The sequence below is a fragment of the Bradyrhizobium centrosematis genome (assembly GCF_045571495.1).
Classification (GTDB): Bacteria; Pseudomonadota; Alphaproteobacteria; order Rhizobiales; family Xanthobacteraceae; genus Bradyrhizobium; species Bradyrhizobium centrosematis.
Genome location: NZ_CP120703.1, coordinates 7,386,732 through 7,598,687, shown reverse-complemented (window position 1 = coordinate 7,598,687; position 211,956 = coordinate 7,386,732). Strand labels below are relative to the sequence as shown.

General features: G+C 64.8%; 180 protein-coding genes and 1 tRNA gene (1 of these 181 cut by a window edge). 85 read left to right on the top strand and 96 right to left on the bottom strand.

Annotated features, from left to right (window positions below):
* Positions 1 to 1,296: 1,296 nt before the first annotated feature.
* Positions 1,297 to 1,563 (bottom strand): 30S ribosomal protein S20, encoded by a 267-nt coding sequence (rpsT, locus tag P6U31_RS35765; RefSeq protein ID WP_035704405.1) that lies wholly within the window; start codon positions 1,561 to 1,563, stop codon positions 1,297 to 1,299.
* Between the two features lie 380 nt (positions 1,564 to 1,943).
* Here rpsT and P6U31_RS35760 point away from each other — a divergent pair, with 380 nt between their 5' ends.
* From P6U31_RS35760 to P6U31_RS35750, 3 genes are all read left to right on the top strand, one after another.
* Positions 1,944 to 2,261, top strand: coding sequence for a hypothetical protein (locus P6U31_RS35760; protein WP_407186282.1), 318 nt, complete (start codon positions 1,944 to 1,946; stop codon positions 2,259 to 2,261).
* Between the two features lie 176 nt (positions 2,262 to 2,437).
* Positions 2,438 to 3,094 (top strand): peptide-methionine (S)-S-oxide reductase MsrA, encoded by a 657-nt coding sequence (gene msrA, locus P6U31_RS35755; RefSeq protein WP_407186281.1) that lies wholly within the window; start codon positions 2,438 to 2,440, stop codon positions 3,092 to 3,094.
* A 420-nt stretch (positions 3,095 to 3,514) separates the two neighbouring features.
* Positions 3,515 to 4,261: a polysaccharide biosynthesis/export family protein gene (locus tag P6U31_RS35750; RefSeq protein WP_407186280.1), complete on the top strand. Its 747-nt coding sequence runs from the start codon at positions 3,515 to 3,517 to the stop codon at positions 4,259 to 4,261.
* A 112-nt stretch (positions 4,262 to 4,373) separates the two neighbouring features.
* On the opposite strand, the gene P6U31_RS35745 is transcribed toward P6U31_RS35750, so the two are convergent.
* The 3 genes from P6U31_RS35745 to P6U31_RS35735 all read right to left on the bottom strand — a co-directional run bounded on the left by P6U31_RS35745 (position 4,374) and on the right by P6U31_RS35735 (position 6,328).
* Positions 4,374 to 5,045, bottom strand: a complete 672-nt coding sequence (locus P6U31_RS35745; RefSeq protein WP_407186279.1) for a dienelactone hydrolase family protein — start codon at positions 5,043 to 5,045, stop codon at positions 4,374 to 4,376.
* 164 nt (positions 5,046 to 5,209) lie between these two features.
* Positions 5,210 to 5,545 carry a hypothetical protein gene (locus tag P6U31_RS35740; RefSeq protein ID WP_407186278.1) on the bottom strand — a complete coding sequence of 112 codons (336 nt, stop codon included), beginning with the start codon at positions 5,543 to 5,545 and terminating at the stop codon, positions 5,210 to 5,212.
* An 18-nt stretch (positions 5,546 to 5,563) separates the two neighbouring features.
* Positions 5,564 to 6,328 carry an alpha/beta fold hydrolase gene (locus P6U31_RS35735; protein ID WP_407186277.1) on the bottom strand — a complete coding sequence of 255 codons (765 nt, stop codon included), beginning with the start codon at positions 6,326 to 6,328 and terminating at the stop codon, positions 5,564 to 5,566.
* 583 nt (positions 6,329 to 6,911) lie between these two features.
* On the opposite strand from P6U31_RS35735, the gene P6U31_RS35730 reads away from it, so the two are divergent.
* From P6U31_RS35730 to P6U31_RS35720, 3 genes are all read left to right on the top strand, one after another.
* A complete protein-coding gene (locus P6U31_RS35730) occupies positions 6,912 to 7,403 on the top strand; it encodes a (2Fe-2S)-binding protein (protein ID WP_128928576.1) in 492 nt (163 codons plus the stop codon).
* The gene (locus P6U31_RS35725) at positions 7,400 to 9,694 is read left to right on the top strand and encodes a molybdopterin cofactor-binding domain-containing protein (RefSeq protein ID WP_407186276.1); all 2,295 of its coding nucleotides are present in this window, start codon (positions 7,400 to 7,402) and stop codon (positions 9,692 to 9,694) included. The genes P6U31_RS35730 and P6U31_RS35725 overlap by 4 nt, the downstream gene beginning before the upstream one ends.
* Before the next feature lie 412 nt (positions 9,695 to 10,106).
* Entirely contained in the window at positions 10,107 to 11,201 is a 1,095-nt protein-coding gene (locus P6U31_RS35720) for an HD-GYP domain-containing protein (RefSeq protein ID WP_407186275.1), read from the top strand.
* A 285-nt stretch (positions 11,202 to 11,486) separates the two neighbouring features.
* Here P6U31_RS35720 and P6U31_RS35715 read toward each other — a convergent pair whose 3' ends face one another.
* Complete coding sequence (locus P6U31_RS35715) at positions 11,487 to 12,995, bottom strand: AMP-binding protein (RefSeq protein ID WP_407190050.1); 1,509 nt, start codon at positions 12,993 to 12,995, stop codon at positions 11,487 to 11,489.
* A 280-nt stretch (positions 12,996 to 13,275) separates the two neighbouring features.
* Positions 13,276 to 13,686: a VOC family protein gene (locus P6U31_RS35710; protein WP_407186274.1), complete on the bottom strand. Its 411-nt coding sequence runs from the start codon at positions 13,684 to 13,686 to the stop codon at positions 13,276 to 13,278.
* Between the two features lie 124 nt (positions 13,687 to 13,810).
* On the opposite strand from P6U31_RS35710, the gene P6U31_RS35705 reads away from it, so the two are divergent.
* From P6U31_RS35705 to P6U31_RS35685, 5 genes are all read left to right on the top strand, one after another.
* Complete coding sequence (locus P6U31_RS35705) at positions 13,811 to 14,785, top strand: Bug family tripartite tricarboxylate transporter substrate binding protein (RefSeq protein ID WP_407186273.1); 975 nt, start codon at positions 13,811 to 13,813, stop codon at positions 14,783 to 14,785.
* Between the two features lie 150 nt (positions 14,786 to 14,935).
* Positions 14,936 to 15,214 (top strand): DUF3551 domain-containing protein, encoded by a 279-nt coding sequence (locus tag P6U31_RS35700; protein ID WP_407186272.1) that lies wholly within the window; start codon positions 14,936 to 14,938, stop codon positions 15,212 to 15,214.
* Between the two features lie 100 nt (positions 15,215 to 15,314).
* Positions 15,315 to 15,767: an ArsR/SmtB family transcription factor gene (locus tag P6U31_RS35695; protein ID WP_407186271.1), complete on the top strand. Its 453-nt coding sequence runs from the start codon at positions 15,315 to 15,317 to the stop codon at positions 15,765 to 15,767.
* Entirely contained in the window at positions 15,767 to 16,111 is a 345-nt protein-coding gene (locus P6U31_RS35690) for an SRPBCC domain-containing protein (RefSeq protein ID WP_407186270.1), read from the top strand. The genes P6U31_RS35695 and P6U31_RS35690 overlap by 1 nt, the downstream gene beginning before the upstream one ends.
* Before the next feature lie 19 nt (positions 16,112 to 16,130).
* Positions 16,131 to 16,868 carry a DUF899 domain-containing protein gene (locus tag P6U31_RS35685; protein ID WP_407186269.1) on the top strand — a complete coding sequence of 246 codons (738 nt, stop codon included), beginning with the start codon at positions 16,131 to 16,133 and terminating at the stop codon, positions 16,866 to 16,868.
* A 78-nt stretch (positions 16,869 to 16,946) separates the two neighbouring features.
* On the opposite strand, the gene P6U31_RS35680 is transcribed toward P6U31_RS35685, so the two are convergent.
* Entirely contained in the window at positions 16,947 to 18,188 is a 1,242-nt protein-coding gene (locus P6U31_RS35680; RefSeq protein ID WP_407190049.1) for a S1C family serine protease, read from the bottom strand.
* Positions 18,189 to 18,385: 197 nt separating this feature from the next.
* On the opposite strand from P6U31_RS35680, the gene P6U31_RS35675 reads away from it, so the two are divergent.
* The 5 genes from P6U31_RS35675 (at position 18,386) to P6U31_RS35655 (ending at position 21,354) form a co-directional block, all read left to right on the top strand.
* Positions 18,386 to 19,003 (top strand): hypothetical protein, encoded by a 618-nt coding sequence (locus P6U31_RS35675; protein ID WP_407186268.1) that lies wholly within the window; start codon positions 18,386 to 18,388, stop codon positions 19,001 to 19,003.
* Entirely contained in the window at positions 18,990 to 19,364 is a 375-nt protein-coding gene (locus P6U31_RS35670; RefSeq protein WP_164938039.1) for a transcriptional regulator, read from the top strand. Before P6U31_RS35675 ends, P6U31_RS35670 begins: the two co-directional genes overlap by 14 nt.
* 29 nt (positions 19,365 to 19,393) lie before the next feature.
* Positions 19,394 to 20,131, top strand: a complete 738-nt coding sequence (locus P6U31_RS35665; protein ID WP_407186267.1) for a di-trans,poly-cis-decaprenylcistransferase — start codon at positions 19,394 to 19,396, stop codon at positions 20,129 to 20,131.
* Positions 20,132 to 20,253: 122 nt separating this feature from the next.
* Positions 20,254 to 20,790, top strand: a complete 537-nt coding sequence (locus P6U31_RS35660) for a GNAT family N-acetyltransferase (RefSeq protein WP_407186266.1) — start codon at positions 20,254 to 20,256, stop codon at positions 20,788 to 20,790.
* A gap of 78 nt (positions 20,791 to 20,868) precedes the next feature.
* Positions 20,869 to 21,354, top strand: coding sequence for a Crp/Fnr family transcriptional regulator (locus tag P6U31_RS35655; protein WP_407186265.1), 486 nt, complete (start codon positions 20,869 to 20,871; stop codon positions 21,352 to 21,354).
* On the opposite strand, the gene P6U31_RS35650 is transcribed toward P6U31_RS35655, so the two are convergent.
* A complete protein-coding gene (locus P6U31_RS35650) occupies positions 21,293 to 22,120 on the bottom strand; it encodes a metallophosphoesterase (protein WP_407186264.1) in 828 nt (275 codons plus the stop codon). The genes P6U31_RS35655 and P6U31_RS35650 overlap by 62 nt on opposite strands.
* Before the next feature lie 201 nt (positions 22,121 to 22,321).
* Between P6U31_RS35650 and P6U31_RS35645 the strand changes: the two genes are divergently transcribed.
* Positions 22,322 to 23,008, top strand: coding sequence for a DNA-3-methyladenine glycosylase I (locus P6U31_RS35645; RefSeq protein ID WP_407186263.1), 687 nt, complete (start codon positions 22,322 to 22,324; stop codon positions 23,006 to 23,008).
* A 310-nt stretch (positions 23,009 to 23,318) separates the two neighbouring features.
* On the top strand, positions 23,319 to 23,612 hold the full coding sequence (locus P6U31_RS35640; protein WP_407186262.1) for a hypothetical protein: 294 nt from the start codon (positions 23,319 to 23,321) through the stop codon (positions 23,610 to 23,612).
* 102 nt (positions 23,613 to 23,714) lie between these two features.
* On the opposite strand, the gene dinB is transcribed toward P6U31_RS35640, so the two are convergent.
* Complete coding sequence (dinB, locus tag P6U31_RS35635) at positions 23,715 to 24,815, bottom strand: DNA polymerase IV (protein WP_407186261.1); 1,101 nt, start codon at positions 24,813 to 24,815, stop codon at positions 23,715 to 23,717.
* 42 nt (positions 24,816 to 24,857) lie between these two features.
* On the opposite strand from dinB, the gene P6U31_RS35630 reads away from it, so the two are divergent.
* Positions 24,858 to 25,301: a TspO/MBR family protein gene (locus P6U31_RS35630; RefSeq protein WP_407186260.1), complete on the top strand. Its 444-nt coding sequence runs from the start codon at positions 24,858 to 24,860 to the stop codon at positions 25,299 to 25,301.
* A 134-nt stretch (positions 25,302 to 25,435) separates the two neighbouring features.
* On the opposite strand, the gene P6U31_RS35625 is transcribed toward P6U31_RS35630, so the two are convergent.
* The 13 genes from P6U31_RS35625 to P6U31_RS35565 all read right to left on the bottom strand — a co-directional run bounded on the left by P6U31_RS35625 (position 25,436) and on the right by P6U31_RS35565 (position 43,338).
* Positions 25,436 to 25,512 (bottom strand) — tRNA-Arg (locus tag P6U31_RS35625).
* A gap of 62 nt (positions 25,513 to 25,574) precedes the next feature.
* Positions 25,575 to 26,666, bottom strand: coding sequence for a diguanylate cyclase (locus P6U31_RS35620; protein ID WP_407186259.1), 1,092 nt, complete (start codon positions 26,664 to 26,666; stop codon positions 25,575 to 25,577).
* Entirely contained in the window at positions 26,666 to 29,788 is a 3,123-nt protein-coding gene (locus tag P6U31_RS35615; protein WP_407186258.1) for an EAL domain-containing protein, read from the bottom strand. Before P6U31_RS35615 ends, P6U31_RS35620 begins: the two co-directional genes overlap by 1 nt.
* Positions 29,789 to 29,962: 174 nt before the next feature.
* A complete protein-coding gene (locus tag P6U31_RS35610; protein WP_407186257.1) occupies positions 29,963 to 31,048 on the bottom strand; it encodes a branched-chain amino acid ABC transporter permease in 1,086 nt (361 codons plus the stop codon).
* Positions 31,045 to 32,055 carry a branched-chain amino acid ABC transporter permease gene (locus P6U31_RS35605; protein ID WP_407186256.1) on the bottom strand — a complete coding sequence of 337 codons (1,011 nt, stop codon included), beginning with the start codon at positions 32,053 to 32,055 and terminating at the stop codon, positions 31,045 to 31,047. Before P6U31_RS35605 ends, P6U31_RS35610 begins: the two co-directional genes overlap by 4 nt.
* The gene (locus tag P6U31_RS35600; protein ID WP_407186255.1) at positions 32,052 to 32,774 is read right to left on the bottom strand and encodes an ABC transporter ATP-binding protein; all 723 of its coding nucleotides are present in this window, start codon (positions 32,772 to 32,774) and stop codon (positions 32,052 to 32,054) included. Before P6U31_RS35600 ends, P6U31_RS35605 begins: the two co-directional genes overlap by 4 nt.
* Positions 32,771 to 33,559: an ABC transporter ATP-binding protein gene (locus P6U31_RS35595; protein WP_407186254.1), complete on the bottom strand. Its 789-nt coding sequence runs from the start codon at positions 33,557 to 33,559 to the stop codon at positions 32,771 to 32,773. The genes P6U31_RS35600 and P6U31_RS35595 overlap by 4 nt, the downstream gene beginning before the upstream one ends.
* A 181-nt stretch (positions 33,560 to 33,740) precedes the next feature.
* On the bottom strand, positions 33,741 to 34,925 hold the full coding sequence (locus P6U31_RS35590; RefSeq protein WP_407186253.1) for a substrate-binding domain-containing protein: 1,185 nt from the start codon (positions 34,923 to 34,925) through the stop codon (positions 33,741 to 33,743).
* 106 nt (positions 34,926 to 35,031) lie between these two features.
* Positions 35,032 to 37,059: an acyl CoA:acetate/3-ketoacid CoA transferase gene (locus P6U31_RS35585; protein ID WP_407186252.1), complete on the bottom strand. Its 2,028-nt coding sequence runs from the start codon at positions 37,057 to 37,059 to the stop codon at positions 35,032 to 35,034.
* A 97-nt stretch (positions 37,060 to 37,156) separates the two neighbouring features.
* Positions 37,157 to 38,467, bottom strand: coding sequence for an MFS transporter (locus tag P6U31_RS35580; protein WP_407186251.1), 1,311 nt, complete (start codon positions 38,465 to 38,467; stop codon positions 37,157 to 37,159).
* A 196-nt stretch (positions 38,468 to 38,663) separates the two neighbouring features.
* Positions 38,664 to 40,106, bottom strand: a complete 1,443-nt coding sequence (locus tag P6U31_RS35575) for a sigma-54 interaction domain-containing protein (protein ID WP_407186250.1) — start codon at positions 40,104 to 40,106, stop codon at positions 38,664 to 38,666.
* A 98-nt stretch (positions 40,107 to 40,204) separates the two neighbouring features.
* Complete coding sequence (locus P6U31_RS35570; RefSeq protein WP_407190048.1) at positions 40,205 to 41,941, bottom strand: putative bifunctional diguanylate cyclase/phosphodiesterase; 1,737 nt, start codon at positions 41,939 to 41,941, stop codon at positions 40,205 to 40,207.
* Positions 41,942 to 42,372: 431 nt separating this feature from the next.
* Complete coding sequence (locus tag P6U31_RS35565) at positions 42,373 to 43,338, bottom strand: sensor histidine kinase (RefSeq protein ID WP_407186249.1); 966 nt, start codon at positions 43,336 to 43,338, stop codon at positions 42,373 to 42,375.
* Positions 43,339 to 43,517: 179 nt separating this feature from the next.
* Here P6U31_RS35565 and P6U31_RS35560 point away from each other — a divergent pair, with 179 nt between their 5' ends.
* Entirely contained in the window at positions 43,518 to 44,357 is an 840-nt protein-coding gene (locus tag P6U31_RS35560) for an SDR family NAD(P)-dependent oxidoreductase (protein ID WP_407186248.1), read from the top strand.
* 127 nt (positions 44,358 to 44,484) lie between these two features.
* Here P6U31_RS35560 and P6U31_RS35555 read toward each other — a convergent pair whose 3' ends face one another.
* Both P6U31_RS35555 and P6U31_RS35550 read right to left on the bottom strand, forming a co-directional pair.
* Positions 44,485 to 45,861 carry a cytochrome P450 gene (locus P6U31_RS35555; RefSeq protein ID WP_407186247.1) on the bottom strand — a complete coding sequence of 459 codons (1,377 nt, stop codon included), beginning with the start codon at positions 45,859 to 45,861 and terminating at the stop codon, positions 44,485 to 44,487.
* A 143-nt stretch (positions 45,862 to 46,004) separates the two neighbouring features.
* Positions 46,005 to 47,240, bottom strand: a complete 1,236-nt coding sequence (locus tag P6U31_RS35550) for an LLM class flavin-dependent oxidoreductase (RefSeq protein WP_407186246.1) — start codon at positions 47,238 to 47,240, stop codon at positions 46,005 to 46,007.
* A 406-nt stretch (positions 47,241 to 47,646) separates the two neighbouring features.
* Between P6U31_RS35550 and P6U31_RS35545 the strand changes: the two genes are divergently transcribed.
* Positions 47,647 to 49,053: an MFS transporter gene (locus P6U31_RS35545; RefSeq protein ID WP_407186245.1), complete on the top strand. Its 1,407-nt coding sequence runs from the start codon at positions 47,647 to 47,649 to the stop codon at positions 49,051 to 49,053.
* Positions 49,054 to 49,200: 147 nt separating this feature from the next.
* On the top strand, positions 49,201 to 50,364 hold the full coding sequence (locus tag P6U31_RS35540; RefSeq protein WP_407186244.1) for a PHB depolymerase family esterase: 1,164 nt from the start codon (positions 49,201 to 49,203) through the stop codon (positions 50,362 to 50,364).
* Positions 50,365 to 50,574: 210 nt separating this feature from the next.
* On the opposite strand, the gene P6U31_RS35535 is transcribed toward P6U31_RS35540, so the two are convergent.
* A complete protein-coding gene (locus P6U31_RS35535; RefSeq protein ID WP_407186243.1) occupies positions 50,575 to 50,880 on the bottom strand; it encodes a hypothetical protein in 306 nt (101 codons plus the stop codon).
* Positions 50,881 to 51,020: 140 nt separating this feature from the next.
* Here P6U31_RS35535 and P6U31_RS35530 point away from each other — a divergent pair, with 140 nt between their 5' ends.
* Positions 51,021 to 51,389 carry a winged helix-turn-helix transcriptional regulator gene (locus tag P6U31_RS35530; protein WP_407186242.1) on the top strand — a complete coding sequence of 123 codons (369 nt, stop codon included), beginning with the start codon at positions 51,021 to 51,023 and terminating at the stop codon, positions 51,387 to 51,389.
* A 3-nt stretch (positions 51,390 to 51,392) separates the two neighbouring features.
* Here the strand turns inward: P6U31_RS35530 and P6U31_RS35525 are convergent, their stop codons facing one another.
* Complete coding sequence (locus P6U31_RS35525; protein ID WP_407186241.1) at positions 51,393 to 52,061, bottom strand: MBL fold metallo-hydrolase; 669 nt, start codon at positions 52,059 to 52,061, stop codon at positions 51,393 to 51,395.
* A 162-nt stretch (positions 52,062 to 52,223) separates the two neighbouring features.
* Between P6U31_RS35525 and P6U31_RS35520 the strand changes: the two genes are divergently transcribed.
* The gene (locus P6U31_RS35520; protein WP_407186240.1) at positions 52,224 to 53,822 is read left to right on the top strand and encodes an alpha-amylase family glycosyl hydrolase; all 1,599 of its coding nucleotides are present in this window, start codon (positions 52,224 to 52,226) and stop codon (positions 53,820 to 53,822) included.
* Between the two features lie 170 nt (positions 53,823 to 53,992).
* On the opposite strand, the gene P6U31_RS35515 is transcribed toward P6U31_RS35520, so the two are convergent.
* Entirely contained in the window at positions 53,993 to 55,693 is a 1,701-nt protein-coding gene (locus tag P6U31_RS35515; protein ID WP_407186239.1) for an alpha-amylase family protein, read from the bottom strand.
* Between the two features lie 124 nt (positions 55,694 to 55,817).
* Between P6U31_RS35515 and P6U31_RS35510 the strand changes: the two genes are divergently transcribed.
* Positions 55,818 to 56,309 (top strand): MmcB family DNA repair protein, encoded by a 492-nt coding sequence (locus tag P6U31_RS35510; protein WP_407186238.1) that lies wholly within the window; start codon positions 55,818 to 55,820, stop codon positions 56,307 to 56,309.
* Positions 56,310 to 56,401: 92 nt separating this feature from the next.
* Here the strand turns inward: P6U31_RS35510 and P6U31_RS35505 are convergent, their stop codons facing one another.
* Both P6U31_RS35505 and P6U31_RS35500 read right to left on the bottom strand, forming a co-directional pair.
* On the bottom strand, positions 56,402 to 56,956 hold the full coding sequence (locus P6U31_RS35505; RefSeq protein WP_407186237.1) for an ActR/PrrA/RegA family redox response regulator transcription factor: 555 nt from the start codon (positions 56,954 to 56,956) through the stop codon (positions 56,402 to 56,404).
* A 194-nt stretch (positions 56,957 to 57,150) separates the two neighbouring features.
* Entirely contained in the window at positions 57,151 to 58,473 is a 1,323-nt protein-coding gene (locus P6U31_RS35500; protein ID WP_407190047.1) for an ActS/PrrB/RegB family redox-sensitive histidine kinase, read from the bottom strand.
* A 106-nt stretch (positions 58,474 to 58,579) separates the two neighbouring features.
* Here P6U31_RS35500 and P6U31_RS35495 point away from each other — a divergent pair, with 106 nt between their 5' ends.
* The 4 genes from P6U31_RS35495 to P6U31_RS35480 all read left to right on the top strand — a co-directional run bounded on the left by P6U31_RS35495 (position 58,580) and on the right by P6U31_RS35480 (position 63,019).
* Positions 58,580 to 59,383: an ABC transporter ATP-binding protein gene (locus tag P6U31_RS35495; protein WP_407186236.1), complete on the top strand. Its 804-nt coding sequence runs from the start codon at positions 58,580 to 58,582 to the stop codon at positions 59,381 to 59,383.
* Between the two features lie 310 nt (positions 59,384 to 59,693).
* The gene (locus P6U31_RS35490) at positions 59,694 to 60,512 is read left to right on the top strand and encodes an ABC transporter permease (RefSeq protein WP_407186235.1); all 819 of its coding nucleotides are present in this window, start codon (positions 59,694 to 59,696) and stop codon (positions 60,510 to 60,512) included.
* 121 nt (positions 60,513 to 60,633) lie between these two features.
* Positions 60,634 to 61,962 (top strand): polyhydroxyalkanoate depolymerase, encoded by a 1,329-nt coding sequence (locus tag P6U31_RS35485; protein ID WP_407186234.1) that lies wholly within the window; start codon positions 60,634 to 60,636, stop codon positions 61,960 to 61,962.
* Between the two features lie 217 nt (positions 61,963 to 62,179).
* Positions 62,180 to 63,019, top strand: a complete 840-nt coding sequence (locus P6U31_RS35480; RefSeq protein ID WP_407186233.1) for a M48 family metallopeptidase — start codon at positions 62,180 to 62,182, stop codon at positions 63,017 to 63,019.
* A gap of 360 nt (positions 63,020 to 63,379) precedes the next feature.
* On the opposite strand, the gene P6U31_RS35475 is transcribed toward P6U31_RS35480, so the two are convergent.
* On the bottom strand, positions 63,380 to 65,593 hold the full coding sequence (locus P6U31_RS35475; protein WP_407186232.1) for a transglycosylase domain-containing protein: 2,214 nt from the start codon (positions 65,591 to 65,593) through the stop codon (positions 63,380 to 63,382).
* A 178-nt stretch (positions 65,594 to 65,771) separates the two neighbouring features.
* On the opposite strand from P6U31_RS35475, the gene P6U31_RS35470 reads away from it, so the two are divergent.
* Positions 65,772 to 66,197 carry a DUF1330 domain-containing protein gene (locus P6U31_RS35470; RefSeq protein WP_407186231.1) on the top strand — a complete coding sequence of 142 codons (426 nt, stop codon included), beginning with the start codon at positions 65,772 to 65,774 and terminating at the stop codon, positions 66,195 to 66,197.
* 182 nt (positions 66,198 to 66,379) lie between these two features.
* Here P6U31_RS35470 and P6U31_RS35465 read toward each other — a convergent pair whose 3' ends face one another.
* The 3 genes from P6U31_RS35465 to P6U31_RS35455 all read right to left on the bottom strand — a co-directional run bounded on the left by P6U31_RS35465 (position 66,380) and on the right by P6U31_RS35455 (position 69,601).
* On the bottom strand, positions 66,380 to 67,606 hold the full coding sequence (locus P6U31_RS35465; RefSeq protein ID WP_407186230.1) for an ABC transporter substrate-binding protein: 1,227 nt from the start codon (positions 67,604 to 67,606) through the stop codon (positions 66,380 to 66,382).
* 249 nt (positions 67,607 to 67,855) lie between these two features.
* On the bottom strand, positions 67,856 to 69,082 hold the full coding sequence (locus P6U31_RS35460; protein WP_407186229.1) for an ABC transporter substrate-binding protein: 1,227 nt from the start codon (positions 69,080 to 69,082) through the stop codon (positions 67,856 to 67,858).
* 162 nt (positions 69,083 to 69,244) lie between these two features.
* The gene (locus P6U31_RS35455; protein ID WP_407190046.1) at positions 69,245 to 69,601 is read right to left on the bottom strand and encodes a DUF1304 domain-containing protein; all 357 of its coding nucleotides are present in this window, start codon (positions 69,599 to 69,601) and stop codon (positions 69,245 to 69,247) included.
* A 98-nt stretch (positions 69,602 to 69,699) separates the two neighbouring features.
* Between P6U31_RS35455 and P6U31_RS35450 the strand changes: the two genes are divergently transcribed.
* A complete protein-coding gene (locus P6U31_RS35450; RefSeq protein WP_407186228.1) occupies positions 69,700 to 70,230 on the top strand; it encodes a methylated-DNA--[protein]-cysteine S-methyltransferase in 531 nt (176 codons plus the stop codon).
* 4 nt (positions 70,231 to 70,234) lie between these two features.
* On the opposite strand, the gene P6U31_RS35445 is transcribed toward P6U31_RS35450, so the two are convergent.
* A complete protein-coding gene (locus P6U31_RS35445; RefSeq protein WP_407186227.1) occupies positions 70,235 to 73,024 on the bottom strand; it encodes a [protein-PII] uridylyltransferase in 2,790 nt (929 codons plus the stop codon).
* Positions 73,025 to 73,212: 188 nt separating this feature from the next.
* On the opposite strand from P6U31_RS35445, the gene P6U31_RS35440 reads away from it, so the two are divergent.
* The 6 genes from P6U31_RS35440 (at position 73,213) to P6U31_RS35415 (ending at position 79,761) form a co-directional block, all read left to right on the top strand.
* Positions 73,213 to 74,184 (top strand): aliphatic sulfonate ABC transporter substrate-binding protein, encoded by a 972-nt coding sequence (locus P6U31_RS35440; protein ID WP_407186226.1) that lies wholly within the window; start codon positions 73,213 to 73,215, stop codon positions 74,182 to 74,184.
* A 234-nt stretch (positions 74,185 to 74,418) separates the two neighbouring features.
* Positions 74,419 to 75,264 (top strand): ABC transporter permease, encoded by an 846-nt coding sequence (locus P6U31_RS35435; RefSeq protein WP_407190045.1) that lies wholly within the window; start codon positions 74,419 to 74,421, stop codon positions 75,262 to 75,264.
* 4 nt (positions 75,265 to 75,268) lie between these two features.
* Positions 75,269 to 76,054: an ABC transporter ATP-binding protein gene (locus P6U31_RS35430; protein WP_407186225.1), complete on the top strand. Its 786-nt coding sequence runs from the start codon at positions 75,269 to 75,271 to the stop codon at positions 76,052 to 76,054.
* A gap of 55 nt (positions 76,055 to 76,109) precedes the next feature.
* Positions 76,110 to 76,619 (top strand): OsmC family protein, encoded by a 510-nt coding sequence (locus tag P6U31_RS35425; RefSeq protein WP_407186224.1) that lies wholly within the window; start codon positions 76,110 to 76,112, stop codon positions 76,617 to 76,619.
* A 258-nt stretch (positions 76,620 to 76,877) separates the two neighbouring features.
* Positions 76,878 to 77,687 (top strand): hypothetical protein, encoded by an 810-nt coding sequence (locus P6U31_RS35420; RefSeq protein ID WP_407186223.1) that lies wholly within the window; start codon positions 76,878 to 76,880, stop codon positions 77,685 to 77,687.
* A 397-nt stretch (positions 77,688 to 78,084) separates the two neighbouring features.
* Positions 78,085 to 79,761: a PAS domain-containing protein gene (locus P6U31_RS35415; protein WP_407186222.1), complete on the top strand. Its 1,677-nt coding sequence runs from the start codon at positions 78,085 to 78,087 to the stop codon at positions 79,759 to 79,761.
* A gap of 143 nt (positions 79,762 to 79,904) precedes the next feature.
* On the opposite strand, the gene mutS is transcribed toward P6U31_RS35415, so the two are convergent.
* On the bottom strand, positions 79,905 to 82,643 hold the full coding sequence (gene mutS / locus P6U31_RS35410; protein WP_407186221.1) for a DNA mismatch repair protein MutS: 2,739 nt from the start codon (positions 82,641 to 82,643) through the stop codon (positions 79,905 to 79,907).
* Positions 82,644 to 82,979: 336 nt separating this feature from the next.
* Here mutS and pcaF point away from each other — a divergent pair, with 336 nt between their 5' ends.
* From pcaF to P6U31_RS35385, 5 genes are all read left to right on the top strand, one after another.
* Complete coding sequence (gene pcaF / locus P6U31_RS35405) at positions 82,980 to 84,188, top strand: 3-oxoadipyl-CoA thiolase (protein ID WP_407186220.1); 1,209 nt, start codon at positions 82,980 to 82,982, stop codon at positions 84,186 to 84,188.
* 121 nt (positions 84,189 to 84,309) lie between these two features.
* Positions 84,310 to 85,203, top strand: coding sequence for a dioxygenase (locus P6U31_RS35400; RefSeq protein WP_407186219.1), 894 nt, complete (start codon positions 84,310 to 84,312; stop codon positions 85,201 to 85,203).
* 119 nt (positions 85,204 to 85,322) lie between these two features.
* Complete coding sequence (pcaH, locus tag P6U31_RS35395) at positions 85,323 to 86,024, top strand: protocatechuate 3,4-dioxygenase subunit beta (RefSeq protein WP_407186218.1); 702 nt, start codon at positions 85,323 to 85,325, stop codon at positions 86,022 to 86,024.
* A gap of 1 nt (position 86,025) precedes the next feature.
* Positions 86,026 to 86,628 (top strand): protocatechuate 3,4-dioxygenase subunit alpha, encoded by a 603-nt coding sequence (gene pcaG / locus P6U31_RS35390; protein WP_407186217.1) that lies wholly within the window; start codon positions 86,026 to 86,028, stop codon positions 86,626 to 86,628.
* A 262-nt stretch (positions 86,629 to 86,890) separates the two neighbouring features.
* Positions 86,891 to 87,952, top strand: coding sequence for a phosphotransferase (locus tag P6U31_RS35385; RefSeq protein ID WP_407186216.1), 1,062 nt, complete (start codon positions 86,891 to 86,893; stop codon positions 87,950 to 87,952).
* Between the two features lie 31 nt (positions 87,953 to 87,983).
* Here the strand turns inward: P6U31_RS35385 and P6U31_RS35380 are convergent, their stop codons facing one another.
* The 3 genes from P6U31_RS35380 to P6U31_RS35370 are packed head-to-tail and all read right to left on the bottom strand — an operon-like array spanning position 87,984 to position 91,195.
* Positions 87,984 to 89,540, bottom strand: a complete 1,557-nt coding sequence (locus P6U31_RS35380) for an MDR family MFS transporter (RefSeq protein ID WP_407186215.1) — start codon at positions 89,538 to 89,540, stop codon at positions 87,984 to 87,986.
* A gap of 4 nt (positions 89,541 to 89,544) precedes the next feature.
* Positions 89,545 to 90,720 carry an HlyD family secretion protein gene (locus tag P6U31_RS35375; RefSeq protein ID WP_407186214.1) on the bottom strand — a complete coding sequence of 392 codons (1,176 nt, stop codon included), beginning with the start codon at positions 90,718 to 90,720 and terminating at the stop codon, positions 89,545 to 89,547.
* Positions 90,713 to 91,195, bottom strand: a complete 483-nt coding sequence (locus P6U31_RS35370; RefSeq protein ID WP_407186213.1) for a MarR family winged helix-turn-helix transcriptional regulator — start codon at positions 91,193 to 91,195, stop codon at positions 90,713 to 90,715. The genes P6U31_RS35375 and P6U31_RS35370 overlap by 8 nt, the downstream gene beginning before the upstream one ends.
* A 157-nt stretch (positions 91,196 to 91,352) precedes the next feature.
* On the opposite strand from P6U31_RS35370, the gene P6U31_RS35365 reads away from it, so the two are divergent.
* The 4 genes from P6U31_RS35365 (at position 91,353) to P6U31_RS35350 (ending at position 95,407) form a co-directional block, all read left to right on the top strand.
* Positions 91,353 to 91,847, top strand: coding sequence for a Fur family transcriptional regulator (locus tag P6U31_RS35365; protein WP_407186212.1), 495 nt, complete (start codon positions 91,353 to 91,355; stop codon positions 91,845 to 91,847).
* Between the two features lie 217 nt (positions 91,848 to 92,064).
* The gene (locus P6U31_RS35360; RefSeq protein WP_407186211.1) at positions 92,065 to 93,018 is read left to right on the top strand and encodes a DMT family transporter; all 954 of its coding nucleotides are present in this window, start codon (positions 92,065 to 92,067) and stop codon (positions 93,016 to 93,018) included.
* A 12-nt stretch (positions 93,019 to 93,030) separates the two neighbouring features.
* Complete coding sequence (gene ispG / locus P6U31_RS35355; protein WP_407186210.1) at positions 93,031 to 94,314, top strand: flavodoxin-dependent (E)-4-hydroxy-3-methylbut-2-enyl-diphosphate synthase; 1,284 nt, start codon at positions 93,031 to 93,033, stop codon at positions 94,312 to 94,314.
* A 196-nt stretch (positions 94,315 to 94,510) separates the two neighbouring features.
* Positions 94,511 to 95,407: a TauD/TfdA dioxygenase family protein gene (locus tag P6U31_RS35350; protein WP_407186209.1), complete on the top strand. Its 897-nt coding sequence runs from the start codon at positions 94,511 to 94,513 to the stop codon at positions 95,405 to 95,407.
* A 198-nt stretch (positions 95,408 to 95,605) separates the two neighbouring features.
* On the opposite strand, the gene P6U31_RS35345 is transcribed toward P6U31_RS35350, so the two are convergent.
* Positions 95,606 to 96,376: an outer membrane protein gene (locus P6U31_RS35345; RefSeq protein ID WP_407186208.1), complete on the bottom strand. Its 771-nt coding sequence runs from the start codon at positions 96,374 to 96,376 to the stop codon at positions 95,606 to 95,608.
* A gap of 307 nt (positions 96,377 to 96,683) precedes the next feature.
* Here P6U31_RS35345 and P6U31_RS35340 point away from each other — a divergent pair, with 307 nt between their 5' ends.
* Positions 96,684 to 97,529: an N-acetylmuramoyl-L-alanine amidase gene (locus P6U31_RS35340; protein WP_407186207.1), complete on the top strand. Its 846-nt coding sequence runs from the start codon at positions 96,684 to 96,686 to the stop codon at positions 97,527 to 97,529.
* Here the strand turns inward: P6U31_RS35340 and P6U31_RS35335 are convergent.
* The 3 genes from P6U31_RS35335 to P6U31_RS35325 all read right to left on the bottom strand — a co-directional run bounded on the left by P6U31_RS35335 (position 97,524) and on the right by P6U31_RS35325 (position 100,574).
* Positions 97,524 to 99,131, bottom strand: coding sequence for a Na+/H+ antiporter (locus tag P6U31_RS35335; RefSeq protein WP_407186206.1), 1,608 nt, complete (start codon positions 99,129 to 99,131; stop codon positions 97,524 to 97,526). The two genes, P6U31_RS35340 and P6U31_RS35335, sit on opposite strands and share 6 nt — an antisense overlap.
* 46 nt (positions 99,132 to 99,177) lie before the next feature.
* Positions 99,178 to 100,035 (bottom strand): class A beta-lactamase, encoded by an 858-nt coding sequence (gene bla, locus P6U31_RS35330; RefSeq protein ID WP_407186205.1) that lies wholly within the window; start codon positions 100,033 to 100,035, stop codon positions 99,178 to 99,180.
* A gap of 164 nt (positions 100,036 to 100,199) precedes the next feature.
* Positions 100,200 to 100,574 carry a nuclear transport factor 2 family protein gene (locus P6U31_RS35325; RefSeq protein WP_008540543.1) on the bottom strand — a complete coding sequence of 125 codons (375 nt, stop codon included), beginning with the start codon at positions 100,572 to 100,574 and terminating at the stop codon, positions 100,200 to 100,202.
* Positions 100,575 to 100,668: 94 nt separating this feature from the next.
* On the opposite strand from P6U31_RS35325, the gene P6U31_RS35320 reads away from it, so the two are divergent.
* Positions 100,669 to 101,097, top strand: a complete 429-nt coding sequence (locus tag P6U31_RS35320; protein WP_407186204.1) for a GFA family protein — start codon at positions 100,669 to 100,671, stop codon at positions 101,095 to 101,097.
* A gap of 153 nt (positions 101,098 to 101,250) precedes the next feature.
* On the opposite strand, the gene P6U31_RS35315 is transcribed toward P6U31_RS35320, so the two are convergent.
* Together P6U31_RS35315 and P6U31_RS35310 are read right to left on the bottom strand one after the other, a co-directional pair.
* Positions 101,251 to 101,943 carry a DUF1345 domain-containing protein gene (locus tag P6U31_RS35315; RefSeq protein ID WP_407186203.1) on the bottom strand — a complete coding sequence of 231 codons (693 nt, stop codon included), beginning with the start codon at positions 101,941 to 101,943 and terminating at the stop codon, positions 101,251 to 101,253.
* Positions 101,944 to 101,952: 9 nt separating this feature from the next.
* Complete coding sequence (locus tag P6U31_RS35310) at positions 101,953 to 102,876, bottom strand: polyprenyl synthetase family protein (RefSeq protein WP_212280062.1); 924 nt, start codon at positions 102,874 to 102,876, stop codon at positions 101,953 to 101,955.
* A gap of 161 nt (positions 102,877 to 103,037) precedes the next feature.
* Between P6U31_RS35310 and mtgA the strand changes: the two genes are divergently transcribed.
* The 3 genes from mtgA to P6U31_RS35295 all read left to right on the top strand — a co-directional run bounded on the left by mtgA (position 103,038) and on the right by P6U31_RS35295 (position 104,861).
* Entirely contained in the window at positions 103,038 to 103,712 is a 675-nt protein-coding gene (gene mtgA, locus P6U31_RS35305; protein ID WP_407186202.1) for a monofunctional biosynthetic peptidoglycan transglycosylase, read from the top strand.
* Positions 103,713 to 103,881: 169 nt separating this feature from the next.
* Positions 103,882 to 104,064: a 50S ribosomal protein L32 gene (gene rpmF / locus P6U31_RS35300; RefSeq protein WP_007598106.1), complete on the top strand. Its 183-nt coding sequence runs from the start codon at positions 103,882 to 103,884 to the stop codon at positions 104,062 to 104,064.
* A 143-nt stretch (positions 104,065 to 104,207) separates the two neighbouring features.
* On the top strand, positions 104,208 to 104,861 hold the full coding sequence (locus P6U31_RS35295) for a hypothetical protein (protein WP_407186201.1): 654 nt from the start codon (positions 104,208 to 104,210) through the stop codon (positions 104,859 to 104,861).
* A 6-nt stretch (positions 104,862 to 104,867) separates the two neighbouring features.
* On the opposite strand, the gene P6U31_RS35290 is transcribed toward P6U31_RS35295, so the two are convergent.
* Positions 104,868 to 105,128 (bottom strand): hypothetical protein, encoded by a 261-nt coding sequence (locus tag P6U31_RS35290; RefSeq protein WP_407186200.1) that lies wholly within the window; start codon positions 105,126 to 105,128, stop codon positions 104,868 to 104,870.
* A gap of 221 nt (positions 105,129 to 105,349) precedes the next feature.
* Between P6U31_RS35290 and P6U31_RS35285 the strand changes: the two genes are divergently transcribed.
* A complete protein-coding gene (locus P6U31_RS35285; protein WP_407186199.1) occupies positions 105,350 to 107,044 on the top strand; it encodes an EAL domain-containing protein in 1,695 nt (564 codons plus the stop codon).
* Between the two features lie 40 nt (positions 107,045 to 107,084).
* Here P6U31_RS35285 and P6U31_RS35280 read toward each other — a convergent pair whose 3' ends face one another.
* The 7 genes from P6U31_RS35280 to P6U31_RS35250 all read right to left on the bottom strand — a co-directional run bounded on the left by P6U31_RS35280 (position 107,085) and on the right by P6U31_RS35250 (position 116,690).
* Positions 107,085 to 108,593 carry a tripartite tricarboxylate transporter permease gene (locus P6U31_RS35280; protein WP_407186198.1) on the bottom strand — a complete coding sequence of 503 codons (1,509 nt, stop codon included), beginning with the start codon at positions 108,591 to 108,593 and terminating at the stop codon, positions 107,085 to 107,087.
* 5 nt (positions 108,594 to 108,598) lie between these two features.
* Positions 108,599 to 109,084 carry a tripartite tricarboxylate transporter TctB family protein gene (locus P6U31_RS35275; protein WP_407186197.1) on the bottom strand — a complete coding sequence of 162 codons (486 nt, stop codon included), beginning with the start codon at positions 109,082 to 109,084 and terminating at the stop codon, positions 108,599 to 108,601.
* Positions 109,085 to 109,221: 137 nt separating this feature from the next.
* Positions 109,222 to 110,199, bottom strand: a complete 978-nt coding sequence (locus P6U31_RS35270; RefSeq protein ID WP_407186196.1) for a Bug family tripartite tricarboxylate transporter substrate binding protein — start codon at positions 110,197 to 110,199, stop codon at positions 109,222 to 109,224.
* A gap of 206 nt (positions 110,200 to 110,405) precedes the next feature.
* On the bottom strand, positions 110,406 to 113,273 hold the full coding sequence (locus tag P6U31_RS35265) for a PAS-domain containing protein (protein WP_407186195.1): 2,868 nt from the start codon (positions 113,271 to 113,273) through the stop codon (positions 110,406 to 110,408).
* Positions 113,274 to 113,520: 247 nt separating this feature from the next.
* Positions 113,521 to 114,396, bottom strand: a complete 876-nt coding sequence (locus P6U31_RS35260) for an acyl-CoA acyltransferase (RefSeq protein ID WP_407186194.1) — start codon at positions 114,394 to 114,396, stop codon at positions 113,521 to 113,523.
* 37 nt (positions 114,397 to 114,433) lie between these two features.
* On the bottom strand, positions 114,434 to 115,414 hold the full coding sequence (locus P6U31_RS35255; RefSeq protein ID WP_407186193.1) for an amino acid--[acyl-carrier-protein] ligase: 981 nt from the start codon (positions 115,412 to 115,414) through the stop codon (positions 114,434 to 114,436).
* Positions 115,415 to 115,472: 58 nt separating this feature from the next.
* A complete protein-coding gene (locus P6U31_RS35250) occupies positions 115,473 to 116,690 on the bottom strand; it encodes an acyl-CoA dehydrogenase family protein (RefSeq protein ID WP_407186192.1) in 1,218 nt (405 codons plus the stop codon).
* Between the two features lie 359 nt (positions 116,691 to 117,049).
* Between P6U31_RS35250 and P6U31_RS35245 the strand changes: the two genes are divergently transcribed.
* From P6U31_RS35245 to mtnA, 3 genes are all read left to right on the top strand, one after another.
* Positions 117,050 to 117,322, top strand: a complete 273-nt coding sequence (locus P6U31_RS35245; protein WP_407186191.1) for a phosphopantetheine-binding protein — start codon at positions 117,050 to 117,052, stop codon at positions 117,320 to 117,322.
* A 261-nt stretch (positions 117,323 to 117,583) separates the two neighbouring features.
* On the top strand, positions 117,584 to 118,459 hold the full coding sequence (locus tag P6U31_RS35240) for an S-methyl-5'-thioadenosine phosphorylase (RefSeq protein ID WP_407186190.1): 876 nt from the start codon (positions 117,584 to 117,586) through the stop codon (positions 118,457 to 118,459).
* A gap of 33 nt (positions 118,460 to 118,492) precedes the next feature.
* Positions 118,493 to 119,599 carry an S-methyl-5-thioribose-1-phosphate isomerase gene (gene mtnA, locus P6U31_RS35235; RefSeq protein WP_407186189.1) on the top strand — a complete coding sequence of 369 codons (1,107 nt, stop codon included), beginning with the start codon at positions 118,493 to 118,495 and terminating at the stop codon, positions 119,597 to 119,599.
* A gap of 125 nt (positions 119,600 to 119,724) precedes the next feature.
* On the opposite strand, the gene P6U31_RS35230 is transcribed toward mtnA, so the two are convergent.
* Complete coding sequence (locus tag P6U31_RS35230) at positions 119,725 to 120,360, bottom strand: HAD-IA family hydrolase (protein ID WP_407186188.1); 636 nt, start codon at positions 120,358 to 120,360, stop codon at positions 119,725 to 119,727.
* A 102-nt stretch (positions 120,361 to 120,462) separates the two neighbouring features.
* Between P6U31_RS35230 and P6U31_RS35225 the strand changes: the two genes are divergently transcribed.
* Positions 120,463 to 121,221, top strand: a complete 759-nt coding sequence (locus tag P6U31_RS35225; protein ID WP_407186187.1) for a S1 family peptidase — start codon at positions 120,463 to 120,465, stop codon at positions 121,219 to 121,221.
* A gap of 125 nt (positions 121,222 to 121,346) precedes the next feature.
* Positions 121,347 to 122,849 (top strand): flavin-containing monooxygenase, encoded by a 1,503-nt coding sequence (locus P6U31_RS35220; RefSeq protein ID WP_407186186.1) that lies wholly within the window; start codon positions 121,347 to 121,349, stop codon positions 122,847 to 122,849.
* 137 nt (positions 122,850 to 122,986) lie between these two features.
* Here P6U31_RS35220 and P6U31_RS35215 read toward each other — a convergent pair whose 3' ends face one another.
* Positions 122,987 to 123,913 (bottom strand): response regulator, encoded by a 927-nt coding sequence (locus P6U31_RS35215; protein WP_407186185.1) that lies wholly within the window; start codon positions 123,911 to 123,913, stop codon positions 122,987 to 122,989.
* Complete coding sequence (locus P6U31_RS35210) at positions 123,897 to 127,268, bottom strand: ATP-binding protein (protein WP_407186184.1); 3,372 nt, start codon at positions 127,266 to 127,268, stop codon at positions 123,897 to 123,899. Before P6U31_RS35210 ends, P6U31_RS35215 begins: the two co-directional genes overlap by 17 nt.
* A 167-nt stretch (positions 127,269 to 127,435) precedes the next feature.
* Between P6U31_RS35210 and urtA the strand changes: the two genes are divergently transcribed.
* From urtA to P6U31_RS35170, 8 genes are all read left to right on the top strand, one after another.
* Positions 127,436 to 128,695, top strand: coding sequence for an urea ABC transporter substrate-binding protein (gene urtA, locus P6U31_RS35205; RefSeq protein WP_407186183.1), 1,260 nt, complete (start codon positions 127,436 to 127,438; stop codon positions 128,693 to 128,695).
* A 138-nt stretch (positions 128,696 to 128,833) separates the two neighbouring features.
* Complete coding sequence (urtB, locus tag P6U31_RS35200; RefSeq protein WP_407186182.1) at positions 128,834 to 129,760, top strand: urea ABC transporter permease subunit UrtB; 927 nt, start codon at positions 128,834 to 128,836, stop codon at positions 129,758 to 129,760.
* Positions 129,761 to 129,777: 17 nt separating this feature from the next.
* Complete coding sequence (gene urtC, locus P6U31_RS35195) at positions 129,778 to 130,920, top strand: urea ABC transporter permease subunit UrtC (RefSeq protein ID WP_407186181.1); 1,143 nt, start codon at positions 129,778 to 129,780, stop codon at positions 130,918 to 130,920.
* Positions 130,921 to 130,929: 9 nt separating this feature from the next.
* Positions 130,930 to 131,685: an urea ABC transporter ATP-binding protein UrtD gene (urtD, locus tag P6U31_RS35190; RefSeq protein ID WP_407186180.1), complete on the top strand. Its 756-nt coding sequence runs from the start codon at positions 130,930 to 130,932 to the stop codon at positions 131,683 to 131,685.
* Positions 131,686 to 131,875: 190 nt separating this feature from the next.
* Positions 131,876 to 132,565, top strand: a complete 690-nt coding sequence (urtE, locus tag P6U31_RS35185; RefSeq protein ID WP_407186179.1) for an urea ABC transporter ATP-binding subunit UrtE — start codon at positions 131,876 to 131,878, stop codon at positions 132,563 to 132,565.
* Between the two features lie 27 nt (positions 132,566 to 132,592).
* Positions 132,593 to 133,822 carry a formamidase gene (gene fmdA, locus P6U31_RS35180; RefSeq protein WP_024336981.1) on the top strand — a complete coding sequence of 410 codons (1,230 nt, stop codon included), beginning with the start codon at positions 132,593 to 132,595 and terminating at the stop codon, positions 133,820 to 133,822.
* A 97-nt stretch (positions 133,823 to 133,919) separates the two neighbouring features.
* The gene (locus tag P6U31_RS35175) at positions 133,920 to 134,297 is read left to right on the top strand and encodes an FmdB family zinc ribbon protein (protein ID WP_407186178.1); all 378 of its coding nucleotides are present in this window, start codon (positions 133,920 to 133,922) and stop codon (positions 134,295 to 134,297) included.
* A 45-nt stretch (positions 134,298 to 134,342) separates the two neighbouring features.
* Positions 134,343 to 135,383: an aliphatic amidase gene (locus P6U31_RS35170; protein WP_407186177.1), complete on the top strand. Its 1,041-nt coding sequence runs from the start codon at positions 134,343 to 134,345 to the stop codon at positions 135,381 to 135,383.
* A gap of 304 nt (positions 135,384 to 135,687) precedes the next feature.
* Here P6U31_RS35170 and P6U31_RS35165 read toward each other — a convergent pair whose 3' ends face one another.
* The 4 genes from P6U31_RS35165 to P6U31_RS35150 form a co-directional block, all read right to left on the bottom strand.
* Positions 135,688 to 136,515 carry an MlaD family protein gene (locus tag P6U31_RS35165; protein ID WP_407186176.1) on the bottom strand — a complete coding sequence of 276 codons (828 nt, stop codon included), beginning with the start codon at positions 136,513 to 136,515 and terminating at the stop codon, positions 135,688 to 135,690.
* A 178-nt stretch (positions 136,516 to 136,693) separates the two neighbouring features.
* On the bottom strand, positions 136,694 to 138,910 hold the full coding sequence (locus tag P6U31_RS35160) for an acetate--CoA ligase family protein (protein ID WP_407186175.1): 2,217 nt from the start codon (positions 138,908 to 138,910) through the stop codon (positions 136,694 to 136,696).
* 138 nt (positions 138,911 to 139,048) lie between these two features.
* A complete protein-coding gene (locus P6U31_RS35155) occupies positions 139,049 to 139,618 on the bottom strand; it encodes a class GN sortase (protein WP_407186174.1) in 570 nt (189 codons plus the stop codon).
* A gap of 90 nt (positions 139,619 to 139,708) precedes the next feature.
* On the bottom strand, positions 139,709 to 141,973 hold the full coding sequence (locus P6U31_RS35150) for a marine proteobacterial sortase target protein (protein WP_407186173.1): 2,265 nt from the start codon (positions 141,971 to 141,973) through the stop codon (positions 139,709 to 139,711).
* A gap of 188 nt (positions 141,974 to 142,161) precedes the next feature.
* Between P6U31_RS35150 and P6U31_RS35145 the strand changes: the two genes are divergently transcribed.
* The gene (locus P6U31_RS35145) at positions 142,162 to 142,932 is read left to right on the top strand and encodes a transcriptional regulator (protein WP_407186172.1); all 771 of its coding nucleotides are present in this window, start codon (positions 142,162 to 142,164) and stop codon (positions 142,930 to 142,932) included.
* A 313-nt stretch (positions 142,933 to 143,245) separates the two neighbouring features.
* Here the strand turns inward: P6U31_RS35145 and P6U31_RS35140 are convergent, their stop codons facing one another.
* Positions 143,246 to 144,469 carry an ABC transporter substrate-binding protein gene (locus P6U31_RS35140; RefSeq protein WP_407186171.1) on the bottom strand — a complete coding sequence of 408 codons (1,224 nt, stop codon included), beginning with the start codon at positions 144,467 to 144,469 and terminating at the stop codon, positions 143,246 to 143,248.
* A 73-nt stretch (positions 144,470 to 144,542) separates the two neighbouring features.
* Positions 144,543 to 146,093, bottom strand: coding sequence for an acyl-CoA synthetase (locus P6U31_RS35135; RefSeq protein ID WP_407186170.1), 1,551 nt, complete (start codon positions 146,091 to 146,093; stop codon positions 144,543 to 144,545).
* A gap of 266 nt (positions 146,094 to 146,359) precedes the next feature.
* Between P6U31_RS35135 and P6U31_RS35130 the strand changes: the two genes are divergently transcribed.
* From P6U31_RS35130 to P6U31_RS35100, 7 genes are all read left to right on the top strand, one after another.
* Positions 146,360 to 147,496 carry an acyl-CoA dehydrogenase family protein gene (locus P6U31_RS35130; RefSeq protein ID WP_407186169.1) on the top strand — a complete coding sequence of 379 codons (1,137 nt, stop codon included), beginning with the start codon at positions 146,360 to 146,362 and terminating at the stop codon, positions 147,494 to 147,496.
* A gap of 118 nt (positions 147,497 to 147,614) precedes the next feature.
* Complete coding sequence (locus P6U31_RS35125) at positions 147,615 to 148,778, top strand: acyl-CoA dehydrogenase family protein (protein ID WP_407186168.1); 1,164 nt, start codon at positions 147,615 to 147,617, stop codon at positions 148,776 to 148,778.
* Entirely contained in the window at positions 148,778 to 149,434 is a 657-nt protein-coding gene (locus P6U31_RS35120) for a glutathione S-transferase family protein (RefSeq protein WP_407186167.1), read from the top strand. The genes P6U31_RS35125 and P6U31_RS35120 overlap by 1 nt, the downstream gene beginning before the upstream one ends.
* A gap of 213 nt (positions 149,435 to 149,647) precedes the next feature.
* Positions 149,648 to 150,448: a helix-turn-helix domain-containing protein gene (locus P6U31_RS35115; RefSeq protein WP_407186166.1), complete on the top strand. Its 801-nt coding sequence runs from the start codon at positions 149,648 to 149,650 to the stop codon at positions 150,446 to 150,448.
* A 183-nt stretch (positions 150,449 to 150,631) separates the two neighbouring features.
* On the top strand, positions 150,632 to 151,498 hold the full coding sequence (locus P6U31_RS35110; RefSeq protein WP_407186165.1) for a 3-keto-5-aminohexanoate cleavage protein: 867 nt from the start codon (positions 150,632 to 150,634) through the stop codon (positions 151,496 to 151,498).
* 98 nt (positions 151,499 to 151,596) lie between these two features.
* Positions 151,597 to 153,213, top strand: a complete 1,617-nt coding sequence (locus P6U31_RS35105) for an acyl-CoA carboxylase subunit beta (RefSeq protein WP_407186164.1) — start codon at positions 151,597 to 151,599, stop codon at positions 153,211 to 153,213.
* Entirely contained in the window at positions 153,210 to 155,186 is a 1,977-nt protein-coding gene (locus P6U31_RS35100) for an acetyl/propionyl/methylcrotonyl-CoA carboxylase subunit alpha (protein ID WP_407186163.1), read from the top strand. Before P6U31_RS35105 ends, P6U31_RS35100 begins: the two co-directional genes overlap by 4 nt.
* A gap of 65 nt (positions 155,187 to 155,251) precedes the next feature.
* On the opposite strand, the gene P6U31_RS35095 is transcribed toward P6U31_RS35100, so the two are convergent.
* The 7 genes from P6U31_RS35095 to P6U31_RS35065 form a co-directional block, all read right to left on the bottom strand.
* Positions 155,252 to 156,238, bottom strand: coding sequence for an ABC transporter ATP-binding protein (locus P6U31_RS35095; RefSeq protein ID WP_407186162.1), 987 nt, complete (start codon positions 156,236 to 156,238; stop codon positions 155,252 to 155,254).
* Positions 156,235 to 157,242, bottom strand: coding sequence for an ABC transporter ATP-binding protein (locus tag P6U31_RS35090; protein WP_407186161.1), 1,008 nt, complete (start codon positions 157,240 to 157,242; stop codon positions 156,235 to 156,237). Before P6U31_RS35090 ends, P6U31_RS35095 begins: the two co-directional genes overlap by 4 nt.
* Complete coding sequence (locus P6U31_RS35085; protein ID WP_407186160.1) at positions 157,242 to 158,135, bottom strand: ABC transporter permease; 894 nt, start codon at positions 158,133 to 158,135, stop codon at positions 157,242 to 157,244. Before P6U31_RS35085 ends, P6U31_RS35090 begins: the two co-directional genes overlap by 1 nt.
* 191 nt (positions 158,136 to 158,326) lie before the next feature.
* Positions 158,327 to 159,274 carry an ABC transporter permease gene (locus P6U31_RS35080; RefSeq protein WP_407186159.1) on the bottom strand — a complete coding sequence of 316 codons (948 nt, stop codon included), beginning with the start codon at positions 159,272 to 159,274 and terminating at the stop codon, positions 158,327 to 158,329.
* Positions 159,275 to 159,314: 40 nt separating this feature from the next.
* Positions 159,315 to 160,913, bottom strand: a complete 1,599-nt coding sequence (locus P6U31_RS35075) for an ABC transporter substrate-binding protein (protein ID WP_407186158.1) — start codon at positions 160,911 to 160,913, stop codon at positions 159,315 to 159,317.
* 232 nt (positions 160,914 to 161,145) lie between these two features.
* Positions 161,146 to 162,696 carry an AMP-binding protein gene (locus P6U31_RS35070; RefSeq protein WP_407186157.1) on the bottom strand — a complete coding sequence of 517 codons (1,551 nt, stop codon included), beginning with the start codon at positions 162,694 to 162,696 and terminating at the stop codon, positions 161,146 to 161,148.
* Between the two features lie 17 nt (positions 162,697 to 162,713).
* Complete coding sequence (locus P6U31_RS35065) at positions 162,714 to 163,868, bottom strand: iron-containing alcohol dehydrogenase (RefSeq protein WP_407186156.1); 1,155 nt, start codon at positions 163,866 to 163,868, stop codon at positions 162,714 to 162,716.
* Between the two features lie 637 nt (positions 163,869 to 164,505).
* Here P6U31_RS35065 and P6U31_RS35060 point away from each other — a divergent pair.
* The 3 genes from P6U31_RS35060 (at position 164,506) to P6U31_RS35050 (ending at position 170,270) form a co-directional block, all read left to right on the top strand.
* Positions 164,506 to 165,711 (top strand): efflux RND transporter periplasmic adaptor subunit, encoded by a 1,206-nt coding sequence (locus tag P6U31_RS35060; RefSeq protein WP_407186155.1) that lies wholly within the window; start codon positions 164,506 to 164,508, stop codon positions 165,709 to 165,711.
* A complete protein-coding gene (locus P6U31_RS35055; protein ID WP_407186154.1) occupies positions 165,708 to 168,872 on the top strand; it encodes an efflux RND transporter permease subunit in 3,165 nt (1,054 codons plus the stop codon). Before P6U31_RS35060 ends, P6U31_RS35055 begins: the two co-directional genes overlap by 4 nt.
* A 204-nt stretch (positions 168,873 to 169,076) precedes the next feature.
* On the top strand, positions 169,077 to 170,270 hold the full coding sequence (locus P6U31_RS35050) for an ABC transporter substrate-binding protein (RefSeq protein ID WP_407186153.1): 1,194 nt from the start codon (positions 169,077 to 169,079) through the stop codon (positions 170,268 to 170,270).
* 186 nt (positions 170,271 to 170,456) lie between these two features.
* Here P6U31_RS35050 and P6U31_RS35045 read toward each other — a convergent pair whose 3' ends face one another.
* The 4 genes from P6U31_RS35045 to P6U31_RS35030 are packed head-to-tail and all read right to left on the bottom strand — an operon-like array spanning position 170,457 to position 175,055.
* Positions 170,457 to 170,843, bottom strand: coding sequence for an MAPEG family protein (locus P6U31_RS35045; protein ID WP_407186152.1), 387 nt, complete (start codon positions 170,841 to 170,843; stop codon positions 170,457 to 170,459).
* A 27-nt stretch (positions 170,844 to 170,870) separates the two neighbouring features.
* Positions 170,871 to 171,953: a lipocalin-like domain-containing protein gene (locus tag P6U31_RS35040; RefSeq protein WP_407186151.1), complete on the bottom strand. Its 1,083-nt coding sequence runs from the start codon at positions 171,951 to 171,953 to the stop codon at positions 170,871 to 170,873.
* On the bottom strand, positions 171,943 to 174,405 hold the full coding sequence (locus P6U31_RS35035; RefSeq protein WP_407186150.1) for an FtsX-like permease family protein: 2,463 nt from the start codon (positions 174,403 to 174,405) through the stop codon (positions 171,943 to 171,945). Before P6U31_RS35035 ends, P6U31_RS35040 begins: the two co-directional genes overlap by 11 nt.
* Entirely contained in the window at positions 174,402 to 175,055 is a 654-nt protein-coding gene (locus tag P6U31_RS35030) for an ABC transporter ATP-binding protein (RefSeq protein WP_407186149.1), read from the bottom strand. The genes P6U31_RS35035 and P6U31_RS35030 overlap by 4 nt, the downstream gene beginning before the upstream one ends.
* A 143-nt stretch (positions 175,056 to 175,198) precedes the next feature.
* On the opposite strand from P6U31_RS35030, the gene P6U31_RS35025 reads away from it, so the two are divergent.
* Positions 175,199 to 176,548 (top strand): MFS transporter, encoded by a 1,350-nt coding sequence (locus P6U31_RS35025; protein ID WP_407186148.1) that lies wholly within the window; start codon positions 175,199 to 175,201, stop codon positions 176,546 to 176,548.
* A 280-nt stretch (positions 176,549 to 176,828) separates the two neighbouring features.
* On the opposite strand, the gene P6U31_RS35020 is transcribed toward P6U31_RS35025, so the two are convergent.
* The 11 genes from P6U31_RS35020 to soxX form a co-directional block, all read right to left on the bottom strand.
* Positions 176,829 to 178,547: an amidohydrolase family protein gene (locus P6U31_RS35020; RefSeq protein ID WP_407186147.1), complete on the bottom strand. Its 1,719-nt coding sequence runs from the start codon at positions 178,545 to 178,547 to the stop codon at positions 176,829 to 176,831.
* Between the two features lie 210 nt (positions 178,548 to 178,757).
* Positions 178,758 to 179,966, bottom strand: coding sequence for an MFS transporter (locus tag P6U31_RS35015; protein ID WP_407186146.1), 1,209 nt, complete (start codon positions 179,964 to 179,966; stop codon positions 178,758 to 178,760).
* Positions 179,967 to 180,120: 154 nt separating this feature from the next.
* Positions 180,121 to 180,279 carry a hypothetical protein gene (locus P6U31_RS35010; protein WP_407186145.1) on the bottom strand — a complete coding sequence of 53 codons (159 nt, stop codon included), beginning with the start codon at positions 180,277 to 180,279 and terminating at the stop codon, positions 180,121 to 180,123.
* A gap of 101 nt (positions 180,280 to 180,380) precedes the next feature.
* Entirely contained in the window at positions 180,381 to 181,418 is a 1,038-nt protein-coding gene (locus tag P6U31_RS35005) for an MBL fold metallo-hydrolase (protein ID WP_407186144.1), read from the bottom strand.
* Between the two features lie 310 nt (positions 181,419 to 181,728).
* Positions 181,729 to 182,139: a hypothetical protein gene (locus tag P6U31_RS35000; RefSeq protein WP_407186143.1), complete on the bottom strand. Its 411-nt coding sequence runs from the start codon at positions 182,137 to 182,139 to the stop codon at positions 181,729 to 181,731.
* Positions 182,136 to 183,887 carry a thiosulfohydrolase SoxB gene (gene soxB / locus P6U31_RS34995; protein ID WP_407186142.1) on the bottom strand — a complete coding sequence of 584 codons (1,752 nt, stop codon included), beginning with the start codon at positions 183,885 to 183,887 and terminating at the stop codon, positions 182,136 to 182,138. Before soxB ends, P6U31_RS35000 begins: the two co-directional genes overlap by 4 nt.
* Before the next feature lie 54 nt (positions 183,888 to 183,941).
* Positions 183,942 to 184,247, bottom strand: coding sequence for a hypothetical protein (locus P6U31_RS34990; RefSeq protein ID WP_407186141.1), 306 nt, complete (start codon positions 184,245 to 184,247; stop codon positions 183,942 to 183,944).
* A complete protein-coding gene (gene soxA, locus P6U31_RS34985; protein WP_407186140.1) occupies positions 184,244 to 185,107 on the bottom strand; it encodes a sulfur oxidation c-type cytochrome SoxA in 864 nt (287 codons plus the stop codon). The genes P6U31_RS34990 and soxA overlap by 4 nt, the downstream gene beginning before the upstream one ends.
* On the bottom strand, positions 185,107 to 185,418 hold the full coding sequence (gene soxZ, locus P6U31_RS34980; protein ID WP_317241519.1) for a thiosulfate oxidation carrier complex protein SoxZ: 312 nt from the start codon (positions 185,416 to 185,418) through the stop codon (positions 185,107 to 185,109). The genes soxA and soxZ overlap by 1 nt, the downstream gene beginning before the upstream one ends.
* A 13-nt stretch (positions 185,419 to 185,431) precedes the next feature.
* Positions 185,432 to 185,923 (bottom strand): thiosulfate oxidation carrier protein SoxY, encoded by a 492-nt coding sequence (gene soxY / locus P6U31_RS34975; RefSeq protein ID WP_407186139.1) that lies wholly within the window; start codon positions 185,921 to 185,923, stop codon positions 185,432 to 185,434.
* A gap of 24 nt (positions 185,924 to 185,947) precedes the next feature.
* Positions 185,948 to 186,298, bottom strand: coding sequence for a sulfur oxidation c-type cytochrome SoxX (gene soxX, locus P6U31_RS34970; protein ID WP_407186138.1), 351 nt, complete (start codon positions 186,296 to 186,298; stop codon positions 185,948 to 185,950).
* Between the two features lie 237 nt (positions 186,299 to 186,535).
* Here soxX and P6U31_RS34965 point away from each other — a divergent pair, with 237 nt between their 5' ends.
* On the top strand, positions 186,536 to 187,207 hold the full coding sequence (locus tag P6U31_RS34965; protein WP_407186137.1) for a DUF938 domain-containing protein: 672 nt from the start codon (positions 186,536 to 186,538) through the stop codon (positions 187,205 to 187,207).
* A gap of 78 nt (positions 187,208 to 187,285) precedes the next feature.
* On the opposite strand, the gene P6U31_RS34960 is transcribed toward P6U31_RS34965, so the two are convergent.
* Entirely contained in the window at positions 187,286 to 189,355 is a 2,070-nt protein-coding gene (locus P6U31_RS34960; RefSeq protein ID WP_407186136.1) for a prolyl oligopeptidase family serine peptidase, read from the bottom strand.
* A gap of 212 nt (positions 189,356 to 189,567) precedes the next feature.
* Here P6U31_RS34960 and P6U31_RS34955 point away from each other — a divergent pair, with 212 nt between their 5' ends.
* Entirely contained in the window at positions 189,568 to 190,815 is a 1,248-nt protein-coding gene (locus P6U31_RS34955; protein WP_407186135.1) for an MFS transporter, read from the top strand.
* A gap of 141 nt (positions 190,816 to 190,956) precedes the next feature.
* Positions 190,957 to 192,195, top strand: a complete 1,239-nt coding sequence (locus tag P6U31_RS34950) for an MFS transporter (RefSeq protein WP_407186134.1) — start codon at positions 190,957 to 190,959, stop codon at positions 192,193 to 192,195.
* 79 nt (positions 192,196 to 192,274) lie between these two features.
* Here the strand turns inward: P6U31_RS34950 and P6U31_RS34945 are convergent, their stop codons facing one another.
* Complete coding sequence (locus tag P6U31_RS34945) at positions 192,275 to 192,766, bottom strand: VOC family protein (RefSeq protein WP_407186133.1); 492 nt, start codon at positions 192,764 to 192,766, stop codon at positions 192,275 to 192,277.
* A gap of 293 nt (positions 192,767 to 193,059) precedes the next feature.
* On the bottom strand, positions 193,060 to 193,605 hold the full coding sequence (locus P6U31_RS34940) for a carboxymuconolactone decarboxylase family protein (protein WP_407186132.1): 546 nt from the start codon (positions 193,603 to 193,605) through the stop codon (positions 193,060 to 193,062).
* A gap of 138 nt (positions 193,606 to 193,743) precedes the next feature.
* Between P6U31_RS34940 and P6U31_RS34935 the strand changes: the two genes are divergently transcribed.
* Positions 193,744 to 194,943, top strand: coding sequence for an acyl-CoA dehydrogenase family protein (locus P6U31_RS34935; protein WP_407186131.1), 1,200 nt, complete (start codon positions 193,744 to 193,746; stop codon positions 194,941 to 194,943).
* Between the two features lie 121 nt (positions 194,944 to 195,064).
* Positions 195,065 to 196,204, top strand: coding sequence for an acyl-CoA dehydrogenase family protein (locus tag P6U31_RS34930; RefSeq protein ID WP_407186130.1), 1,140 nt, complete (start codon positions 195,065 to 195,067; stop codon positions 196,202 to 196,204).
* A gap of 277 nt (positions 196,205 to 196,481) precedes the next feature.
* Here the strand turns inward: P6U31_RS34930 and P6U31_RS34925 are convergent, their stop codons facing one another.
* The 10 genes from P6U31_RS34925 to P6U31_RS34880 all read right to left on the bottom strand — a co-directional run bounded on the left by P6U31_RS34925 (position 196,482) and on the right by P6U31_RS34880 (position 207,848).
* Positions 196,482 to 197,519, bottom strand: a complete 1,038-nt coding sequence (locus tag P6U31_RS34925; protein WP_407190044.1) for an amino acid ABC transporter substrate-binding protein — start codon at positions 197,517 to 197,519, stop codon at positions 196,482 to 196,484.
* Positions 197,520 to 197,604: 85 nt separating this feature from the next.
* Positions 197,605 to 198,198: a L,D-transpeptidase gene (locus P6U31_RS34920; RefSeq protein WP_407186129.1), complete on the bottom strand. Its 594-nt coding sequence runs from the start codon at positions 198,196 to 198,198 to the stop codon at positions 197,605 to 197,607.
* A 471-nt stretch (positions 198,199 to 198,669) separates the two neighbouring features.
* Positions 198,670 to 199,641: a hypothetical protein gene (locus P6U31_RS34915; RefSeq protein WP_407190043.1), complete on the bottom strand. Its 972-nt coding sequence runs from the start codon at positions 199,639 to 199,641 to the stop codon at positions 198,670 to 198,672.
* An 89-nt stretch (positions 199,642 to 199,730) separates the two neighbouring features.
* Entirely contained in the window at positions 199,731 to 200,294 is a 564-nt protein-coding gene (locus P6U31_RS34910) for a redoxin domain-containing protein (protein WP_407186128.1), read from the bottom strand.
* Positions 200,295 to 200,325: 31 nt separating this feature from the next.
* On the bottom strand, positions 200,326 to 201,024 hold the full coding sequence (locus P6U31_RS34905; protein WP_407186127.1) for a cytochrome c biogenesis CcdA family protein: 699 nt from the start codon (positions 201,022 to 201,024) through the stop codon (positions 200,326 to 200,328).
* A gap of 372 nt (positions 201,025 to 201,396) precedes the next feature.
* Positions 201,397 to 202,008, bottom strand: a complete 612-nt coding sequence (locus tag P6U31_RS34900; RefSeq protein ID WP_407186126.1) for a sigma-70 family RNA polymerase sigma factor — start codon at positions 202,006 to 202,008, stop codon at positions 201,397 to 201,399.
* Between the two features lie 281 nt (positions 202,009 to 202,289).
* Positions 202,290 to 203,027: a response regulator gene (locus tag P6U31_RS34895; protein ID WP_407186125.1), complete on the bottom strand. Its 738-nt coding sequence runs from the start codon at positions 203,025 to 203,027 to the stop codon at positions 202,290 to 202,292.
* 10 nt (positions 203,028 to 203,037) lie between these two features.
* Complete coding sequence (locus tag P6U31_RS34890; protein ID WP_407186124.1) at positions 203,038 to 204,783, bottom strand: DUF3369 domain-containing protein; 1,746 nt, start codon at positions 204,781 to 204,783, stop codon at positions 203,038 to 203,040.
* Positions 204,753 to 206,831, bottom strand: coding sequence for a sensor histidine kinase (locus P6U31_RS34885; RefSeq protein ID WP_407186123.1), 2,079 nt, complete (start codon positions 206,829 to 206,831; stop codon positions 204,753 to 204,755). The genes P6U31_RS34890 and P6U31_RS34885 overlap by 31 nt, the downstream gene beginning before the upstream one ends.
* A 6-nt stretch (positions 206,832 to 206,837) precedes the next feature.
* Positions 206,838 to 207,848, bottom strand: a complete 1,011-nt coding sequence (locus tag P6U31_RS34880; protein WP_407186122.1) for a TRAP transporter substrate-binding protein — start codon at positions 207,846 to 207,848, stop codon at positions 206,838 to 206,840.
* Between the two features lie 284 nt (positions 207,849 to 208,132).
* On the opposite strand from P6U31_RS34880, the gene ugpB reads away from it, so the two are divergent.
* The 3 genes from ugpB to P6U31_RS34865 all read left to right on the top strand — a co-directional run.
* Positions 208,133 to 209,458 carry a sn-glycerol-3-phosphate ABC transporter substrate-binding protein UgpB gene (gene ugpB / locus P6U31_RS34875; RefSeq protein ID WP_407186121.1) on the top strand — a complete coding sequence of 442 codons (1,326 nt, stop codon included), beginning with the start codon at positions 208,133 to 208,135 and terminating at the stop codon, positions 209,456 to 209,458.
* A 226-nt stretch (positions 209,459 to 209,684) separates the two neighbouring features.
* A complete protein-coding gene (locus P6U31_RS34870; RefSeq protein ID WP_407186120.1) occupies positions 209,685 to 210,644 on the top strand; it encodes an aminoglycoside phosphotransferase family protein in 960 nt (319 codons plus the stop codon).
* A 361-nt stretch (positions 210,645 to 211,005) separates the two neighbouring features.
* On the top strand, positions 211,006 to 211,956 hold the 5' portion of the coding sequence (locus P6U31_RS34865) for an ABC transporter substrate-binding protein (RefSeq protein ID WP_407186119.1). Its footprint extends 672 nt past the window's final position; the window shows 951 of its 1,623 coding nt (coding positions 1-951); its start codon is at positions 211,006 to 211,008; the stop codon falls past the right edge of the window.

Below are 211,956 nucleotides of genomic sequence, written 5' to 3'. Positions count from 1 at the left end.
CGTCAGAAAACTTCTCTTGAGAGATTTAGTTGCGTGGTGAGCACCATGCAGAGTTCCTGCCGCCAGGGTTTCTGTCATGGGGCGACCTCAGAGCGAGTCCATCGTCAGACATGGCTCCGCCGCTCGGCGAGAACGCCGCGTCCGGTCAGCGATGTCGGAGATGGAGGGTTCGCGAGGTCAGCGCGTACTTGGCGCTCGGTCACACGCGGGAGGCTGGAGGTCGGACTGATCTAAACCGGCATCGTTCGAATAGAGGGCGAGCTTCAATACCGCGTTGAGTCCGTAAGACATGATACCTCCCCGTCCTGCCGTGATTGCGCACGACAAGGTCCTGCGTGTCCAAAAGACAGCCGCGCATGGATGTCGCGGATGCCTGCCCGTATACTAGTCGTCCGCTCGACTTCGCCCCCATGCGGGTCGGGGTAGCTTCGCGACATCTCTCTTGTGCGCCTTGGCGCGCAGGATCACTCAAATCCCGCTTGGAGACATTCAGACAAAGAGCTACCATTCCCACATTGCTGTGGGTTTTGAACCGACATCACTTTTTGAAGCGTCGCCTACGTGCCCATCGCCGCCGATTTGCACGCTCGCCCCGTTTCCTAAACCGCGCTGGTCTGAAGATCGTGGGCGCCGCTGACGACTTAAGGAATACACTAAGCGGAAAGACTCGCAACGAAATTGATTCACACTTGAGGCGTCAAAAAACTTGACCTCGGTTAACGCCGCGCGCGGGTTGTTCACAGGCTCCGAAGCAAGTTTTTGGATTCGTGCACAGAATCGAGAAGGCCGGGCATCATGTGACAATTCTCAGTCACTGCTAAAAAAAATTTTACAAATTCTTCATGCGCCGGATGTGTCGGCGAATTTTCCAAATGCTTGCGCTCGCTATGTCGATAAGTGATTAGCGAGACATCGTTTTTTGAGTCTCGTTTCACAGGGTAACTCCACTGCGGCACACGTTCCGGTGAATCTACGGTGTGTAGAACTCTTGCGCGCACGAATTCATCTTAGCCCCGCGGCACAGGGGTTTTTGCAACGCAGTGAAGTTTCCGCTGTTGCAAGACATCGGCAGGTAGAACTACGGACGAACGATAGCGCAGGCGGTGCAAGTCTTCTGATGTCACGTCTTCCAGGCTCGCGTCTTCGAAGTGCGCGTCTTCCAACCGAAGATCGATCGCGGTGTGACGGCTTGCGCGAATATGACAGGCAACAAAAAAGCCCGGCGCGATGCCGGGCTGTTTGACGCATGCGATGTTCGATCGATCGGTCGACCGATGCTCCGCCGTTGCTGGCGCGTTACTTGGCGAGCTTGGCGATCTGCGCGGTGAGCCGCGAGACTTTGCGGCTGGCGTTGTTCTTGTGAATGATGTTGCGCTGGGCGGCGCGCATCAGGGCGGGCTCGGCGGTCGCGAGCGCCTTCACGGCGGCGGCGCGGTCGCCGGTCTTGATGGCTTCCTCGACGGTCCGCACGGCACCGCGCATCTGGGTGCGGCGCGACTTGTTGACGGCGGTGCGGCGGGCGATCTTGCGCGTCGCTTTCTTGGCGGAAGTGGTATTGGCCATGGTCTCAATATCCTTTGCGGGTACCGGTCGCGTCTTGGTCGGGTAGCGCCGGCTTGCTTGACCGCGTAATCGACGCTCGGATTTAGGGTGTTCGGTTGCTGGGCTGTCCCGGGAACACGAGGCCGCCAAGAGCCTCTAAGCTCGAAGGGCCTGCGACTGCTCAAAGAACAGCGGCGGCAGGATTGCGCCCACCGCCAGTTGGCGCCCTTATAGAGAGGGTCTTCGGCACCGTCAACGCTTTCCAGCCTGGAAAAGCGGGGCCAAGACGCCTTCTGGAGCGCCGTAACGCCCTGAACAGGTTGAATTTCTGCCGTCGCCCGGCTATTGGCTGGCGGCGTTCTGTTTGGGTCCTCCGATCGGACGACCATATAAGGTGAGGCATGATCCGCGGGTTTTTCCGACTGATTGGGCTGTTGCTGCTCGCCGGCGGGTTCATCTTCATGGTCTATGACGGCGCCCGCTGGGTGGCTGACCAGACCCTCAAGTTCACCCGGTTCGGCCAGTTCTGGAACGACATCAATCAGGCCAGCCAGGCGGCCTTCCGCACCTGGGTCGAGGCCAAGGCGCCCTGGCTCTGGACCTCGGTGATCCGCCTGCTGCTGGATCAGCCGGTCTTCGCCGTCCTCGGCATTCTCGGCATCCTCCTGATGATCCTGTTCCGGCCGCGGAAACCGCTGATCGGCTATTCCCGGGATTGAGCTTTCAATTCCCGCCGGGATTGAGCTTTCAATTCCCGCCGGAATCGCGCTGCGCGGCGCGCGGCGTAACAAGGCTGCCCCCGCCAGCGTAGAGCCCTATATTCCCACCTGATTGCGAGCACGCCGCGTGAGCATCTGGCTTAGGCGACGGACGGCTCGCCCCCGGAGATCCCATTATGCTGTTCATGCGCAAGACCACCGCGTTGCCGAGCGCAGCTGAGGCGCTGCCCGGCCGTGCGCAGGCCATTCCGACCGCGACCACCCATTTCGTCAACGGCCGCAAGCTCAAGCCGCCTTATCCCGCCGGCTTTGAGCAGGCGGTGTTCGGGCTCGGCTGCTTCTGGGGCGCCGAGCGCAAATTCTGGCAGCTCGGCGACGGCATCTACATCACCGCCGTCGGCTATGCCGGCGGCCACACGCCGAACCCGACCTATGAAGAGACCTGTTCGGGCCGCACCGGCCACACCGAAGTGGTGCTGGTCGTGTTCGATCCGGGCAAGATCTCCTACGAGCAGCTGTTGAAGACGTTCTGGGAGAGCCACAACCCGACGCAGGGCATGCGTCAGGGCAACGATGTCGGCACGCAGTACCGAAGCGCGATCTACACCTATTCCGATGCGCAGAAGAAAGCGGCCGACGAATCGAAGGCGCTCTATCAGAAGGCGCTCGCAGCCAAAGGTCTCGGCACCATCACCACAGAGATCGCGCCGGCGGGAGAATTCTATTTCGCCGAGGACTACCATCAGCAATATCTGGCGAAGAACCCCGCCGGCTATTGCGGCTTGGGCGGCACCGGCGTGTCCTGCCCGATCGGAGTTGGCGTGAGCGCGTAAGCGAAATCTTCGCCGCGACGATGTGGTCGCGGCGTGTGCATTCTTACCCTCCCCCTCCAGGCAGGGGAATCGCATGTGGCTCTTTGCACGAGCTGAGCGCGCGCCTCGTCCTTCGAGACGACCGCTTTCAGCGGTCTCCTCAGGATGAGGCTAAGCGGCATCGGAGCCCGTCGAAACCAGCGAAACGCACTCCGTCCTCATCCTGAGGATGAGGCTGAACTGTATCGGTGTCCTTCGAAAGCGCTGCCGTGCACTCGGTCCTCATCCTGAGGGCCCGCCAACGGCGGGCGTCTCCGAAGGATGGCTGCACGCGACATCACTCTCATATGCGGTAGCCCTCCAGGGGAGGGTGCCGCTCAACCCTTTATTAACCATAACCGGTGCATCACTGGAGCCGTCTCGTTTCGAGGGATGGGTCTGGTGCCAGTTGCACGCGCGTTTCGATCGACGATCTCGGCAGTGGCCCTGGCAGCGTCCGCCGCGCTGACCCTTGGCGGCTGCATGCAGACGGCCGGTCCCGTCGCAGTGATGCAGCCCCGTCCCGATCTCGACTCCATGGCCTATGGCCAGCCCTACAGCGCGCCGCAGCCGGTCGCCGTTGCCGACGGTGGCGGCGCCATCGGCGCGCTGCGCAATTCCTTTGCCGCCTCGCCCGCACCCATGCCGGTCGGCTACGCCGCGCCGATGCCGGCGCCGGTGCGCTATGACGCCTCCTACCATCTCGATGCCGGTGACAAGCTGCGCGTCGTGGTCTACGGCCAGGAAGGCCTCACCAACAGCTATGCCATCGACGCCGGCGGCTCCATCACCATGCCGCTGATCGGCGCGGTGCCGGCGCGCGGCCGCACCACCGCAGGCCTTGCCGGCGAGATCGCCGCGCGGCTGCGCAACGGCTACATCCGCGAGCCCTCGGTCGCGGTGGAGATCGAGGCCTATCGCCCGTTCTTCATTCTCGGCGAAGTCACCGCGCCCGGCCAATATCCTTACGTGCCGAACATGACGGTCGAGAGCGCGGTCGCAATCGCCGGCGGCTTCTCGCCGCGCGCCAAGCGCGACGTGGTCACCGTCACGCACACCGAGAATGGCGGCTCCATGCGTGCCGTCGTGCCGCTCGGCACCCCCCTCAATCCCGGCGACACCGTGTTCGTCGGCGAGCGCTGGTTTTAGATTTCAGCCCGTCTCTCTCCGTTCGTCATTCCGGGGCGCGACGAAGTCGCGAACCCGGAATCTCGAGATTCCGGGCTCGCGCTACGCGCGCCCCGGAATGACGCTCAAGGCGTCACTTCAAATACTTCGCGAAGAATGCCATGCTGCGCGGCCAGGCGATGTCGGCGCTGGCCTTGTCGTAGCTCGCGCGCTCGTCGCAATGGAAACCGTGCTGGGCGCCGGGATAGACGAACACCTCCACGTCCGGCCGCTTCGACTTGATGGTCTCGACGTCGGTCAGGGGAATGCCGGCATCCTTCTCGCCGAAATGCAGCTGCGTCGGCACCTTCGGCGTCTCATCCGCAAAGCGCACGACGGCGCCGCCGTAATAGCCGATCGCGGCCTTCAGGCCGCTGAGCCGCGTCGCCGCGACGAAGGCGATGCTGCCGCCTAAGCAGAAGCCGATGATGCCGACCGGGCCGATGCTCTTCACCGCATCGATCGCGGCCTGGGTGTCGCGCAGCATCGCCGCCCAGTCGGGATTGGCGACGAACTTGCGCGCCTCGGCGATCTCATCGGGCGTATAGCCCGACTGGAAGTTCGGCGCGGTCCGGTCGAAGATCGACGGCGCGATCGCGACATAGCCTTCGCCGGCGAGACGGTCGCAGACCGAGCGGATGTGGTGATTGACGCCAAAGATCTCCTGGATCACCACCACCGCGCCCTTCGGCGTGCCTGCGGGATCGGCGCGATAGGCGCCGAGCTGGAAATTGTCGGACGCCGTCAGTTTGATGTCTTGTCCCACGCGGGTTGTCCTTCTTGGTTGTCGATCCGAAATTCAGCTCTCTCCCCTCATCCTGAGGAGCGCGCCCCTTCGCGCGCGTCTCGTAGGATGAAAGGCCGAGACGTAGCAGCCGGGCTTTCATGGTTCGAGACGCGCCTGGGGCGCTCCTCACCATGAGATACTCCTCACTCCCACATCCAGTTCTCGCCGTAATCCTCCTTCCACCCTGCCAGCCGGCCGTGGCGGAATTGCAGGAACAGGCGATGGCGGTAGGGGATCAAGCCGCTGCCGCCGATGTCGCGAAGCGCGAGATAGATCTCGTTGCCGGGACGTCCGCGCACATATTGCAGCGGCTGCCCGAGGGCCCGCGCGGCCTGCTCGCCGTCCATGCCGAAGACGAGCGGAATGTTGTTCGACAAGGTGGTGACGAAAGGTCGGCGCGGCGGCACGGTGCCGAACGGCTCGGCCTGCGCAGACATCGACAGCAACACCGCGCCCGCAGCCAACATTGCTCGCTTCATTGCTATGTCCCTGTTCGCCTATCCCGGCAAGTTCTTCAGGAAAGGCGCGACCGCGTCAACAAAAGCCTGGGGCTGGTCGATGTTGACGGCGTGTCCGGCGGCGGGGATCACGACCTTTTGTGCGCCGGGGATTTTTGCGGCCATGTAGTCGGACGCGGCGAGGAACGGGGTGTCGTCGGCGCCGACCACGATCAGCGAGGGCACTTTGATCTCGGGCAGCAGCTCGATCACGCGGGCGTCGCGCTGGGTCAGCATGCCGCGTGCGGCGAGCGCCAGCCCGCTGGCGTCGCGATGGCTGGCGGTGGCGCGCTCGCGCGTTGCGGATTTCAGCACGTCGAGGCCTTCGCGGTCGAGCCTGTCGGCGGTGGCGAGCGCACGCGCATTCCAGGCCTCGCGCGCGTCGTCCTTCTTGAAGCCCGGGCCGGTGTCGATGATCAGCAGCGCGCGCGCCCGCTCCGGATGGGCCCGATAGAACGCGAGCGACATGTAGCCGCCGAGCGACAGTCCGCCGATGACGGCGCGCCTCGCGCCGACCGCATCGAGGATCGCCGCCATATCGCCGACCGTGAGCGCTTCGCTGTAAGCCTTGGGATCGTCGGGATAGTCGGACTGGCCGTGACCGCGCATGTCCCACAGGATCAGCATGTGATCCTGCGAAAGCGCATCGACCTGCCCATGCCACATTGCCGACGTCGAGGAATAACCGTGCGTGAGCAGCAATGGCGGCCCGTTGCCATGAACCTCGTAGTAAATCCCGACGCCGTCCCGATCGATCCTTGGCATTGTTTCCGACCCTCTCCTTACCATTCCGGTCACGATCTTAGCTTCACCCTCCCCTCCAGGGGAGGGCTATCGCGTATGGCTTTGTGGCGGGGCCCGAGCAAGCGCCTCTCCTTCGAGACGCCCGCTTCGCGGTCTCCTCAGGATGAGGCTGAACTGTATCGGGGTTCGTTGAAAGTGCTGCCGCGCACTCCGTCCTCATCCTGAGGGCCCGCCAAAGGCGGGCGTCTCGAAGGATGCGCCACAGGCAACCGCACGCATATGCGTTAGCCCTGCCCTCCAGGGGAGGGTGAGGTGCGTCGCCCCTCAGTCTAGCTTGCCAAGTTACCTCGAAGAAACTGCCTGAATGCGATGGCATGCATGCCTGGCGCAGGCGGCTGTTGTGTCCAGTCGCTGCGTCGGCGTCATTAGCGCGGCGCACAACGAGCGGATGCGAAGACGGTTTTTTCTATTCGTTCCAAATTGCATTTGCCTCCGCGGCTGAACCCGATCATGCTCGCGGCCAAGGCTGGCGCCAGCCCGGTGGGCGTCCGCCATTCAAGTTGCCGCCGTAAGCGGCTTCATGCACCGGCAGGGGAAGACGCCTATGCCAACTCTCACCATCAACGGGCGGAGTCTGTCCGTGGATGCGGCGAACGACACGCCGCTCCTCTGGGCGATCCGCGAGCAATTGCAGATGACCGGCACCAAGTTCGGTTGCGGTGCCGGGTTGTGCGGCGCCTGCACCGTGCACGTCAACGGCGAAGCGGTGCGCTCGTGCCAGACCATGGTCGGCGACGTCGCCGGCAAGAAGATCACCACCATCGAAGGCCTCTCTGCCAAGGGCGATCATCCCTTGCAGAAGGCATGGATCGCCGAGCAGGTGCCGCAATGCGGCTACTGCCAGTCCGGGCAGATCATGCAGGCGGCGTCGCTGCTCGCGAAGAATCCCAATCCGACCAGGGAAGAGGTCGTGGCGCATATGGACGGCAATCTCTGCCGTTGCATGACCTATTCGCGGATCCAGAAGGCGATCATGCGCGCCGCATCGGAGATGCGCACCGCGTCGGCCGCCTCCAGCGAGCGGAGGCCCACATGAACGAGCACGTCAAGAACCTCGCCCCCGCGACGACCGATCTCAGCCGCCGCTCCTTCCTGGTCGGCACCGCCGCGACCGGCCTCGTGCTCGGCTACGCCGGCGTGCCCGGCATCGACGCTGCGTCGGCCGCGGCGCCCGCCAATTTCGAGCCGAGCGTCTGGTACGCAATCTCGCCGGATGGCCTCGTCACCGTGACCTGCGGCAAGGCGGACATGGGCCAGCATATCGCCTCCACGATGGCGCAGATCGTCTGCGAGGAGCTCGGCGCGAAATGGAGCGACATGCGCGTGCAGCTCGCCTCCAACGATCCCAAGTTCAACGATCCGGTCTTGGGCGCGCAGATCACCGGCGGCAGCTGGTCGACCATGATGAATTTCGAGGCGATGAGCCGGGCCGGTGCTGCCGGCCGCATCGCCTTGACGGAGGCCGCCGCCGCGGCCATGGGCCTGCCGCCTTATTTCAAGGATCAGCTCGTGGTCCGCGACTCCGTGATCTCGCATCCGAAGTCGAAGAAGCAGATGACCTTTGCCGAGATCGTCAAGAGCGGCAAGGCGACGAAGACCTTCACGCCGGACGAATTGAAGGCGATCAAGCTGAAGACGCCGGATCAATACACCATGATCGGCGTCTCGGTGCCGCAACTCGACATCCCCTCCAAGACCAACGGCACGGCCAAATACGGCATCGACGTGATGCTGCCGGGCATGGTCTACGGCAAGGTCGTGACCCCGCCGGTGCGCTTCGGCGCCACGGTGAAATCGGTCGACGATGGCGAGGCCAAGAAGGTGCCCGGCTTCATCAAGGCGGTGATCCTCGACGACAAGACCGGCACCACGTCCGGCTGGGTCGTCGCGGTCGCCAACACCTATGCGAACGCGCGCAAGGCGGCGGATGCGCTGAAGATCACCTATGACGGCGGTCCGAACGCCAAGCTGTCGAGCCAGTCGCTGGTGGATGAGGCCAAGCGCCTTCAGGGCTTGGAAGATTCCGGTCAGTTCTTCGTCAAGGACGGCGATCCCGCTGCTGCCTTCGGCACGGCGGCCAAGGTCGTCGAAGCCGAATACACCACCAGCATCAACATCCATGCGCCGCTGGAGCCCATGAACGCCACCGCGGAGTTCAAGGGCGATATCCTGCACATCTATTCCGGCAACCAGTTCGCGACGCGCTCCGGCGCGATCGCCGCGGGCGCGGCCGGGATCGATCCGAAATTCGTCGTGATGCATCAGCATTGGCTCGGCGGCGGTTTCGGCCGCAGGCTCGACGCCGACATGATGGTTCCGGCCGTGCAGGCGGCGAAGGCGGTCGGCAAGCCGGTCAAGGTGATCTATTCGCGCGAGAACGACATGACGATGGATTTCTCGCGACCGCTCACCTACCAGAAAGTGAAGGCCGGCGTGGACGGCGACGGCAAGCTCATCGCGCTCAGCCACGACGTGGTCTCGGCCTGGCCGACCGCGCGCTGGGGAATTCCTGATTTCCTGACGCCCTCGGTCGACAAGAAGGGGCCGCTCGACAGCTTCACGGTCAACGGCGCGGACTTCTTCTACACCGTGCCGAACCACTATGTACGCGCGATCAAGAACGAGCTCGCGCACAATGCGACGCCCTCCGGCCAGCTCCGCTCGGTGGCGCCGGGCTGGACCTTCTGGGCGGTCGAAAGCATGATCGACGAGATCGCGGCGGCGACGGGCAAGGATCCGGCCCAGCTCCGCATCTCGCTGCTCGACGGTGCCGGCAAGAACGACGGCGGCGCGCAGCGCTTGCGCAACACGCTGCTCGCCGCGATGGGGCTGTCCGGCTACGGCACCCGGCAATTGCCGAAAGGTGAGGGCATGGGCGTCGCCTGCGTCTCGTCGCAGGAACGCGCAACCGCGAGCTGGACGGCCTGCGTCGCCCATGTCGCGGTCGCCCCGTCCGGCGAGGTCACCGTGAAGAAGCTCACGGTCGCGACCGATGTCGGCACGCAGGTGCATCCCGACAACATTCGTGCCCAGGTCGAGGGCGCAGCGCTGTGGGGCCTGTCGCTGGCAATGTACGAGAAGGCGACGTTGAAGGACGGTGGCATCGAGCAGACCAATTTCGACAGCTACCGGCCTTTGCGCATGAGCCAGGTGCCCGAGGTCGCGGTTGCCGTGATCGCCAATGGCGAGAAGGCCACCGGCGTCGGCGAGCCCGCAGTGACGGTGGTCGCGCCCGCCATCGGCAACGCCATCTTCAACGCCTCGGGCGCCCGCGTCCGTGCGCTGCCGATCACGGCGGAGGCGGTGAAGGCCAGCATGAAGGCGTAAGCGAGCCGCGATTGCTGAACGAGTTGATCCGCCGGAGGGCCAACCTCCGGCGGATTTGTTTCGAGACCGTTTCCCCACACTCGCTGTCATTCCCCGCGAAAGCGGGGAATCCAGTACACCGCGGCTTTTCGGCTCCAGCTGCGCCGCCTCGGCGTACTGGGTCGCCCGGTCGAGCCGGGCGACGACAGTGGAAGATGGGCCGAAAGCGTTCGAAATTCCTCTTATCCATCAAGGCCCGTTCTACTGTGCATGGGGTTGTTTTCACGGTTTTGAGGCGCGGCCTCGGGACCCCGAAAAATCTGTAAAATTGCTTGCAATTCCCCAAGGTTCCATTGAGCACGCCTCTTAAGGGCCGGAGAACCTGATCCGGCTTAGGCTGTCACCAAATCCTGTCCCATGCTTTGGGGAAGCCATGAACGCGCCAGCCAAAACCGCCGCCAAACGCCGGCTTCTGCTCGCCTCCGACCGGAGCGACGAGAGCTCCGAGCTCGCCAGCATCCTGAAGGCGGTCGGCGACGTCTCGACGGTGACGACGCAGGATATTCCCGAGCAGCCCTCGCGTGATCTCTCCGGACTCGTGGTCGACATCAACCTGCGGTCGCCCGAGAGCGTGCAGCGGGTGCGCAACAAGCTGCGCGGCGATGCCTATCGTTCGATGCCGCGGTTGTTCGTGCTCGCCGACGCGCTGCATCACGGCACCATGCAGGCGTGGGCGCTTGGCGCGACCGACACCATTTCGCGGCCGCTCCAACCCGAGGCCATCCTTCAGCGCATCCGCGCCGCTTTCCCGGATACCGCCGTCTATGACGCGACCGATCGCGGCAAGACGCTCAACCGCGGCGTCGAAGCAGCGCATGCGGTGCTGGCCAAGATGTTCGAGAAGCTGCCGCTCGGCGTGCCCCTGACCTTCGACGATGTCATCGCCGCGGAAAGCAAGATCCTGAAGGCGATCAAGCATTCCTCGCTGCGCGAATGGCTCACCACGGTGGGCTGCCACCATGTCGGCAGCTATCGTCACTGCCTGTTCGTCACCGGCTTTGCGGTCGCCTTCGCCCAGCATCTCGGCATGCGCGAGGACGATCAGCGCCGCCTGACCCGCGCCGCGCTGCTGCACGATGTCGGCAAGGCCTTCGTCCCCACCGCGCTGCTCGACAAGCCCGGCAAGCTCACCGACGAGGAGATGGCCGAGGTCCGCCAGCATCCGCGCCGCGGCTATGACGCGCTGGCCGCGCAAGGCGGCTTTCCGCCGGAGATGCTCGACGTGGTGCTGCATCACCACGAATTCCTCGACGGCACCGGTTATCCGAACGGCCTGTCGTCGAACCAGATCAGCGACATCGTGCGGCTGACGACGATCGTCGACATCTACGCCGCGCTCGTCGAGAAGCGCGCCTATCGCATGCCCTTCACGCATTCGCGTGCGTTCACGATGATGGAAGGCATGGGCGGCAAGCTCGACCAGCAGCTGCTGCAGGCGTTCCGCCCGGTGGCGTTGGGGTCGTTCTAGGCCAGACGCTGCAATTGCAGCGGCCCGGCCCGCTCACCCTCCGCTGAAGGGGGAGGGCTATCGCATATGAGAGTGATGTCGCGTGCGGCCATCCTTCGAGACGCCCGCCGTTGGCGGGCCCTCAGGATGAGGACCGACTGCGTTTCGCTGGTTTCGACGGGCTCCGATGCTGCTTAGCCTCATCCCGAGGAGACCGCTGAAAGCGGTCGTCTCGAAGGACGAGGCGCGCGCGCAACTCGTGCAAAGAGCCACATGCGATTCCCCTGCCCTGAAGGGGGAGGGGAGTCAGCCCACCATCTTCCGCAGTTCCGCCTTCGCCACCTTCTCCAGCGTCGAGCGCGGCATGTCGTCGACCAGGCGGATCTCGCGCGGCACCTTGAAGTCGGCAAGGCCGGTGCGGCAGGCCGCCATCACGCGCTCCTGCAGATCGGGCGCCGCGCCGGCCACGCCGCCCTGCGGAATGATGAAGACAACGGGCACCTCGTCCAGCATCGGATGGGATTTCGCCACCACGGCGGCCTCGCGCACGCCCGGCACCAGCGCGATCACCTGCTCGATCTCGGAGGCCGCGACGTTCTCGCCGCCGACCTTCAGCATGTCCTTGGCGCGGTCGCCGAACTTGATGTAGCCGTTTGGAAGCCGCTCGACGCGATCACCGGTGAGGAAGAAGCCGTGCGCGTCAAAGCTTTCGCGCGTCGCCGTCTCGTTGTGCAGATACTCGGCGAACAGCGACAGGCCCGGAATGCCCTTGATCGCGAGATCGCCGGTGCCGCCGACCTCGGTCGGCCGGCCGTCATCGTCGGTGATGCGGATCTGGTATTCGGGAGCAGCGCGGCCGATCGACATCGGGATATTGGGCTGGTCGACCTCGCCGACGATGCCGTGGGTGATGGTCTCGGTCATGCCCCACCAGCCGATGACCTTGACGCCGAAGCCGGCAAAGGCCGGCGGCTCGTTGATGGCGGTGCCCCAGAGGCGGAACTTGTGATCCCTTGGGATCTCCTGCTCGAGCAGCGCCTTCATGCAGAACGGAATCGTCGAGGTCCAGGTCGCGCCGTGCTCGCGCGCGACGGCCCAGAACCGGCTGGCGGAGAAGCGCGGCTGGATCACGCAGGTCGCCCCGACCCACAGCGTCGCCAGCATGGAGTAGGCCAGCGCATTGGTGTGAAACAGCGGCAGATAGGCCTGGTGCACGTCACTCGCATGCAAATCCTCATGCGCGGCGTTGATCTTGGCGCCCCACAGTGCATTGGCGTGGGTCCACAGCACCGCCTTCGGCCGCGACGTCGTGCCAGAGGTGTATTGCACGCTGCACGGCGCGAGCGGATCGGGCGCGCGGGTCGGACGGTCGGCGCTGTCGGCGAACAGGGATTCGAAGCTGTCGCCGCGGGAGACCGGCTGGGCCGGCGCAGCGCCGGCATCATGCGAGGTCACCGCCAGCCAGCGAATGTTGCGGCAGTTCTGCGCGACGACTTCCGCATAGGCCGGCTGCGTGATCGCGGCGACCGCGCCGCAATGATCGGCGAAATATGCGATCTCCGCCGGCGCCGAGCGCGTGTTGGTGGTGACCGCGATGGCGCCGAGCTCGACACAGGCAAACCAGGCCAGCAGCGCCTCGATGCAATTGTCGAGATGAATGAGCACATACTCGCCGGGCCTCACGCCGCGCTTGGCGAGCCCCGCGGCGAGCGCCCCGACCCGCTCGTGAAACTCGCCGTAGCTCCAGCGCCGTGCCGGCGCGTCGAACGGCGCCCAGATCAGGAACGGATGATCGCGCCGGACCCCGGCGCGCATCTCGAGCAGCCAGGGCACGTCGAGCCCGTCGAATGGGCCGACAATTCCGGCTGTGGTTTGTTGAACTGACAATGGCTCCTCCCTGTGCAGCCCGCATCTTGCTGGCGGCTGGCTTTTGATGATTGCGTCTTCCTGCCATCGGACGAGGAAGCGAGCAAATCGGGGGTGCGCAAGTGTCACACTCGCTCTCTCCGCCGTCATTCCGGGATGGTCCGAAGGACCAGACCCGGAATCTCGAGATTCCGGGTTCGGTGCTTCGCACCGCCCCGGAATGACGAACCTAGTTTTCATACGACGAGATCTCGATCAGACTGCCATCGGGATCCCGGCAATAGACCGAGCGGAGCGTGCCGCGCGCGCCTTGCCGCGGGCCCGGGCCTTCCTCGATCGCGACGCCATGTGCCTGCAAATGCGCCACCACCTCGTCCGGCGTGGCCGAGGTGAGAAAGCAGAGATCTTCGCTGCCCGCCGTCGGATGGTTCGCGGTGAACCACTCCACCTTGTCGGCATCGCGCTGTCGGACGTTGATCCTCTGGTTACCGAATTCAAGGAAAGTCCGCGGCGCTTTGCCGCCGCCGGGGTCGAACACCTTGACTTCCATGCTGAGAATCCTGCGGTACCAGTCCGCGGTGGTCGCGACATCGGCGACGTTGATCACGAGATGATCGAGAGCTTCGATTTTGATCGGCATGTCTTATCCTTTCGTCGCGATGCGTCCCGTGCACTTTCCGCGCTCTGCAAGCTTTGTTACAACCCCGCCGACGCGGCCTTCAAGCCATCCGACTTTCAAGAACAACACTGGGAGAACCCTTGAGATGATCACTCGCCGTACCGCGCTGGGCCTGCTCGCCGCCAGTCCGCTTGCAGCCACCCCGCTGTCGAAGGCCCTTGCCGCCGATTATCCGGCCCGGCCCGTGAAATGGGTGGTCGGCTATCCCCCGGGCGGCGCCACCGACATCCTGGCGCGACTGATCGGCCAGCGGCTCTCGGAGAAGTTCGGCCAACAATTCGTGATCGAGAACAAGCCGGGCGCCGGCAACAACATCGGCACCGAAGCGGTCGTCAACGCCGAGCCCGACGGCTACACGCTGCAGCTGGTCAATCCGGCCAACTACATCAACGCCTCGCTCTACAAGAATCTCAAGTTCAACTTTGTGAACGATATCGCGCCGGTCGCCTCGTTCCAGCGCGTACCTAACGTGATGACCGTCAACAAGGACGTGCCGGCGAAGAACGTCGCCGAGTTCATCGAATACGTGAAGGCCAATCCCGGCAAGGTCAACATGGCCTCGTCCGGCAACGGCACCTCTGTGCATCTGTCCGGCGAGATGTTCATGGCCATGACCGGCTGCAAGATGCAGCACGTGCCCTATCGCGGCGCGGCGCCTGCGATCACCGACATGCTCGGCGGCCAGGTACAGGTGATCTTCGACAACATGCCCTCGATCATCCAGCACATCCGCTCCGGCTCGCTGCGCGCGATCGGCGTCACCACCGCGCAGCGCTCGCCGCAGCTGCCCGACGTGCAGGCGATCTCCGAGACCGTGAAGGATTACGAGGCCAGCGCGCTGTTCGGCATGGGCGCGCCGAAGAACACGCCGAAGGAGATCATCGCCAAGCTCAACAGCGAGATCAACACGCTGATGAAGGAGCCCGACATGACCAAGCGCCTGGTCGAGCTCGGCGGCGAGCCACGGGCGCAGACCCCGGAAGCGTTCGGCGAGGAGATCAAGGCCGAGACCGAGAAGTGGAAGAAGGTCGTCGAGTTCGCCGGCTTGAAGGTCGAGTAGCGAGCTTGTGATAGCCGGGAATGGGAGCCCTGCCGCCCGGCAGGGCTTTTTTCTTGCGGGCTTCGTTTCATTGACCTGGAATAAAGCAGCGCCGCGAAACCTGATGATAGATGGCAACGTAGCTCGTGCCTGCTGGAGAGGAGTTGGATCATGCGCAAGACGCAATTGGTGCTGTTGATGTTCAGTGCGGCGGTCCTGGCCGGCTTCGCCACCATCACGCCGGCGGCGGCACGCGATTATCCCTGGTGCGCCCAGGGCGGCGAGTATGATTATCCCGGCGAATGCGCCTACAGCACCTACGAGCAGTGTCAGGCCAGCGTCTCCGGCCGGCTGCTGTATTGCGATCGCAACCCGCGCTTCGCTTATGGCCAGGGCCAGCCGCAGCAACCACGGCCGCCGCGCCGCGCGCGGCCTGTCACGCCCTATTAGTCGCGCCTCACGAACCTCTCTGCCTGATCACGTAGTCGTGCAGGCTCGCGCTCGCGGGTCCCTGCTTGACGTCTGGTTGTTTGCGCCTATACTAAACCACATGGTTAAGTATCAAGACGCGACGCTGGACCGGATCTTTGCGGCGCTCTCCGACCCGACGCGGCGTGCATTGCTCGCGCGCCTCGGCGAGGCGGACAGCCTGTCGGTGAGCGAGCTGGCCGCGCCGTTTCCGGTCTCGCTGCCGGCGATCATGAAGCACCTCGACGTGCTCACGGATGCGGGCCTGATCGTGCGCGAGAAGACCGGACGCACGGTCTCCTGCCGGCTCACCGCGCAGCCGATGGAGCAGGCGATGAACTGGCTCAATCGCTATGCTCAATTCTGGTCCGACAAATTCGATCGTCTTGCCGCCTTCGTGGAGGAAGAGACATGGCCAACTCAGCCGTCAATACCGCCGAACGATCAGCGGAGCGTCCAAGCCTCACGCTTACGCGCCGGCTCCGCGCGCGGCCGGAAAAAGTCTACGCCGCCTGGACGCAAGCCGAGCAGCTGATGCAGTGGTTCGGGCCGCCGAACCTGAAGCCGGCGACGCTGCAAGCCGAGCTCGACGTCCGCACCGGCGGCAGCTTTCGCATCAGCTTCGTCCGCGACGACGGCGAATATTTCGAAGCCGGCGGCACGTATCGCGAGGTGGTGGCGAACGAGCGCCTGGTTTTCACCTGGGCGTGGCACTCGACGCCGGAGCGCGAATCGCTGGTCACGATCTCGTTCAAGCCGGATAGTGCAGGCACCCTGATGGTTTTCCATCACGCTCAGTTCGCCGACGAGACCGCACGCGACAATCACCTGCGCGGCTGGAGCTCGTTCCTCGACAAGCTGGATGCCTTCGTCGCCTGACTTCCAAAAGGAGGATGCCATGCAGCAACATCAGATCGTTTCGCGTGAACAGTGGATTGCAGCGCGCAAGGCTCTTCTCGCCCATGAGAAGGAGCTGACGCAGGCCCGCGAACGGGTTGCCGACGAGCGCCGCCAGCTTCCCTGGGTGAAGGTTGACAAGACCTACGTCTTCACCGGGCCGGACGGCAAGGTCACGCTCTCCGATCTGTTCAAGAGACGTCCGCAGCTCGTGGTCCAGCACATGATGTTCGCGCCCGACTGGGACGCGGCCTGCAAGAGCTGTTCGTTCTGGGCCGACGGCTACGAGCGCATGGTGCCGCATCTGGCTGCGCGCGACACCTCCATGGTCGCGGTCTCGCTGGCGCCGAGCGCGAAGCTCGAGGCCTTCAAGAAGCGGATGGGCTGGACCTTCGACTGGGTCTCCTCAGGCGACAACGACTTCAACCGCGATTACGGGGTGACGTTCTCGCCGGACGAGATCGCGGCCGGCGAGCCGATGTACAATTTCGGGACCACCCCGATCTACGGGCCTGAGCTGCCCGGCATCAGCGTGTTCTATCGCAACGAGGCCGGGGAGATCTTCCACACCTATTCCTGCTTCGCCCGCGGTCTCGACATGATGAACGCCGCCTATCAGTATCTCGATCTCACCCCGCTCGGCCGTCACGAGGAGGGCCTGCCCTATCCGATGGACTGGGTCCGCCTGCGCGACGAGTACGAGCCCCGGGCGACGAAGGCGGCGTGCTGTCACGGGTGAAGGGGGCGGTTGGCTCCGCGATGTCGTCCTGGCCAAAGCCAGACGACATCGGAAGACAAGGTGCGGTCCTTGTCCGCCTTACCGTTTCGCGTCGGCCTGTTCCGTGCCGGTACACGAGATCAGCATCGTGTAGGCGCGGGCGTTGGCGGCGATGTCGGTGGTCTTCAGCTCGCCCTTGGGCTCGGCGGTCTGGTAAGGCACCACGGAATTGTCGAGGAAGTCGCGCAGCGCGCCGGTCTTGATGGCGAAGTTGATGTTCTCCGGAATATTGCCGGTTGCGACCGCGATCCGCAGATTGTCGAGCTTTCCCGTGACCACGCCGACGATCTGTCCGGTGGTGTCGAAAAGCGGGCCTCCGCTGTTGCCGGGCTGCACGGGCGCACTGATCTGCAGGAAACGCGAATCGTTGCGCATGCCACTGAGTGAGCTCACGATACCGGTGGTCACGGTGAAGTCGGAGCTCAGCAGCCCGCGGTAGGGAAAACCGATCGCGACGACGGAATCGCCCGAGCGGATCGAGCGGTAGCGGATCCGGGCAAACTCCTTGAACGTCGCCGTCGACGGCGCCTGCAAGAGGGCGAGATCGTTGGTTGCATCGCTCGATACGACGCGCAACGCCATTGCGGCCTCTCCCGTGAGATTGCCCTTGAGGTCACTGCAACCGTCGATCACATGGTGGTTCGTGACCACGTGCCCATTGGCGCTGACCACGAAGCCGGTGCCACTCTTGGACTTGGCGGACTTGCTGGCCGGCGGAGCGGCCTGCTTCTCCGCCGTGGCTGCCGGCTTGGCCACACCCTTGGTGAAATCGCCCGCCTTGTCGAGCCCGTCGGCTTTCACCTTGCTCACGCAATTGGCCAGGGCCGCGATGACCGGCCCGGTCGATGTCAGATCGAAGTTCAAAACGGCGCGGCCGGCTGTTGCCACCATAAGGCTCGCCTTCTGAAACGTCCGCACCACATTGAGCGGCATGATGGCCGTGAGCATGTTGGACTGGTACGCCGTTGCGTACAGCCTGGCTCGCTCCTGCCCGTCAAAGGTGATGTCGATCGCAGCGTTCTCGCCCTTGTTGAAGCGGTAGCCAGGACTCGCGAAAGCGAGCGACCAGGTGCCGGCGGCATTCTGGCTCACGACGAGGATGACGCCGTTCGCATAGGGAGTCGTCGCCGCACAATGGGAGAAGGCGCCGGTCTGGTCATTGCTGAAGGCGCCGCCGATCCAGTTGCCGACATTGACGCTGCCAAACGGTCCCGCCGCATTCGCAGCTCCCGAGATAACTATCTGCAACAAGGACGCGACGATGAATGATCTAAACCACATACCAGCCCCCGGACACTTTCGAGCGCATCTTATCTGCGCAGGCACGGTTTGTGCAACCGGCAGTTGTCCGTCGCGGCGCAAATCCTCTCCCGGCAATTTCGGGCTTGCGTCTACTTTGCGGCGTTATATACTTTGCAATACAAAGTAAGGGCAATGATCCCGGCGAGCATGCGCGGAGCGAGGTTTTGGCGTTGCCAATGCGTGATCTCGACAAGGCACTGGCCGACATCGTGGCGATCCGCAGCCAGATCGCGGCCGGCACCGCGTTCCGTGGTTATGGCACGGCGACGATGGCCGCGACCGCTGTGGTCGCACTGCTCACTGCAGTGCTGCAATTCTGGCTGCTCGGCGATCCCGCCGCCGAGCCGCTCGGCTTCTTCGTCGGCTGGTTCGTCGCTGCCGCGCTCTCGGTCCTGATGATCGGGATCGAGATGCGCGCGCGATCGCGCCGTCATCATTCGGGTCTGGCCGATGCCATGATCCACCAGGCGGTCGAGCAGTTCCTGCCCGCGGGTGTTGCCGGGGTGCTGCTCGCGGTGGTGATGTGGAAGTTCGCGGGCGAGGCGCTGTGGCTGCTCCCGGGCCTGTGGCAGATCCTGATGTCGCTCGGCATCTTCGCCTCAGTCCGCTCGCTGCCGCGCACCGTCGCGCTCGCCGGCGCCTGGTATTTCGTGTCCGGCTTTGCAGTGGTGGTACTGGCGAGCCAGACCCACACGCTTTCGCCATGGACCATGGGCCTGCCCTTCGTGATCGGGCAGGCGGTGATGGCGGGTATTCTGCATTTCGCATCCGGAGACCATGATGTCGAAGACTGACAGCGCGCCCTTCTCCTACGAAGGGCTCGACCGCGTGATCCACGAGAAGGCGAGGCTCGGGCTACTGACCTCGCTGATGGCGCATCCCAAAGGGCTGGCATTCGCCGACCTCAAGCAACTGTGCGGCCTCACCGACGGCAATCTCAGCCGGCACCTTGCCGTGCTCCAGGAGGCCGGCCTCGTCGACGTGATCAAGGGCTATGAGGGCAACCGCCCGCACACCACCTGCCGCCTGACCAAGACCGGGCGCCGCCGTTTCCTCGATTATCTCGCTGTGCTCGAGCGCCTGGTGCGCGACGCCGCCAAGGCCGCCGGGCGCGAGGCGCCGCCGCTCGGCCGCCTCGGCATCGTCTCGACCTGATCCTCCCTTTTTTGACCGGAGACTTTGCAATGCAAAGTGACATGTCCCGCAGCGAGAAGCTTCATGTCGGCATCATCATGGACGGTAACGGACGATGGGCGACGCGCAGAGGCCTGTCGCGCGTGCGCGGCCACGAGGCCGGTGTCGAGACGATCCGCCGCGTCGTCGAGGCCGCGCCGAAGCAGGGCATCGGCACATTGACGCTCTACGCCTTCTCCACCGACAATTGGCGCAGGCCGAAGGCGGAGGTCGCCGCGTTGATGACCTTGCTGCGCTTCTATCTCGCGAGCGAGGTGCAGAGCCTGGTCAAGAACGGCGTACGCCTCACCGTGATCGGCCGGCGCGACCGCCTGCCTGAGGGCATTGCAGGCGCGATCACACGCGCCGAGGAGGCGACCGCCCACGGCGGCACGCTGCACCTGCGCATTGCCGTCGACTATTCCGCGCGCGATGCCATCCTCAATGCCGCGGCGAAGGCGGCGGCGCTGACCAGCATCACCCGCGAGGCCTTCTCGCAGCTCGTGACCGGCGAAGCCGGTCTGCGCGACGTCGATCTCATCATCCGCACCTCGGGCGAGAAGCGGCTGTCGGACTTCCTGCTCTGGGAAGGCGCCTATGCCGAGCTGCACTTCACCGAGCGGATGTGGCCCGAGTTCGACGCGGGCGATCTCGCCGCCGCCCTGGCCTCCTTCCACGGCCGCGAGCGCCGTTTCGGCGGCCTTCAGGCGATCTTGCCCGAGGAGGTGCCGTCACTGTCACGTGTGTGACGCGCGGCACATGACAATCCGCGGTTCGTTTTCAGCCGCATGATTGGCAGCAACGTCCAAGCGGACGGTGCGCGGCCTCGGCTAGGTGTGCAGCTTCCAGCAACCTGCCGAAAGCGTCGCGCATGTCACAGCCGTTTCCGCGAACCTTCCTCGAGCCAGCCGAACTGACCGAAGCGAAGGACTTCGTCCGCATCAGGACCGCCTGCGCGTCCGACGTGGAGAACCTGTCGGTCTATTTCACCGGCCTGTCCCCGACATCCCGCAACAAGCGGTTCAGTGGTGCGCGCGCGGACTCCGGCGCGGTCGCGGCGGAGTGCATTGCCAGGAGCGGCGGTCTCGACAATTTCACCTTGCTCGCCGAGCTCAGGGAGGAGGGGCGGGGCAGGATCATCGGCGAAGCGCGATACGCCTACGATGCCGCCGCACGCCATGGCGAGTTTGCCATCTCGGTCGCCGATGCCTTCCAGCGCCGGGGTCTCGGCCTTCAGATGATGACGGCGATGGAAACGCGTGCGATCGATCTCGGCCACGAGATGATCGCCGCCGAGACGGCGCGCACGAACGCCGAGATGCGTGGCCTCGCCAAGAAGGCAGGCTTCGACGACACCGGGCTCGGAGACTGGCAGTCGGTCCGCCTCGCCAAGCGCCTGTCGCGCTAGCGCGGTCTTGCCGCAAATTTGAGCAGGCAGGCGATGCCGATCGTGCTCTACTGTCTCCCGTGATGGGAGTCCTGAGCAATGCGCGCAGTCCTGGATTATTGCCGCGGCGGAACGGAACGGCAGGTTGCGGCCGGCACGTTGATCGTCACGGAGGGCGGCACCAGCGGCCATCTCTACGTGCTGATGGAAGGCAAGCTCGAGGTGCTCAAGGGCGAGATGGTGGTCGCCACCGTCACCGAGCCGGGCGCGGTGCTGGGTGAGATGTCGGTGCTGCTGGAGCAGCCGCATACCGCGACGGTGCGGGCCTGCACCGACGCGGTCATCTACGAATTCGAGGATGCCGCCTCGGTCCTCAAGCAGGAGCCGGGCGTCGCGCTGCTGATCGCGCGGATACTGGCGCAGCGGCTCAACGTCGCCAACACCTATCTGGCTGATCTCAAGCGGCAATATGCCGGCCACGGCACGCACCTGGCGATGGTCGGCGATGTGCTGCAGAGCATGATCAACCTGCCGCCGCTTGAGGTCTCGCCAGGCTCGGATCGACAATCTGATCCAAGAATGTGAGCCAGTCGGGCGGCGTCTCGATAGGGGCAGCGGGCCGCTTCAGCGGCGCGCCGAGATCGATCCATTGGGCTTCACCGGCCGCCAGCCAGAACGCCTTGTCCGCATCGAGGTCCAGCACGATGCAGGTCGGCGGCCGGCCTGGCTGCAATCCGGTATTGAACACCCAGGTTTCGCCCAGCCGGTCGAACCACGAGCCGTCCTTGATGAAGGGCGACTGATGCACATGGCCCGAGATCACGATCGACGGCTGGTACTGCGTGATCCATTGCACCAACTCGACATCGCCGAAGAACCGCTTGCCGCCCCAGCTGGTCGGTGAATCCGCCGGCGGCGCGTGATGGGCCCAGATCCAGCGTCGCGGCCGGCCGATCGCAGCGTCGCCGAGCTGCGCAATGATGCGCTGCTTGACCTGCGGTCCGTCCCACCACGGGCAAACCGTCAACAGCGTGTCGCCGATGGTGAAGCTGTCGCCGTCGCAGGCAATGCCCAGCTCCCGCACCTCCGAGATCCAGCGCGAGATCTTCTCGCCCTCTGCATTGCGCTCGTCGAGGTCGTGATTGCCTGAGCAGAGGATCACGCGGGTCTTCGCGGCAAGCAGCGCCAGGTACTTCTTCACCACCACGATCTGCGCGCGAAAATCCACCATCGAGCCGATGTCGAGCGCATCGCCGGCGAAGATCACGAGGTCGAATTGCGGCGCCGCGCTGACCAGCCAGTCGAACTGGGGCAGCGAATAGTGCAGGTCGGCGACGACCAGGCAGCGCATCGAAATCCGTCCGAAGCAGGTTGAAATGTCTGGGAATTCCAGAAATCACGAAGCAAGAAGCAGACCAGTCCGGCCGCTTCTTGCGGTCGGGCAAGGCTAGGGCCTGCGGCTGCCGCTGCGGCGTCTGCGACCCGGCGCCGCAGGGCTGGACCGGATCATCGAATTCTGGTGTCGTGGCGAATCCCAACCGCCCGTGTCCGCATGTCCCCCTTCAAGACCATCCGTGCCCGCGCCGAGAAGCGCAAGGGCGGGCCCAAGGCCCTGGAAAAGCTGATGCCGGCAAAGCCCGACCTGAAGCGTCTGGCGAAGCTCGGCGACGATCGCATCCTTGCCGAGATGACGAAGCGTGTGTTTTGCGCCGGCTTTGCCTGGAGCGTGATCGATTCGAAATGGGATGGCTTCGAAGCGGCCTTTCTGCATTTCCAGCCGGCCAAGCTCAGCTTCCAGCCGGAAGATTATTGGGAAGGCCTGCTGCGCGACGCGCGCATCGTGCGCAACGGTGCCAAGATCATGTCGGTGCGCGACAACGCCGCCTTCGTGCAGGAGATCGCGAAGGAGCACGGCAGCTACGGCAAGTTTCTTGCGAAATGGCCCTCATCCGACGAGATCGGCCTGCTCGATCTCCTCAACAAGCGCGGCAGCCGGCTTGGCGGCAACACCGGGCAGATGCTGCTGCGTTTCGTCGGCTGGGACGGCTTTGTGACCTCCAAGGACGTGGTGGCTTGCCTGCGCGATGCTGGTCTGGACATTGCCGAAGAGGTGAAGTCGAAGGGCGATCTCGCCAAGGTACAGGCGCAGTTCAACGCCTGGGCCGAGGAGACCGGCCTGCCCTACACCTATCTGTCACGAATCTGCGCGCTGTCGGTGGGCGAGAATCGCAGCGACTAGCACTCACGAAGACCTGGAGATCGCGATCAAGCGTGATCGCGCCTTAGATTATCGTCGCGCATGACCATTCCGGAAAGCCGCTTCGCGCTTTTCCGGATCATGTTTTAACGCGCGGAACAGCTGGATCGTGTGCATCCTGTGGCGATCTCGCGCCGCGAGCGCGGCAGACGGAACGCGCGATCACGAAATACATTTCATCAGGAACATTTGCCCGCAGCACCTGTTCGGACTGGATCCAGGCGGACAGGGGTGCAGGGAACGCGCGCTCCCGCCCGGGTCAATGAAACCGGACACAGAAACGGAGCAGCTCATGAAGCTCACATCCGAACAGGTGAAGCAGACCGTCAACCAACTCGGCGCTCAGGTGCTGCCCGACGAACATCCGGCCATGCCGCAGCTCAACAGCATGTTCGGCGAGCACACGTTCTTCGTCGACGAGATGGGCCTCAAGGTGCTCGAGCCGACGGCGTCGCTCGGGGCCGATCGCCAGAGCGGCGAAGTCGTCAGCCTCGCCGATTGGGGCGATTCCGACCTGACCCGCCTGATGGCGCACGAGCCCGAGCCGACCGGCGTGATCGTGGTGTTCGAGCACATGAAACATTGAGCGGCCCGGGCGCGATCGATCTGCAGCGGTGGCGGGCCCGAGAATCCGCCGCCGTTGGTCGCGCGTGGTGCGCTTTATCGTCGACGATAGCCGAAGCCGCTTTCAGATGCCCAGCGTCAGCTGCGGCTCCGCCTCGACCCCGACCTGCAGCGCGGACAGCGACACACCCAGTAGCCTGACGCGTTTGGGCAATGGCATCTCGACCTCGAGCAGCTCGCAGGCCACCCGCTCCAGATCGTCCCGCCTTGCAACCGGCGCGGCGACGGACCTGCTGCGCGTGATGATCTCGAAGTCGGCGAACTTGATCTTCAGGGTGACGGTGCGGCCGCGATTGCCGGTGCTCTCGCAATGGCGCCAGACCTTGTCGACGAGGGGTCTGAGCTCTGCGGCCAACGCGCCATATTCGTTGAGGTCGGACTGGAACGTGGTCTCCGCGCCGATCGACTTGCGGATCCGGTTGGCCCGCACCGGCCGTTCGTCGACGGCGCGCGAGATCCAGTAATAATACGCGCCCGACTTGCCGAAATGCGCGTTCATGAACTCCAGTGTCTGATTGCGGATGTCGAGGCCGGTGAACAGGCCGAGCGCGTTCATCTTCGCAGCCGTCGCAGGCCCGATGCCGTGGAACTTGGCGACCGGCAGCGTCTCGACGAAGGCCGGTCCCATCTCCGGTGCGATCACGAACTGACCGTTGGGCTTGCGATGATCGGAAGCGAGCTTGGCCAGAAACTTGTTGTAGGAGATGCCTGCCGATGCGTTGAGGCCGGTCTCGGCCTTGATCTTCTGGCGAATGCGCAGGGCGATGTCCCGCGCCAGCGGGATGCCCTGCAGGTTTTCCGTCACGTCGAGATAGGCCTCATCGAGCGACAACGGTTCGATGACCGGCGTGTGCTCGGCAAAGATGTCGCGGATCTGCCTGGAGATCGCCTTGTAGACCTCGAAGCGCGGCTTGACGAAAATCAGCTCTGGGCATTGCCGCTTCGCCGTGACGGATGGCATGGCGGAGCGAACGCCGAACTTGCGGGCCTCGTAGCTGGCGGCCGCGACCACGCCGCGCTCCGCCGAGCCTCCGACCGCGACCGGCTTTCCGCGCAGCTCCGGGTTGTCGCGCTGCTCGACCGACGCATAGAAGGCATCCATGTCGATATGGATGATCTTGCGGACAGGCGAGGGCTCGCCGGTCGTCGTGTCGGATTCGCTCATGGAAGGATGATACAGTTGCGGGGTGAGATGCGCGAGGTAGGGATGCTTCAGTTGCTGGTCTTCGTGGTGGGCGTGGTCGGCATCGGCTGGCTGATCGGCGCGACCAATCTCCCGGGAGAATGGTATGCGAGCCTGGCCAAGCCGGCTTTCGTGCCGCCGAACTGGGCGTTCCCGGTGGCCTGGACCATCCTCTACGTCATGATGGCCATTGCGGGCTGGCGGACCTATCGGCGTGGACCTCGAAGCAGCGCCATGCTGGCCTGGGCTGTGCAGCTGGCCCTGAACTTCGCCTGGTCGCCCGTCATGTTCACGCTGCACCAGATCGGCGTCGCGCTCGTCATCCTCATCGGCCTGTTCGCTGCGATCGTGACCTACATCAGCCTCGAGATGTCACGCGACAGACCGGCCGCCGTCTTGTTCGTGCCCTACGCAGCCTGGGTCGCGTTTGCCGGCGTGCTCAATGCGTCGATCTGGCGTTTGAATTGAGGCCTTCGGTCTCGGTGGACCCTGCCGCAAACGGCCAAGCATCGCAGGGCGGCCCGGGCGTGTGCGCCCTGACCAGGTTCAGGCGATCATCCAGATGCTGACTTCGCGAGCCGGCCCGAAGCCGACGGCAGGACTGGCGCACCCGACACGATTCGAACGTGTGACCTTTGCCTTCGGAGGGCAACGCTCTATCCAGCTGAGCTACGGGTGCAGTTGCATGTTCATTTAGCCGATTGGCGAGAGGTGGGCAACCGCTTCTCGCCGGAGCGGCTCTTAAGCCGATTTGCGCCGGACAGGGGCCGGAACCGCTGCGACCTGCTGGCCAAGGCTGGCAAACTCGGCCAGCACCTGTTCGGCGCAAATGACGCGGTTGCGGCCGAGCCGTTTGGCGACATAGAGCGCCTCGTCGGCCGCGCCCAGCAGGCGGTCGGGACCGCCGTCGACCGCGCCCGGAATGTGACTGGCGACGCCGACGCTGAGGGTGACGTGGTCGCCGGCGCCCGCGGCGCCGTGGGCGATCGCTAAGGCCATCACGGCACCGCGGATGTCCTCGGCGATGACGCAGGCTCTGTCGCAATCCATGTCCGGCAGGATCAGCGCGAACTCTTCGCCGCCGTAGCGGCTGGCGAGATCGAGCGGGCGCACGGCGTGTCGGCTGACGACGGCAGCAACGGCGCGCAGGCATTCGTCGCCGGTCTGGTGGCCATGGTGGTCGTTGAACAGCTTGAAATGGTCGACGTCGGCGAACAGCAGCGCCAGCGGCTTCTGCGTGCGCTGGGCCCGGGCCCATTCGCTCATCAGCATCTGGTCGAACGAGCGGCGGTTCGACAGGCCAGTCAGCCCGTCCTTGGTGGCGAGCTCCTTCAGCGCCATCTCGGCGCGCTTCTGGTCGGTGAGGTCGCGCAGCGTCTCCACCACGGCGATCAGCTGGCCGGCCTCGTCGTGGATCGGGCCGGCATCGATGGCGAGATAAAGCTGGCTGCCGAGCTTCGGCATCGTGCACCAGTTCTCTGCGGAAAAGCCGAGCCCGTTATGGCCGCGCGCGGCATATTCCGAATAGAACTCCGGAAGCCGTTCGGGCTGGTCGAGCGCGACGAGGTCGGCAAGGCAGGGGCGCCTGGTCTCGTAGAACGCCTGCCAGTGCTTCGAGGTGCCGATCACTTCCGAGGCGGCGAGGCCGGTCAACCGCTCGCAAGCCCTGTTCCAGATCACGACGCGGCGCTTCGGATCGATCACGAAGGTCGGCACCACCAGGTGCTGCATCAGCCGCACGGCGTAGGAATCCGCGATGTCGACGGTCTTCGCCGCCGCCTTGCCTGAATCGTCGGCTGAGGCTTTTCCAGACGGCTTCACTGGCTTTGTCATCAGGCCACCGCCGCCACCGGCAAGGCCCCGGGCATGCCATCGCCCGGACCGAACAGCTTCCGCACCTCGCTGGCCGGCTTCGGTGGGCTGAACAGATAGCCCTGCATCTGCGTGCAGCCCAGCGCGCGCAGCATCTCGCGCTGCGCCTCGGTCTCGACACCTTCGGCGACCGTGGTCATGTTGCTGGCGGCCGCGATGTTCACCACCGCCTGCACGATCACGGGTGCGCCGCCGGTCTCCGCGATGTCGGCGACGAAGCAGCGGTCGATCTTGATCTTGTCGAACGGGAAGCGCTTGAGATAGCTGAGCGAGGAATAGCCGGTGCCGAAATCGTCGAGCGCGATGCGCACGCCGATCGAACGGAGCTGGTGCAGGATCGAGAGCGCGGCCTCGTCGTCGCGGATCAGCACGGCCTCGGTGATCTCGATCTCGAGCCGGCGCGGGTCGAGCCCGGAGGCGGCGAGCGCGCCCGCGATCCGCAGCGCCAGCGTGTCGCATTTGAGCTGCACCGGCGACACGTTGACCGCGACGCGGACATGCGTCGGCCAGGTCGCGGCCTCGTTGCAGGCCATGCGCAGCACCCAGTCGCCAAGCTCGGTGATCAGGCCGGTGTCCTCGGCGACGGGAATGAACTCCGCCGGCGACACCATGCCGCGCTCGGGATGGCGCCAGCGCAGCAGCGCCTCGCAGCCCGAGACTTCGCCCGAACGCAGATCGACCAGCGGCTGATAGTGGATCTCGAAGCCGCCGTTCACCAGCGCCTGCCGCAAATCCTGCTCCATGCTCAGCCGCGCTCTGGCGCTCGCGTCCATCGCCGGCTCGAAGAAGCGATGGGTGCGGCGGCCTTCGGCCTTGGCGCCGTACATCGCGAGATCGGCGTTCTTGACGAGCTGGTCGAGATCGGTGCCGTCCTGCGGCGCCAGCGCGATTCCGATGCTCGCGTCGGTGGAGAGCTGATGGCCGAGACAATGATAAGGCTGCCGGATCACCTGGTAGATCCGGGTCACGAAGGAGAGCACCTCGGCAGGGGATTGGATTCCGGTCTGGATCACCGCGAACTCGTCGCCGCCCAGCCGCGCGATCAGATCGCCCTCCTTGAGGCAGCCGCGGAGACGGCTCGCGATCGCCTTCAACAGCTCGTCGCCGACGTGGTGGCCGAGCGAATCGTTGATCCCCTTGAACTCGTCGACGTCGATATAGAGCAGTGCGAACTGATCCCCGGCGGCGACCTTCGTCAGCTCGCGTTCGATCTGCTCGCGGAACAGCGTGCGGTTTGGCAGGTCGGTCAGCGCATCGTAATGCGCCATGTGCGCGATCTTCTCGTCGGCCCGGCGCCGCTCGGTGACATCGTCGATGACGTGGATGAGATAGCGCGGCTCGCCGGCATCGTCGCGAATGCCGATCCGGGTCGAGGTAATGTAGCGCAGCCCTGTGCCGGGCATCTGCCAGGCGTGTTCGTCCTTGAACAATCCCTTGGTCGATTTCAGCGCGTTGCTGTCGTCTTCGGTGATGCGCCCGGCCGGCCCCTTCGGGAAGATGTCGAAAGCGGTCTTGCCCACGACGTCCTGACGAGACTGGCCGAACAGCTGCTCGGCCACGCCGTTCAGCAGCAGGTATTGCCGCGTGCGGGCGTCCTTCACCGTGATCTGCGACGGGATGTGGTCGATGATCTCGCGCAGGAACGTGTAATTGCGATCGCGCTCCTGCTCCAGGTTGCGGCGCTCGGTGACGTCTTCGATCGTGGCGACCCAGCCGCCCTGTGGCAGGGGGGTGTTGATGACCTGGAAGGCGCGGCCGTTGGCCAGCTGATGCATCCGCGTGGAGACCGTGCCTTCGGCAACCACCCTCATGACATCGGCGCAAAACGCCTCGACGTCGCCGTCGAATGCGCCTCGCTCCTTGCGATGATGCATCGCCTCGCGGATGTGGCAGCCGGGCTTGATGACCTCGTGAGAGAGGCCGAACATCTCGGCGTAGCGGCGGTTACAGGTGACGATGTATCCCGCGGCGTCATACAGGATCAGACCCTGGGTCATGTTGTTCAAGGCGGTGTCGAGCCGCAGCCGCTCCGCTTCCAGCCGCTCTTGCGCCTCGCGATTCTGCCGGTTGATCAGGCGAATGATCAGATAGAGCATCAGCGCGATGACCGTTGCCGAAACCGCGGCGGCCGTGACCATGAAGCCGGTCTGCTGCCGCCAGTCCGCCAGGGCCGCGGCTGTCGTGTTGGTGGCGACGATAACGAGCGGGAAATGCATCAGCGACGCCGCCGAGCCGAGCCGTTCCTCGCCGTCGACGGGACTCTTGCCGCGGAGCGACAGCTGGCCGCCCTGGGCCAGCACCTTCTGCATCAGCGGCGCATCCTTGAAGTTCCGTCCGATCAGCTCCTCGCGATGCGGATAGCGCGCCAGCATCTTGCCTTCGCGATCGAACAGCGAGATGGCCGTGCCCTCGGCCAGCGCGACCGATGCGAAATAATGCTGGTAGCTGTCCGGATCGATCCGGCGGACCATCGCGCCGAGGAAGGTGCCGTCCGCGCCGTTCAAGCGGCGTGCGACGATTGTGGTCCATTTGTTGAGGATGAAGCTGCGGACGGATTCCAGCAGCACCGGCTCGGACTGCGGATTGGTCTTGAATGTCTGGAAATAGGCCCGCGACGAAACGTTGATCTTGGGCAGCGGCTGGGCCCGCGACCAGTTGATCAGCTCGCCGTCGGCATCGTAGATCGCGATATCGCCGAGATAGGACACGGAGCTGATCTTGCCGCGCAGCATCTGGTGCGCCGCAGGTCCGGATATGCGTTCGCGGAACATCGCCGGCGAGGTGATCTCCATCAGGTTCATCTGCCCGATCAGATCGGCGGCGACGGCGTCGGAATCCTCGAACTGCTGATCGAAGTGCCGTGCGATCAGCTGCACCGTGTTTTCCAGCTCGCGTTCGCGATTGGCCAGCGTGCGCTCGCGAAACTCGCCGACGGCCATGGCGGTCACGGCGAAGATGCCGGCGACCAGCAACACGCCGCACAGCGTCAGCCACAGGACAGGACCACGCCGCGCCAAGCTCTCCCAGCCGCTCCTCGCGACTAGAGACATTCCGGCCGCCACCGTGGAAAAGACCTGGCGCATTCCCCCTCCCTGGAGGAACACGAATACACCGCACAAATGGCCTAAACCTTAGGAAAGCCAGTTACCCAAGGCTTAATCCAGTTGCGCGACGGCGCCCGCATGCAGCGGAGCGGGTATCGCGCCGCGGTTGTGCGGCGCGAGCGGCAATCGCTGCGCTGCATCGTTAACCCGGGCTTAATGCGAGCTGCCGGCGCTCTTGTTGCCGGCGGGATTGCGCAGCCGTCCGACCACGCCGGTCGGGAAGAAGTAGACGCTGGCGATGAACAAAAGCCCAAGCCACAGCAGCCAGCGGTCGGGATGCAGCAGCCCCGGCAGCAGCGGCAGGCCAGCTTCCGATGCGGCCTTGGAGGCGACGCCCATCAGCGACTGCAGATAGTTCTGCGCGAGGATGAAAATGGTAGCGCCGATGATCGCGCCGTAGATCGTGCCCATGCCGCCGATCACGACCATCAGCAGGATGTCGAGCATGATCGAGAAGCTGAGCGAGGTGTCGGGACCGGCATAGCGCAGCCACAGCGCGTTCAGGATGCCGGCGCTGGCGGCGACGAGGGCGGCGAGGCAGTTGGCATAGGTCAGGTGGAACACGGTGCGGAAGCCGAGCGCCTCGGCGCGAAAGCGGTTCTCGCGGATCGCCTGCAGCACGCGGCCGAACGGCGAGTTCACAACCCGCAGCAGAGCGAGGATCATCAGGGCGGAGATGGAGAACACCAGGTAGAAGGTCAGGATGCGGCCGTTGATCTCGAAGCCGAACAGGCTCTTGGAGACCAGCACCGTGCCGGGCCGCAGCAGCTCGGGCAGTTGGAAGCTGCGCCCGTCTTCACCGCCGGTCAGCCAGGAGAGCTGCGAGGCCAGCACCTGGAAGGCGGAGGCGACCGCGAGCGTAATCATGGCAAAGAAGATCGCGGCGACGCGCAGCGAGAACAGGCCGATCGCAAGCGCGAGCAGGGCTGCCAGCGGCAGGCCGACGACGATGCCGGTCGCGACCGCGGCCCAATTCGGGCCCATGCCGTACAGCGCGATGGCGATGGCGTAGCTGCCGATGCCGTAGAACATGGTGTGGGCGAACGACACCGAGCCGGTATAGCCGAGCAGGAGGTCGTAGGAGGCGACCAGCGCGGCAAAGACGCAGATCTTGGCCGCGACGTTCAGCGCCTTGGCGCCCGGAAACAGGAACGGCGTCGCCGCCAGCGCCAGGATGATGACGACGAGAACGAGCGTGAGGATGCGACTGCGTGGCGGATCGCCTGAGAGGATCATCATCGGCTGGTCACCGCATAGAGGCCGCGCGGCCGCCACATCAGAATGGCGACCATCAATAGGATGTTGGAGACGAGGGCGAGTTTCGGCACCAGGAAGCCGCCGTAATTGGCAACCATGGCGACGAGGATCGCGCCGATGAAGCAGCCGCCGATCGACCCCAGGCCGCCGATGATGACGACGATGAAGATCAGCACGGTGAGGTCGTCGCTCATGGAAGCGTGGACCTGCTCGCGATAGAGCGCCCACATCACGCCGCCGAGGCCGGCCAGCGCCGATCCTGTCATGAACACACCGAGGAACAGGCGGCGGATGCGATAGCCGAGCGCCTCGACCATCTCGCGGTTCTCGACGCCGGCGCGGATCAAGAGGCCCAGCTTGGTGCGGTTGAGCACGAGCTGGATCGCGATGAAGACGGCAAGCCCGATCAGCATCGCCAGCACGCGGTATTTGGCGATCGCGACGTCCCCGAGGATGAAGGAGCCGCGCAGCGAGGCCGGCAGCGGCATCGGGATGATCTGCGGCCCCCACAGCGCATAGAGCGTCTGCTCGGCGACGATCAGGCCGCCGGTCGTCATCAGGATCTGCTTCAGATGCTGGCCGTAGACGGGGAGGATCAGCACCCGCTCGACGACGAGGCCGAGCGCGCCCGACACCGCCATCGAGAGCAGCGCGGCCGGCGCCAGCACCGCGAGGTTCATCCAGAGCGAATCGGCCTGAACGGAGGCCGCAAACGGCGCCAGCACCAGCATCGCGACATAGGCGCCGACCGCGATGAAGGCGCCATGGCCGAAATTGAGCACGTCCATCAGGCCGAACACCAGCGTAAGGCCCGAGGCCATGATGAAGATCATCATGCCCATGGCAAGACTGGCGGCGGTCAAGGTCAGCCAGGAGGAGGTCGAGCCGATCAGCGGGATCATGACAAGCGCGAGCGCGACCGGCAGCAGGATCGGCGCGAGGTCGCGCTTCGGCTTCGGCAGGGGATCGGTTGCGGCAAGCTCAGTCACTGATGCGCCTCCAGGCTCAGGCCAAGCAGCCGCTCCTGCAGCGGCACGTCGGCGGCGAGCGCTGCCATCTCGCCGCGATGGACAATAGTGCCGTTGTCCATCACCAGCACGTTGTCGCCGAGCTCGCGGGCGGCGAAGAAATTCTGCTCGACCAGAAGAATGGTCGCGCCCCTGCGCTTGATCTCCTTCAGGCACTCGATCAGCGCCATGACGATGGCCGGCGCCAGACCCTTGGTCGGCTCGTCGATCAGGAGCAGCTTGCGCGGCTCGATGATGGCGCGCGCAATCGACAGCATCTGTTTTTGCCCGCCGGAGAGGCTTCCCGCGTGCGACAGCCAGAACCGGCGCAGCGCGGGGAAGAAGCCGAAGATCCATTCCAGCTGCTTGTCGTCCATCGCAGCGTTCCGCGCCGCCAGCACGAGGTTCTCCTTCACGGTAAGATCGGAGAACACGGCCATGCTCTCCGGTACATAGCCGACGCCGAGCCGTGCGATGTCGGGCGTGGCGCGGCTCTCGATGCGCGTCCCGTCAAGGCTGATCTCACCGCTCGAAGCCTGCCACAGGCCCATGATGGTGCGCAGCGTCGTGGTCTTGCCGGCGCCGTTGCGGCCGAGCAGCATCGTGGTCTGTCCTTGCGGGACCGCGAGGTCGATGCCCTGCAGGATGTGGTAGCGCCCGATATGGGTGTGCACGCCGGAGAGCTTGAGCAGGTCGGTCATGCGGCACTCCCTGCAGCGTTCCCTGCAGTGTTCTTGGGCGCGACGCCGAGATAAGCCTCCTGCACGATCGGCGAGGCGATCACCTCGGCAGGAGCGCCGTCGGCGACGAGCTGGCCGTTATGCAGGACGATGATGCGGTCGGCGAGCGAGCGCACCACGTCCATCTTGTGCTCGACCAGAAGGATGATCTTGCTCTTGTCCTGCTTGAGCTGGGCGATCAGGTTCAGCACGACCGGCACCTCGTCGATGCTCATGCCTGCGGTCGGCTCGTCGAACATGAAGACCTTGGGTTCGAGCGCGATCATCAGGGCGACCTCGAGCTTGCGCTGGTCGCCATGCGACAGCACGGTCGCGGCGACGCCGCGGCGGCTGCCAAGCGCGACCTGGTCGAGGATGGCGTCGGCGCGCGCGATCAGGTCGCGGCGCACCATCCAGGGCCGCAGCATGTCGTAATGCGTGCCGTTCGCCGCCTGCACCGCGAGGCGGACGTTCTCTTCCACGGTGAGGTTCGGAAACAGGTTCGTCAGCTGGAACGCGCGCCCGAGGCCCGCACGCGTCCGCATCGGCGCGGAATGCTGGGTGATGTCGGTGCCGTCGAACAGGATGCTGCCGCTGGAGGCGCGCAACTGGCCCGAGATCAGGTTGAAATAAGTGGTCTTGCCGGCGCCATTCGGTCCGACGATCGCGGTGAGCTCGCCCGGACGGAACGTGCAGGAGACGTTGTTGACCGCGACATGACCGCCGAAGCGGATGGTGAGGTCGCGGGTTTCGAGGGTGAGAGTCATTGAACGTCTGGCAAATGATGAAACGAGAGAGATCCGCAGGTCACCCTGCGCTCCCTCCCCCGCTTGCGGGGGAGGGTCGGGGAGAGGGTTGCCTCCGCAGGCGAGAGCCTACAAGAGGAGAAAGCCCTCACCCGGCGCTTCGCGCCGACCTCTCCCGCAAGCGGGAGAGGTGAAGAGGCATCTACCGCTTGTTCTTGACCGGAACGTCCATGTCCTCGATCTTCAGCTCGCGCACCGGCTCGAGCACGGCCCAGGCGACGTTCGGATCGACCTTGACCTTGAAGTGATACATGCTCTGCAGCGCCTGATGGTCTTCTTTCCGGAACACCATCTTGCCCTTGGGCGTGTCGAACTCCATGCCCTCCATCGCCGTGATCAGCTTCTCGGTGTCGGTCGACTTCGCCTTGGTGACGGCGGCGACGACGGATATCGCAGCAGCAAAGCCGCCCGCGGTGAAGAAGTCCGGCGGCGCGTTGAAGCGCTTCTGGTGCTCGGCGACCAGCCAGTCGTTCACCGGGTTCTTCGGGATCTCGTAGAAATAATAGGTCGCGCCTTCCATGCCGGGCAGGCCCTTATAGGCGGCGAGCGCGGGCAAAATGTTGCCGCCGGTGGAGAGCTCGATGCCGTAGCGCTTCGGGTCCATGTCCTGGAGCTTGGCCAGTGGATTGCCGGCGCCGGCCCAGATCACCCAGATCACCTTGCGGCCCGGCTTGTCCTTCAGCGCGTCGAACAGGCGCTGACCGACCGCGGTGAAGTCGGTGGTCGAGGTCGGAGCATATTCTTCCGCGGCGAGCGTCGCGCCGGTCTTGGCGAGCGCCTCCTTGAAGGCGGCGACGCCATCGCGGCCGAACGCATAGTCCTGCGCCAGGGTTGCGACGGTGACGCCCTGCTTGCCGATCGCGACCGCATTCGAGATCGCGTCCTGCGACGAGTTGCGCGCGGTGCGGAAGATATAGCGATTCCATTTCTCGCCGGTAATCTGGTCCGCGACGGCGGGCTCGACGATCAGGATCTTCTTGTTCTCCTCGGCGACGGGGAGAATTGCGAGCGCCGCCGCCGACGAGGTCGTGCCGATGGCGATGTCGGCCTTGTCGTCCTGGTAGGCTTCGGCGAGCGCGGCTTTCGCAAGGTCCGGCTTGCCCTGGTCGTCCTTGGTGATGATGACGATCTTGCGTCCGTCGAGGGCCATCGTGCCCTTGGTGGCGTATTCAAAGCCCATTTTCAGACCGGTCTCGGTCTGCTTGGCGTAGGCCTCGAGCGGGCCGGTCTTGCCGTAGATCAGCGCGACCTTGAGATCGTCGGCTCGTGCGGAGGCGCCCGCGGCGAGCGCGAGAAGGGTTGTTGTTATGATGAGTGATCGACGCACGATGGTCCCTCCTGATTGAATGCCTTTCGGCAACAGCGATTTGCACAACACTACAAATATTGCAATTGAACCTTACGGCCGAGCGTGCCGGACTTTCGAACATGCATCATTTCCGGGCGAGCCGCGCATTGCCGCCGCCTTCGGCCCGGCGCCGATCGGACTGCGCCTCCTCGGCGCTCTCGAAAATATGCGGCGCGACGCCGCGTCGCTCCAGGGCTTCGCCGAGCTTGATGCGCAGGAAGCCCGACGTGGTGTAGCGCGACACGCCGGAATAGAAGCGGTCGACCAGGCTGCGCACCATGGCCGAATAATCGTCCATCAGCTCCGGCAGGATGGAAAAATTGTCATAGTTGACGATGGCATAGACCCGGCGGCCGAGCGGCGCGAGCCTGGCCTCGACGATCGCAGCGATGGTGTCGATCTCGGCCTTGCTGCGCAGCGGGTAGCGTTCGAGGTTGACGAAGAACAGGTTCTGCTGCTCGTCCAGCGTGAAGCGCTGGTCGAGCGGGATCGTGAGCAGGCGCTCGCGCAGGTCCATCAGACCCTCGCGGAAGATGCGATCGTCCATCAACGCCGGGTCGCGCGGGATCAGAGGCTTGAAATCCATCAGGCGCAGGATGTCGCGCTCGACGTCGATACCGGGCGCGACCTCGGTGAGCTCGAGCCCGCCCGCCCTGAGCTCGAACACGCAGCGCTCGGTGACGTATAGCGTGCGCTGCTTGCGCGCGGCGGCAAACGGGCCGCTGAAGGTGACGTGCTCGACGCTGTCGACGAATTTGCGCGACTTGGCCTCGTCGAGAATGACGAGCTTGCCATCCTTCACTGCGATCCGCTGCTTGCCGGCGCCGAACGTGCCGACGAAGACGACTTCCTTGGCGTTCTGGCTGATATTGATGAAGCCGCCCGCGCCTGCGAGCTTCGGCCCGAACTTGCTGACATTGAGGTTGCCGGCGCGATCGACCTGGGCGAGGCCGAGGAAGGCGGCGTCCAGACCGCCGCCGTCGTAGAAGTCGAATTGGTAGGGCTGGTCGATCACCGCCTGCGTGTTGATCGCCGCGCCGAAATCGATGCCGCTCGCGGGGATGCCGCCGATCACGCCGGGCTCCGCGGTCAGCGTGATGAGGTCGATGATCCGCTCTTCGTTCGCGACCGAGGCGATGCCCTCGGGCATGCCGATGCCGAGATTGACGACGCTGTTGGCCTTCAATTCGAGCGCGGCGCGCCGCGCGATGATCTTGCGCTCGCTGACCGGCATCACCGGCAGCGAGGCGGCACGGACGCGGATCTCGCTCGAGAAGGCCGGATTGTAGGGCGTGCCGAAAGTCTGCCAGTGATTTTCCGGCTTTGCCACAACCACGCAGTCGACGAGAATGCCGGGGATCTTGACCTGGCGCGGATTGAGGCTGCCGGCCTCGGCGACACGCTCGACCTGGGCGATGACGATGCCGCCGGAATTATGCGCGGCCATGGCGATGGCCAGCGCTTCCAGCGTCAGCGCCTCCTTCTCCATGGTGAGATTGCCGTCGGGATCGCCGGTGGTGGCGCGGATGATCCCGACATCGATTGGAAACGTCTTGTAGAGCAGGCACTCTTCGCCGCGAATCGTGATCAGCTCCACCAGATCTTCGGTGGTGCGCGCGTTCAGCTTGCCGCCGCCTTGCCGGGGATCGACGAAGGTGCCCATGCCGACGCGCGTGACATGGCCGGGCCGGTGCGCCGCGATGTCACGGAACAGGTGCGTGATGACGCCCTGCGGCAGGTTGTAGGCTTCGATCTGATTCGCGATCGCGAGCTGCTGCAATTTCGGCGCAAGGCCCCAATGGCCGCCGATCACGCGCCGGACCAGCCCCTCATGCGCGAAATGGTTGAGGCCGCGCTGCTTGCCGTCGCCCTGGCCCGCGGCATAGACCAGCGTCAGGTTGCGCGGCTTGCCCTGCGTGTAGGGCGCATCGCCCTCGTTGGAGAGATAGAGCTCCTCCAGCGCAATCGCGATCTCCTCGGCAAAGCCGATGCCGACGAAGCCGCCGGTCGCCACCGTGTCGCCGTCGCGGATCAGCATGACGGCTTCATTCGCCGAGACGACCTTGCCCTTCTCGGAATTGCGCAGGTAAGGCAGAGCTGGATGCTGGCTCACGGCGTTCCTCCCGTTCCCTCGACCGCATGCCGTCGTTGTCGTTGATCTTATCGCGGGGAGCAGGCCTGGAATAGGTCGCTCCCCGCGACAAGGAGCATCAGGACTGCACTATCTTGCGTGTCTCGGTGGCGAAATAGACCGACACGACGGTGATCAGCGCCAGCGCGATCATGTAGAGCGAGATCGGCCAGGTTGCCGGCGCATAGGCCGTCATCAATCCCGTCGCTATCAGCGGCGACAGCGCGCCGGCGAAGATCGAGGCGAGATTGTAGCCGAGCGAGACGCCGCTATAGCGCACCTTGGTGCCGAACAGCTCCGACAGGAAGCTCGCCTGCGGCCCGTACATCGCGGCGTGGCCGACGGCGAGACCCAGCACGATCGCGATCCAGGCATATTGCGGGTTCTTGGTCGCCAGCAGCATGAACAACGGGAACGACATCAGCGCCGAGAACACCGCGCCGAAGATGTAGATCGGCCGCCGCCCGAGGCGGTCGGAGAGCGCGCCGAAGGCGGGAATGGTGAAGGTCTCGATCGCCGCGCCGATCAGGACGCCATTGAGCATGTCCTGCTTGTTCATGCCGAGCGACTGCGTCGCATAGGCGAGCACGAAGGTGGCGTAGATGTAGAAGAAGCCGTTCTCGGCGAAGCGCGCGCCCATCGCCAGCAGGATGTTCTTCGGGTACATCCTGATCGCCTCGAGGATCGGCATCTTCACGTCCTGCTTGGTGTCCTTGACCCTCTTGAACTCCGGCGATTCCGCGATGGTGAAGCGGATCCACAGGCCGACCAGCACCAGCGCGATCGAGAACAGGAACGGGATGCGCCAGCCCCAGGCATAGAGCTGCGCGTCGGTCAGCATCGCCGAGACCACCGAGAACACCAGCGTGCCGAGCACGAGGCCAAGCGGTGCCCCGAGCTGCGGCCAGCTGCCGTAAAAACCCTTCTTGTCCGCGGGCGCATGTTCGACCGCCATCAGCACGGCGCCGCCCCATTCGCCTCCCAGGCCAAAGCCCTGGATCAGCCGGCAGGCCACGAGCAGGATCGCGGCCCAGATGCCGGCGGTCTCGTAGGTCGGCAGGAAGCCGATCGCCGCGGTCGCCGCACCCATGATCAGCAGCGTCAGATAGAGCATGGTCTTGCGGCCGATCTTGTCGCCGTAGTGACCGAACACGACGCCGCCGAGCGGGCGCGCGATGAAGCCGAGCGCATAGGTCGCGAATGCCAGCAGCGTTCCCATCATGGGATCGAAGGTCGGAAAGAACAGCTTGTTGAAGATCAGCGCCGCAGCGGTGCCGTAGAGGAAGAAGTCGTACCACTCGATCGCCGTGCCGATCAGGCTCGCGGTGGCGACCGTGACGTGCGAGGGCTGTCTCGCCTGAAGCTGATGGACCGAGATCGCTTCACTCATTGCGTCCTCCCTGGTTTTGAGAATGCGCATGTGCAGCATGCGTCATTGTGCAAAGCGAAGAGCAAGGTCCGCGCCAGATGCGGGCTGTTTGCGCAAATTGGCTGAAAGCACGGCAATTTCCGCCGTTGTGGGCGGAGCGAGCCGCACGACACCGTGTCCGGAATCCGAGACTCCAGACAGGCGCGTGTCTCGAAACTCAGACGGAGGCCGGCCCCGAAGCGAGGCCGAACTTGGCGAGCTTCTTGTAGAAGGTCGCGCGCGAGATCCGCAGCATCCTGGCGGCTTCGGTGATCTGTCCGTTGCTGGCGGCGAGCGCCTGTTCGAGCGTGTGCTTCTCGAATTCGGCCTCGGCTTCAGCGTAGGGAACGACGGCGCCGGCCGGCCGCTCGGATGCTGCGGGCCTGACCTCGTTGCCGACGGGGAGAATGCGCGCGAAATCCTCGCCGGTCAGCCGGCCGGAATCGCTGAGGATCAGCGCCCGCTCCAGGATGTTGCGGAGCTCGCGGACGTTGCCGGGCCAGTCGTAACGCGCGAGCGCGGCGAGCGCGCTCGGCGTGATCTTCGCCTTGGCGTAGTCGCCGGAGGCGCTGATGTCCTCGAGCAGCCGGGCGCTGATCTCGGGAAGATCCTCCAGGCAATGGCGCAGCGGCGGCAGGTCGATCGAGAGCACGTTCAGCCGATAATAGAGGTCGGGCCGAAATGCGCCGTCGCTGACGCGCTTGCGCAAATCCACATTGGTTGCCGCGACCACGCGCACGTCGACCTTGGAGATCTTGTCCGAGCCGAGCGGCTCGATCTCGCGCTCCTGCAGCACGCGCAGCAGCTTGGCCTGCAATTGCAGCGGCATCTCGCCGATCTCGTCCAGGAACAGCGTGCCGCCGTCGGCGAGGCGGAATTTGCCCTCGCGGCCCCTGCGGTCGGCGCCCGTATAGGCGCCGGGCGCGGTGCCGAAGAACTCCGACTCGATCAGCGTGTCGGGAATGGCGGCCACGTTGACGCTGACGAACGGCTTCTCCGCGCGCGACGACGCGTTGTGGATCGCCTGCGCCAGCATCTCCTTGCCGGTTCCGGTCTCGCCGGTGAGCAGCACGGTGACGTTCTGCCGCGCGGCGCGGCTTGCCAGCGCCTTGGCCTGCGCGATGCCGGGCGTGGTGCCGACGAAGTCGGCGAAGGTGAAGCGCGCCGCGCGCGCGTTCGACAATTGCCGCCGCGCCAACCGCAGATCGCTCTCGAGCTGGGCGACGCGGGCGAGCAGCGGCTTCAGGCTTTCGAGGTGATCGTAGAGCACGAAGCCGATCGCGCCGATCACCACCCCGTTCTCGTCCTCGATCGGCATGCGCGTGACGACGAGCTGTTCGCCGCCGAGCTCCATGATATCGAGCAGGATCGGCTCGCCGGTCTCGGCCACCTTCCGCATCAGGCTGTTGGGGATGACCTCCTCGATCGGCCGCCCGATCGCCTCATCGGTGCGCTTGAGGCCAAGGGACGCAAGGTATTTTTCGTTGACGTAGACGACGCGCCCGCGGCGGTCGATCGCGATCGCGCCCTCGCAGAGCTTTTCCAGCCGTTCGAACAGCGTCTCCATCGCGCGCGCACGAAGGTAAGCGGGGTCGCTGATCGAGGCGGAAGAGGTGGACATGACATACCTCGTGGGAGGTCCGCCCGTGTATTAGCAAAAGGCCAGCAATTTCAAAGGGGGAAATGGGGCTGAAGCCAGCTCGGCAATCGCTGCCGTTCCTACCGCCGGTACCCGCTCGCGCGCGAATAGCCTTGGCGGTTCTGCTGGTGCGGGCGGCTTGCGACGCTTGCCCGCGATTCGCTGGACAGCGGGGTTGCGAGCTTCAGCTCCTCCAGGAAGATCGGAGGGGAGAAGTAATAGCCCTGGGCGTAGCGGATCTTGGTCGCCGCCTGGAGATAGGCGAGCTCCTCGTAGGATTCGAGGCCTTCGGCGATCACGGTCATGCCGAGCGCTTCGCTCAAGGATTCGATCGCGCGCAGGATGCCCTGGCTGCGCGGGCGCTTATGAATGTCGGTGATGAAGGAGCGGTCGATCTTGATCTCGTCCGCGGTGATGTCGGCCAGCGCCGAGAGCGAGGAGTAGCCGGTACCGAAATCGTCGATCGAGATGCCGACGCCGACCTTGCGGAACATCGGCAGGATCTCGGTCTGGAATTGATTCTTGGCGACGAAGGCGTCTTCCGTCACCTCGATCATGAAGCGCTGCGGAAAGCCGGTGTCATCCAGCGCCCGCGCGAAGCTGCGCATGAATTCGGGATTGCCGGCCTGCTTGGCGGCGACGTTGATGCTGATGGTGGCTTCCGCTCCGAACATCTCGTTGATCGGGTCGATCGACTTGACGATCTCGGCCAGCACGAGGTGAGTCAGCTCGTCGATCAGGCCGAGCTCGCCGGCGAGATTGATGAACGAGCCGGGCGCCTGGATCATGCCTTCGTCGTCGCGCAGGCGCACCAATGCCTCGATGCCCTTCACCGCCTGGGTGCGGATGTCGACCTTGGACTGAAAGGCGCAGCAGAAGCGCTTCTCCAGCAGCGCGAGCCGCAGCGACTGCTCGATCTTCATGCGGGCGAGCGCCTCGCGCTCCATGCTGGCGTCGAAGAAGGCCGCCGATCCCTTACCGTCGTTCTTGACGCGGTACATCGCGATGTCGGCATTCTGACGCAGCGTCTCGAAGCTGCTTCCGTGATCGGGATAGAGGCTGACGCCGACGGAGGTGGAGGCGAAGACTTCCGAATTGTCGATGAAGAACGGCGCCGTCAGCCGCTCCAGCGTCGACTGCATGAATTCGGCGACCTCCTCCTGGCTCTGGACCGGCGACAGCAGCAGCAGGAATTCGTCGCCGGAGATGCGCGACAGCATGTCGGAATCGCGCAAGTCGCGTCCGAGCCGCTTCGACAGCTCGACAAGCAGCGCATCGCCGACGGCGTGGCCGTAATAGTCGTTGATGTGCTTGAAATTGTCGACGTCAAGGAAGGCCAGTGCGAAGCGCGCACCGCCGCGATTGTCCGCAAGCAGGCTGTTGACGCGATGTTCGATCATGCGCCGCGAGGGCAATCCGGTCAGCTCGTCGAAATAGGCCGAGCGGAACAGCTGGTCCTCGAAATTCTTCTGCTCGGTGATGTCGGAGGACGCCGAGATCAGCAGGTCGCGCCCGGCGAGGCGAACGGGACGATGGGTCGTGAGCAGCACCTGGCGTGCGGCGCCGCCGTGAAGTGCCTCCTCGGTGACGACGGCCTGGCCGGCGCTCAGGGCCCGGCGACAAGCTTCGCGGCGCGGTGCCAGATCGGGTGACGGGCGGCTGCCGTCCATGCCGAGCTGCGCGGCCGCGGCATCGTTGACCAGCAGCAGCTCGCCGTGCGCATCCTGCACGGTCAGGCCGGTCGGCAGCATTCTAACGATTTCCTTGAGAAAACCGAGCTCGGCTTCGTTCGCGCCGGAATATTCGTTGTCGTTCATAGAAGTCATGAATCTTCTTGTTTCAGCGCGCTTTTGCAATGCACGCGATCTTGCGCGGTTCCCTCTTAAGTCTGGTTAAGGGGTCAGGAGAAATACGGGGGTGTTTTGGAGGAAAATTGCGACGTTGCGACGCGTGCCGACGATCGTCATTAACAGAGGGTCAACGGCGCTCGAGAAACCGCGGACGAAAAAGTGCGGGTGTGCGCGATTTTCGCCTGTGACCATCCTTCGAGACGCCCGCCTTTGGCGGGCCCTCAGGATGAGGACCGAGTGCTTGCGCTACTTCCTTGCGCTAGTTCAACGCGTACTGATGCCGCTTAGCCTCATCCTGAGGAGACCGCGCGGCGGTCGTCTCGAAGGACGAGGCGTGCGGTCAGATCACGCAAAAGGCCATATGCGATTGCCCGACCCGCAAGTGGAGCTGCAACGCCCTATTCGCTGCGTGGGATGCGGCACTGCATGATGCAATGCAGCCCGGTCTTCAAATACGTGATCTCGGTTCTGCCGTCGAAGGCGGACAGTGCCGATTTCAGCAGCTTGGTGCCGAAGCCGGGCTCGGACACCTCGTCCACGCTCGGCCCCTCGGTCTCGTCCCAGGTTATGGTGAGGCGATCGTCGCTGACGGTCCATGAGACCTGCAACAGGCCACGCGGCGCGGAGAATGCGCCGTACTTGCCCGCATTGGTGGCGAGCTCGTGAAACATCAGCGATAGCGTGACCGCGAGCTTCGGCGGCAGGAACAGTCGCTCGCCATTGAGGGTGAAGCGGACATGGCCGTAAGGCCCGAGCTCCGAGATCAGGAGATCGCGGATGTCGCAGCCGGCCTTGTCGATCCGCGAGATCAGATCGTCGGTTGCGGCCAGCGAGCGCAGCCGCGGATCGACCCGGGCCCAGACCGCCGGCTGGTCGTGCAGCACCTGGTGCAGCACGGCATGCACCGTCGACAGCTTGTTCTTCAGCCGGTGCTGCAGCTCGTCGACCAGCAGCTTGCGATACTCTTCCTCCTCGGTCAGGCGCTTGGCGATCCGACGCTGTTCCGCCAGCAGGGTGCGATAGTGCTCGACACCCCAAATGGTGAGCGCGCAGACCGCCCAATAGAGCGCGAGCAGGGCAAACCGGGCGCGATCGGCAAAGGCATCGCCGAAATTCACGACGACGCCGAGCACGCCGCCGACCAGCGCGGTCACGATCCCGATCCGGAAGCCACCGAACGCGGCGGCAAAGAACACGGCTGGAAAATAGGGCGTGAAGTAGACGTCGGGCCGCACATGCGCGAGCGCCCAGCGCGCCAGGGTCGAAACCAGCAGGCAAGCCACCGCAAAGGCGATGCTCAAGCCGAGCGATGGCGGCGCCGTGCCCTGCCAACCCCTGCGGAATTCGTCGATCAGCTTCCCCATGCGCAGCCCAGTTGCGATATGCGTTCGTAGATCGAGCGGCCCATCAGGATGTTACGCATCCCGTCCGCGCAAGCATAGCTTGCCTTGGCGGAGACAGGCAGGAATAGTAGTCGCCGCCGCGATGGCAGCGGCCGATATTCGCCATTTGGCATCAAATCGTTCGAAAACAGGAACATTCCATGGGTAGGCTGGACGGCAAGGTTGCAGTGATCACGGGAGCGACGAGCGGGATCGGATTGCGCACTGCGGAAGTCTTCGTTGCCGAAGGTGCCAAAATTGTGATCGCGGGCCGGCGTGTACCGGAAGGCGAGGCGCTGGCGAAGCAGCTCGGCGCCAATTGTATCTTCCGCCAGACCGATGTGACGGTCGAAGCGCAGATGCAGGCCCTGATCGCGCTCGCGGTCGACAAGTTCGGCCGGATCGACTGCCTGTTCAACAACGCCGGCGGCCCGGCGCAGACCGGCGGCATCGAGGGCCTCGAGGTCGAGCGGTTCGATGCGGCGATGGCAACGCTGGTGCGCAGCGTCATGCTCGGCATGAAGCATGCCGCGCCCCACATGAAGAAGCAGGGCAGCGGCAGCATCATCAACAATGGCAGCATCGCCGGGCGTCTCGCCGGGTTCTCGTCCTCAATGGTGTACAGCGCGGCCAAGGCAGCGGTGATCCACCTCACCAAATGCGTGGCGATGGAGCTCGGCGAGTCCAATGTGCGCGTCAACGCGATCTCGCCCGGTGCGATCGCGACCGGCATTTTCGGCAAGGCGCTCGGGCTCTCGACCGATGCCGCGGAGAAGACGCCGGCGGTGATGCGCGAGGTCTACAAGACCGCGCAGCCGATCCCGCGTGCCGGACTGCCCGACGACATCGCCCAGGCCGCAGTGTTCCTCGCGAGCGACGAATCCAGCTTCATCAACGGCCACGATCTCGTCGTCGACGGCGCCATGACCGGCGGCCGCAATTGGAGCCAGCAGCAGCAGGGTTATGTCGCCTTGCGCAAGGCCTTCGATCAAGGAGCGTAGCGGACAGCTATTTGCTGTCATTCCGGGGCGCACGACGTGCGAACCCGGAATCTCGAGATTCTCAGGTGAGCAATTGCGCACCATGGTTCGATGCTTTGCATCGCCTGGGAACGACGGTGTGCGGCGCCTAAATGGCCTTCACCCTCACCCGCAACCCGTCCCGCGGCTTTGGGATCGGCCACATCTGCCAGTCCGGCTTGTAGCCCGGCTCCAGCGACACTTCGAGGTTCTGCAGGAAGTGCCGAGCGAAGCATTTCGCTTGCATGTAGGCGAAGTGCAGGCCGAGACACATATGGGCGCCGCCGCCGAACGGAACGAAGGCGAAGCGGTGACGGTTCCGTTGCGCCTCCTCGGTGAAGCGCAAAGGATCGAAGCGATCCGGCTCCGGCCAGATGTCCTTCATGTGATGGGTGTAGAGCGGATTGACGCCGACCGCGGTGCCGGCCGGAATCGTAAAGCCCTTGAAGGTGAAATCGCGCATCGCGCGGCGCGGCATCGAGGGCACCGGCGGCTTGATCCGCAACGCTTCCTTGAACGCCATCTCCGACAGCGGCATCTTCTCGAGATCGTCGAAACTGCTCGGCGCGTCCGCCGCAAGCCCGAGCGCGAGAACTTCCGCGCGCAGCCTGTCCTGCCAGTCCGGATTGGCGGCGAGCTCGCCGATGAAGGAGGTCAGCGACGAGGTCAGCGTGTCGTGCGCCGCCATCATCAAGAAGCTCATGTGGTCGATGATGTCCTGCTCGGACAGCAGCGCGCCATCCTCATGAGTGGCGCGGCAGAGCTGCGAGAACAGATCGTCGCCGCCGTGATTGCCGCGCCGCAGCGGGATCTGCTCGCGGAAATAGGCGACGATGCGCCTGCGCCCTCTGACGCCGGCCGCCATCTGGGTGCCGGGCAGGGGGCGGCGGATCGGAGCCACGGCGGCCGCGACCATGTCGACGAAGGCGCGGTTGATCTCGTCGACCTCCGGCCCGATATCGGCGCCGAGGAACGAGGCCGCGGCGAGATCAAGCGTAAGCTGCTTCATCGCCGGGTAGAGCTGCATCTCGCCCTGCCGGGCCTTCCATTGCGCGACGCGCGCGGCGATGCCGCGGTCGAGATCGGCCAGATAGGATTTCATCGGCCCGGACTTGAATGCGACCGACAGCGTCTTGCGGTGCAGCCGGTGCTCGTCGAAATCGAGCAGCATCAATCCGCGCGGAAACAACAGGCCGAGCACCTTGTTCCAGCCGTGGGTCGAGGAGAACAGCTTTTGCTGGTCGAACATCACAAGCTCGTTGGCCTCGGGCCCGAGCAGCACGACGTTGGTCTCGCCGAACACATGGGTGCGGTAGACCGGACCATATTTGGCGCCGTTCGCCTCGATATGGCCCTTGGGGTCGGCCAGCACCTGCAGGGTCTTGCCGATGATCGGCCAGCCTTCGTCGCCGGGAATGTGCGTCAGGGCGTTGCGTTTGGGCGCGGTGAAGCCGGGCGCCGTTGCGGCCACATTCTGCATCGACATGACGATTGCTCCGGTTGAGCAAGGCTGATCCGATCAGCTTAGCACAGCCGCGCGCGATGTGCCGTTCCTGCGTGCGAAAATGCCGCGGCCTGGTGCACCTCTCCCCGCCGGGGAGAGGTGCACCCAAGTGGCGCCGATCGCACCTACCGCTTCGCCGCTTCCTTCTGCAGATCCGGGGCGTTGACGGCGGGGATGGCGACGCGGCCGGGGCCCGTCACCTTCAGCGCCTCGGCGGCCTTCTCGTTCTCCATGATCTTGGCCATCACCGCCTGGCCCGCGCGCTCGAAGATCGCGCGGTTTTCGATCACGAATTTTTGCGACCGCCGCAGGCCGTCGATATAGCCGTTGATCTCCGGCACGACGTAGCGCGCCACCATGTCCCAGCTTCGGCGCGTCGCTTCCGGATTGGCCCAGTCATGCACGAAGCCGATGATCGCGCCGACGCCGCCGGAGACCTGCATCACGTTCTTGATGGTTCTGACGAGATCGTCGGGCGTGCCGATGGTGGAGGCCGCGCCTTCGACGAAGGCGGTCTTGTCCACGGCTTCATCCGGCGAGGAGAATGCAGTGAGGCCCGGCCGCTGCAGCGTGCCGACACTATATTCGTTGTGCCAGCGCATCAGCCCGGCGCCGGCCTCCTTGCGCGCCTGCTCGCGGGTCTCGGCGATGTGGAAGGTCAAGAGCACGCGCCAGTCGGCGCGGTCGACCTTCGTGCCGTGCTTCTTCGCTGCATCCTCGGCGAACTGCCATTGCTGCTGCAGCGACATCAGGCCCTGCGTCGTCATCGAGCCCAGCGAGATGATGCCGATGCCGTACTTGCCGGCGAGCGTCATGCCCGACGGCGAGATCTGCGAGGCCACCACGAACGGCATCTCCTCCTGCAGGGGCAGGATCTGCAGCGCGGCGTCGTTCATGGTGAACCAGTCGCTCTTGGCGGTAACGCGCTCGCCGTTGAAGAGCCGGCGGATGATACCGATCGCCTCGTCCTGGCGGTCGCGCTGCGTCATCGGGTCGATGCCGAGCGTATGCGCGTCGGAGGCGAGCGCGCCGGGGCCGGAGCCGAAGATGGCGCGGCCGCCGGTCATGTGGTCGAGCTGCACCATGCGCTGGGCGACGTTGAAGGGATGGTGATAGGGCAGCGACACCACGCCGGTGCCGAGCTTGATCCGCTTGGTGCGCTCGCCGGCGGCGGCCAGGAACATCTCGGGCGAGGCGATCATCTCCCAGCCTGACGAATGGTGCTCGCCGCACCAGAACTCGTCATAGCCGAGCGCATCGAGCTGCTCGACGAGATCCAGGTCGCGCCGGAACTGGAGCATCGGATGCTCCCCGATCGGGTGATGCGGGGCAAGGAAGGCTCCGAACTTCAGGCGCGCCATGGTGTTTCTCCGGCTTCGATTTTCTGCTTGTTGAAGCAATGAGGCTACGTGTCCGAGCGCGCGAGCGCAATCGCGCGATGTCCCGCGTTACGGAATGCCGGCATGCGTGGAGGCTGGATGCTCCTTCGCCTTGTCCGGCTTTCGGAAGGCTCAATTGCACTTGAGCGGCTTTCTTCACGGCCATGCTTCGAGACGCCCGCCTGTGACGGGCTCCTCCGGATGAGGTCGGAGTGCCCGGGATCAGCTTCAACAGGCGCCGATGCTGCTTAGCCTCATCCTGAGGAGACCGCTGAAAGCGGTCGTCTCGAAGGACGAGGCGCGCGCTCCGAACCTTACCTGCGAGGTAATCGCGTGTCTGCATGCGGTCTGCAATCATAGGACAACGACAGTCCAAAGCCCCACACCGATGCACCAAATCGTCACAAAGCCAATCGATTCGACCCGCCGCTGGTGGGTGCTGGCCATCGTGGTGGCCGCGCAGTTCATGTTCGGCGTCGATGCCTTTATCGTGAACGTCGCCATCCCCACCATCGCAGTCGAACTGAAGGCGACGCCGGCGGAGATCGAATCCGTGATCGCGATCTATCTGATCGCCTATGCCACGCTGGTCGTGACCGGCGGCCGACTCGGCGACATCCACGGCACCAGGAACGTCTTCCTCGCCGGCGTGCTCGGTTTCACCCTGACGTCGCTGTGGTGCGGCCTCGCCCAATCGGGCGCGGAGCTGATCATCGCGCGGTTGGCGCAGGGTGCGACCGCGGCGCTGATGGTGCCGCAGGTGCTGGCGACGCTGCATCTGCTCTTCACCGATGAATCGCGCAGCCGCGCCTTCGCCGTCTACGGCATCGTGCTCGGCCTGGCCGGCGCCGCGGGCTTCCTGCTCGGCGGTCTCTTGATCGCAATTGACTTTGCCGGCACCGGCTGGCGGTCGGTGTTCTTCGTCAACGTCCCCTGCGGCCTCGTCATTGCGGCGGCTGCCTGGCGCATCATGCCGTCGGTGCCGCGGCGACCAGGCACCCGGCTCGACATCAAGGGCAGCATGGTTCTGTTCGCGGGGCTGCTGTGCCTCATCGGCCCGTTGCTGTTCGGTCACGATCTCGGCTGGGCCCCCTGGGTGTGGGCCGTGATGGCGGTCGGTGGCGTCATCCTGGCTGCGTTCCTGAAGCTGGAACATGCGGTCGCGCGCGCTGGCGGCATGCCGCTGATCGACCTGACGCTGCTGGCGGACGTCGCTTTCCTGCGCGGGCTCGGCGCCGCCTTCTTTTTCTTCTTCGCCAATCTTTCGTTCTACCTCGTCATGACACTGTTCATGCAGCGAGGCCTCAATATCCCGCCGCTCGCGGCCGGCTTGGCTTTCATCCCGCTCGCGCTGGCCTTCGTCGTGGCGTCGCGCCACAGCGGTGCGCGGGCGCGACATCGCGGCACCAAGGTGCTGATCGAAGGCTGCGCAATTCAGATCGCGGGCCTCGCCGCGCTCGCGCTTGTTGCGGGCTGCGTCGATGCGCCGTCGCCGCTCCTCATCGCGCTCACCATGATCATCTTCGGCTACGGTCAGGGACTGGTGATGGCGCCGCTCTCCGGCGCGGTGCTCTCGACCGTGAAGCCCGCCGCCGCAGGCTCAGCCTCCGGCATCTACGGCACCATTGCACAGATCGGAAATGCGGCCGGAGTGGCCGCAATCGGCGCGGTATTTTTCGCGGTCGACGCGTTGCAATCAGCGCGCGCAGGATTTCTGGTCTCGCTTGTGCTGTTTGTGACACTCATCATGATCTGCGTCGCATTTCTGTCGTGGCTGCGCCGCGCATCTGCATGAAGTTGAGGCATTGCGGTTAATACGTGCGGATTCCACCTGAATTTGCCGTGATTTTCGCTGGATTGACAGCGCACGGACTTTTTATTTTGCGGCGCAGCAACTATCTGGTTTGGCTGGACGTTGAACGTCGCCCACCAGGAATTTGCCGTGTCGTTAGCCAGAAATGTCGATCTGTTGAGACGTCTGCCCAGGCTGGACGGTCTGCGCTTCGCCGAGCCCGGCCGTAGCGCCGATGCCTCCAGCCCGTTGCAGGAAGTCACCGGCTTCGGCAGCAATCCCGGCGCCTTGCGGATGTTCGCGTTCGTGCCGCCGCAGTGGCAGAAGCCGCGCGCGCTCGTCGTCGTGCTGCATGGCTGCGGCCAGACCGCGGCTGCTTACGACCTCGGCGCCGGCTGGTCGACATTGGCGCGGCACTACGGCTTCGCGCTGTTGATGCCCGAGCAGCAGCGCGTCAACAACGGAAATACCTGCTTCAACTGGTTCAATCCGGAAGACATCACGCGCGGCAGCGGCGAGGCGCATTCGATCCGCGAGATGATCGCGCATATGGTGAAGGCACATCGCGTCGATTCCAGGCGCGTCTTCATCACCGGCCTGTCCGCCGGCGGCGGCATGACGTCGGTGATGCTCGCGACCTATCCGGAGGTCTTCGCGGCGGGCGCGGTGATTGCGGGGCTGCCTTATGGCATCGCCTCGAACCTGCGCGAGGCACTCGACGGCATGTTTCATTCGCCGGCGCGCCCGGCGCGCGAGCTCGGCGATCTCGTGCGTAACGCCTCGGATCATCGCGGTCCCTGGCCGAAGATCTCGGTGTGGCACGGCAGCGCCGACCGCACCGTCAATCCCGGCAATGCCAACGAGATCGTCAAGCAATGGCTCGATCTGCACGATCTGCCGGAGGCGCCGATGGCGGAAACCATCGTCGACGGCTATCCGCGCCAGGCCTGGTGGGGCAAGGACGGCGAGACGCTGGTCGAGTCCTACGCCATCACCGACATGGCCCACGGCACGCCGCTGGGGCTCGCCGACAACGATCAGCGCTATGGCGTCGAAGGCGCGTTCCTGATCGAGGCAGGCATTTCCTCGTCCTATCACATCGCAAAGTTCTTCGGCCTCACCGACTGGATCGCGGAGGCGGCAAGGGCGGAAGCCAGGCCGGCCGCCAAGCCGGTGCTCTCGCCCGCGCCACATCTCGCCCGCTCGATCCGCGCCGCCGAACAGCCGGCGGAGCCGAAGCGTGAGCAGGGCCGCAGCTTCGACCTCGGCCAGATCATCACCCGCGCGCTGACCGCGGCGGGATTGATGAAGTAAGCCTCGATCCCCGCTGTCGTCCCGGACAAGCGCACCCCAAGCGCGCCCCAAGCGCGCGCCGATCCGGGACCCATACTCCCAGAACTAAGTGAGACGCGAAGGCATAATTCCGAGTCCCCCTAACCACCTCTCCCTGTGGTGATGGGTCCCGGATCTGCGCTGGCGCTTGTCCGGGACGACAGTTGAGTCTGTGGCGACGCCGTCGCTTCATCACGACTTCGTCTGGTCGATCCACTCGATCGGCGTCACCGTCACCTCGCCGCCGGCGATCCTGCGCGTCATCTCCTGATATGCCTTGAAGAAGTCGCGCGATTGCAGCGCTTTCTGCGCGGCGTCATCGGCGACGCTGGCGAGGTGGAAATAGCTGTTGCCGTCGCGGGCTTTCAGCACGCGATAGCCGATCCGCCCCTTGAGCTCCGGATCGCCGTCGATCGCCTTGACGAAGCGGCCGATCTCCCTGTGCCATTCTTCCGTCGTGCCGCTCTTGAAGTCGTATCGGATCATGAAGTGCTTCATGTGACGCTCCCTGTTGGTCATGTGCGTCATCATCTGCGGCTTGGAAGCGATCCTGCAAGTATGGACAAAATTGATAGTATGGACTTTTTCGCCGTCGCTCCTATCCTTTCGGCGGGCTGGCTGCGCATGGAGGAGACGACATGGCCAAGGCGAATCTTGCGCGCAGCTGTCCGGTCGCGGCCTTTCAGAAGATGATCAGCGGTAAATACAAGCTGCGCATCGTCTGGGACCTCAAGGACGGCCCGCGCCGTTATGGCGAGATCCGAAGCGGCCTGCTGCGCGGGGCCAGCGGCAGCGCGGAGATCACTCCGCGCGTGCTCAGCCGCGAACTGAAGGCGCTCACCGCGAGCGGCCTGATCGACCGCAAGGACTTTGGCGAGGTGCCGCCGAAGGTCGAGTATCGCCTCACCCGCAAGGGCAGGAGCTTCGTGCCCGTCGTCGCGGCGATCCGCGAGTGGGGTGAACGTCACCTTGGTGAGACCGCCGCGCTCGTGGACGCGGCGGAGTAAGCCTCACATCTCGCCGGTGATGAACGGATTAGTCATCCGCTCCTGGCCGATGCTCGAGCCGGCGCCGTGGCCGCAGATGAAGCCGACGTCGTCGCCGAGCGGCAGCAGCTTGGTCAGAATCGAGTTGATCAGCGTGGCGTGACTGCCGCCGGGCAAATCGGTGCGTCCGACCGAGCCTGCGAACAGGACGTCGCCGACATGGGCGAAGCGCAGCTCCTTGTTGAAGAACACCACGCTGCCGGGGGAGTGACCGGGACAGTGGAAGATGTCGAACGACAGATCGCCGATCGACACGCTGTCGCCCTCGGCGAGCCAGCGGTCCGGCGCAAAGTTGCGCACGCCGGTCATGCCGAACCGGGCACCGCTCTCGACCACGTTGTCGAGCAGGAACTTGTCGGCTTCATGCGGGCCTTCGATCGGCACTTTCAGGGCATCGCGCAAATCGGCCGCGCCGCCGACATGGTCGATATGGCCGTGGGTCAGCCAGATCTTCTCCACGGTGACGCCGGTCTGCTTGATCGCGTCCAGGATCTTCGGCACGTCGCCGCCGGGATCGATCACCACGGCCTTCTTGCTGGGCTCGTCCCAGATGATGGTGCAGTTCTGCTCGAACAGCGTCACGGGAACGATGATCGCGCCCGCCTTGGCTTTGGTGTCATTTTGCTCGGTCATGGCGCCACAATGCCGATTTTTGCCAGGCCGCCAAGCAAAAGATTCGGGCCGCCTGCGGGGAACAACGGTCACACGGCCGTCCCAATTGGCCTGCCAATTTGAACCGGGGCGGCGTTGTCGCGTTCTCCCGCGCAAGACGCAGATTCTGGATGGTCTTCCGGCATGGCTCAAAGCAACGAAAACTGGTGGCGTGAGGGCATCTTCTATCAGGTCTACCCGCGCTCGTTTCAGGATTCCGACGGTGACGGCGTCGGCGATCTCGCCGGCATTTTGCGGCGGCTGCCTTACGTCAAATCGCTCGGCGTCGACGCGATCTGGCTGTCGCCGATCTTCCCGTCACCGATGGCCGATTTCGGCTACGACATCTCCGATTATACCGGCATCGAGCCGCTGTTCGGCACCATGGAAGATTTCGATGCGCTGATCGCGGCGGCTCACGACAACGGCCTGAAGCTGATCCTCGATCTCGTGCCCAACCACACCTCCGACCAGCATCCCTGGTTCGTCGAGAGCCGCGCCTCGCGCGACAATCCCAAGCGCGACTGGTACATCTGGCGCGATCCCGCGCATGACGGCGGCGTGCCGAACAACTGGCTGTCCGAATTCGGCGGCAGTGCGTGGCAGTTCGACGAGACCACCGGCCAGTATTATTACCACGCCTTCCTTGCCCAGCAGCCGGACCTGAACTGGCGCAACCCGGACGTTCGCGCCGCGATCTACGATGTGATGCGGTTCTGGCTGGAGAAGGGCGTCGACGGCTTTCGCGTCGACGTGATCTGGCACCTCGTCAAGGACGCCGAATTCCGCGACAACCCGCCCAACCCGCATTACGTCGAGGGGCGGCCGCCGAACGAAAAGATCCTGACGCAATATTCCACTGACCAGCCGGAGGTGCACGAGGTCATCGCCGAGATGCGGCGCGTCACCGACAGTTTTGGCGCCCGCGTCCTGATCGGCGAGATCTATCTGCCGCTGCATCGTCTCATGGCCTATTACGGCAACGACCTCACCGGCGCGCAGATGCCGTTCAATTTCGCGCTGCTCTCGACCTTCTGGAGCGCGCGTTCGATCGAGAAGATCATCGAGGATTACGAGAAGGCGCTGCCGCGCGGCGCCTGGCCGAACTGGGTGCTCGGCAACCACGATCGCCCGCGCGTGGCGAGCCGCGTCGGCACGGAGCAGGCGCGCGTCGCCGCCATGCTGCTGCTGACGCTGCGCGGCACGCCGACGCTCTATTACGGCGACGAGATCGGCATGCACCAGGTGAGGATCGCGCCGGAGGATGTGCGCGATCCCTTCGAGAAGAACGTGCCCGGCATCGGCGTCGGCCGCGACGGCTGCCGCACGCCGATGCAGTGGGATGCGACCGAATTCGCCGGCTTCTCCACGACGCGGCCGTGGCTGCCGCTGCCGGAGCACTATGTGCGTGACAATGTCGTCAATCTCGAAGCCGACGCACGTTCGATCCTGAGCCTCTACAAGCGCCTGATCCGCTTGCGTAAGAGCTGCCCGCCGCTGATCGCAGGCGATTATCATCCGGTCGCCGCGCAAGGCGATCTCCTGATCTATCGCCGCGAGGCCGAGGGCAAGGCGGTGATCGTGGCCCTCAATCTCGGTTCCGACCCGATCGCGGTGACGACGAGCGCGATCAAATTCGGCAGCAGCATAATGCTGTCGACCTTCCTGGATCGCGAGGGCGAGCGGATCGAGGGCGTGATCGATCTGCGCGGCAATGAGGGCGTCATCGTCGCTCCATCCTAGCTGTCGTCCCGGACAAGCGCGCCGCGACGACGGAAAATCATGGGCACCGCTGTCCCCCGTCATTGCGAGCGCAGCGAAGCAATCCAGGATCTTTCCGCGGCGACAGTCTGGATTGCTTCGCTGCGCTCGCAATGACCATTGTTGAAGCAGCGGAGCAAACGGCGCCCACATCACCCCGGATGCTTCTTACCCCGCACCGCATTGCGGTCGATATCGCTCCGCTTCAACAGATAATCCAGCCCGCCGACGCGATACCAGCGATAGCCGTAGGGCTCCAGCACGACGCGGTGCTGGCCACGCTTGTCGGCGTGGCTATGGTCCTCCGCGAGCAGGTTGATCAGGTGCGCGCCGGTATCGCCTGGCAGCCCCGCCGAGAACGCGATCTCGCGCGGCTTCTCGTCGAGATTGTGCACGAACAGCACCGAATTGTTGCGCCAGTCGTAGCGCATGATGAAGACGGCAGGGTCGCGCGTCGCAATGACGGTGAAATCGCCCCAGCCGACCTCCGGCACCTCTTTCCGCATGCGAACGATGCGCTCGGTCCAGTTCAGCATCGAGTTCGGATCGCGCCGCTGCTTGGCGACGTTGACGTGCGGATAGCCATACGGCCCCTTGTCGATCACCGGACAGGCCGGCTTGTCGCTCTTGGTGAAGCCGCCATGCGGCTCGGTCGACCATTGCATCGGCGTGCGCGCGCAATTGCGTTCGGGCAACGAGAGGTCGTCGCCCATCGCGATCTCGTCGCCGTAGCGGATCACCGGCGTTCCCGGCAGCGTGCACATCAGGCTGTAGGCGAGCTCGAGCCGCCTGCGGTCGCCGCCCAGCATCGGCGCGAGACGCCGGCGGATGCCGCGGTCGTAGAGCTGCATGTCCTTGTCGGGACCGAATGCCTTGAACACGGCATCGCGCTGCGCCTCGGTCAGGCGGCCGAGATCGAGCTCGTCGTGATTGCGCAGGAACAGACCCCATTGCGCCGTGGCGGGCCGCGGCTTGGTCGCCTTCAGCGCCTTCGCCAGCGGACGGCAGTCGGCGGAGGCCAGCGCATAGAACAGATGCTGGTTGACGTGGAAGTTGAACATCATGTGCATGCGGTCGGCGTCGCGGCCGAAATACTCCATGTCGGTCTTCGGCAGCACGTTCGCCTCGGCGAGGATGATGGCATCGCCTTGTCGCCATTGCAGGAACTCGCGGAATGCGCGCAGCATATCGTATTGCTCGACCGGCTTCTTCACCTTCGCGCCCTTGGTCGCGATCACGAAGGGCACGGCGTCCATGCGGAAGCCGGAGACGCCGAGCTGGATCCAGAAGCCCATGATCTTGAGAATTTCCGCCTGCACATGCGGGTTCGACGTGTTGAGATCGGGCTGGAAGTCGTAGAAGCGGTGGAAGTAATACGCGCCCGATTCCTTGTCGCGCGTCCAGGTCGATTTCTGCACGCCTGGAAACACCATGCCCTTGTTGGCGCCGGCCGGCTTTGTGTCGGACCAGACATACCAGTCGCGATAGGGCGAGTTCTTGTCGCGCCGCGCTTCCTTGAACCAGGGGTGCTGGTCCGAGGTGTGGTTGACGACGAGGTCGATGATGACGCGGATGCCGCGCTGCTTGCAGCCATGGGCGAACTCGACGAAATCGCCCAGCGTGCCGTAGCGGGGATCGACGCTGTAATAATCGGCGATGTCGTAGCCGTCGTCGCGGCCGGGCGAGGTCTGGAACGGCATCAGCCAGATCGTGGTGATGCCGAGGCCGTGAAGGTAATCGAGCCGGCGCAACAGGCCCTTGAAATCGCCGACCCCGTCGCCGTTGGCGTCCATATAGGAGCCGACGGACAGGCAGTAGATCACGCCGTTCTTGTACCAGAGATCGTCGATCATGCGCGAGCGGCCTCGATCCTCCGCCAGGGTGCGGCGGCTGCGTGATAAGCGCGTGGGGGAGATGAGGTTCCGCGGCTCCATCGGGCAGTGTCCGCCCGTCACGGAATCGGCTACTCTCCCCGCCATGGACAACACCGCCCGCAACATCGCCCTTGTGCCACCGCCCGATCGCCGCCAGTCCGAGACGGCGCTCGCGATTGCGCGCGGCACCTCCCGGCTGCTCCGCTCGCTCGGCTTCTCCTGCATCAGCGAATTGCCGCTGCCATCGGGCCGGCGCGCCGATCTGGTGGCGCTGAACGAGCGCGGTGAGATCTGGATCGTCGAGATCAAATCGTCGGTGGAGGATCTGCGTGCCGACCAGAAATGGCACGAATACCGTGCCCATTGCGACCGGCTGTTCTTTGCCTTCACGCAGGATCTGCCGTGCGAGATCTTTCCGGAAGGCACCGGCCTGATCGTCGCCGATGCCTACGGCGCGCATCTGCATTGCGAGGCGCCCGAGCACAAGCTCGCCGCCGCCACGAGGAAGCAGATGACGGTGCGGTTTGGAATGGCCGCGGCCTTGCGGATCAACCGCCTGGTCGATCCGCAGGGCCACGCGGATTTCTGGGAGTAGGGTGGTCTCTTGTGCCGGACGCTATCGGCCCCGGCTCAGCGGCGCATCGCCGAAGAAGCGCTGCGCGTCCGGGGCACGAGTGCGGCGGAAGCTTACCTCGGCGCGCGCTTGGCCAGGATTCGCTGCAGGGTGCGGCGGTGCATATTGAGCCGGCGTGCCGTCTCCGAGACGTTGCGGTTGCACATCTCGTAGATGCGCTGGATGTGCTCCCAACGCACGCGATCGGCGGACATCGGGTTGGTCGGCAGCTCGGATTTCTCCGCGTTGGTCGACAACAGCGCCGCGACGACGTCGTCGGCATCGGCGGGCTTGGAGAGATAATCGATCGCGCCCATCTTCACGGCGGTCACGGCGGTGGCGATGTTGCCGTAACCAGTCAGTACGATCGCGCGCGCATCCGGGCGCTTCTTCTTCAGCGCCGAGACCACGTCGAGGCCGTTGCCGTCGCCGAGCCGCAGGTCGACCACGGCGAATGCCGGTGCCGCCTTGCCGATCTGCGCGAGGCCGTCCGAGACGGTATCGCATGACGTCACCGCAAAGCCGCGCGTCTCCATGGCGCGCGACAACCGCTCCAGGAACGGCTTGTCGTCTTCGACGATGAGCAGCGAGCGATCGGTCTGTTCATTCAGTTCGGCGATGGCGTTCAAGGTTTTGTCCTCTCTCCAACGCGTCTACATATGGCCTCGCAATCGGGCGGTGCCAAGGCCGCCGATAGTCGATCGGCCCCGTTGTGCGACGCAAGGTCGCGGCCCCGAGCGCAATGAATTGTCATCGCGCTCGCGATTGTTGTTTTCAGCGTGATCCTTTCGGAAAACCGCTGAACACTTTCCCGGGATCATGCCTATCCCATTGTTTCTTCGAGGGTCTCGATAGCCTCAAAGCGATGTCGCGGCCACGTGATCTGGACCACGGCACCGTGTTCCGGAAACGTCCGGTTGGTAAACGAGACCTTGGCGCCGGTGCGTTCGAGCAATGTGCGCGCGATGAACACGCCGAGCCCGAGGCCGCGCCGTTCACCGCTGCCATCATCCTGGCTGCGCCGCCGCGACAGATAGGGCTCGCCGATGCGGTTCAGGATATCTGGTGGAATGCCGGGCCCGTCGTCGGAGACGACGAGCTCGATCGTGTCCCTGTTCCACCACGCGTTCACCTCGACCGTGCTGCGGGCGAAATCGACTGCGTTCTCGACGATGTTGCCGAAGCCGTAGAGGATCGCCGGATTGCGCGAGCCGACCGGCTCGGCCACGGCGGCAACCGCGATCCGCACCTTGATCTCGACGCCGAAATCGCGGTGCGGGGCCACCACCTCCTCGATCAGCTCCGAGAGCTTCATGCGGTCGAACGGCGCGCCGGTGGAGGACAGCTGGGTGATCTTGCTGAGGATATCGCGGCAGCGCTGGGTCTGTTCGCGCAGCGTCTTCAAGTCGGCGGCAAAGCTGGGATCCTTCACGGTCTTTTCCAGCTCGCGCGAGATCAGGAAGATCGTGGCGAGCGGCGTGCCGAGCTCGTGCGCGGCCGCGGCTGCAAGCCCGTCGAGCTGGGTCAGATGTTGTTCGCGCGTCAGCACCAGCTCGGTTGCGGCCAGCGCGTCGGCGAGCTTGCGCGCCTCTTCCGTCACCTGGAACGAGTAGAGGCTGGTGACGCCGATCGCGAGCGCGATCGAGAGCCAGACGCCGACGAGATAAATCGGCGGCAGCACCAGCGGATCGTCCGAATCCCAGGGCAGCGGCAGGTGGAAGAAGAACAGCACGGAGGCGCAGGCGACCGCGAGCAGGCCGAGACCGAACGTGAAGCGCGCCGGCAGCGCCGTGGCCGAGATCAGCACCGGCGCGAGAAACAGGAACGAGAACGGGTTCTGCAAGCCGCCGGTGAAGAACAACAGGCCGGCCAGCTCCACGATGTTCAGCGCAAGCAGGCCGGCCGCCTGCATCGGCTCCAGCCGCTGCATCGGATTGACCGCGGTCTGGAGCGCCAGATTCAGCGATGCCGACAGGGCGATGATGCTGACGCAGGGAACGATCTCGACATTGAACTCCAGCCCCTGCGCCACGATGAAGATCGCGGCGAGCTGGCCCAGCACTGCGAGCCAGCGCAGCCGGAGGATCGTGTCCAGGCGGATATGCCGCTGCGCGTGGCGGAAGTTGGAGGCGGCAATTTCGGTCATATCGGCCAATGTGGCGGCGCCTTCTGAGGTCACATACGCTGGGCTCGCGGAACCACCGGATTACAAGCCTTGCGCTCCCTGCCGCAATAGCAGAAGAACGATCAGCATGACCGAGAATGACAAGGCTTCAAGCCGGCCGACTGTCGCGGAGCCCCGCCCGTCCGCGGCGATCGCGGTCGATCACCTCGTCAAGGTCTACAAGCAGACCCGCGCCGTCGACGATATCTCCTTTGCGCTGCCGCGCGGCAGCATCACCGGGCTTCTGGGCGGCAACGGCGCCGGCAAGACCACGACCATCGCGATGATCATGGGCCTGGTGCTGCCGACCTCCGGCCGAGTCCAGGTGCTCGGTCACGAGATGCCCGAGGAGAGCGCGGCCGTGCTGGGGCGGATGAATTTCGAGAGCCCCTATGTCGACATGCCGATGCGGCTCACGGTGCGGCAGAACCTCACCGTTTTAGGCAAGCTCTATGCCGTGAAGAACCTCGCCGGCCGCATCAAGGAGCTCGCCGAGGATCTCGACCTCACCGACTTCATCGACCGTGCCAACGGCAAGCTGTCCGCCGGGCAGAAGACGCGCGTCGCGCTGGCCAAGGCGTTGATCAACCAGCCCGAGCTGCTGCTCCTGGACGAGCCGACCGCCTCGCTCGATCCCGATACCGCCGACTGGGTGCGGGCGCATCTGGAGCGCTATCGCAAGCAGAACAATGCCACCATCCTTTTGGCTTCGCACAACATGCTCGAGGTCGAGCGGCTCTGCGACCGCGTCATCATCATGAAGCGCGGCCGCATCGAGGACGACGACACCCCGCAGGCGATCATGGCGCGCTACAACCGCACCACGCTGGAGGAGGTGTTCCTGGACGTCGCGCGCGGCCGGGCGAATGGCGCGAAGGAGGCGGCGAGGTGAGGGGGAGCAGGAATCGTTGCCCGGATGGAGCGCAACGTAATCCGGGATATGCGCGGAGCGAACGCCTATGGAACGCACTAGGCGGCGGCATCGGCGCTGGGCTCCCTCTCCCGCTTGCGGGGGAGGGCTGGGGTGGGGGTGCCTCCACGTCGGGATTGTCACGGATTGCGGAGGATGTCCCTGAGTGGCGAGAGCCCTCACCCGCCGCGCTCTACGAGCACGTCGGCCTCTCCCGCAAGCGGGAGAGGCGGAGCAAGCCCACGGACAGTGAAATCCATGTGCGATTGCTCTGGTCGTACGAGAAAGCGCCATGACCGATATCTCCCATCACACCGGCATTTCCGCTCATCGCATCGGCGCAATGATCCTGCGCTATTGGTATCTCTTGCTGTCGTCCTGGCCGCGGCTGCTCGAGCTCTTGTACTGGCCGGCGCTGCAGGTCATCACCTGGGGCTTCATCCAGTACTACATCGCGCAGAACGCCAGCTTCTTCGCCCGCGCCGGCGGCACGCTGATCGGCGCCGTCATCCTCTGGGACATCCTGTTCCGCGGCCAGCTCGGCTTCTCCATCTCGTTCCTGGAGGAGATGTGGGCGCGCAATCTCGGCAACCTCATGATGAGCCCCCTGAGGCCGATCGAGTTCTTGCTCTCGCTGACGGTCATGAGCCTGATCCGGCTCGCGATCGGGATCATCCCGATGACCCTGCTGGCGCTGGTCCTGTTTCACTTCAACGTCTATGCGCTCGGCCTGCCGCTGATCGCCTTCTTCTGCAACCTGATCTTCACCAGCTGGTCGGTCGGCATCTTCGTCTCGGGCCTCGTGCTGCGAAACGGCCTTGGCGCCGAGAGCATCGTCTGGACGATGATGTTCGCGATCATGCCGCTCGCCTGCATCTATTATCCCGTCAGCGTGCTGCCGGTCTGGCTGCAATACGTCGCCTGGACGCTGCCGCCGACCTATGTGTTCGAGGGCATGCGCGCGCTCCTGATCGAGAACACCTTCCGCGCCGACCTGATGCTGGATGCACTGGCCATCAATGTCGTGCTTCTGGTTGCATCTTTTGGGGCATTCCTTGCCCTTTTGCGCAGCGCCAAGCGAAACGGCTCGCTGCTGTCTGGCGGCGAATAGTGTCACTTTCTCGTGGATTCAGGCTGTTTTGGCGGATTCGGCTACGTAGATGTACGGAACCATGCATTGACGCAATATTACGCATTCGGCAGTATGCTGCGATGCGAAGAGGAATATAGCGATGCCCATTGGTGAGTTCGGCGGCGCGCCGCCCCTGGCGGCTGAAGGCAGTCCGGTCCTGACGACGCCGATGTACTGGATGTACGAGATGGCGCACGCCTCTCTCAATCCGGCACGTGCGGTCACCGACGCCACCAAGCTGCTGTTTCAGAATCCCCTCAATCCCTGGGCGCGCACCGAGGTCGGCAAGTCGGTCGCCGCGGCCTGCGAATTGTTCGAGCGCACCACGCGCCGTTACGGCAAGCCGGAATGGGGTCTCAACGACACCGAGGTCAACGGCATCCGCGTTCCGATCGAGATCCGCTCGGTCTGGGAAAAGCCGTTCTGCCGGCTGCTCTATTTCGATCGCAAATTCACCCGTCCGCTGCGCAGCCCGCAGCCCCGCGTGCTGATCGTCGCGCCGATGTCCGGCCATTATGCCACGCTGCTTCGCGGCACGGTCGAAGCCTTCCTGCCCGCGCATGAGGTCTACATCACCGATTGGGCCGACGCCCGCATGGTGCCGCTCAGCGAGGGCCGCTTCGATCTCGACGATTACATCGACTACGTCATCGAGATGCTGCACGTTCTCGGCGGCAATACCCACGTCATGGCCGTCTGCCAGCCCTCCGTGCCGGTCGTCGCCGCGGTCTCGATCATGGAAGCGCGGCGCGATCCCTTCGTGCCGACTTCGATGACGCTGATGGGCGGGCCGATCGACACTCGTCGCAATCCGACCGCTGTGAACAACCTCGCCCAGGAGCGCGGCATCGACTGGTTCCGCAACCACGTCATCACCAAGGTGCCGTTCCCGCATCCGGGCATGATGCGCGACGTCTATCCGGGATTCCTGCAGCTCAACGGCTTCATCAGCATGAATCTCGACCGGCACATGGACGCCCACAAGCAGCTCTTCGCTAACCTGGTGAAGGGCGACGGCGACCTCGTCGACAAGCATCGCGAATTCTATGACGAATATCTCGCGGTGATGGACCTCTCCGCCGAATATTACCTGCAGACGGTCGACACCGTGTTCGTGAAGCACTCGCTGCCGAAGGGCGAGATGACCCATCGCGGAACACGCGTCGATCCCTCCAAGGTCACGCGCGTCGCGTTGATGACGGTCGAAGGCGAGAACGACGATATCTCCGGTCTCGGTCAGACCGAAGCGACGCACACATTGTGCAGCTCGATTCCCGATCATCGCCGCGTTCATTACGTCCAGAAGGGCGTCGGACATTACGGCGTGTTCAACGGATCGCGCTTCAGGTCGGAAATCGTGCCGCGCATCCATGACTTCATGGTTTCGGCGGCGAATCCGAGCTCATTGCGGGCTCGCGCGGCCGAATAACTCGGTTTTTCGGCTTGCCCGTCGGAAATTCGGACCCTGCCGGACGCTCCGGCAGGGACTAATTCCCGCCAGATTCGCGGTATTCAGGTAGCTTTGTAGGAGTGAGTCTGTCCTCACCTCTTGGGGGTGTCGCATGCGTCCAGCGGGGGCGAAAAAAGCCGGTTCCAACCCCAGTCTGTAGGGTCTCCCGGACGCCGGACCGCTGTATATTGGGCAAATGATTTGTTTTTGCGCCGAGCGCTTTCCCTGGCGGCGGTTATGGCAGAATCCGGGCGCTCTCCTGCCCCCCGGACTGACAGACATGGCCACTCGCGCACTCCTCTATCGTCGGCCTCACGAACCGAAGACCCTCGTCATCACCCACGGATCGCAGTTTTTTGCCATCCGATTGCGCCGGCACCGCCGCGCGCGCCGCTACACGCTCAGAATCCATCCGAGTGATCGCGAAGCCATCCTCACCATGCCGCCGCGCGGCACGCTGGCTGAGGCCAAGGACTTTGCGCAGCGCCACGGCGCGTGGATCGCCGCGCGTCTCGGTCGCCTGCCGAAGGCCGCGCCGTTCCAGCCGGGCACGGTGATACCGCTGCGCGGCACGCCGCATCGCATCGTTCATCGCGCCGGTCAGCGCGGTACGGTGTGGACCGAGGTCCGCGATAGCGGCGAACGTATTCTTTGCGTCGCCGGCGGGCTCGAACATGTCGATCGCCGCGTCAGTGACTTCCTCAAGCGCGAGGCGCGCCGCGACCTCCAGCGTTCGGCCGAGGCCTACGCCGCCGAACTCGGCGTGAAGGTCAAGCGCCTCTCCATCCGCGATCAGTCCAGCCGCTGGGGCTCCTGCACCTCGGCCGGCTCGCTGTCATTCTCCTGGCGCCTGATCCTCGCGCCGCCCTTCGTGCTCGACTACCTCGCCGCGCACGAGGTCGCCCATCTCGTCGAGATGAACCATTCGGCGCGGTTCTGGCGCGTGTGCGGAAAAGTCTGCCCGTCGATGGAGCGCGCCAAGAAGTGGCTCGACACCTACGGCAACGATCTGCACCGATACGGGGCCGAGGATTAGGGCCTCGCTACCCGCGTCTTGCAAGGTGCCATCGCCCGGCTCGACCGGGCGATCCGGTACGCTGAGACGGCTCGGATTGAATCGAGAAGCTGCGGTGTACTGGATTCCCGCTTTTCGCGGGGAATGACAGCGGAGAGCGGGGCAGCATCAAGCGCCGCTCACGCGCTGAAATCCGCACGCGTCCCCGCTTGATGCGGGCCGCAGATGAGCCAACGCCAGGCACGACTTGCCGGAGTGGCGAAGCGCGCGCTTCAGGCCTCTGCGCTGCCCGCAAGCCATTGATTTCGTTATCCCCGGCTACTGTGCATGGGGTTGTTTTCGCAAGTTCTGTGTCGAGATCATCGAGATCTCGGGCAGAGCCTATCGGTTTCCGCCAAACAGCCGGTCCATCAGCCAGCCATCGAGCCCTGCGGCAGACTCGGGCCGCACATTGGCGCGAGTCGGTGGCGGACGATAGCCGCCATTGCTCGCCGCTGCCGGTCCGGGTGCAGCCGGCGTCGACGGCGACACCTGCGAGGCCGCCTGCGCGAGGTTCGACAGACCCCAGCCACCTGGCGAGCCCGGCAGGGCTGCCACTGCCACGCCTTCGTGCGCGGTGCGCATGAAGCGCGACCAGACCTCCACCGGCAGGCCGCCGCCGGTGGCCTTCTTGGTCGGCGAGTTGTCGTCGTTGCCGAGCCAGACGCCGGCGACGAGGTTGGCGGTGTAGCCGATGAACCAGGCGTCGCGATAATCCTGGCTGGTACCGGTCTTGCCGGCCGCGGGCCAGCCCGGGATCTCGGCCTTCTTGGCGGTGCCGGATATCAGCGTCTCCCGCATCATCGCGTTCATCATGCCGACATAGCGGGGATCGATGACCGGATTGCGCTCCTCGGGCTGGCGCATGTAGAGCAGCTTGCCGCTGAGCGTCCGGATCCGCGTGACCACATGCGGCGCGACCGCGAAGCCGCCATTGGCGAACGGCGCATAGGCGCCGACCAGCTCGACCACCGAGACCTCGGAGGTGCCGAGGGCGATCGAGGCGTTGGGCTCGAGCTTGGAGGAGATGCCGAGCCGATGCGCGGTGCGGACCACGTTCTTCGGTCCGACCTCGAGGCCGAGGCGGATCGCGACGGTGTTGAGCGACATCGCCAGCGCCTGCGTCAGCGTCACCGCGCCGAAATATTCATGGGTGTAGTTCTCAGGCTTCCAGCCCTTGACCTCGATCGGCGCGTCCTGCCGCACCGTGTCCGGGGTCAGGCCCTGCTCCAGCGCGGTGAGGTACACGAACGGCTTGAACGAGGAGCCCGGCTGGCGCTTGGCCGTCACCGCGCGGTTGTACTGGCTCTCGGAATAGTTCCTGCCGCCGACCATGGCGCGCACGGCGCCGTCGGGCGTCATCGCCACCAGCGCGCCCTGGCTGACATTGAACTTGACGCTCTTGGCCGCGAGCTCGTCGATGATGGCCGCTTCCGCCACGCTCTGCAGCTTCGGATCGATCGTGGTCTCGACCTTGATGCTCTCGTCGATCTGGCCGACCAGGTCGTCCAGCACCTCGCCGATCCAGTCGGCGACATAGTTGACCGTGCCGGCCCCGGCCGGCTTCACATTGTAGGAGGGATGGCCGATCGAGGCCTTCGCCTGCGCGTCGGTGATGAAGTTGGCATCCGCCATCGCCGCGAGCACGATCTGCGCGCGCGCCTCGGCGCCTTCGGGATTGCGGTTCGGTGCAAGGCGCGAGGGCGATTTGACGAGGCCGGCCAGCATCGCGGCCTCGGCGACCGTGACGTTCTTGGCCGACTTGCCGAAATATTTCTGCGCCGCTGCCTCGACGCCATAGGCGCCGGAACCGAAATAGACGCGGTTGAGATAGAGCTCAAGGATCTCGTTCTTGGAATGCTTGCGCTCCAGCCAGATCGCGAGTTCCGCCTCCTGCAGCTTGCGCTGCATGGTGCGCTCCTGGGTCAGGAACAGATTCTTGGCGAGCTGCTGCGTCAGCGTCGAGCCACCCTGCGACACGCCGCGATGGAGCACATTGGTGACGAGGGCGCGCAGGATGCCGACAGGATCGATGCCGAAATGCGAATAGAAGCGGCGGTCCTCGATGGCGATGAACGCCTTCGGCAGGTAAGGCGGCAGGTCGCTCAGCGCGACATTGGCGCCGGCCATCTCGCCGCGCTGCGCCAGCATGCTGCCGTCGATGCCGACGATCTGGATCGTCGGCGGACGCTTTGGGATCTCCAGCGACTGGATCGGTGGCAGATGGGCGCCGACATAGATCACGACACCGGTCACGGCGATGACGCCCCACAGGCTCAGCACCGCGCTCCAATAGACGAGGCGGCCAAGGCTGAAGCCGCCGCGCGACTTCGCGCGCCGCTTGGCGCCGCTGCGGCCGGCCGGCGCCTTGCGCTCGCGGGGCGGCTCGTCGTCGGCATCCTCGCTCTTGCGCCTGGCGGATGATTTCGCTGGTTTCTTCGGCTTGTCGTCGCCGCCTGGAATGCGATCGGCGGGGGTCAGGCGCAGATCGGCGAGCGCTGCGGGCAAGCCGAACAGCGGCTCCTTCCGCCCACCCTTTTTCTTTCCCCACGCCATACGCAAAACGCCCGGTCAGCCCGCCCCGCCGAGACGCTAGCGGTCGCTGTTTAAGGCCCGGTTACCCCGGCGTTAACGCGTGATTAGGAGGTGGGGCATTCGCCTGCCGCAGTTCCGCTCTCTTGGCGCCGGAGCTAGGATCAGCCGCACAAGAAGAGGGAGCATACGAGGAGCGCTCATGGGCCATATCGATCCGACCAAGGAGATCTTCGCGCAGTTCCGGGAGAACGATCGTCCCGGCCCGATCCACATGCTCAACCTGGTGCGGTTGCGGAAAGAAGCGGCCTATCCTGATGGACGCAAGGCCAGCGGCGCGGAAGCCTATGCGGCCTATGGCCGTGAGAGCGGCCCGGTGTTCGAACGCCTCGGCGGCCGCATCGTCTGGCAAGGCCGGTTCGAGCTGATGCTGATCGGCCCGCAAGACGAACGCTGGGACCATTGCTTCATCGCGGAGTATCCGAGCGTCGCTGCTTTCGTCGAGATGATCCGCGATCCCGTCTACCGCGAGGCGGTGAAGCACCGTCAGGCCGCGGTGGAGGATTCCCGGCTGATTCGGCACGCGGTGTTGCCGGTGGGAAAGAATTTCGGAGAGATACCGGACTGAGTGCTGAAGGCGCGTCTCCCTCCGCCGTCATGGCCGGGCTTGACCCGGCCATCCACGGCCTCTTGCTCAGTCATTCCGGGACGGCTCGAAGAGCCGAACCCGGACACTCGAGATTCTCAGGTGCGCAATTGCGCACCATAGTTCGATGCTGTCGCGTCGCCCCGGAGTGACAGCGAGGGAAACTAACCCGCCGGACCTGCGTCCTCCAGGATCGGGCCGAACAGCTCCCAGCGCTCGCCGTTGAACTTCATCATCTGAAGCTGCTTGTTGACGCGATAGTCGGTCGGCGAGGTGTTGGCTTTGATGCCGGGCAGCGCGGTGTCGCTCACGACGTCCTTCAGCGAGGCTGCCTGCTTCATGACATTCTCGCGCGTCAGGTCGTCGCCGCACTGCTTCAGCACATGCACCAGCAGCTGCGCCGTGCTGTAGCCGTAGGTGTTGAAGTTCGAGTCCTTGTCGCCGTCGGGATAGTACTTCGCCATGAAGTCGAAATAGCGCTTCATGCCGGGATCGTCCTTCCAGGTCGGATCGAGCGGTTCCTTGCCGTAATTGACGCTGATCAGGCCCTTGGCGGCATCAAGGCCGGCGGGCTTCAGCACCGCGCCGACCGAGGTGGCGTTGATGTCGACGATCTGCACCGGATGCCAGCCCATCTCGGCGATCTTCTTGATCGCCTGCGCGGCCTGCTTCGGCGTGGTCGCGCTGAAGAACAGATCGGCGCCGGCGTCCTTGATCTTGAGGACCTGCGAGTCGACGGTGGGATCCGACACCTCGTAGGACGCCTCGGTCACGATCATCTTGGCGGCCTTGTCGCCGAGGCCGGCCTTGAGGCCGTTCAGATAGTCCTTGCCGAGGTCGTCGTTCTGATAGAGCACGCCGATCTTGGCGTTCGGATGTTCCTTCAGGATGTACTGGCCGTAGATGCGGCCCTCGACGAAGTAGTTGGGGTTGAAGCCCATCGTCCAGGGGAAGTTCTTCGGATCGGTGAACCTCGAGGCGCCGGTCGCCGCGAACAGCTGCGGCACCTTCTTGGCGTTGAGATATTTCTGAACGGCTGCGTTCACCGGCGTACCGATGATCTGGAAGGTCAGCAGCACCTCGTCGCTCTCGACGAGCTTGCGGATCTGCTCGACGGCCTTCGGCGGCGAATAGGCGTCGTCATACTGAATCAGATTGATCTTGCGGCCGTTGACGCCGCCCTGGTCGTTGATCATCCTGAAATAGGCGGCCTGGGTCTTGCCGATCGACGAATAGGCCGACGCCGGTCCTGAAAATGGCATGGTCTGGCCGACCTTGATCTCGGTGTCGCTGGCGCCCGGATCGTATTTTTTCTGGGCATTGGCCGCGGAGATCGACAGCGCCAGGGTCAGCGCAGTTGCCGTGGCCCAATGCAGTATTCCATTCCTCATTCGCAATTTCCTCGGTTTGTTATTGCAGACGGTCTGGCGGGCGCACTGCGCGTCCGGTGCCATCGCTGAAGCCGAGTGTGGAGGAACGATTGCTGCGACGCAAGGTGGGCAGAGCCCATCCTTTGTAGGGTGGCAGAGACGAAGGCGTAACCCGCCGCGGTTCATCTCCGCGGACGCGGGAGAGGCGCGGGTTACGCCCGGCGGATCGCACTTCGCGCATCCGCCGAGCTAACGCAACCTACTCGGCTTCTAGCCCGACGGTCCGGTGTCCTCGATGATCGGTCCAAACAGCTCCCAGCGTTCGCCGTTGAACCTCATCATCTGCATCTGCTTGTTGACGCGGAAGTCGTTCGGCCCGGTGTTGATCTTGATGCCGGGCAGCGCGAAGCTCGGCGTGAAGTTCTTGATGTTGGCGACCTGCCTCATGATGTTCTCACGCGTCAGATCGTCGCCGCATTGCTTCAGCACCTGCACCAGCAGCTCCGCCACCGAATAGGCATAGGTGTTGACCGTGTTGAGCTTGTCGCCTTCCGGGAAATACTTGTCCATGAACGCGAAGAAGGCCTTCACGCCGGGATCGTCCTTCCACTGCGGGTCGCCGGGCTCCTTGCCATATTGGGTCGAGATGATGCCCTTGGAGATGTCGAGGCCGGCCGGCTTCAGCGTCGCCGAGATCGGGCTCGCATTGATGTCGACAATGTGCACGGGCGACCAGCCGAGGTCGGCAAGCTTCTTGATCGCCTGTGCCGCGAATTTCGGCGTCGAGGCATCGAAGAACACGTCGACGCCCATCGACTTCAGCTTCACCACCTGCGAATCCACCGTGGGGTCGGTGACCTCGTAGGAGACCTCGCCGACGATCATGCTGGCGGCCTTGTCGCCGAGGCCGCTCTTGAGACCGGCGAGATAATCGCGGCCCATGTCGTCGTTCTGATAGAGCACGCCGATCTTGGCGTTCGGGTGTTCCTTGAGAATGTATTTGGCGTAGATGCGCCCCTCGGACACGTAGTTGGGATTGTAGGCGATGGTCCAGGGATAGTTCTGCGGATCGTTGAAGCGAGCCGCGCCGGTCGACGCCAGCAGCTGCGGCACCTTCTTGCCGTTGAGATATTTTTGCACGGCGGCATTGGCGGCGGTGCCGATCAGCTGGAATGTGAACAGCACCTCGTCGCCCTCGACGAGCTTGCGCACCTGCTCCACCGTCTTCGGCGGCGAATAGGCGTCGTCATATTGGATCAGGTTGATCTTGCGGCCGTTGATGCCGCCCTGATCGTTGATCATCTTGAAGTAGGCAGCCTGGGTCTTGCCGATATTGGCGTAGACGGAATAGGGGCCGGAGAACGGCACGGTCTGGCCGATCTTGATCTCGGTGTCGCTCGCTCCGGTGTCGTATTTCTTCTGAGCGAGGGCTTGGCTCGCCGAGAACGCGACGGCGAGCGCCGCCGCGGCAGCTAGGAAGGCTCTGCGATTGCTCATCTGGGTTGTTCCTCCTGACGGAATTATCGGCCGACGGTCTTTTCCGTTGATTGCAACGGTCGCCATCGCTGCCGAAGATTGTGGAGGAAGGCTCGCCGCCGCGCAAGGATTGCAGCGCTGCGCCGTAGCGTCTCAGGCCAGGGCGTCTTAAGGTCAGGCGCGTCAGGCCAGGAACAACGCAAGCAGCGCGACTGCCGCCGGCAGCGCCTGTACCATCAGGATCCGACTGCTGACGGTCGCGGCGCCATAAGCGCCGGCGACGATCACGCAAAGCAGGAAGAACGCCTTGATCTGGAGCGCGAAGGCCGGGTTGGCGTGGACGAGACCCCAGATCAGGCCGGCGGCGAGGAAGCCGTTATAGAGGCCCTGATTGGCGGCCAGCACCTTCGTGATCTCAGCCTTCTCCGGCGTGTTGCGAAACACCTTCAGGCCCTGCGGCTTGTCCCAAAGAAACATCTCCAGGATCAGGAAGAAGACGTGCAGCGCAGCGACCAGCGCCACCAGGACATTGGCGATCAGGATCAAGGAGAGTCCCCCAAAAGCGTCAGCTTTCGGGTGGACGTTAGCATGGCCGGCGTGGCAAGTGCGATGGCGGGTTTCGATGCAATGGTGCCGCAATGGCCAGCCGACCGACCAAACCATCCGTGAGCTTCGGCCTCGATCGCCTGATGACGCCGATCGGCATCGCGCTGCTCGTCACCGATGCCGAGGGCGCCTTGCGCGCACTCGACTGGGAAGACTACGTGCACCGCATGCGCGAGCTGCTGCGTCTGCACTACGGCGCGGTGGATCTCAGCGACCGGCCTGCGCCCGCGCCCATGCGGACGGCACTGTCAGGCTATTTCGAAGGTGATCTCGGTCAGCTCTCGTCCATCGCATGGCGCATCGCCGGCACGCCATTCCAGCAGAAGGTCTGGACTGCGCTCGCACAGATCCCTGCGGGCACCACCATGAGCTATGGCGCGATGGCCGCGAAGATCGATATGCCGAAGGCCATTCGTGCGGTTGGTCATGCCAACGGCTCCAACCCGATCAGCGTGGTGCTGCCATGCCACCGGCTGATCGGCGCCGACGGCTCGCTGGTGAAATATGGCGGCGGGCTGGAGCGGAAGACATGGCTGCTGCGGCACGAGGGCGTGGAGGTCTAAAGCCTTACGCCGCCGGCTGAACCGCCTTGTCGCCGGCCATCACATGGGTCAGCGCGCTCTTGATCGCGGCCTGACGTGTCGGCGCGTTGATCTGCGCGCCGAGGAGGTCGGTGACGTAGAACACGTCGCGCGCGCGCTCGCCGAAGGTCGCGACATGGGCCGACGCAATGTTGAGATTGAGCTTCGAGATCGCCGTGGTCAGCTCGTAGAGCAGGCCGGGGCGGTCGAGCCCGGAGACCTCGATCACGGTGTAGCGGTCGGACCATTGGTTGTTGATGGTCACTTCCGGCTCGATCACGAAGGGCTTCGCCTTGCTGCGCACGGTGCGCCGCGCCACCACCTCCGGCAGGCGCAGCTTGCCTTCCAGCACGTCCTCGATCATCTCGCCGATGCGGGTGGCGCGCCGTCCCTCGTCTTCGTCGCGGTCGTATTCCCGGGAGATCGATATCGTGTCGAGGGCGCGGCCGTCGGTGGTGGTGTAGATCTGGGCGTCGACGATGTTGGCGCCGGCCGAGGCGCAGGCACCGGCGATGATCGAGAGCAGCCAGGGATGGTCGGCCGCGAAGATCGTCAGCTCGGTGACGCCGCGCACCTCGTCGAAGCCGACATTGATCGCGAGCTTGTGGCCGGCCTGCTCGCTGGAGCGGACGAAGCGGGCGTGGCGGATCTTGCGCGGCAGCTCGACCTTGAGCCAGTAGGCCGGATAGTGCCGACCGATATAGGCATCGAGTTCGTCCGCCGGCCATTCGGCGAACGCCATGCGGAATTCGGCCTGGGCGGAGGCAAGCCGTTTTCCCCGGTCGACCTCCGAGAACCCGCCGGTGAGCACCGGCTCGGTCTCATAATAGAGCGAGCGCAAGAGCTGCGCCTTCCAGCCGTTCCAGACGCCCGGACCGACGCCGCGGATATCGGCGGTGGTCAGGATCGTCAGCAGCTTCATCTGCTCGACCGACTGCACCACCGCGGCGAAATTCTCGATGGTCTTGCGATCCGAGAGATCGCGCGACTGCGCGACCGTGGACATCGTGAGATGCTCCTCGATCAGCCAGGCCACGAGCTCGGTGTCGGCAGGACTGAAGCCGAGTCGCGGGCAGAGCCGCCGCGCGACCTTGGCGCCGGCGATCGAGTGATCTTCCGGCCGGCCCTTGGCGACGTCATGCAACAGCGTCGCGATGTAGATCACCGCGCGATGCTCGGGCCGGATCTTGCGGAACAGGTCGCTCGCCAGCGCGAACTCCTCGACGCCGCCGCGCTCGATGTCCTGCAGGAAGCCGATGCAGCGGATCAGGTGCTCGTCGACGGTGTAGTGATGATACATGTTGAACTGCATCATCGAGACGATCTTGCCGAAGGCACGAATGAAATGGCCGAGCACGCCGGTCTCGTTCATCCGCCGCAGCACGGTCTCGGCGTCGTTGGAGGTCAGGATCTCCATGAACAGCCGGTTGGCCTCCGGATTTTCCCGAAGCTGCGCGTTGATCAGGCCCAGCGAGCGCGTCACGTCGCGCATCGCATCCGGATGGAAGGCGAGGTTGTTCTTCTGCGCGAGGCGGAAGATGCGGATCAGATTGACCGGATCGTGCTTGAAGACGTCGGGCGCGGCGACATTGATGCGGTTGTTGTCGACGATGAAGTCGTCGCTGTCGGGGACGCGCCGCTTCACTGCGGTCGGCCGCAGCCGCGCCATCATCCGGCTCAGCACCGGCGCGGGCTTGGCCTGCTGGTCCTCGAGCTTGGCACAGAGGATGGCGGTGAGGTTGCCGACCTCCTTGGCGACCAGGAAGTAGTGCTTCATGAAGCGCTCGACGTCCTGCATGCCGGGATGCGAGGTGTAGCCGAGCCGCACCGCGATCTCGCGCTGAAGGTCGAAGGACAGGCGCTCCTCGGCGCGGCCGCAGTAGAAATGCAGATTGCAGCGCACCGACCAGAGGAAATCGGCGCAGCGACGGAAGGTGCGGTATTCCTGCGCATCGAACACGCCGCGCTCGACCAGCTCGCTGGTGTCGCGCACGCGGTAGACATATTTGGCGATCCAGAACAGCGTGTGCAGGTCGCGCAAGGCGCCCTTGCCGTCCTTGACGTTGGGCTCGACCAGGTAGCGGGACTGGCCGCCGCGACGATGCCGCTCCTCGCGCTCGGCGAGCTTTGCGGTGACGAATTCCGACGCGGTGCCCTGCACCACCTCCTTGTCGAAGCGCGCGACCAGCTCGTCATAGAGCGGCTTGTCGCCGGTGAGGAAGCGCGTCTCCAGGATCGCGGTGCGGATGGTCATGTCGCCGCGTGCCTGCCGGATCGACTCGTCCACCGATCGCGTGGCGTGGCCGACCTTCAGCCCCATGTCCCAGAGGCAATACAGGATCGCTTCGGCGACCTGCTCGCCCCAGGCGGTCTGCTTGTAAGGCAGGATGAACAACAGATCGATGTCGGACTCGGGCGCCATCAGGCCGCGGCCATAGCCGCCGGTCGCGACCACCGCCATGCGCTCGGCGCCGCTCGGGATCGGCGAGCGGTAGAGATGCCGGGTCGCCGCCGAATACAGGATGCGGATGATCTCGTCCTGGACGTGACATAGCCGCTCGGCGCAGCGACGGCCGTGGCGGTCCTTCAAGAGGATTTCCTGTGCCGCGGCGCGCGCCGCGATCAACTCGGCCTTGAGCAATTGCGCCATGGCGGTGCGGAACGCGTCCTCGCGTCCCTGATGCTTTTCGGCAAGCGCATCGACCGCGGCGGTGATCCGCGCGGTATCGAAACGATCATCCACCTCGGCCTTGTGCTCAGTCGCGACGCTGTCCATGCCTCACCGGATATAAGAGGTGGCAGGCGCTGTCACCCGCCATTCTCTGGCAATAGTCGTTCCATGCTCGAAAGCTGTGGCTTTGGGCAAATCTGTTCTCGGCCGACCGGCTTTCGAAGGGCGGATTTTCTCGTTGACCTCCAAGTATAACTCATTGAAAAACAATGAAGTTTTCGAGGAGGCTGGGCATGACCAAGATTTCACGACGCATCCTGCTGGCGGGAGCTGTGGCACTCGCTTTGAGCCCTGCGGCAAAGGCCGCGGATCCGCTCAAGGAAATCCGCATCGACTGGGCGACCTACAATCCGGTGTCGATGGTCCTGAAGCAGAAGGGGCTGCTGGAGAAGGAGTTCGCCAAGGACGGTATCACCGTGACCTGGGTGCAGTCGGCCGGCTCCAACAAGGCGCTCGAATTCCTCAACGCCGGCTCGATCGACTTCGGCTCGACCGCGGGCTCGGCGGCGCTGGTGGCCAAGATCAACGGCAACCCGATCAAGTCGATCTACGTCTATTCGCGCCCTGAATGGACCGCGCTGGTGACGGGTAAGGACTCCAGGATCGCAAGTGTTGCCGATCTCAAGGGCAAGCGCGTCGCGGTGACGCGCGGCACCGATCCGCACATCTTCCTGGTGCGCGCGCTGCTCGGCGCCGGCCTCACCGAAAAGGACATCACGCCGGTGCTGCTCCAGCACGCCGACGGCAAGACCGCGCTGATCCGCGGTGACGTCGATGCCTGGGCCGGCCTCGACCCGATGATGGCTCAGGCCGAGGTGGAAGAGGGCGCAAAGCTGTTCTACCGCAAGGCCGACGCCAACACCTGGGGCATCCTCAATGTGCGCGAGCAGTTCTTGAAGGACTATCCGGACGCCGCCCGCCGCGTGCTCGCGGTCTATGAGGAGGCGCGCAAATATTCGCTGGCGAACTATGACGAGCTGAAGAAGACCTTCATCGCGGTGACGAAGCTGCCCGAGGCCGTAGTCGACAAGCAGCTCAAGGAGCGCACCGAGCTCACCCACAGCCGTATCGGGGCGCCCCAGCGCGAGTCGATCCTCGCCGCCGGTCTCGCCCTGCAGCAGGCCGGCGTCGTCGACGCCAAGGTCGACGTCAAGGCGACGCTCGATGCCCTGATCGACGACCAGGTTCCGCTGCCGACGAATTGAGTGTCTTCACCCTCCCCTGGAGGGGTCCGGGACGAGCGTAGCTCGCCCGTGGTCGATCGCGCGCAGCGCGAGCGGGGTGGGGTGATCTCTCCGCCCGGGCACCGCCTCCATGGAGAGACTGTCACCCCACCCCGTCTCATATTTCGCTGCGCTCAATATGAGCCGACCCTCCCCCTCCAGGGGAGGGTAAGAGGTGCCCTTGCTTTCCCCGATCAGACGCGCTTGCTAATGGCCATGATCTCCGACGCGCCAGTTCTGCAACAAACTTTGGAACCCGCCGAACGCGCCACCGCGCCTTCGCGCGCCGCACGCTATGCGCGGCCGATGCTGGGGCTGCTGCTGCCGCTGACGTTCGCGCTCGGCTGGGAGCTCGTGGTCTGGTCCGGTTGGTCCAACGGGCGCCTGGTGCCGCCGCCGTCTCGCATCTTTATCACCATCACCGAGCTCGCCCGTTCCGGCGAGCTGGTCCGCCATATCACCGCGACGCTGTGGCGTGTCTCGCTCGGCTTCGCGTTCGGCGTAGCTGCGGGCACGCTGTTAGGTGCCATCTCCGGCTATTGGTCGCTTGCCCGCCGGCTGCTCGACCCGACCGTGCAGGCGCTGCGCGCGATCCCCTCGCTGGCCTGGGTGCCGCTGTTCATCCTTTGGCTCGGCATCTTCGAAACCTCGAAGGTCGCGCTGATCGCGGTCGGCGTGTTCTTCCCGGTCTATCTCGGCGTGATGGGGGCGATCCTCTCGGTCGATCGCAAGATCGTCGAGGTCGGCCGGACCTTCAGGTTGTCAGGCACGGCGATGATCCGCCGCATCCTGTTGCCCGCCGTGCTGCCGGCCTATGTCGTGTCCTTGCGGGTCGGTCTCGGCCTCGGCTGGATGTTCGTGGTCGCGGCCGAGCTGATTGGCGCGTCCGAAGGCCTCGGCTATCTGCTGCTCGACGGCCAGCAGCTTGGCAAGCCCGCGCAGATCGTGGCCGCTATCGTGATCTTCGCCATCCTCGGCAAGCTCACCGATTGGCTGATCGAGGTCGCAGCCGCCCCCTTCCTGCGCTGGCAGGATGCCTTCTCCCAGGCGAAGGGAGCTTGAGGCCATGCTGGCGCTCGATCGGGTCAGCAAGACCTATCCCAACGGCGTCGAGGCGCTGGCGCGATTCTCCGCCGAGATCAGGCAAGGCGAGATCATCGCCATCATCGGCGGTTCCGGCTGCGGCAAATCCACGCTGCTGCGCGCCATCGCCGGGCTCGATCGCGCCAGCTCGGGCACGGTGACGCTCGACAATGAGGCGATCGCCTCGCCGCATGCCAAGATCGGCATCATCTTCCAGGAGCCGCGGCTCCTGCCCTGGCTCAGCGTGGCCGACAATATCGGTTTTGGCCTTGCCGATCTGCCGGCCGCCGAGCGGCGCGAGAAGGTGGCGCGTGCGCTCGAGCGGGTTGGGCTCACTGAGAAGGCGCAGGCCTGGCCGCGCGAACTCTCCGGCGGGCAGGCGCAGCGCGTGGCGATCGCACGCGCGCTGGTGCCGCAGCCGGAGGTGCTTCTGCTCGACGAGCCGTTCTCCGCGCTCGATGCCTTCACCCGCAGGGATCTCCAGGATCATCTGCTCGATCTCTGGGCCGACACGCGGCCGACGCTCATCCTCGTCACGCATGACGTCGACGAGGCCGTGGTGCTGGCCGACCGCGTGCTGGTCATGCGGCCGCGGCCGGGCCGGCTGTTCGACCAGATCGAGGTCAATCTCGGACGCCCGCGCGATCGCAATTCGCCGCTGTTCGAGAATTTCAAGCGAAGTGTGCTGACGTCACTCGACCGGTCGCTCGACCGCAGCGTGCCCGACCGTGACGCAACCCAGGGTCCCGGTCAGGCCATGTGGTGGTGACAATTAGCCGCCAAGCCGGTACATCGAGGAGCGATTTTTCCGGGAGTGAACGAAAATGGACGCTGCAGAGCTGCGCCAGATGCAGGCTCCGATCAAGGAGCGCTACAAGACCGATCCCAAGACCGCGCTGATCACATTGAAAGCGAAGGGCTCCACCGACAGTGAGGGCATCGCCTGCAAGGTCGAGACCGGCCGCGCCATCGCAATGGCAGGGCTGCATCCGGCAACCGGCGGCTCTGGTCTCGAGCTCTGCTCCGGCGACATGCTGCTCGAAGCCCTGGTCGCCTGCGCCGGTGTCACGCTGAAGTCGGTCGCGACCGCAATCGAGGTGCCCTTGAAGACCGGCAACGTCTATGCCGAGGGCGATCTCGATTTCCGCGGCACGCTCGGTGTCGACAAGGAGACCCCGGTCGGCTTCACGGAGATCCGCCTGCGCTTCGAGGTCGACACGCCGGCGCCGCAGGACAAGCTCGATCTCCTGCTCAAGCTCACCGAGCGCTATTGCGTGGTCTACCAGACCATCAAGAACGGCCCGAAGGTCTCGGTGTCGATGCAGCGGATGTGACCCTTACCCTCCCCTGGAGGGCAGGGATATCGCATATGGCTTTGTGGCGCGGCCCGAGCCAGCGCCTCTCCTTCGAGACGCCCGCTTCGCGGTCTCCTCGGGATGAGGCTGAACTTGTATCGGTGTCCGTTGAAAGTGCTGCCGCGGACTCCGTCCTCATCCTGAGGGCCCGCCAAAGGCGGGTGTCTCGAAGGATGCGCCACAGCAACCGCACTCATATGCGATAGCCCTTTCCCTCCAGGGGAAGGTAAGAACAGAATGTCCCTCGACCTCCACTTCATCCTCTTGCTGCTACTGCGCATGACGATCGCCGCGACGTTCGTCGTGACGGCGTCGATCATCACCGAGCGCGCGGGCCCGGTGATCGGCGCGCTGGTCGCGACCCTGCCGATCTCGGCCGGTCCGTCCTACGTCTTCCTCGCCATCGACCATGACGCCGCCTTCATCGCCCAGGGTGCGCTGGCGAGCCTGCCGATCAATGCGGCGACCATCTTCATGTGCCTCACCTATGTCGTGCTGGCGCAGCGGAACAATCTTCTGGTGAGCGGTGGGAGCGCGGTCGCGGTGTGGATCGTGCTTGCATCGATCATCCGCCAGTTCGACTGGTCGCTCACGGCGGGGCTTGCCGCCAACCTGATTGCCTTCGGCATCTGCATTCCGCTCCTGGCCGGCTATCGCCATGTGAAAATGCCGCTGGTGACGCGCCGCTGGTACGACGTGCCGATGCGAGCGACACTGGTGGCGACGCTCGTCGCCATCGTCGTTTCGACCTCGGGCTGGGTCGGTCCGCGCATCAGCGGCATCATCGCGCTTTATCCCGTGGTTTTCACCAGCATCATGGTGATCCTGCATCCGCGCATCGGCGGCCCGCCGACCGCCGCCGTGCTCGCCAACTCCGCCTGGGGTCTGCTCGGGTTCGGCGCGGCCATCGCTGTTCTGCACGTGGCGGTAGTGTCGTTCGGCGCGGCCGCCGGTTTGTGTCTCGCGCTCGCAACCTGCGTCATCTGGAACTTGACGCTGTGGGGAATTGGTCGGCGCGCGATGCGCAAGGCGCGGCCGACGCCGTGAGACTACGGATATGCGCGACATGCGTCGCCAAAAGCCAAATGCGGCAAGTTCAGCTCGCGCCAATCAAGTGACCGGGCACCTTTCTCAACTCGTTGAATGAGAAGCATCATGTCGGGCCTTTGCGCGCCGAGTTCCAGCGCTCCTCGCGCGGACATCCCTGATCACCCCCGTCGAATTCCCGTCGGTAAAATTAGAACTTTGTTCGAGCTTTTCCCGTAGAGAAGCAGGCGCGCACTCGCTTCCGTTGTCGTCCGTACGAATTTGACGGACCTGCATCCAAGTCATCGGATCCGCGGGAGGCGCCGATTTGGAATACGGCACCACGGCCGCACGCTTTGTTCCCTGGACACCGAGGGACATATCCCCCTTCGGCTTAATTCGAGATCGAGATTTCCTGATGTTTGGTCGCAAGTCCCGCGGTGATGTCGATGCAATGCTTGCGGCCATCGGCCGTTCGCAGGCGATGATCGAGTTCGCCATGGACGGCACGATCCTCAACGCCAATCAGAACTTCCTCAAAGCGCTCGGCTATTCCCTCGACGAGATCAAGGGGAAGAAGCACGCGATGTTCGTGCCCGCCGATCAGCGCGACTGTGCCGAGTATCAGGCGTTCTGGGCGAAGCTCAATCGCGGCGAGCCCCAGGCGGACGAATTCAAGCGGATCGCCAAGGGCGGCCGTGACGTCTGGATCGAGGCGTCCTACAATCCGGTGCTCGACGATGCCGGCAAGCCGGTCAAGGTGGTGAAGATCGCGACCGACATCACCGCCAAGAAGATCCGTGCCATGACGGAGGCCTCCAAGATCGCCGCCATCAGCCGCGCCCAGGCCGTGATCGAGTTCAAGCTCGACGGCACCGTCGTCACCGCCAACGAGAATTTCTGCAAAGCGCTCGGCTATTCGCTGGCCGAGATCGAGGGCAAACATCACAGCCTGTTCGTGGCCGAGGCCGATCGCAACAGCGCGGCCTATCGCGAGTTCTGGGCCGCACTCAACCGCGGTGACTATCAGGCTGGCGAGTTCAAGCGCATTGGCAAGGGCGGCAAGGAGGTGTGGATTCTCGCTTCCTACAATCCGCTGCTCGACGAGGCTGGCAAGCCGTACGGCGTCGTCAAGTTTGCGACCGACATCACCGCGGACAAGCTGAAAAATGCCGATCTCGCCGGTCAGATCGCGGCGATCGACAAGGCTCAGGCCGTGATCGAATTCAACATGGACGGCACGATCATCACCGCGAACGCCAATTTCCTGAACGCGCTCGGCTATTCGCTGCCCGAGATCAAGGGCAAGCACCACAGCATGTTCGTCGAGCCCAGCGAGCGCGACGGCGCGGCCTATCGCGAGTTCTGGGCGGCACTCAACCGCGGCCAATACCAGGCGGCCGAATACAAGCGCATCGGCAAGGGCGGCAAGGAGGTCTACATCCAGGCGTCCTACAATCCGATCCTCGATCTCAACGGCAAGCCGTTCAAGGTCGTCAAATATGCCACCGACACCACGCGGCAGGTGCTGGTCCGGATGGGCAACGAGCGCGTGCGCGGCATGATGGAATCGGTCGCGGCGGGCTCGGAGGAGCTGAACGCTTCGGTGCGCGAGATCTCCGAGGCGATGACCAAATCCCGCGAGACCGCGATGAGCGCGGTGGACCAGGTCGCCGCAGCCGATGCGCAGGCGCAGCGCCTGACCGAAGCGGCGCAGTCGATGAGCGGCATCGTCGAGATGATCAACAGCATCACCGGCCAGATCAACCTCCTGGCGCTGAACGCCACGATCGAATCCGCCCGGGCCGGCGAAGCCGGCCGCGGCTTTGCCGTGGTTGCCTCCGAGGTGAAGAGCCTCGCCAACCAGGCCAAGCAGGCCACCGACAAGATCGGCCAGGAGATCGGCAGCCTCAACGGCATCTCCGGCGACGTCGTCAGCGCGCTCAGCTCGATCAAGCAGGCGATCAACAACGTCAGCGAATACGTCACCTCGACTGCGGCCGCCGTCGAGGAGCAGAGCACGGTGACGAACGAGATGTCGACCAGCATGCAGCGCGCCGCCGCGGAAGCGGCCGCAATCGCGGCACGGGCGTAGGCTTTCTCAAGAGTTATTCCGGGGCGATGCGCAGCATCGAACTACGGCGCGCGATTGCGCGCTTGAGAATCTCGAGATTCCCCGGCGCGCAATTGCGCACCTGAGGTCTGGTCCTTGGGACCATCCCGGAATGACAGTCTCATCTAGGCCTTCGGCAGCTTGGCCTTCAGCGCGTAGAGCGCATCGAGCGCCTCCCGCGGCGACATCTCGTCGGGGTGCAGCGCCTTCACGGCCTCCATCAACAGCTCCGCCTCGCTCGGCGGCGCGGCTTCAGTGGCGGCGCGCGAGGGCACGGCGAACAGCGGCAGATCGTCGACCAGCGCGCGTGCGGTCTGGCCGCGGTCCTGGGCCTCCAGCTTGGAGAGCACGGATTTGGCGCGCGTGATCACCGAGGGGGGCAGGCCGGCGAGTTTTGCCACCTGGATGCCGTAGGAGCGGTCGGCCGAGCCCGGCAGCACCTCGTGCAGGAACACGACGTTGCCCTGCCACTCCTTCACCCGCACGGTGGCGTTGAACAGCCGCGGCAGCTTGGCCGAGAGCGCTGTCAGCTCGTGATAATGCGTCGCGAACAGCGTACGGCAGCGGTTGCTCTCGTGCAGATGCTCGATCGCCGCCCATGCAATCGAGAGGCCGTCGAAGGTGGCGGTGCCGCGGCCGATCTCGTCCAAAATCACGAGCGAGCGCTCGCCGGCCTGGTTGAGGATCGCCGCGGTCTCGACCATCTCCACCATGAAGGTGGAGCGGCCGCGGGCGAGGTCGTCGGCGGCGCCGACGCGCGAGAACAGGCGGTCGACGATGCCGATCCGCGCGCGCGTGGCCGGCACGAAGCTGCCGATCTGAGCCAGCAAGGCAATGAGCGCATTCTGGCGCAGAAAGGTCGATTTGCCGGCCATGTTGGGACCGGTGAGCAGCCAGAGCTGGCCGGACTTTTGCGCAGGGCTGGGCGACAGATCGCAGGCATTGGCGATGAACGGCTCGCCGTTGCGCTTCAGGGCCTGCTCGACCACGGGATGGCGGCCGGCTTCGATCGCAAAGCTGAGGGAATCATCCACCTCGGGCCGCACGTAATGATCGTCGACGGCGAGCTTTGCGAGCGAGGTCGCGACGTCGAGCAAGGCGAAGGCGTGAGCGGCGGCGCGCAGATCGTCGCTGATCGCCATGGCCTTTGCCGACAGCCGTTCGAAAATCTCGAGCTCCAGCCCAAGGGCACGGTCGCCGGCATTTGCGATCTTGGCTTCGATCTCGCCGAGCTCAGATGTCGTGAAGCGCACCTGGCCCGCCAGCGTCTGGCGATGGATGAAGGTGGCGTTCAGCGGCGCCGACATCAGCTTGTCGCCGTGCTGGGCGGTGACCTCGACGAAATAGCCGAGCACGTTGTTGTGCCGGATCTTCAGGGCCTTGACGCCGGTTTGGTCGGCGTAGCGGGCCTGCATCGAGGCGACCACGAGGCGCGACGCATCGCGCAGGTTTCGCGCTTCGTCCAGCGCCGGCTCATAGCCCTGGCGAACGAAGCCGCCGTCGCGCTTGATCAGCGGCAACTGCTCGTCGAGTGCCGTCGCCAGCTCGGCAGCGAGCTCGCGTGATGGTCGCTGCAGCGCCGCCATCACTGCGGCGATCTCCTGCGGCGGCTGGTCGAGCTCGGAAAGGCGCGCCAGCACCTGGTCGGCGGCGATGATGCCGTCGCGGAGGCCTGCAAGATCGCGCGGGCCGCCGCGGCCGACCGAGAGGCGGGCCAGCGCCCGCGACATGTCGGGCGCGCCGCGCAAGATGCTGCGGATGTCCTCGCGCGCGGCGGAATCGGCAACAAAGGTGCTCACCGCGTCGAGCCGCCGCGCGATCGCCGGCGCGTCCGTCAGCGGTGCCGCCAGGCGCTGCGCCAGCAGGCGCGAGCCCGCCGACGTCACGGTGCAGTCGATCGCGTCGAGGAGCGAGCCGCGGCGCTCGCCGGCCAGCGTCCGTGTCAGCTCGAGATTGGCGCGCGTCGCCGGGTCAATCGCCATGGTCGCGCCCGAGGCCTCGCGCGTCGGCGGCGACAGCGGCGGATGCTTGCCGACCTGGGTGCGGTCGACATAGGTCACCGCAGCGGCCGCGGCGGTGGCCTCGAGGCGCGTGAGCTGGGAGAGGCCGTCCATGGTCGCGACGGCAAAGTAGTCGCACAGGCGCTTCTCGGCGGTGGCGCCGTCAAAGACGTCGCGGGTCAACGGCGTCACGGCCGGCAGCTCGCGCAGGGTCTGTCCGAGCTCGCTGTCGTTATAGAGCGCGTCGGTGACGATGGCCTCGTTCGGATTGATGCGCGCCAGCGTCGCGGCGAGCTCGCCGCCCGAACATTCGGTGACCATGAATTCGGCGGTCGAGATGTCGATCCAGGCGAGACCGAAGCGGTCGCCGCCGGCGGATGAGCGTGCCCGCGCGATCGCGAGCAGATAGTTGTTGGCACGCGCGTCGAGCAGCGTATCCTCGGTCAGCGTGCCCGGCGTGACCAGCCGCACCACGCCGCGGCGGACCACGCTCTTGTTGCCGCGCGCTTTCGCAGCGGCAGGATCCTCGGTCTGCTCGCAGACCGCGACCCGATGGCCGGCCGAGATCAGGCGGTGCAGATAATCCTCGGAGCGCTCGACCGGCACGCCGCACATCGGAATGTCGGCGCCCTGATGCTTGCCGCGCTTGGTCAGGACGATGCCGAGCGTCTTGGAGGCGATCTCGGCGTCCTCGAAGAACAATTCGTAGAAATCGCCCATCCGGTAGAACAGCAACAGGCCCTGATGCGCCGCCTTGATCTCAAGGTACTGTTCCATCATCGGGGTGACGCGCGCGGCGGCTTCCGCCGGCGGTGCGGGCGCTTCCTCAGGGGGCGGTACGGATATCGGCTGTTGCATGGTCATGGGCGGCGCAACCTACAAAATTTCGGCACCTGGTCCTATTTGCTTTCCTGGGGAAGCGAAGGTTTTCCACGTTGTCCGGAGCGGCGCGCGAGGTGCTGCCACATTCTCAGTCGTCATTCCGGGATCCGCCGGCAGGCGCAGACCCCGAATCCATCGGACTACACGTCACACCGACAAAGGGATTCCGGGTTCGCGCCAAGTGGCGCGCCCCGGAATGACAGGGAGTTTCGAATACGCCACCCGCGAAACCGTCAATTGACCTGCCGCGGGCGCCCTCCTAAAACTCCGCCGACATTGAAGAATTTGGCCGAACCGCGGCATTCAGGGAGAACAACGATGCGTGACGTCTTTATCTGCGATGCCGTACGGACCCCGATCGGCCGCTTTGGCGGCGCGCTCGCCAAGGTGCGGGCCGACGATCTCGCCGCCGCCCCGATCAAGGCATTGATGGCCAAGCATCCCAACCTCGATTGGGCGCAGGTGGACGAGGTCTTCTTCGGCTGCGCCAACCAGGCCGGCGAGGACAACCGCAACGTCGCGCGCATGGCGCTGCTGCTCGCAGGCCTGCCGGATTCGGTTCCCGGCCAGACCCTGAACCGCCTCTGTGCCTCCGGTCTCGATGCGGTCGGCGCTGCGGGCCGCGCCATCCGCTCCGGCGAGATCGAGCTCGCCATTGCCGGCGGCGTCGAGTCGATGACCCGCGCGCCGTTCGTGATGGGCAAGGCGCAGGAAGCCTTCTCGCGCTCGGCCGAAATCTTCGACACCACGATCGGCTGGCGCTTCATCAATCCGCTGCTCAAGGCGCAGTACGGCGTCGATGCGATGCCGGAGACCGGCGAGAACGTCGCCGAGGAATTCCAGATCTCGCGCGCCGACCAGGACGCCTTTGCCATCCGCTCGCAGCAGCGGGCCGGCGCTGCGATCGCGGCCGGCTATTTCGCGGAAGAGATCACGCCCATCACGATTCCTGGCGGCAAAGCCGGTCCGATCACGGTGGACAAGGACGAACATCCGCGCCCTGAGACCACGCTGGAAGGCCTGGCAAAGCTGAAGCCGATCGTGCGCAATCCCGGCACGGTCACGGCCGGCAACGCCTCCGGCGTCAATGACGGCGCTGCCGCCATGATCCTGGCGTCCGAAGCGGCCGTGAAGAAGCATGGCCTGACGCCCCGCGCCCGCATCCTCGGCCTCGCCTCGGCCGGTGTGCCGCCGCGGATCATGGGCATCGGCCCGGTGCCCGCGACCCGCAAGCTGATGGAACGCCTCGGCAAGAAGATCAGCGATTTCGACCTGATCGAACTCAACGAAGCGTTCGCCTCGCAGGGTATCGCCTGCATGCGTCAGCTCGGCGTTGCCGACGATGCCGACTACGTCAATCCGCATGGCGGCGCCATCGCCCTGGGCCATCCCCTCGGCATGAGCGGCGCGCGCCTCGCGCTCACCGCCGTCCACGGCATGGAGAAGCGCGGCGGCAGGCTGGCGCTGGCCACCATGTGCGTCGGCGTCGGCCAGGGCGTCGCCGTCGCGATCGAGAAGCTGAACTGACGGGACGCCACGCGTCCCGTCATCCCGGGGCAGCCCGACAGGGCTGAACCCGGGATCTCGAGATTCCGGGTTCGCTCGTTTCACGCGCGCCCCGGAACGACCGGGTGGTTGGGAGACGAGCATGATCATCGAGCGCGAGCAGGACGTCACGGCCGCGGCGCTGGAGGTGATGAAGCGGACATCCGATCCGCGGCTGCGCCAGATCATGGTCTCCCTGGTCAAGCATCTCCACGCCTTCGTGCGCGACGTTCGCCTGACCGAGAAGGAGTTTCGCGATGCCACAGCGGTCATCGCCGAGCTCGGCAAGCTGACCACCGACACGCATAACGAGGTGGTGCTGATGGCGGGCTCGCTCGGCGTCTCGCCGCTGGTGTGCCTGCTCAACAATGGCGATCAGGGCAACACGGAGACGGATCAGTCGCTGCTCGGGCCATTTTGGCGGCTGAACTCGCCGCGGGTCGAGAATGGCGGATCGATCGTGCGCTCGGAGACGCCGGGTGCGCCGCTGTTCGTCAGCGGCCGCGTCGTCGACAAGGACGGCCGGCCGGTTGCCGGCGCCGAGGTCGATGTCTGGCATGCCTCGCCGGTTGGCCTCTACGAGAACCAGGACCCCGAGCAGGCCGACATGAACCTGCGCGGCAAGTTCACGACCGATCAGGACGGACGCTTCGCCTTCCGTTCGGTGATGATGGTCGGTTATCCCATTCCGACCAATGGCGTGGTCGGCCGCCTGCTTAAGGCGCAGAGCCGGCATCCCTACCGGCCCGCGCATCTGCACGCCCTGATCTTCAAGCCGGGATTCAAGGTGCTGATCTCGCAGGTCTACGATCCCGCCGACCCGCATATCGACAGCGACGTGCAGTTCGGGGTGACGCAGGCGCTGATCGGCAAGTTCCAGCGCCACGACACGCCGCATCCGACCGCACGCGACGTCATCGCGCCCTGGTATTCGCTCGATCACACCTACCGGCTCGAAGCCGGGGAGGCCGTATTGCCGCGTCCGCCGATCAAATAGCGCGGGGCTGGCAGGCGCGGCATGCCCGCCAAAGCCGCTTCCCCAGATTAGTTATATCCTATAATGATTGGCGGAAGTTGACCGGCCGGGAGCAAGAATGGCCGGGGAGGAGTTCGCCCATGACATTCATCTATCCCGTGGACAGCAACAAGGCGCATCCGCTGCCGCTGTCGCCCGAGTACAAGAGCTCGATCAAGCGCGCGCCGAACAAGCCCTTGATTCCGATGCGGCATACGCTGTCGGAGCTAACCGGCCCGGTCTACGGCCACGAAACCGTGCGCAAGGGCGACAACGATCTGACCACCCAGCATGCGGGCGAGCCGATCGGCGAGCGCATCATCGTGCACGGCCATGTGCGCGACGAGGACGGCCGGGGCGTGCCGAACTCGCTCGTCGAGATCTGGCAGGCCAATTCCTGCGGCCGCTACGTCCATGTCCGCGACCAGCATCCGGCGCCGCTCGATCCGAATTTCACCGGCGCAGGCCGCACCGTGAGCGACACCGCCGGCTACTACCGTTTCGTTACCATCAAGCCTGGCGCCTATCCCTGGGGCAATCACCACAATGCGTGGCGGCCGGCGCACATCCATCTGTCGGTGTTCGGCCATTCCTTCATCACGCGCCTGGTGACGCAGATGTACTTCCCGAATGACCCGCTGTTTCCATTCGACCCGATCTTCAACTCGGTGCCGGACGAGAAGGCGCGGGCGCGGATGGTTTCCTCGTTCGACTTGGAGAATACCCAGCCCGAATGGGCGCTGTGCTACCGCTTCGACATCGTGCTGCGCGGCAAGAACGCTACGCCTATGGAGAGCCACTAACGTGCAAGAGCCTGTGAAGCCTGACGGTATCACCCCATCGCAGACCGTCGGTCCGTTCTTCAAATACGGCCTGACGCCGACCGGCGAGTACGCCTGGAACGATGCGTTCACCAGCTCGACGCTCACGGCCGACGTGACGGGCGACCGCATCCGTATCGAAGGCCGCGTGTTCGACGGTGACGGTGTCGCCGTGCCGGATTGCATGCTGGAGATCTGGCAGGCGGACGCGCAAGGCCGCTTTGCCGACCCGCAGGACAAGCGTGCGCTGCCGAATGCGAGCTTCCGCGGCTTTGCCCGCTGCGGCACCGACAAGGACGGCAATTATTCCTTCGAGACCATCAAGCCGGGCGCGGTGCCGGATCCCGACGGCAAGCCCCAGGCGCCGCACATCCTGCTTGCGGTGTTCGGCCGCGGCATGCTGCGGCATCTCTACACCCGCATCTATTTCAGCGACGAGGCCAGCAACGCCGCCGACCCCGTGCTGGCGCTGGTGCCCAGCGATCGCCGCGCCACGCTGACCGCCGTGCGGGAGGCCGGCAAGTCGGTCTATCGGCTCGATCTGCGGCTCCAGGGCGACAACGAGACAGTGTTCTTCGACGTGTGAAGGCAAGGCGTGCCGGGGAGGCCTGCTCCTCGGCACGCATTTGTCGTTCGGCGCATCGGAGCCGGCGCTGACGCTGCGTCCGTGAACGAGCGTGCCGCCGAAGTCAGACAGGCGACCGCCGGCATGGCGGCCAATCTCGAGCAGCTAAGGTCGGTCGTGGTCAGGACCGTGCGCGAATCGACCGCGGCGGCTTGAGCGGGCGACAGCCGCTGGTGCCCGGGCATGTGATCGTGCAGTATGGCGCGGGACCTGGGGGCGCTGCATGACATCTCCACAACTGGCTGCGGTTACTGAGCCCAGCTACCTGACGGCTGCGCTGCGCAAGGCGGGTGCGCTGGACGCCGGCGCGGTGCGCGAGGTGAAGGTGTTGGATGAACGCGACACCTTGGTGTCACATATCACCCGGCTTGGCCTGCGTTACGTCGGGGAGTCCGCCGGTTCGCCGCAGAGCCTGATTCTCAAAACGCCTCATGCCAATTTTGCCAAGACGCTCGCGCATGGCGGTCGGCACGAGGTGGCCTTCTACACGAAGCTCGCACCGAACATGCCATCGGGGCTGGTGCCGCGTTGCTTCGGCGGACGTTTCGACGAGGAGGGCCAGAGCTGGCATCTCCTGCTCGAGGATCTCACGGATAGCCACGAAGTCGCGACCCAATGGCCGCTGCCGCCGGCGCGAGCTCAAGCAATGGCGATCGTCACGACACTGGCGGGGTGGCACGCGGCCTGGTGGGATCATCCCGATCTCGGTGAGACCGTCGGTGACTGGATGAGTGCCGAAGACTCCGCAAAACTGATGGAGACCTTCGCCGGCCACTACGATCGTTTCGCCGATCTGCTTGGCGATCGTCTGAGCGAAGAGCGGCGCATTCTCTATCGCCGGTTTATCGAGCAGTCTGAGCGCCTGTTCGAGCGCTATCATTCACGCCGCCACGTCACCATTGCTCACGGCGATGCCCACATCTGGAATTTCTTGCTGCCACGCGCCGGTGTGAACGACAGCGTGCGCATTTTCGACTTCGATCAGTGGCGCATCAATGTACCGACTGGCGACCTCGCCTACATGATGGCGACGCAATGGTATCCCGAGCGCCGCCAGGCTCTCGAACGTTCACTCCTGAACCAATACCACGAAACCCTGATCGCGCGCGGCGTCGCCGGCTATACGCGCGGCGCGCTCGACCAGGACTATCGACGGTCGGTGCTCTGGCACATCACCAAGCCGGTCTGGCAATGGAGCGTCAACATCCCGCCGCTGATCTGGTGGAACAATCTGGAGCGGGTGTTTGCGGCCGTGGATGACCTCGGCTGTGAGGAGTTGCTGTAGCGCTGTTGCGTCCGGGGCACGAGATCTCCCGCTACTCCATCACTGCATGTTCCGGTCCCGCGGCCTGCTTGCGCAGCGTGGCCTTGGTCGAGCCGATCATCAGCGCGAGCGGGATGGTGCAGAGGATGAAGAGCATCACCAGCATGTAGTCGTGCGCGAAGGCGATGATCTGCGCCTGCACGCTGACCATCCTGTCGGCCATGGCGCGGCCCGCGTCGGTGGACAGGTTGATCATGCCGCGCACGTCCGGCATTTGCAGTGCATGGTTGAACGGGTTGATGTGCTCGGAGAGGATCGCATAGGTTCGGCGCGTTCCCTGCGTCAGCTCGGCGATGACCACGGAAATGCCGACCGAGCTCGCGACGTTGCGCATCAGGGTCAGCATGGCGGTGCCGTCGGTGCGCAGATCGTTCGACAACGTCAGGAACGCCACGGTCGAGAGCGGCACGAAGACGAGGCCGAAGCCGAAGCCCTGGATGACGCTGACGGTCACGATCTCGGGCACCTGGGTCAGATCGGTCCAGCCGGTCATCTGGAACAGCGAGCCCGCGGTCAGCGTCAGGCCGGAGATGATGAGCGTGCGCGCCTCGAAATAGCGCATCATGCGGCCGACCAGCATCATGGCGAAGAAGGTGCCGAAGCCGCGGCTCGCCAGCAACAGGCCGGCGGTGATGATGGGATAGCCGATCACGTTCTGCATGTAGGGCGAGGCCAGCGCCATGGTCGAGAACAGCACGAGCCCCATCACGATCATGAAAACGCATCCGGTGACAAAGTTGCGATCCCGAAACAGCGCGAAGCGAATGAACGGGGTCGAGGTCGTGAAGGAATGCGCGAGGAAGAAGTAGAAGCCGACAGCCGAGACGATGAACTCCGCGAGGATCTCGTTGGATTCCAGCCAGCCCAATTGCTCGCCGCGGTCGAGCGCAAGCTGAAGTGCGCCGATCGCGATCGCCAGTGCAGCGAAGCCGAGCCAGTCGAATTTGAGGCTGAGGTCCTTCCTGGTCTCGTCCATGAAGACGATCAGCCCGAGCACGGTGATGAGGCCGAACGGCAAATTGACGAAGAACACCCAGTGCCAGGAATAGGTCTCGGTCAGCCAGGCGCCGAGGGAGGGGCCCATGATCGGGCCCATCATCACGCCCATGCCCCAGATCGACATCGCCTTGGCACGCTCCTGGAGCGTGTAATAGTCGAGCATGACCGATTGCGACAGCGGCACCAGGGCGGCGCCGAACACGCCCTGCAGCAGGCGGAACAGCACCATCTGGTTGATGTCCTGGGCGAGGCCGCAGAGCACCGAGGCCAAGGTGAAGCCTGCCGAGCAGATGATGAAGATGCGCTTGCGGCCGAAGCGGTTGGCGATCCAGCCCACCGGCGCCGTCATGATCGCGGCGGCGACGATGTAGGAGGTCAGCACCCAGTTGATCTGGTCCTGCGAGGCCGACAACGTGCCCTGCATGTAGGGCAGCGCGACGTTGGCGATGGTGGTGTCCAGCGCCTGCATGATGGTCGCCGTCATGGCGCAGATCGTCACCATGTTCCGGCGCAGGCCAGGAACCATCAGGGCAGGATTGGACTCCGCCATGGGATCAGTCGTTGTCCTGATCTTTGTCTTGGCTTGCCGTCGCCGACAGGCCGAACAGGCCGGCGAGCGAGCGCTTGTGGCCGGTGTCGATGGTGGCATAGACGCTCATGCCGGCCTTCAGCTTCCGCACATATTTGTCGGTCTCGTCGAAATAGATCCGGATCGGCACGCGCTGCACCACCTTGACGAAATTGCCGGTGGCGTTCTGCGGCGGCAGGATCGCGAATTGCGCGCCGGTGCCGGGCGAGAGCGAGCCGATCCTGCCCTTGAAGACGTGGTTCGGGAACGCATCGACCTCGAGCGTGACGGGCTGGCCTTCGGTGACGTAGGTGAGGTCGCTCTCCTTCGGATTGGCGTCGACCCAGGGATGGGCGACGTCGATGATGGAGAAGACGGGCGTGCCGGCGGTGACGAACCGGCCGAGCTGGATCTGCTCGACCTGCGTCGCCACTCCGTCCATCGGCGCGCGCAGCACGGTGTGGTCGAGGTTGCGCTGGGCGTCGTCCAGCTTGGCTTTCGCCTGGGCGTAGGGCGGGAATTGCTCCAGCGGCAATGCGGGGTCGCCGAGCAACTGCGTCTTGGCGTTGGAGAGCTGCTGCTTGATATACTGCGCCTGCGCGCCGGCCGTGACCAGCGCGTTCGAGGCGTTGTCGAGGTCGAGCTGCGAGCCGAAATTGTTCTTCACCAGCGCCTGCTTGCGCTCGACGTCGCGCTTCTTCAGGTCGATGCCCTGCTGGGCCAGATCGAGCATGTCGCCGTAGATCTTGATGTTGGCGACGAGGTTGTCATAGGTCGTGCGCGCCTGGGCGAGCTGTGCCTTGGCCTCGTCCACCGCGTGGCGAAACGGCACCGGGTCGATCTCGAACAGCTCGTCGCCGCGCTTGACCAACTGGCCTTCCTTGACGACGACCTTCAGGATCTTGCCGGAGATGTCAGGCGTCACCAGCACCTTCTGGGCGCCGACATAGGCGTCGTCGGTGCCGACATAGCGGCCGCCGTTCAGATAAAAGGTGAGGCCGCCGATGGCGACGACAACAGGCAGCACGAACATGAGCAGGAAGCGGCGATAGCGCCGCAGGCCGGCGACGAAGCGCCGGCGCGGATCGGTGCCGGCCTTCTTGGTCGGCTTGCCGCTGTCGCTCTTCTGCTCCGGCTGGAATTTGAGGACCTGATCAGCCATAGCGCTGCTCCTTACGCGCTTGTTCCGCTCCGGACGTTTGGATTGCGTTACGCACGTTTTCTTTGATGGATTCGAGTTGGGTCAGGAGACGGTGGGCGTCCGCCGGGTTGATACCGTCGAGCGCGTTGGCCGTGAGCTCCGACTTCAGGCCGCTCATCTTGCCGAGCAACGTTCGGCCGGCCTTTTTCAGATAGAGGCGCTTGACGCGGCGGTCCGAGGCGTCGCTGCGGCGCTCGATCCAATCGCTGTCGCAGAGCTTGTCAATTAGCCGCGTCAGCGTGATCGGCTGCATTTCCATGAGCTCTGCGAGTTCCGACTGCTTCATGCCCTCGCTGCGCTCGATCTTGGTCAGCACCGCCCACTGGGCGCGCGTGATGCCGAAGCGCGAGGCTTCCTTGTCGGCATAGACGCGGAGCAGGCGGTAGAGCTCGCCGAGTGTGAACAGGAAGTTCTGGTCGACCGACCCGCGGGTCATAAGCTTTGTCTCCAATAAGCTCGCATATAATAAGCAAGCTTATGACTATTTCACGGCGGATCAAACGCGACGCTGTCCCGCAGGATGAGCATGGCTGGCAGCCGCGCCAACCCTCGCGCTTTGGGTTCCAGCGCCGAAATGCTAGAACGCCAATCCCATGACCTCCGCCAAGCCGGCCTTTCCGACGCCCGACCACGATCACGGCCGCTGCACCGCGGACGCGCTGTCGCATGCCGAAGCGGTTTGCGAGCAGCGGGCCCAGAAGTTCACGCCGATCCGGCGGCAGGTACTGGGCGCGCTGCTCTCCAGTCACCGCCCCCTCGGTGCCTATGAGGTGATCGACGAACTGGCAAAATCGATGCCGCGTCCGGCGCCGATCACGGTCTACCGTGCTCTCGATTTCTTGATGGCCAATGGCCTCGTGCACCGCATCGAAAGCCGCAACGCCTATCTCGCCTGCGCCGCCCACGACCACGATGCGACCTCGGCGGTGGCGTTCCTGATCTGCGAGCGCTGCGGCCTCGTCGGCGAGATCCCGTCAGCGTCATTTGCCGGAGATCTCAACGCTGCGGCCCGCAGCTCAGGCTTCGCTCCGAAATTGTCCGTGGTGGAGATCACGGGCGTCTGCACCCATTGCCAGAAAGTCTCTTAGCAGGATGAAATCAGTTCGAGCCACAAGGGTGGTGCTCACCTCTCCCAAGGGGAGAGGTCGCGCCGAAGGCGCGGGTGAGGGGCTTCGCTCTCTCGTGAGGCGGGCACCCCCTCACCCGATTTGCTCTGCAAATCGACCTCTCCCCGCTGGGGAGAGGTGAAAGTCCGCGTCTGATCAGTCAAGCAACAACGGCGCAAAGCCGGTTTTTCGGGAAGACATGTCCTCACCACAAGCCATACCGTCCGCCGCACGTCCGCTCAGTGCCGGCGCCATCGCCCTGATGCTCATGCTGTGCCTGACCTGGGGGTTCAACCAGATCGCGGTGAAGCTGGTTCTGCCCGATATCCCGCCGATGCTGCAGGCCACGATCCGCTCGATGGGCGCGCTGCCGGTGCTGTTCCTCATCGGCACGTTTCGCGGCGTCAAATTCTTCGAGCGCGACGGAACATGGAAGCCCGGCCTGGTTGCCGGGCTGATGTTCGGCATCGAATTCGTGCTGATCTTTCAGGGGCTGCGGCTCACCTCGGCCTCGCGCGCGGTGGTGTTGCTCTACACCGCGCCGTTCTTCGTGGCGCTCGGCTCCTACCAGGTGCTGGGCGAGCGGCTCGGCGCCTCGCAATGGCTCGGCCTTGCCATCAGCTTTGCCGGCGTCGCCCTCGCCATCGGCGTGCCGCAGCCCAATGTCGATTCGCATGTTCTGCTCGGCGACCTCATGATCGTCGGCGGCGCCGCGCTGTGGGCGGCGACGACGCTGGTCGCCAAGGGTACGAAGTTGCGGTTCGCCGCGCCGGAGAAGGCGCTCGGCTATCAGGTCGCTACCTCGATCCCGATCCTGGGGTCGGCGGCCTGGCTGTTCGGCGAGACAATCACCCACGTGCCGGCGCCGCTGTCGCTCGGCCTGATGGCGTTCCAGGCGATCTGGGTGGTTGGAACCACGTTCACGCTTTGGTTCGCGCTGGTGAAGACGTACTCGGCCAGCAAATTGTCCGCTTTTACCTTCATCACCCCTTTGTTTGGCGTGGTGGGTAGCTATTTCATCATGCACGACACCCTGAGCCTGACATTCGGGGCCGCCGCGGTCCTTGTAATTGCTGGGCTTTTTCTGGTTAACCGTCCCAGCTCATCAGCTGCGGCGCCGCGCGATGCATTGCTGAACGTCACCAAAACCTGATATTTGGACCCCATGAACAAGCCCGAAACCACCATCGATTCCGACATCGCGGGGCCTGCGCCGCGCCATCGTACCACTCAGGTCAAGGTCGGCGACGTCGCCGTCGGCGGCGGTGCGCCGATCGTCGTGCAGTCGATGACCAACACCGACACCGCCGACGTCGAGAGCACGATCGCCCAGGTCGCAGCGCTCGCGCGCGCCGGCTCCGAAATGGTCCGCATCACCGTGGACCGCGAGGAAGCCGCGGCCGCCGTTCCGCACATCCGCGACGGCCTCGCCAAGCGCGGGATCAACACGCCGCTGATCGGCGACTTCCACTATATCGGCCACAAGCTGCTCGCGGCCTATCCGGCCTGCGCCGAGGCACTCGCCAAGTACCGCATCAATCCCGGCAATGTCGGCTTCAAGGACAAGCGCGACACCCAGTTCGCCGACATCATCGAGATCGCCAACAAGAACAACAAGCCGGTCCGCATCGGCGCCAATTGGGGCTCGCTCGACCAGGAGCTCCTGACCAAGCTGATGGACGAGAACGCCGCCTCGCCGAATCCGCGCGACGTGCGCGCGGTGACGCGCGAGGCCATGGTGCAGTCCGCGCTGCTCTCGGCGGCGCGCGCCGAAGAGCTCGGCATGCCCAAGAACCGCATCATCCTTTCCGCAAAGGTCTCGGCGGTGCAGGATCTCATCGCGGTCTACCAAGATCTCGCCAGCCGTTCCGATTACGCCATCCATCTCGGCCTGACCGAAGCCGGCATGGGCTCGAAGGGCATCGTGGCCTCCTCGGCCGCGCTCGGCATCCTCCTGCAGCAGGGCATCGGCGACACCATCCGCATCTCGCTGACGCCGGAACCCGGCGGCGACCGCACCCGTGAGGTGCAGGTCGGCCAGGAGCTGTTGCAGACCATGGGCTTCCGCACCTTCGTGCCGCTGGTCGCGGCGTGCCCCGGCTGCGGCCGCACCACCTCGACCACGTTCCAGGAGCTGGCCCGCTCGATCCAGGATTTCATCCGCGACGAGATGCCGATCTGGAAGACGAAATATCCCGGGGTCGAGGAGCTCAACGTCGCGGTGATGGGCTGCATCGTCAACGGTCCCGGCGAATCCAAGCATGCCAATATCGGCATCTCGCTGCCGGGCACCGGCGAAGCGCCGGCCGCGCCTGTCTTCGTCGACGGCAAGAAGTTCCGTACGCTGCGCGGCCCGACCATCTCCGCCGACTTCAAGGCGCTGGTGATCGACTATATCGACCAGCGCTACGGTCAGGGCGCCAAGGTGCCGGTGACCGCGGCGGAGTAGTTTTCTCCTGAACATCGGAATCGTAAGGCGGGTTCGCGAAGCGAGACCCGCCTTATTTTTTGCGCGCCCGTAGCTCCTCGGATGGAGCGAAGCGTCATCCGGGGCAGCCGTCACCGCGGAACGGCCGTTCCCGGATTGCGCTTCGCTCCATCCGGGTTACGATGCCTCCCAATCAACAATGATCGGGAGACACGCCATGAGCTCACTCGCCGGCAAGCAGGGTCCGCGCTATCGCCATACGGCCGATGACGGTGCGCCCTACGAGACCATCGCCGTCGAAAAGCTCACGCCAATCATCGGCGCTGAGATCTCGGGCGTCGATCTCGGCAAGCTCGTCGATGGCGATAGCCGTTCCAACCGGCAGATGGACGAGATCCACCGTGCGCTCGCCGAAAACCTCGTCATCTTCTTCCGCGACCAGCACATCACGCCGCAGCAGCACCTCGCCTTTGGCCGCAAGTTCGGCGAATTGCATTTTCATCCCGCCGCACCCCACGAGGACGAAGACCCCGCCTTGATGAAGATCTACGCCGACAAGAACTCGCCGCGCGCGAATGGCGAGGGCTGGCACTCCGACGTGTCCTGCGATCCCGAGCCGCCGATGGGTTCGATCCTCTACATCAAGCAGTGCCCGCCGCGCGGCGGCGATACGCTGTTTGCCAACATGTACGCAGCCTATGAGGCGTTGTCGGACCGCATGAAGGCCTATCTCGATGGGCTCACTGCGCTACATGACGGCGAGCCGATCTATCGCGGCCTCTACGCAAACTATGGCGTCGCCGACCGTCCGTCCTATCCGCATGCCGAGCATCCCGTGGTGCGCACGCATCCGGTCACCGGCAAGAAGGCGCTTTACGTCAACCGCGGCTTCACCCGCCACATCAACGGCATCCCCCGTGACGAGAGCGATGCGATGCTCGCTTATCTCTACCAGCACGCCGAGAACCCGCTGTTCCAATGCCGCTTCCGCTGGACCGAGAACGCCATCGCGTTCTGGGACAACCGCTGCACCCAGCACCGCGCGATGTGGGATTACTGGCCGCATACGCGCTCGGGCACGCGCGTGACAGTGAAGGGGGAGAGGCCGGTCTAAAGCATGATCCGGAAAAGTGCGTAGCGGTTTTCCGGAATGATCATGCGCAAACAAAAACCTAAAGCGCGATGACGATTCATCTGAATCTCATCGCGCTTTAGGCTCGTGGCCCCGACGTCGGTCAAGCAAAAGGCCCCGACAATGTCGGGGCCTTCGTCTTAGCAAGCAGAAATGGTCGGTTGATCCTGCAGCCTTGGATCAGTACTTGGCGACGACCGGGGCGCCGAACTTGTAGCTCAGCCGCGCAACCACCGACTGGATGTCCTTCGGCTTCACGTCGAACGTATAGACCGCGGGCGCGGCAGCGCCGGCAAGCTGATAGCTCTTGGTTTCGAAGGCGGCGTAATCGTACTCGACGCCGACAATCCAGTTGCGCGTGATGCCGTATTCCCAGCCTGCGCCGACGGTCCAGCCGTTGTGCCACGTTGTCTGGGAGCCGGAACCGGTGGTTCCGACAGTATCGGAGACCGACAATCTGTTGTTCACGCCTGCATAACCGCCCTTCACGTAGAGCAGATTGTTGTTGAACGCGACGCCGGCACGGCCAACCACGGTCGCCATCCAATTGGTCCGCCAGCTGAAGACGTCATCGAGGCCGGCGCCGAACACGGTGTTGACGACGGTGCCCTTGTTGCCCATGCCGGAGATCGTGCCTTCGAGACCGAGCACGAAATTATTGACCTGCCAATTGTAGCCAATCTGGCCGCCGCCGAACACGCCGGATCCGCGCTGCGAGAAGCCTTGGCCGGGGGAGAGATCGCCGAACGCCGTCGTGTTCGCAGTGTTGATCCATTGCTCGTTGGTCCAGGCGCCGCCCAGATGACCGCCGACGTAGAAGCCGGTCCAGTCGTAGACGGCAACCACGGGGGGCGGAGCCTTTGTATAGGGTCGTGCGGCGAGATCGGCAGCGGACGCGGCCGTCGTGAACAGGAGGGAGGCAGCGATGGCTGTGAGAATCGAATGCTTCATGAGAATTCCCCTAGAAAAAAGGTAACCCCGAGCGATGATCTGCATCTTAAAATAAAGGCAGGCTGCCTGTTTGTCAGTCACCGGGCGGCAACACTCTTGCGCAAAATTCCCGGCTCCATTGCAAGAACAAGGGGGATCCGTATCGCATGCGTTGACCTCCTGATCGCGTGGCGTCAATCTGCCCAGCTCTGCAACCGTCCCCTGGGACCAGCGATGCTGCGCCGCGGACAACGAATTCCTCAGCGAGGTCAGACCGCAACAGGTGCGGGCGTACCGTTGGGGCGCTTTTGGTCAACGGAGTAGCGGCTTGTTGCGGGCGTGGAGCATCGCAGCCGGGTTCCTTGCGTCCATCCTGCTAACATCGCTTGTGCTTGCCGGCGGCAGCGAGGCCGCTGCCGCGCGAGCGGTCACGAAGGTCAAACCGAGGCAGCCGCAAGCCCCGGCCAAATGCGAGGCGCCGAAATTCCGGATCGTCGTGGATGTCGGGCATACGCCGGACTCCTATGGCGCGCTCAGCGCCCGCAACGATCCCGAGTTCGGCTTCAACTTCCGGCTTGCGCGCCTCATCACGGCGAAACTGAAGGCCGAGGGCTTTGCGGCCACCCGCCTGCTCGTCACGGACGGCAAGGCGCGGCCGAGCCTGTTCAAGCGGGTCAGTGCCGCCAATGACGGCCGGGCCGATCTCCTGCTGTCGGTGCACCATGATTCGGTGCCCGACAAGCTGCTCGAGGTCTGGGAGTTCGACGGCGCAAACAGCTATTTCAGTGACCGCTTTTCGGGTCATTCGCTGTTCGTCTCCGAACGCAATCCGCACTTCGCCACCAGCCTGAAGCTGGCCCGGATGATCGGCCGGCAATTGAAGGAGCAGGGCCTGCGCTATGCCAGCCAGTACACGCTGCCGGTGATGGGCCGCTACCGGCGCCAGCTCCTCGACAAGGATTTCGGCGTCTACCGCTATGACGGGCTCGTGGTGTTGTCGCGAACGAGAAGCGCGGCCGTGCTGCTGGAGGCCGGCTCGATCATCAATCGCGACGAGGAGATGGAGATGAACTCGCCGGAGCGGCAGGAGTTGATTGCGGGCGCCGTGGCGGCGGCGATGGGGGAGTTTTGCGAGAGGCGGTCGGTCGCGCCCGCAATGACGAAGCCGCTATAGCGGCGCGCCGCGATATTCGCGATTCGCCAGACTCGCCTCTTCCAGATCGAGGTCGCGCTCGATCCGCCGCCGCGTCTCGTCGGTGATCTGGCCGTCGCGCAGGAGGTCGTGGATGAACCTTCGTTCGGCGGCGATCAGCTTGCGGGTCAGCGCGGTGCCGGCGGCGGAGACGTTGTGATGGGCGGGATCGAGTGAATCCGGCAGCTGGTTGACGCGGATGTCGTGACGCGCGCGCAGAAGCCGGATCACCTCGTCGGAGATTTCCTGGTCTGCGGTCATTGCATCGAGCGACTTCAGCGCGGCGTCGAGGGCCTGGCGGCGGGCGGCGATCTCGGCCTCGTGCTCGGCGGCATGCTCGTGGCGGCCGGCCTCCGCGACCCCAAGCCAGCGCACCACCGGCGGCAGCGTGAGGCCGACGCCGATCAGCGTGACGAAGATGACGCCGAAGGCCACGAACAGGATCAGGTCGCGATACGGAAACGCTTCGCCGTCTGGCAGCATGAACGGCAGCGCCAGCGCGGCCGCGAGCGACACCGCACCGCGTACGCCGGTGAAGGCGAGCACAAACGGCCATTGCCATGGCGGCGAGGGATCGCGCGCGCGCAGCGATTTGCTGAGCATTCGCGGCAGATAGGTTGCGGGATAGAGCCAGGCGAAGCGCGCGATCACCACGATCACCAGGACCACGGCGGTTGCGATCAGGATGTCGTCGAGCGGGAACGCCTTCGATTTCTCGTAGAGCGCGCGCATCTGGAAGCCGGTGAGCAGGAACAGCACGCCCTCGATCAGGTAGATCACGAGGTCCCAGAAGAAGATGCCTTGCAGGCGCGTTGCCGACGAGATTAGCAGCGGGCCGTTCCAGCTGACATAGAGCCCGCAGGCGACGGTCGCGATCACGCCGGAGCCGCCGACATGCTCGGGCAGCCAGTAGGAGACGTAAGGCGTGATCAGCGACAGCGTCAGTTCGACCTGCGGGTCACCGGACCATTTGCGGAAGCGAAGGGAGAGCCAGCCGACGCCGATGCCGAAGGCGATCTCGCTGGCGACGATGAGGAGGAACTCGCCGGCCGCGAGCGGCAGCGAGAAATGCCCCACCATGATGGCGGCGAGCGCGAAGCGGTAGAGAATCAGCGCCGTGGCATCATTGGCGAGCCCTTCGCCCTCGAGGATGACGAGGAGCCGCCGCGGCATGTTGAGCCGACGCGCGATCGCGAGCGGCGCGACCACGTCGGGCGGCGCGACGATGGCACCGAGCAGGAAGCCGATGGTCCAGGGCAGGCCGATCATGTAGTGCGTGGCGGCCGCCACCATCGCCGCCGTGAAGATCACGGCGCCAACCGCGAGCAGCACGATCGGTCGCAGATTGTTCTTGAACTCGCGCCAGCTCATGGCGACGCTCGCCGAGTAGATCAGCGGCGGCAGCACCATCAGCAGAACCAGTTCCGGCGGCAGTTCAACCGCGGGCATGCCCGGCACGAAGGCGAGGCCGACGCCGGCCAGCATCAGCAGGATGGCAGGAGCGATGTTGAAGCGGCGTGCGGCCAGCGCCACGCCTGCCAGGACGGCGAGCAGGATGAGAAAGGTCTGAAACTTCGCTTCCATGAGGGTCTGTCTTGAACCGGAAGCAACTGCGACGTCAATGCGCGGCTTACGCCAGCCGCTCCGCCACCATCCGCCCAATTCTCGCGAACACGGCTTCGATCTGCGCCGCGGTCGGCGCGCCACCCTGGACATAGGCCGTGATCAGGATCGGCGTGTCGGGTTTCGGCCAGGCGACGACGATATCGCCGGCCGCGTCCTTGCCGTTGAAGCCGGTCTTGTCGCCGATGGTCCAGCCCGCGGGCAGGCCGCCGCGCAGCCGGTTTGCGCCGGTCTTGCAGTTCACCATCCAATCCGTGAGCAGGGTACGCGAGGCCGGCGACAGGGCTTCGCCCACCACCAGGCGCCGCAAATTGCCCGCCATCGCTGCCGGCGTCGTGGTGTCCTGGGGATTGCCAGGCGGTGAACGGTTGAGCTCGGGCTCATTATGATCGAGCCGCGAAGTGTTATCGCCAAGCGACCGCCAGAATGTCGTGAGGGCAGCTGGCCCGCCGATCCGCGCCAGCAGCAGGTTGGCGCAGGTATTGTCGCTGAGCTCGACGATTGCCTTGCACATCTCGGCGACCGACATCGCGCCGGCCGAAAGATTCTGCTTGGCGACCGGCGCATACTCCAGCAGGTCGGCCTTTTCGTAAGGGATCATGGCCGCGAGTTGCTCCTCGCCCCGATCCACCCGCGCCAGCACGCAGGCCGCGAGCGAGGCCTTGAAGGTCGAGCACATGGCGAAGCGCTCATCGGCGCGCCAGCCGAGCTTGTTGCCGGTTGCGAGATTTTCGGCATGAACCCCGACCCGCCCGCCGCTCTCGCGTTCATAGGCCTCGAGCTCGGGCGGTGGCTCGGCTGCGAATACAGGAGATGCGGCCATCCAACAAAGCGAGGCGAGCAGGGAGCGGCGGTCAAGAGGCATGGGGTCCTTTGGGTGAGATAAGGGTGGGTCGTCGTCATTGCGAGCGCAGCGAAGCAATCCAGTCTGCCTCCGCGGAAAGACTCTGGATTGCTTGGCTTCGCGCGCAATGACGGAAAATGGAGAGCGAGTGCGTCCGATTTCGGGCAGCGGAAGGTCGAGCCTCCTCACTCCCTCAGGTCATATCGATACGACTTCGATACGATCTGCCAGCCGTCGGCGAGCTTCATCGCGACCAGATAGTCGGTGAAATAGCGTGGGGGCAGTTGGCACCTGACCTTGATGAAGGCAGTCTTGTCGTCGGAGCGGTCGATGGTGACGATGAAATCCTCGCGCGGCTTGCCTTCGGCCTTGCCGGACGGGCGCTTGCGGACGCGGTCGAGCCAGTCCGGCACAGTCAGCACCTGCAATTCACCTTTCTCGACCCAGCGCAAATCCGCGGAGGGATGGAAGATGGCGCCGAGCTTTTCGGCGTCGCCCTCGTAAAGACCATCGAAATAGGACTGCACGACGGCTTCCACGCTCGAACGGTTCTGGCTCATGGGTTGTCCCTTTGCATGATGGCTTGGGACGAACTTAGTCGTACAGGTCAAAATGCGCTATGGCTGTGTTCGCCATTTTGCGCCGAGGCTCGCCATGACCGGATCAGACAATTCGAACGCTCGCATCCTGATCGGCGAATGCTATTGCCGCACCGTGCGCTTCGAGGTGGCCGACGCTTTCTCCTATGCGATGAACTGCCACTGCTCGAACTGCCGTCGCACCACCGGCTCCGCCTTCAAGCCGTTCGCCGGCATTGCGCATGACAAGCTCCGCATTGTCCAGGGTGGGGACGAGCGAATGATTTTCGGCGACGACACCACTCATGACGCCCATTGTGGCCGATGCGGCTCGCTGCTTTATTCCCGGGTGCGTGAGGGACAATGGGTCCATGTCGCCATGGGAACCCTGGTCGACGCCCCCTCGATCCGGCCGAGCGCCCATATTTTCGTGGCCTCGAAGGCGCCTTGGCACGAAATTACAGACAATCTGCCGCAATATCGGGGGCATATCGGTGATGGCTAGGGGAATTCGGTCTGCGCACCTGTCCGGCTGCGAACCACGACCGCACGGCCGACATCGCCGTGGTCCACGACGCCGGACACGGCATCGAGGTCGAAGGATCGAATTACCTGATCCCGGCCCGTGCGCAATTGCGCGCCAGGCACGGCCGACGGATCAGGCCGAAATCGCGCTCGCCGCGATGTTGACGGTCAGCGCCAGCAGGGCCGTGTTGTAGATGAACGACACGATCCCATGCGCCGTGGCGGTGCGGCGGATCGTCTTGTCGGTGATGCCGACGTCCGAGACCTGCGCGGTCATGCCGATCACGAACGAGAAGTAGACGAAGTCCCAATAGTCGGCGTGGTCTTCCTTGTCGCCGCTCGGGAATTGCAAGCCGCCCGGCCTGGCGCTGCGATAATAATCATGCGCGTAATGCAGCGCGAAGGTCGTGTGCACGGCGGCCCATGACAGCGCGATCGTGGTGATCGCGATGGACAGCTCCAGGACCCCGCGATGCGGCGTGCCGAGTTCGGAGACGATCGCTGCGATGCTGGCGAAGGCGCCGGTCGCCGTCACCAGCAGGATCACGAAGCGGCCGTCGTCCTGCATCGCCGCGGCGCGGCGGATGTGCTGGTGGTCGTTGCACAGCATCATCGCATAGACCAGCACGAGATAGACCGCGATCAGTGCATCCCAGCCGAACAGAAGCCGCGTTACCAGCCGGTACGAGCCCGGCAACAGCAGGCTGACCAGGATGCCGGCGGCGAGCGCGATGAAAGTCCGGGGCCGGGCATAGATCAGCCGCACCGGCCGCGACATCTTGCGGAAGCGGGCGAGGACGGGGTCTTCTTTGCCCTCGGCCACCATCGAGGCGGGTCAGTTCTTCCGCTCGGCGACGAATCGCGCGGCGGCCTGCAGCACGGCGGCGCGGTCGCCGAAGATCGACACGGCACTGTCGGCCCGGGCGAGCAGGTCGCGCACGCGCTGCTTGGCGCCTTCGATGCCGAGCTGGGTCACGAAGGTGGTCTTGCCGAGCGCGGCATCGGCGCCGGCCGGCTTGCCGAGCGCGGCCGCATCGCCCTCGACGTCGAGCAGATCGTCGGCGATCTGGAAGGCTTCGCCGAGCGCACGGCCGTAATCGTCGAGCGCCTGATATTCCTTTTGCGAGGCCTGGCCGAGAATTGCGCCGGCGATGCAGCCGTAGCGCAGCAGCGCGCCGGTCTTCATCTGCTGGATGCGGGCGACATCGATCGGCTCGTTGCCGCCAAAGCGGCCTTCGCCGGCGAGATCGAGGATCTGGCCGCCAACCATGCCGCCGATGCCGGCGCAGCGCGCCAGCGCGCGCGTCAAGAGGAGCCGCACATTGGCGTCGCGATGGATCTCGTCGCGGGTAACGATGTCGAAGGCGAGCGTGAGCAGGCCGTCGCCGGCGAGGATCGCGGTCGCGTCGTCGGTGTGCTTGTGCAGGGTGGGGCGGCCGCGGCGCAGGTCGGAATTGTCCATCGCCGGCAGATCGTCATGGATCAGCGAATAGCAGTGGATGCATTCGAGCGCGGCGCCGACGAGCAGGGCCGCCTCGCGGGGAACACCGAACACGGCGGCGCTCTCGACCACCAGGAACGGCCGCAGGCGCTTGCCGCCGTTCAGGCTCGAATAGCGCATTGCGTCCATCAGTCGCTTGGGCCGGGCGATCTCATCGTGCAGGATGTCGTCCGACAACAGGCGCCCGAGCAGGGCCTCGGTGTCATCAGCGGTCTTGTCCAGACGCTTGGCGAAATCGGACGGGGACGTGCCGGTCATCAAGAAGGGCTCCAGAACTAAAATTCGGCCGGACAATCCTTTATGCGCCCGCCCCAGTCAATCGTTTGGAAGGCCTAAAAACTGCTGGAAAAGGCCCGAATTATCACAGACTTAATGCCCGCTTCGGTGGCCGCGTTTCATTTTGCGCCGGAAAGGTTGATTTGCGCATCGTCAAAATCGTTCTCCTGGTGCTCGCGGTCGCGCTGCTCGCGCCCTATGTGATCGCGCCACTCTACCGCACCGGCCATCCCGTTTCGACGCTGATGGCCTGGCGTTCGCTTCGCGGTGCGCCGATGCAGCGGGAATGGATCGATCTGGCGGCGATGTCGCCCTCATTGCCGCGATCGGTGATTGCGGCGGAGGACGCGCATTTCTGCAAGCATCACGGCATCGATTGGGGCGCGTTGCGCGAGGCGATCGACGATGCAAAGGAGGACGGCACCGCCTTCCGCGGCGCCTCCACGATCACCCAGCAGGTCGCAAAGAACCTGTTCCTCTGGCAGGGGCGGGATTTCGTCCGCAAGGCGCTCGAATTCCCGCTGGCACTGTGGATCGACCTCGTCCTGCCCAAGGCCCGGATACTCGAAATTTACCTGAACATCGCCGAACTCGGCCCGCAGGGGCAGTTTGGCGTGGCGGCGGGCAGCGCCTATGCCTTCGGCAAATCGGCCGCCAGCCTATCCCCGCGTGAGGCGGCCCTTCTGGCCTCGATCCTGCCGAATCCCGTCAAACGCAGCGCCAAAACCCCCGGCCCTGGTGTCCGGCGGCTGGCGGCGACCTACATGGCGCGAGGGCAGGCGAGCTCGCTTGCGACCTGCTGGCGGGAAAATCGCTGATTTTGAGCCCATTTCGGGCGCATTTTCCGGCCCAAGAGCCTAGCTTTACGGCCAGCCTTCCTCTATAAGCCCGGCCTTGATCGGCATTCAGCTCGCCTCGTATTGCGGGTGCTGAGCCGTCCCTTCGCGGACGATGCCCTGATGACACCAATCCCTAGAGGATATTGAAATGGCCGTTCCGAGAAGAAAAACCTCGCCGTCGCGTCGTGGCATGCGCCGCTCGGCAGACGCCATCAAGAAGCCGACCTATGTGGAAGACAAGGACTCCGGCGAGCTCCGTCGTCCGCACCATCTCGACCTCAAGACCGGCATGTACAAGGGCCGGCAGGTCCTGAAGAAGAAAGAGTCCTGAGCCTCAGGATCTTTCTCCGGGCAAGACGATATCGCCTGCCTGATTTCGGCCCAGCCATGAGATAGACAGTGACGGCGGCGGAGCGAATACTCCGCCGCCGCATTGTCCTGTCCGGATATCATGATCGAGAAGGCATTTTGCCGATGGTCGGTTTCCCGCTGCTTCTGATTCCGCTCGCGGTGTACAACATCATCGCCTTTCTGATGCCCAGCGTGTCCTTCTCGGACGTGCTGTTCAAGGTGCCGATGATCACGGGCGAGAGCTGGCCGGTCACGCTCGCCGATCTCCTGCTCGCGCTGGGCGTGGTGCTGCTGCTGCTCGAGGTGGTCAAAGGCGCGCGGCCCGGCTCGAAATTCCTGATGGACCATCTGCTGTCACTGATCGTGTTCGGCGCGGCGGCCGCCGAATTCGTGATGTGGCCCAAATTCGGCAACTCGACCTATTTCCTGCTGGTGCTGCTCGCGATGGCCGATTTCCTCGGCGGCATCGCCCAGCGCACGCGTCGCCGCGTCACCTATGTGGCCGAGACGACGGTGCCGGTGCCGCGCAAGGCCAAGCGTCAGGCCGAAGCGCCGGCGGAGGATGTGGCGTCCGCGCGCAAGTTCGAACCGGTGATTGCGCCGCAGCCGGCCCCGGTCGAGCCTCCCGCACCCTCGGCGCAATCCGTCGCGGAATCCGTGCTGATGGATCATCCTGCGCCGAAGCCCGCACCAAGCACGCCCTCGCCGGAAATTCCCTCGCCGCAGCTGCAGCCGGGTAACGGCACGCCGCCGTCTTCCGACACGCCGCCGCGCTGACCGGCCTCACGCCACCTGCCGTGTCCGCGCGCTGACGCTTTGCAGCGGGCATTTGCTGCCATAGGCCATCCGCGCATCCTCGGAAGAGGCGCGGCGGAGCCGGCTGGTCTGCGGCAGCTGCTCGGCATTGGCGATCAATTGTGTGATGAAGCTGGGATCGGGGCGCGGCAGCGACGCCTTGCGGACCCACCGCAATGTCGGCATCAGCGGCACCAGGGCCGTGCCCGTGCCGTTGTCCGCCCCGTCCGATCGATCAGTACCTAACATCGCTATCACCGTTGATCCGGCGCAGATTGTCGCGTTTCGGGACGCTGGCGCCGGTGCGTGCCATGTACTCGCAAGGCCTATGCCGGACGGGCTGGTTTGGTTCCCCCGCCCCGACAAACGTGGTTTCCAAATTGTTTATCAACTTTGCCTAGGGTTGAAGTCGAATCTGGCTTTATCCTGTGCCGGCTCAGGATTCCCTGCTGTTCCGAAACGAGGCGATTTTGAACCCCGCATTACCGCAAGCCTCCGACATCCTGGCCGCCCTCGGCCAAGCCGTGTTTGCCTGGGACATCGGCAGTGATGCGATCGCCTGGAGCGACCAGATCTCCAGCGTCTTTCCCGGCATTCCCGCCGAGCGGCTGGCGACCGGAGCCGAATTCGCCAAGCTGATCGAGCCCGGGCCGGCGCTGCGGACCGCCGCGCTGGCGCAGACGTCCGCCGTGCACGGCGCCGACGGCACGCCCTATCGGATCGAGTACGGGGTGCGCATGAGCGCCTCCGATACCGTGATCTGGATCGAGGAGACCGGCCGCTGGTTCGCCGGCCCCGACGGCCGTCCCACGCGCGCGATCGGCTCCGTTCGCATCAACAATGAGCGCCATGCCCGCGACGAGGAGCTGACCAGGCTGGCCCGGCTCGATCCGTTGACCGGCGAGCTCAACCGCGCGCACCTGATCGCGGCGCTGGCCGAGGCGATCGAGGAGACGACGCGCTTCCGCTCGACCGCGGCGTTCATGCTGGTCGGGATCGACCATCTCGCCCGCGTCAACGACGCCTTCGGCTTCGACGTCGCCGATGCCGTGATCCTCGACATCGCCAAGCGTATTCGCTCGCGCCTGCGCGGCGGCGACGTGCTCGGTCGCTTCTCCGGCAACAAGTTCGGCCTGATCCTGAAGAACTGCACCGTCGACGACATGAACGTCGCTGCCGAGCGCTTTCTCGCCGGCATCCGCGACGAGGTGGTGCCGACCAAGTCCGGTCCGGTCTCGGTCACTGCCTCCATCGGTGCGGTCAGCGTGCCGCGCTATGCCCGCAGCACCGACGAGGCCGTCAACCGCGCCCATGAGACGCTGGACGCCGCCAAGCGCCGCCGCGCCGGCTCGTTCGCGGCGTGGCGCCCGGATGCCGCGCGCGACGCGCAGCGCCGCGTCAACATCCGCGTCACCGACGAGATCGTCACCGCGTTGAACGAGCGCCGCATCAAGCTCGCCTACGAGCCGGTGGTTTCGGCCGTCTCGCGCGAGCGCGCGTTCCACGAATGCCTGGTGCGGATGGACCAGGGCGACGGTCAGGTGCTGCTCGCGCCCGACATCGTGCCGGTGGCCGAACGGCTCGGCCTGATCCGCCTGGTCGACCATCGCGTGCTCGAGCTCGTTGTCGCCGAGCTTGCTGCCGCCCCGGACATCTGCCTCAGTCTCAATATCTCGCCCGACACCACCATGGATCCGGACTGGTGGGCAGGCATCGAATCGCTGATGCAGGCGCATCCCGGCGTTGCCGAGCGGCTGATCGTCGAGATCACCGAGACGGTCGCGATCCAGGATATCGATGACGTCCGCGCCTTCGTCGGCCGCCTCAAGCATTTCGGCAGCCGCATCGCCATCGACGATTTCGGCGCCGGCTACACCTCGTTCCGCAATTTGCGCAAGCTCGGCGTGGATATCGTGAAGATCGACGGCGCGTTCGTGCAGAACATCACCCATTCCGCCGACGACCGCGCCTTCGTGCAGACCCTGATCGACCTCGCCCGCCGCCTCGACATCAAGACGGTCGCCGAATGGGTGCAGGATGAAGAGGCCGCCAACATGTTGCGCGAGTGGGGCTGCGACTACATCCAGGGCCGCCTGATCGGCCTTGCCTCGGCCGAGCGGCCGTGGGATGCGCCGCCTGACAATGTGCTGCCTGCGGCGAGCTGAGATGCCGCAGGGTGGGCACGCGGCACTTTGCTCACCCTTCTCACGCCCCCTCGTCCAGCGCCACCAGCTCGCGCTTCTTGCGCAGTGACGGCAGCAACGGCGCGATCAGCAGCATCAGCGCGAACGCAAGACACGCGCCCGAGATCGGCCGCTGCACGAAGGTCCAGAGATCGCCCTGCGACAGGATCAGCGACTTGCGCAAATTGTTCTCCATCATCGGTCCCAGCACGAAGGCCAGCACCAGCGGTGCCGGCTCGTAGCCGAGCTTGCGCATGAAATAACCGATGATCCCGAACGCGATCATCACATAGACGTCGAACACGTTGTTGCTGGAGCAGTAGACGCCGAGGATCGTGAACAGGATGATCAGGGGAAACAGGATGTTGTAGGGCAGCTTGAGCAGCTGCACCCACATGCCGATCATGGGCAGGTTCAGGATCAGCAGCATGACGTTGCCGATATACATGCTGGCGACGATGCCCCAGAACAGGCCGGGGTTCTGCGTGATCAGCAGCGGCCCCGGCTGCAGGCCGTGAATGACGAAGGCTCCGAGCAGCAGCGCCATCACCACGTTGGGCGGGATGCCGAGCGTCATCAGCGGAATGAAGGCGCCGCCCGCCGCGGCGTTGTTCGCCGATTCCGGCCCCGCGACACCTTCGATCGCGCCATGGCCGAAACGCTCGGGCGTCTTCGACAGCCGCTTCTCCAGCGCGTACGAGGCGAACGACGCCACCACCGCGCCGCCGCCCGGCAGGATGCCGAGGAAGAAGCCGACGAGGGTGCCGCGGCCGACCGGACGTGCGCTCGCCGTCCAGTCCTCCCTGGTGGGCAGGAGATGGGTGATCCTGGTGTTGATGATGTCGCGCTTGATCGCCTGCTCGGTGTTGAGCAGCACCTCGGCAACGCCGAACAAGCCCATCACCACGGGGACAAGCCCGATGCCGTCGATCAGCTCCATGCGGCCGAAGGTCAGCCGCGGCTGCGCCGTGATGCTGTCGAGCCCGATCAGGCCGAGCACGACGCCGATGCAGGCCATCAGCAGGGCCTTCGGCATCGAGCCCTGCGTCAGGAAGGTGAGCACGACGAGGCCGAGCACCATCAGGCTGAAATACTCGGCCGGCCCGAACGCGATGGCGACGCTGGCAAGCTTCGGCGCGACCAGCATCAAGGCGATCAGTGCAAACGTGCCGGCAATGAAGGAGCCGAAGGCCGAGATGCCGAGCGCAGGGCCGGCGCGGCCCTGCTTTGCCATCTGGTGGCCGTCGATGCAGGTGACGACGGAAGCCGCCTCGCCGGGGATATTGACCAGGATCGAGGTGGTCGAGCCGCCATACATCGAGCCGTAATAGATGCCGGCCATCATGATGATGCCGGATTCCGGCGTTCCCGACAGCGTCACGGGCAGCAAGAGCGACATCGCCGAGATCGGCCCGATGCCCGGCAGGACGCCGACCAGCGTGCCGATGAAGACGCCGATGAAACAATAGAGCAGGTTGATCGGCAGCAGCGCGACGCCGAACCCATGGGCGACATTGACGAGCGTATCCATGGGGGTCAGCCGATCCCGAACAGGCCTGAGGGCAGCTGGATCAGTAGCAGCCGCTTGAGCACCCACCACATGCCTGACGGCACCAGCACGGCGATCGGAATCGCCAGCGTCCATCGGACCGGATCGATCAGTCGCAACAGCAGCAGCATCAACGGGATCGAGGACAGCAGGAAGCCGAGCGGCTCCAGCGCGACGGAGAATGCCGCAAGACAAGCGATCAGCAGCAGCGGTTTGCTCCAGCGCACGTTCTCCCAGCGCGAGGCCAGCGTCGGGCCGCCCTCGGTAACCGCCGAGACGATGATGGCGCCGGCGAACACGCACATCAGGATGCCCGTGTAGAACAGCACGTAGCCCGATCCGGGATCGTTGATGGTGCCCAGCTTGAGCTTCATGCCCGACCAGATCACGAAGCCACCGAGCGCGAGCCCGATCAGCCCGCCCCACAGTTCGGAGTTGCTGAGGCGGAGCTTGACGTTGGTTGGGTCGTTCATTTGAAGCACCTCTCGATCACCGTCACCCCGAGGCGGCCGCTGCTTAATCGGCGCTCGAAAGGCGACGGTGCCCCGATCCATCCTTCGAGGCGAGCCGCAAGCGCGGCTCGCGCCTCAGGATGACGGCAAACACAACTTTACTTCTTCGCGAGCCCGAGCGTCTCGATCACCTTGCGCTCGGACTCCGTGACTTCGACGACGAACTTCTTGTAGTCCTCGGTGTTCTTGTAGTTCGGCACCATGTCGTATTTGGCGAGCGTCGCCATCACCGCGGGGTCCTCGATCGCCTTCTTGAAAGCGTCGTGCAGCTTGGCGACAATCTTCGGATCCATGCCTTTCGGGCCGGCGATGCCGAACGGGGAATCATAGACCATGGGATATCCAAGCTCTTTCAGCGTCGGCACGTCGGGGTAGTTCGGCGAGCGTGAGCCGGTCCACACCATCAGCAGCCGCAGCTTGCCGGCATCGACCAGCGGTCGCCATCCCGTGGAATCGGCCTGCAGCATGGTGTGCTGTCCCAGCACCGCAGCGTTGGTTTCCGCGCCGCCCTTGAAAGGGACCTGCGTCAGCTTGATGCCGGACATCCCGGCGATCTGCTCCATGCCGATATGCAGCGAGGTGCCGGCCCCGGGCGTGGCATAGGTCACCTTGCCCGGGTTCGCCTTGGCGAACTCCACCACGTCTTTCCAGCTCTTGAACTGCGACTCCGCACTCGTGGTCACGCCGAAGGTGTAGCCGGTGAGATGGACGATGTAGGTGAAATCCTTGGCCGGATCCCACGATACCTCCTGCATCAAGGCCAGGCGGAACACCGTGATCGGAATCTGCGAGATGGTGTAGCCATCCGGCTTTGCGGCCGCTGCCATGGTCGCCGGCCCCACCGTGCCGCCGCCGCCGGCCTTGTTGTCGATCACGATCGGCTGCCCCAGCACCTTCGAGGCGCTGTCGGCAATGGCGCGCATCGAGATATCGGTCGATCCGCCGGCCGGCCACGGCACGATCAGCGTGATCGGCTTGCTGGGATAATCCTGCGCGCCAGCCACGGTCGAGACCAATGCGCCCATGACAACATGCATCGCGGCAAATGCGATCGTCTTCAGCCCGTATCGCGGCATCGCAATTCCTCCCTTCGCGACAGCCTCCTCGGGCCGTCGTTTCTCTTTCTTGTGAGGTGATTGTTCCCGAAATCGAGCGAGAAGAAAAGCGCATTGCGCCGACCGCGCGCGGCGATCGGTGCGGCAATCCCTGCAGAACTGCTGCATGCGACAATTCGTCGTTTGGTCGCGTGCCGAGAGGCGGAATTTGAGACGGCGGAAAGCCGTTACGCGACGCGCCGGACCGTGTTCAGCGTCTCGATGGTGCGGCCGACCTCCGATGCGGGGCACGGCTTGCCGTAATAATAGCCCTGCACGGCGGTGCAGCCGCATTCGCGCACGAAGTCGAGTTGCTCCTCGGTCTCCACGCCCTCCGCCGTGGTCTCGACGCCGAGCACGGAACCGAGGCTTGCGATGGTGCGAACGATGGCGACGCTCTCCGGGCTTTCGCCGAGCGTGCCGACGAAGGAGCGGTCGATCTTGATGCGGTCGAACGGAAACTTGCGCAAATAGCTCAGCGAGGAATAGCCGACGCCGAAATCGTCGAGACTGACGCGGACCCCCAGCGCACGGAGCTGGTGCAGGATCTCGATCGTCGCCTCACTGTCGTCGAGCAGCGCCGTCTCAGTGACCTCGAGTTCGAGCCGCTGCGGCGACAGGCCGGCCTCCGCAAGCGCGCTCGTCACCATTGCCACCAGTCCGCGCGAGCGGAACTGCACCGGCGACAGGTTCACGGCGACCGTGACATCCGGCCATGACGCGGCCGTAGTGCAGGCCGTCCGCAGCACCCATTCGCCGATCGGAACGATCAAGCCGTTCTCTTCCGCGATCGGAACGAACTCGGCCGGCGAGATGAAGCCGCGCGAAGGATGCTTCCAACGCAGCAGGGCCTCGAAGCCGGTGAGCTCCGACGAATCGAGCCGCATCTGAGGCTGAAACACCAGATGGAATTCGCGGGCCTCCAATGCGCCGCGCAGATCCTGCTCCAGCGCGTGCCGGCTGCGCGCCTCTTCCTCCATCTCGGGCTCGAACAGCTGATAGGCGCCGCGCCCCCTGGCCTTGGCCTGGTACAGCGCAAGGTCGGCGCACTTCATCAGTTCGTCCGCATCGAGCCCGTGATCGGGCGCGATCGCGATGCCGACGGAAGCGCCGACATGGATCGACTGGCTTTCCAGCGGCGGCGGATGACCGAGAACCTCGACCAGGCGTCTGGCCAGCATTTCCGCCGATTGCGGTTGCGGTCCGCGCTGGAGAACGGCGAATTCGTCGCCGCCGAGGCGCGCGACGGTGTCGTGCTCGCCGACATTCTCCTTCAGGCGTGCCGCGACCCAGCGCAGCAGGCGGTCGCCGGCGGCGTGGCCGAGGCGGTCGTTGACGGTCTTGAAATTGTCGAGGTCGAAGCACAGCACGGCCATCGCGCCGCCGGCGATCGCGACCTGGTTCAGACCCTCGCTCATCTTCTCGCGGAATAGCGTGCGGTTGGGCAGGTCGGTCAGCGAATCGTGCCGCGCCATGTGCGCCACGCGGGCCTGGGCCTTGTGGCGCTCGGTGACGTCCTCATAGGTGACGACCCAGCCGCCATGCTCCATCCGCTTGTGATTGAGCTTGATGATGCGGCCGTCGCTCAGATGGCGATGCAGCGTATGCTCGCCTTCGCGCAGCCGCTCGACATAGTCGGCATAGAGCTTGGCCCCCGTCATGTTCGGGTGAATGCCGAGCTCGCAGCTGTGCTCCATGATCTCGCGCATCGACACGCCGGGCTTCACGATGTCGGGCGACAGGCCGTACATCTCGATATAGCGGCGGTTGCAGACGATCACGCGCAGGCTCGCATCGAGCATGCACAGGCCCTGGCTCATGTTGTTCAGCGCCGCGTCGAAGCGGCGGTATTGCTCGCTCAGCTGTTCGATGACGCGCTCGCGCTCGGTGATGTCCTCATAGGTGGCGACGAAGCCGCCTTCGGGCAGCGCGCAATAGCGCACCGAGGTTACGGTGTCGTTCGACATGCGCCGACGCATCGGCGAGCAGTCGCGGCTCGCGATTCGCGCGCGGGCCGCTTCCAGGATTTCTTGTGGGCTGTATTCAGAAGCAAACGCGCCGTTCGCCATCGCGCGTTCGATCAGCTCGGCGAGGTGCGTGCCGGGTCGCGTCTCCTCGGGCGACAACAGGTAGATCTTGCGGTAGGTGGTGTTGCAGACGCGAAGGCGCATGTCGCTGTCATAGAGCGCGAGCCCGTGCGCCATGTTCTCCAGCGCCGCATCGAGGATGAAGTTCTGCTGCCGCAGCGTTTCCTCGTATTGCAGCCGCTCCGTGACGTCCTCGTGCACGGTAACCCAGCCGCCGTCCGGCAGGAAGCGGGAAACCGTCTGCACCATGCGTCCGTCATAACGCATCACTAAGAGGGATTTCGCCCGTCTGGTACGCACGTCCTCCAGTCGGGAGTTGTGGAATTCGTCGGCCGGCATGCCCGGCTTGTTGCCGCGCGACACCCAATGGTCGAGCACCGTACGATGCGAGACGCCGGGCTGCACGATCTCGGGATCGAGGTTGTAGAGCTTCAGGAAACGGTCGTTGCAGACGACGACGCGGCTGTCGGCGTCGTACATGATGAGGCCGTGCGACATGTTGGCGAGCGCGTGCTGGCTGCGCTCGGTCTGCACGCGCAATTCCGCTTCGAGCCGGGCGAGGCGGGTGACGTCGTCGCAGATCGTCATCCAGCCGCCGCCCGGAAGGGGCTTCAGCTCGAGCGACATGACGAGGCCGCTCGCAAGCCGCTGCTCGGTCCGGAACGGCTTGCCCGCGGCGATCTGGGCGATCCGCGCCAAGTAGAGCGCGTCGAGTTCGCTTTCCGGAAAGTTGCCGCGTCCGGCGCTGTGTGCGAGCACCTCGCGATAGCTGGTGCCCACCCGCACGATGTCGGCCGACATGTCGAACAGGGACAGGTAGCGTTGATTGACCAGCACGATCCGGTTGTCGGCATCGTAGACGCAGACGCCCTGCTCCATGTGGTCGAGCGCGAGCTGGCTCAGCGCGACCAGGGCCTCCGGACCCTGCTCGCGGCGTGCACCAAGCTCGTTGTCGCAGGTCGACATCATGGGATCGGCGGGATCTCGGCGAGCAATAGACTTAACGCAACCTAATTCAGCCGCCGAGGGTAGCGAAGAGGCGGGAAAATTCCCTTAAGCGCCGTAGTTTACGGAGGGTGACCGGCGATAGACAAAGGGCGCGCAAATGGCCGGCCGACAGGGCGATAGGCTGCAGCCCGCATGAGCGCAGCGATATCCGGAAATGGGTGTTCCCGCATGTCGCCACGCTCATGCGGGTTACAGAGCCGGCGTTGCCCTAAGGCCCGTACAACACGAGTTCCGTGTCGGTGAGATCGCCAAGCTGCGGCCGGTGCGGACCCCGGAAATATTTGCGACCGCGCCGCTCGGTATAAATACCGAGGAGGCCGGGAATCGGGCCGTTGGCATCGACCGCCACCGCGATCTTGCCGAGCCGCAGCAGCAGCCGGCCGATACGGCCTGCACAGGCGGCGTATTCCGCGGCGCTGCGGCAATAGATCAGCTTCATCGCAGGCGGCGCAATGAAGCCGCGGCGGATGCGCACCGGTTGCAGAATGAAGGGGAATGTTCCCTTCGGCGTGCGGCAAACCAGGCTGAGGCAATTGTAACGCGCATGCCGCGTCAGCAGCTCGGTCTCGGCTTCGGAAAGTCCCTCGATCGTCTTGGCGTGAGGCGGGATGACCTCGATCCGGCTGCCGCGCGGGACGCGTGCCAGTGCGGGAGCCGAGAAGAATATGCCGCGGCAATAGGCGCGAAAGCCCTGGGTCTCGATGATCGGCCAGGTCCACGGCGCCGGACTGATGTTGAAATACGTCACGTCCTTGTGCCGCTGGGCGATCTTGGTCAGCAGCGGAGCGTAGTTGCGGTAGGCCGGATCGACATACCAGCTCGACAAATTGCACTGAATGGCGGTCTCTTCGCCGTCCTTGCGCGCGGTGTAGATCAGCAGCAGCACGCCGACCGGCGTGCCGTCATGGTCGAGCATGTAGCCGAAGCGCGGATAGCCCTCCGGCACGTCGCGGAAAGCCTGCCGGCGCAGGCCCTGGATCCAATAATTGCGCGATCGGCCCACGAAGCCGCGCGTCAGCAAGTCCGCGATCGCTTCAGCGTCGGACTCTGTGATCTCGCGGCATCGGATCTTGGTGTGGATCACGCTCGTCTTGCCCGTGGAAATGACCGGCCTCGTTCCATTAGCGCCAGCCCTCGACATGGGCATCGGCCGGTGCCAGCGGCTGCAGGCCGAGGACGTCACGCACCTTGGCGGGCCAGGCGGAAATGTCGGTACCGTGGGTGTGGAACATGGCGACAGCCAGGCGATCCATGCCGAAGGCGACGCAGCCGGTGTGCGCCGGCTCGCCATTGGCGTCCTGAATGCCCCAGGTCGTGCCGAAATGCTCACGATGATAGTTGAAGCTCATGCAGGCGGTCGGCTGCTCTTCGGAGCGCAGCGGAATCAGGAGCTCGAATTTGAGCTGCTGCTGCTTCTGGCTCACTGCCTTCATCTGGCCGACGCGACCGAAGAACGGATCGCTGGCGTAGTCGACACGGAAGGTGAGGCCGAGGTCGGTCGCGATCTTCTGTGCGCGGACCATCCAGCGCTCGCGGAAATCGGCGACGTCGTCGGGGCTGCCGATACAGACATATTCGCGCATCCGGAACGATTGCAGGCGGTCGAGATGCTTCGACGGCTCGCGGCGGAAGCAATCGGCGGCAACGTCGAAGCGCAGGCCGCCCTTCGGCAAAGGTCCGCGGCTCGCCGCGATCGGATAGACCGGATAGCAGGCGGCAGGCGACAGCACGAGGTCGGCGGGCGACAGCGAGGTGGTCCAGTCGCCGCCGGCATCGAAGCGGCTCACTGCGGCGTTGATCTCGCGTTCGGTCCCGTGCAGGCCGCAAACGCAGCCGAGCAGGTTCGGAAAGCTCTTGAGGTAGCCCGATTTTTCGAGCTGGGCTCGGCTCATCACCGGCGGGAAGCGCATCACCTCAGTGCCTGTCTCGCGATGGCCAGTGATCAGCGCGGCCAGCTTCTCGACCACGCCTTCATAGAGTGCGGTGCGCGCATAGACGCCGTCGGCGCCCATGCGATGGAACAGCTTGTCGGCGAGATGGTCGAGCGGATCAACGATTTGCGGCGCGGTTTCCGGCGAATTGGGGAGGACGGCAATATTCATGGGTCGATGTCCTGCTATCTCGAAATGGTTCTTGTTGGTCTGGTCGGCAAGGCACGCGTCAATCGCGAAGGCTCGACGGCACGCCGCTCATCAACGTCGAGGTCGCCGCGTTGGTCAGAATGCGGTCGTTGTTGATCATGATCGGCGACGACAATACGTCGCGGAGGTGCCGGCCCATGGTGAACTCGCCGTCGTTGCGGTAGCCTGAAAGGCCCGCAGTGCGCATCGCATGCATCACGGTTTCGACCGCGAGTTCGGAGGCCTGCACCTTCAAAAGCGTGATCGAGGATTGGAAGTCGAGCGAGCCGAGCGCGCGCTCGTCATGCTCGGCGCGCGCGAACGCCTCGATGTTGGCGGCGATCAGCGCGCGCAGCTTGGCCAGGGACATCTTGGCTGCGGTGAAATGCGCCGCGGCCGGCGGCATCTGGCCGCCGGACGAGCGCGCCGCCTTGCGGATGAAGGCCTGCGCGCGGGTGACGGCTGCGGCGGCGATGCCGGCCCAGGCCGACGACCAGCACAGATGCGCGAACGGCGTCATGGTCTGGGCATGGATCTTGTCATAGGATTCCGGGAAGACGCGGTCGGCGGGGCAGTCGACCTTCAGCTCGAAGCCGGTCGAGCAGGTGCCGCGCATCCCGAGCGTTTCCCAGCCCAGCGTCCGCTTCAGCGAATAATCGTCCTTGGCGAGTGCCAGCAGCACCTGATCGGAGGCGGCAGCGTCGGTGGCGCGGCGGGCGATGGTGACGAGGCCGTCGGCCTCGGCGCCGTAGGAGATCACGGTAGCGTCGCGGACCAGCGAGATAGTGTCGCCGGCGTGGTCGACGGCAGCGGCGCTGGCGCGGATGTTGCCGCCGTTCTGGCCCTCGGTGGTCGAGGAGGCGAGCAGCCACTGGTCGCGGGCGACCCGGCGCATCATGGTTTCCATCCAGGGGATGCCGTGGCCGTGCCTGATGACGCAGGCCACCTTGGTCTGATGCATCGCGTAGATCATCGCCGTCGAGGCGCAGGCGCGTCCGAGCGTGTAGCAGATGTCAGTGACGTCGTAGATGGAGGCACCGAAGCCGCCGAACTCCACCGGGATCATGACGCCGAGCAGCTTCTGTTCGCGGGCGACCTCGAACGCCTTGTGCGGGAAACGGGCGTCGCGATCGACCTCGTCGGCGTCGGCCGCAGCGGCAGCGGCAGTCCGGGCGGCGCGCTCGATCAGGGAAGGTCCCTGCTCGAGCAAGCTCGTCTGCGTTTCGTCGACAGTGAGGACTGCTTCACGCACGTTCATACTCGTCCGCCTCCGGCTTGCCGTTCGAGATCGCCGGCATCATGAGCGATACCGCTGAAAGCGATCCTCCGGTCATCTTTGCTTGTGAGACGAGGCTACGGATTTAATTCAAATTCGTCGATGAAATAGAGGGTAAACAAAGCCCAATTCCGAATGAACAGTTAAAGGCCGGTTGTTTGCATCCGCCGATTTTCGCACATCGCATTAGGAATCTGGAAGATGCCCGAATTCCAGACAATCTGAGTCATCGTTTACTAAGAAACGGGAAGTATTGCTGCCGCCCATTGCGGGACCGGCGGACCGCGCCCATCCTACCGGCAAGCCGGTCCGGACCTTCGAAGACAGACGGGAATTTGCCGATGCAAGCCTTTGACGACGACGTGCGCAATCGCATCATCATGCTGGTGAAAGGCATCCTCCAGCAGAACTCGCTCAGTGCCGACGTCACGCCGTCGACCAGGCTCGTCGATGCCGGTCTGACCTCGATGGATATGGTCAATCTGATGCTCGGCGTCGAAGCCGAATTCGACTTCACCATTCCGCAGTCGGAGATCACGCCGGAGAACTTCCAGTCCGTCGAGACGCTCGAGCGTATGGTGGTGACCCAGCTGCAGCCGGCGACCGCAGCCTAAACCCAAAACTGCAACTGTCGTCCCTGCGAACGCAGGGACCCATACCGCGGAATCTCTCGACGGCTGATGGTCGCAGTACCAAACGACCAGCCTTCGCCAAACCGCGGCCCGTGGTTGTGGATCCCTGCGAATGCAGGGACGACACCGAGTGTGGGGCTTGTACTCGTCACACCATCGGCATCATCCCGCCACCCCCGTTCCAAAACCGTCCCAAAACTGGCATAGAACCATGTCGCATGGAGCTGACAGGGTGGAGCGGGCATGACGCAGGCGGTATTGGGCATCATCGGCGGCTCGGGCATCTATGACCTGCCAGGTCTTGGGGATGCGCGCGAAGAGGTGATCAAGAGCCCCTGGGGTGAGCCCTCGGCGCCCTTGAGGCGCGGCTCCATCGTCGGCCTGCCCATCGTGTTCCTGCCGCGGCACGACAAGGGCCACCGGCTGTCGCCCTCCGACATCAACTATCGCGCCAATATCGACGTGCTGAAGCGGGCCGGTGTCACCGACCTGATCTCGCTGTCGGCCTGCGGCTCGTTCAGGGAGGAACTGCCGCCAGGCACCTTCGTTCTCGTCGATCAATTCGTTGACCGCACGCACAAGCGCGAGAGCTCTTTCTTCGGGCGGGGCTGCGTCGCGCATGTGTCGATGGCGCATCCCGTCTCGCCGCGGCTGCGCATCCATCTCGCCGCGGCGGCAGAGGCGGAGGGCATCGCCGTGGTGCGCGGCGGAACCTATGTCTGCATGGAGGGTCCGCAATTCTCCACCTATGCGGAGAGCATGACCTACAAGACGCTGGGCTATTCCGTGATCGGCATGACCAACATGCCCGAGGCGAAGCTCGCGCGCGAGGCGGAGATCTGCTACGCGACCGTCGCGATGGTGACCGATTTCGACTGCTGGCATCCGGACCACGACGCCGTCACCGTGCAGGACATCATCCGCGTCTTGACGTCGAACGCCGACAAGGCCAAGGCGCTGGTGGCGCGGCTGGCAAAGGATCTTCCGCGCGAGCACGAGCCGTGCCCGATCGGCTCGGATCGCGCGCTCGACACCGCGCTGATCACGGCGCCCGAAGCGCGGGATCCCGAGCTTCTCAAGAAGCTCGACGCGGTGGCGGGGCGCGTGCTGCGGGCGTGAGGCGCAAGACGAAGTACGAAAAGGCAGAATGCCATGAAGGTCGACGGCAAGCATTTCCGCAGCATCTGGCGCGAACGCGACGGCTGGTCGATCGGCGCGATCGATCAGCGCCGACTGCCGCACGAGTTCGTCGTCGCGAAGCTGACATCGTGTGAAGACGCGGCCGTCGCGATCCGCGACATGCTGGTACGTGGTGCGCCGCTGATCGGCGCCACCGCGGCCTACGGCATGGCGCTCGCCATGCGCGAGGACGCCTCCGACGCCGGCTTGAAGCGTGCCTACGATACGCTCGTCGTCGCTCGGCCGACCGCGATCAATCTCAAGTGGGCGTTGGACGAGATGCGCGCGACGCTCGCGCCGATCGATCCGCTGGAGCGGGCCGAGGCAGCCTACGCGCGCGCCGACGAGATCGTCGAACAGGACGTCGAGATCAACCGCGGCATCGCCGGCAACGGGCTGAAGCTGATCGAGGCGATCGCAGCCAAGAAGCCGGGTGAGACGGTCAATTTGCTGACTCATTGCAACGCCGGCTGGCTCGCCACCGTCGACTGGGGCACGGCGACGGCGCCGATCTATCTTTCGCATGAGCGCGGCATCAAGGTCCACGTCTGGGTCGACGAGACGCGTCCGCGCAATCAGGGCGCCTCGCTCACGGCCTGGGAGCTCGGCCATCACGGTGTGCCGCACACGGTGATCCCCGACAATACCGGCGGGCACCTGATGCAGCACGGCATGGTCGATCTCGCCATCGTCGGCACCGACCGCGTCGCCGCCAATGGCGACGTCTGCAACAAGATCGGCACCTATCTGAAGGCGCTCGCCGCGCACGACAACAACGTGCCGTTCTACGTCGCGCTGCCGTCACCGACGATCGACTTCACCGTCCATGACGGCATCCGCGACATCCCGATCGAGCAGCGCAGCGGCGTGGAGGTCACCGACATGACCGGCCGCACCGCAGACGGCCGGCTGGAGACGGTGCGCATCGTGCCGGAGAATTCGCCGGTCGCGAACTATGCCTTCGACGTGACCCCGGCGCGGCTCGTCACCGGTCTTATCACCGAGCGTGGTGTGCTGAAGCCGGATCGCGCCGCATTGGCGGCGGCGTTTCCGGAGCGGATCGCCGCGGCGGTGAAGTAATCAGTTCGCCAGGCGAGATGTCCCCACGCTGTCATTGCGAGCGTAGCGAAGCAATCCAGAATCCCTCCGCGCAGAGAGCCCGGATTGCTTCGCTGCGCTCGCAATGACGGAGAATGACGCGACAGCTACCCCAGCTTCAGCCCCGTCGCCGTCTCGAGCTCGGCAATCGCTTGCGCGCCGCTCGTCACCTTGATCGTGGTCATGCCCATCTCGCGCGCCGGCTTCAGATTGACGCCGAGATCGTCGAGATAGACGCACTTGGCCGGATCGACCTTCAGCGTCTCGACCATCAGCGCATAGATGCGCGGGTCGGGCTTGCGCAGGCCGATCTTGGCGGATTCGATCACGTGATCGAACAGCACCATCACCTCGGCGATGTAGAGCGAGCGGCCCGTCATGCTGCCGATGGCATTGGCCGGAAGGTTGTTGGTGATGCAGCCGGTCTTGAACTGCGCCTTGATGCGCTTCAAGGCCTCGACCATCTCGGGGCGCAGATCGCCCTGCAGCAGCGGCAGCACGTCGCGGCCGCGCACCTCCGCGCCGAGTGCCAGCGACTCCTCGGCGAACAGGCGATCGAACGTCTCGATATCGACCTCGGCGCGCTCGAATTTGGCCCAGGCATTTTCCAGATGGTTGGCGGCATTGGTGCGCCGGATGATGTCGGCAGGCAGGCCACGCGCCGTCTCGAACCGCGCAAACGCCTCGAACGGTGAGCTCGTCAGCACGCCGCCAAAATCAAAGATAACCGCCTCGATCGTCACGATCCTGTCCTCGTCAATTCCTTTCCAAGAGGGCTAGCATGCGCTATCGGCAAGGGCCAGTCCGAAGCAATCCGCCGCCGTCACTGACCGAAGCGTGTTCCCATGATAAAGCCTGCGACTCTCATCATAGCTGAGCTGCTGCTCGCTGCGCCCGCGCACGCCATCGTCGGCGGCGGCACGCCGCAGGCCGATGGCGTGGCGCGCGCCGTCGTCACCATCGTCGGCTCGCGCGGCAATTTTTGCACCGGCAGCTTGATTGCGCCACGCGTGGTCCTGACGGTCGCGCACTGTGTGCAGCCAGGCGCGGACTACAAGATCGTCGATCGTGGCGCCGACGGTGCCCCGCAATTGCTGAACGTGCGCACTGTCGCGATCCATCCGAACTTCAACATGCAGGCGATGCAGGCGCACCGCGCCACCGCCGACGTGGCATTGCTGCAACTGGAAATTCCACTCAAGGGAAAATCCACGGTGGCCGTCGGCATGCCGCAGATTCCAATCCAGGTCGGCAGCCGCTTCGTTATCGCCGGCATCGGCGTCACGGTACGCGGTGACGGTAAGAGCGGCGGCGCGACGCGTGTCGCCGCGCTCGTCGCCACGGGCCAGCCCGGCACCCTCCAAATCCGGCTGGTTGATCCCGTAACCAACGGTGTTCGCGATGGAATTGGCGCCTGCACGGGCGATTCCGGTGGTCCCGTGCTGGAGGACAAGCCGAATGGTCCCATCCTTGTCGGCCTCATCAGCTGGTCCACCGGACCGAACGGCGCAGCCGGCTGCGGTGGATTGACCGGCGTCACACCGCTCACGCTCTATCGCGACTGGATCTTGCAGACCGCGCGGAGCTGGGGTGCGGGCCTGTGATTTGACCTCGATTTGATCTATGTCATTTTGAAGCGGAAGCGCGATGGGCGACCATGCCCGTCGCGGAGGAAACGCGTCGTCCGGACAAGGGCGGCCACAAAAACAAGCAAGGTATAGAAGCAACAATGAATGTCGCTGTTCGCAGTCACGCCACGGCCAAGCAGGTTTCGGAACATTTCGACGTGCTGATCGTCGGTGCCGGCATCTCCGGCATCGGTAGCGCCTATCACATCCAGAAGCAGCTTCCGGGCACGAGCTACGTCATCCTGGAGACGCAGGAAACGTTCGGCGGCACCTGGAGTACACATCGCTATCCCGGCATTCGCTCCGACAGCGATCTCCATACCTTTGGCTACAGCTTCAAGCCGTGGGTCGGCCCGCCGATTGCGACCGCCGAAGAGATCCTCTCCTATATGAAAGAGGTGATCGACGACAACGATATCGCGCGGCATATCCGCTACAAGCACAAGATCAATTCCGCAAGCTGGTCGAGCGAGCAGAACCTCTGGACCATCGAGGCGGCGACGACCGACACTGGAGAGCCCAGGACCTTCACCGCGAATTTCCTCTGGATGTGCCAGGGCTATTACCGCCATTCGGAAGGCTACACGCCGGAATGGAAGGGCATGGATCGCTTCAAGGGCCGCATCGTCCATCCCCAGACCTGGCCGGACGATATCGAACTCACCAACAAGAAGGTCGTCGTGATCGGCTCGGGCGCCACCGCGGCAACGCTGGTGCCGAACATCGCGGACAAATGCGCGCATGTCACCATGCTGCAGCGCTCGCCGACCTATTTCCGGCTCGGCCGCAATGCCATCGAGATCGCCGAGGAGCTGCGCCGGCTGCAGGTCGATGAAGCCTGGATCCATGAGATCGTGCGGCGCAAGATCCTGTTCGAGCAGGACGCCTTCACGAAACTCTGCGTCTCCAAGCCCGAGCAGGTGAAGAAGGAGCTGATCGGCCAGATCAGCGCGGTGCTCGGCCCCGATTACGACGTCGAGACCCACTTCACGCCGAAATACCGGCCGTGGCGGCAGCGCATTGCCTTCGTGCCCGATGCCGATCTGTTCAAGGGGATTGCCAGCGGCAAGGCCTCGGTCGTCACCGACGAGATCGAATGCTTCGTCGAGAATGGCATCCAGCTCAAGTCGGGCAAGGTGCTCGAGGCCGACATCATCATCACTGCGACCGGCTTCAATCTCGCTGCGCTCGGTGACATCGCCTTCGAGATCGACGGCAAGCCGCTCGCCTTCGGCGATACCGTCACCTACCGTGGCATGATGTTCACGGGCGTGCCGAACCTGGTCTGGGTGTTCGGCTATTTCCGCGCCAGCTGGACGCTGCGCGTCGACCTCGTCGCCGATTTCGTCTGCCGGCTGCTCGGCCACATGAAAGCGAAAAGCGCCAGGAAGGTCGAGGTGAAGCTGCGACCTGAAGACCACAACATGCCGATCCTGCCCTGGATCGATCCGGAAAACTTCAATCCCGGCTACATGATGCGCAACATGGACCTGTTGCCCAAGCGCGGCGACAAGCCGGAATGGCAGCACAGCCAGGATTACTGGACCGAGAAGGACGAGATCCCGAAGACGGATCTGGATGACAAGGCGTTTGTGTACAGTTGAGTCGAGCCGCTGCGACGAACTCGCCATGCCCGGGCTTGTCCCGGGCATCCACGCCTTTGGTCACGACAAGAAGGTGCGTCGATGGCCGGGACAGGCCCGGCCATGACGCCCGAGCAAGTTGTTGGATATCACGCCACTCACGAATTCCGCCGCGTCGCATTGGCGGCAATCGCCGCTGCGGCGGTGCGGTTCTCGACGCCGAGCTTGGCATAGATCTGCTCAAGATGCTTGTCGACCGTGCGCGGGCTGAGGCCCAGGATTTGCGCGATGTCGCGGTTGGTCTTGCCCTTGCTGAGCCAGGCCAGCACCTCGCCTTCGCGGGTGGTGAGGCCGAGCTCGCTGGTGAATTCCGGCGGCAGCGCGGTGCCGGACTCCCGGGAGAGCCGCAGCAGAAACTCGTTCGGCGCCGTTTCGCCCATGTAATAGAGCCGCAGCTGCGGGTTGTCGGGCAGCGAGGTCGCCTGAGACTTCGAGCTGCCCCTGGCCTTGGCCTGCTCCAGCCATTGCAGCAATGACGGCGACAGCACGAAGTCCTCGGCCTGCGTGCCCTGATGGTCGGACATCAACTTTTGCGCCTGCGGCGTCGCCCACAGCACGTTGCCCTGGCCGTTGACCGCAAACAGGAAACGGCCGGAGACGTCGAGCGCGGCGCGCGCGCTCTGTGTCAGCCGGGCATTGCCGAGATGGACGCGGATGCGCGCCAGCATCTCCTCGATCACGATCGGCTTGGTCACGTAATCGACGCCGCCTGCCTCGAGCCCGCGCACGATATGCTCGGTTTCGGCGAGCCCGGTCATGAAGATGACCGGGACATTGGCAAGATCCGCATCGCGCTTGAGACGGCGGCAGGTCTCGAAACCGTCGATGCCGGGCATCACGGCATCCAGCAGCACGATGTCGGGCGTGATCTGGTCGATGATGCGCATCGCGGCGGCGCCGTCGAGCGCCACCATGACTGTCATCCCAGCGCCGTCGAGCGCGTCGGTCAGCAGCCGCAGCGTCTCCGGAGAATCATCGACAACGAGCGCGACGTCGCGCTTCTTCGACTCAATGTTCATGCGCATGCAACGTCTTCAATGTGGCCATGTACTGGTCGATATCGAAGCGGTCGACCAGCGACCGCATCTGCGCGACGAAGTCGGCATGCTCCGGATGCTCGCTGCCGATCTCGTCCAGCTTCAACTGGATACCCTTGACATAGCCGATCTGGCCGAGCCCGATCAGCGCCTCGATGTGCCGCGCCGGCGGCCTCGATCCGCTTTCGGGACGCCAGAACGACACCCGGACCTCGTCCGGGCCGTATTGCCATTCGATCCTGAGAAGCTGGCGGATCGTCTCCAGCAGCCGCGGGATGTCGATCGGCTTCATCAGGTAGCCGTCGTGGAAAGGTTGTGCCAGCGGCGTGCCGTGCGCTTCCAGCGCGCTCGCCGACACCATCAGGATGCGCGCCTGGTGGTGGCCGCTCGCGCGCAAGGCTTCCGCCACGGCCCAGCCGTCCATGGCGGGCATCGAGATGTCGAGCAGGAACAGATCGGGCCGGCAGTGCTGCGCCAGCGCAAGGCAGCCGGGCCCGTCGGGGGCGCTGAGCAGGATGAAGCCGAGCGGCGTCAGCACCTCGCGCAGCAGGTCGCGATGCACGGGATCGTCATCGGTGATGAGGATGGTCTTGCGCGCGCCGTGATAGCCGGAGACCGGCGCCTCCACCGGCGCGATGCGCTGCGGATTGGTGACCTCCGAGAGCAGGATCTTGACCTTGAACGTCGAGCCGGTGCCGACCGTGCTCGTGACCTTGATATCGCCACCCATCACGCCGGCGAGCAGGCGACTGATGGTGAGGCCGAGCCCGGTGCCGGTCTGCGGCTGTGAGGCGCCGAGCGCACCCCGCTCGAACGGTGCGAAGATGCGCTCCAGATCGTCGGCCTGGATGCCGGGGCCGGTGTCGATCACCTCGAACTCGGCGACCGGGCTGCGATAGTGCACGACGAACTGCACGCTGCCGGACTGGGTGAACTTGATGGCGTTCGAGAGCAGGTTGATCAGCACCTGGCGCAGCCGCTTCTCGTCGGCATAGACCACGCGCGGCAGATGTGCCGGCCGCCGGAATACGAAGTCGATGCCCTTGGCCGCGGCTTGGAGGCGGAACATGCCGACCAGCTGGTCGAGAAATTCGCTCAAGCGCACCTCGTCGCGCGACAGATACAGCCGCCCCGCCTCGATCTTGGAGATGTCGAGGATGCCGTCGATCAGGCCGGAGAGGTGGTCGGCGCTGCGGCGCACGACGCGAACCTGATCGCGCGGCTTGGCGCTGAGCGTCGTGTCCTGCTCCAGAAGCTGGGCATAGCCGCTGATCGCGTTCAGCGGCGAGCGCAGCTCGTGGCTCAGGCCGACCACATAGCGGCTCTTGGCGAGGTTGGCGGATTCGGCGACTTCCTTGGCACGCTGGAGCTCGGCGTCGGTGCGCTTGTGGGCATCGATTTCCTGGATCAGCAGCGCGGTCTGCCGCCGCGTCTCGGCTTCGGCCGCGCGCCGGCTCTGCTGCGCCAGCACGAACAGCCAGGCGACCACGCCGATGATGATGCTGAGCGAGAAGAACACCTTCCACAGCACGTCGGACACGAGCTCGTTGTCGCCGTGCACGCTCGCCGACGTCTGCAGGTAGATCAGTCCCAGCACCAGGGCGATCAGGCCGGCGGAGACCACGAACACGCCGATATAATGGCCGACCTGCGAGTTGATCCGGGCGTAGATCGGCTGCGGCATCAGCTTGCCGAGCGTCTCCGACACCTGCGCCTGGAATCTCGCGTGCGGCTTGCAGAGGTCGTGGCAGCGGGCATCCAGCGAACAGCACAAGGAGCAGATCGGGCCGGCGTAAGCGGGACAGGAGGCCATGTCCTCCGGCTCGAACGAGTGCTCGCAGATGCAGCACTGGATCGCCTCGATGTTCTGCCAGCTCCGCTTCGGCTTGCGCGCGATGTAGTACTTGCCGTCCGTGGCCCAGGCGATCAACGGCGCGGCGATGAAGGCCATCGCGAGCGCGATGAAGGCCGACAGCGCCTTCGCAGTGGGCCCAAACAGGCCGTAGAAGGCGCTGATCGAGACGATGGTCGCGATCGTCATCGCGCCCACGCCGACCGGATTGACATCGTAGAGATGCGCGCGCTTGAACTCGATCTGCTGGGGCCGCAGTCCCAGCGGCTTGTTGACGACGAGGTCTGCGACCAGCGCGCCGACCCAGGCGATCGCGACGTTGGAATAGAGCGCCAGCGTCTGCTCCAGGGCCTTGTAGACGCCGATCTCCATCAAGAGCAGCGCCACAATGACGTTGAAGACCAGCCAGACCACCCGGCCGGGATGGCTGTGGGTCAGGCGCGAAAAGAAGTTCGACCAGGCGATCGAGCCGGCATAGGCGTTGGTGACGTTGATCTTGACCTGCGACAGGATCACGAACGTGCCAGTCAAGGCCAGCGCGAGGTCGGGCTGCGACAGCACATAGCGGAAGGCTTCGAGATACATGTGCGCCGGCTCGGCGGCCTCCTCGGGCGGCACACCGTGGCTGAGCGCGAAGAAGGCGAGAAACGAGCCGGCCAGAAGCTTCAGCGCGCCCAGCACGATCCAGCCCGGCCCCGCGCTCATCAGCGCCATCCACCAGGAAGCCCTGGAGGCGCGGCGGTCGCGCGGCAGGAACCGCAGGAAGTCGACCTGCTCGCCGATCTGCGCCACCAGCGAAAACACCACCGAGGCCGCAACGCCGAACAGCAGGAGATCGAAATGCCCGTTGAGATCGCCATGCTCGCCGGAGAACTTGTGCCACTCCGCAAAGGAGTGCGGGTTGTGCCAGGCGATCGCGGCGAACGGAATGATGTGAAGGATCACCCACAGGGGCTGCGTCCACAATTGAAAGCGGCTGATCAGCGTGATGCCGTAGGCCACCAGCGGGATGATGACGACAGCGCTGATGAGATAGCCGACTGGCCGCGGAATCCCGAAGCACATCTCGAGCGCCGAGGCGAGGATCACGGCCTCGATCGCGAAGAAGATGAAGGTGAAGGAGGCGTAGATCAGCGAGGTGACGGTCGAGCCGATGTAACCGAAGCCGGCACCCCGCGTCAGCAGGTCGATGTCGATGCCGCATTTGGCGGCATAATAGGCGATCGGCACCCCGCAGGCGAAGATGATGATGGAGACCACGAGGATGGCGGCGATTGCGTTGGTGACGCCATAGTTCAGCGTGATCGTCCCGCCGATCGCCTCCATCGCCAGGAACGAGATCGCGCCCAGCGCCGTGTTGGCGACCCGGGCGGCGGACCAGCGGCGCGCGCCCTTGGCGGTGAAACGCAGCGCGTAGTCCTCCAGCGTCTGGTTGGCGACCCACTGGTTGTACTGGCGCCTGACGCGGTCGATTCGCTGCCGCCCTGCCACTCACCCAACTCCCGATACGGACCCGGATCCCTCGCAAATTCCGTACCAAAAGCCTACGTCGGCATTTTGCGGTGCAGTATACGCGATCTTGCGTATGCTTCCGCTGCACAAATCCGAGCCATCCTCACGACGCCAATCGCGTGTTCTCGAACAAAAGTGGGGTGCTCATGTCGGACGAAGAAAACAAGGGCTTGTTGTCGCCGCTTCGGCGCAAACTATTGATGGGAATGGCCGCCGTGCCGGCCATCACCATGCTGCCGCGAGGGTCTTTTGCGCAGGCCCCGGCGACCTCCGCGGTCAACACCACGGGTCTTGCGGTCACCGATACCGAGGTGACGGTCGGTATCCTGCACTCGGCGACCGGCACCATGGCAATCTCCGAAACTGGCTCGATCCAGGCCGAAAAGCTCGCCATCGAGCAGATCAATGCCGCCGGCGGCGTGCTCGGGCGCAAGATCAAGTTCATCCAGGAGGACGGTGCCAGCGATTGGCCGACCTTTGCGGAAAAGGCCAAGAAGCTCCTGGTCAACGACAAGGTCGCGGCGATCATGGGCTGCTGGACCTCGGCCTCGCGCAAGGCGGTGCTGCCGGTCGTCGAGCAGTATAACGGCATGCTCTACTACCCGACCTTCTATGAAGGCCTAGAGCAGTCCAAGAACGTCATCTACACCGGGCAGGAAGCGACACAGCAGATTCTCGCGGGCCTGAACTGGATCGCCAAGGAGAAGGGCGCGAAGTCGTTCTTCTTCATCGGCTCCGACTACATCTGGCCGCGCACCTCCAACAAGATCGCGCGCAAGCATGTCGAGAATGTGCTGAAGGGCAAGGTCGTCGGCGAGGAGTACTACGCGCTCGGCTCGACGCAGTTCAACTCGGTCATCAACAAGATCAAACTGACCAAGCCCGACGTCATCTTCACCGACGTCGTCGGCGGTTCCAACGTCGCGTTCTACAAGCAGCTCAAGGCCGCCGGCGTCGACCTCGCCAAGCAGCCGCTGCTTACGATCTCGGTGACCGAAGACGAGATCGACGGTATCGGGGGCGAGAACATCGCGGGCGCCTATGCCTGCATGAAGTACTTCCAGTCGCTCGACAATGCCAACAACAAGGCCTTCGTGTCGGCGTTCAAGAAGATGTGGGGCGAGAAGACGGTGATCGGAGACGTCACCCAGGCTGCCTATCTCGGCCCGTGGCTGTGGAAGCTGACGGTCGAGAAGGCCGGCTCCTTCGACGTCGACAAGATCGCGGCGTCGTCGCCGGGCGTCGAGTTCAAGGGCGCGCCGGAAGGCTATGTGCGCATCCATGAGAACCATCACCTCTGGTCGAAGACCCGCGTCGGCCGCGCCAAGCTCGATGGCCAGTTCGAGCTGATCTACGAGACCGCCGATCTCGTCGAGCCGGATCCGTTCCCCAAAGGCTACCAGTAAGAAGCCGTCGCGACGCCCGTCGCGCTTTCCCTCAAGGCAAAACCGCTCCCTGGCGTGGATCGCAAGTCCATGCCCAAGACCCCGCGTCGCGACTCTGCATCGCGACGCGGGACCCTATTCCCCCGACGGAGGACATCAATGTTCGGCGACTACTCGCTTGGTGATCTCGGCTCCATTTTCGTCATGCAGGGCTTTGCAGGACTGATCCTGTTCTCGGTCTACGTGCTGATGGCGCTCGGACTTGCCATCATCTTCGGCCAGATGGGCGTCATCAACATGGCCCATGGCGAGTTCATGATCCTCGGGGCCTACGTCACCTGGATGACCTCCAATCTCTTCCAGGCCTATTTGCCGAGCCTGTTCAGCGGCTACTTCTTCCTCGCCATGATATTGGCCTTCCTCGCCTCCGGTGCGCTGGGCATGCTGGTGGAATGGGTGCTGATCCGGCACCTCTATAAGCGCCCGCTCGATACGCTGCTCGCGACCTGGGGTCTCAGCCTGATGCTGCAGCAGGCCTATCGCTCTGTTTTCGGAGCGCGCGAGGTCGGCGTCGAGCTGCCGCAATGGATGCTGGGCTCGCTCCGCGTCACCGACAGTATCGAGGTGCCGATCAACGGCGTGTTCGTGATGTGCCTCACCGTGCTGATCACAATTGCCGTCGCCTATGTTCTCTACATGTCGCGCTGGGGCCGCCAGGTCCGCGCGGTCGTGCAGAACCGCATCATGGCCGGCGCCGTCGGCATCAACACCGAGAAGGTCGACCGCTACACGTTCGGCCTCGGTTGCGGCATCGCCGGCGTCGCCGGCAGCGCCTTCACCATGATCGGCTCGACCGGGCCGACCTCCGGACAGCTCTACATCGTGGATACGTTCCTGGTCGTGGTGTTCGGCGGCGCCGCCAGCCTGCTCGGCACGATCGCCTCCGCGTTCTCGATCTCGCAGACACAATCGACGCTCGAATTCTTCATGTCGGGCTCGATGGCCAAGGTGCTCACGCTGCTCGCCGTCGTCGGCATCCTGATGCTGCGGCCGCAGGGTCTGTTCGCCCTCAAGGTCCGCAAATAACGAGAAGCAGGCAAGTCATGATCATCAATTCACGCTTCTTCAATCGATCCGAACTGATGGGCTTCATTGCGCTCGCGGCCGTGCTGTTCGTGATCCTGCCGCTGACGCTCGACGTGTTCCGCCTCAATCTGGTCGCGAAATATCTGACCTACGCCTTTGTCGCGATTGGCCTCGTGCTGTGCTGGGGCTATGGCGGCATCCTGAGTCTGGGGCAGGGCGTGTTCTTCGGCCTCGGCGGTTATTGCATGGCGATGTTCCTCAAGCTCGAAGCCTCCAGCGTCGAGAACACCAAGATCCAGTCGACGCCCGGCATCCCCGATTTCATGGACTGGAATCAGATCACGGCACTGCCGTTCTTCTGGCAGCCGTTTCACAGCCTCACCTTCACCATCCTCGCCATCATCCTGGTTCCTGGCATCTTCGCCCTGATCATCGGCACCGCGATGTTCAAGCGCCGCGTCGGCGGCACCTATTTCGCCATCATCACCCAGGCGGTCGCCGCCATCCTCACCATCCTGATTGTCGGCCAGCAGGGCTATACCGGCGGCATCAACGGCATGACCGACCTGCGCACGCTCAAGGGCTGGGACATCCGGCCCGACCACGCCAAGATCATCCTGTACTTCGTCGAGGTGGTGCTGCTGTTCGCCTGCATCGGCATCGCGCAGTTCATCCGCCTGACCAAGCTTGGCCGCATCCTGGTGGCAATGCGCGAGCAGGAGGACCGCGTCCGCTTCTCCGGTTACAGCGTCGCCAACTTCAAGATCTTCGCCTTCTGCATGGCCGCGATCTTCGCCGCGATCGGCGGCGCCATGTTCGCGCTCAATGTCGGTTTCATGTCGCCGTCCTTCGTCGGCATCGTGCCGTCGATCGAGATGGTGATCTACACCGCGGTCGGTGGGCGGATGTCGATCTTCGGCGCGATCTGGGGCGCCATCCTGGTGAATTTCGCCAAGACCAGCCTGTCCGAATCCTTCCCGCAGCTCTGGCTGTTCGGTCTCGGCGCGCTGTTCATCGCGGTCGTGCTGGCCTTCCCGAACGGCTTGTCGGGGCTCTGGGCCGATTACGTGCAGCCGCGCATCGATCGGCTGTTCGCCTCGCGCAAGGCGAAAGCCGGGTGGAATGACAATTCGGTCGCCGACGGCGCGCCGGCAGAGTGAGGGGAGATCATGCTTATTGGACACCAGCCCAAGGACTTCCTGCTCGCTGTCTCAGGCCTCACCGTCTCGTTCGACGGGTTCAAGGCGGTCAACGACCTCTCCTTCTACGTCGAGGAGAACGAAATTCGCGTCATCATCGGTCCCAACGGTGCCGGCAAGACCACGGTGCTCGACCTGATCTGCGGCAAGACCAAGGCGACCTCCGGCTCGATCCAGTTTCGTGGCAAGGAGCTCACGAAGATGAAGGAGAACGAGATCGTGCAGACCGGCGTCGGGCGCAAATTCCAGACCCCGTCGGTGTTCGAGGATCTCACCGTGTTCGAGAACCTCGAGATCTCGTTTCCGCGCGGCCGCACCGTGTTCGGCTCGCTGACCTTTCAGCGCGACCAGCTGGTGAGGGACCGGGTTGAGGAGGTGGCGGAGATGATCTTCCTCAAGGACAAGCTCAACACCTATGCCGACGAACTCAGCCACGGTCAGAAGCAGTGGCTCGAGATCGGCATGCTGCTGATCCAGGATCCCGACCTCCTGATGCTGGATGAGCCGGTCGCCGGCATGAGCGTATCCGAGCGCGCCAAGACGGCGGAGTTGCTCAACCGCATCATCAAGAACCGTTCGGTGCTGGTGATCGAGCACGACATGAAGTTCGTCGAGGACATCGCGCACAAGGTCACCGTGCTGCACCAGGGCCAGATCCTCTCGGAGGGGACGATGGAGAAGGTGAAGAACGATCCCAAGGTCGTCGAAGTCTATCTGGGGCATTGACATGGCGAATAAGGAGCAAGCACGCGCGGCGTACTCCGTCCACCTCTCCCATAGGGAGAGGTCGAATTGCGCAGCAATTCGGGTGAGGGGGTTCGCTCCCTCGAGGAACTTGCGCCCCCTCACCCGCGCCTTCGGCGCGACCTCTCCCCGGTGGGGAGAGGTGAACAAACACCGAGCCTAGGAGGCGATCATGCTGGCAATTTCCGATCTCCACGTCGCCTACGGCCAGAGCGAGGTGCTGCACGGGCTCAACGTCAAGGTCGCGCCGAACGAGATCGTGGCGATCATGGGCCGCAACGGCATGGGCAAGACCACGCTGATGAAGTCGCTGATGGGCATCCTGCCAGCGAAAAGCGGCTCGGTGACCATGGACGGTGCAGAGCTCGGCGGTCTCAAGAGCTACGAGCGCGTCGCCAAGGGTCTCGCCTACGTGCCGCAGGGCCGCATGATCTTCTCGACCATGACCGTGAAGGAGAACATCGAGACCGGGCTCGTGGTTGCAGGCGAATCCGAGGTGCCTGGCGACATCTACGAATTGTTTCCGGTGCTGCTGGAGATGAAGGGCCGCCGCGGCGGCAATCTGTCCGGGGGCCAGCAGCAGCAGCTCGCCATCGCCCGCGCGCTCGCCACCAAGCCGAAGGTCTTGCTGCTGGACGAACCGACGGAAGGCATTCAGCCCTCCATCATCAAGGAGATGGCGCGCACCCTCAAGCGTATCCGCGACGAGAAGGGGCTCTCGATCGTCGTCTCCGAACAGGTCCTGAGCTTCGCGCTCGACATCGCCGACCGCGTGCTGGTGATCGAGAACGGCGAGATCGTGCGCGACGATCCGCGCGACGCCGTCGATGCCGCGCAGGTTTCGAAATATCTGTCCGTCTAACCAACCGTGTAAAAGGGGAGCATCTCGATGCCAGAGACACTGATCAAGGTCGATCTCACCAAGTCGGCCTATGAAAATGACATGGTGCACAACCGCTGGCACCCCGACATCCCGATCGTGGCCTGGGTCAATCCCGGCGACGATTTCATCATCGAGACCTATGACTGGACCGGCGGCTTCATCAAGAACAACGATTCCGCCGATGACGTGCGCGACATCGATCTGTCGATCGTGCACTTCCTGTCCGGCCCGATCGGCGTCAAGGGCGCCGAGCCCGGCGATCTCCTCGTCGTCGACCTGCTCGACGTCGGCCCGCTCAAGGAGAGCCTGTGGGGCTTCAACGGGTTCTTCTCCAAGCAGAACGGCGGCGGCTTTCTCACCGACCATTTCCCGCTCGCGCAGAAGTCGATCTGGGACATCAAGGGTCTCTACACGTCGTCGCGTCACGTGCCCGGCGTGAACTTCGCCGGTCTCATCCATCCCGGCCTGATCGGCTGTCTGCCCGATCCGAAGATGCTGGAGACCTGGAATAAGCGCGAAGCCGAGCTGATCTCGACCAATCCGACCCGCGTGCCCGGCCTTGCCAACCCGCCGTTCGCAGCGACGGCGCATGGCGGCCGCGCCAAGGGCGACGTCAAAGCCAAGATCGGTGCCGAAGGCGCGCGCACCGTGCCGCCGCGCGAGCATGGCGGCAATTGCGACATCAAGGATCTCTCGCGCGGCTCGAAGATCTACTTCCCGGTCTATGTGCCCGGCGCGGGTCTCTCGATGGGCGACCTGCACTTCAGCCAGGGCGACGGCGAGATCACCTTCTGCGGCGCCATCGAGATGGCCGGCTGGCTGCATCTGAAGGTGGAAGTGATCAAGGACGGCATGTCAAAATACGGCATCAAGAATCCGATCTTCAAGCCGTCGCCGATCACGCCGAACTACAAGGACTATCTGATCTTCGAAGGCATCTCGGTGGATGAAGCCGGCAAGCAGCACTATCTCGACGTCCACATCGCCTATCGCCAGGCCTGCCTCAACGCCATCGAGTATCTCAAGAAGTTCGGTTACTCCGGCGCCCAGGCCTATTCGATCCTCGGCACCGCGCCGTGCCAGGGCCACATCTCCGGCGTGGTCGACGTGCCCAACGCCTGCGCCACCCTATGGCTGCCGACCGAGATCTTCGATTTCGACGTGATGCCGTCGGCGGCAGGTCCCATCAAGCACATCACCGGCGACATCCAGATGCCGATCTCGCCGGACAAGTGATCCCTGCGCGAGTGGATGCGGGACGGCCGGCATTTCTGGCCGCCCCGCATCCGCCGCGAGGTGTGTTGAACAGGCAAGAGCGTTGGGGATGATGTAAATGCCGGTCTACGAATATCTCTGTGACGATTGCGGTCCCTTCAAGGACCTGCGCCCGATGGCGGAATGCGACGATCCGCAAAACTGCCCGCACTGCGAGACGCTGGCGCCGCGGGTGATCCTGACTGCACCGAATTTCTTCTGCATGCCGGCGGACAAGCGCAAGGCGCACGCCGTCAACGAACGCAGCAGCCACGCGCCGCAGACGCTGGCGCAATACAAGGCCTCGCACGGCCCGGGCTGCGGTTGCTGTTCCTCCGGCAAGACGGTGAAGGACAAGAGCTCGACCGACAGGAAGAGGCCGACGCGGTTGATGACCAAGACCAGGAGCGGCGCCAAGGGTTTCCCGACTGCGCGGCCCTGGATGATCAGCCACTAACGCCACACGCCACCATCAGACACACAACGGACAGGAGCGCTCAACATGCTTCACGGTGATATCTCCAGCAGCAACGACACCGTCGGGGTCGCGGTGGTCAATTACAAGATGCCTCGCCTGCACACCAAGGCCGAGGTGCTCGACAACGCCCGCAAGATCGCCGACATGATCGTCGGCATGAAGGTCGGCCTGCCCGGCATGGACCTCGTGATCTTCCCGGAATATTCCACGCAAGGCATCATGTACGACTCCAAGGAGATGTACGAGACGGCCTCCGTCGTGCCGGGCGAGGAGACCGCGATCTTCGCCGAGGCCTGCCGCAAGGCCAAGGTGTGGGGCGTGTTCTCGCTCACCGGCGAACGCCACGAGGAGCATCCGCACAAGGCGCCCTACAACACCCTGATCCTGATGAACGACAAGGGCGAGATCGTGCAGAAATATCGCAAGATCATGCCCTGGGTGCCGATCGAGGGCTGGTATCCCGGCAACTGCACCTATGTCTCGGAGGGTCCGAAGGGCCTCAAGGTCAGTCTGATCATCTGCGATGACGGCAATTATCCGGAGATCTGGCGCGACTGCGCCATGAAGGGGGCCGAGCTGATCGTACGCTGCCAGGGCTACATGTACCCGGCCAAGGAGCAGCAGGTCATGATCTCGAAGGCCATGGCCTGGGCCAACAACGTCTATGTGGCCGTCGCCAATGCCGCCGGCTTTGACGGCGTCTATTCCTATTTCGGCCACTCCGCGATCATCGGCTTCGATGGCCGCACCCTCGGCGAATGCGGCGAGGAGGATTACGGCATCCAGTATGCGCAGCTCTCGAAGCATCTGATCCGGGATGCGCGCCGCAACGCCCAGTCACAGAACCATCTCTACAAGCTGGTCCATCGCGGCTACACCGGCATGATCAATTCCGGCGACAGCCCGCGCGGTGTCGCGGCGTGCCCGTATGATTTCTACAGGAACTGGATCAAAGACCCCGAAGGGACGCGGGACATGGTCGAGGCGATGACCCGCTCGACACCGGGGACCGAGGAATGCCCGATCGACGGCATTCCGAACGGGACGGCGGCCAGCAACTACTGAGTTGTCTGCGGCGCCGCGTCCCGGCTGTTATCCTCGCCTGGAGGACAGGGCTATCGCATATGGCATGCTCGATGTGGCGGTATTGGCGCTGGGCTCCCTCTCCGGCTTGCGGGGGAGGGCTGGGGTGGGGGTGTCTCCGCGTCGGGATTAGGGATTGAGGAGGATGTCCCTGCGTGGCGAGAGCCCTCACGCGCCGCGCTCTGCGAGCGCGTCGGCCTCTCCCGCAAGCGGGAGAGGCCGAGCAAGCCCGCGGTCCTCGCGAAATCCATATGCGATTGGCCTGTCCTCCGGGGACGGGTAAGCGCTACCGTTTCTGGTCGGGCCTGCGCGGCGGGTGTGGAGCGACAGTGGCTGCCGGTGTCCCGCTCATCTTGTTGGCGGTCTCGCTGACGTCGAGCAGCGAGCGCCGAATGTCCTCGATGTAGCTCGCGGACTTTTTCTTCATCATGTCCGCGAGCTCGTGCAGCCCCTGCACCTTCTCGAACAGCTCGTCGGCCTTGCCGTCGACGAAGCCGGGTACCACGCCCTCGATCTTCGTGACCGCCTTGTCGAAGCCCGCGAAGGCGCTGTCGACCTTGGCCATGACAGAATCGATCTCGCTACCCTTACTCCGGAGATCGGCGGTGTAATCTTCGAACGTGCGCAGGCCGTCCTTGATGGCCGGCGCGTTGCTGACGATCGTGCGGTCGACGCTGTGCAGGGTCTCGATGATGGATTCGGCGTCGCTGAGATCGGCGGTCAATACGGGGATGCCGTCCGAGTCCAGCGGCACCGGGGGCGCTGTGGGAGCACCTCCGATCAGCGAGATCGCGGCAACGCCGGTGAGGCCCTGGAACTCGATGCCCGCCACGGTGTCCTTGCGGATCGGTGCGGTGTTGTCGAGCATCACCAGCGCCACGATCCTGCGCGGACTGTCCAGCTTGATCGACAGGATCTGGCCGGCGGGTACGCCATCGAAATTGACCGGACCGCCGCGGCGCAGGCCGCTGGCCGAGCCGCCCTCGAACACCACGCGCAACTGGCTGCGGCTCTGGATGGTGCGCCATTTTTGCACGCCGAGCAGGCCGCCGAACGCCACGGCGATCACCGCCAGCGTCACCGTGCCAATTACAAGATTGCTCGCGCGTGCCATGCAGGGAAGGTTTTACGGCCAAAGCGGCGAAGTTGGAAGGAGCCCTGATGGAGCTTCGATCGCAATATTAGGGTGGGCGGGTTAACGGCTCCTCCGCCGTAGGACTTGGCGGATTGCGCGGAGCCTGTCGTCGGGCCGCGCCTGGCGCGGACCCGGTGGCCAATCCGCCCGCGCGACATCAATGTCCGGCCGCTCGCTTTGCCGCAGCATTGTTCAGCACGATCAGGGCATCGACGGCGACACCAGTCCTGGCATTGATCAGGAACGGGTTGATGTCGATCGAGGCGATCCGGTCGCCGGCATCCGCGATCAGATTGGACAGACCGACCAGCGCCTTCACTGCGGATGCTTCGTGCAGGGCCGGCCTGCCCCGATAGCCGCGCATCTTGATTCCGGCCTTGGTGCGGCCGATCAGGAGCCGCGCCTCGGCCTCGTCCAGCGGCGCGCCGGCGAGCGCGACGTCCTTCATCAACTCGATGTCGATGCCGCCGGTGCCGAACAGCACGACCGGCCCCATCTCGGCGTCGAGCGAGGCGCCGACCACGAGCTCGAGATCGGCCTTGACCTGTTGCGCGATCAGGATGCCGTCGAGCTTCGGCTTGCCTTTCAACTTGCCCACCCGCGCAGTGATATCGGCGAAAGCCTTCTTCACCTCAGCGGCGCTATTCAGGTTCAGCACCACGCCGCCGATGTCGGACTTGTGCAGGATTTCGGCGCTGACGACCTTCGCCACCACCGGAAAACCGATCTGCCTGGCAATCTTCACCGCCTCAGCTGCCGTCCGCGCGATCGCCTCCTTCGAGATCGGGATGCCATAGGCCTTCAACAGCTTCTTCGAGGCGACCTCGTCGAGCGCGGCGCCGTTCGCAGACTTCAGTGCCTTTTCCAGCACGGCGCGCGCGGCCGGCTTCGAGCTCGAGACGATGTCGGGCACTTCCTTGCGCAGCTTGGCGTAGGCGAGCAGCGACTTGATCGCGGTCACCGCCCGGTCCATGCCCTGCATGACCGCAAGATGCGGCAGCGACTTGCGCAAGGACTTGGTGAATTCGGTGAAGCCGATCGACATCGCGCTGATATAGATCACGGGCTTTGCGGCCTTGCTGGCCATCTCGTTGACGATGCGCAGGTTGCGCTCGCGCAGCTCGTGCGGCGCCTTCGGTAGTTCGGCATCGATGATGACGATGTCGATATCGGGGTCGTCGATCATCAGCTTGATCGACTTCATGTAGACGGTGGGATCGACCACCGCGGCAAAGCCGGCGTCGAGCGGATTGCCGACGATCGAGCCCGGTCCGAGCATCTTCGCCAGTTCCGAGCTGACATGCGGGCTCAACGGCGCGAAATTCAGGCCTTCTGCGTAGAAGGCGTCGATCAGCATGCCGCGCTTGCCGCCCGAGAGCGTGACCGCGGCGAGCCGGTCGCCCTTGGGCACGGCGGCGTGGACGAAGCATTCGGTGGTCTCGATCAGCTCGTCGAGGCCGCCGACCCGGATGACGCCCTCGCGCGTCGCGATCGCGTCGAACGTTTCGATCGAGCCCGCGAGCGCGCCGGTGTGCGCCATCGCCGCGGCGCGGCCGCCCTCGGATGCGCCGAGCTTGAGTGCGATCACGGGCTTGCTGGCGGCGCGCGCGGCCTTGCAGGCATCGCGGAACGCCTTGGTGTTGCGGACGCCTTCGAGATAGACGACGATCACCTTGATGCTCGGATCCTCGGCGAAATAGCGCATCAGGTCCGGCGTCTCGAGTCCGGCCTCGTTGCCGGTCGTCACCATGTAGCCGACGCCGACGCCACGGTCCTCCAGCGCCTGGCGGATCGCCATGACGATGGCACCGGACTGCCCGGCGATCGCCACCGCGCCCTGTTCCATGGTCACGACGCGGTCGTCGATATTAGTGAAGAGCTTTTCGCCGGCACTTAAGTTGCCGAGGCAGTTCGGCCCCGTGACCGCAAGCCCTGTCTCGCGCACGGCCGCCTGCAATTCGGCGGCGAGCCTTTGGCTTTCCTCATCCTGCAGCTCGCTGAAGCCCGAGGTGACGATGGTGGCCGACCGTGCGCCCGCCGCTGCGGCGTCGCGGATCACCTGCACCGCAAAGCGCGCGGGCACCAGCACCAGAACGTGATCGGGTTTCTCCGGGAGGCTCGCAAAGTCCTTGTAGCAGGGGACGCCCCAGATGACCTCGCGCTTGGCGTTGATCGGATAAAGACCGCCCTCGAAACCGTACTTGACGAGATTGTTCCAGATGCGCTCGGCATAGTTGCCCGGCTTGTCGGTTGCGCCCACCAGCACGATGTTGTGCGGGTGCAGCATGGCGTGGATACGCTTGACGATGTCGCTGGCATCGCGCGGCGGAGACCATGGACGGGACGCGGACGCAGCAGACACATGGGCTTCCATGGCGTGACCTCACCTGTTGTTCTTATTGGTGGCGCGTCGCTCTGTTCTATGGCGAGTCCTTCGGAGTGGCAACTGTGCGGGTGGTATGCCGTGTGGTGGAATGAAGTGCGCATCGGTGCGTGTCAGCCGGTGGACGATCTATCGGTCGGCACCAATCAACGTTGCATGCAAGACGTAGCGCTCGGGTCCGGGCGTGACAGCATCGAACGGCCAACAGGTCGCGAGAACAAGCTCGAAACCTCGTGCTGTGGCGTCGATCCCCGATGCATCGAAACGAACCACGGCCGAGGAATCCGCGCGATAGTGAAAATGTCGGCCGTCTCGTCGTGTGACATCGATGACGTCACCGATGGCGACATTGCGCAGGAAGCGGAAATGCGTGTCGCGATGTGCGGCATAGACGGCTATCCCGCGTTCGCCTGCATCGGCCGTGTGCTGGATGTGGCCGGGTCCGAAAGCAAGCGCCTGTCCGCTCGCGCCTTCCAGCACGATGGCGCTGGCGCCGATCCGCTTGACCTCGATCCGCGCAACCGGCCAGGTGTCGGCCCAGGACCACGGCTTGACCGGTTGGCCCGTCGCAATGCTTCGGTCGAACGCCTGCTCCAGCAACACCTGCGCCAGCCAGGCCTTGACGTGGGTGTAGGCGCCGTCGCCGAACAAGAGGAAGCCGACAAGCGCGAGAGCCAGAGGAGAGACGAGGCGGGGCATTGCAATGACCTTGAGAAAAAGGCGCGCGCGGCCGTTTTTACGGGACGGGCAGCCGCGCGCGCTAACAGAGGAGTTCGGGGGGCTCCTCTCTCAACCGGCGTCAGTGAGCAAAGGCTGACGCCGGTTGAACACGAACAGGATCAGGGCGAGCACGATGAGGACCAGGCCCGCGATCATCTTCAGCTCGGCCGAGGTCGCTGTCTTGGGCAGACGGATCGCATCGGGTGCAGCGGGCGTCGGCCGCCGCGTCGCCGCTTCGTTGCGCGCATCGGCATGACGTTCGCGCAGCTGTGTCGGCGTCAGATGCGGCCGTTCCCCGAACACCTTCTCGAAATCCCAGCCAGCCGGCAGGTTGATCGGCAGTTCGCTGAGCTTGAGCGGCGCGCCTTCAGGGCGGCTCGGCGTCTTGTCGACCGCAACGAGGCTGGTCAGGCGCGTGACGATCTGATGCTCGAGCGCCAGCGCCAGGATCGCCTTGTCGGCCTCTTCGGGCGCGAGCTCCCGCATGGCGCGCGCCACTTCGGCGTCACCGATCTTGCGCCTGGCCCAGAGCTTCGACAGGCCCTTGCCTTCGGCGGCCTTTTGCAGCGGCAGCGTCACCGACCATGGACGGTCGCCGACGCGCCCCTTGATCTCGAGCGAGCCTGCAAGCTGGTCGAGCCTTGCCGCCAGCACGAGCGGCTCGTCGCGATAGACGTCGGGGATGATCGCCGGGGTGACGTCAGCCTTGGCTTCGGAGAACTTGGCAGTGAGGCCGGTCACGGCCGGGTTTTCGAGCTTGGCGAACAAGCCGCGCATGCGCTCCTCCACCTGCTCGACGGAGCCGATATGGGTGAAGGCTCCACGGCCGAGCTCGGCGGCGCGGGTCATCAGATAGGTGTTGGGCGCGGATCCGATGCCGACCATGAAGATGCGCGAGCGGCCGCGCATCGCCGTGATGGTCTCGAATAATTGCTGCTCGTTGCCGATTGCGCCGTCGGTCAGGAAGACGACCTGGCGAACCATCCCGGTGTCGCCGAGCTTGTCGGCCAGCGCGGCGCGCATCGCCGGCACCATCTCGGTGCCGCCGCGCGCCTGCAGCGCGCTCACGAACGAGGTCGCCTCGCCGACATGCGCAGCATCGGCCGGCACGGAGGCGGGAAATAGCACGTCCATGGTGTCGTCGAAGCGGATGACATTGAACCGATCGGCCGGCTGCAGCCGAGAGAGCGCGTAAGTGAGGCTCGCCTTGGCCTGGACGATCGACGTGCCGCCCATCGACCCCGAATTGTCGATTACGAATACGACCTCGCGCGGCAGCGGCTTTTGCATTGCCAGCTCGGCGCTGGGCGGGGTGACGAACGCGAGCAGGTAGTCGGCATCGCCGACACGTTCGCGGAACAGCCCGACCGTCGGCGCCTTGTCGGCAGCGGGCTGCCAGGTGAGCTCGAAGTCGCGGTCGGCCGGGACGGCGCCGTCGGCGAGCGTGACGACGCGTGTCGCGCTGTCCGGGCTCTCGATCTTGACCTTGTGATGGTGGCTCTTGACCTCACCAAGCGCGAAGCCGGCCTTCAGGCGCACTGTGATGCTGGTCGGATTCACCGGTGCAGCCTTCGCAGGGTCCAGCACGGGAGGCGAGATGCGGTCACGGTCCGGCACTGGATCCGATGTCGCCGCGCCCCAGCCCGATCCGTCCTTGCGGAAATCGACGCTCTGGACGATCGGCGCCGGATTGTAGTGCGGTCCGACCACCAGCGGCAGGCGGAGCGAATATTCGTTGCCGCATTGATGCACGGGTTCCTGATATTCGATCTGCACCAGCACGGTTTCGCCGGGACCGATATTGGCGACCGAATTGGTGAAGATGTTCGGCCGCTCCTGCTCGGTGAGTGCCGCCTTCCGGCCGGTCCGGCGCGCCTCTTCGTAGATCACGCGCGCCTGCTGCCGCTCCTTGATGTCTCCGACGATGACGCGGTCGCCGGCCACCATCTTCAGCGTATCGACGGCGCCGCCGGGCGCGAGTGGGTAGACATAGGTTGCCTCAACCCAATCCCTGCTCGGGTTGCGGAAGACCTGAGTGACCCGGGCGCGCAGCGTCGGTCCGGAGACCGTGATGTCGATGTCGATACCGAGGCGGATCGCCTCGGTGACGGCGCCGTCTTCCTTCAGAAGCAGCGTACCGGACCGCGCATCGCCGGGCTGGAGCAGACCGGCCTGCTCGGGCGTTGCCGACCAACTCGTCCCGAAGCTGACGAGCAGGGCCACGAAGGCCATCAGCATCACCGCGATGCCCTGCGCGAGAAGAAACAATCCGAGCTTGATCAGCCCTTTCAACAAGGGGTGCTCGTCGTTTTCGGCTGTGTCGTAGGTGTCCATTTGGCCTGCTCCCGGAGGGACGTTTGTCGGCTCTCAGCATTTGCCGGGAGAGGCTGATCTCGCGAGCAGAATGATCGGCAATGTTCCGCCACGGCCGGCCGGGTGCGCCGCAGCCGGGGGCGGCCATGTGCGGTTTTGTGCTGGTTTGTCCGGCCTGCTAGAGTGGCCCTGCTGGAGCAGGGCTGGCGATGCGGATGCAGGACAAACTGAACGACAAGCAGCTTTCGGACGAGCAGAGCCGCGAGATCGCCGAGACCATTCGCGAGGAGCTTGCGAGACGCCGGATCTCCCGGCAGGCGCTGGCCGAGCAGGCCAAGCTCAGCCTGTCGACGTTGGAGAAGGTGCTTGGCGGGCGGCGGCCGTTCACGCTGGCGACGACGGTCCGGCTGGAGCAGGCACTGGGCGTCTCCTTGCGCAGGAATCCCGTTGTGGCGGCGCCTCCGGCCGCGAACGATGTCGCTCCCGACAGTCTCGGGTCCTATGCGCATCGCGCCGTGACCTGGCTCGAGGACGTCTACATCACGTTGCGGCCGTCATTCGGCGACAAGGACGCGATCTTCGCCTACCGCACCGAGATCATTTGGGAGCCGAAAGTCTCTTCGCTGGTCTTCCGCGAGGGCGATCGGACCGATGCTGCCTACGAACATACCGGCGAGGTCGCCGTCCCCCATCAGTCCGGCTTCATCTACCTCGTCATCATCAAGCACGGCCAGCATCGCGTGATCACGGTGTCGCGGCCGACAGTGTCCGGCGAGATGTACGGCATCATCTCGACGCTTCGCGCCGGTCCCGGCTCGCAACTCACGCCGATCGCGGCGCCGATCGCCTATGTGCCGCTCAGGAACGTCCCGCAGCCGTCATTGGGACGGGTCGCGCCCGACGATGCCAATCATGCCCTGTACCGGAAGCACCTGCGCCGCACGGTGGAAGAGCCCTTTGCGCTGTTCTTGACGTTATAAAGCAGGATGAGTTTTGGTTGAATCGATGTGCGCTCAGGACTCGATTCACCTCTCCCGCAGGGAGAGGTCGGAGCGCATCGAAGATGCGGTCCGGGTGAGGGGATCTGGTCTCGCTGAGTGCCGCGGCCCCTCACCCGGATTGCGCTGGACGATGCTTCGCATCGCCAGGGCAATCCGACCTCTCCCCGTCGGGGAGAGGTAAATCACCGATAGCCCGCCGAATCTAGTTTCGCATGCTCTAGCCTGCGAAAGACAAGAGAACGGCGGCCTCTTGGCCGCCATTCGGCATCTTGTCGCGCTGCTGGAGGGCGCGTCAGCCTCCGGTTTCGGCGCTGATGACGTCGCCGAACAGGTCCCATTTGCCGCCTTTGAACTGCATCATTTTGAGCTGCTCAATCGGAGCAAAGTCATTCGGGCCCGTATTGATCTTGATGCCGGGGATCAGCGTGTCAGGCGTGAAATCCTTCAGGCTCGCGGCCTGCTTCATCACGTTCTCGCGTGTCAGCTCGTCGCCGCATTGCTTCAAGGTCTGCACCAGAGTTTGAGCTGCGGCATAGCCGTAAACCAGATTGGTATCGGTGATGTCGGCGCCGGGCATATACTTGCTGACGAACGCCATGAATTTCTTCATGCCCTCGTCGTCCTTCCATTGCGGGTCGGTGGCATCTTTCAAATAACCTGCGGAAAGCACGCCTTCAGACGCCTGAAGGCCCGCCGGCTTCATCACGGCGCCGATCGAGATCGACACGTCGGTCATGACATGCATCGGCTTCCATTCCAGCTCGGCGATCTTCTTGATCGCCTGGGCGGCGAATTTCGGCGTCGAGATGTTGACGAAGACGTTGGCGCCGGTGCCCTTCAGCTTGACAATGTGGGAGTCGATCGACGGTTCGGTGGTCTCGTAGCTCTCTTCCGCGACGATCAGCGATGAGGCCTTGTCGCCGAAGATCTCCTTGATGCCGGCGACGTAGTCTTTGCCGAAATCGTCGTTGGCATAGAAGATCGCGACCTTGGCGTCGGGCTTGGCCTGCAGGATGTACTTCGCGAAGATCCGTGCCTCGACGCGGTAGCTCGGCTGGAAGCCCATGGTCCAGGGGAAGCCTTTCGGGTCGTTCCACTTGCTGGCGCCGGTGGCGAGGAAGAGCTGCGGCACCTTCTTCGAATTGTGATACTTCTGCACGGCGGTCTGGGTCGGGGTGCCCAGCGCGTTGAAAACCAGGAACACTTCGTCGCTCTCGATCAGCTTGCGGACCTGCTCCACGGTCTTGGGCGGCGAATAGCCGTCATCGTAGGAGATCCAGTTGATCTTGCGGCCGTTGATGCCGCCCTGGTCGTTGATCATCTTGAAATAAGCTTCCTCGGTCTTGCCGATGATGCCGTAGGCGGAAGCGGGGCCGGAATAGGCCTCGACATTGCCGATCTTGATCTCGGTGTCGCTGGCCCCGGTGTCGTATTTCTTCTGCGCATAGGCGCCCTGAACGGAGAGCAAGGTCAGGGCCGCGGCGGCGGCGAGCAGAACGAGTTTCTTGTTCTTCATGGAAATTCCTTGGGTTTTCTTCTGGGTTGGGCAGGCACTTCAAAAAGAAAGGCGCCCGCAAGGGGCGCTTTGATCAGGCATTGGCGACTTTCTTGTCGACCTCGGAAGCGGCCGAGAAATCCTTCCGCAGCGTCGGCTTGTGGATCTTGCCGGTGGCGTTGCGCGGCAGCGCGTCGACGAAGCGAATCTGGCGCGGGCATTTGAAGCGCGCCAGGTTGGCCGAGCAATGCGCAAAGACGTCGGCCTCGGTCAGCTTCTGGCCCGGCTTGACCGCAATGATGGCAAGGCCGACCTCGCCCCATTGCGGATCGGGAATGCCGATCACGGCGGCTTCCGCAACGGCCGCGAGCTGGTGCAGCACGTTCTCCACCTCGGCCGGATAGACGTTCTCGCCGCCGGAAATGTACATGTCCTTCCAGCGGTCGACGATGTAGTAAAAACCTTCCTCGTCGATGCGCGTGGCGTCGCCCGTGTGCAGCCAGCCGTCGGTGAAGGAGGTCTTGTTTGCCTCCGGCCTGTTCCAATAGCCCGGCGTGATGTTGGGTCCCTTGACCCAGAGCTCGCCAAGCTCGCCGACATCGGCATCGCTGCCGTCGGGGCGCACGATGCGCACTTCGGTATGCAGCACCGGCTTGCCGGCGGAGCCGGCCTTGCGTGCCGCATCCTCGCGGTCGAGCACCAGCACGGCCGGCGAGGTCTCGGTCATGCCGTAGCCCTGCTGAAGCGCGACGCCGCGTGCCTCCCAGACTTTCAGTAGCGGCACCGGCATCGGAGCACCCCCGACGCCGCCGACGATCAATCGGCTGAGGTCGGTTGTCGCGAAGGCCGGGTGTTGAGCCATGAACTGGTAGATCGCCGGCACGCCGAAGAACACGTTGATGCCCTGCACGGGATCGTTGATCAGGCCGAGCGCGGCGCCGGGATCGAAGGTGCGCATGATCAGCACGGTGCCACCGGCATGCAGCACCGGATTGGTGTAGCAATTCAGCCCGCCGGTGTGGAACAGCGGCAGCACGGTGAGCAGCACCGAGGAGGGTCCGATGCAGGCGGGGCCGCCGAGATTGACGCAATTCCAGAAGGTCATGCCATGGGTGATGGTGGCCCCCTTCGGGTGCCCCGTCGTGCCCGACGTGTACATGATGGTCGAGACGTCATCGAGCGTGACCTGCTCGGCGCGCTCCAGCGGTCTTGCGCCGGCGATACCGGCCTCATAGGACCCGGCGGGCCCAAGCAGCAGGCTGATTGCGACCCCGCAGAGCTTTGCGACGGTCAGCGCGGTTTCCGCCAGGTCGGCGTCGTGGATCATCACCTTGGGCGCGCAATCGCCGGTGATGAATTGAAGCTCGGGCACGGCGAGGCGGGTGTTCAGCGGCACGAAGATGGCGCCCAGCCGGCCGCAGGCGAACTGCACCTCCAGCGTATCGGTCGTGTTCAGCGCCAGCACCGCGACACGGTCGCCGCGTGCGACATTCAGGGTGTGCCGCAGGAATGAGGCGAGGCGCGAGACGCGGGCGTCAAGCTGTGAATAGGTCAGGCGGCGCTCGCTTGCGAGGTCGATCAGCGCAACCTTGTTCGGCGTGCGTCGGCCATGATGGACGATCCAGTCGTAGTAGCGAACGGCCAAACATTCCTCCCTCGGCGGTCTTGTGCCGCCCGCTTTCTTGCTGCTTGCGCACCATGCCCGGCGTGGCCCTGGGGCCAGCCGGAGTCTGTGCAGCAACGTTTTTTGCGCCAGAGTTGGCCTGCCAGCGGTGAAAATCGTCTTGCGTTAAGTTGCTAGCTTGCTGCGTCGACCGCAGCGTCCGCGCCGATCAGCCACTCCGCGCAAGTGAGCTGCCCAGGTTCCGGCCATGGTTGCCGCGACGAATCCGTCCACGAGGCATGTGTGCGATGAAGAGCCCGTTCTATACCGCCGAGCACGAGGCGTTTCGCGACGTGATGCGCCGCTTCGTCGAGAAGGAGATCACCCCGTTCGCCCATGAGTGGGACGAGGCCGGAGAATTCCCGCGCGAACTCTATCGCAAGGCGGCCGAGATCGGGCTGTTGGGCCTCGGATTCCCCGAGGAATATGGCGGGATCGCCGCCGACCAATTCATGAAGATCGTCGCCAGCCAGGAGCTGGCGCAGGCGGGAGCGGGCGGCATCAGCGCCAGCCTGATGAGCCACACCATCGGCTCGCCGCCGATCGCGCGCGCGGCGCGTCCCGAGGTGAAGGCGCGGGTGCTGCCGCAGGTGCTGGCCGGCGAGAAGATCTCCGCGCTCGCCATCACCGAGCCGGGCGGCGGCTCGGACGTTGCAAACCTCCGCACGAGGGCGCGGCGCGACGGCGATCACTACGTCGTGAGCGGCGAGAAGACCTTCATCACCTCAGGGATGCGCGCCGACTATCTGACTGTCGCCGTGCGTACGGGCGGCGAGGGCGCCGGCGGCGTCAGCCTGCTCCTGATCGAAGGCGACACGCCCGGCCTGTCGCGCACCAAGCTGAAGAAGATGGGCTGGTGGGCCTCCGATACCGCGACGCTGCATTTCGACGGATGCCGCGTGCCGGCCGGAAACCTGATCGGCGAGGAGGGCCAAGGCTTCAAGATCATCATGCAGAACTTCAACAGCGAGCGCATGGGCATGGCGGCAGGCTGCACCGCCTTCGCCCGGGTCTGCCTCGATGAGGCGATCGCCTACGCCAGGGAGCGCAAGACCTTCGGCAAGCCGCTCGCGCAGCACCAGGTCATCCGTCACAAGATCGTCGACATGGCCCAGAAGGTCGCAGCGAGCCAGGCGATGCTGGAAATGCTGGCCTGGCGGCTCGAGCAGGGCGAAAGCCCGGTCGCCGACATCTGCATGATGAAGAACCAGGCTACGCAGACCATGGCGTTCTGCGCCTCGGAGGCCGTGCAGATCTTCGGCGGCGCCGGCTTCATGCGCGGCATCAAGGCCGAGCGCATCTACCGCGAGGTCAAGGTCAACGCCATCGGCGGCGGCACCGAGGAGATCATGAAGGATCTGGCGTCGAGGCAGATGGGATTGTGATGCACGCCGTCATTCCGGGGCGACGCGAAGCGTCGAACCCGGAATCTCGATATTGTAAGACTCATCGCTGGATTCCGGGTTCGCGCTTTGCGGGCCTCGGAATGACAAAGGGGAAATAATGCTATTCACCGCCGACCACGACGACATCCGCCGTTCCCTGCAAAAGTTCATCGCCAATGAGATCAATCCTCATGTCGATGAGTGGGAGAAGGCCGACATCTTCCCGGCGCACGAGCTGTTCAAGAAGATGGGCAGCCTCGGCTTTCTCGGCCTGAACAAGCCAGTCGAGTTCGGCGGCTCCGGCCTCGACTATTCCTACGCGTTGATGATGGCGGAGGAGTTGGGGGCCATCACCTGCGGCGGCGTGCCGATGGCGATCGGGGTGCAGACCGACATGGCAACGCCCGCGTTGGCGCGCTTCGGCTCCGACGAGGTGCGGCGCGAATTCCTGGCGCCCTCGATCTCGGGCGATTTCGTCGCCTGCATCGGCGTCTCCGAGCCCGGCGCCGGCTCGGACGTCGCCTCGATCAAGACGCAGGCGCGCTCCGATGGCGACGACTACGTCATCACCGGCGGCAAGATGTGGATCACCAACGGCACGCAAGCCGACTGGATCTGCCTGCTCGCCAACACCGGCGACGGGCCCGTTCATCGCAACAAGTCGCTGATCTGCGTCCCCATGAAAAGCAAGGGCGTCACGGTCGCCCGCAAGCTCGACAAGATGGGCATGCGCTCCTCCGACACCGCGCAGATCTTCTTCGACAATGTCCGCGTGCCCAAGCGCAACCGGATCGGCGAGGAGGGCAAGGGCTTCACCTACCAGATGATCCAGTTCCAGGAGGAGCGGCTCTGGGGCGCGGCGGCCTGCCTGAAGGCGCATGAATACATCATCGAGCAGACCATCGAATACACCCGCAACCGCAAGGCCTTTGGCCAGAGCATCCTCGACAACCAGGTCGTGCATTTCAAGCTGGCGGAGATGCAGACCGAGGTCGAGCTCTTGCGCGCGCTGATCTATCGCGCCGGCGAGCAGCTGGTCGCCGGCGAGGACGTGACGCGGCTCGCGACCATGGCCAAGCTGAAGGCCGGTCGGCTCGGCCGCGAGCTCACCGACGCTTGCTTGCAATATTGGGGCGGAATGGGCTTTACCAACGAGACGCCGGTCAGCCGCGCTTACCGCGACAGCCGCCTGACCTCCATCGGCGGCGGTGCCGACGAGGTCATGCTGATGGTCCTGTGCAAGATGATGGGCACGCTGCCCGGCAGCAAAGGAAGCTCCTGATGATCACGCTCTATCACTGCGACGCCGCGCGCTCGTTCCGTCCGCTCTGGATGCTGGAGGAGATGGGGCTGCCTTATGACCTCAAGATGCTGCCGTTCCCGCCGCGGGTCTTCGCCAAGGAATATCTGGCGCTCAATCCGCTCGGCACGATTCCCTTGCTGGTCGACGGCGAGACGAAGATGACGGAATCCTCCGGCATCTGTCATTATCTCGGCGTCAAATATGGGCCAACGCCGCTGATGGTTGGGCCAGAGGATCCTGCCTATGGCGCGTTCCTGAACTGGATGTATTTCAGCGACGCCACGTTAACCTTTCCGCAGACGCTGGTGCTCCGATACACCCAGCTCGAGCCGGAGGAGCGCCGCAATCCGCAGGTCGCGACCGACTATGCAAAGTGGTTCCTGGGCCGGCTGCGCGCTGTCGAGGCAGCCACCGCAAATGCCGAAACCTTGTGCGCCGGCCGCTTCACTGCCGCTGACATCGTCATCGGTTATGCGCTTCGTCTGGCCGACAATATCGGGCTCGCCAAGGATTTTGGGCCAAATGTCGCAGCCTATTGGGCCCGTCTCCAGCAGCGCGACGGCTTCAAGCGTGCCGTTGCTGCGGAGCAGAAGGCCGGGAAAGAGCAGAATGTCACACCGAGGGTGAGAGCGTAAGGCCGGCCGTCATTCCCGGCGATGCGCAGCATCGACCCGGAGCCTCGAGGTTCCCCGGCGCGCAACTGCGCACCTGAGGTTCAGTCCTGCGGACTGTCCCGGAACGACGGCGCTCGTTTCCATGACAGCGCTATCCCGTCGTGACAGCGCCCAAATTTCCGCTAAGGTGACCTCCGTCCGCAGCGGCCAGAGAGCCGCGCGAGGAGGATCCCAATGGAAGATAAAGGTCGCGAATCCGACCATCTGATGCTGATCACGCCCGAGCGGGTATTCTATGCCGGCCTGCTCGGCCGCCCTCGCAAGCGCACCCCCGGCTGCTGCCATGTCTATGTCGCGGTGAAGGGCAGCCTGCATCTGACGATCGACGACGTCCACACCTCGGACGAGTTGATCGTGACGCTGCCGAACCAGCGGCACACCATCGCCAGCGACTATCGCACCGTGATCAGCGTGACGCTGGAGCCCGAAAGCATGCCGGACGGCGTGATCGAGGCGTTGGCCGGGCGGCTGCGCGGTCCGGACAAGGCCGCCTATGCCCGCAAGATCCTCGCCGCCTACGCGCTGCTGCGCCAGCGTCGCTATGGCGACATCACCACCGCCGAGTTCGACGAGATGTGCTTCGGCGAGGCGCTGCCGCGCCGCGTGCTCGATCCGCGTGTGATCCGCGCCGTTGCCCGCATCGAACGTTTCTCCGGCGAGCCGGTGACAGCCGATACCTGCGCGGCGGAAGCAGGCCTCTCGGCCTCGCGCTTCCTGCATCTGTTCAAGGAAGAGACCGGCATCTCCTTCCGCTCCTTCCGGGCCTGGAAGCGCGCGCGGCATTTGCTGCACTTCGCCAACCAGGACCTCAACCTCGCACATCTCGCGCAGGACATCGGCTATCCCGATTCGACCCATTTCAGCCACTCGATCCGCCGCTTCTACGGATTGAAGCCGCGCGCGATCTTCGTCGGATCGCGGGACCTTGCGATCTATCGCAGCACCGAGACGGTGCGCATGGCGGAGGCTTCGTAGGGTGGGTTAGCCGAAGGCGTAACCCCCCACTTATGCATCTGCGGCAAGAGACGTTGGTGGGTTACCTGCGCTAACCCACCCTACGAAAGCTCGCCCTTTCCCAGCTTCTCCGCGCAAGAAGCCGCATCTCGCGCATCACATGATCGCAAGCGTTGAATTCTCAACGTGCGAGATATTTTTGGCATGAGCGACAAGGCCGTCATCACCTGCGCGCTGAACGGCGTGCTTACCGATCCGAAGCAGCACAATGTGCCCGTGACGCCCGAGCAGATGGCGCGCGAGGCAAAGGCTGCGTTCGACGCCGGCGCGTCCATCATGCACATCCATCTGCGCCAGCAGGCGCCGGGCAAGGGCCACCTGCCGTCCTGGGAGGTCGCGGTCAGTAAGGAGATCCAGCAGGCGATCCGCGAAGCCTGTCCCGGCGTTATCATCAATCACACCTCGGGCGTGTCGGGGCCGAACTATTCCGGTGCGCTCGACTGCATCCGCGAGACCCGACCGGAGATCGCCGCCTGCAACGCCGGCTCGCTGAACTATCTGAAGGTGAAGGCCGACAACAGCTGGGCCTGGCCGCCGATGATGTTCGACAATGCCGTCGAGAAGGTGAAAGACTATCTCGACGTCATGAACGCCGTCGGCACCATCCCCGAGTTCGAATGCTTCGACGTCGGTATCGTTCGCTGCGTCGGCATGTATCACCAGGTCGGCATGTACAAGGGGCCGCTCGAATATAACTTCGTGATGGGCGTCGCGTCCGGCATGCCTGCTGATCCCGAGCTGCTGCCGATCCTGATCAAGCTGAAGCGTCCCGAGGCGCATTGGCAGGTCACCGCCATCGGCCGCGAAGAGATCTGGCCGCTGCACCAGCGCTGCGCCGAGCTCGGCGGCCATCTGCGCACCGGTCTCGAGGACACGTTCTATCTCGCCGACGGCAAGAAGGTGACCTCGAACGGCCAGCTGATCGAGGCGGTTGCCGCCTGCGCAAGACGCGCAGGCCGCGAGATCGCGAGCCCGGCCGAGGCGCGGAAGATCTTTGGGACGAATCGCTGAGTACCCGTCGTTCCGGGGCGATGCGTAGCATCGAATCCGGAACGACGAGATTCCGGGTTCACGCTTCGCGTGCCCCGGAATGACGATCAAGGTCTGTCATGTCCATTCTCGAAAACACCATTTCCCCCGGCAGCGCCGCCTACCACGCCAATCGCGACGGCATGCTCGCGCTGATCGACCGCATGCGTGCGCTGGAAGAGCGCACGCGCGCGGCGTCGGCCGCGGCGAAGGACCGCTTTCACAAGCGCGGCCAATTGCTGCCGCGCGAGCGTGTCGCGCTGGTGCTCGATCCCGGTGCGCCCTTCATCGAGCTGTCGACGCTCGCCGGCTACATGTTCGACGTGCCGGATGCGAGCAAGAGCGTCCCGGGCGGCGGTGTCATCGCCGGCATCGGCTTCGTCTCGGGCATCCGTTGCATGGTCAGTGCGAGCGATTCCGGCATCGATGCCGGCGCGCTGCAACCTTACGGCCTCGACAAGACGCTGCGGGTGCAGGAGCTCGCGCTGGAGAACAAGCTGCCCTATGTCCAGCTGGTCGAAAGCGCCGGCGCCAATTTGCTGCGTTATCGCGTCGAGGATTTCGTCCGCGGCGGCAACATCTTTCGCAATCTGGCGCGGCTCTCCGCTGCGGGTCTCCCGGTCGTCACCGTGACACACGGCTCCTCCACCGCGGGCGGCGCCTATCAGACTGGCCTGTCCGATTACATCGTGATGGTCCGCGGTCGCACCCGCGCCTTCCTCGCGGGGCCCCCGCTGCTGAAGGCCGCGACCGGCGAGATCGCGACCGAGGAAGAGCTCGGCGGCGCCGAGATGCACACGCAGGTCTCCGGCCTCGGCGACTATCTCGCCGAGGACGATCGCGATGCACTTCGCATCGCGCGCGAGATCATGGCGGCGCTGCAATGGGAGCGGCCGGGCAGGGTAGCTGCGCACTTCAAGCCGCCGCGCTACGATCAGGACGAGCTGCTCGGCATCATGCCGATGGACCACAAGCGCCCTGTGGACCTGAAACAGGTGATCGCGCGCATCATCGACGATTCCGACTTCACCGAGATGGCGCCGAATTACGGTCCGGCCACCGTCTGCGGCCATGCCCGCATCGAGGGTCAGGCCATCGGCATCATCACCAACAACGGTCCGCTCGATCCCGCCGGGGCCAACAAGGCGACGCATTTCATCCAGGCCTGCTGTCAGACCCGGACGCCGATCCTCTATCTCAACAACACCACCGGCTACATGGTCGGCAAGGCCTATGAGGAAGCCGGCATGATCAAGCACGGCTCCAAGATGATCCAGGCCGTGACCTCGGCGACGGTGCCGCAGATCACCATCTACTGTGGCGCCTCGTTCGGCGCTGGCAATTACGGTATGTGCGGCCGCGGCTTCCATCCGCGCTTCTGCTTCTCCTGGCCCAACGCGAAGACCGCCGTGATGGGCGGCGAACAGGCGGCCGAGACCATGGCGATCGTGACCGAGGCCGCCGCGGCGCGCCGCGGCAAGCCGATCGAGAAGGACAAGCTGGACGCCATGAAGGCACAAATCATCGGCGTGTTCGACGGGCAGATGGATGTGTTCTCCACCAGCGCCCGCGTGCTCGACGACGGCGTGATCGATCCGCGCGACACCCGCGCGGTGCTGTCCGAGGTGCTCGCGATCTGTCGCGAGGGTGACGCGCGCACGCCCCAGCGCATGCAGTTTTCGGTGGCTCGCCCATGAGGAACGGATCAGTGCAGCAGCGGCCGTTCTTTAAAGTTCTGGTTGCCAACCGCGGCGAGATCGCGCTGCGCGTGATGCGCAGCGCACGGCAGCTCGGCCTTCGCGTCGTCGCGGTGTATTCGGATGCGGATCGCGATGCGCTCCATGTGCGGCAAGCCGATCAGGCCGTGCGCATCGGGGAAGCCTTGCCGGCGCAGTCCTATCTCAACATTCCCGCCATCATCGCCGCGGCCAAGGCCAGCGGCGCCGATGCCGTTCACCCCGGCTATGGCTTTCTCGCCGAGAACGAGGAGTTTGCGCGAGCCTGCAAAGACGCGGGCCTCGTCTTCATCGGCCCGTCGCCGCAGGCGATCGAGGCGATGGGCAACAAGGCCGGCGCCAAAGAGATCATGAAGAAGGCCGGTGTGCCGATCGTGCCCGGCTACCAGGGCGCCGATCAGGGCGACGAGGTCATGCTCGCGGAGGCCAGGAAGATCGGCTTCCCCGTGATGATCAAGGCGGTCGCCGGTGGCGGGGGGCGCGGCATGCGGCTGGTCACGGATGCTGCGTCCTTTGCTGATGCGCTGCGCAGCGCTCGGTCGGAGGCGAAGGCGGCGTTCGGCAATGCCACCGTCATCCTCGAGCGCGCGATCCAGAACCCCCGGCACATCGAGATCCAGGTGTTCGGCGACCGCCACGGCAACGCCATCCATCTCGGCGAGCGCGATTGCTCGGTGCAGCGGCGGCACCAGAAGCTGATCGAGGAGGCACCGTCGCCCGCGGTCACGCCGGAGCTGCGCGCCCGAATGGGCGAGGTCGCGGTCGCCGCGGTCAAGGCGCTACGCTATGAAGGCGCCGGTACGCTGGAATTCCTGCTCGATCAAAGCGGCGCGTTCTACTTCATGGAGATGAACACGCGCCTGCAGGTCGAGCATCCCGTCACCGAGGCGATCACCGGGCTCGATCTCGTCGAGCTGCAGTTGCGCGTCGCGCGCGGCGAACCCTTGCCGGTGAAGCAGCAGGACATCAAGTTCTCCGGCCACGCCATCGAGGTGCGGCTCTGCTCGGAAGATGCCGCGAACGACTTCATGCCGCAATCGGGCCGCATGACGCGCTGGCACGTGCCTGAAGGCATTCGCGTCGAGCACGCGTTGCAATCGGGCTCGGAGATCCCGCCGTTCTACGATTCCATGATTGCCAAGGTGATCAGCCACGGCGCCACGCGCGAGGAGGCGAGGGGCCGGCTGATCGTCGGCCTGGAGCAGCTCACGGCGTTCGGCGTGACGAACAATCAGGCGTTCCTGTTGTCGTGCCTGCGTCATCCCGGCTTTGCGAAGGGCGAAGCGACGACGGCTTTCATCGGCGCGCACCGCGACGAATTGCTGGCGCCGCGGGCAGGCGCGGCATTCGATACGGCGCTGGCGGGCCTGCTGCTCTACGTCACAAATCCGCGTGCGCCGTCCTGGCAGGGCGGCCGGAGTCTATCGGCGACGTTCCCGCTTCCAGCGAAAATCGAGATCGCCGGCCAGACGCTGGAGCTCGAAGTCACGCGCGAACGCGACGGCAGCTACACCGTCGCCACCGCCGGTCGGCAGGATCGATTCGAGATCGAGCAGTTCGACGCTGCCGTCGTCCGCTTTCGCCATGACGCGGTGATGGACAGCGCCAAATTCCTGCGCGACGGCGATCGGCTCTACCTCCAGCATTGCGGCATTCCGCTCGCGGTCACCGATCTCACCCTCGCCGCGCCGAAGGCGGCCGCAAACAACGGCGGTGACGGCAAAGTCCGCGCCGCCATGAACGGCCGCGTCGTTGCCGTGCTGGTCAAGCTTGGGGACCGCGTCACCGCCGGCCAGCCGGTGCTGACGCTGGAAGCGATGAAGATGGAGCACGTCCACAAGGCCGGCATCGACGGCGTGGTCGCAGCGATCGATGTCGCCGAGGGCGATCAGGTGACCACGGGACGGATCGTGGCGGAGATCGGGGCCGGGTAGGGTGGCGACCTCCGTCATTGCGATGAGAAAAGGGATCGTCCAAACGCCCCCTGAGATCATTGCCGCTATGCCGGTCGCCCCGTCCCGTCATTGAGCAGGCACGCCACCTGATGGCCGTCGCCCGCATCCATCAGCATCGGCCGTTCCGCCCTGCACCGCGCCATCGCAAACCGGCAACGGGTGTGAAACGCGCATCCCGGGGGCGGATTGACCGGGCTCGGCACGTCGCCGTCGACCAGCGGCATGAGCTTCTTCGCCAGCGGATTGGCGATCGGCACCGAGGCGAGCAGGGCCTGCGTGTAGGGATGCCGCGGGTTGCGGAATAGTTCGTCCTTGTCGGCGATCTCCACGATGCGGCCGAGATACATCACGGCGACACGGTGGCTGATATGCGCGACCACGGCGAGGTCGTGCGCGATAAAGAGATAGGAGAAGCCGTGCTGCCGCTGCAGGTCGATCAGGAGATTGATCACCTGCGCCTGGATCGAGACGTCGAGCGCGGAGACCGGCTCGTCGCAGACGATCAGGCGCGGCTCCAGCGCCAGCGCCCGCGCGATGCAGATGCGCTGGCGCTGGCCGCCGGAGAATTGATGCGGGAAGTTGCGCATCTGGTCGGGTCGCAAGCCCACCTGCTCGAACAGCCTTGCAACCCGCGCTTCCAGCGCCTTGCCGGTCGCGAGCCCGTGCACGGCGAGCGGCTCGCCGACGATGTCGCCGGCGGTCATGCGCGGATTAAGCGAGGCGAAAGGATCCTGGAACACAATCTGCATCGAGCGGCGGTGCGGGCGCAGCGCCGCCTTGGAGAGGTGGGTGATATCCTCCCCATCGAGCCGGATCTGGCCCGAGGTCGGCTCGACCAGGCGCAGCACGCTGCGCGCCACCGTCGACTTGCCGCAGCCGGATTCGCCGACGAGGCCAAGCGTCTCGCCGGCATGAAGCGAGAACGAGACGCCGTCGACGGAATGCACGGTGCCGACCTGTCGTCGCAGCACGCCGGCGCGCACCGGGTAATGTTTCTTGAGGTCGGTGACCTCGAGCAGCGCCTCGGTCATGCCACCTCCGCGACTTCTTCGGCGCGCCAGCAGGCGGCGAGATGGCCGCCGCCCCAATCCGCCAGCGGCGGATATTCGGCCTCGCAACGTTTGATGGCGAGCTTGCAGCGCGGCGCGAAGGCGCAACCCTTCGGCAGCCGCACCAACGAGGGCACCGTGCCCGGGATTTCGTTCAGCCGCGCCGGTGCGGCGACGCCGGATGCCGGGACGGCCGGGATCGAGGCCATCAGCCCGCGCGTATAGGGATGCTTGGGCGCGGCGAACAGTGCTTCGACGCTGGCCTCCTCGACCTTTCGCCCCGCATACATCACGATCACGCGCTGCGCGGTCTGCGCGACGACGCCGAGATCATGCGTGATCAGCACGAGGCCGGTGCCCAGCTCCTTCTGAAGGTCGAGGATCAGCGCCAGGATCTGCGCCTGGATGGTGACGTCGAGCGCGGTGGTCGGCTCGTCCGCGATCAGCAGCGCCGGCCGGCAGGCCAGTGCCATGGCGATCATCGCGCGCTGGCGCATGCCGCCGGAGAGCTGGTGCGGATATTCGCGCGCCCGCCGCGCCGGCTCGGGGATGCGCACCAGCCGCAGCATCTCGACGGCGATCTCTTGCGCCTGTTTCGACGAGATGTTCCGGTGCAGCCGCACGGCCTCGACGATCTGGTCTCCGATCCGCATCACCGGATTGAGCGATGTCATCGGCTCCTGAAAGATCATGGAGATGCGATTGCCCCTGACGGCGCGCATCTGCGTCTCGTCCAGCGCCAGCAGATCGGTGCCTTCGAGCGAGACGGAGCCGCCGACGATGCGGCCAGGCGGGTCGGGCACGAGGCGCATCAGCGACAGCGCCGTGACGCTCTTGCCGCAGCCGGATTCGCCGACGATCGCCAGGGTCTCGCCGCGCCTCACGGTGAAGGAGACGTCGTCGACGGCCTTGAACAGCCCGGAATTGGTGAAGAACACCGTCTTCAGGTTCTTCACCTCGAGCACGAGATCGGATTTGTCCGCCATCAGCCGCGTTGCCTCGGATCGAGAATGTCGCGCAGGGCGTCACCGAACAGATTGGCGCCGAACACGGCGAGGCTGATGGCGATGCCCGGAAAGATCACGAGCCACGGCGCCGTGCGGACATATTCGGCGGCGGATTCGGAGAGCATGCGGCCCCATGACGGATAAGGCTCGGGAATGCCGAGGCCGAGGAAGGAGAGTGAAGCTTCGGTCAGGATGGTCGAGCCGAGCTGGGCGGTGGCGAGCACGATCAGTGGCGCCAGCGTGTTCGGCAGCACATGACGCAGCGCGATGCGCACCTCGCTCATGCCGATTGACTTGGCGGCCTCGACGAAGGGCTGCTCGCGCAGCGCCAGCGTGTTGGCGCGGGTGACGCGCGACACGGTCGGGATCAGCGGAATGGCGATGGCGATGATGACGTTCGGCAAAGAAGGGCCGAGTGCTGCGGTCATGATCAGGGCCAGGACCAATAGCGGCAGTGCCTGCAGCACGTCGGAGACGCGCTGGAATACGAGATCGACCCAACCGGACAGATAGCCTGACGTCAGCCCGACGATGACGCCGATCGTGCCGCCGAGCGCGGTCGAGCCGATGCCGACCGCGAGCGAGATCCGCGCGCCGTGGATGATGCGGCTGAACACGTCGCGGCCGAACGAGTCCGTTCCCATCCAATGGGCCCAGCTCGGGCGCGCGAGTGCGCGCGCAGAATCGACCGTGAGGGGATCATAGCGCGCGATGAAGTCGGCGAAGATCGCGGTGAGCACGAACACCGCCATGATGATGAGCCCGGCCGCGCCGAGCACATGCCGCTGCGCCAGAAACAGCACGCGCCGCCACCCGCCGGTCGCATGCGCCCCGGCCCGCCTCAGTTCAACGTCAAAGTCGATCGCGGCCATGAGCCTCTCCGCGGGGAGAAACACCTCTCCCCCTCGGGGAGAGGTCGGCGCGTAGCGCCGGGTGAGGGGGATCAGATCTCAGGGCGGAGTGTAACCCCTCACCCGGACCGCATCTTCTGATGCGGTCCGACCTCTCCCTATGGGAGAGGTAGAGCACCGCCGTTGCGTCAGATTGTTCCAACCACATTATTTTAATCCGTGTACCTGATCCGCGGGTCGAACACCGCGTAGAGCATGTCGACGGTGAAATTCGCGACCACGACGACCACCGCGATGAACATCACGAGGTTCTGCACGATCGGATAATCGCGCCAGCGGATCGCCTCGACCAGGAAGCGGGCGACGCCGGGAATGTTGAACACCGTCTCGGTGACGATCAGCCCGCCGATCAGGAACGCCGCCTCGATGCCGATCACGGTGATCACCGGCAGGATCGCGTTCTTCAGCGCGTGATGATAGTTCACGGCAGCATCGGAGGCGCCCTTGGCGCGCGCGGTGCGGATGTAGTCCTGTCGCAGCACTTCCAGCATCGAGGATCGCGTGATGCGCATGGTCAGCGCGGCGCTGCGGAAGCCGACGGCGGCGGCCGGCACGGCATAGGTCGCGAACGCCTCGAGCCAGGTCTTCGGGTTCGGATTGAAGATCGGTATCTGGCCGAACATCGCGACCGCCGCGGTGAGGATGAGCAGGCCCAACCAGAACGAGGGCAGCGACAAGCCGCTCAGGCTCACCACGCGCAGGGCGTAATCAAGCCGCGTGCCCTGCTTGACCGCGCTGATGACGCCCAGCGGAATGCCGATCGAGGCCGAGAACAGCAGGGCGAGGCCGGCAAGCTTTGCCGTGATCGGAATCCGCGGCAGGATTTCCTGCAGCGCCGGCTTTTCAGAGACGTAGGAGTAGCCGAAGTCGCCGCGCACGAAGCCGCTGATCCAGTGCCAATATTGCACGATCAGCGGCTGGTCGATGCCGAGCTCCTTTTCCAGATTGGCCTTGTCGGCGGGATCGACATAGCCGGCGGCCGCGAACAGGATGTCGACGATGTTGCCCGGCACGATGCGCAGCAGGACGAAGATGACCACCGAGATCCCGAGCAGGGTCACGAGCATCAGGAACAGGCGTCGCACCAGATAGGCAAACATCCTTCGCCCTCCGCGAGCCGCTAGTCTTCAGCCACACCAGTCACTTGTCGAGCCACACATCCTCGTAGCGAAAGCCGTTGTAGGAGCTGTTCGACATGATCGTGACGCCCTTGACATAGGTCTGCCAGCACGTGCCGGCCCGTGCATGGAAGATGATGGGACGGGCGACGTCCTCCTGCAGCTTCTTGTCGATGTCCCACACCAGCGGCTTGCGCTTGGCGATGTCCGTCTCCTGCGACTGCACGTCGAACAGCTTCTCGATCTCCTTGTTGCAGTAATTGGTGTAGTTCCGTTCCGAGCCGCAGGAATAGTTCTCGTAGAAGGACTGGTCGGGATCGTCGACGGAGTTGCCGGTCAGATTGAGGCCGAGCATGTAGTCCTTGCGCGCGACTTTCGGGAACCAGTTCGCGGTCTCGACGACGTCGAGCTCGCCGTCGATATAGATGCTCTTGAGCTGGTCGATCAGGATCACCGCGGGGTCGCGATATTCCGCGATGTTGCGCGTCGAGACCTTCACCGCCAGATGCTTGTCGGGGCCGTAGCCCGCCTTCTGCATCAGCTTCCTGGCTTCCTCGCGGTTCGCATTCACGTTTGGACCGTAGCCCGGAATGGTCTCCAGCTTGTCCTTGGGCATGCCCCAGATGCCCTGAGGCGGCGGCAGCATGGTGCCGCCGATATCGGCCTGACCTTCGAACAGGATGTCGACGAAGGCCTTGCGGTCGAGCGCGAGCGACATGGCGCGGCGGATATCGATGTTGTCGAACGGCGCCGAGGTCGAATTGACGATGATGTTGGTGGAAACGTTGGTCGGCTCGACGACGCAGGTCGCGTTCGGCGCCTGCGACTTGATGTCCTTCAGCAGCGGGATCGTGATGTGCGTCGGGAAGGTCATGTCGAACTTGCCGGCGACGAAGGCGAGAATCGCGGTCGAGCGGTTCGTGATGATGGTGTACTCGATACCGTCGAGATAGGGCAGGCCCTTCTTCCAGTAGTCCGGATTTCGCGTCAGCTTGATCGATTCGTTGGCCTTGAACTCGACGAACTTGAACGGTCCGGTCCCGATCGGATGGGTGCGCATGTCCGCCGGCGAGACGTGACAGGGATAGACCGGCGTATAGCCGGAGGCGAGCATCGCCAGCAGCGAGGGCTGCGGCCGCTTCAGGTCGAAGGTGACCTCAAAATCGCCGTTCGTCGTGACCTCGTTGACCTCGCTGTACCAGGCCTTGCGCGGATTCTGCCGCAGCTTCTGCTGCGACTTGCCCATCAGGAGATCGAACGAGCACTTGACGTCGGCCGACGTGAACGGCTTGCCGTCGTGCCATTTGACGCCCTGCCGCAGCTTGAACGTGAGCTTCTTGTTGTCGCCGCTCCAGGACCAGCTTTCGGCCAGCTCGGGCCTGAGGGTGTCAGGACTGTTCTGCGCGATGTGCTGGTCATAGATGACGAGATTATTGAAGACTCCCATGAACGGCACGTTGACCGAATAGGTCGCGCCTTCGAGGATTGAGGCGTTTGCGGGACTGTCGCGGTGATAGATCCGCAAGGTTCCGCCCTGCTTGGGCTCGCCGGCGAGCGTGGTGGTTGAGGCCGTCAGCACAGATAGCGCCGCCATTGCGGCGAGCGCCCACACGCTCCGCATGCTCATCCTCCCTGGACATCGGCCTTTGCGGCCTGTTTGCCGCAACGATAGCACGCGAGTTGAGGGAGGCAACCGGTAAGTCCGCACGCCACCTCGACAATTCGGATGACGGAAGGTCGCGGAGCGGTCCTGTCTCACAATGAGAGAGTGCAGGTGCGAAGAGACGTTCCTCTGCTGGTTGTGCAGATGTTGCGCGCAATCGTATCAACACACTTCGCCGCGGCTACGCCCCTCACACGATGCGCGACGCCTTGTTCCCCCAATACCGGTCCCGCAGCAGGCGCTTGTACAGCTTCCCGGTCGGCAGCCGCGGCAATTCCTTCTCGAAATCGACCGAGCGCGGCACCTTCTGCCGCGACAGCGATTTCGCGCAGAACGCGATCAGCTCTTCGGCGAGAGCCGGCCCCGGCAGGACGCCCGGCATCGGCTGCACCACCGCCTTCACCTCCTCGCCGAGATCGGCATTGGGCACCCCGAACACGGCGGCGTCGGCGACCTTCGGATGGGTGATCAGGAGATTTTCGCATTCCTGCGGGTAGATGTTCACCCCGCCCGAGATGATCATGAAGGTCGCGCGGTCGGTCAGATAGAGGAAGCGATCGGCATCGACATAGCCGACATCGCCGACCGTGCTCATGCTGCCGTCGGCCGAGCGCGCTTCCTTGGTCTTCTCCGGATCGTTGAAATATTCGAACGGCGTTGCCGTCTTGAACCAGACCTGGCCGGGCGTGCCGGTCGGGCACTCCCGCATGTTCTCGTCGAGAATGTGGAGGTCGCCGAGCAACACCTTGCCGACGGTGCCGCGATGGCTGAGCCATTCCTCGCTGTTGCAGGCGGTGAAGCCGAGGCCTTCGGTCGCGCCGTAATATTCATGGATGATGGGTCCCCACCATCTGATCATGTCGTCCTTCACCTGCGGCGGGCAGGGCGCGGCGGCGTGGATCGCGATCTCCAGCGAGGACAGGTCGTAGCGCTTGCGGACCTCCTCCGGCAATTTCAGCATGCGCGAGAACATCGTCGGCACCAGCTGGGTATGGGTGATGCCCCACTGCTGCACCAGCTGCAGGTAACGTTCGGGATCGAAGCTCTCCATGATGATCACGGTGCCGCCCATGCGGATCGTGAGGTTGACGGCGGCCTGCGGCGCCGAATGATAGAGCGGGGCCGGCGACAGGTAGACCATACCCTCGCGGTAGTGCCAGAGCTTGGTCAGAAAATCGAACAGCGGCAGATTGTGCTTCGGCTTCTCCTCCGGCAGCGGCCGCAGGATGCCTTTCGGCCGTCCCGTCGTGCCGGACGAATAGAGCATGGCGGTGCCGAGCCACTCGTCCGCGATCGGTGTCGCCGGCAGACCAGCGGTCACGTCCGCAAGCCCGACGATGCGCTCGCTCTCGCCCGGGCCGTCGGCGACGATGCAGAGCTTGATCTCGGGACAGGCCTGGATCGCCTCGCGCGCGATGTCGAGCTTCGCCACTGACGTGATCAGGATCTTCGACTGGCTGTTGACGAGCAGATAGGCGAGCTCGCCCGGCGTCAGGAAGGAGTTGATGCAGGTGTAGTACAGTCCGGAGCGCTCGCCCGCGCCGCAGGCCTCCAGATAGCGCGAATTGTTCTCCATGAAGATGGAATAGTGGTCGAGCCGCTTCAAGCCGTGCTTGCGGAACAGATGCGCCAGGCGGTTGCTGCGCGCTTCGAGCTCGCGATAGGTGACGGCCTCGCCGGTCGACGCCATGATGAAGGCGGGCTGCAGCGGGCGCAGGCGGGCGTGATGACCAGTGTACATCTATCCTCCGGCTTGGATCATGCGGCGAGAAGCAGGATTTCGCGCACCTCGGCGGGACCCGCGATCTTGCGCGGATTGCGCGGGATCCAGTTGGTGCGCATCGCCTGTTCGGCGATCGTCTCGAAATGCTCCGGCAAGACGCGGACCTCGCCAAGGCTGCGCGGCATGCCGAGCGAGCGGATGAAGGCGTCCAGAACGTCGGCGGCATCATGCCCGGGATAGCCCATCGCGGCCGCAACGATCGTCTGCCGCTCGGCATTGTCGCGCGCATTCCAGCGCATCACCGCCGGCAACATGACGCAGGAGGTGTAGCCGTGCGGCACGTCGAAAGCCGCGCCAAGCACGTAGCCGATGCCGTGGCTCGCGCCCATCGGCACGCCGGCGGCGAGCGCGCCCATCGACAGCCAGGTGCCGATCTGCGCGTCCATCCGCGCGTCGAGATCGGCAGGGTCGGCCTTCACCCGCGGCAGCGCGTCGGCGAGCATGGCGAGGCCCTTAACCGACTGCGCATCGGCATAAGGATGCGTCTCGCGCGAGCAGATCGCCTCGACGCAATGGTCGACGGCGCGGATGCCGGTCGACAGGAACAGCCATTCCGGCGTGTGCACCGTGATGGCAGGATCGAGGATGGTCGCGCGCGGCACGGCCAGCGGATGCCGCAGCATCTGCTTCACATGCGCAGCTCGGTCGGTGACGCCGGCGATCGCGCTGAACTCGCCGCCTGCGATGGTGGTGGGGACGCTGACCTGGCGCACCGTCGGCGGGGTGATCTCGGGCGCGACGCCCTTGTGGACACGGATGCGATCGATGCCGTCGATGTCGGCGATCCCATTGGCGAGGCAAAGCTGCACCGCCTTGGCACCGTCGGTGATCGAACCGCCGCCCACGGTGACGATCAGGTCGGCATTCGCCTCGCGCGCCGCATGGGTGGCCGCGATCACTGCCTCGCGCGGTGTGTGCGCCGGCATCGCATCGAACACGCCGGCGCAGCGGGGGCCGAGCGCCTGCTTGATCTTATCGATTTCGTCGGTCTGCCGGTTGAGCGTGCCGGAGACCATCAGGAAAGCGCGGCGCGTTCCCAGCCGGTCCATCTGCGCGGCGATAGCACCGGCCGCAGGATGGCCGAACACGACCTCCTCGATCGCGCCGAAAACGACACGTCCCTGGTACACGCCTGTCCTCCCCGGACAATTCGTCTTGTTCTTGTGAGGGTAACCTAGCCGAGCCCGCCGCGCCCGTCATGTGCGAAGACGCTGGCCGTTTTGTTACCCTGTCCTGGAGGAGCCCTCCAGGGCAGGGCTATCGCATATGGACTTCACGAGGACTGTCTGCGGGCTTGCTCCGCCTCTCCCGCTTGCGGGAGAGGCCGACGCGCTCGCAGAGCGCGGCGGGTGAGGGCTCTCGCCAATCGGGGGCATCTTCCGCAATTTCTAGCAATCCCAATGCGGAGACAGCCCCCACCCCAGCCCTCCCCCGCAAGCGGGAGAGGGAGCCGACTGCCACTGCCGCCGCATCGTGCACACCATATGCGATAGCCCAGCCCTCCAGGGGAGGGTGACACCGATCGCGCCGCAGACATCTTGCCGTCTCCATTCATGAGCCCGGCCAATAATTCCATTCGCTATCCGCCCGCTGATCGCCGCGTGTGAAGCCGGCCATCTGCGTGTCAACCCGCCATCCGGCCAGGACGTTGGTCCGAGCATTGCGCGCATCGCGGTCTTGAAGAGTTCATCTTGGCTACCCATCTTGTGGCGCCCGCAGGTAGAGGCGTACCCTGCTTTTTCTGCGGCTTTTATGCGAGGACCTGGGATGAGCGGACCGGACGGAAGCGAGCAGTATGTCAAAAAGCACGATTTCGTTCCGGTTCGACGAGGCGCAATCGCCGCGCTGCTCAGCGCGACATTCGCGCTCACCGGTTGCGACAAGCCGGCTTCGCAGGCGGCGGCCCCGCCGCCCGCGCCGGTGACCGTGGCTCAGCCGGTTAAGCGCACCGTCACCGATTGGGACGAGTTCACCGGCCGCTTCGAGGCGGTCGAGGAGGTGCAGGTGCGCCCGCGCGTCGGCGGCTTCGTCAATTCGGTCGAATTCCAGGACGGCGCCATCGTGCATCAGGGCGACCTGCTTTACGTGATCGACCCGCGTCCGTTCGAGGCGGTGGCAACGCAAGCGGAAGGTCAGCTCTCGGATGCACGAGCCAAGGTGGAACTTGCCAAGCGCGAGCTCGATCGCGGCTTGAACCTGGTGCAGACCAGCGCCGTCTCCGAGCAGGTCGTCGACCAGCGCCGCCAGGCCTTGCAGGCCGCGCACGCCGCCGAGATGCAGGCCGAGGGCGCGCTGAAGGCCGCCAGGCTCAATATCGAGTTCACGCATGTGACGGCGCCGCTGACGGGCCGCGTCAGCCGCCATCTCGTCAGCCCCGGCAATCTCGTGCAGGGCAGCGATACCGGCACCTCGACGCTGCTCACGTCGATCGTCGCGCTGGATCCGATCTACATCTATTTCGACATGGATGAAGCGACCTTCATCAAATACAGCAAGCTGTGGTTCGAAGGTAAGCGCCCGAGCTCGCGCGATACCGCGAACCCGGTGCAGGTGACGCTCGCCGGCGAGACCAAGCCGTCGCATGAAGGCACCATCAACTTCCTCGACAACCGCCTCGATGTCTCCACCGGTACGCTGCGCAGCCGCGCCGTGATCAAGAACACCGATCTGTCGATCCTGCCCGGCCAGTTCGGCCGCGTCCGCCTGATCGGCAGCGCGCCCTACGAGGCGCTCCTGATTCCCGACGTTGCGATCGCGACCGACCAGTCCCGCAAGATCGTGTTCGTGGTGAAGCCTGATGACACCGTCGAGGCGCGCCCCGTGGTGCTCGGGCCGCTCGACGAGGGTCTGCGGGTGATCCGCGAGGGACTGAAGGCCGACGATCGCGTCATCGTCAATGGCATCCAGCGCGCCCGCGTCGGCGCCAAGGTCGCCCCGCAGGCCGCTCAAGCCCCGGCGGGTGGCAAGCCATGAATCTCGGCCGCCTCTCCATCAATCAGCCCATCCTCGCGATGGTGCTGTCGATCGTGCTCCTGATCGTCGGTGCGCTCGCCTACACCACGCTGCCGGTCTCCGAATATCCGCAAGTGGTGCCGCCGACCGTGGTGGTCACCACGCAATATCCCGGCGCCTCCGCGCAGACCGTGTCCGATACGGTCGCCGCTCCCATCGAGCAGGAGATCAACGGCGTCGAGGACATGCTGTACCTCTACAGCCAGGCCACCTCGAACGGCCAGCTCACCATCACCGTCACCTTCAAGCTCGGCACCGACCTCGACAAGGCCCAGGTGCTGGTGCAGAACCGCGTCGCGATCGCCCAGCCGCGCCTGCCCGAGGAGGTGCAGCGCAACGGCGTCACCACGCGCAAGAACTCGCCCGACATCCTGATGGTCGTGTTCATGCTGTCGCCGGACGATACGTTCGACCAGCTCTACATCTCCAATTATGCGCTGCTCCAGGTCCGCGACCAGCTGTTGCGCATCGACGGTGTCGGCGACATCCAGATTTTTGGTGCGCGCGACTACTCGATGCGCTTGTGGCTCGACCCTGACCGCATCGCCAATCTCGGCCTGACCTCGGCCGAGGTGCTCGCCGCGATCCGTGCCCAGAACGTGCAGATCGCCGGCGGCCAGATCGCCGAACCGCCGATCGCGGACCGCGCCTTCCAGCCCAACCTGGTTTTCACCGGCCGACTGAAAGACCAGAAGCAGTTCGAGGACATCCTGATCAAGGCCGGCTCCGATGGCCGCACGGTCCGCTTGCGCGACGTCGCCCGCATCGAGCTCGGCGCGCTCGCTTATTCCACCAACAGCTTCCTGCTGCGCAAATCCGCGGTCGCGATGCTGGTGACGCAGCGGCCAGGCTCGAACGCGCTGGCGACGGCCAAGAACATCTCCGACACCATGACGAAGCTCAAGCAGAGCTTCCCGAGAGGTCTCGACTACAATATCGGCTACAACCCGACCGAGTTCATCGCCCAATCGGTCCACGAGCTGATCAAGACCATCTACGAGGCCATGCTGCTCGTGGTCGTCGTCGTGCTGGTGTTCCTGCAGGGCTGGCGGCCCGCGATCATTCCGATCATCGCGATTCCGGTCTCGCTGGTCGGCACCTTCGCGGTGATGGCGGCACTCGGCTTCTCCATCAACAATCTCACCTTGTTCGGCCTCGTTCTTGCCGTCGGCATCGTGGTCGACGACGCCATCGTCGTGGTGGAGAATGTGGAGCGGCATCTCGAACATGGCCTCAGTCGGCGCGATGCTGCGCTCAAGACCATGGAGGAGGTTGGCGGCGCGCTGGTCTCGATCGCGCTGGTGCTGTGCGCAGTGTTCGTGCCGACCGCCTTCCTCGGCGGCATCTCCGGACAGTTCTTCCAGCAATTCGCCGTCACCATTGCGGTGGCGACCGCGATCTCCTGCTTCTGCTCGCTGACATTGTCGCCGGCGCTGGCCTCCCTGATTCTCACCCCGCATGAAGCGAAACGGCCGCCTGCCGCCTGGAATCTCATTGCGCGGGCGTGGGGTGCCTTCACCGGGGTCTTCAACCGCGTGTTCGACCGGCTGGCGCACGGTTATGCCGGCCTTGCCAATTTCGTGATCCGGCATTCGGTGGTGATGATCCTGATCTACGTCGCGCTGATCGGCAGCGCCGGCTGGCTGATCGTGACCACGCCGCAGGGCTTCATCCCGGCGCAGGACCGTGGCTACGTCATCGTGTCCGTGCAATTGCCTGGTGCGGCCTCGCTGGCGCGCACCACCGAGATCGTGCGCGAGATCGAGCGGATCGCGCTGGACACGCCGGGGATCGTCCGCGTCGCCGCCTTTGCCGGCTTCTCCGGCGCCACGCGAACGCAGGCGGGCAATGCCGCGGCGTTGTTTCCGGTCTTCGACGAGCCCGAGGCACGGCTGAAGAAGGGGCTGTCTGCCAACGCGATCACCGCGGAGCTGCGCAAGCGCCTGTCCGCGATCCAGGGCGCCTTCATCATCGTGATTCCGCCGCCGGCCGTGCCCGGCATCGGCACCGGCGGCGGCTTCACCATCCGCATCCAGGATCGCCAGGGCCGCGGGCCCGAGATGCTCGCCGCGGCCACCGAAGAGCTTGTCGCCGCGGCGCGCAAATCGCCGTCGCTGCTCGGCCCCTCGGTATTCTCGCCGTTCTCGGCCAACACGCCGCAGCTCTTCGTCGACATCGACCGCACCAAGGCGCAGAAGCTCGGCGTACCCATCTCCAACATCAACGACACGATCCAGACCTATTTCGGATCGACCTATGTCAACGACTTCAACCTATTCGGGCGCACCTATCACGTCACCGCGCAGGCCGACTTCCCGTTCCGGAAAGAGCCGAGCGATCTCGCACGCCTGCGCACGCGCAACGCTTCCGGCGACATGGTGATGCTCGGCAGCGTGGTCGAGTTCAGGGACGTCTCGGGTCCGGACCGCGTCGCGCGCTACAATCTTTATGCGGCATCGGAGCTCCAGGGCGAGCCCGCGCCGGGCACCAGCTCGACCACCGCGCTCAACGCCATCAAGAAGCTTGCCGACGACACGCTGCCGAGCGGCTTCACCTTCGAATGGACTGACCTCTCCTACCAGCAGATCACTGGCGGCAATGCCGGCCTGCTCGTCTTCCCGGTCTGCGTGCTGTTCGTCTATCTCGTGCTCGCCGCGCAATATGGCAGCTGGACGCTGCCATTCGCGGTGATCCTGATCGTGCCGATGTGCCTGCTCGCCGCCACCATCGGCGTCCGCATCATGGGACAGGACGTCAACATCCTCACACAGATCGGCTTCGTCGTGCTGGTGGGACTTGCGGCCAAGAACGCAATCCTGATCGTCGAGTTCGCGCGCGACATCGAGCACGAAGGCAAGCCGCGGCTGGAGGCCGTGATCGAGGCCTGCCGCCTGCGCCTGCGGCCGATCCTGATGACCTCCTTCGCCTTCATCCTCGGCGTGCTGCCGCTGGTGATCTCGACCGGTTCCGGCTCCGAGATGCGGCAGGCGGTCGGCGTCGCCGTGTTCTTCGGCATGATCGGCGTCACCCTGTTCGGCCTGTTGTTCACGCCGATCTTCTATGTGGTGGTGCGGAACCTGGCGGAAGGGCGGCGGGACAAGAAGCCGGAGGTGATGGCCTGACGTCGGGCTTTGGCCCATGGTGCGTCCTCAATCACGGTTTGTCGTCCCGGATCAGCGCTCCGCTTCGCTGCGCTTGTCCGGGATGACACCGATCGTGCTGCACGCCCTTCATACTAACGACCAACACGCAATGGATGGGCAGGCGCGGGGTTCTTCACTAGTATCCGCGCGATTTCAAAACAGAAAACTGCTGGGAGCTAACAGATGAAATCAGTCCTTTTGGCCGCCGTCGCAACCTCGGCCCTGCTGCTGGCCGGGCCGGCCTCCGCGCAAGGCGTCAAGATCGGCATCCTCAACGACCAGTCCGGCGTCTACGCCGATTACGGCGGCAAATGGTCGGTCGAGGCGGCCAAGATGGCGATCGAGGATTTTGGCGGCGAGGTGCTCGGCCAGAAGATCGAGCTCGTCACCGCCGACCACCAGAACAAGCCTGACCTTGCGACCTCGATCGCGCGGCGCTGGTACGACGTCGAGAACGTCGACATGATCACGGAGCTGACGACCTCCTCGGTCGCGCTCGCGATCCACGAGCTCTCCAAGGAAAAGAAGAAGATCGACATCGTCGTCGGCGCCGCGACCTCGCGCCTGACCGGCGATGCCTGCCAGCCTTACGGCTTCCACTGGGCCTACGACACCCGCGCGCTCGGCGTCGGGACCGGCGGCGCGCTGACCAAGGCCGGCGGCGACACCTGGTTCTTCCTCACCGCGGACTACGCCTTCGGCTATGCGCTGGAGAAGGACACCAGCGAGATCGTCACCGCCAATGGCGGCAAGGTGGTCGGCTCGGTGCGCGTGCCGCTCAACTCCTCGGACTTCTCCTCCTTCCTGCTGCAGGCGCAGAGCTCGAAGGCGAAGATCGTCGGCCTCGCCAATGCCGGCCTCGACACCACCAACTCGATCAAGCAGGCGTCCGAGTTCGGCATCGTCTCCGGCGGCCAGAAGCTCGCCGGCCTCTTGATGACGCTCGCCGAAGTGAACGGCCTCGGCTTGCAGGCCGCGCAAGGCCTGGTGCTGACCGAGGGCTATTACTGGGATCTCAACGACAAGACCCGCAATCTTGGCGAACGCTTCCTCAAGCGCACCGGCCGGATGCCGAGCATGATTCACGCTGGCACCTATTCGGCGACGCTGAGCTATCTGAAAGCCGTCAAGGCTGCCGGCACCAAGGATCCGGATGCCGTTGCCAAGAAGCTGAAGGAGCTGCCGGTCAACGACGATTTCGCGCAAGGAGGCAAGGTGCTCGAGAACGGGCGCATGGTCCACGACATGTATCTGTTCGAGGTCAAGAAGCCCTCGGAGTCGAAGAAGCCCTGGGATTATTACAAGCTGCTCGCCATCGTCCCCGGCGACAAGGCCTTCTTCACCGCCAAGGAAAGCGGCTGCCCGCTGACGAAGTGAGGGGCAGCGCGCGTACCACAAACTCGGTGTCGTCCCCGCGGAGGCGGGGACCCATAACCACAGCACGGTGTGGTTATGACGGACTGTCACTCCGAGTCTTCGCCAAGCCCAACACTGTGGCTATGGGTCCCGGATCTGCGCTGACGCTTGTCCGGGACGACGGCGGATGTGTGGTGGGTCGTTGCCTCACACCATCCGCAACACCACCGCGCCCAGCGCCCCCGCCCACAGCGCCATCGCGGCGAGCGCCTGGATCGCAAAGCCCGGGCCGCGCTTTGCGGCGGCCTGCGAATAGCCGATGAAGTAGACGATGCGGCCGATGATCCAGATCGCGCCGATCCCCGCCGCGATGGCGTCGCTGATATAGACCGCGAACAGCCACAGCGCCGGCAGGACAATCGGCATCCATTCCAGCGTGTTCATCTGGATGCGGAAGGCGCGTTCGAAATCCGGATGGCCCGACATCGCGGGCGCCTTGACGCCGGTCTTGGTGCGCGCGCGCGAGACGTTGATGGCGGTGAAGAAATAGAATGCGATCGCCAGCAGCGTGACGAGGGCGGTGAGGTGATACATCGCTGGTCCCTTCAAGCAGACCGCGCTTCAATAGCCGGTCAGCTCGAGATAGCCAATGCCGTCATGCGTGCCGGCAAAGCTGATCGGACCCTCCCAATAGGCGAAGCCGGTCCCCATCCAGGCCCTGGGATTGAGCGGCTTGCAGAGGATCGAGAACGACCGCGACGGAATCGAAATCTGCCATTCGACCGGCAGCCGGCGCCCCGCAACCTCGGCGGTTGCTTTCGGAATCATCTGGATGTCGCCACCCGCAATCATCTGCGTCTCGCCGGCGGCGCTGATCCAGTTGCCGAACGGATAGTCCCGGCCGTCCTTCTGTCGCAGCCGGTACAGCATCAGCTTGTCGCCCGACGACAAATGCAGCGACAGCCAGTCCCAGCCGGTCTGATCGGCATCGAGCGGCTGGCTGCTCCACTCGCGGTCCATCCAGGCCTGGCCGGAGACAGGGACCGGCTTGTCGTCGATGGTGAGCGTGCCGCGGGCGCGATAGAACGGCTGGCTGTAATAATAGGACGCCTGGCCGCGCTCCGACTTGCGGCTGTAGCCGCGATCACCCTGCAGGACGACCGGACGATCGGCCTCGAGCGTCAGTTCGTAGCTGAAATCGGTGCTGGATGCCTTCAGCGTCAGCGGCGCCAGGGTGCGATCGTCGGTGCGCTCGGACCCCTTCATCTCCCAATCGTCGATCCAGGCCGCGAACGGCTTTGCCGTGACCCCGGCCTGGCCGACGCCGCCGCGTGAAAAGACTTCGTTGAAGCGGTGGGTGTCGGCGCGCGTCACCGCGGCATGGGCCATCCACACCTGCTGATTGGCCCAGCCTTCGCCTTGCGGGCCCGGCTGCGCCGCCTGGCGGAACAGCGTCCATTGCAGACCGCAGGCCGCCCCGCTGCCGTCGACGAGGTTGGCCGTGAGATACCACCACTCGATCCGAAACTCCGGATGCGGGCCGTGATCGGCCGGAAAGGCGAACGTCTTTCCCGGCGTCACCTTCGCAAAGCCGTCCGCTGTTTCGCCGAGCCCGGCATAGCCCTGCGCGGCGGCGCGGCGTGCGAGCGCCAGCGCAGCGATGCCGCCGGTGAAGGCGCGGCGCGAGATGCGATCAGCGCTCATTGGCAAACACCTTGACGAGGCTTGCCGGCTGCATCCGCGCCAGCCGCGCCACCGGCAACAGCGCCGCAAGCAGCGAGGCCAGCAACGCCACCGCGACCAGCCCGATCAATTGCCCCGGAAACACGTGGAACGGCAGTCGCCAGCCGAACGCCTTCACGTTGACGATCGCGATCAGGCACCACGCCACCACCAGGCCGAGCGGCACCGCCAGCAGCGCCGTGAACAGCGCCACCGACAGCGTCTTGATCAGTTCGATCGCGGCAAGCCGCGGTCGCGTGATGCCGATCGCCCATAGCGGTGCGAGCTGCGGCAGGCGGGAGTTCGCCAGCGTCAACAGGCTCGTGAACAGCGCGATGCCAGCGACGCCGAGCGTGAAGGCATTCAGCGCGGAGGTGACCGCGAAGGTGCGGTTGAAGATGCGGATCGATTCCGCCTTCACCGTCGCCTGGTCGGCGACGCTGCGGTCGTCGAGCGCGAACTGCGTCTGCAGGGCGGCGATCAGGCCGGAGATGTTCTCCTTCGCGACGATCAGGCCGATCCGCGTCTGCGGCGTCTGCGGGAACTGCCGCAGCAGCGCTGCGACGTTCACGGTCAGCTGTCCCTTGGGATTGCCGTAATCGGCATAGATGCCGGCGATGTCGAGCTCCCAAGCCCCGCCCGGTGCCGGCACCTCGACGACGTCGCCGACGCGCACGTTCAGGCGGCGGCTCAGCTGCTCGCTGATGAAGGCGGCGTTGCCAGGCACGAGCCGGGTCCAGGCCTGCGGCGCAGCTTCCAGCAGCGGCCAGCGCTCGCGATAGAGCGCGTGGTCGGGCAGGCCGAGCAACTCGACCGGCTGGCCCTGTATCTGTGTTTCGGCGCGGCCGCCCGGCAGGATCGCCTGCACGTCGCTGCGCTGCTTCAGCCAATTGCGGATCGCCGTGCCTTGCGCATTGTCGGAGGCGCTGATGTAGACATCGGCCGCGAGCCGGCCGTTGAGCCAGCCGATGAAGGTGCGGCTGAACGTTTCCACCATGGTGGAGACCCCGACATTGACGGCGAGCGCGAGCAGCAATGCCATCAGTGCCAGCGACAGGCCGGAGAGCTGCTGCCGGCTGTCCGCCCAGAACCACAGCGCAAGCGGTTTTCGCGCGGTGCGTTGGCCGGCGAGCAGGAGCAGTTCGACGAAGGCCGGCAGGACCAGGGCCGCGCCGAGCATCAAGGCCGCCAGCACGCCAAATCCCGCGATCAGGGATTCGCCATAGCGAAGCAGCAGCAGCGCGACCGCGAACACGGCGCAGGCCGCACAGCTTTGCAGGACGAGCCAGCGGCGCTGCCGCTGCTGCCAGGCGCGCGGCTGCGCCGTCGCCAGCACCGGCATCCTGATCGCCTTGATCAGGCTGGTCGCCGCCGCAACGAGCGCGCCGGCGATGCTGATGCCGATGCCGGCGAGCCACCATTCGGGCCGCAAGGCAAGCTGCCCCGGAATCTGTGCACCGTAGAGCCCGCGCAGCGATGCCGCGACATCGGGCAACAGCGCTGCGGCGATGAAATAGCCGCACGCGAGCCCGATCAGCCCGGCGGCGAGGGCCAGCGCCACCAGCTCGATCACCAGCACGCTGTTGACGAGCCGGGCCGAGGCGCCGCAGGCGCGCAAGGTCCGCAGCATCGGCAGCCTCTGCTCGAAGGCGAGGCCGACGGCCGAATTGACGATGAAGAGGCCGACGAAGAACGACAACAGGCCGAACGCCGTGAGGTTTAGATGAAAGCTGTCGGTGAGGCGCTCCAGCTCGGTCTCCGCATTCGGTTCGACCAGCTGCAACTGGTTGCCGACCACGCTTCCCAGCGGCGCGGGCCTGCTCTTCGGCTTGCCGATCAGCAGCCGCGACAGCTGATCCGGCTTGTTCAGCAGGCGCTGCGCCACGCCGATATCGACTACCGCTACGTCGGGTACGAGTTGCGGCAGCACGCGCAGCGGCGGCAGCTTGACGCCGCTGCTGATCGCAGGCGCCGCGCCTTCCGCTTGCTGCAGGTCGCGCAGCGTCTCCGGCGCCAACAGGGTCTGGCCGGGCGGCGCCACAAAGCTGCTCAGATCCGAGGCGCCGAGGCGCGGTGCGTTGCCGATTTCGACCGGCAGCGTCACCGGCTCGATCCCGAGCAGCCGCACCGAGCGTCCATTGATCTGGACCCGGCCCTCCAGCGCCGGCGACACCGGCCAGCCGGCGCGGCGGAGCTTGACGAACAGGTCTTGCGAAAAAGTCGCTGCGTTCGGCGCAACCAGCATCGCAGTGCGGGTGCCGCCGAACGTCGCCGCGGCGCGGTCATAGGCGCTGCGGGCCTGCTGGTTGATGGCCTGCACGCCGCTCCACAGCGCGGTCGCCGCGATCAGCCCGACCAGCAGCGTCGCGAACTGCATCTTGTGGCGCCGCCAATGGCTGAGCAGCACCGCGAGGACCCAGAGCGCGCGCCTCATGCGATCCGCCCCGCATGCAGGGTGAGGTGGCGATCGAGCTGAGCTGCCAGATGCAGGCTGTGCGTCACCATCAGGAAGCCGCAGCCGGTGCGCGCGACGAGGTCGCGCGTCAGCGCCAGCACGTCCTCGGCGGTGGCCTCGTCCAGATTGCCCGTCGGCTCGTCCGCCAGCAGCAGCGAGGGTCTTGTGGCGAGAGCCCGGCCGATCGCGACTCGTTGCTGCTGGCCGCCGGACAATTGCTCGGGATAGCGCTTCAGAAGCGGCCCGAGCCCGAGCCGCTCGACCAGCTCCTTGGTCCACGCGGCATCGTGACGGTCGGCGATCCGCGCCTGAAAGGCCAGATTGTCCGCGACCGACAGGCTCGGGATCAAATTGAACTGCTGAAAAACCAGGCCGATCCGGTCGCGCCGCAAGGCCGCGCGCCCTGCGTCGGACAGCTTGGTCACCTCGACGTCCTCCAGCCGGATCGTGCCGCCATCGGCGGCGTCGAGGCCTGCGATCAGGTGCAGCAATGTGCTCTTGCCGCTGCCGGATTCGCCGGTCAGCGCGGCGCGTTCGCCGGCCCTGAGGTCGAGATCGACGCCGCGCAGCACATGGACCGGTTCGCCGGCCGAGGAGAAGGTCTTGGAGAGATTTCGGATGCTCAGCACGATGAATGGCGCCGGACGGAATTAGCGGAATTGTTGCGTAGCACACCTGCTGCGGAAATGCCGGGTTGCGTTGCTGTCGAAGCCGTTGTTAGCTCCCAAGACGGCCAAATCAAAAAAGTGCCAAAAGACATGCGGGGAGAACGATGAGCGCTCAGGGAACGCCCGGTGCGGCGGGCAGGACGGCAGGGGAATTGAAGGGTTCGGCAAAGCCAACGCCGAAGGGCGCCTGGACCGTCACGTTTCTCCTCTTTCTCTTCATGGTCGTGAACTTTGCCGACAAGATCGTCGTCGGCCTCGCCGGCGTGCCGATCATGACTGACCTGAAGCTCAGCCCGGAGCAGTTCGGCCTGCTCGGCTCCTCGTTCTTCTTCCTGTTCTCGATCGCCGCCATCGTGGTCGGCTTCATCGTCAACAAGGTGCCGACGCGCTGGGTGCTGCTGGCGCTCGCGGTGATCTGGGCGCTGGCGCAGTTTCCGATGGTCGGCACCGTCTCCTTCACCACGCTGCTGATCTGCCGCATCGCGCTGGGTGCCGGCGAAGGCCCGGCCTTCTCGGTCGCCGCGCACGCGATCTATAAATGGTTCCCCGACGAGAAGCGCACGTTGCCGACGGCGATCCTGTCGCAAGGCTCGGCGTTCGGCGTCATCCTCGCGGTGCCCGCGCTGAACTGGGTCATCGTCAATCATTCCTGGCACTATGCCTTCGGCGCGCTCGGCGTCGTCGGTCTGATCTGGGTCTGTGCCTGGCTCGCGCTCGGCAAGGAAGGGCCGCTGGAAGATACGCAAGTCCTGGCCGCGAGCGAGCAGAAGGTCCCTTACTTGCAGCTTCTCACCTCGCGCACCTTCATCGGCTGCGTCGCGGCGACCTTCGGTGCCTATTGGGCGCTGTCGCTCGGCCTGACCTGGTTCACGCCCTTCATCGTCAAGGGGCTCGGCTTCTCGCAGAGCCAGGCCGGCTTCATCTCGATCCTGCCCTGGGTGTTCGGCGCCACCATCGTCATCCTCACCGGCTGGATCTCGCAAGTGATGATGGCGCGCGGCTACAACACCCGGATGGCACGCGGCGTGCTCGGCTCGGTGCCGCTGGTGATCGGCGGGCTGATCCTGGCGATGATGTCGCATGTTCAGGGCGCAGGACTGCAGATTGCGCTGCTCGTGGTCGGCTCGGGCCTGTGCGGGGCGATCTATGTCGTCTGCCCGCCCATGCTCGGCGAGTTCACGCCGACATCGCAGCGTGGCGCCGTCCTCGCGATCTACGGCGCGCTCTACACGCTCGCCGGCATCATCGCGCCGGCCGTGATGGGCGCGACGATCCAGCGCGCCGGCAGCACGCTCGACGGCTACATGAGCGGCTTCACCATCAACGCCGTGATCATGGTCGGCTCCGGCCTGCTCGGCCTGCTCCTGCTCTGGCCGAACACGGAAAAGGCCAGGCTGACTCGCGGTGCCGCCTCGCAAGCCGCGCCGCTGAAGCGCGCGGTGTCGCCGACGTAAGGGCGGACGCGCTCTTTCTTACCCTCCCCTCGAGGGGCAGGGGAATCGCATGTGGCTCTTTGCACGAGCTGAGCGCGCGCCTCGTCCTTCGAGACGACCGCTGTCAGCGGTCTCCTCAGGATGAGGCTAAGCGGCATCGGAGCCCGTCGAAACCAGCGAAACGCACTCGGTCCTTATCCTGAGGGCCCGCCAACGGCGGGCGTCTCGAAGGATGCGCCACAGGCAACCGCACTCATATGCGATAGCCCCCCTCCAGGGGAGGGTAAGCGGCAACGCCGCGCTAGTTTGCCATTCCCTGCGCGCCGCGGATCAATTTCCCCGGCCGCTGCCCCGTCGCCGCGCCGTGCCGCCGCGTCACGACGCCCGAGACGATGGTCGCCTCATAGCCGTCGACATCCTGCAACAGGCGCCGCCCGCCCACCGGCAGATCGTAATGCACCTTCGGCGGATGCAGGTGCAGGCGGTCGTAGTCGATCACATTGAGGTCGGCTTTGTAACCGGGCGCAATCAGGCCGCGATCGGTGAGGCCGACCGAGAGGGCGGTCTTGCGCGACTGCGCCGCGACCACGAAGGGGATCGACAGCTTCTCGCCGCGCGTGCGGTCGCGCGTCCAGTGCGTCAAGAGATAAGTCGGAAAGCTGGCATCGCAGATGATGCCGCAATGCGCACCGCCGTCGGAGAGGCCCGGCACCGATTGCGGGTCGATCAGCATCTCGCGCGTCGCGTCGAGATTGCCGTCGGAATAGTTGAGGAACGGCACGTAGAGCATGCCGCGGCCCTCGTCGGACAGCATCGCATCATAGGCGAGCTCCTCCGGCTGACGACCCTGCCGGCGGGCCTGCGGCCCCAGCGCGTTCTCCGGCGGCTGCTCGTAATCGGGGGGATCGCCGAGCAGGAACATCTTGTCGTAATTGGGCCGGAAGAACAGCGGATCGTCGGTGGCGGTCGCCGTCTCGCTCAGGATCGCCTTGCGCACATCGGCTTGACGCAGCCGCGCCAGCCTCTCCGCAAGCGGCAGATGCGCGATGGCCTTGTAGCTCGGATGGGTCTGGAACGGGTTGCGCGACAGCTCGAGCCCGAGCAAGAGGCCGACCGGGCGCGCCGCGATCTGCGCCGTAATGGAGAGGCCGCGCCTGGCCGCCGCGTTGATCTCATCCAGGGTCTGGCGCCAGCGGTTCGGCGCCTTGTCGTTCTGCGTGATCGAGAACGAGATCGGGCAGCGGGTCGCATCTGCCACCCGCAGCATCATCGGCAGATCTTCCTGGATGGTGGAGAGATCGAGCACGAATTGCAGCACGCTGCGGCCCTGCCGATGCATCGCGCCGGCGATCGCGGTGAGCTCGTCCTCGCCGGCCTTCAGCGTCGGCGTGAAATCGCCGGTCGAGGTGCGGTGATTGAGCGTGCGCGAGGTCGAGAAGCCCAGCGCGCCTGCGCGGACCGCTTCGCCCGCGAGCCTGGCCATCGCCGCATTGTCCTCCGCGGTCGAGGGATCGCGGCGTGCGCCGCGCTCGCCCATGACATAGACGCGTAGCGCCGCATGCGGCAGCTGCGCGCCGACATCGATGTCGAAATCGCGCTTGGAGAGCCAGTTCATGTAGTCCGGAAAGCTCTCCCAGGCCCAGGGAATGCCGGCGCTCAAGACCGGCTCGGGAATATCCTCGACGCCCTCCATCAGCTGGATCAGCCTTGTGTGGTCGGACGGCTTGCACGGCGCGAAGCCGACGCCGCAATTGCCCATGATCGCGGTGGTGACGCCGTTCTGGGAGGATGGCGTGATGTCGTGGCTCCAGGTGACCTGGCCATCGTAATGGGTGTGCACGTCGACGAAGCCCGGGGTCACCAGCTTTCCGCGCGCGTCGATCTCCTCCCGTGCTTTCGCGGAGATCTTGCCGACCTCGCTGATCTTGCCGCCGCTGATGGCGACATCAGCCTCGAACAGCTCGCCGCCATTGCCGTCCGCAACGGTGCCGCCGCGGATGATCAGATCAGGGGTGCTCATGATGTTTCGTCCCTTTTGTTGTTTTGCTTTTGCTCTATCCGTCGTCCCGGACAAGCGCGCCTTGAGCGCGCGCAGATCCGGAACCCATAACCACCAGGAAAGGTTTGGCGAAGACTCGGAGTGACCAGCTTCGCGCGACAATTACTCCCTGTGGTTATGAGTCCCTGCTTTCGCAGGGACGACAGCTGAATTCGTAGCGATATCGACCGCTCAATTCGCCTTGGCCGGCTTCCGCTCCGTGAACGGCGACAGCACCACCGTCGCCACCATGAAGATCACGGACGCGCCGAACACCCAATGCGGCGCGCTTTGATCCATGATCCAGCCGAACAGCAGCGGTGAGACGATGCCGCCGAGATTGAAGCCGGTGGAGACGATGCCGAAGGCGCGCCCCGCAGCGCCGGCAGGCGCTGCATTGCGCACCAGCATGTCGCGCGAGGGGGCAATCACGCCGGAGAGAAAGCCCGCGGCGGTCATGGTTGCGGTCAAGGCCCAGCCCGGCAGCGTCACCAGTGCGATCAGCAGCACGATCGCCGCGTTCGCGGCAAAGCAGGCGGCGGCGACATAGCCGTGGCGCTCGGTATGATCGGCGAGGAAACCGCCGGCGAGCACGCCGGCGGCGCTGGCGCCGAGGAACGCGGTCAGTGCGACATTGGCGATCGAGTAGGAAGTGCCGTAGCCGCTCATCAGCGCGACCACGCCGAAATTGTTGATGCCGGCCACCGACAGGCTCAGCAGCATGAACAGCGCGGTCAGCGTGACCAGCGCCGGGGTGATGACGGCCTGCCTTGGTGCGCTCTCGTTGCCCGGCTTCTTCTTGTGGGCGCCGGCCTCGGGAATGTTCATCGCCACCAGCAGCAGCGCCACCAGGATGGCGATGGCACCGGAAGCGATCAGCGCGCCGACACCGCCCGAGACCGTGACCAGCGCGGCCACGATCGCCGGCGTCACCGCGCCGCCGAGATAGCCGGCAAAGGTGTGGATCGAGAAGGCGCGGCCCATCCGGGCCTCGTCCATATGCTCGGCGAGGATCGCATAGTCCGCGGGGTGATAGACGCTGTTGGCGAGGCCGAGCAGCACGGCGCAGGCGATCAGCGAAGCGTAGCTGAGATGCAGGCCGAGCAGGATCAGCGCGCAGCCGCCGAGCGCGAGACCGATCAGCAGGATTTTGCGCGCGCCAAAATGATCGACGAGATAGCCGGTCGGGGCCTGCGTCAGGCCCGAGACGACGGCAAGCGTGGTCAGCGAGAAGCCGAGCTCGACATAGCCGACGCCGAGCTTGTCCTTCAGGAACGGGAACAGCATCGGCAGGACCAGCAGATGGAAATGGCTGACCCAATGCGCGATCGAGATTCCGGTCAGCGTGCGCAGCGCGCTGTCCGCCTTGCCTTGCTGCGGTGCGGCGAGAACGTCGACCATTAGCGATCCATTTCACTCCCCAAGAGGCGCGAAAACTATCGGGGAGAGCGGTTATTTGTCCATGAACGCAGGCGCATGGCAGCTAGTGCAGGCGGACGTGAGGGGCGTTGAGGCACCTCCGCGCGGTCGTTCAGCGGGGTTTGGGGCGACACCCTCACAACGGCTCGTCATCCGGACCATAGCGGTCGCGTTTGGGCGTTGCGATGTCGCCGTCCTCGTAGTCCTCGTCATCGGTGGCGCGTGGAGGCGGAGGTTTCTTCGCCTTGTCGTCCGCCTGCTTGAGAGGCTCGTTCGGTTTGCCGATCTTGGCCATGGCTGGTCCCGGATGGTGATGCTGCACCCGATCCTACCCCGGACATATGGGCGATTCCTGACCTGGCGCAAGAATCGCAAATCGGGGATGACGCCACTCGGTCAGTGCACGAGCGGCCCGCCTGCCTTCTTCCAGGCATCCACGCCGCCCGCGATATGTGCCGTGTTGGTGAGCCCGGCCTCCTTGGCGGCGGCCACCGCCATCGCCGAGCGCTCGCCGAAAGCGCAGAAGAACACGATGCGCCGGCCGGTGGCCGCTGCGACCTCGCGCAGCATGCCGCCCGGCTTGAGGCTCTCCTCGATGGACGGATAGGGCGTATGCAGCGAACCCTCGAGCATGCCGTGCTTGGCTCGCTCGTTGGCTTCGCGCAGATCGACCAGCAGGATGTCGGGCCGGCCGAGCGCGCGGATCGCCTCGGCGGCGCTGAGCGCGCGGCCCTCCTTCTCCAACTCCTCCTGATGCAGGCCGACCCGCATGTTGGCGGGCACCGCCACATCCATCATCTTCGGATTGGGCAGCTTCAGATTGGCCATCAGCTCGATATATTCGTCGACCGAGCGCACCTGCAGCCGCGGATTGTAGCGCTTCTCCTCGCCGATGGTGGAGACGGTGTCGCCCTTGTAGTCGTGCGCCGGGAACACCATCGTCTCGTCCGGCAGCTTGAGCAGCCGGTTGAAGATCGAATCGTACTGTGCGCGTGAAGAACCGTTCTGGAAATCGGTGCGGCCGGTGCCGCGGATCAGAAGCGTGTCGCCGGTGAAAACACGATCGCCCATCAGATAGGAATAGGAATCGTCGGTGTGGCCGGGCGTGTACATCACGTCGAGCGACAGGCCCTCGATCGTCACCTTGTCGCCGTCGGCGACCCGCATCGCCACCACGTCGGCCTTGGTCTGGTCGCCCATCACGGTCATGCAATGGGTGCGGTCGCGCAGCTCACCGAGGCCGGTGACGTGATCAGCATGCAGATGGGTGTCGACCGCCTTGACCAGCTTGAGGTCGAGCTCGCGCAGCAGCTGGCAGTAGCGGTCGACCTTCTCCAGCACGGGATCCAGGATCAGTGCCTCGCCGCCGGGGCGGCTGGCGAGCAGATAGCTGTAGGTGCCCGAAACGCTGTCGAAAAGCTGGCGAAAGATCATGGCAGGACCCGGCTTGGAACTGACTTCGAGGATTCTACTACGTTAGGGACAAAAAGGAGAAGCAATTCACTGTGTGGACAAGAGATTTTAGAAGGTTTTTATTGCCCGGGCGCCGCCCTGCCCACCACCGTCATCGCCCGGCTTCACCGGGCGATCCAGCATTCCACCGACGTTCGTGAGATACGGAGAGGCCGCGGCGTCCTGGATTCCCCGCCTTCGCGGGGAATGACACTGAGGGTGGCGCGAGAGCGCGCTTACGCCCCTACGGCCGCACCAATGTGTAGCCGTTCTCCGCCAGGAACAGGATCTGTCAGACGCCCACCTGTACCGGTGTTGCCGCCGGAATGAAGTCCGGCCGCGTGCCCGTCTCGCGCTCGATCGTCTCCACCGTGTTGAGGCAGATGTCGAAACGCACGCCTTGCGCGATCAGGCTTTCGACCTGCTTGCGACGCTCGCTGCCGGACAGCAAGAGGTCGATGCCGGGACCGAACGCCACCACTTCGATCGCGATCTTGTCGGGAGCGTAGGCCTTCAGAAGGTTGTTGGCGACGCTCAGCACCAGCGCCTGCTTCTTGGCATCGCCGTCGGAGAGTTGCAGCACGATCTTGTGCTCGGCGAACGGCTTGTCCTGCAGCGGCACCTGTTGCGCCGACGCGGTTGGGACCGCGCCCCGGAGCAGCGGCGCCAGCAGCAGCGCGGATAAGATCTGCCTCCGCGTCATCCCGGTCCCGCAATGCCTGGATTGTCCTCGACGCCCCTGAGCGTCACGCCGGAGCCGAGCCGCTCCGGAAACATCCGGCCCGAGCGCAGATATTTGCCGACGACGTCCCACACGGGCGCGCCTTGCTGGCCATTGACTGAAGCCCAGCCTGCGACCTTGTAGCGGTGGCTGGCGCTGAGCGCCTTGCCGCTATCGAGCTTCAATTCCGAGATGCGGCTGCCGATCGTCTCTGCCGGCGTGCAAGTGTAGCTGAGCCCCCCGGCGCGCACCATGTCGCCGCCCTGCTGGTAATAGGGATCGGCATTGAAGAGGTTGTCGCAGACGTCTTCCAGCACGTCCTTGATCTGGGCTCCCGTCATCTCCTGCACATAGGTCTCGGGATAGGTGATCGCAGTCTCCGCGAGCAGATCCTCCATGGTCAGCGCCTGGCCGGACAGCGCGGTGACGCCCCAGCGAAATCCCGGCGACAGCGCGATCTCGGTGTCGAGCTCGGTGCGGAGCGCGGTGCAGATCAGCTCATCGACCGGTCCGGAGAAATTGCCGCGGCGATAGAGCAGGCGGTCGGGCGTCGCGATCTTCTCCGACCAGTCGGAGACGTGCGGCGCACGGACCCGGCCGATCAGCTCGGCCATGGCGGGATCCGGCTTCAGCAGCTCGGAGTAAACCGGCAGCAGATGATAATGAACGTCGCCGACCTTGCCCTTCTCGATCGCGAGATCGAGCACGGCGAGGAATTTTCCGTTGGAGCCGGCATTGGTGACGAGCGTGGTGCCGCCGGCGTTCTTCACAGCAATCGGCTGCGGCACGGCATCATGGGTATGGCCGCCGAGGATGACGTCGATGCCGGTGACGCGGCTGGCGAGCTTGAGGTCGACATCCATGCCGTTGTGCGACAGCAGGATGACGGCATCGACCTTGTCGGTGCCGCGCAGGGCATCGACATGCTTCTGCAATTCCTCCTCGCGGATGCCGAAGGTCCAGTCCGGCGTGAACCGCTTGGGGTGCGCGATCGGCACGTAAGGGAAGGCCTGGCCGATGATCGCGACCCGATGGCTGCCGATCTCCTTGACGACAGACGGCTTGAATACGCGCCCCGTGGTCTTGTCGAAGGCGGGGGCGTCGTTGAAGGCGGCTTCCTCGGTCAGGAAGACGTTCTGCGCCAGGAACTCGCCCTTGAAGTGCTCGAGATTATCGCGCAGCACCTGCTCGCCATAGGTGAATTCCCAATGCCCGGTCATCGCCTCGATGCCGAGCAGATTGGCGACCTCGACCATGTCGCGGCCCTGCATGACGTTGGCAAGCCCGGTGCCCTGCCAGAGATCGCCGCCATCGAGGAGGAGCGAACGCCTCTCCCCGACATCGGCGCGCAAGCGGTCGACCAGCGTCTTCAGATGGGCAAAGCCGCCGAGCTTGCCGAACCGGCCTGCGGACTTCTCGAACTCGACGCAGGTGAAGGCATAGGCATCGGCGCTGTCGGAACGGATGCCGAAACGTTCGAGGAAAGCGCGGCCGACGAGATGCGGCGGCCGTCCGGCCATCTCGCCGATGCCGATATTGACGCTGGGCTCGCGGAAATAAACCGGGTTGAGCTGCGCATGCGTGTCGGTGATGTGCAGGATGCGCGCATTGCCGAACCGCTCGAGGTCGTAAATGCTCGCGGTCTCGGTGCCGCGCGCAAGCCGCGGCAGACTGAGCGATGCGGCGGCAAGGCCTGCAGATTTCAGGAAATCGCGGCGGCGGATCGCCATCCAAATATTCTCCGCGCCTCAATGATAGCGAGACTGTTCCAGGGAAGGCCCAGTCTAGCGGATTTCCATCGCCTTCCAGGCTTCTTTTTCAGACCTCGCCTGGAAGATCGACGCCCTTGCCAGCGCCTCGGCCTCCTTGGCTGCGGCAATGGCGCGGTCGAAATCGCCGCCATCGGCCGCCTTCTTCGCCGCCGCCAGCGCGGAGACGGTCACGGTCCATTGGTTGCGCAGGCCGGCAGCCTCCTTGGACGCGGCTTCGGCGGCGGTGTAGGCCGCCTTGAAGTCTGCTTCGGTCGCCGCGCGGGCCGTGGTCACGAGGCCGAGCGCGAGCAGCATGGCGAGAGGAAGTGTCCGCTTCATGGCCGCGCTCCCGGGCCCGAGATCGGCAGGCCGTTGGCGACATAGGACAGGAAATATTCGACGTCGCGATATTCGTCCGATTGCGGCTCTAGCGGAACCGCGCGGGTCTGGCTGTTGCAGGTGACGAAGCGGCGGCTGGTCGTGCCCATGCCGCTCCATTCGGAGCGGTAGATCGGCATCGCGTTCAGGATGCCGAGCGCCGGCGCCAGGGTCTCGGCGCGGATGCGCTCGCCCGGGCTCTGCACATGGCAGCTCGCGCAGGAGAAATTCAGCTGGCCGCGGCGGGTATAGAAATAGCGCTTGCCGTTCTCGAAGGCCTCAAGCGCGCGCGGATCATCGGGGATCTTGATGTCCATCAGCTTGCCGCGCGACGTGTAGGCCATGTAGGCGGTCAGCGAGGCCATCTCGTCCTTGACGTAGGAGTAGGGCGCTTCCCCGTTGGCCTCGCGGCAGCGGTTGAGCGCGAGCTCCAGCGTGACGACCTTGCCTTCAGCAGTATCGAAATAGGGATAGTTCTGGCGGATGCCGATGCCGCCGTTCGGGAAGCAGTCGGCATAGGTCTTGCCGTTCTTGAACGGCGTCGCGAACATCTCCTTGCCGGCATCGAGCGCGAACTCGTAAGGCGGGAATTCTTCCTTCTCCTGCCACTGCCGCTTCATGTCGGCATTCATGGAATACGGACCGTTGACGAAGTCCTCGTGCTTCACGTCCGGAAATTTCTGGAAGAAGAAGTTCTGGAACGCCTTGGCATCAGTGACGGGATCGATCTTGTCGGCTGCGACCACGCGAGGTGCGGTGAGGGCGAACGCGACGAGCGCGGCGCTGAGCGAGCCAAGCAGGAGGGCAGACCGGGTCTTCATCAGGCGATCTTCGCGGTGGTCGTATCCGACGCGCCCTTGTTGTCGGTCCAGGAAATCTTGAGCTCGTCGCCCTTCTTGGCGCCCTTGAAGCTGAATTTGACATAAGGGTCCTTGGAGACCGCGGTGCCCCAATCGGCGACGAAAACGTCCTTGCCGTTACATTCGAACTTCAGCTGCTGGATGTAGTGCGCCGGGATCAACTCGCCGTTGGGATTCTTGACCAGGCCGGTGTCCATGGGGTGCTGGATCAGCGCCTGCACCTCGGTGATGTCGCCGTTGGACGTTGCGCGCACGCGAATGCTTGATGCCATCGGACCGATCCTCCTAGCCGCCGCAGCCGCCGACGGTGACCTTCACTTCCTTGGTCGCGCTGTAGAGCTTGCCGTCAGCCTCGACGATGGCGACTAGGTTGGTGGTCTTGGCCATTTTCAGCCGGTTGGCGACGGCCGGGATCGTGCCGTCGGCGATCCGGTAGGACGCTGCGAGCGCGAACGGGTTCTCGGCCACGAAGAACGAGATCGAGGTCACCTTGTCGAGCGTCGTCGTCACCGAGACCGGCACGACGCCGCCGTTCTCGGCGATCTCGGGCGCATCGAGCTTGACCTTGTCGGACGGCTCGGCGGTCTTGCCATAGAGCGCCTTGATGGCGTCGGCTTCGCTCTTCTGCTTGAAGGCCTCTTCCGGATATTTGTCGTTGGCCGCGGCGCGCGCCGGCGCGGCTGCGAACGGCAGGTTGCCAAGGCCGAGCAGTGCGACGCAGGCCGCGCCCTGAAGGATCAGGCGCCTTGTCGCAAGCGGGCCGGTGGTCGTGGTCATCTCGGGTCTCCTGGCAGCCGGCCGTTACAGCGTCTGCAGGAAATCAACGATCGCGCTGATCTCCTGTTCGGTCAAAATCCGGTTCCGGCCGAACGGCGGCATCATGGTTTGCGGGTTGCGCTTGGTCTCGTCGAAGATGATCGCAGTGAGCTCGTTGCGATCGGGGTATTTGGCCTTGAGGTCCTTCAGTTCCGGACCGATCGTTCCCGGCAGGTCACCGCCCTGGATGACGTGGCAGGTCAGGCAATTGCCCTTGCCGCGGTCGAAAGCGAGCTTTCGGCCGTCGGCGACAGCGGATTGCGCCTGTGCCGGAGCCGCGCCGACGAAGAGGGCCAGCGCCAGCAGGATGGCAGGCTTGCAGGGAAAGGCGGTCAAGGCATCGTCCCGGGCGTTATGTCGATGATCTCGTTCGCGGAAATATAGGGGTTCAAAAGCACAAAGGGCATCGCCTGACAATCAAGACTATGCACGCAGCAAAATGGAGTTAATATCCTTCCCTATCACAACCGATGAGATAGTTCGTTCATCCAATTGGCTGGCACTAGCAGATTATTCTAGGGCGTTTGGCCCTTGCGGCCTCCCGTTCCGCTTCACGTATTCTGGGGACTTCGCTTGGCTGAATATGTCGTCGAATTTGGCAAGGATGGCGGACGGGTCGAGCCGGACGGGCGGCTCGATGCGCCGGCGTTCCACCGCAATCACGAGCCGATCTGGGCAGCGCTGGAGAAGCACCTTGCCGGCTGGACCGGCAACGTGGTCGAGCTCGGCAGCGGAACCGGCCAGCACGTGGTTCATTTCGCCCGCCACACGCCGTCCCTGATCTGGTGGCCGAGCGACCTCAATCAGCGCCACCTCAAGAGCATCGAGGCCTGGCGCGTGCATGCCGGCCTGCCGAACGTTCGCTCACCCTTGCGGATCGACCTCACCGATCCCGACTGGTGTCCGGAGATGAAGAGCGGGCAGGGGCCGACAAATCTTGCGGCCGTGTTCTGCGCCAATGTCATCCACATCGCGCCCTGGGCGGTGGCGGAGGGCCTGTTCGCCGGCGCCGGCCGCTATCTGCGCGCCGACGGCAAGCTGTTCCTCTACGGTCCCTTCAAGCGCGACGGCAAGCACACCGCGCTCAGCAATGCGGTGTTCGACACCTCCTTGCGCGAAGGCAATCCCGAATGGGGCGTGCGCGATGTCGTCGACGTCGAGAAGCTGGCGAAGGCGGTCGGCCTCGGCCTCGCCGACACGATCGAGATGCCCGCGAACAACCTGACGCTGGTGTTTTCGCGCTAGCTACGAAGGCGGTGCGCTCCCTCCCCCGCCTGCGGGCGAGGCAAGAGCCGACTGTGGCGACCAATCTGTAAAGTCGCCTCACGCCTCGCCATCCCTCCAGCCGATCTTCTCCTTCAGGAACCGGAAGCCGAGCACCTCGAAGCCGGCGCGCTCCTTGTTGTCCTTGCCATAGCCGTGACCGCCGGCGGCCGGCTCGTAGAACCAGGCCTCATAGCCCATCGCCTGCAGCTTCGCCGCCATCTTGCGCGCGTGGCCGGGATGGACGCGGTCGTCGCGCCGCGTGGTGGCGATCAGAATCGGCGGATAGGGCTGGCCGGCTTTTGCGTTGTGATAGGCGGAGTAGGTCTTCAGCCACTCCCACTCCTCGGGCTTGTCGGGGTCGCCATATTCCGCGATCCAGCTCGCGCCCGCGAGCAGCTTGGTGTAGCGGCGCATGTCGATCAGCGGGATGGTGCAGAACAGCGCGCCGAAGCGCTCGGGGTAGCGCACCAGCATGTTGGTGATGAGGATGCCGCCGTTCGAGCCGCCCTGCGCGGCGATGCGCTTCGCGCGCGTCACGCCGCGTCGCACGAGATCGGCCGCAACCGCGGCAAAATCGTCATGCGATAATTTCTTGCCGGCGAGGCGCCCGGCATCGTGCCAGCGCGTGCCGAACTCGCCGCCGCCACGCAAATTCGCCTGCACCGTGGTGCCGCCGCGCTCTAGCCAGAGCGTCCCGAGCGAGGAATTGTAGTACGGCTTCACCGCAAGAGCGAAGCCGCCATAGGCGCTCATATAGACCGGTGCATCGCCGGTCTCGTGCGCGGGGCCGGTCTGCACATAGGGAATGCGCTCGCCGTCGACGGAGATCGCCTCGTGCTGCGTCACTCTGAGGCCGTCGGCAATGAAGGTCTTCGGCGCCTGCTTCAGCACGGTCGGGCTCGCGACGCCCCGCTCGATCAGAAGCAGCGATGGCGGGGTGAGCGGATCCTGCACATTGGCGAGCAGGTCGCCGTTGCTCTCGCTAGGATGGCGATCGAGCGTCCAGACGTCGACGACGCCGATGTCCGGCAGGCCGGACAGCATCTCGCGCTTCCAGCCGGCCGCCGACGGCGTGCAGATCTCAAAGCGTGGGCGCAGCTCGTCGAGGATCGACAGCACGAGCTTGCCCGCCGCCCAGAACAGGCCCTGCAAGGCGCGCCGCGGTGCCGGCTCGAACAGCACGGCAAAGTCGCGGCTGCCCTTCAGGAACGCCGACAGCGAGATGCCGAGCACGGTATCGGTGGCATAGGTCCGCCCGCCGGCCGTCCAATCCTTGCGCAGCTTCATCGCGAACCAGTCGCCATGGGCCTGCAGCCAGATGCCGGTCGGCAGATCGAGCTTCGTCATCGCGCCCGCCGCATCGCGCAGCGAGATCGCGTGGTTGAAGAAGTCGATCTGGTCGACGAGCCAGACCCGCGGCTGAGATCCGGTGTCGTCGCTCATGCCATAGATCACCATGTGATCGGCGGTGGTCTCGGCGATGACCTCGGCCTGATCGACCGGCTGGCCGCGCCGCCACAGCCGAACCGTCCGCGCATAACCCGAGCTCGTCGCCACGTCCTCGCCATGGGCGCTCGACAGCAGCAGGGTGTCGGCATCGAGCCAGTCGACGCCGCCTTTCGCTTCCGGCAGCGTGAAGCCGTCAACGACGAAGCGCTTCGTCTTCGTGTCGAATTCCCGCAGCGTCACCGCATCGCTGCCGCCGCGCGACAGGCTCAGGATCACGCGTGAGCTTCCAGGCCTGCTGGCGATCCCGCCGAGCAGCCAGTCCTCGTTCTCGTCGCGCGCGAGCTGATCGATGTCGAGCATGATCTCCCACGCTGGAGTGGCTTTGCGAAACTCCGCCATCGTTGTTCGCCGCCACAGGCCGCGCGGGTTGGCGGCGTCCTTCCAGAGATTGTGCAGCTCGGAGCCGCGCCGGCTGACATAGGGAATGTTGTCGGGGCGGTCGTAGATCGCGGTAAGGAGATCGCGGTCGTGCTCGAAGGCCTTGCCGCCGAACGCGCTGAGCGTCAGGCTGTTCTGGCGCTCGACGAAATCGAGCGCCTGCTTGCCTTCGATCTCCTCCAGCCACAGAAAGGGATCGTCGTCGGGAGCTTGAAGCGTGGGCCGGTCGTCGACGGACATGAACAACTCCTGATGAACGAAACGCCCCGAGATCGCCGCGGATAGGATTTGATCGAGCGCAAGCCGTCAAGGCCACGACCCGCTATCATCCCAGCGATTGCGTCACAGGCATGGCCCGCGCCCGTTTGCGCCGGTTGCCCGTCCTTCCGCACCTCTCCATAGTGCCGCGAATCAACATAGCCCTCGAAAGTCCCTTTGGGGCGGAAATACCGATGCTGGACGTGACGACAGCCAATGAGATCGCCGACGACGCCCGCGTGCGTGCCAATGTGGTGCGCCTGGCCGCGGCCCAGGCGCTGACTGGCGCCAACTCGGCCGTGATCTTCGCCACCGGCGCGATCGTCGGCGCCACGCTCGCGCCCGAGATGTCGTTCGCGACTGTGCCGATCTCGATGTATGTGGTCGGGCTTGCCGCCGGCACGCTGCCGACCGGCGCGATCTCGCGCCGTTTCGGCCGCCGCGTGGCCTTCGTCATCGGCACCGGCCTCGGTGCGCTCACGGGTCTGCTCGGCTCGTTCGCGATCCTGCACGGCTCGTTCGCGCTGTTCTGCATCGCGACCTTTCTCGGCGGCCTCTATGGCTCCGTCGCGCAATCCTATCGTTTCGCTGCCGCCGACGGCGCCAGCGCGGCCTACCGGCCCAAGGCGGTGTCCTGGGTGATGGCGGGCGGCGTCTTCGCCGGCGTGCTTGGTCCGCAGCTCGTGCAATGGACTATGGATGTCTGGCAGCCTTATCTGTTCGCCTTCAGCTTCCTGGTGCAGGCCGCGGTGGCGCTGGTGGCGATGGGCATCGTTGCCGGTGTCGACATGCCGAAACCGGCGCCGGCCGATCTGCATGGCGGCCGGCCGCTGCTCACCATCGTGACCCAGCCGCGCTTCATCGCGGCGGCGCTGTGCGGCGTCATCTCCTATCCCATGATGAACCTGGTGATGACCTCGGCGCCGCTCGCCATGAAGATGTGCGGCCTGTCGGTGTCCGATTCCAATTTCGGCATTCAATGGCACATCGTCGCGATGTACGGGCCGAGCTTCTTCACCGGCGCGCTGATCGCCCGCTTCGGTGCCCCGAAGATCGTCGCCGCCGGCCTGCTGCTGGAAGCCGGCGCCGCCAGCATCGGCCTCTCCGGTCTCACCGCGATGCATTTCTGGGCCACGCTGATCGTGCTCGGCGTGGGGTGGAATTTCTCCTTCATCGGCGCCTCCGCGCTGGTGCTGGAGACGCATCGCCCGCAGGAGCGCAACAAGGTGCAGGCCTTCAACGACTTCCTGGTGTTCGGCATGATGGCGATCGGCTCGTTCTCCTCCGGCCAGTTGCTCGCCAATTACGGCTGGTCGGCGGTGAACCTGGTGGTGTTCCCGCCGGTCGTTCTCGGCCTCGTCGTGCTCTCGCTGGTCTCCTGGGCCCGTCGCCGCAAGGCGCAGCTGGAGGCGGCAATGGGCGAGTTCCCGGACGCGGTCTAGATTGGCAGGAGGCCGTCAGCAGCGTCGATAGTTCGATCCAGGTCGAAGTGATTTTCGGGACCAGCGTTGTTACATGATGCCCGTCATGAACAGGCGGGCGCCAAGCAACGCGCTCGCGGGGGATGCGAAGGAGAAGCGCAAATGCTCGACAACCCCCATCATCTGGCTCCCACCGACGAAGCCTCCTTCCGCTATGAAGGCTGGCGCATCGTTGCGGTCTGCTTCCTGCTTGCGACCTTCGGCTGGGGGCTCGGCTTCTACGGCCAGAGCGTCTATGTCGCCGAGCTCCAGCGCGCGCGCGGCTGGCCGACCACGCTGATCTCCGCCGGCACGACGTTCTTCTACCTGTTCGGCGCGCTGCTCGTCGTCTTCGTCGGCGAGGCCGTGCGCAAATACGGCCCGCGCCTCAGCCTCATCGCCGGCACGCTGGCGATGGCGGCGGCGGCGGTTGCGATCGGCGCGGTGCGCGAGCCCTGGCAGCTCTATCTCGCCGATGCCGTGCTCGCCTTCGGCTGGGCCGGCACCAGTCTTGCCATGATCACCAACACGATCAGCCTGTGGTTCGACCACAAGCGCGGCATGGCGATCAGCCTCGCGCTCAACGGCGCCAGCTTTGGCGGCATCGCCGGCGTGCCGCTGCTGGTGACGCTGATCGGCCATGTTGGCTTTGCCAGCGCGATGTACATCGCCGCCGGGGCCATGCTGGCGTTGCTGCTGCCGGTGATCCTTCTCGTCGTCGGCCGGCCGCCCGAACACCATGGCTGGCACGCGGCGGCGAAGGCGAAGCCGCAATCAGCGACGGAGATCCGCGCCTGGGCGCTGCGCGATGTTGGCTTCCTCACGGTGACCATTGCGTTTGCTTTGGTGCTGTTCGCGCAGGTCGGCTTCATCGTGCACCTGATCTCGTTCCTCGATCCCGTGATCGGCCGCGAGCGCGCCGCGGTCGCCGTCGCGGTGCTGACCGCGATGGCGGTGGTCGGCCGCGTGCTGTGCTCGCTGGTGATCGACCGTCTCAACCAGCGGCTGGCCTCCGCGCTGTCGTTCCTCAGCCAGGCCGCGGCGCTGCTGGTCGTCGTCAACCTGCATAACGACTACGTGCTGATCGCGGCCTGCGCGGTGTTCGGCTTCTCGGTCGGCAACCTCATCACGCTGCCGTCGCTGATCGTGCAGCAGGAATTCGACAGTGCTGCGTTCGGCGTGCTGATCAGCCTCAACACCGCGATCAACCAGGTCACCTACGCCTTCGGCCCCGGCGTGGTCGGGGCCCTGCGCGATTGGTCCGGCGGCTATTCGCTGCCGTTCTATCTCTGCATCGCGCTCGAGGTGGCGGCGGCTGCGTTGATCCTGGTGCGTGGGAAAAGGCTTCGTAGGGCGGATTAGCGAAGCGTAATCCGCCAACTTCGCCCCGTTCTTGCGGAGACATGGTGGGTTACGGCTTCGCCTAACCCACCCTACGGCCTCACGTTTCCCGATCCCTCAGCAACCCCTCAACATCCAGTCGCTTGGTCACCATCGCGAGCTTGCCATCCGGCCCGAACGGCCATTGCTCCTTCGGCTTGTCCCAATACAGCTCCACGCCGTTCTGGTCGGGATCGCGCAAATAGAGCGCCTCGCTGACGCCGTGGTCGCTGGCGCCATCCAGCGCAATGCCGGCCGAGAGCACGCGATGCAGCGCATCGGCGAGAGCAGCCCGCGTCGGATAGAGAATGGCGGTGTGATAGAGCCCCGTCGTGCCCGGCGGCGGCGGCGAGCCGCCCTTGCTCTCCCAGGTGTTGAGCCCGATGTGATGATGATAACCGCCGGCCGAGATGAAGGCCGCGCCCGAGCCCATCCTCTGCATCAGCTCGAAGCCAAGCACGCCGCAATAGAAGCCGAGCGCACGGTCGAGATCGGCGACCTTGAGGTGAACATGGCCGATCCGGGTGCCGGCATGAACGGGGTTTTGCGACATGGGAATGCTCCAGCGAAACCACGCACATAAGGCGGGCCCCGGGACGGCGCTACGTCCCATTCCGAAACCCAGCGTTTCCGAATGGGAAAGCAATTGGCGATGAGCGGAAGGTGCCAACTCGGGCAGAGGTTCACCTCTCCCGTAGGGAGAGGTCGGATCGCATCGAAGATGCGAGCCGGGTGAGGGGATACGGTCTCACCAGATCCTACGGCCCCTCACCCGGATTGCTTCGCAATCCGACCTCTCCCCACCGGGGAGAGGTAGGCGAGCAACCCGAATCGATTGCACCCGCTCTAGCTCAGCTCGGACACCTCGCCCTCGGGCAGGCCGAACTCGAACGTGTTCAGCGTCATCGACACCAGCGTGTAATAGCCGCACAGTCCGATCACCTCGACGACGCCGCGCTCGCTGAGGAGCTTCACCGCCTCGTCATAGAGGCCCTTCTCGACGCCGTGTCCCTCGTGCAGCGATTTTGCGACATCGTAGATCATCTTGCCCCTGGGATCGTCGAAGTCGGGCGTGCGGCGGTCGCGAATGGCGTCGATCACTTTCGGATCCATGCCGCCGGCGAGCGCCAGGCGCTTATGCGCGTACCATTCGTAATGCGCGGTCCAGTGCCGCGCCGTCACCAGGATCGCGATCTCCGACAGCTTTGCCGGGAAGATCGTGTCGTAGCGCAGCACCTCGCCGAGCCGCGTGGCGTGACGGGCCATGTCGGGGCTGCTCAGCCAGGCCATCATCGGCGCCGGCGGCTTGCCGCGCTTGCCGGCAATCGACTCGTCATAGGTCTGCCGCTGGCTCTCGTTCATTTCGCCAGGCGAAAGAAGCTTCAGGCGCATTCTCGTTTCCTCTTTGTTTTCAAGCACCGCCACGCCGGCGACTATAGCCGAATGCGGCCCCTCGGAAGTGGTTGAATTCCGCGGAAGCTTGGCCCAGAGTCGCCACCAACAAGTCGATTTTGATTGATGGAAACGACCATGAGCGAAACTGAAAACGCCGAGCTCGAAGCATTCCGCAACGAGACGCGCGCCTGGCTGGAAGCCAATTGCCCCCCGGAGATGCGCAAGCCCGCAACGTCCGATGCCGACGTGTTCTGGGGCGGGCGCAACGCAAAATTCTCCTCCGAGCCGCAGCGCATCTGGTTCGAGCGCATGCGCGACAAAGGCTGGACCGTGCCGGATTGGCCCAAGGAGTATGGCGGCGGGGGCCTCAGCGCGGCCGAGCACAAGGTGCTGCGCGCCGAGATGGCCAGAATCGGCGCGCGACCACCGCTGTCGAGCTTCGGCATCTGGATGCTCGGGCCGGCGCTCTTGAAATACGGCAACGACGCGCAGAAGAGGGAGCATCTGCCGAAGATCGCCGCGGGCGAGATCCGCTGGTGCCAGGGTTATTCGGAGCCGAACGCCGGCTCCGATCTCGCCTCGCTCCAGACCCGCGCCGAGAGCGATGGCGACGACTTCATCATCAACGGCCAGAAGATCTGGACGTCCTACGCCAACTACGCCGACTGGATCTTCTGCCTGGTGCGCACCGATCCCGCCGCGAAGAAGCACGACGGCATCAGCTTCATCCTGTTCGACATGACCTCGAAGGGTGTTTCGACCAAGCCCATTCTCTTGATCTCCGGTTATTCTCCGTTCTGCGAGACTTTCTTCGACAATGTCCGGGTGCCGAAATCGCATGTGGTCGGCACCATCAACCGCGGCTGGGACGTCGCGAAATATCTGCTCCAGCACGAGCGCGCGATGATCTCAGGGATGGGCGAGCGCGGCGTCGGCCGTCCGCTCGGCCAGATCGCGGCGGATTCCATCGGTACCGATGGGCAAGGCAGGCTCGATGATGCCATGCTGCGCGGCAAGATCGCGACGTTCGACGTCGACGAGGCTGCGCTCGCGGCCTGCGCCGAGCGTGCAGTCGATCTCGCCAAGGCCGGGCAGGCGCATCCGGCGTTCTCCTCGGCGATGAAATATTACGGCACCGAGCTCAACAAGCGCCGCTACGAGATTCTGATGTCGGCCGGCGGCCTCGATGCGCTGGAATGGGAGAGCGAGCGCTCCAAGCAGGGCGCCCGTCCGCGCGCCTGGCTGCGCACCAAGGCCAACTCGATCGAGGGCGGCACGTCCGAGGTCATGCTCGGCATCGTCGCCAAGCGCATCCTGGATCTGCCGGGGGCGTAGTCGTCGTTCCGGGGCGATGCGCAGCATCGAACCCGGAACCTCGAGATTCCGGGTTCACGCTGCGCGTGCCCCGGAATGACAACAACAATATGCATTCCACGCGATACCAGAGACCTTGCCCATGGCCCTCGTCCTCACCGAAGAACAATCGATGCTCCGCGACAGCGCGCGCGGGCTGATCAGCGACAAGGCGCCGGTGTCGCACCTGCGGCACTTGCGCGACAGCAAGGATCCCACAGGCTTCTCCAAGGAGCTTTGGCACGCCTTCGCCGAGATGGGCTTTGCCGGCTTGCTCGTGCCTGAAGAGTTCGGCGGCAGCGGGCTCGGCTATGTCGAGGCCGGTGTCGTGATGGAGGAGATCGGCCGCACCCTGATGCCGTCGCCCTTCCTTGCCACCTCGGTGGTCGCGGCTTCGGCGCTCGCCCGCGGCGGCAATGCCGCGCAGAAGGCGGAATATCTGCCGAAAGTGTCCAATGGCTCGCTGCTCGCGACGCTGGCGATCGACGAAGGCGCCAAGCACCGTCCGCTGCAGACCAGCCTGCAGGCCGTGCGCGCCGGCAATGGCTTCAAGCTCTCGGGCGCCAAGGCGCTGGTGGTCGACGGCCACGTTGCCGATCTCCTCATCGTGGCCGCCCGCACCGCAGGCTCACCCGGCGAGCGCGACGGCCTGACGCTGTTCCTGGTCAACCCTGCGGCCAAGGGCGTCGCGATCGAACGAACCATCATGGTCGACGCGCACAATGCAGCGCGGATCGAGCTCGCCAATGTCGAGGTCACCGCCGATAGCGTGCTCGGTGAGGTCGACCAGGCCGCCGCGCTGCTCGACGGCGTGCTCGACATCGGCCGCGGCGCGGTCGCCGCCGAGATGGTCGGCCTCAGCGAGGAGGTCTTCAACCGCACCGTCGAGTACCTCAAGAGCCGCAAGCAGTTCGGCAAGCTGATCGGCGAATTCCAGGCGCTGCAGCACCGCGCCGCCGAGCTCTATATCGACATCGAGATCACCCGCGCCGCGACCATGAAGGCACTGCAGGCGCTGGACGCCGACGTCGCCAAGGCCGCGCCGGCCGTCGCGGTCGCCAAGGCGCGCGCCGGCACCACCGCCACGCGCGCGGTGCAGGAAGGCGTGCAGATGCATGGCGGCATGGGCATGACCGACCAGTTCGACATCGGCTTCTTCATGAAACGCGCAAGGGTGTGCGAGGAATTGTTCGGCGATGCCAACTACCACATCGAGCAGCTGGCAAGGGCGCGGGGGTATTGAAGTGGGGGCAATAAACGCGAACCGTCATGGCCGGGCTTGTCCCGGCCATCCACGTTCTTCGGTGCCTCGGAAACGTGGATGCCCGGGCCTTCGCCGCGCCGAAGCGGCTCGGCCGCGCAGGCGGGACAAGCCCGGGCATGACGATTGAGAGCGTGGCGCGGCTGTATCAAACCTCGTCATTGCGAGGAGCGCTTGCGACGAAGCAATCCAGACTGTTGCCGTGGAAAGATTCTGGATTGCTTCGCTTCGCTCGCAATGACGGCGGAGAGACCGTCCCTTACCGCATCGGCGGCGCGTACTGCACGCCACCAGCATTCCACAGCTGGTTCATGCCGCGCGGAATCTTCAGCTTCGACTTCTCGCCGATGTTGCGGTCATACATCTCGCCGTAATTGCCGACGTGACGGATGATGCGCACGGCCCAGTCCTTGGTCAGGCCGAGCTGCTCGCCGTAATTGCCTTCGGTGCCGACGAGACGCATCACGTCCGGCTTCTTCGACTTCAGCGCCTCGTCGATGTTCTCCGAGGTGACGCCGAGCTCCTCGGCGTTGATCATGGCATAGAGCGTCCACTTCACGATCATCATCCAGTCGTCGTCGCGCTGGCGCACGACGGGGGCGAGCGGCTCCTTGGAGATCATGTCCGGCAGGATCATGTGGTCGCCGGGCTTGGTCAGGTTCAGCCTGAGCGCATAGAGCTGGGAGACGTCGGCCGAGAGCGTGTCGCACTTGCCGGTGTCGTAGGCCTTCACCACGTCATCCAGCTTGTCGAACTTCACCTCGTCATACTTCATGTTGTTGGCTTTGAAGTAGTCGGCGACGTTGAGCGCCGTGGTGGTGCCGGCCTGCACGCAGACCTTGCTGCCGGTCAGGTCCAGCGAAGTCTCCTTGTTGCGCGAACGCGGCAGCATGAAGCCGGCGCCGTCGTAATAGGCGACTGCCGGGAAATAGAGGTCGTAGTCGAGCTCGCGCGCCATGCTCCAGGTCGAGTTGCGCGAGAGGATGTCGACCTTGCGGCTCTGCAATTCCTTGAACCGTTCGCTGGCATCGAGCGGGACGAATTTGGCCTTGCCGGGATCGTTGAAGATGGCGGCTGCCACCGCGCGGCAGAAGTCGACGTCGAAGCCGGTCCAGTTGCCCTTGTCGTCGGGGATCGAGAAGCCCGGCAGGCCCTTGTTGACGCCACACAGCACCTCGCCGCGGCGCACGGTGCGCTTCAGCGTGCGGGTGTCGTAGAACTCGTAGATGATGGCCAGGACAGCGACCAGCACGGCGACCGCGAGCCCGATCAGCAGGCCGCCACGAAAACTGCGCATCATGTTGCTCTCTCGAAAAATCGGGAAAAGGAATTGGAGGGAAGGCGGCGAGCATGGTCAGCAGGACCATGCTCGGATCGAAGCCTCAGAGCTCCGGCTTCTGCCGGATCACGACCTTGGTGCCGACAGGGACGCGATCGTAGAGATCGGCGACGTCGTTGTTGACGAGACGGAAGCAGCCCGAGGAGACCTTGGTGCCGATCGTGTCGGGACGGTTGGTGCCGTGGATGCGGTAGACCGTGGTGCCGAGATACATCGCGCGTGCCCCGAGCGGATTGCCGGGGCCGCCGGCCATGAAGCGCGGCAGATAGGGCTGGCGCTGGATCATTTCCGGCGGCGGCGTCCAATCCGGCCATTCCTTCTTGTTGGTGATGGTCACCAGCCCCTGCCACTGAAAACCATCGCGGCCGACACCGATGCCGTAGCGGATCGCGCGCCCGCCGGGCTGTACCAGATAGAGGTGCCGCTCGGCGGTCGAGACGATGATGGTGCCCGGCGCTTCGGTGGTGCGGAAGTACACCACCTGCTTCTGCCATTCCGGCTCGAGCTCGTAGCTGTCGTCGGCGATCAGGCCCGGCTCGTCGCCGCGGTCAGGCTGCTGGGCGAAGGCTTGCGGCGCGGACAGAATAAGCCCCACCGCAGCCATGAACATGCCGGTCAGGCGACGAAAATTGGTCATGTGATGCTCTCCCCGCTGCCACAGCGCAAATCATTCGGAACCATCAAACCTGAGGGGCAGGTTCATGGCAAGTTGATGGCGCGCGATCCTGGCATGTCACGAGAATGCTTCGGTTTTTTGACGCGCCCTGCGCAATGCCACAAACAGGGGATGGCGCGAAAAGCATAGATGGCAACCGCGGGGACAGTGCACTCCCTCCTCGGCTCGCGGGCAGGGCTATCGCATATGCGAGTGATGTCGCGTGCGGCCATCCTTCGAGACGCCCGCCGTTGGCGGACCCTCAGGATGAGGACCGAGTGCGTTTCGCTGGTTTCGACGGGCTCCGATGCCGCTTAGCCTCATCCTGAGGATGAGGCTGAGAAACAGCGCTGCTCATCGAAATTGTCGCCGGGCACTCTGCCCTCATCCTGAGGGCCCGCCGCAGGCGGGGGCGTCTCGAAGGATGGCCACGGGCAAGCTGCCGGCTCACAGTCAGATCTTGTTGCTCTCCGCCGCGATCCCGAGCCGCCGCACGATCTCGGTGCCCACGGCGCGGGCCTCGCCCCGCGAGCCGATCCGCGGGCTGCGAAACCGTCGTCCCGAGCGCAGGCGGATCGTCACGATGCAATGTTCGTCCTCGGACCGGCCGCGGCGGTCCACGGTGATCGTCTTCACCTCGCGCCCCTCGATATGGTCCGCACGCGGCGTGCCGTCGCCCCACAGGCGTTCGACGCGGATGTCACGCTCGCGGATGATCCAGAACGCGCCGGTCACGAGGTTGGCATAGCGGTGCACGGCGAGTGCGGCGATCGCGCCGAGCGGCAGCAGCAGGATGTCGACATGGCTGGGCGGCAGGCCGCGCCAGAGCTTGTAGGCATAGGGCAGAGCGGACAACGCGACGGCAACCAGCGACACGATCCAGATGTCGCGCGCGGAAAACGCCTCCAGCGGCTCGCCGAGATGCATCTCGGGATTGCTGGCATCGAGCGGATTGACGGGCTCCTCGACATTGGGAACCTCGAACTGCGCGGCGATCCGGGCCACGGTGTCGCGAACATGGGTGACGTCGGCGATCGGCGGAGACGTCAGGCGTTCTCCGGAGGCCAGCGTGAAGACGAGTTGAAAGCGGGCCTTCACTCTCTTGCTGCCGGGGACCTGCAACCCCGTGATGTCGTCTTTGGTCACGATGCGCGTGCGCAGCTTTCCGAACGGACTTTGCCGCCCGATCAGGATCTCGTTCGGCGTGATGATCCACACCACGGCCGGCGCCAGCATGATGCCGACGACGAATCCCGCGCCGACCAGCAGCGCGACCACCGAGATGACGATCTCCAGACTATCCTGGGTGAACAGGCCCGGCGTGAAGCACAGCGCGACCGCGGCGGCAAAGCCGGACATCACCAGCCGCTGCGCGATCGAGGAGCCTTCACGAAGGCGAATGTCGGTGCTGGTCGCGTCGTCCATTGCGGGCGGCTGGTTGCGTTGCGCGCGAAACTCCACGGATGGCTCCGTGGTGTCAAGCAACAACGCCGTCACCTTGCGCCCGCGCCGGCTCAGCTGCTGGTGTTCAGCAGCTTCGCTACGGTGCGGTCGATCTCGTCATAGCGGCCTTCGCCGGCGTGCTGGAACACGATCTTGCCGTTCTGGTCGATGATGTATTGCGCCGGCCAATATTGGTTGCTGTAGGCGTTCCAGGTCCTGGAATCATTGTCCTGCGCCACCGGATAGGTGATGCCGTGGCGCTTCAGCGCGGCCTGCACGTTCGAGGTTGAGCGCTCGAACGGGAATTCCGGCGTGTGCACGCCGACCACGACGAGACCCCGGTCCTTGTATTTGGCGTAGAGGTCGGTGACGTGCGGCAGCGTGTTGACGCAGTTGACGCAGCCATAGGTCCAGAAGTCGACCAGCACGACCTTGCCGCGGAGATCAGCGAGGCTGAGCGGCTTGGAGTTGAACCAGTTGGTGATGCCGGCGAAGTCGGGCGCGGTCTGCTGGCTCGCGGCGGCGGTGACGATGGGCGTCGCACGCACCGCCTCGTCGCAGATGCCGGGGATGACGGCGCCGGTGACGGCCATGCCGATCAGAGCGGCGGAAACGGCGAGCAGTTTGAAAGTCATGGAAGCGTCCTCCGGGTGAAATCTTCGATGGTTACAGGCCGATCTGGCCGGTGGGATAGAAGCCGGTGAGCCACGCCACGATCAGCGTGTCGTATTGGAAATAGGCGGCAACCGCGAAGGCGATCACGACGATTCCGAAGCCCTGCTGCAGGCGCGGGCTGATCCGCGCGAGGCTGCGCACGCGCGTTGTCGCAGCCTGTCCGCCATAGGCGATTCCCAGCATCGGGAGCGCCGCGCCGATCGCGTAGGCGATCAGCAGCGTGCCGGCCCAGGCGGCGTTCTTCTGGGTCGCAACCAGCGTCAGGATCGAGCCGAGCACCGGCCCCGCGCAGGGCGTCCACACCAGGCCGAGCGTGGTGCCGAGCACGAGCCCGCCGAGCGCGCCGTCGCGCTGCGCGGCGCCGGCGTTGCCGAGATCGAGCCAGCCGTTGAGCCGGATCGACAGCCATTCGAAGGGCGCCGGCCACAGCATCAAGAGGCCGAAGCCGAGCAGCAGGATCGAGGCCGCCTCGCGCAGCACGTTCGGATCGAAATCGAACAGCCGCGTCAGCGCGCCCAGCAGCAGCGCGACGGCCGAGAAGGAGACGACGAAGCCGAGCGCGATCATCGCCGGCCGCCAATGCCCCGCGCGCCCGATCGAGGCGCCGAGCAGGATCGGCAGCATCGGCAGCGTGCAGGGCGCGGCGATGGTGAGGAGGCCGGCGAGGAGAGCGAAGATCAGTTCGAGCATGAGCCACTCGTGGCGGAGGTCACGAGGGCAGTTCGGGGCGGGCGTGGCAGTCGTTACGCGGTGTCACGGCTTCGTGACGGGACTTTGAGGCATTCTGTTCGCCGCAGCGGCGGTGCGCTCCCTCTCCCGCAAGCGGCAGGTGCGGGAGTTCGCGGCAACCACGCGGGCCCAAATACAAAACGACCCGGACGGGGGCATCGTCCGGGTCGCTGGAGGTCTTGGGAGGTTTAACGAAACCGTATGGGAGGTTTATAGGGGGGAAGTTTTTCCGCCTGATGTTGTCGTTTGTTTCAATTGTTTCGTCGGCGGTAACGCTTCCGTGTCCAGAGATGGGGCTCGATATCGGGCCCTATCCATTTGAAAAAGCTAAGCTTACGCCGCAAAACGGTCGACGCCGGCGCCCTTAAGCAAATCGGCCAATTGCTTGCGGGCGTAGAACATCCGCGTCTTCACCGTGCTCTGGGGGATGCCGATGATCTGCCCGACCTCCTCCACCGACTTCTCGTGATAGTAGATGAGGTTGATGATCTCGCGGTGCGCCGGCGACAGCTTCTGCACGCAGGCGCGCAGGATGGCGCTGGTGTCGCTGCGGTCCAGCGAGGTCTCCGGCGTATCGGAATCATCGGGAATCTGGCGCACGTCCTCCTGGTCGATGTCCTCGAAGCGGCGCTGGCGCATCGCGGTCAGGGCCTTGAAGCGGGCGATCGAGAGCAGCCAGGTCGAAACCTGGGAGCGGCCCTGGAACTGGCCGGCGGTCCGCCACACGTCCAGAAACACCTGGCTGACGAGGTCTTCCGCCGCGGTGGCGTCGCGGACGATGCGCAGGATGAAGCGATAGACCCGCACATTATGTCGGCAATAGAGGATGTGCATGGCCGTCCGGTTGCCGTCGGCAATGCTCTCGAGGAGCATGTCGTCCGAAGTCGCCTGAGCGGCGATGATGCTCTGGCTGGCCTGGGCGTTGATGGCGATGACGTTCGGCATGGACTTGGCTCCCCGTAGCGCCGCAACCGAGCGGCGTTTCCTTGGACCAAAGTGTTAATGAGCCAACGTTTCGGGACGTCTGCACGAAAAGCGGAAAATGGTTTCGTGCGCCGTCAAATTGTTTCGTCGGAAGGGCCGCGACGAAACAATCGGGGCAAAAAATCGTGGAATTTCAATGTACGGAAAATACGGGGACGGGTGTTTTGCGGCGGACGGGAGCGCCGAGGAACGAATCCCGGCGATTTGCGTTTGGTCGCGCCCGAGGGCGCGCTTGCCCCACGCTACGCCTTCTCGCCCTGCGGCGAGAACAGATAGCCGCCGCCCCGGATGGTGCGGATTACGGCGGGCTTGGCCGGGTCGGGCTCGATCTTGCGGCGGATGCGCATGATGCGCAGGTCCACCGCCCGGTCGAAGGCTTCGGCGTCGCGGGCATTCGCAAGCTCGAGCAGGCGCTCGCGCGACAGCACGCGCTTCGGATTGGCCGCGAACACCTTGAGCAGCCCGAACTCGGATGCCGTGAGCGGATGCTCGTTGCCCTCGTCGTCGCGCAAGGCCTGCGCTTCGAGGTCGAGCCATTTGGTGCCGAACCGCACCAGCTGCTCCTTGTCGGACTTTGCGGCCGCGGCGTCGGGCGCGGCCGCCTTGGCCGGCACGCTTCGGCGCAGCACCGAGCGGATGCGCGCCATCAGCTCGCGGAGCTCGCAAGGCTTGGCGACGTAATCGTCGGCGCCGAGCTCGAGGCCGACGACGCGGTCGATCGGACTTGCGGTCGCCGTCAGCATGATGACCGGCACGTTGATGCGGCTCTTGAGGTCGCGGATGATCGAGAGGCCGTCTTCCTCGGGCATGTTGAGGTCGAGCACGACGAGATCAGGCATGCTGCTCTGGATCGCTGCGCGCAGCGACTTGCCGCCGTCGCACAGGGTCACGGTGAAGCCGTGCATCTTGAGATAATCGCCGACCATCTCCCGGGCCGGGGCTTCGTCGTCGACGATCATGATGTGCTGGCTTTGGGTCATGGTCTCTGCATCACGGCATTTCGGTCGCGGGAAGGGTGATGGTGAAGGTCGAGCCTTTGCCGGGCCCATCGCTTTCGGCGGTCACCTCGCCGCCATGCATGTCGACGATCCGCTTGACGATGGACAGCCCGAGCCCCGTCGAGCTCTCGCCGGCGGTGGGTTTTGCCGACAGCCGCTGGAAGCGGCCGAACAGGCGGCCGAGATCCTCCGGCGACAGGCCGGCGCCCTCGTCGCTGACGCGGACGATGGTGTCGCTGCCCTCGTGGCTGACCGCGACGTCGATCTTGCCGCCGATCGGCGAGTATTTGATGGCGTTGCTGATGAGATTGTCGATCGCCTCGCGGATGCGGTCGGTGTCGCACATGGTGACGATGTTGGGCGGTGCGGTGACGCTGATCCTCTGCTGCTTGTTGACGGCGAGCGGCTGGTTGGCCTCGGCGACCTCCTTGACCAGCCCTGCGACGTCGACCGGCTCGCGGCGGATGGTGATGTCGAAGGCATCGGCCATCGCGTCCGAGATCAGATGATCGACCATCGTGGTCAGGCGCTTGGTGGCGTCGCGGATATGGTCGACCTGGGCGACCACGCCGCTTTCCGAAGCGCCGGTCGAGATCAGCTCCTTCAGCATCTCGGTGCGGCCGAGGATGACGCCGAGCGGGTTCTTCAGGTCGTGCGCCACGGTGCCCAGAATCTCGTTCTTGAAGCCGTTGGCACGCTGCAGCCGCAGCCATTGCGCGGAGAGGCGGCGGTTGGCCTGCATCAGGGCGCGGGTGCGCTGAGCGACGCGGTCCTCCAGCTGGGTGTTGGCCTCCTGGAGCTGCTGGTAGAGGATGACGTTGTCGAAGGCGATCGAGAGTCGGCTCGAGAAGATCTCGACCAGCGAGCGGTCGGTCTCCGACAGCTCGCGCTCGGCCTGCAGCAGCACCACCACTTCGCGGCCGGATCCGGTGCGCAAGTAGATCACGCTGCGGTGGTCGGCGAATTCATTCTTGCGGCGCTGGAACGCGGCCTCCACCATCTCGCGCAATTCGGGGTCGAGCGCCTTCGAGGACGTGGTGCCGATGAAGCGGCTGTAGCAGCCACTGCCGGCGAGCACCGAAAGCTCGGGGTCGACGCCGCCATTGTCGCGCAGGACCAGGATGCCGGCGCAATCGACGTTGAGCAGCGAAGCGAGCTGGGTCAGCACGCCCTCGGCGAGCCGCTGCATCGACTTGAAATCGTACAGGGTCGAGGCGGCGTCGATGATGATCTCGAGCCCGCGCCGCGTCTGCACCATGCGCTCGAGCTGCTGATAGGAGCGCAGCGCCGCGGTCAGCGAGGTGAACAGCTTGTCCGCGGTGAGCTCGGTCTTGGCCTTGTAGTCGTTGATGTCGTACTGCACGATCACGCGCCGCTCCGGCGCCTGGCCGGGCTGGCCGGTGCGCAGGATGATGCGCACGGTCTCGTTGCGGATCTCGTTGCGGATGAACTCGACCAGCTCGAGGCCGGCGACGTCGGTCTCCATGATGACGTCGAGCAGCACGGCGGCGACGTCGCGGTGCTCGGCCATCAGCTTGCGGCCTTCTGCCGCTGAATAGGCCGACAGGATCTCGAGGCTCTGGCCGTTCAGGCTGTAATCCGAGAGCGCAAAACGCGTGCCGTCATGCACGGCCGGATCGTCGTCGATGACGGCGATCTTCCATTTGCGGGCGTTGCTATCCTCCGACGCGGTACCGGTATCGTCGATCAGGTGGAGGACATCGTCCTGTTCGGCCATTGAGAAGTCCCGTCACTTTCTGTGCTTTGCGCGCCGCCCTTGGCGACCCGGGGCATGATAATGCGAAAAGTAGTACCTTGTCCCAGCTTGGATTCCAGCATCATGCGGCCGCCCAGCTGCTGGGTGACGAGGTTATAGACGATATGCAGGCCGAGACCCGTGCCGCCTTCATTGCGCCGGGTGGTAAAGAAAGGGTCAAAGGCCTGGCGCTGCACGTCAGGGGTCATGCCGGCGCCGTCATCGGTGAAGATCAGCTCGATGTCGTCGGTCCCGCGCGGCCGGGCCGAGATCGTGATGGTGCCGGCGCGCCCGTCGGCGAAGGCGTGGTTGGCGGCGTTGAGGAAGAGATTGGTCAGGATCTGGCCATAGGAGCCGGGATAGCCGTCGAGCAGCAGCCCCTCGGGCACGTCGACCTCGAGCGTGATCGGCGAGCGCTTCAAGACCGGGCGCAGGCTTGCAATGATCTGGTCGGTGGCCTCGCTCAGGCTGAACTGCCGCCGCTCGGCATGGGAGCGATCCACCGCGACCTGCTTGAACGACTGGATCAATTCGCCGGCGCGCTGGAGATTGGCGACGAGCTGCTGCGAGGCGTCGCGCGAGGATTGCACGAACTCCTCCAGCTGCGAGCGGCGCAAGCCGCCGTCGCCCTTGAGCTGGGCCTCGAAGATTTCCGTGCGCCGGGCAAAGCTCGAGGCCACCGTCAGGCTGATGCCGATCGGGTTGTTGACCTCGTGCGCGACGCCGGCAACGAGGCCGCCGAGCGCCGCCAGCCGCTCGGCATCGATCAGGTTCTGCTGCGCGGTGTTGAGCTCGAGCAGCGCGCTCTCGGCCTTCTCCTTGGAGGCGCGCAGCTCGTCTTCGGTCTGGCGCTTGGCGATCGCGTTCTCGCGGAACACCTCCACCGCGCGCGCCATGGCACCGACCTCGTCGCGCGCTTTCGTTCCCTGCACCTCGCGGTCGAGATCGCCGAGCGTGATCGCGCGCATCGCGGTCATGATCTGCTGCAGCGGCAGGCGGATCGACAGCGCGATCATCACGCCGGCGGTCAGGATGATGCCGAGGAAGATCACCGCGATCGACAGCACGCGCCTGGAAATGTCGGCCAGCGTGCGGTCAAAGGTCTCCTGCGCCTTCTGCTCGCGCTGGCGCATCTTGGTGGAGAGGTCGTCGATGGCGCCGATCGCCTCGGCCTGGCTGGCGTCGATGGTGTTGCGCAGGAGCTCGGTGCGGCTTGCAAGCTGCTCGGACAGCTTGGCAAAGCCCTCGCGCAGCGCGGCGGTGCGGGCGCCGAGCCGTTGCAACGCCATCCTCTGCAGGTCGTTGTCGGCGAGATCGATCATCACGGGGATGGTCTTCTCGATCGTCTCGGTGTTGCGGCGGGCGTCGTCGGCCGCGCCCGGCGACAGCGACAGATAGTAGGAATTGGCCGCCACCAGCATCGCGGTGAAGGCCTCGCGGGATTTTCCCAGGGAGGGCCAGATCAGCGCGTCGCGATGGCCGGTGGCGCCTTCGATGATGGAATAAAGGCCGGCCATGTCCTTGGCCGGGCCCTGCACCTGCTCCTCATAGGTCTTGGCGATGGTGGCCTGGACGCTGCGCAGCTCGCCGAAACCGTTGAGGAAGCGGTCGGTGGTGCGCTCCAGCTCCTCGACCGAGCCCGACAGCATCGGATCCTTGGCGGCGCGGCCCGTCAGCGTGCCCAGCACTGCCTCGCGCAGCAGGAGGATCTCGGCGAACAGGTCCGGGCTCGGCTGGTTGATGTAGCGGTGGATCAGGTTCTGCAGCCGCCCGGTCTCGCTTTCGAGCAGCGCCAGGATCCGGTCGGATTCGCGCACCTGGCGCACATCGTCCCAGGCCGAGCCCAGCACCTGCGCGCCGTTCCAGATCATCGCCACCAGCACCACCACCACGGCGGAGTTCAGCGCGGCGATCGACAGGATGCGCCAGCGGATCGGCACCGCCCGCAGCACGCCGACCAGCCGCGCCCGCAGCCGCCCGAGCGGGCCGGGCGGCCGGTCTGCGTGATCGTGATGTCCAAGTGCAGCCAACGCGGCTCACTCCACCTTGCGAATGCGTTCGATCAGCGTGGCCGCGGCGGGATCGCGCCCGGCCTTGGCGTAGATGTCGGCCATCGAATCCTCGAACGGCTTGCGGTCGATATCCCTGACGATCGTGACGCCGGCTTCCTGCGCCTTGCGCTGCGACTGCTCCTCTAGGTCGCGCCACTTCTCACGCATGAAACGGCTGGAGCGCTGCGCGGCCTCCCGGAAGATCGCCTGATCGTCCGGCGACAGGCTCTGCCAGGCCTTCAGCGAGATCACCAGCACTTCGGGGCTCATCGTGTGCTCGGTGAGGGTGTAGTGGCCGGCATGTTTGTAATGGTCCGTCGTCACGAAAGATGGCCAGTTGTTTTCGGCGCCGTCGATCAGATGGTTGGTGAGCCCGGTGAGCACCTGCCCGTAAGGCAGCTCGACCGGCTCGGCGCCGAGCGAGCGGATCATCTGGCTCATCAACTCCGACTGCTGCACCCGGATCCGCAAGCCCTTGAGGTCGGCGATGCTCCTCACCGGGCGGACACCATTGTAGATCGAGCGCGCGCCGGAATCGTAAAAGGCGAGCCCGACGAAGCCGTAGGGCTCGAAGCTGTTCAGGATCTCGCTGCCGATCGGCCCGTCCAGCACCTTCTGCATGTGCTCGATGGACCGGAACAGGAACGGCATGGCGAGCACGTTCATCGCCGGAACGAAGTTGCCGATCAGTGCCACATTGGTCCGGTTGAGGTCGATCGCGCCGGCCCGGGTCTGCTCGATCGTCTCCTTTTCCTCGCCGAGCTGACGGGAGTGAAACACCTTGATCTCGTGGCGGCCCTTGGTGCGCTCGGCGATCAGCTCGCCCATGTAGCGCAGCGCCTGGACCGTCGGGTAATCCTCGGTCTGGGTGTCGGCGGCGCGAAATTCGCGCGCAACGGCGCCCGTCGCCCGCATGCTCAACGAGACTGCGGCAAGCACAAGCGCGACGACAACCACCCCGGTCCGCGAGAGTTCGGCACGGTTCAACACTGGCACACTCAACCCCTCAGTGGTGGAGTCTATGGCGGAAGGAAAAGGTTCAATGCAATCTAAAGCGTTTTCAAGCGAAGTGGATACCGGTTCGCGTCAAGAAAACGCGTCAAACCAAGAATCGAGAGCCCGTTCCGACCGGAACGGGGCTGTGGCAGACCGATAAGGGAAGGCCATCCCAGGGGGCTGATTGTGCGGCGCGGCTGGCATTCATTCACGGTTGAAACTGGTTATGCGGGGCCTTAAGCAGGGCGGCCGCCTCTTCGGCCGCGGCTTGGGAAGAAGCCATCGTGAGGTCAGCATTGCGCCTTTTGCAACTCGTCGCCGTCTTTGCCGCCCTCTCATTGGCTGCCCCTGCGCGGGCCGCCACCGAGATTGCGTTGTGGCACGCCATGTCCGGCGAGCTCGGCCGGCAGTTGGACAAGCTCGCCGCCGACTTCAACGCCTCGCAGTCCGATTATCGCATCGTGCCGGCTTACAAGGGCAATTACACCGAGACCGTGACGGCCGCGATCTTCGCCTTCCGCTCGCGCAGTCAGCCCGCCATCGTCCAGGTCAACGAGGTCGCCACCGCCACCATGACCGCGGCCAGAGGCGCGATCTATCCGGTGTTCAGCCTGATGCGCGACCAGGGCGAGCCGTTTTCGCTCGCCGATTACCTGCCCGCGGTCTCCGGCTATTACAGCGATGCGGCCGGCAATCTGTTGTCGTTCCCGTTCAATTCCTCGACGCCGATCCTGTACTACAACAAGACCATGTTCCGCGACGCCGGCCTCGATCCGGAAGCGCCGCCCAGGACCTGGCCGGAGCTCGGCGCCGCCGCAAAGCGCCTGCGTGACCGCGGCGCGTTGTGCGGCTTCACCACGTCCTGGCCGTCCTGGATCCATGTCGAGAATTTCTCCGCCTTCCACAATCTGCCAGTGGCGAGCCGGGCCAACGGCTTTGCCGGGCTGGATGCGGAATTGACCATCAACAATCCGCTGCTCGTCAAGCACGTCGCCCAGCTCGCCGAATGGCAGAAGACCAAAGTGTTCGACTATAGCGGCCGCGGCCAGTCGGCCGAGCCCCGTTTCCAGAAGGGCGAGTGCGGCATCTTCATCGGGTCCTCGGCGACGCGCGCCGACATCAAGGCGAACTCGAAATTCGAGATCGGCTACGGCATGATGCCGTACTGGCCGGACGTAAAGGACGCGCCGCAGAACTCGATCATCGGCGGCGCCACGCTGTGGGTGCTACGCGACCGGCCGCGCGCGGAATACAAGGGTGTGGCGCGGTTCTTCGCCTATCTGTCGCAGCCGGGCGTGCAGGCCGCCTGGCACCAGAACACCGGGTATTTGCCGATCACCCGTGCCGCGTTCGAGCTGACGCGGTCGCAGGGTTTCTACGAGCGCAATCCGGGCTCGGCGATCTCGTTCGAGGAGACCACGCTGCATCCACCGACGGAGAATTCGAAGGGCATCCGGCTCGGCTCCTTCGTCCTGATCCGCGGCGCGATCGAGGACGAGCTGGAGCAGGCCTTTGCCGGCCACAAGAGCGCGCAAGCCGCGCTGGATTCCGCTGTCGAGCGCGGCAACAAGCTGCTCCGCCAGTTCGAGCGCGCCAGCCCGGACAGGTAGGGCATGTCGCGATTGAATCCCGCTGCAGCCAACATCGCGATGCGCTCCCTCCCCCGCCTGCGGGGGAGGGTCGGGGAGAGGGTGTCTCCGCATCGGGACAATCCCCCAGGGGAGAGAGCCCCCATCCGGCGCTTCGCGCCGACCTCCCCCGCAAGCGGGAGAGGTGCACTGCCTGCATGGTTCGCACTGATGCATCAATCAAGTTCGTCTCGATGAACGATTGCGAATGACTGCCGCTCCATTGCAGAAGTTACCCACACTTACCGACGCCGAAAGCTTTCGCGCCTTTCGCTCCGATCCGTCGCAATGGCTGCCGATCGCGCGCGACATTGCGCGCAGTCACCGTCTCGATGCCAGCGCGCCGCATGTGTTTGCGACCGGGACCAACCTCGTGGTCGGCCTGGGTGAAACGCTGATCCTGAAAATCTTCCCGCCGCTCCTGCGCGCGCAGTTCGTCTCCGAGCGCGGCTCGCTGACGCAGCTCAAAGGTCATCTCGATCTGCCGATCCCCGAGATCGTTGCCGAGGGCGTGCGCGACGGCTGGTCCTATCTCGTCCTCACGCGCCTTGCCGGCACGCTCGGCTCGGAGGTCTGGCCGCACCTCGCGGAAGACCAGAAGGAGCGCCTGCTGCGCCAGATCGGGCAGACCATCGCCAGCGTCCAGCGCGCCCCGCTCGGACCGCTCGCTGGCATCGAGCCGCGCTGGGACGATTTCATGCGCAAGCAGATGCAGGGCTGCAGAGCGCGGCACACCCGTCTCGGCCTTGCGCCGAAATTCCTGGCCGGTCTCGACGATCTCCTGAGCGATGCGGGCAGGCTGATCCCGATGGATGCGCCGCCGGTGATCCTGATCGGCGAATACATTCCCGAGAACTTCCTGCTCGCCTGCGATGACGGCCAATGGTCGCTCGCCGGCCTGTTCGACTTCGGCGACGTGCTGGTGGGATGGCGTGATTACGATCTGCTCGGCCCCAGTGCCTTCATGGCGGCGGGCCGGCCAGGAAGGGTGAAGAGCCTGCTCGAAGGCTTTGGCTATACGAAGCTCGATCATGCGCTGAAGCGGCGCCTGATGGCCCTCATGCTGCTGCACCGCGCTAGCGACCTCAACAGCCACGTTTGTATCGACGGCTGGCAGGAGAAGGCCGCCAATCTCGCCGAGCTCCAGGACCTGATCTGGCCGGGCTGAGAGCCAGCTCGTCATTCCGGGGCGCCGCCGAGCGGCGAGCCCGGAATCCATTGTCCCCCGCGCGCTGCGGCCCGACGGATTCCGAGCTCCATGCTGCACATCGCCCCGAATGGCGGCTTAGGCATGGGCTGCGGCCAGGCGGGGCTCGGCGGTCGCCTTCGCAATGGGCCGTCGGGCCGAGCAGCCTAATTTTTACGCAATTGCTTGTCTTTGTATGCAATCGTGCTGCGGCGCAGGGCGATGAGAATCCTGAATAGCCCTTGGCATCAGCGGCTTAGAGAGATTTTAGCCTCTCGTTAAGCTCTGGCACAAACCTTGCGAATCCGGTTCCAACCAGAAACTTTTGCGTTGGAGCGATTTCATGAAGCGCCGCGATTTCCTCAAGTCCGTGTCGGGATTGGCCGCAGGCGCGGCGCTTCCGGCCATGCCGTCCGTGATCTCCTCGGCCTATGCCGATGCGCGTTCCGAGACGCTGCTGATCGTCTCGGAGGGCGGCCCCAACAATCTCGACATCCACGGCGTCGGCACCAACGTGCCCGGTTATGAGGTGTCCTGGAATTGCTATGACCGCCTCATCAGCCACGAGATGAAGAGCGGGCCCGGCGGCATCCCCTATTACGACCGCGACAAGTTCAAGGGCGAGCTCGCGGAAGACTTCAAGATCGACGACATGTCGGTCACCTTCAAGCTGCGCAAGAACGCGAAATTTCACGACGGCACGCCGGTGACCGCCAAGGACGTGAAATGGTCGCTCGACCGTGCGGTCAGCGTCGGTGGCTTCCCGACCTTCCAGATGAGCGCGGGCTCGCTCACCAAGCCCGAGCAGTTCGTCGTGATCGACGACTATACCGTGCGCGTCGATTTCCTGAAGAAGGACAGGCTGACAATCCCCGATCTCGCGGTGATCGTGCCCTGCGTCGTCAACTCGGAGCTGGTGAAGAAGAACGCCAGCGAGAAGGATCCCTGGGGTCTCGAGTTCACCAAGCAGCAGACCGCGGGCTCCGGCGCCTACAAGGTGACGAAGTGGACAGCCGGCACCGAGGTGATCATGGAGCGCAACGACGACTGGGTCTGCGGTCCGCTGCCGAAGATCAAGCGCGTGATCTGGCGCATGGTGCCGCAGGCCGGCAACCGCCGTGCGCTGCTGGAGCGCGGCGATGCCGACATCTCCTACGAGCTGCCGAACAAGGACTTTCAGGAGATGAAGGCGAACGGCAAGCTCAACGTCGTGTCGCTGCCGTTCTCCAACGGCATCCAGTATATCGGCATGAACGTCACCAAGCCGCCGTTCGACAATCCCAAGGTCCGTCAG

Bases quoted from the DNA above. Each gene is read 5' to 3' on its own strand.
- rpsT (WP_035704405.1), bottom strand. From the start codon at position 1,563: ATGGCCAATACCACTTCCGCCAAGAAAGCGACGCGCAAGATCGCCCGC.
- P6U31_RS35760 (WP_407186282.1), top strand. From the start codon at position 1,944: ATGATCCGCGGGTTTTTCCGACTGATTGGGCTGTTGCTGCTCGCCGGC.
- msrA (WP_407186281.1), top strand. From the start codon at position 2,438: ATGCTGTTCATGCGCAAGACCACCGCGTTGCCGAGCGCAGCTGAGGCG.
- P6U31_RS35740 (WP_407186278.1), bottom strand. From the start codon at position 5,545: ATGAAGCGAGCAATGTTGGCTGCGGGCGCGGTGTTGCTGTCGATGTCT.
- P6U31_RS35735 (WP_407186277.1), bottom strand. From the start codon at position 6,328: ATGCCAAGGATCGATCGGGACGGCGTCGGGATTTACTACGAGGTTCAT.
- P6U31_RS35730 (WP_128928576.1), top strand. From the start codon at position 6,912: ATGCCAACTCTCACCATCAACGGGCGGAGTCTGTCCGTGGATGCGGCG.
- P6U31_RS35725 (WP_407186276.1), top strand. From the start codon at position 7,400: ATGAACGAGCACGTCAAGAACCTCGCCCCCGCGACGACCGATCTCAGC.
- P6U31_RS35720 (WP_407186275.1), top strand. From the start codon at position 10,107: ATGAACGCGCCAGCCAAAACCGCCGCCAAACGCCGGCTTCTGCTCGCC.
- P6U31_RS35715 (WP_407190050.1), bottom strand. From the start codon at position 12,995: ATGCGCGCCGGGGTCCGGCGCGATCATCCGTTCCTGATCTGGGCGCCG.
- P6U31_RS35710 (WP_407186274.1), bottom strand. From the start codon at position 13,686: ATGCCGATCAAAATCGAAGCTCTCGATCATCTCGTGATCAACGTCGCC.
- P6U31_RS35705 (WP_407186273.1), top strand. From the start codon at position 13,811: ATGATCACTCGCCGTACCGCGCTGGGCCTGCTCGCCGCCAGTCCGCTT.
- P6U31_RS35700 (WP_407186272.1), top strand. From the start codon at position 14,936: ATGCGCAAGACGCAATTGGTGCTGTTGATGTTCAGTGCGGCGGTCCTG.
- P6U31_RS35695 (WP_407186271.1), top strand. From the start codon at position 15,315: ATGGTTAAGTATCAAGACGCGACGCTGGACCGGATCTTTGCGGCGCTC.
- P6U31_RS35690 (WP_407186270.1), top strand. From the start codon at position 15,767: ATGCAGTGGTTCGGGCCGCCGAACCTGAAGCCGGCGACGCTGCAAGCC.
- P6U31_RS35685 (WP_407186269.1), top strand. From the start codon at position 16,131: ATGCAGCAACATCAGATCGTTTCGCGTGAACAGTGGATTGCAGCGCGC.
- P6U31_RS35680 (WP_407190049.1), bottom strand. From the start codon at position 18,188: ATGTGGTTTAGATCATTCATCGTCGCGTCCTTGTTGCAGATAGTTATC.
- P6U31_RS35675 (WP_407186268.1), top strand. From the start codon at position 18,386: ATGCGTGATCTCGACAAGGCACTGGCCGACATCGTGGCGATCCGCAGC.
- P6U31_RS35670 (WP_164938039.1), top strand. From the start codon at position 18,990: ATGTCGAAGACTGACAGCGCGCCCTTCTCCTACGAAGGGCTCGACCGC.
- P6U31_RS35665 (WP_407186267.1), top strand. From the start codon at position 19,394: ATGCAAAGTGACATGTCCCGCAGCGAGAAGCTTCATGTCGGCATCATC.
- P6U31_RS35660 (WP_407186266.1), top strand. From the start codon at position 20,254: ATGTCACAGCCGTTTCCGCGAACCTTCCTCGAGCCAGCCGAACTGACC.
- P6U31_RS35655 (WP_407186265.1), top strand. From the start codon at position 20,869: ATGCGCGCAGTCCTGGATTATTGCCGCGGCGGAACGGAACGGCAGGTT.
- P6U31_RS35650 (WP_407186264.1), bottom strand. From the start codon at position 22,120: ATGCGCTGCCTGGTCGTCGCCGACCTGCACTATTCGCTGCCCCAGTTC.
- P6U31_RS35645 (WP_407186263.1), top strand. From the start codon at position 22,322: ATGTCCCCCTTCAAGACCATCCGTGCCCGCGCCGAGAAGCGCAAGGGC.
- P6U31_RS35640 (WP_407186262.1), top strand. From the start codon at position 23,319: ATGAAGCTCACATCCGAACAGGTGAAGCAGACCGTCAACCAACTCGGC.
- dinB (WP_407186261.1), bottom strand. From the start codon at position 24,815: ATGAGCGAATCCGACACGACGACCGGCGAGCCCTCGCCTGTCCGCAAG.
- P6U31_RS35630 (WP_407186260.1), top strand. From the start codon at position 24,858: ATGCTTCAGTTGCTGGTCTTCGTGGTGGGCGTGGTCGGCATCGGCTGG.
- P6U31_RS35620 (WP_407186259.1), bottom strand. From the start codon at position 26,666: ATGACAAAGCCAGTGAAGCCGTCTGGAAAAGCCTCAGCCGACGATTCA.
- P6U31_RS35615 (WP_407186258.1), bottom strand. From the start codon at position 29,788: ATGCGCCAGGTCTTTTCCACGGTGGCGGCCGGAATGTCTCTAGTCGCG.
- P6U31_RS35610 (WP_407186257.1), bottom strand. From the start codon at position 31,048: ATGATGATCCTCTCAGGCGATCCGCCACGCAGTCGCATCCTCACGCTC.
- P6U31_RS35600 (WP_407186255.1), bottom strand. From the start codon at position 32,774: ATGACCGACCTGCTCAAGCTCTCCGGCGTGCACACCCATATCGGGCGC.
- P6U31_RS35595 (WP_407186254.1), bottom strand. From the start codon at position 33,559: ATGACTCTCACCCTCGAAACCCGCGACCTCACCATCCGCTTCGGCGGT.
- P6U31_RS35580 (WP_407186251.1), bottom strand. From the start codon at position 38,467: ATGAGTGAAGCGATCTCGGTCCATCAGCTTCAGGCGAGACAGCCCTCG.
- P6U31_RS35575 (WP_407186250.1), bottom strand. From the start codon at position 40,106: ATGTCCACCTCTTCCGCCTCGATCAGCGACCCCGCTTACCTTCGTGCG.
- P6U31_RS35570 (WP_407190048.1), bottom strand. From the start codon at position 41,941: ATGAACGACAACGAATATTCCGGCGCGAACGAAGCCGAGCTCGGTTTT.
- P6U31_RS35565 (WP_407186249.1), bottom strand. From the start codon at position 43,338: ATGGGGAAGCTGATCGACGAATTCCGCAGGGGTTGGCAGGGCACGGCG.
- P6U31_RS35560 (WP_407186248.1), top strand. From the start codon at position 43,518: ATGGGTAGGCTGGACGGCAAGGTTGCAGTGATCACGGGAGCGACGAGC.
- P6U31_RS35555 (WP_407186247.1), bottom strand. From the start codon at position 45,861: ATGTCGATGCAGAATGTGGCCGCAACGGCGCCCGGCTTCACCGCGCCC.
- P6U31_RS35550 (WP_407186246.1), bottom strand. From the start codon at position 47,240: ATGGCGCGCCTGAAGTTCGGAGCCTTCCTTGCCCCGCATCACCCGATC.
- P6U31_RS35545 (WP_407186245.1), top strand. From the start codon at position 47,647: ATGCACCAAATCGTCACAAAGCCAATCGATTCGACCCGCCGCTGGTGG.
- P6U31_RS35535 (WP_407186243.1), bottom strand. From the start codon at position 50,880: ATGAAGCACTTCATGATCCGATACGACTTCAAGAGCGGCACGACGGAA.
- P6U31_RS35530 (WP_407186242.1), top strand. From the start codon at position 51,021: ATGGCCAAGGCGAATCTTGCGCGCAGCTGTCCGGTCGCGGCCTTTCAG.
- P6U31_RS35525 (WP_407186241.1), bottom strand. From the start codon at position 52,061: ATGACCGAGCAAAATGACACCAAAGCCAAGGCGGGCGCGATCATCGTT.
- P6U31_RS35520 (WP_407186240.1), top strand. From the start codon at position 52,224: ATGGCTCAAAGCAACGAAAACTGGTGGCGTGAGGGCATCTTCTATCAG.
- P6U31_RS35515 (WP_407186239.1), bottom strand. From the start codon at position 55,693: ATGATCGACGATCTCTGGTACAAGAACGGCGTGATCTACTGCCTGTCC.
- P6U31_RS35510 (WP_407186238.1), top strand. From the start codon at position 55,818: ATGGACAACACCGCCCGCAACATCGCCCTTGTGCCACCGCCCGATCGC.
- P6U31_RS35500 (WP_407190047.1), bottom strand. From the start codon at position 58,473: ATGACCGAAATTGCCGCCTCCAACTTCCGCCACGCGCAGCGGCATATC.
- P6U31_RS35495 (WP_407186236.1), top strand. From the start codon at position 58,580: ATGACCGAGAATGACAAGGCTTCAAGCCGGCCGACTGTCGCGGAGCCC.
- P6U31_RS35490 (WP_407186235.1), top strand. From the start codon at position 59,694: ATGACCGATATCTCCCATCACACCGGCATTTCCGCTCATCGCATCGGC.
- P6U31_RS35485 (WP_407186234.1), top strand. From the start codon at position 60,634: ATGCCCATTGGTGAGTTCGGCGGCGCGCCGCCCCTGGCGGCTGAAGGC.
- P6U31_RS35480 (WP_407186233.1), top strand. From the start codon at position 62,180: ATGATTTGTTTTTGCGCCGAGCGCTTTCCCTGGCGGCGGTTATGGCAG.
- P6U31_RS35475 (WP_407186232.1), bottom strand. From the start codon at position 65,593: ATGGCGTGGGGAAAGAAAAAGGGTGGGCGGAAGGAGCCGCTGTTCGGC.
- P6U31_RS35470 (WP_407186231.1), top strand. From the start codon at position 65,772: ATGGGCCATATCGATCCGACCAAGGAGATCTTCGCGCAGTTCCGGGAG.
- P6U31_RS35465 (WP_407186230.1), bottom strand. From the start codon at position 67,606: ATGAGGAATGGAATACTGCATTGGGCCACGGCAACTGCGCTGACCCTG.
- P6U31_RS35460 (WP_407186229.1), bottom strand. From the start codon at position 69,082: ATGAGCAATCGCAGAGCCTTCCTAGCTGCCGCGGCGGCGCTCGCCGTC.
- P6U31_RS35450 (WP_407186228.1), top strand. From the start codon at position 69,700: ATGGCCAGCCGACCGACCAAACCATCCGTGAGCTTCGGCCTCGATCGC.
- P6U31_RS35445 (WP_407186227.1), bottom strand. From the start codon at position 73,024: ATGGACAGCGTCGCGACTGAGCACAAGGCCGAGGTGGATGATCGTTTC.
- P6U31_RS35440 (WP_407186226.1), top strand. From the start codon at position 73,213: ATGACCAAGATTTCACGACGCATCCTGCTGGCGGGAGCTGTGGCACTC.
- P6U31_RS35435 (WP_407190045.1), top strand. From the start codon at position 74,419: ATGATCTCCGACGCGCCAGTTCTGCAACAAACTTTGGAACCCGCCGAA.
- P6U31_RS35430 (WP_407186225.1), top strand. From the start codon at position 75,269: ATGCTGGCGCTCGATCGGGTCAGCAAGACCTATCCCAACGGCGTCGAG.
- P6U31_RS35425 (WP_407186224.1), top strand. From the start codon at position 76,110: ATGGACGCTGCAGAGCTGCGCCAGATGCAGGCTCCGATCAAGGAGCGC.
- P6U31_RS35420 (WP_407186223.1), top strand. From the start codon at position 76,878: ATGTCCCTCGACCTCCACTTCATCCTCTTGCTGCTACTGCGCATGACG.
- P6U31_RS35415 (WP_407186222.1), top strand. From the start codon at position 78,085: ATGTTTGGTCGCAAGTCCCGCGGTGATGTCGATGCAATGCTTGCGGCC.
- mutS (WP_407186221.1), bottom strand. From the start codon at position 82,643: ATGACCATGCAACAGCCGATATCCGTACCGCCCCCTGAGGAAGCGCCC.
- pcaF (WP_407186220.1), top strand. From the start codon at position 82,980: ATGCGTGACGTCTTTATCTGCGATGCCGTACGGACCCCGATCGGCCGC.
- P6U31_RS35400 (WP_407186219.1), top strand. From the start codon at position 84,310: ATGATCATCGAGCGCGAGCAGGACGTCACGGCCGCGGCGCTGGAGGTG.
- pcaH (WP_407186218.1), top strand. From the start codon at position 85,323: ATGACATTCATCTATCCCGTGGACAGCAACAAGGCGCATCCGCTGCCG.
- P6U31_RS35385 (WP_407186216.1), top strand. From the start codon at position 86,891: ATGACATCTCCACAACTGGCTGCGGTTACTGAGCCCAGCTACCTGACG.
- P6U31_RS35380 (WP_407186215.1), bottom strand. From the start codon at position 89,540: ATGGCGGAGTCCAATCCTGCCCTGATGGTTCCTGGCCTGCGCCGGAAC.
- P6U31_RS35375 (WP_407186214.1), bottom strand. From the start codon at position 90,720: ATGGCTGATCAGGTCCTCAAATTCCAGCCGGAGCAGAAGAGCGACAGC.
- P6U31_RS35370 (WP_407186213.1), bottom strand. From the start codon at position 91,195: ATGACCCGCGGGTCGGTCGACCAGAACTTCCTGTTCACACTCGGCGAG.
- P6U31_RS35365 (WP_407186212.1), top strand. From the start codon at position 91,353: ATGACCTCCGCCAAGCCGGCCTTTCCGACGCCCGACCACGATCACGGC.
- P6U31_RS35360 (WP_407186211.1), top strand. From the start codon at position 92,065: ATGTCCTCACCACAAGCCATACCGTCCGCCGCACGTCCGCTCAGTGCC.
- ispG (WP_407186210.1), top strand. From the start codon at position 93,031: ATGAACAAGCCCGAAACCACCATCGATTCCGACATCGCGGGGCCTGCG.
- P6U31_RS35350 (WP_407186209.1), top strand. From the start codon at position 94,511: ATGAGCTCACTCGCCGGCAAGCAGGGTCCGCGCTATCGCCATACGGCC.
- P6U31_RS35345 (WP_407186208.1), bottom strand. From the start codon at position 96,376: ATGAAGCATTCGATTCTCACAGCCATCGCTGCCTCCCTCCTGTTCACG.
- P6U31_RS35335 (WP_407186206.1), bottom strand. From the start codon at position 99,131: ATGGAAGCGAAGTTTCAGACCTTTCTCATCCTGCTCGCCGTCCTGGCA.
- bla (WP_407186205.1), bottom strand. From the start codon at position 100,035: ATGCCTCTTGACCGCCGCTCCCTGCTCGCCTCGCTTTGTTGGATGGCC.
- P6U31_RS35325 (WP_008540543.1), bottom strand. From the start codon at position 100,574: ATGAGCCAGAACCGTTCGAGCGTGGAAGCCGTCGTGCAGTCCTATTTC.
- P6U31_RS35320 (WP_407186204.1), top strand. From the start codon at position 100,669: ATGACCGGATCAGACAATTCGAACGCTCGCATCCTGATCGGCGAATGC.
- P6U31_RS35315 (WP_407186203.1), bottom strand. From the start codon at position 101,943: ATGGTGGCCGAGGGCAAAGAAGACCCCGTCCTCGCCCGCTTCCGCAAG.
- P6U31_RS35310 (WP_212280062.1), bottom strand. From the start codon at position 102,876: ATGACCGGCACGTCCCCGTCCGATTTCGCCAAGCGTCTGGACAAGACC.
- rpmF (WP_007598106.1), top strand. From the start codon at position 103,882: ATGGCCGTTCCGAGAAGAAAAACCTCGCCGTCGCGTCGTGGCATGCGC.
- P6U31_RS35295 (WP_407186201.1), top strand. From the start codon at position 104,208: ATGGTCGGTTTCCCGCTGCTTCTGATTCCGCTCGCGGTGTACAACATC.
- P6U31_RS35290 (WP_407186200.1), bottom strand. From the start codon at position 105,128: ATGTTAGGTACTGATCGATCGGACGGGGCGGACAACGGCACGGGCACG.
- P6U31_RS35280 (WP_407186198.1), bottom strand. From the start codon at position 108,593: ATGGATACGCTCGTCAATGTCGCCCATGGGTTCGGCGTCGCGCTGCTG.
- P6U31_RS35275 (WP_407186197.1), bottom strand. From the start codon at position 109,084: ATGAACGACCCAACCAACGTCAAGCTCCGCCTCAGCAACTCCGAACTG.
- P6U31_RS35270 (WP_407186196.1), bottom strand. From the start codon at position 110,199: ATGCCGCGATACGGGCTGAAGACGATCGCATTTGCCGCGATGCATGTT.
- P6U31_RS35265 (WP_407186195.1), bottom strand. From the start codon at position 113,273: ATGATGTCGACCTGCGACAACGAGCTTGGTGCACGCCGCGAGCAGGGT.
- P6U31_RS35255 (WP_407186193.1), bottom strand. From the start codon at position 115,414: ATGAATATTGCCGTCCTCCCCAATTCGCCGGAAACCGCGCCGCAAATC.
- P6U31_RS35250 (WP_407186192.1), bottom strand. From the start codon at position 116,690: ATGAACGTGCGTGAAGCAGTCCTCACTGTCGACGAAACGCAGACGAGC.
- P6U31_RS35245 (WP_407186191.1), top strand. From the start codon at position 117,050: ATGCAAGCCTTTGACGACGACGTGCGCAATCGCATCATCATGCTGGTG.
- P6U31_RS35240 (WP_407186190.1), top strand. From the start codon at position 117,584: ATGACGCAGGCGGTATTGGGCATCATCGGCGGCTCGGGCATCTATGAC.
- mtnA (WP_407186189.1), top strand. From the start codon at position 118,493: ATGAAGGTCGACGGCAAGCATTTCCGCAGCATCTGGCGCGAACGCGAC.
- P6U31_RS35225 (WP_407186187.1), top strand. From the start codon at position 120,463: ATGATAAAGCCTGCGACTCTCATCATAGCTGAGCTGCTGCTCGCTGCG.
- P6U31_RS35220 (WP_407186186.1), top strand. From the start codon at position 121,347: ATGAATGTCGCTGTTCGCAGTCACGCCACGGCCAAGCAGGTTTCGGAA.
- P6U31_RS35215 (WP_407186185.1), bottom strand. From the start codon at position 123,913: ATGCGCATGAACATTGAGTCGAAGAAGCGCGACGTCGCGCTCGTTGTC.
- urtA (WP_407186183.1), top strand. From the start codon at position 127,436: ATGTCGGACGAAGAAAACAAGGGCTTGTTGTCGCCGCTTCGGCGCAAA.
- urtB (WP_407186182.1), top strand. From the start codon at position 128,834: ATGTTCGGCGACTACTCGCTTGGTGATCTCGGCTCCATTTTCGTCATG.
- urtC (WP_407186181.1), top strand. From the start codon at position 129,778: ATGATCATCAATTCACGCTTCTTCAATCGATCCGAACTGATGGGCTTC.
- urtD (WP_407186180.1), top strand. From the start codon at position 130,930: ATGCTTATTGGACACCAGCCCAAGGACTTCCTGCTCGCTGTCTCAGGC.
- urtE (WP_407186179.1), top strand. From the start codon at position 131,876: ATGCTGGCAATTTCCGATCTCCACGTCGCCTACGGCCAGAGCGAGGTG.
- fmdA (WP_024336981.1), top strand. From the start codon at position 132,593: ATGCCAGAGACACTGATCAAGGTCGATCTCACCAAGTCGGCCTATGAA.
- P6U31_RS35175 (WP_407186178.1), top strand. From the start codon at position 133,920: ATGCCGGTCTACGAATATCTCTGTGACGATTGCGGTCCCTTCAAGGAC.
- P6U31_RS35170 (WP_407186177.1), top strand. From the start codon at position 134,343: ATGCTTCACGGTGATATCTCCAGCAGCAACGACACCGTCGGGGTCGCG.
- P6U31_RS35165 (WP_407186176.1), bottom strand. From the start codon at position 136,515: ATGGCACGCGCGAGCAATCTTGTAATTGGCACGGTGACGCTGGCGGTG.
- P6U31_RS35160 (WP_407186175.1), bottom strand. From the start codon at position 138,910: ATGGAAGCCCATGTGTCTGCTGCGTCCGCGTCCCGTCCATGGTCTCCG.
- P6U31_RS35155 (WP_407186174.1), bottom strand. From the start codon at position 139,618: ATGCCCCGCCTCGTCTCTCCTCTGGCTCTCGCGCTTGTCGGCTTCCTC.
- P6U31_RS35150 (WP_407186173.1), bottom strand. From the start codon at position 141,973: ATGGACACCTACGACACAGCCGAAAACGACGAGCACCCCTTGTTGAAA.
- P6U31_RS35145 (WP_407186172.1), top strand. From the start codon at position 142,162: ATGCGGATGCAGGACAAACTGAACGACAAGCAGCTTTCGGACGAGCAG.
- P6U31_RS35140 (WP_407186171.1), bottom strand. From the start codon at position 144,469: ATGAAGAACAAGAAACTCGTTCTGCTCGCCGCCGCCGCGGCCCTGACC.
- P6U31_RS35130 (WP_407186169.1), top strand. From the start codon at position 146,360: ATGAAGAGCCCGTTCTATACCGCCGAGCACGAGGCGTTTCGCGACGTG.
- P6U31_RS35125 (WP_407186168.1), top strand. From the start codon at position 147,615: ATGCTATTCACCGCCGACCACGACGACATCCGCCGTTCCCTGCAAAAG.
- P6U31_RS35120 (WP_407186167.1), top strand. From the start codon at position 148,778: ATGATCACGCTCTATCACTGCGACGCCGCGCGCTCGTTCCGTCCGCTC.
- P6U31_RS35115 (WP_407186166.1), top strand. From the start codon at position 149,648: ATGGAAGATAAAGGTCGCGAATCCGACCATCTGATGCTGATCACGCCC.
- P6U31_RS35110 (WP_407186165.1), top strand. From the start codon at position 150,632: ATGAGCGACAAGGCCGTCATCACCTGCGCGCTGAACGGCGTGCTTACC.
- P6U31_RS35105 (WP_407186164.1), top strand. From the start codon at position 151,597: ATGTCCATTCTCGAAAACACCATTTCCCCCGGCAGCGCCGCCTACCAC.
- P6U31_RS35100 (WP_407186163.1), top strand. From the start codon at position 153,210: ATGAGGAACGGATCAGTGCAGCAGCGGCCGTTCTTTAAAGTTCTGGTT.
- P6U31_RS35095 (WP_407186162.1), bottom strand. From the start codon at position 156,238: ATGACCGAGGCGCTGCTCGAGGTCACCGACCTCAAGAAACATTACCCG.
- P6U31_RS35090 (WP_407186161.1), bottom strand. From the start codon at position 157,242: ATGGCGGACAAATCCGATCTCGTGCTCGAGGTGAAGAACCTGAAGACG.
- P6U31_RS35085 (WP_407186160.1), bottom strand. From the start codon at position 158,135: ATGGCCGCGATCGACTTTGACGTTGAACTGAGGCGGGCCGGGGCGCAT.
- P6U31_RS35080 (WP_407186159.1), bottom strand. From the start codon at position 159,274: ATGTTTGCCTATCTGGTGCGACGCCTGTTCCTGATGCTCGTGACCCTG.
- P6U31_RS35075 (WP_407186158.1), bottom strand. From the start codon at position 160,913: ATGCGGAGCGTGTGGGCGCTCGCCGCAATGGCGGCGCTATCTGTGCTG.
- P6U31_RS35070 (WP_407186157.1), bottom strand. From the start codon at position 162,696: ATGTACACTGGTCATCACGCCCGCCTGCGCCCGCTGCAGCCCGCCTTC.
- P6U31_RS35060 (WP_407186155.1), top strand. From the start codon at position 164,506: ATGAGCGGACCGGACGGAAGCGAGCAGTATGTCAAAAAGCACGATTTC.
- P6U31_RS35055 (WP_407186154.1), top strand. From the start codon at position 165,708: ATGAATCTCGGCCGCCTCTCCATCAATCAGCCCATCCTCGCGATGGTG.
- P6U31_RS35050 (WP_407186153.1), top strand. From the start codon at position 169,077: ATGAAATCAGTCCTTTTGGCCGCCGTCGCAACCTCGGCCCTGCTGCTG.
- P6U31_RS35045 (WP_407186152.1), bottom strand. From the start codon at position 170,843: ATGTATCACCTCACCGCCCTCGTCACGCTGCTGGCGATCGCATTCTAT.
- P6U31_RS35040 (WP_407186151.1), bottom strand. From the start codon at position 171,953: ATGAGCGCTGATCGCATCTCGCGCCGCGCCTTCACCGGCGGCATCGCT.
- P6U31_RS35035 (WP_407186150.1), bottom strand. From the start codon at position 174,405: ATGAGGCGCGCGCTCTGGGTCCTCGCGGTGCTGCTCAGCCATTGGCGG.
- P6U31_RS35025 (WP_407186148.1), top strand. From the start codon at position 175,199: ATGAGCGCTCAGGGAACGCCCGGTGCGGCGGGCAGGACGGCAGGGGAA.
- P6U31_RS35020 (WP_407186147.1), bottom strand. From the start codon at position 178,547: ATGAGCACCCCTGATCTGATCATCCGCGGCGGCACCGTTGCGGACGGC.
- P6U31_RS35015 (WP_407186146.1), bottom strand. From the start codon at position 179,966: ATGGTCGACGTTCTCGCCGCACCGCAGCAAGGCAAGGCGGACAGCGCG.
- P6U31_RS35010 (WP_407186145.1), bottom strand. From the start codon at position 180,279: ATGGCCAAGATCGGCAAACCGAACGAGCCTCTCAAGCAGGCGGACGAC.
- P6U31_RS35005 (WP_407186144.1), bottom strand. From the start codon at position 181,418: ATGATCTTTCGCCAGCTTTTCGACAGCGTTTCGGGCACCTACAGCTAT.
- P6U31_RS35000 (WP_407186143.1), bottom strand. From the start codon at position 182,139: ATGACGCGGAGGCAGATCTTATCCGCGCTGCTGCTGGCGCCGCTGCTC.
- soxB (WP_407186142.1), bottom strand. From the start codon at position 183,887: ATGGCGATCCGCCGCCGCGATTTCCTGAAATCTGCAGGCCTTGCCGCC.
- P6U31_RS34990 (WP_407186141.1), bottom strand. From the start codon at position 184,247: ATGAAGCGGACACTTCCTCTCGCCATGCTGCTCGCGCTCGGCCTCGTG.
- soxA (WP_407186140.1), bottom strand. From the start codon at position 185,107: ATGAAGACCCGGTCTGCCCTCCTGCTTGGCTCGCTCAGCGCCGCGCTC.
- soxZ (WP_317241519.1), bottom strand. From the start codon at position 185,418: ATGGCATCAAGCATTCGCGTGCGCGCAACGTCCAACGGCGACATCACC.
- soxY (WP_407186139.1), bottom strand. From the start codon at position 185,923: ATGACCACGACCACCGGCCCGCTTGCGACAAGGCGCCTGATCCTTCAG.
- P6U31_RS34960 (WP_407186136.1), bottom strand. From the start codon at position 189,355: ATGTCCGTCGACGACCGGCCCACGCTTCAAGCTCCCGACGACGATCCC.
- P6U31_RS34955 (WP_407186135.1), top strand. From the start codon at position 189,568: ATGCTGGACGTGACGACAGCCAATGAGATCGCCGACGACGCCCGCGTG.
- P6U31_RS34950 (WP_407186134.1), top strand. From the start codon at position 190,957: ATGCTCGACAACCCCCATCATCTGGCTCCCACCGACGAAGCCTCCTTC.
- P6U31_RS34945 (WP_407186133.1), bottom strand. From the start codon at position 192,766: ATGTCGCAAAACCCCGTTCATGCCGGCACCCGGATCGGCCATGTTCAC.
- P6U31_RS34940 (WP_407186132.1), bottom strand. From the start codon at position 193,605: ATGCGCCTGAAGCTTCTTTCGCCTGGCGAAATGAACGAGAGCCAGCGG.
- P6U31_RS34935 (WP_407186131.1), top strand. From the start codon at position 193,744: ATGAGCGAAACTGAAAACGCCGAGCTCGAAGCATTCCGCAACGAGACG.
- P6U31_RS34930 (WP_407186130.1), top strand. From the start codon at position 195,065: ATGGCCCTCGTCCTCACCGAAGAACAATCGATGCTCCGCGACAGCGCG.
- P6U31_RS34925 (WP_407190044.1), bottom strand. From the start codon at position 197,519: ATGCGCAGTTTTCGTGGCGGCCTGCTGATCGGGCTCGCGGTCGCCGTG.
- P6U31_RS34920 (WP_407186129.1), bottom strand. From the start codon at position 198,198: ATGACCAATTTTCGTCGCCTGACCGGCATGTTCATGGCTGCGGTGGGG.
- P6U31_RS34915 (WP_407190043.1), bottom strand. From the start codon at position 199,641: ATGGACGACGCGACCAGCACCGACATTCGCCTTCGTGAAGGCTCCTCG.
- P6U31_RS34910 (WP_407186128.1), bottom strand. From the start codon at position 200,294: ATGACTTTCAAACTGCTCGCCGTTTCCGCCGCTCTGATCGGCATGGCC.
- P6U31_RS34905 (WP_407186127.1), bottom strand. From the start codon at position 201,024: ATGCTCGAACTGATCTTCGCTCTCCTCGCCGGCCTCCTCACCATCGCC.
- P6U31_RS34900 (WP_407186126.1), bottom strand. From the start codon at position 202,008: ATGCCGAACGTCATCGCCATCAACGCCCAGGCCAGCCAGAGCATCATC.
- P6U31_RS34895 (WP_407186125.1), bottom strand. From the start codon at position 203,027: ATGACCCAAAGCCAGCACATCATGATCGTCGACGACGAAGCCCCGGCC.
- P6U31_RS34890 (WP_407186124.1), bottom strand. From the start codon at position 204,783: ATGGCCGAACAGGACGATGTCCTCCACCTGATCGACGATACCGGTACC.
- P6U31_RS34870 (WP_407186120.1), top strand. From the start codon at position 209,685: ATGACTGCCGCTCCATTGCAGAAGTTACCCACACTTACCGACGCCGAA.